The following is a 229,847-nucleotide window of genomic DNA, read 5'->3' on the forward strand; positions in this document are numbered from 1 at the left end:
ACGGCCGTCCAGACTTTCCAACTCGAAGTAACGAATGTCCTCGGCGGTGTTTTCGAGTCGCTTCACTCGCACTTGAATAGTTTTTTCACGTTGGGCATTCAGGCGTACTGGCAGGGAGCCAGGACCGTTGATAAAAGTACTCCGAAGCCGGGAGACACTGTCTGTTGCTTCGATATCCGGGTAACGACGAAGCAGCTCACTAAAGGCGACGTGAATCTCGAGACGTGCCAAATGCGCTCCCAGGCAGAAATGCGGGCCACCCATACCAAAGGCCATATGAGGGTTGGGATCGCGCAGAATATCGAACTCTTGAGGCGCGTCGAACTTCGTCTCATCTCGGTTACCGGAGATAAACCATAACACCACTTTTTCTCCGGCCTTGATCAGCTGGCCTGCAATTTCGGTATCACACGTAGCAGTGCGACGCATATGCATGGTGGCTGATGCCCAGCGAATCATCTCCTCGGTGGCCGAGGAAAGCCTGCCATCAAGGTCTTCCAACAGTAGCTTCTTTTGGTCGGGAAACTGCGTCAGGGCTTCCAACCCATAGGTGAGTGAAGCACGGGTAGTATCTGCTCCAGCCGCGCCCAATAAACCGAAAAAGGCGCCCAAGTCATCGAGATCAAGTCGCTCACCGTCCACCTCAGCATGCACCAAAGCACTCATCAGATCATCTGAGGGGTGCTTCATACGCTGCTCCGCCAACCAACGACCGTAAGCCTGAATTTCGCGACCTGCTTCAGCGATACCGCTGGCATCGCCACCGAAGCGCGGATCCGAGGAGAAAAAGGTGCGGTCGGCCAGTTCGAGCATTCGCCGCTGATCTTCATGCGGCACGCCCATCAGGTCGTAGAAAACCCCCAGTGGTAGGGGCGTTGCGAACTCTTCAACGAAATCTATCTCGTCGCGTCCTTCCAAATCATCGAGAATTTTGTTTACACGTGCACGAATCTGATCCTCCAGCTTGGCCACCCCCATGGATGAAAAAACCGACGCGACGATACGCCGATAGTTGCTGTGCTTTGGTGGATCCATTTCGATCATGGAGGCTTTACCGGCATGGAGCGTATCATCTTCGAACTGAACCTGGATGCCATCACGATTACTGAACAGTTCCGGTTGACGACTGACCTCGACAATATCGTCGTAGCGGGTAATCGCCCAAAAGCCAGAACTCCCCGAGTCCGGATGGTGATGCCAGGATACCGGGCGTTCGGCTCTCAGCTTGGCGAAAATTTCATGTCGGTCATCGCGCATCAATGTATCGATGGCCCCCAGATTAATCTCATTCAAAGACAGTCTGGTTATCGAAGTTTCACTCATCGAATCCGGCGTGCGCGCGTCAGTTTTTGTAATCATGCGATCACCTCTGGATATAAGAAAAGGCAGCGAAACGTTAGCAAGAGTTCACTGCCAGCGTAATAAACGGTTTTCCAGGGCCCCAAGGGACCACGATAGCGCCATGCCTATTAGTGAGAGCACGAACACGACGGCCCATACGCCATTGATATCAAAGCTGGAGGTCAAATAAGCAACCCGCTGACCCAGACCGTGTTCCGAGGCAATGATTTCGCCGGCCACCACCCCCAGCAGGGCGTACATCAAGCCCAAACGCAGTCCTGCAAAGACGGTTGGCACCGCCGTTGGCATGATGATTTTCCAAAACGACTCCAGCGGCTTGAGCCCTAGAGACTGCGATAGGGTGATATGATCCTGATTAACGCCACGGCCACCCGCTGTAACGCTTTGCAATACGATAAAAAAGGTTAAGCTGGCACCTATTGCCACTTTGGATCCCATTCCCAAACCAAACCAAAGAATCAATAATGGTGCCAATGCAATGCGCGGCATGGCATTGAGTGCTGCAAGAAGGGGTTCCATTACTTTTTCGACAAAAGGAAATAGAACGAACAACATACCGATAATGAGTGCTGCTCCAGCGCCAATCACAAAGGCAATCAGTACTGCCAGCATGGTCCAACCCAATTCGCGCCATAGCTCGTTAGTGTCGATCAAACCGTAGATGAGTGCTGTCCAAATCCCACTGGGCTGACCGTACAAGGAAGCCGAGGCCCACCCCACTTGCATTCCGTACTCCCATACACCGATCAGGCCACCCACGACAATGATTTGGCTGACAAGAATCACCCAAGGAGAATGACGTTTTTCTCTGGTATTCATTGCTGCTCTCCTTTTTTCTCGAACCCTTCTTCCAAAGTGCTCCAGACATGTCGGTAAAGCTCGTGATAACGAGTATCACGTTGCAGCGCACGCAGGTTTCGGGGGCGTGGCAGATCGATTTCGATATCACTGATAATTCGGCCAGGATGCGGCGCCATTACTATTACTCTATCGCCCAAGGCGATTGCCTCAGCCAAATCATGAGTTATAAAAAGTACGGTGCGTTGAGACTCCTGCCATAAATCCATCAGCAGCTCTTCGAGTTGGAACTTTGTTTGGGCATCCAAAGCTCCATAGGGCTCGTCCATCAGGAGTACTTCAGCATCCAGACAGAAAGTGCGCGCCAGGGCCACCCGCTGTCGCATACCGTGAGAGAGCATCTTGGGGTAGGACTTCTCGAACTCCTTGAGACCTACTCTGGCCAGTAGTTCGTGGGCGCGCTTTTGGCGCTCGGTTTTATCCATACCACGTGCTTCCATGCCGAATTCGGCATTGCCAAAGGCAGTTCGCCAAGGCAACAAGCTATCACGCGCAAGCATGTACCCCAGGTGAGAATTACCCGTGGTGGGCGTTTCGCCAAGAACATCGATAGAGCCTCCAGTAAGCACCTGTGTGGGTAGCAAGCCAGCGATGTAATTAAGGATGGTCGTTTTTCCACAACCACTAGGGCCTACTATTGAAACGAACTCACCCGGGCGAATGGTCAAGCTAACATCTTGAAAGGCAGTCACCTCACCAAAGCGAATAGTGGCCTCACTCAAAGCGACGGCGGCGGGCTTGGTAAAAGTATCTTGCGACGCTTGGGGCTGGATCTTGTTCACGGTATTCATCATCGCGGCATTCATATTCACGCTACTCCTAAATCTCCAAGATGGATCGCCCTCACTGAGGGGTCGGTGCCAGGTTGGATATCAGTTGATCTACCGGGAGCTTTTCGGCCACCAAATCCATGTCGTAGAGCATATCCACGTAAGCCTCTATCGCGTCGGGACGTACTTGCTCGTCAACGATGGGTACATGACGCTCTACCGCCTCGCGTAGAATCTCATCAGCATGAGGGATCCTCAGAGTAACGTGCTTTTGAGCTATAGCATTTAACTCGTCGAGGTTTTCGGATTCATGTATCCAAGCCACGGTGTCTTGTACGGCTGCCAGAAAAGCCTCGACCACCTCGGGATTATTATCGATATATTCCTGGCTCATGAGTGACACGATACCGGAGCCGTTCAGGGCGTTGACTGAATCGATACTGTCGTCCTCGGGCAGATATAACAGCGTTTCACAGATGTCGGAGCGATCACAGATTTCTGCTAACGGCGGGATCATGACGGCCGCATCGATTTGATTCGAAGCCAAGGAGCCGAAAGCGGTAGGCGGTCCACCTACACCCACGAAAGTGACATCGTCCGCCGACATGCCTGCATCACGCAGCAATAAACGAGCAATCAATTCGGTACCAGCGCCGCGACCGGTAACGCCGATCCGCTTACCTTCAAGGTCTTCCATGATGGCAGGGAACCCCGCTTCGGCGTTGGGCCTTTCCAACCCACTTCGCGCCACCAGATAGAACGGAACTCGGTCACCAATGCCGTGAATAATTTTTACAGGAGCTCCCCCTGTAATAGCGCGGACAGCCGCATCGGTCGTCGTGACGCTCGCTTCAAGACTGTTGCCAATCAACGCCTGTATACCGGCAGGCCCAGCTCCGATGCGCACACCCCGGCATTCCAGGCCGTAATCCTCACAGAATTTTTCTTCCATGACCCGGTACACCAAATCACCAGCGGCCTCGAAAACCTGAAAGCGGAACTCGGCACCACCGGCGTTGGGCGTCTCGGATAGCGCAGGGGGCGCCGCCGTTAGTACGGCAGCGGTAGAAAGGGCGGTACAGAAAACTCGTATACTCACTTGGCTTCTCCATCTTGTTATAATTGGCTGGCGCATCAAAGTACTTGGGGTTTTCGCTAAAGCGGCTGCGGTGTTTGTTCCGCTTTTTTTTGATTACAACACCAGGGGATTATTCGGTCTAGCCGCTTTTTACAATGAGTTATTCAGCTTTGCTTATAAAAAGAAGCAAGAACATCCCCCTAATTGCCCAGAATCTATTGGCTCTATTGCATCATCACAGCGTTAGCTAGCCAGAAGAGCTGTCAGCCCCATCTCGACGTGAACGTATTAGTTTGCACATAACCCGAGTTATTCTTAAAAGAGGTCATGCACTTTCCAAAATAAAACTTGCTGATACTCGTCGTCTTAAAAACTTGGCTGTAGCTGAGCGGCACTCTATTTCACATCAACATAAACTCGAATTCGGTTAATGAATTAACGCTGTTTCAGAGTTGATGTGATCCAAAGAGGGCCTATCGGAAATCAATCCCATATCGTGAAGCATATCTACGTAAGCCTCTAATGCCGAGGAACTGATCTGTACCTCTGTAATTTTTAACTGACGTTGTAGGGCTTCACGAAGAATTTCGTCAGCATCAGCAATCTTTAAATTAATATTCCTTTGCGCAATGGCATAAAGCTCTTCAAAGTTCTCCGGATTTACCATCCAGTCAGCGGCTTCTTGAGAAGCAGCCAAGAAAGCATTCGCTATCTCAGGATTATCCTCGATATAATCCTCGCTCATTAAGGCCACGATACCCGCTCCATTCAAGGTGTTGATGGCCTCAATACTCTCATTCTCGGGTAAATTAACCAGCGTATCGCAGACGGTGGAACGATCACATATTTCGGCTAGCGGAGGCACCATGACGGCAGCATCGATTTGATTTGAGGCCAATGATCCGTAAGCTGTTGGCGGCCCCCCCACGGCCACAAACGTTACATCGTTCTCTGACATACCCGCTTCACGCAACAACAAGCGAGCGATCAATTCCGTACCGGCTCCACGACCAGTGACGCCAATGCGTTTACCCCTTAGATCCTCCATGATGGCAGGAAACCCTTCCGAAGCATTAGGCCGCTCCAGTCCACTTCGCGCCACCAGATAAAACGGTACACGATCACCAATACCATGGACGATGCGTACAGGGGCACCACCGGCTATAGAACGTACCGCCGCATCTGTGGTGATATAACTTACTTCCAGGCTTCTTCCCAATAAGGCCTGAATACCTGCCGGCCCGGCCCCGATACGCACACCGCGACACTCCAGACCATATTGCTCACAGAACTTGTTCTCCATAACCCGATAGAGCATATCGCCGGTGGACTCAAACACCTGAAAGCGGAACTCGGCGCCGCCTGCATGAGGGGAGTCGGATAACACAGGGGGTGCCGCCGTGATCACGGCAGTAACGGCGAGAGGTAAAAGGAACGATTTTATATTCATTTTATGGCTCCATTTATTATAGTTGAGCTGGCACACGAAGTGTCCAATATCAATCCAGTAGGGTCTTGGCGTTCTCCATCTAATATCGTCAGGCTACAGCGCAGAGGGCACTGCCCGACCTACTTGCTTATTGCAATAAGGTGCTCGCTAATCAAAGAGCCGAATGGGAATGGTTTCTAAACTCCGCTACAACATGTTCACTCGATTGCGCCAGCATGACGAGGTCGACGCCTACAGCAGTAAACACCGAGCCCGCTTCGGCATAGCGCTTGGCCAGATCGAGATCCACGGACAACACCCCGGGCGCTTTACCGGCTGCCGCTATACGTCGTAAGGCATTTTCTACCGCCGCTACTACTTCCGGATGCCCGGGTTGACCTGCATACCCCATGTCAGCGGCGAGGTCGGCGGGTCCAATGAACAGAGCATCGATACCCTCAACGTCTGCTATTTCCTCCAGACAGTCCAAGCCACGCTTCGTTTCGATCTGAGCTATCAGACAGAGCTCCTGTTCACAACGCTCGATGTAGTCGCTCATCCGCCCGAAACGACTGGCACGAACAGCGCCGCTGGCCATACCGCGAACGCCGCGCGGCGCGTAGCGAGTCCAGCTCACGATCTGGGCGGCTTCCTGAGCACTTTGCACATAAGGGAGTAGTAAACTATTCGCGCCTGCATCCAGTAGCTGCTTGAGCAGTGCCATGTCATTCCACAATGGTCGTATTACCGGGGCTACCGGATAGCCAGCCAACACCTGCAGCATGGTCAGAGTTTTATCGATGGTTAACGGTGAATGCTCACCGTCAATGAGTAGCCAATCGGCGCCGCTACCGGCTACTACCTCGGCGGCGTACGTATCTGCAAGAGACAGCCATAGCCCCGTCTGAGAACGATGCTCCAGGAGCGCTTTTTTAAAGTGATTCACGGGAGTTTTCATGTCGTCACTCCCTCCGCTTGAAAACGCTGTTTGGGTTTGATCAAGGCATCTCCCGCGCAGACGCCTTCACCTATCGAGCGGACAAATACAGGATTGATATCGAGCTCGGCGATTTCATCAGAGCAGTCCATGATCATGCCCGAAACTCGTGTCACCAGCTCCACCAAGGCGGGTACATCGGCTTTGGCTCGACCGCGAGCGCCGTCGAGAATTGAAAAACCCTTTAGCTCGCCAATCATCTGTCGAGCCTCTATAGCAGTGACTGGAGCAAGGCGGAAGCTGACATCCCGGGTAATTTCTGCAAACACGCCGCCGAAGCCAACCATGACCGCCGGGCCAAACAAGGGGTCATTGAGAGCCCCGACGATGAGCTCGGTACCATCAGTCAACATCTCTTGTATTAGCACCCCATCCAGCGCTGCACCGGGGGCATAGTTGGCGGCGTTGCGCATGATTTCGTCGAAGGCTTCACCCACGGCCTCGATGCTCGAAACGCCGACCTTTACGCCCCCGGCTTCGGACTTGTGGGAGATTTGAGACGACTGGATTTTCATGACCACAGGCAGGCCAATCTCCAACGCTAGACGTTTCGCGTCCTCACGCGAGGTAACCAGGCTCTCTCGGGTCACCGGAATCTGGTACTGCGTCAGTAACCGCTTGGATTCGAACTCAGTCAGATCATGATGTTGACCGGCCAACATTTTCCGGACGTTCGGGCGCTCGAGCTGCAACGCTTGTTCATTCTCATGTTGGTTCAGGCGTTTTATAGCCTTGGCGTATTCCCATAGCGCGCCTGCGCCTCTAGCGCAGCGCACCGGCGAACCGTAGCGGGGAATGTTAGCCTCATCCAGGATCTTGTAGGCTTCTGCGTTGGTACGCTTGTCAGCGTTCCAAGCGACAAGAATTGGAATACGACGCTGCTCTGAGATACGCACGACTTCTTTTGCCAGCTCGGCGGCCTGCGTTCCGCTAGCGGCGGCGAGCGCCAAAGCAATCATATCGACATTGGGGTCATTCGCCAGTTGCTCCAGTGTCGCCGTGAGCAGTTGCGAGTCGGTCAGTAAAGCAGCGGTAACATCCAGCGGATTAGCCACGGCAGCAAAATCAGGCAGCACCTCCTTGAGTGCCGCTACTGTTTGCGGAGCCAACTGAGGTAGATCGAGATCGACCTCGGCGGCCCGATCGGCCATGGCGATGCCAGCACCACCGGAAATGGTGACTACGGCCATTCGGTTGCTCTGAGGAAGCCGCCCTGGCAGTAATGCTTTAGCGCAGTCAGCCAGATCGCCAACGTCATTGACTTCGATGATCCCGACCTGTTGAAAAGCAGCGCGGTACAGTGCCATCGCGCCACCCAGGTTAGCCGTATGCGAAGCTGCCGCCTTGGCGCCCGCTTCAGACGTTCCTACTTTCCAAATCACTATGGGCTTTTTAGCGCGTAATGCTTGCCTGCCTATCTCCACTAACCGGCGGGCGTCCTGAAAGCCCTCTACATACCCCGTGATCACCCGCGTCTCTGGATCATCGATCAGGGCCTCGAAGATATCCAGCGTGGTAGTCACTGACTCGTTGCCGGTGGAGATATAGCGTCGAAATCCCAGGCCCTCGTCACTGGCCAGCATTAGAATGGAATTACCGAAAGCACCACTTTGTGAGGTCAGGCTGACTCCCCCCTTGGGAAAGCTCATCGCGTAGGGAGCGCCGAAGCCTACATGTATCCCATCAGAAATATTCATGTAGCCTTGGCAATTGGGCCCTAATACCTGCACACCGTAACGACGCGCAATTTCTGCCACTTCCGTCTGAGCGGCACGCCCTTCATCCCCGGCCTCAGCAAATCCGGAGGTGAGGATCACAGCAAACCGTGTTCCCTTTTCCCCCAACGCTTGCATGGCTTCGGGCACGCGTTTGGCTGCTACCGCGATCACTGCCACGTCCGGGGTTTCGGGCAAGGAGGCAACGTCCGCGTAACACCGATACCCGGCCACTTCCTGATAGCGAGGATTTACCGGATAGATCTGCCCGGAATAGCCTTTTGATTGCAGGTGGGCGATGGGTTGGCCGTTGATGGAACCAAGATTCTGAGAAGCACCGATGACGGCCAACGAACGCGGATTAAACAATGATTCGAGATTCATTGGCTTTGCGCCTCCGCCTCTTTAAGAGTGAGTTTGGCAATGTTCAGCTGATGGATCTGGCTGGTGCCCTCGTAGAGTCGGAACAATCTAACGTCTCGATACCAACGCTCGATGGAAGAGTGGTCCGCAATATAGCCGTGCCCCCCAAACATCTGTACGCAGCGATCTGCAACGCGGCCGCACATCTCGGTTGCGTAGTACTTGCACATGGAAGCTTCCAAAGCGATGTCCTCGCCTTGATCCCTGCTTCGAGCCGTATCCAGAATCATGGAGCGAGCTGCGAAAATTTCGGTGCGGCATTCGGCAAGCATCGCCTGGACCAGCTGAAAATTTGCGATCGGCTGGCCGAACTGTTCTCGCTTACTTATAAACGCGATTGTCTCGTTCAACATTCGCATGGCAGGCCCCGTCGACAATGCAGCCAAATGAATACGCTGCTTGTTCAAGGTTTTCATGATGGTCTTGAAACCTGCGCCCTCTTCACCACCAATAAGATTAGCCGCGGGCACTTTGCAACCTTCAAAATGCACTTCGCTCACCGGAGAACCTGCCTGCCCCATTTTGCGATAGGCAGACCCCGTGGAAAGCCCCGGGGTATCGCGCTCGACGATAAAGGCGGACAAGCCTTTATGCCCCTTACTGTTCTGGTCGGTGCGGGCCAAAACGGTGAACAGTCCAGCGATGGGAGCGTTCGTGATGTAACACTTCGTACCTCTAAGAATATAGTGGTCCCCATCACGACGAGCACTGGTCTGGATATTAGTGGCTTCGGAACCCGCCTCTGGCTCGGTAACGGCTAGCGCGCCAGTAAGTTCGCCACTGGCCAAAAGGGGCAGGTAACGACGTTTTTGCTCTTGGGTGCCGTCGGCAACGATGCCTTCCGAACCAATACCGGTATTGGTACCGACCCTGGCGCGAAAAGCCACAGAACATTGCGACAGTTCCAAGGCCCCCAGAATCAATTCTTCCGTGGTAAGCCCTGCACCACCGAACTCCTCTGGAATACTCCAGCCAAACATTCCCCACTCGCGCATCTCCTGCACCAGTTCCTCGGGGACCTTATCATCCGCTGCCACCTGGTCCTCAAAAGGAATGGCCCGTTCCTTTACCCAGCGGCGAGTGTCGGTGAGCAATTGCTCGAGTCTTTGTGTATCGCGAATCATCGATAAGCCTCCATTGGGAAGATGAGCATCAATCTCGAGCGCTCTCTTGCTCGACCCGCTGTTCCAGCAGCCGTCGAAACTGAATCAATCCCTGATCGGCCACAATCGCGGTTTGAACGAGCCGTGCCTGTTCTCTAAGTTTTTGATGCTGCGCTTCAATTTTGTAGCGATCTTCCTCGAAGGCAGTAATTCGCCCCTTTATAGACCGCATGAGTAATGGCACCGTCTTCGGGGAGAAGTAGCGAGTGCCCATTAAGAAGTAGTGTGCACTGTCCGCTGTATCAAAATTGACGGCTTGGCAGATGCACTGGTTGAACGTTGCGCCACTGTTATTGAGTTCATTACCGAACCTGTCAACAAGGGCATACTGCGGTGACCGCAGTTCTTAGTGGGCCACCACCAATCCGCTTCCTTCATGCCAAAAGCGGATCGCTGAAGATGGGCCACGGGATAATCTCGTATTCAGCAAAGCCGGTCTTCTGCCATGTTTTTTTATTAATCTAAAGCGGACGGCAATAGGTTGTCTTGACAGTGGTATAAAACTCCTGAGCATAACGCCCCTGTTCACGAGGTCCGTAACTAGAGGCTTTGCTGCCGCCGAAGGGCACGTGATACTCGAAGCCTGCGGTAGGTAGATTCACCATCACCAAGCCCGCCTGACTGTGGCGTTTAAAGTGGCTAGCGTGTTTCTGGGATGTCGTGCAGATAGAAGAGGCCAGTCCAAATTCGGTGTCATTGGCCACTGCCAGGGCTTCTTCGTAGTCTGCTACCTGGATCACCGTTGCGACAGGACCAAAGATTTCCTCACGATTGATGCGCATGTCATTGCGCGTACCTGTAAAAAGCGCCGGGGTCAGGTAGTAGCCGCGAGTGTTCCCCTCTAGCTGCTCGCCGCCGGTGAGTTCGGCGCCTTCTTCACAGCCAAGGGCAATATATTTCAAGTCCTGCTGGAGTTGGTCTTCGGAGACCACGGGACCGATGATGGTATCCGGATCCAGGGCATGCCCTACTTGTAGCTGCTGCATGCGCGCCTTGAGTCGCTGCACGAAGCGGTCATGAATGGCATCGGTAACAATCAATCGAGAAGAAGCGGTGCAGCGCTGGCCCGTAAAGAAGAACGCGCCATCCACTGCTGCCTCGACGGCAACGTCCAGGTCGGCATCATCCAACACGACAAGCGGATTCTTGCCGCCCATTTCCAGCTGCACCTTTTTATGGGTCGCCACTGCTTGCGCCGCTATACGCTGACCCACGCCTTGAGAACCGGTGAAGCTGATCCCATGGACCTTTGGCGAGTTCAGCAAGGCCTCGCCTACTACTCGACCTTTCCCCATGACCAGGTTAAAAACCCCAGCCGGCAAACCTGCTTCGTGGATGATTCGGGCCAACTCCCAGCACGTACCCGGCACGAGTTCCGGGGGCTTTAAAACCACGCAGTTACCGTAAGCAAGAGCCGGAGCCAGTTTCCAAACGGGAATACCAATCGGAAAATTCCAAGGGGTGATCAACCCCACCACGCCCAGCGGCTCACGGGTCACCTCGATTTCCACCCCAGCACGCAGGGAGCCGATTCGCTCGCCGGGAATACGCAGGGCTTCACCAGCAAAGAACTTAAACGTATAGGCCGCACGGTCTACTTCGAAGATAGCATTGGCGAGCGTCTTGCCTTGTTCTCTGGCCAACACTCGCCCCAGCTCCTGTTTGGCCTGCAATAATGCGCTGCCGATTCGGTCCAGCACCTCAAAGCGAACCTGAGGCGAACTGGCTGACCACGCTGGAAAAGCGCGAGTGGCAGCGTCGATAGCCTGATCCGTTTGAGAGGTATCAGCCAGCGCATATTCCCCGACCACATCATCCAGGTCGGAGGGGTTGCGATTGACCACTACCTCGTTGGATTCTACCCATTCGCCGTCGATATAATTACGATGCAGTTCCACGCCACCTCCTGTTTAGCTCAACGGTATTCAGGTGGGTCAATGAGTCGACGCCCGTAGCGAGTCGGGAAGTCGCTCGTCATTACCCAAGGAAACACGACGCACCTCATCACTGTCGTTGGGTGCATGGCCCACCTGTGCTCGCGGCGCTGGCGCTTCTACCACGGTGTTACTCAAGCGGCCGAGCCCCGTTACTTCTACTTCGATTCGATCGCCCACTTCCAGTGGTCGCGAGTTAGCGGGCGTGGCGGTCAAAATCAAATCGCCGGGTAACAGGGTGATATGGCGAGCCAAGTCCGCCAGCACGTAGTCAAAGCCCCAGAGCATCTCCTCGGCCAGTACTCCTTGCTGAACGACTTTTCCATTGCGATACGTTCGCAGCGTCTGTTCACGAATATCGATGCCGGCGACCAGACCTGGTCCGACCGGGCAATAGCCGTCATGCCCTTTTACCCTCAACATTGAGCCGGCATCGGTGTCGCGCATGTCCTGTAGCCCCATATCCAGAGCACAGGTAAAGCCGGCAATATGATCCCAGGCTTCACTGGGACGAATGTTGCGGGTGACCTGACCGACGACCATGCCGATCTCACCTTCGTAGTTGAGATACTGATAGCCGCTCGGGCGAACGATTTCGCCACCGTGGGCATTCAGAGTAGTGGGCGGCTTCATGAAATAGTTGGGCGTTCCGTAACCACCGTTTTCCGCTCGCTTGCCACGTAACTCATAGTAACGGGAGCCATAGTTCAAGTGCATGCAGATGATCTTGCTAGGCTGACAAGGGGGTAAATGAGTGACTTGATCCAGCCCGATAGTGCGACCATCGGACAACTGGATACCCTTCTCAACCGGCGTTCCCCAGTACTCAGCTCCGTTGTGTAGCACACGTCGCAGCTCTCGACGTGGCCCTTCGAGAACACTCATTATTCTTCTCCCAAATCGAACCAGATATGAACGTTAGCCGTACCCAGTGCACTCTCGTACTCAGATAGTGCTTTACCCGGCGCCTGGCACTCGCGTCCCCCCAAAGCACCGACCAACTGCAAATAGTGACCACCCAAGCCTTCGTACGAGGCAGCGCGCATATCCGGATAACGGTCGATAACGGTTGCGTGATCACCACGCTCCCATGTCGCCATGATTTCGTGATCCAGCTCTACATGGCGAGGATCGCTCATGTTGTCGGAATGCCAGAAACGCGGATTACGAGGTTTGAAATCCAAATCGGTCATACGGTGACTGAGTGCACCAGATGCCAGAATCACCACATTGCTGTCGCTGCGCCGCACCGCTTCTCCCAAAGCAGCTCCCATTTCAAGGAAGTGGTGGGGCTTGGCGTTCTGACAAATGCCCAACCGCAGTACACGCTCTCCACGCCACAACGGCTCGAGCAGATTGACCGTCGGATACTCTGGTTCGATACGGGGAGTGTCAGACTTTTCATCAGCATTATAAAAAGGGAGTCCTTTCTCCTCGGCGACTTTCCCAAGCTCTGCCGCCAACGCTGGAGCCCCGGCATAGTCATAAGGCATATCCTTTAGAATCCAGGGCATTTCACTGGACGTATAAATCCCCTTGTAGTGATTTCCGCCCGCGACTATATGTCTGGCCGTGGTGAACCAGTGGCTATCGATGATTACCAGGGTGTCGGGAGCAGTAGCATCCAGCTTCGCCCGTACTCGCTCATACCCTTCCAGTAAGTCAGAGTCTCGACCGTCACCCATTTCTACCCGTATTTCCTTGGGACGGAATAGACCAGGATGATGAGAAACGATAGCGGCGCCTACGATTTTACCCATAGTGTTTACTCTCCTCTTAACCGCCGGCGAAAACCGGGCGATATGGTTTGTGAGATGTCATGACATCTCTGATGTCGCAGAAGAATTCAAAGCTCCATTGACCGCCCTCACGCCCGATGCCGGAGTCGCGAATACCGCCGAAGGGAGCGTTCAAGTCACGCAGAAAAAAGGAATTGACCCAGACCATGCCGGTTCGAAGCCGGTCGGCCACCGATTTGGCTCGGTCATTCTCGCCGAATACCACCCCGGCCAGCCCGTATCGGGTGCCGTTGGCTAACGTCACTGCCTCGTCATCGTCACGGAAGGTTTGAATGACCAACACCGGCCCAAACACTTCGTTCTGAACGATCTCTGCCTCTTGATCGACGACTTTCAGCAAGGTGGGCTGGTAATACAGATCGCCTGCCTCATGAGCAGCGCCTCCCCATAGAACCTCGGCGCCGTCGGCTACTGCCCGCTTTACAAAGCCCTCTACCTGAGTGAATTGGCGCGGGTGAATAATGGGACCGATTTCAGTGGCGGGATCCCTTGGATCACCAACTCGCAAACGCTCCACGGTGGCGTGCATCTGTTCGAGAAACTCTTCGGCTACAGATTCATCGACTAACAGCCGGGTGCCCGCCAGACAGACCTGCCCTGCATTGCGATACTGTAAAGCGGCCGTTTCTGCCGCCACTTGCAGATCAGCATTGGCCAGTACGATAAAAGGCGACTTGCCCCCCAACTCGAAACTTGCGGGTATCAGGTTAGCGGCGGCGGACTGTCCTATCTGCTTGGCTGTGGGCACCGAGCCAGTAAAAGAGATACGGGCCAAGCGTGGGTCGGATACCAATTGAGCACCGGTCTCCGCCCCGATTCCCTGAACGATATTGAGAACCCCTTTGGGAAGCCCCGCCGCATCAGCGATATCACCGAACATGGAACAGGTCAGCGGAGCCCATTCAGGTGGCTTGACCACTACGGTATTGCCTGCGGCCAATGCCGGGCCCAGCTTCCAGGTCGTTAGCATCATGGGCGAATTCCAGGGAGTGATCAGAAGAGCCACCCCTGCAGGCTCATGGCTTATGTCATGGTGCGCCTTTTCACCATCAAAAGCCGTATCAGCCAGACGAACCGCTTCATCGGCAAAATACTCGATATTCTGTGCACAACGTTCGATTTGATGGCCGCGCAAACGGGCCAATAGCATGCCGTTGTCCTCACACTCTACCCGGGCCAGCTTATCTCCCCAGACACGTATCTCAGCTGCAAAACGATACAGATAAGTACGGCGCTGCTCGGGGCCAAGAGCGGCCCAGGCCGGAAAGGCCTCCTCGGCGGCAGCTACTGCAGATTCGCAATGCTCGGGGAGTCCCGCGGCAATCTCACCAATGACATGCCCATCGATAGGGCAATAGTTGGTAAAGGTCTGACTCGAAGCCACTCTTTGCCCACCAATATAATGGTGTGGAGAGACCTGGATGCCTTCGATCTCGATAGCTTGTTTCATTACTACTCCTCTCGTTCTATGAGAAAGCCAGGGCGATGGCGCCCAGTTGCCCGTAATCCACGTGAAAAATGTCACCTGAAGCGACAGGAACAGGACGGGTGAATGATCCTGCAAGCACGACGTGGCCCGGCTCCAAATCCGTATCAAATGTCGCCAAACGGTTGGCAAGCCAGGCTACACCAGCCCCAGGATGGCCCAGTACGGCCGAAGAAACGCCACTATCCTCGATGACAGAATTTCGATAGAGCACGGCAGAGACCCACCGAAGATCGATATCACTTGGGGGAACTGGTCGTCCTCCCAGCACGACGGCGCCGCAGGCAGAGTTGTCGGCGATAGTGTCGAACACCGTACGAGGCGTCTCTGTACGACTATCGATAATTTCCAAAGCCGGTTGGACGAGATCCGTGGCCATTAATACGTCAGCCAGGGTAACGTTCGGCCCGCGCAGCGGACGACCGAGCACGAAGGCCAGCTCTACCTCGATACGAGGTACAAGAAAACGATCAGTAGGGATGGGGCGTTCAGCACTGAGAATGGATTCATCGAGCAAGTGACCGAAATCGGGCTCATCGATACCCACACTCTCCTGCATCACGCGAGAGGTCAGGCCAACCTTGTGCCCCCGAATGCGACCGCCATTAGCCAGCTTTGCATCGATGACCTTGCGCTGAATAGCGTAAGCATCGTCCATACTGATATCCGGGAACATGTCGGATAGACGAGGAGCCGGATAACAGTTCCGCTCCGCGGTGAGCAACATGTCGACAGCCTTTTGATAGTCAGCGTTTCCAAGCACAGGCATCTCCTTCTTGTTTAATTCACAAAGTAAGGAGCGCTGGCTTATCACACAAACTGTAAATTCTTATCGATTATTCACTTTTTTTTAACAATCCATTCCATCAAGCAAATGGTCGGTCGTTACTCCAGCATAGAAATTCAAAAATTTTGCTGAAACCCTCTCTCTGGAATCTGTTGCATAAGCAAAAACTGTCACTTATCATCAAAAGCAAACAACAAGAGAATTTATAAAGAAATGAAAAACAATGTCACCTTACGCCAGCTAAGAGCTTTTTGTGCGATAGCCAACGCAGGAAGCTTTACTCAGGCAGCAAAGCAGCTTCACCTATCCCAGGCAGCATTAAGCGGACTTATTAAAGAACTCGAGTCACAGATGGATGTGCGACTTATTAATCGAAGTACCCGCATGGTTAACCTGACGACGATAGGAGAGGCGTTTTCTCCTTTGGCCGAGCGCGTGTTGGCGGACCTTGACGATGCGCTGATCAATATCAAAAATCTCACCGAGATGCGGCGGGGCATCGTACGCTTTGCCTGTCCGGAAGTACTCTCTTGTACGTTAGCACCTAAATTGATTCTTGCTTATAGAGAGGCATACCCGGACATCGAGGTTCGCTTTCTCGATATCCCCATAGAAGAGGTTTTTGCCCGCTTGGCCAACGGTGAAATCGATGTAGGCATCGCTCCCTACACGAACGACGACCCGCACTTTGATCCTGATGTATTAATGAAAAGCCGGTTCTGGGCGGCACTGCGTTTAGACGATCCTTTGGCAAGCAAATCGCGGCTGACCTGGAAGGATATTCAATCTCATACGCTAATTACTTTTTTGAGAAACTTTTCAGAGCGCGTACTCAGAAACGTTCCAGTTAACAATCATCCTCATAAGCTTCAAAGCGTTCAGCGCATCAACACCGCCTTATCGATGCTAAAGGCTCAAGGAGGCGTTACCGTCTGCCCAGCCTTTACGCGTGCGCTCGCACAGGGCTTTGGATTAGCATTCCGCCCTTTAATAGAGCCCGAAATTTATCGAACGACAGCAATTTTCACGCGTTCAGGGATAGCGTTGTCACCCGCCGCCGAGAGTTTTGTAAAATTCACCCATAGCTATGCAGAAGAATGGTTAAAACAAGTAGAATCCGAAGATATTAACGATTCACATGATATTTATTACTAGTCAACCACGTATGAATAATCAAAAATACGACAAACTATCAATTAAAAAAACTATAGCAGGACCAGGCGCCTGCTATAGTTATCAGTAAATCAATTGCGGGTTATGGCAATATCTCGTCCCATTCGACAAAAAGCGTCGACGAACCCCGATGCGATGTATTAGGCAAATAATCGGGCTTTTGATCGGGTAACATTCGAAGGCTAGGCATACGCCTTGTCAATTCTTCGAGATAGACTTTCATCTCCAGCCGAGCAAGAGGTGACCCCATACAAAAGTGTGCGCCAAAACTGAACGAGAGATGCTCCCGAGCATTCGAGCGACAAATATCAAATTTGTCCGGCTCCGAAAAGTGTGAGCTATCACGATTGGCAGAACCAAGCACTACAAGGACCATTGAATTGGCCGGAACATCTGTACCAGCTATTTGCACGTCTCGCGTTGTCACCCGGCGCCAAGCGATAACGCTACCCTCATAGCGCAGCCCTTCTTCAATTGCATTCGGTATCAGGGATGAATCACGGCACAACATTTCCCACTGGTCCCGGTGATTGAGCAGCGCGCGCAGCGTATTGCCAGAAAGATTGGTTGTTGTGTCATGTCCTGCCATCAGCAGGCCGAATAGCATGACAGCGATATTCTGCTTGGTGATACCTTCAGGCTTCTCGGCATGCCACTGCTGAATCAGCTCACTAATATAATCCTCGCCTGGATTAGCTTCCAGTGCATCGACCCGATCAAAGCAGTATTGAAGATAGTCGCAGAACGACGGAATTTGTTCCACGATCTCTTCATCACTGAGGCGTCCCCAGGTTAACAGCGCACGGCCTTCCGACCACCGCTTTATCATCGGGATATCCTCATCAGGAATACCCAATAACTTGAAAAGTACACGCGCGGGAGTATCGTGAAGCACGTCTGCCACGATATTGGCGCTATTTTTACCCTTGAGGCCATCGATGGCTTCATTGATGAGATCACGAGTAGGCTGCTCAAGCCACTGCAATCTACGTGGCGTAAAAGCCCCTCGCATGAACGCACGCAACTTGCCGTGAACAGGGGGATCGCTGTTGTTAAGGTTCGGGACCAGCGGAAAGTTACGGGCCTCGATGATATCGATCGCGCGCTGGGGCCAAGGCTTGACCGGGCTTTGGGTCATACGGTTGGAAAAGCTCTCGGTATCTCGAAGCACCTGGCGAACATCGTCGTAGCGGCTCACTACCCAATGATCGATAAGCGGGCTATAAAAAACGGGCTCGTTTTTGCGTGCTCGTTCCAGAATGGGCCATGGATTGGTGAGGTATGGGTCTTCGAAAGGATTGAACTCATCCCCCAGTCCGCCGCCGCTAAATGGGCACTTTCCTGCCGATAAATCGACCGGTGGCCGCGTATAGAAGTTGGTAGAGTTAACTTCAGGGTTCTCAGCTGTGGACATATTGTTTTTCCTCCCAATTAACGGTTAAGCAGCAAGCCAGCCGCCTATACCTGCTTTTCACCCTATCAAAGAAGCAGCAACTCACAACCTGTACTTTCCGAATGGATTATCGCCTTAGCTTATAAATAATTTTCTATATAAAAAGGTAACAAGCTTGCACTAAGCTTAGCTAACACAACCACAATGTACTTATACTTTCGTATATATTGACAATTAAATAATCAACCCGATCGGTAACTCGGCGCGGCATGAAGTGTCTTACGCACATTTCAATTAGCTCATCCATTCAGAAAAATCGACAATTACTTCATGAACAATCACTTGAGAAAACTAAAAAAGAAACATATCAATAGTACTAATTAACAAGCTCTCCCCAAAAAAATATTGCAACCCGATAGTGGCCATAGCCACAGACGAAGCACAGCATTCAGGTGTAACTTTAGTCTTAGACAAAGCAGCTCCGTAGAATCATGAAGCAATTCCGGTCAGTACTCTTTGGCTGGCAGTTCTAAATTATCATTAGAGTATAGCTATTATTGCTACAGCTATGACTGTCAGCCCTATAAATGCATAAGAAAAGACGATAAAACGGGCGAGCTAAAGCCGCTACCGGAAGATAGTGGCCTGGTTGCCTTGGTAGCGGCTGTGGCTCAATCGAATCAGGACATCGTGCAGGGTTTCAAGGACTTCAAGGAAAGCCTTTCCAAAAGTGCTCACCACTAAAAGTCCTTCAAAAGAGAAACGCATGAGAAAAGGCGACACACTAGCCGGCAGCGCCGGACGAGCCCGCCGCGGTACACTTGGTCATCTACCCGGGGATCAGGTTCATGGAGGCGGTCGGGCTGCTGAGCGTGTTCACCCACGCCAACCAGCACCTGAGCGCGCGGCGAGGCGCTTCACTAAGCAAGCCCGGCGATGAAAGGCGTTTCAGACGCCCCCTTTCGGGGCGCTGAAGAAGTGATACATCTCGGCCACCGTCTCCGGCGACACGTCCCGGGTAATGAACACGAATCGCGAGATCCGATCGCTCACGCTCGCTAGAGGGAGCTCCGCGGGCGGGTGGAAGATCTGCTGGACGCCGTGGATCGCCAGCGGCGCCTCGCGGTCGGTCAGGTGCACGACCGCCTTGATGCGCAGCATCCGCTCGCCCATTAGCGACATCAAAATATCCAGCCAGCTCTCCAGCGTGTCCGGGTGGATGCGCTCCTCCACGCTGAAGCAGAAAGATTTGATTGAATCGTTATGGTGGGCGGTATCGGACAACGGCTGGCGGCTTAACGAAATAGCAGTGCCGGCGTGCCCCGCGGCGGGCTCGATCGTGTAACGCCCGGCCTTGAGCCACTGCTCGACCCGGTAGCCTTCTTTATCAGCGTAGAGCCCGGCGTCCACCAGCAGGCTCGCCGAGAGCTTGCCGTCCACTACCTGCCACTGCTCGGCGGTCGGGTTGAGCCGCGCAAGCTGGTGGGCAAGCGTGGACACTACCGCCTCATCAGCCAAATCGGTTTTAGTGATCAAGAGCTTATCCGCCACGGCCACCTGCTGGGTCGACTCATCATGAGCGGCCAGGGTCGCCGCACCATTCACCGCGTCCACGCAGCACACCACGCTGTCGAGCCGGAAGCGCTGCACCAGCCAAGTGTCGGTCATCAACAGCTGCAAAATGGACGTCGGTACCGCCAGGCCGGTGGTTTCGATCACCACGCGCAAGGGCGCAGGCTTGCCCTGGGCGTCGAGGTCATCAAGCGCCTCGCGCAGCGTGCGACTCAAGTCACCGCGCAGCGTGCAGCACAGACAGCCGCTGCTCATCTCGACGACGGCCTGCTCGTCGCTTTGGGTAATGAGCTGATGATCGAGACCGATGTCGCCGAACTCGTTGATGACCACCAGGGTATTGCGCATGGAAGATTGCCGCACCCAGCGGTTGAGCAGCGTGGTCTTCCCGCTACCCAGAAAACCGGTGAGCACGTTGATGGGGATGCACGAAGGCGCGGTCATGGCGGCTACTCCCAACGCGTCTTGCGGTAGTGGTTTTCCTGTTGTTCCTGGCGCTCCTTGGCCTCGATACAGAGCCGGGCCGTGGGCCGGAACAGCAGCCGGGCAATGCCGATGGGTTCGCCGCTCTCCTCACAATAGCCGTAATCGCCGCTTTCGATGCGCTTCAGGGCGGCGTCGATGTTGGTGACCAGACGGCTTTCACGGCCGGCCTGGCGCAGCGAAAGCTGCAGCTCCTCCTCGAAGGAGGCCTGGTCGGCCTCGTCGCTGTCGCGCTCGTGGGAAGCAATCGCCTCCTTCACCTCTTTCAAGCGCGCCTCGATTTCTTGGCGTTCATCCAGCAGCCGCTGACGGAAAAACGCCCGTTGGCGATCGTTCATATAGTCACTGTCCGGCATAGCCAGCAGGACTTCCTTGGAGATCGGCGCTTTCGAGCCGGGCTCTACCGCCTCGGAGGCAGCACCGTCCGTGGCTTCAGACGGCTTCTGTACGGGTTCGCTCATGACGCTCCCTTTAAATTTAAAAATGACATTCCGGGTTTGAATCAGGCTGGGTCGATGGTCATCAACAGACGCTTTTCCTGGCCATCGAGGGCCGGGCTTCGGTGCACCAGGGCGCGCTCTTCGCACCCGACCCAGCCGCTGCCCTTGACCAGTGCGATGTCGCCGCTCGAAAGCCGCTGGATAGCCCCCGGGTCGGTGATAATGTCCGGACGTTGTGGGTGCGGCGCCCCCAGGCCGGCTCGATTGATGGCGTGCTCCGGCAGCCATTCACTGCCCGGCCCCACGTAGGTCGTCACCAGGCGCACGGGCAGGTTGTCGCAGTGAAAGCGTGGGCACATGGCGCTGGTCAAGAGACGCAGACGAACGCCGACCGTCTCGGTCTCGAACAAAAAGGCGATGGCCGACGCCACGGTGGTGATGTCCTCGATCAGCGCCTCCCCCGCTTGCGGGGCGGGCAGGTGGCGGCGAAGATCAGCGGCAAAGGCGTCATCGACCGCCCCCAGCCAGTTGAACTGCCAGGCGCGCTCGGTCCGGCACTGCGCCTGGGCGCTGAGGGTGATATCCGCTGGCAGCGCCCGCTGGAGAATGGCGATGTTGATCGCGTCCTCGAAGATGCGCGGCAGCACGCTGATGTCGTCATTCGCCGCGGCGTGGGCGGGCATGGATACGTCAGAGGCGAGTCGTGGAGTCATGAGAATCTCCCGAGAGGGTGACAAAAGAGAGCGCGGTGTTAAAACCGCGCCTTCAAACGATGAGCGAGGCGCCAGCCCTGGCTTGCAAGCGTGGCCAGCACGAACAGCACCGCGGCGAGGGCGACCATCGTCGGGCCGGTGGGTGTGTCGGCCACGTAGGCCACCTTGAGCCCGCCGGTCACCGCGATGAGTGCAGCGGCGATAGCGCCAGCCGCCATGGCCTCCGGCGTGCGGCAAAACGGCCGCGCCGCCGCCGCCGGAATGATCAGAAGCGCGGTGATCAGCAAAACGCCCACCACCTTCAGCGCCACGGCCACCACCACGGCCAATGCCAGGGTCAGCACGAGCTGCTCGCGGCGCGGGTCGATGCCGCTTGCGTGGGCCAGCTCGTCGCTCAGGGTGGCCATCAAAAGCGAAGGCCAGCGCCAGAATAAAAGAGTCAGCACCAGCGCAGCGCCACCGCCGATGACCCACAGGTCGGCCTTGCCCACGGCGAGAATGTCGCCGAACAGGTAAGCGCTCAAGTCGATACGCACCCCGGAAAGAAACGACACGGCGACCAGACCAAGCGCCAGCGCCGAGTGGGCGGCGACGCCGAGCAGCGTGTCCATGGCGTAGCCCCGGCCGCTGAGCAGCGAGACACTGCCGGCCATGAGCAGGGCTACGACCAGCACCCCGGCAAAGATCGAGATATTCATCAAAAGCGCCAGCGCTACGCCGAGGATGGCGGCGTGGGCGGTGGCATCGCCGAAATAAGCCATGCGTCGCCAGACCACGAAGCAGCCAAGCGGGGCGGCTGCCAGGGCCACCAGCGCGCCGGCGAGCGTCGCCCGCACCATGAAGTCATCCAGCATGGGCGGGCGCCTCGTGATGATGGCGGTAAAGCGCAAGCGTTCGGGCGGTTTCTTCGCCGAACAGCGCCTGGTAGTCCGGCGAGACCGCCACGCGCTCGGGCTTGCCCTCGCAGCAGACCGTGCGGTTCAAACACAGCACGTGGTCGGCGGTGCGCATCACGACGTTCAGGTCGTGGCTGACCATCAGCACGGCGCACCTGTAGCGCTCCCGCACGGTTTCGATACGCTGGTAGAACTCGGCCGTGCCACGCTGATCGAGCCCCTGGGTGGCCTCATCGAGAATCAGGATGTCGGGCTTGACCAGTAACGCCCGCGCCAGCAGCACACGTTGAAGCTGCCCGCCGGAGAGCGTGCTCATCGACGCCTTCAATAAATGCCGAGCGCCAGCCTCTTCGAGCGCCTGGTCCACCTCGCCTGGATTATGGCGACGCGGCAGGTCGATGAAGCGCTTGACCGTCATGGGGAGTGTCGGGTCGAGGTGAAGCCGCTGCGGCACATAGCCGAAGCGTTGGTTCGGGCGCACCTCTACCCGACCCGAGGCGGGCTTCACCGCTCCCACCAACGCCTTGACCAGGGTCGACTTCCCGGAACCATTGGGGCCGATCAACGTGACCACCTGGTGTCGATAGAGCGCCAGATCAATATCCTGCAAGACGAGCTCCCCGCCGAACCGGACGTTCAGCTGGGAGACGGTCACGAGTGCGTCGCTCTGTGCGTGTTGAGCTAATCCCATGGATAACCATCGCTTTATGTGTATTTGTTATGTTATAACATATAATACAGATATTGGCGACTGCCATCATCGATGAATGCCTCACCCATCACTCACGCGTCACTCGTCAACGACGAGCGTTTACAGGAGCACAGCATGCAATCAGCGCGTCTATCATGGTCTCTTTTGGCGGCTTTCCCTCTCGCCGCCGCCGCGGATGTCCCAAGCGTAGCGGTGGACATTCCTCCGGTTAATTCGCTGGTCGCCACGGTCATGGGCGAACACGGCACGCCGGCGCTTTTCATCCAGCCCGGCGCCTCGCCCCACGGTTACTCCCTGCGCCCCTCGGAGGCGCAAACTCTGGATGACGCCGATCTGGTGGTCTGGGTGAGCAGCGACCTGACGCCCTGGCTCACCACGCCGATCGAAAACCTTGCCAGCGATGCTCATCACCTCGAGCTCTTGAACGCCCCCGGCACCACCACGCTCGAGTACCGCGACGGCGCCACTTTTGCCCTCGACGACAGCGACGGACACGACCACGCTCATGATCATCAGCACACGCATGACCATGACCATGACCATGAGCACGAGCACGAGCACGCCCATGATCACGCACACGACCACAGCCATGAGGGCACCAACCCCCACGCCTGGCTTTCGCCCGCCAACGCCCGTCAATGGCTGAGCGTGATCGCCGAGCAGCTTGGCGAGCTCGACCCGGACAACGCCGACGACTACCGGGCAAACGCCGAACGCGGTCGGGAAGCGCTCACCGAGCTGCAGGCGAGGCTGGAGGGGCGCCTGGCCGAGCACCTGGATACGCGCTACATCGTCTTCCACGACGCCTATCAGTACTTCGAGGAGGCGTTTGACGTGCCCGCCGCCGGGGCGATTTCCCTCGGCGACGCCTCCTCGCCGAGCCCGGCGCGTATCGAAGCGCTACAGGCGCTGGTGCGCGATGAAAACATCCAGTGCGTGTTCAGCGAGCCCCAATTCAATGCACAGCTCGTCGACAACGTCTTCGGCGACACCTCGGCGTATATCGGCGTACTCGATCCGCTGGGGGTCGGCTTGCCGGTGGGCGAGACGCTTTATACAGCGCTTTTGGAGCAAATAGCCGAGGAAATCACGCGTTGCAGCGCTTCGCTTTAAACACTCGACCTGCGTGCCGACTGCCCACTCGGCACGCGGGGAATGCACTGTATGAAGAGGGCTATCTAAAGCGCTGCCGCCAAGCACCAAGGCGGCAGAGAGTCGCCCCCCATCTACGCCCCGGCGCCCAAGTATGATAATTTTGGTAATTCATCATACTCTTCAAGACTTTCGAGGTAGCCGTGCGCGCAGCTCTTGGTGCCCTGTTGGCACTCTCTTTAACCCTGGGGCTTACCGGTCAGACTCAGGCGCAAACACGCCTCAATTTCTCATGGCCGAGCAACGTGGGCCCCTTGAACCCGCACGGCTACACGCCCAATCAGATGTTCGCTCAATCCATGGTGTACGAGCCGCTGGTAAAGTATCAATCGGATGGGTCGGTGGCGCCCTGGTTGGCCCGCTCCTGGGAGGTCTCCAAGGACAAGCGCACCTACACCTTTCAGCTGCGCGACGACGTCACGTTCTCCAATGGCGAGCCCTTCGATGCGGCGGCGGTGGTGGCCAATTTCGAGGCGGTGCTCGCCCATCCGGCCCCCCACGCCTGGCTCGAGCTCGTCAATCAGATCGAGCATGTGCGCGCGCTCAATGATGACACCGTCGAGCTGACCCTGGCCGAGCCCTACTACCCGGCACTGCAGGATCTTACCCTGCCCCGCCCTTTTCGCTTCGTGGCACCGTCACAGCTCGATGACAGCACAGGTGGCGTCCTGGCGCCGATCGGCACGGGCCCCTGGGTGCTCGACGAGACGCGCCTGGGCGAGTTTGACCGCTTTGCGCAAAACGAGCACTACTGGGGCCAAACGCCGGGCTTCGACGAGATCGATGTCCGCGTGATTCCCGACCCCAACACCCGCGCCATCGCGCTGCAAACCGGCAGCGTCGATTTGATCTACGGCGCCGAAGGGCCGGTTTCGCCGGACACTTTTCAGCGCCTGGCCGATAGCGGGCGCTACACCACCGCGCTTTCAGAGCCGGCCGAGACGCTGATGCTGGCGCTCAATAGCCAGCATGGTGCCACACGCGAGCGCGCCGTACGCCAGGCGATCAATCACGCGGTGGATAAAGCCGGCATTGTGGAGAGTGTGTTCTACGACACCCAGCGCGCTGCGGATTCGCTGTTTGCGCCAGGCGTGCCCTACGCCGATGTGGACCTGCCCCCTTATGACTTCGATCGCGCGCTCGCCGCCGAGCTGCTCGACGAAGCGGGCTGGACGATGGATCGTGGCGTGCGCACCAAAGAGGGTGAGCCGCTGCTCATCGATCTGGTCTTCGTGGGCAACGATGCCGTGGCGAAATCCATGGCGGAGATCATTCAGGCCGAGCTTGGTCAGGTGGGTATTCAGATCCGCCTGATTGGTGAGGAGGAGAGCAGCGTCTATGCCCGCCAGCGCGACGGCCGCTTTGGCATGATTTTCAACCGCACCTGGGGGGCGCCCTTCGACCCGCACGCCTTCATTAGCGCCATGCGCGTGCCCGCCCACGCCGACTACCAGGCGCAGCTGGGCTTGCCGGACAAGGCGGAAATCGATGCGCTGATCAAAGAGATTCTGGTTTCGACAGATGAACAAAACCGCCAGGCGCTCTTCGAGACGCTGCTGACCCGCCTGCACGAGTCCGCCATTTATCTGCCGCTGACCTATAGCAACGTGCTCGCGGTGGCGGACCCGGCTATCGGGGCGATCCACTTCGGCGCCATGCCGGGCGAGATCCCCTTCGAGCGCTTTACCCCGGAGCACGCCGACTAATGGCGGGGTTCATTGCCAAACGCCTGCTGCTGCTGCCGCTATTGCTGCTGGCCGCCTCGGTTCTGATTTTTTTGCTGCTGCGCCTGGGGCCGTCGGACCCGGCGCTGGACTACCTGCGACTTTCCCAGGTGCCGCCGACCGCCGAGGCACTGGAACACGCCCGAGCGGCGTTGGGCCTCGATCAGCCTTTGATCAAGCAGTACCTCGACTGGCTTTCGAGCGCGCTGCGCTTGGATTTTGGCGTCTCCTACGCGACCCAGCGGCCGGTGCTGCCGGATCTTCTTCATTTTCTGCCCGCCACGCTGCAGCTGGCGGGGGCGGCCTTCGTCCTGACACTCGTCGTCTCGATACCGCTGGGGCGCTGGGCGGCGCGCCACCATCACCGCGGGCCGGATGCGGCGGTGCGCCTGATCGCCTTTTTCGGCGTTTCCATGCCCAACTTTTGGCTCGGCTTTCTGCTGGTGCTGCTGTTTTCGGTGACCCTTGGGTGGCTGCCGCCCATGGGTTACGGGAGCATCGCGCACCTGATCATGCCGGTGGTGGCGGTCTCGCTCATGTCGCTTTCGATCAACGCGCGAATGCTGCGCGCCAGCATGCTGGAGGTCGCCGGCCAGCGCCACGCGCGTTACGCCCGCCTGCGCGGTCTCGGTGAGCGCGATGTCGAACGCCGCCACGTCTTTCGAAACGCCCTTTTGCCTATCATTACCGCCTCCGGCATGCATATCGGCGAGTTGATCGGCGGCACGTTGATCATCGAAAGTATCTTCGGCTGGCCAGGCGTTGGCCGCTTCGCGGTGTCGGCGATCTTCAACCGTGACTACCCGGTCATTCAGTGCTTCACACTGCTTCTGGTGGCGATCTTTGTGGTGTGCAATTTGATCGTCGATATCGTTTACGCCTGGGCAGACCCGCGCATTCGCGTCTCCCGCGAGGGGGTGCAATGAACACGACCGCCACGACCGCGCCACGCCGCCAGGGCGGGTGGCGCCAGGCACGCCCGAGCACACGGGTCGCGTTTTTGCTGGTGGCGGCACTGGCCGGCGCTGCGCTATTCGGCGGCTGGCTTTCGCCCTACGACCCCAATGCGGTGGTGCTGGCCGAGCGTCTAACGCCGCCCGGCGCCGCGCACTGGCTAGGCACGGACCACCTTGGGCGCGACATTCTCACCCGACTGATGGCGGGCACGCGGGTCTCGCTGGGCGTGGTGGCCATCACGCTTTCGTTGATGCTGCTGCTGGGGATCGGGGTCGGCGGCAGTGCCGGCTTCATCGGCGGGCGCACCGACCAGGTAATCATGCGTCTGATCGACATTTTCCTGACGTTTCCCACCTTCGTGCTGTCGCTTTTCATGATCGCGGTGCTGGGCACCGGGCTTACCAACGTGGTGCTCGCCATCGCGCTTTCCCACTGGGCCTGGTACGCGCGCATCGTCCGCGCCGTCGTGCTCTCCCTCAAGCACCGCGATTTCATCAGCGCCGCCACCATGGCCGGCGCCAGCCGAACGCAGGTGTTCCTGCGCCACCTGCTGCCGGCCACGTTTTCGCAGCTGGCGGTACTGGCATCGCTGGATATCGGCCACATCATGCTGCACGTATCAAGCCTTTCGTTTTTGGGCCTGGGGGTGGCCGCCCCGACGCCGGAGTGGGGCGTGATGCTCTCGGATGCGCGCCAGTTCGTCTGGACCGAGCCGCTTTTGATGCTCTGGCCCGGGCTTGCGCTGTTTATCAGCGTGATGGCCTTCAATCTGCTTGGCGATGCCCTGCGCGATCACCTCGACCCTCACCTCCACCGGGAGCAGCTATTGTGAGCGACCCACGGCCCCATCGCACCTTGAGCCTTTCGAACATGACCGTCGATGCCCAACAGGAACGGCTGGTGGACGACGTTTCGTTGACGCTGAATCGCGGCGAGGTCGTCGCCCTGGTGGGCGCCAGCGGCTCGGGTAAATCGCTGACCTGCGCGGCGGCCCTCGACGCCCTGCCCGGCGGCGTGCAGAAAAGCGCCGGCCAGGTATCCCTGGACGGCGCGCCGATCGCGGCCTCGCTTTTGCGGGGCCGGGTGGTGGCGTCGATCATGCAGAACCCGCGCAGCGCCTTTAACCCGGTGCGCACGCTCAAGGACCACGCCGAGGAGAGCTTAAAAGCGCTGGGCGTGATCAAAAAGGAGCGCGCCCCGCGTATTCATCAGGCGATGATCGACGCGGGGCTCGACGAGCCTCGACGTCTGCTCAAGCACTACCCTTTCGAGATGAGCGGCGGGATGCTTCAGCGGGCAATGATCGCGCTGGCGCTGGCAAGCCAGGCGCCGTTTCTCTTTGCCGACGAACCCACCACCGACCTGGATAGCGTTCACCAGCGCGCGATTCTCGACCTGCTGGCCAGGCTGCGCGAGCGCTTCGGGCTGGGTCTTTTGCTCGTGACCCACGACATGGGCGTGGTCGCGCGCCTGGCCGATCGCGTGCTGGTCATGGACCAGGGGCGGATCGTCGAAAGCGCGACGGTGGCGACGATATTCAGCCACCCAAGCCACGCCGTTACCCGGCGGCTGGTCGAGGCGCACCTGTCGCTCTACCCGCATTCCGGGGGAGCACCATGAGCTTTTTGGCCACCCAGGATCTGGATCACACCTACGCCCGCCGCGCGCTTTTTGGCAAACGCCCGGCCCCGGTGCTCGAGGCGGTGTCGATGGCCATCGAACAGGGCGAAACGGTGGGCATGGTGGGCCGCAGCGGCTGTGGAAAAAGTACGCTGGCGCGGCTTTTGACCGGATTGGAGACGCCTGCGCGCGGCGCCGTGACCTTTCAGGGGCAGCCGCTTTCGGCCATGACGCATGCCCAGCGGCTGGCGTTTCGCCGCCAGGTGCAGATGGTGTTTCAGGACCCGCAGGGGGCGGTGAGCCCGCGCCTTAGCGTTTTCGAGATCATAAGCGAGCCTCTTGTCCACCTGACCGGGCTCACCCGCGCGCAGCGCGCAGCGCGGGTGGCAACGCTTCTGGACGCTACCGGCCTCGAGGCGCGCATGGCCACGCGCTACCCCTTTGAGCTCAGCGGCGGCCAGCTTCAACGGGTGTGTATCGCCCGGGCACTGGCGCCCCGGCCGTCGCTGATCGTACTCGACGAAGCGGTGTCGAATCTGGATCTACACCTGCAAATTCAGATGCTGGAGCTCTTTAAAGCGTTAAGGCGCGATCAGGGCGTGGCGTTTTTGTTCGTGACCCACGACCTTCGCCTGGTCGAGCGCTTCTGCTCGCGGGTGCTGGTCATGGAGCGCGGTCGCGTGGTGGAAGAGAGCCCCGTCACGGCGCCGCTGGCGCTTGCCTCCCAAGAGGGCCGGGCGCTTTTGGACGCGGTGCTGCCCGCTTTTCCAGCCAAGGCGCCCGCGCCCGGGGAACGACTCGCGCCCGCGACTGTCCTTTAACGGCTACGCCCCATTTTTAAAGGAACTGATCGAATGAAAAAGACCGCTATTTTGCTGAGCCTGGCCGCCGCCCTGACCGCGCAGAGCGCGTTTGCGCAAAATCAGGCGTGCTCCGCCGAGGCCCTGATGGCCGCCAACCAAAGCATGTACGATCAGTTCGAGGCCTATACGGCCAACCAGATGGACCAGGGCCGCAGCATGGAAGAAGTAACGGCGTCCATGGAGGAGATCACCGCGGCGGGTAACGCCGAAGAGGTCATCGAACGCCACCAGGGCGAGCTCGAGATGATGGAGCCGGGCTCTGATCATCAGCCCTCCCAGGCGCTTTGTGACGACATGTACACCATGCTCGACGACATGCAGGCCGAGCTCGACGCGCAACAGTAAGCCCCGCCCTCCTTCCTTGCTTGAAAGCGGTGCCGCCAAACGCGACGGCACCGCTTGAATAACCCCGCCCCTGCCTGCATATCATGTGTCATGCTTGTCTTATCACTTTATCCAGCAGAGCACAGAATTCATCATGTCGATTATTGATCCCCGCACTGGCAACACGCTGTCCGCCGAGCCCACCGAAACCGCACAAACCGGTAGCCCTCAAGGTAACATCTCGCGTGACGACGTCATCATCGAGCTAAGCGCTGCCAATATCCAAAAGGTGCTGGAAGCCTCCGCCCAGGTGCCGGTCGTGCTGGACTGCTACTCGCCGGACAACGAGCCGTGTCTGCAGCTCATGGCGGTGCTCGAAAAGCTCGCCCTCGAATACGGCGGCGCGTTTTTGCTGGCCAAGCTCGACGCCCAGGCCAACCCCGAGATCGCCGCACAGCTTGGCGTGCGCTCGGTGCCGGATGTCAAACTGATAAGCCAGGGCGGCCTGGTCGATAACTTCCAGGGAGCGCTACCCGAAACGGAGGTGCGCGAGTGGCTCGGGCGCTACATTCAGACGCCGGAAAACGCCCCGGCAAGCCCGGAAGAGCAGGCCGAGGCGGCCCTGGCCGAAGGCGATACCGCCACCGCCCAGGAGATCTACCAGGGCCTGATGACCCAATACCCGGAGCACTACGCCTACCAGGTGGCGTTTGCCCGCGTCATGGCCGCCAAAGGCGAGCTCGATGAAGCGCGTAGCGTCATCGATAACCTGCCGCCGGAAGAGCGCGACGCTCCCCAGGCGCGCGGCGTACGCGCCAGCATCGAATTCAGCGAGCAGGCGCTCTCCCATGAGGAGATCGCCGCGCTAGGCGAGCGCGACGACAGTGAAGCACGCTACCAGCGCGCCCTGCGCCAGGTGGCCGACGGCGACTATGACGCAGGGCTCGAAGGCCTTCTGGCGCTGATGAAGAGCGACCGCGCGTTCAATGACGACGCCGCGCGCAAGACCCTTTTGCAGGTGTTCGATGCGCTAGGGGCCGACCACCCGCTGACCGTTGCCTACCGCCGCAAGCTGTTCGCCCTGCTCTACTGATCAGGGCGCGCCCAGCACCGCGTCCAGCCTTGTTAACGCCGCCTCCAACTGCGAGGCGGTCGTGCCGAAATTAAGGCGCACGAAGCCCGGGCAGCCAAACGCGGCCCCGTCGGAGAGCGCGACCCCCGCGCGCTCCTTGAGCGTCTGATAGGGCGACTCCCCAAGCCCCGCCCGGCGCATATCGAGCCAGGCCAGGTAAGTCGCTTCCGGTGCGCTCATCTCGACACCTGGCCAGCGCGCCACGTACCCGGCCAGTGTTTCGCGGTGTCCTCGCAATACGTCGAGCAGCGCCTGGCGCCAGGGCTCGCCTTCTTGGTAGGCGGCTTGCGCGGCCACCAACCCCAGCACGTTCACCTCTGGCAAAAACCCTTTGCACGCCTGGGCGAAGCGCTGGCGCACGTTGGTATCCGGTATCACCGCGCAGGCGCTGGAAAGCCCTGCCAGGTTGAAGGTTTTAGAGGGCGCCCAGAGCGTAATCGTACGCCTTGCAAGCGCGGGAAACAGCGCCGCAAACGGCTGGTGCGTCGCGCCTTCGTCGAGCAGCAAATCGCAGTGTAGCTCGTCAGAGACCACCCACAGATCATGGCGCTCGACCAGCTCGGCGAGCCTTTCAAGCTCCTCCTGGCGCCAGACGCGCCCGGTGGGGTTGTGCGGCTGGCACCACAGCAGCAGGCGCGTTTGCGGGGTAATCGCCGCCTCCAGCGCGGCGATGTCGAGCTGCCAGGGCTCGCCGGGGCTTTCCGGTTCGGCGAGCATCGCCTGCTGAGCAAGGCGTCCGGTACGTTCGGCCACGGCCAAAAACGGCGGGTAAATGGGGGCGACGGTGAGCACGCCCTCGCCGGGCTCGGTCAGCGCCAGGGTTGCAAAGTGAAGCGCGGGTACCACGCCTGGCAGCCAGTGCTGCCATTCGGACTCGATGGGCCAGCCGTAGTGGGCCGCGCTCCACTGACAAAGCGTCTGTTTGAGCGTCTCGGACACCTCGCCGTAGCCGTAAACGCCGTGCTCGACCCGCGCCTGGAGCGCCTCGATGACCGCGGGCGGCGAGTGAAAATCCATATCCGCGACCCAAAGCGGCAATATCTCACTACCGTAGCGGTGCCATTTTTGTGAAGAATAGTCGCCTTCGGGCTGGCGCCGCTCGACAGGCGTGGCAAAATCAAAGGCCATGAAACATCTCACTGATTGCTAAAGGGTATCGATGAGCATGCCGCAAAACGATTTTTACACCAAGGTGCGCGCCGGGCTTGCAGCGCTTTTGCGCCAGTGGCGCTCGCTTGGCCAAGCGGATGCCGATCAGTTGGCGCTCATTTTGGCCGAGACCGCGCGCGTCGCCAAGCTGGGCGCGCCAGAAACAACGCCCAGCGGCGCCGAGCTTACGCAGTGGAGCGGTGACACCCAAGGGAATATGCCGCTTTGGGCACCGCGCACCGCGGTCTTTTTGCTCAACCAGATGCCCGCCCGCCCGGCGCCGCAAAGCGAAGAAGAGGCCTGCGCCTGGGCGTACTGTTGGCTCAAAAACCGCGCGTTCGATTCACGGGAGGCCGCCCAGGCCGCGCTGCCCGGCCACCTGCAGGCGCCGCTCAAGGACGCTCTCGAGGCGGCCTGGCGCGACCAGCAGGGCCTTCGCCTGGTCTAGCGCCGACGTACCGGCGACTTCGGCTTGAAGCCCGCGGGCTTGGTGGCAAGCCAAGCCACGAAAGCACGCGTGTCCGGGTCCTCTGCCAGGGCCTGGACCGAGGGGAAGCGGTCGGCCAGCTCGCGCTCGCTATAAAGTCCATGAATATGCTTGTGGCAAGGGTGGCAAAGCCAGGCGATGGCGGTCAGGCGCACCTCGCGGCTGTAGCGCTTTTTATAGCGCGCCTTGTTATGCAGAGTACGCGGAATGAGGTGGTGTTTGGTCAACGCCGCGGGGCGCTGGCAAAGCTCGCAGGCGTCCGGTTTGTCCGGCGGCGAAAGCGACTGGCCCGACCGAGAAGCAAAGTCCAAAAGGCGCGGCCCTCCAGGCCAGAAATAAAAACCCATAATACGTATCGACTATAAGGATAATCGGCAATGCTGGAAGTTCCCTTAAGCTGGCAGCTCGCCAAAATAGTGGTATCGGTGGTCATGGTGCTGGGCCTTGGCGTGATCGCGGTGCGGGTCAGTCCCAAAGTGGCCGGGTTGTTGGCGGGCTATCCGCTGGGCACCGCGCTGGCGCTTTTCTTTATCGGCCTGGAAATATCGCCGCTGTTCGCCGCGCAGAGCGCGGTCCATACCCTGGCAGGCTTCACCGCCACCATGGCACTGGGGGCGGGCTACTGGCTTTGTGGGCGAAAACCCGGGCTTACCGGTGTTCTCACCGGCACCGCCGGGGGTATCGCGGCCTGGTTTTCGGTGAGCCTGGTGCTGGCCCAGTTCGATTTCACGCGGCTGACCGGCACGCTTACAACGCTTTGTGCCATCGCCGTGTTCAGCACGCTTTTTCGGCGCATTCCCGAGCGCATGGCAACCGCGCGGGCGCCGTTTTCCTGGCGAGCCCTTTGCCTGCGCGCGCTACTCGCCACGCTGATCATCTTTGTCATCACAAGCCTCGCTCATTGGGTGCCAACGGCCTGGGCGGGCACGCTGGCTGCCTTTCCCATCACGATGCTGCCCTTTTTGCTGATTCTGCACCTAAGCCAGGGCCCCGCGCCTACCGCCACGGTCATCAAACACTACCCGATGGGGCTGGGCTCGCTATTGTGCTACGCCCTGTGCGTCTCCTACACCTACGAACAGTGGGGGCTTTTGCCGGGTACCCTGGCAGGCTTCGCGCTCGCAACGCTCTGGCTCGTCGGCTGGATGCAGGGCCAGCGTTGGTGGGCCAATCGTCGACCCGCGCCGGGTCAAACCAGTTGACCCGGCGGGTATCAGGGCCGATTCTGAAGGCGTCACCCATCACCCTCTACCCACAAGGCATCGCCCATGTTCACCCGCAGGATTGAACCCGCTTTTTATGATACCGACGCGTTGGGCCATATCAACAATACGCGCCTGCCCGCCTGGTTCGAGCTGGCGCGCAACGACCTTTTCAAGCTCTTCACGCCGGATTTGGACCCTAAAAAATGGCGGCTGATGATCGCGCGCATGGAGATCGACTACCGCGCTGAACTGTTTTACGGTCACGACATCGAACTGCGTACCTACTTGACGCGCCTGGGCAACAGCTCGTTCACGGTCACGCAGGAGGCGCACCAGCAGGGCACGCTGACCAATGTGGGCCATACCGTCATGCTGCAGTACGACCACCAGGCAAAACGCGCCGTTCCCATCGAAGGCGCGCTACGCGAGGCGTTGACCGCGCATTTACAGGATGCGCCTGCCTAAGTACCGGCCCGCGCAAGGGGCCCCGAGGAGCACCGATGGCTATTCGCTATAACCTTTGGCTAGACCCGGACAACACGGCCCAGCACAAGGCGGTGGAAGCGGACCTGGAGCGCTACTTCATCGAGCGTTTTGCCGACTATCCGCATATCCGCTTGTTCGACGCCGACCCCTACGATTATGATGCCCCGTTCAACCGCCTGTATGATGCGCTGATGGCGCGCGCCGCCGAATACTGCGAGCGCACCCGGTGCTACGTGGCCTCCCCGGAACAGCTCACCCGCTGCTTTTACCGCGCGGTGGGCCGCTCCAATAAATTTGTTCAAGACGAGCAACGCTAAGAGATTTTTCGATGGTAATTCGTACCGATCATGCCCCCGATGAGCGCCAACTGGCGATCATTACCCAGCAGCTTGGCCGGGCGCCCCGCGGTATCGAAGCCGTTGCCGCCACCGACCAAAACGGCACGCCCCTGGCGCTGCGTATGGCGCCGATCGTCGATGGCAAACCCTTCCCCACGCTTTACTGGCTTTGCTCCGATGTACTCAAGATCGAGATCTCCCGGGTCGAGGCGGTGGGCGTCATCAAGTCATTGGAACAACGTCTTCAGGACGAGCCCGATTTTCTCGAACACTATCAGCAAAGCCATCGTGACTACGTGGCCGCGCGCTGGTCCTTCATGAGCGATGCCCAACGCGAGGAAGTCGCGCGCCTGGGCTACACCGAGGTGTTCACCGAGCGCGGTATCGGCGGTATCAGCAACTGGCAGCAGATACGCTGCCTGCATACCCAGTATGCCCACCACCTGGGCGGCCATAACGTGATCGGGGCGTGGATGGACGAGCACTACCAGATCGATCGGTTCGTGCCCTGAGCACGACGCGAAATCTTCACACCATCGCTTTAAGGAAGAATCGGTATGTCGCGACTCTGCGTTTATCTTGGCTCGCGCGCGGGGAGTCGCCCGGCCTTCATGGAAGCGGCCCGTACGCTGGGTGACACTCTGGCCAAACGTGGCCATACGCTGGTTTACGGCGGCGCAAGTGTCGGGCTGATGGGTGAGCTTGCCAATGCGGCGCTGGACGCCGGCGGCGAGGTCATCGGCGTGATGCCGACGCATCTGGTCGAGCGTGAGCAGGCGCATTTTGGCCTGACCGAGCTGATCCGCGTGGCCAACATGCACGAGCGCAAGGCCACCATGGCGGCCCATGCCGACGCTTTCGTGGCACTGCCCGGCGGTATCGGCACGTTCGAGGAGCTTTTCGAGGTCTGGACCTGGGGCTATTTAGGGCTTCACGAAAAGCCGTTGGCGCTTCTGGATACCGAGGGTTTCTACGCGCCGCTATTAGCTTTTTTGGACAACACCGTAGAGCAGGGCTTTTTGTCTTCTTCCACCCGCAGCATGCTGATGGATGCCGACACCCCCGAAGCACTGATTCAGATGCTGGAAAGTCAGCTCGGCTAATCTCGCAAACTCGATGCATGCAAAGCGCGCGACGACGATTAACGGGGCCGGGTAATCACGTCCTGAATGTCGGCGCGCGTACGTTGGTAGGTGAGCTGCAGCAAGCGAGCGTCGTCGCCGGCGCGGTGGCGCTGGATCGAGCCATCGCTGATGATCGCTTCCTTGGTTTGACTCCAAAGCGCCTGCTGCGGCTCGGTCATCAGAATACGCAGCGCCTCGAGGCGAAAGTGAGGCAGCATACCGGCGTGATAAAACAGTAACGAAAGCCAGGTGTTGTCGTAGCCCCAGCTGTCACTGTAGGCCTTGCCCAGCTCGCGCAGCTCGTCGTTGAGCCAGTGGGCGATTTGACGTACCGGATACCCTTCCTGAAACAGACGCTCGCGGGAGATCCCGTGAAGAAGCTCCGCCTTGGGGTCCCAGTGCGTCCACTCCTCCAACGGCTGTACCAGGAACGCACAGCAGCTCCCATCGGCGCGGGCCAGGCCGATCTCGATGGGGTAGCTGCCGCGGCCAAACCCCGAGGCCTCGATATCCAGAATAGTGGGGAGTGCCTCTGTCGCGGGGGGTGTCATACGCCCACCGTCACGCTGCGACTACTTGGGAGGGACTCGCCACGCTTTGCCAGTAGGCCGACCGTTCGCCGTCCACGTCCAGGCCCAGCTCACCTAATTGATAGGCGCGCGAAAGGCGCTCGGCAGCCAGTTTATGGCCCGCCTGGGCCGCACGGGCGTACCAGGTGACGGCGTAATCTTCACGGCACGGGTACTGCACGCAGCCGTGTTCGTGGATACGCGCGGCCTGATATTGGGACTGAACGTCACCGGCCTGGGCGGCTTCCAGCACGTAGCGCGCGCCGCGTGCCTTGTCCTGAGGCGAGAGGCTGCGTTGAAACAGCATCTGACCGTAGGTCGAAAGCGCGTCCGGGTGCCCGGCCTCGGCGCAGCGCTTGTACAAGCGCATGGTCAGGCGCTGCGTACGGCGCGAGTGAGGCAGTAGCCAACGGGAACGAAATAGCTGTTCGGCCAAACGAAACTCGAGCCGAATAAACAAAGATGATGCCTGCGGCATGGCAAACCACCCTGCCTATCTGTTGAGAGCTTAAGCTAGCCAATCACTTCAAGCGGCTAACCCTACGGTAAACCGGCGTTTGGCCGGCGAATGGGCTGGCAAGCATACGCCTGCCTTTGCCCCGACTCAACCCCCTTCATTTGCTGCTTTATCCAAGCATCGCTAACATGCCCTTACGCCGCCGCCTTGCACCCTCTAAAAGTGTTGCAATGCGGCATTACGCCACTCAGGAGGTATTCATGCAGACCCGCCCACTTGGTAGAACCGGCCTGGACGTCAGCCGTTTGTGTCTAGGTACGATGACCTATGGCGAACAAAACAGCGAAGCCGAAGCTCACGAACAGCTCGACCGCGCCGTGGCGTTTGGTATCAACTTCATCGACACCGCCGAGATGTACCCGGTTCCGCCCAAGGCCGAGACCCAGGGCCTTACCGAACGCTATGTCGGCAGCTGGCTCAAGGCGCGCGGCGCCCGCGACGATGTCGTGTTGGCCACCAAGATCGTCGGCCCGGGCGTCGAGCATATTCGCGGGGGTTCACGCATGGACCGCGCGCATATCCACCAGGCGGTTGACGCAAGTCTTGCGCGCCTACAAACCGACTACGTGGATCTTTACCAGCTTCACTGGCCAGAGCGCAAAACCAACTTCTTCGGCCAGCTTGGCTATACCGTTGCCGACGATAACGACGCCACGCAGCTCAAAGAAACGCTCGAGGCGCTCAAGGAGCTGGTGGATGCGGGCAAGGTGCGCGCGATCGGCCTTTCCAACGATACGCCCTGGGGTGTGATGCGCATGCTACAGCTGGCCGATGAGTTCGACCTGCCCCGCGTTGCCAGCGTGCAAAACCCCTATAACCTGCTCAACCGCTCCTTCGAAGTCGGCCTTGCCGAGATCGCCCACCGCGAGGACGTCGGCCTGCTGGCGTACTCGCCGCTGGCCTTTGGCGTGCTCTCGGGTAAATACCTGGACGGTGCTCGCCCGGCCAAGGGCCGCTTGACGCTTTACGAGCGCTTCAAGCGCTACACCTCGCCCCAGGCGGAGGAAGCTACTCAGGCCTACGTCTCGCTTGCCCAAAAGCACGGCCTGGACCCGGCGCAGATGGCGCTGGCCTTTATTAACTCGCGGCCCTTTTTGACCAGCAATATCATCGGTGCGACCACCATGGAGCAGCTCGAAGCCAACTTGGCAAGCGAGTCGTTGAAGCTCGATGACGAGGTACTCGAAGGCATCGACGAGATTCATCGGCGCATCTCCAACCCGAGCCCCTAAGCGCTTTCAAAAGCGACCTGACGGTGGCTTTTACTATCGGCTCCATAGCCCCGGCCAAGGCCGGGGCCTGGTATCATGGTGTCCATTTCGACACCGCTCGTAGCCCATTTTGAAGCTGCGCTTAAGGAGCAAACGATGCTAAGCGTCATTTCGCCAGCCAAGACGCTGGACTTTGAAACCCCTTCGACGACCCAACACGTTACCCAACCGGATTTGCTCGAGTATAGCCAGCCGCTGATCGACATCCTGCGCGGCTACTCGCCTCAACAGATCAGCGAGTTGATGGGGGTCAGCGATAAGCTCGCCGGGCTCAACGCCGCGCGCTTTAAAGAGTGGCAGCCGCCGTTTGACCTGGACAACGCCAAGCCCGCCGCTCAGGCGTTTCAGGGCGATGTTTATACCGGCCTCGAGGCGCAGACTTTTAGCGAGGCCGATAACCGCTTCGCCCAAACGCATCTGCGTATTCTCTCCGGCCTTTACGGCTTGCTGCGCCCGCTGGATTTGATTCAGGCCTACCGGCTGGAGATGGGCACGAAGCTCCCCAACGAGGCCGGTAAAGACCTTTACGCCTACTGGCGGCCTACGCTAACCCGGGCACTCGATCAGGCGATCGGTGAAAGCGGGTCGAAATATCTGGTGAATCTTGCCTCCAACGAGTACTTCAAGGCGGTGGATACCCAAAAGCTCGACGCCGAAATCATCACGCCCGTGTTCAAGGATGAGAAGAACGGTCACTACAAAATCATCAGCTTTTACGCCAAAAAGGCCCGGGGGCTGATGAGCGCCTGGATTATTCGCGAGCAGATCAACGCGCCCGAAGCGCTCAAGGCATTCGATGTGGCGGGTTACGGTTTCGACAAGGCGGCGTCCGAGGGTAACACCCTGGTATTTACTCGCCGCGAGGCGGATCGCTAAGAAAGCTCAGCGTACTCCCGGCGCGAGGTTTCAAAAACGCCCGGTGTACGCGTTTAAAAAGCGCGCTGTCGCAACGGTGAAGCCATTCGTAGGCGACCATGTCCGCGGTCACCGTTATCGCACCGTGCTGGCCAGCGCGCTTGCGGGCAAGCCCGGTTTCCACCGGGCGCCGGCTTAGCGTGGCGTCCACCAGCCAGTAAACCTCGTAACCGGCCTCCAATAACCCCAGCGCACTCTGCAGCACACAGATATGCGCCTCGGTGCCACACAACACGACCTGACGCCGCCCCAGGGCGTTAAGCGCCTCCATGAACTCGGGCTCTTCGGCGATGCTGAAGTGCTGCTTTTCCCATACACGGTGATCCGTTAGCGCATCGCTCAGCGCCGGTGCCGTAGGTCCCAGCTTTACCGGGTTTTGCTCGGTCAGCCACACCGGCACGCCGACCTCTTGCGCGACGCCGGCAAGCCACGCGGCCTCTGCCAGGCCCTGCTCGAAGTGCTCGATCACGGGCATCAGCCCCGTTTGAAAATCCACGCACAGCATTAGCGTATTGTCGGCTCGTAAACGCACGTCGCCTCCTGTTCGTTGCCCTCGGCGCCCCGCTTTTTCGCGCACGCTGTCTTTGCAGTCTAGCCCAGCAGGCGCGGCGGGGCCGCAACGTAAAACAGCCGCTTATAAGCGGCTGTTTCGAAACGTTCAATGTCACGCAAAAGCGTTAGTTGGACGCATCGTTGGCGGAATCTTCGATACTTTCGCCCATCTCCTTGATGCTTTCACCGGCGCTTTCCATGCTGTCGTCAATGCTCTCCCCCGCCTCTTCCGCCGGGCCCTGATTGTCACACGCGGCCAAGCCGCCCAGCATCACGCCCATTAACAGGGCCAACGTCAGTTTTTTCAGTAGCGGCGCTTTCATACCAACCTCTCCTTTTGAACGATACCAGACTGTCTCTACCCCCCGATTTTAAGGAGCTGCCGAATTAAATGCCATTGCAGGGCGAGCAAAATTTTAACTTTTAGCAAAAAGAGCGAGACCGCCATCGCCGAGGTATCGGACCCCCAATGAATCGGGCTCCTGCAGGGGCGGTGGCACCGAGGCCTTGTTGTGCCCCTGTTTTTGTAGGAGCAGGCTTCAGCCAGCGATGCGGCGCACCGCGCCGCCTGGGTGGCGGCGGGCATTATTCGAGCCGTTTTCCTTTTCCTGCGCACATAAAAAAGCCCCGAACACAGTGTGCTCGGGGCTTTTTCGAAGAGGTGCCTGACGATAACCTACTCTCGCATGGGGAGACCCCACACTACCATCGGCGCGTTGCGGTTTCACTTCCGAGTTCGGCAAGGGATCGGGTGGTTCACGCAAGCCATGGTCGTCAGGCGTAACTTTCAATGTATATCGGCTGACTGTCTTGTGATCGTTTCTTTTTTGCGTATCCGGTGCTCTGTCGAGCGTCGTTGTCACTGCGAAACCAGACCCCTTGGGTGTTATAGGGTCAAGCCTCACGGGCCATTAGTACACGTTAGCTCAACGCCTTGCAGCGCGTCCACACCGTGCCTATCAACCAGCTGGTCTCGCTGGGCCCTTCAGGAGGCTCGAGGCCTCGGGGATGTCTCATCTTGAAGGGGGCTTCCCGCTTAGATGCTTTCAGCGGTTATCCCGTCCGCACATAGCTACCCGGCAATGCCACTGGCGTGACAACCGGAACACCAGAGGTGCGTCCACTCCGGTCCTCTCGTACTAGGAGCAGCCCTTCTCAAACATCCAACGCCCACGGCAGATAGGGACCGAACTGTCTCACGACGTTCTAAACCCAGCTCGCGTACCACTTTAAATGGCGAACAGCCATACCCTTGGGACCGACTTCAGCCCCAGGATGTGATGAGCCGACATCGAGGTGCCAAACACCGCCGTCGATGTGAACTCTTGGGCGGTATCAGCCTGTTATCCCCGGAGTACCTTTTATCCGTTGAGCGATGGCCCTTCCATACAGAACCACCGGATCACTAGAACCTGCTTTCGCACCTGCTCGACGTGTCTGTCTCGCAGTCAAGCACCCTTATGCTCTTGCACTCATTGCACGATGTCCGACCGTGCTGAGGGTACCTTCGTGCTCCTCCGTTACTCTTTGGGAGGAGACCGCCCCAGTCAAACTACCCACCACACACTGTCCTCGATCCGGATAACGGACCCGAGTGAGAACACCAATGATGCCAGGCTGGTATTTCAAGGTTGGCTCCCTCCGAACTGGCGTCCGGAGTTCAAAGCCTCCCAGCTATCCTACACAGGCAACATCAGTATCCAGTGTGAAGCTATAGTAAAGGTTCACGGGGTCTTTCCGTCTAGCCGCGGGTACACCGCATCTTCACGGCGATTTCAATTTCACTGAGTCTCGGGTGGAGACAGCGTGGCCATCATTACGCCATTCGTGCAGGTCGGAACTTACCCGACAAGGAATTTCGCTACCTTAGGACCGTTATAGTTACGGCCGCCGTTTACCGGGGCTTCGATCAAGAGCTTCGCCCAGAGGGCTAACACCATCACTTAACCTTCCGGCACCGGGCAGGCGTCACACCCTATACGTCCGCTTGCGCGTTAGCAGAGTGCTGTGTTTTTACTAAACAGTTGCAGCCACCTGGTATCTTCGACCGGTTCGGGCTAAAGGAGCAAGTCCTCTCACCCTAATCCGGCGTGCCTTCTCCCGAAGTTACGGCACCATTTTGCCTAGTTCCTTCACCCGAGTTCTCTCAAGCGCCTTGGGATTCTCACCCTGACCACCTGTGTCGGTTTGGGGTACGGTCGCATGTCATCTGAAGCTTAGAGGCTTTTCCTGGAAGCGTGGCATCAGTGACTTCCGGACCATAGTCCGTTCGTCTCGCGTCTCGGCTTTAAAGGGTCCCGGATTTACCTGAGACCCAGGCCTACTCGCTTTCACCAGGACAACCAACGCCTGGCTCACCTAGCCTTCTCCGTCCCCCCATCGCAATGACATCCGGTACGGGAATATTAGCCCGTTTCCCATCGACTACGCCTTTCGGCCTCGCCTTAGGGGCCGACTCACTCTGCTCTGATTAGCATCGAACAGAAAACCTTGGTCTTCCGGCGGGGGAGTTTTTCACTCCCCTTATCGTTACTCATGTCAGCATTCGCACTCGTGATACCTCCAGCAGACCTCTCGATCCACCTTCATCGGCTTACACGACGCTCCTCTACCGCTCATCCAGAGGATGAACCCGTAGCTTCGGTACCTGGTTTGAGCCCCGTTACATCTTCCGCGCAGGCCGACTCGACTAGTGAGCTATTACGCTTTCTTTAAAGGATGGCTGCTTCTAAGCCAACCTCCTAGCTGTCTGAGCCTTCCCACATCGTTTCCCACTTAACCAGGATTTGGGGACCTTAGCTGACGGTCCGGGTTGTTGCCCTTTTCACGACGGACGTTAGCACCCGCCGTGTGTCTCCCACGCTGCACTCACCGGTATTCGGAGTTTGCCTCGGGTTGGTAAGCCGGGATGGCCCCCTAGCCGAAACAGTGCTCTACCCCCGGTGGTGATACGTGAGGCGCTACCTAAATAGCTTTCGAGGAGAACCAGCTATCTCCGGGCTTGATTAGCCTTTCACTCCGATCCACAAGTCATCCAAATCTTTTTCAACAGATCCTGGTTCGGGCCTCCAGTTGATGTTACTCAACCTTCACCCTGCTCATGGATAGATCGCCCGGTTTCGGGTCTATATCCAGCGACTGGTCGCCCAGTTAAGACTCGCTTTCGCTACGCCTCCCCTATCGGTTAAGCTCGCCACTGAATATAAGTCGCTGACCCATTATACAAAAGGTACGCAGTCACCCAACAAGTGGGCTCCTACTGCTTGTACGCACACGGTTTCAGGATCTATTTCACTCCCCTCGCCGGGGTTCTTTTCGCCTTTCCCTCACGGTACTGGTTCACTATCGGTCAGTCAGGAGTATTTAGCCTTGGAGGATGGTCCCCCCGTCTTCAATCAGGGTTTCTCGTGCCCCGACCTACTCGATTTCACATGATCAGACTTTCGACTACGGGGCTATCACCCGCTACGGCCGGACTTCCCAATCCGTTCGTCTAGCCATTCACATGCTTAAGGGCTGGTCCCCGTTCGCTCGCCGCTACTGGGGGAATCTCGGTTGATTTCTTTTCCTCGGGGTACTTAGATGTTTCAGTTCCCCCGGTTCGCCTCGTATCCCTATGTATTCAGGATACGATACTGACCTTGTGGTCAGTGGGTTTCCCCATTCAGAGATGTCCGGGTCACAGGTTGTTTGCCACCTCACCGAACCTTATCGCAGGCTACAACGTCTTTCATCGCCTCTGACTGCCTAGGCATCCACCGTGTGCGCTTCATTGCTTGACCCTATAACCCGAAGGAGTCTGGATCCCGCAATGACAACGATTGCCGGATACGCTTGAAACGTATCACAAAACAATTGCGTATCGAGATCACGCCACGAACACGCAAGCCCGGGGGCTTTTGTCTTCGTATCGTCATTCGATACTGTCAGCATGATATACATTGTTAAAGAGCGACTGCCATAAGCAGTGATAAGGCATCGCCGAAGGCGATTGACTTATCACTGCTCATTTAGCAGCTACTTGATCAGGTAATTCATTGTGAGCGCTTGCCGGGAGAGTGACGCATCGTTTAAGGAGGTGATCCAGCCGCAGGTTCCCCTACGGCTACCTTGTTACGACTTCACCCCAGTCATGAACCACACCGTGGTGATCGCCCTCCAAAGTTAGGCTAACCACTTCTGGTGCAGTCCACTCCCATGGTGTGACGGGCGGTGTGTACAAGGCCCGGGAACGTATTCACCGTGGCATTCTGATCCACGATTACTAGCGATTCCGACTTCACGGAGTCGAGTTGCAGACTCCGATCCGGACTGAGACCGGCTTTCTGGGATTCGCTTACTCTCGCGAGTTCGCAGCCCTTTGTACCGGCCATTGTAGCACGTGTGTAGCCCTACCCGTAAGGGCCATGATGACTTGACGTCGTCCCCACCTTCCTCCGGTTTGTCACCGGCAGTCTCCCTAGAGTTCCCACCATTACGTGCTGGCAAATAGGGACAAGGGTTGCGCTCGTTACGGGACTTAACCCAACATTTCACAACACGAGCTGACGACAGCCATGCAGCACCTGTCTCTGCGTTCCCGAAGGCACCCCGGAATCTCTTCCGGGTTCGCAGGATGTCAAGGGTAGGTAAGGTTCTTCGCGTTGCATCGAATTAAACCACATGCTCCACCGCTTGTGCGGGCCCCCGTCAATTCATTTGAGTTTTAACCTTGCGGCCGTACTCCCCAGGCGGTCGACTTATCGCGTTAACTTCGCCACAAAGTGCACAAGGCACCCAACGGCTGGTCGACATCGTTTACGGCGTGGACTACCAGGGTATCTAATCCTGTTTGCTACCCACGCTTTCGCACCTCAGTGTCAGTGTCAGTCCAGAAGGCCGCCTTCGCCACTGGTATTCCTCCCGATCTCTACGCATTTCACCGCTACACCGGGAATTCCACCTTCCTCTCCTGCACTCTAGCGTGACAGTTCCGGATGCCGTTCCCAGGTTGAGCCCGGGGCTTTCACAACCGGCTTGTCATGCCACCTACGCGCGCTTTACGCCCAGTAATTCCGATTAACGCTTGCACCCTCCGTATTACCGCGGCTGCTGGCACGGAGTTAGCCGGTGCTTCTTCTGCGAGTGATGTCTTTCCTGGCGGGTATTAACCGCCAGGCGTTCTTCCTCGCTGAAAGTGCTTTACAACCCGAAAGCCTTCTTCACACACGCGGCATGGCTGGATCAGGCTTGCGCCCATTGTCCAATATTCCCCACTGCTGCCTCCCGTAGGAGTTCGGGCCGTGTCTCAGTCCCGATGTGGCTGATCATCCTCTCAGACCAGCTACGGATCGTTGCCTTGGTGAGCCGTTACCTCACCAACCAGCTAATCCGACATAGGCTCATCCGATAGCGGGAGCCAAGGCCCCCTTTCTCCCGTAGGACGTATGCGGTATTAGCCTGGGTTTCCCCAGGTTATCCCCCACTACCGGGTAGATTCCTATGCATTACTCACCCGTCCGCCGCTCGTCAGCGTCCAGCAAGCTGGACCTGTTACCGCTCGACTTGCATGTGTTAAGCCTGCCGCCAGCGTTCAATCTGAGCCATGATCAAACTCTTCAGTTTAAAATCATTGTGATTCTTGCCTGTCGCTCGAAAGCAACAGAGGCGAATCAATCCTGGCTCAAGGTTCAAACGAATTTGAAGAATTCGAAAATTCTTCTTGTGCGCTTGCCTTGATATTTGGTGACTTGTCACCCTCATCGGCAAACGCCCACATGAATTACCTGATCAAATTGTTAAAGAGCGGTTTCGCTTCGGCTAATACTTGACTCGATGACCTGAGCCGGTTGCCGTAGCGAGGAAGGCGTATTCTACGCATTTCCTGAAGCTTGTCAACCGCCGATTTTGGCGACTGAAGCGAGCGAACAAAAAACCGCTAACTTCCTGACAAACCGAGAGTTTTCACTCTCATCCACCGCTGGCAACGCCTTGCGTCCCCGGCAGCGGATGCGTACTTTACGGATTCACTGCCGGGAGTGCAAGGGCTTTTTCAAAAAACGATCACTTTAGCGTCACACGCGCGTAACGCTTCTTGCCCGCCTGGATAACGTAGGCCTTGCCCGTGGATAACATGGTGCTCGGCGCCACTGCCTCGCCATCGACTTTAACGCTGCCGTTTTTGAGCATGTCCTTGGCCTGGGCGCTGTTTTTGGTCAGCCCCGCGCGGGTGAGCACGCTGGCGATCGGCGCTTCGCCACCCTCGAAGTCGACCTCTACTTCCGGCAGGTCCTCGGGCAGCTCGCCATCGGCCAGCTGGTTACCGGCGGACTTGTGGGCGTTGGCCGCGGCTTCCTCGCCGTGGTAGCGGGCGATCAGCTCGCGGGCCAGCTCCATTTTAATATCGCGCGGGTTAGCGCCCTGCTCGACGCTTTGCTTGATAGCGTCCAACTCTTCGTTGGATTTGAGCGACAAGAGCTCGAAGTAGCGCCACATCAAACTGTCCGGCATCGAGACCAGCTTGTTGAACATCGAGCCTGGCGACTCATCGACGCCGACGTAGTTGCCCAGTGACTTGGACATCTTCTGCACGCCGTCGAGGCCTTCGAGCAGCGGCATGGTGATGACCACCTGAGGCTCCTGGCCGAAGTGCTTTTGAATCTCGCGGCCCATCAACAGGTTGAACTTCTGGTCGGTGCCGCCAAGCTCCACGTCGGCTTCCAGCGCTACCGAGTCGTAGCCCTGCACCAGCGGGTAGAGGAATTCGTGAATCGCGATGGACTGATTGGCCTTGTAGCGCTTCTCGAAATCATCGCGCTCGAGCATACGCGCCACGGTGCTTTGCGCGGCCAGCTCGATCATCTTTGCCGCACTCATCTCGCCGAACCACTCGGCGTTGAAGCGCACCTCGGTCTTTTCGGGATCGAGAATCTTGAAGACCTGCTCTTTATAGGTCTCGGCGTTGGCCTTGACGTCTTCCTCGGTGAGCGGCTTACGGGTCACGTTCTTGCCCGTCGGGTCGCCGATGCGCCCGGTGAAGTCGCCGATCAGGAAAATGACCGTGTGGCCCAGGTCCTGGAACTGACGCATCTTGGTGAGCAGTACGCTGTGGCCCAGGTGCAAATCAGGCGCGGTGGGGTCGAAGCCCGCCTTGATACGCAGCTTGCGCCCTGACGCGAGCTTCTGCTTTAACTCGTCCTCTATCAGGATTTCGTGCGTACCGCGCGATAGTAGCGCTAGCGCCTGATCCACCTCACTCATTGCCTCTCTCCACTTTAAGCTTTGCCCGGTAGGGGCAACAGATGATAAACAACCGGCAATGTTACCATGCCAATCGGCCACGGTTGAGCCTTCACCGCTTTGGAAACGCTAATGACGACGTCTCTCGCACCCGCTACATCGCACCATCCCGATACACCCCTCTATATAGGGCTGATGTCCGGCACTAGCCTCGACGGTATCGACGCCGCCCTGGTCGCCATATCGCCTTCCGGCGCCCCCAAACTGCTGGACACTCACGCCGAGCCGATGCCCGAACCGCTGCGTCAGGCACTTTTAACGCTGTGCCACGCCGAGCACACACGCTTTTCCGAGCTCGCCGCCGCCGAGGAGCAGTTTTGCGCGCTCCAGGCCTGGGCCGTAAAGGCGCTGCTGGAAAAAGCGGGCCGAACGCCTGGCGAGATTCGCGCCATCGGCAGCCACGGCCAAACCATCGAGCATGCCCCCGAAGGCCATGCAGGGGGGCCGGCTTATACACACCAGTTGGACAACCCAAGTCTTTTAGCAGAACTGACGGGCATGAGCGTGGTGGCGGATTTTCGCCGACGCGATTTGGCCGCCGGCGGCCAGGCCGCGCCGCTCGCCCCGGCGTTTCACCAGGCGCTTTTTCAAACGGCGGGGGAAGAGCAGCTCGTGCTCAACCTGGGCGGCATTGCCAACGTCACCTGGCTGCCCGCCGCGCCGGAAAAGCCCGTTTTAGGCTTCGACACCGGCCCTGCCAACGTGCTGATGGACGCCTGGTTTACCCGCCACGCCCAACACCCAACCGCGCGCTTCGATAAAGACGGCGGCTGGGCGAAAAGCGGCCGAATCGACCCGGCACTGCTGGCCCGGTTGCTCGACGAGCCCTTTTTTGTGCTGACCCCGCCGCGCAGCACCGGGCGGGAGCTGTTTCATACCGAGTGGTTGCTTGCAAAGCTAACCGGCGAGGAGGACGCGGCGGATGTGCAGGCAACGCTTGCCGAGCTCACCGCCGTAAGCGTTGCCGGGGCGATCGATAAGCTTTTACCGTCGGCCGCGCCGCTTACCCTGATTACCGGCGGCGGCGGCGCCCATAATGCACACCTGATGGCCAGGCTTGCCCACCACCTGCCCAACGCAGTGCTGACCTCGCCCGCCGCCTATGGCTGGCCAGAGGACTGGATCGAAGCCGGCGCCTTTGGCTGGCTAGCCCACCAGCGTCTGGAAGGCCTGCCCGGCAACCTGGCCTCGGTCACCGGCGCCCGGGGCCCACGGGTATTGGGCGGCGTGTACGCCCCTTGAAAGGCTTACTCCCGAGGGGGCGTAAGTGCGCCTTGAGCGCGGGACTGGGCTTCATCGAAGCTCACCGCGCCCTCGTTGACCAGCTTCAAAAGCGAGGCGTTGAGGGTTTGCATGCCCAGGTTCACCCCGGTCTGCATCGCCGAGTAGATCTGCGCCACCTTGTCCTCGCGGATGAGGTTACGCACCGCCGAGGTGGCAATCAGGATCTCGTGAGCGGCCACGCGCCCGCCGCCTTCGCGTTTGAGCAGCGTCTGCGCGACCACCGCTTGCAGCGATTCGGACAGCATCGAGCGGACCATGGATTTCTCTTCGCCGGGAAAAACGTCGATGATACGGTCGATGGTTTTCGCCGCCGAGGTGGTATGCAGCGTGGCAAACACCAGGTGGCCGGTTTCCGCGGCGGTCAGCGCCAGGCGAATGGTCTCGAGATCGCGAAGCTCCCCCACCATGATGACGTCCGGGTCCTCGCGTAGCGCGCTTCTCAACGCGTTGGCGAAGCTGTGAGTGTCGCGGTGCACTTCGCGCTGATTGATCAAACAGCGCTTGCTATCGTGCACGAACTCCACCGGGTCCTCGATGGTAAGTATATGCTCGAAGCGGTACTGATTGATGTAGTCGATCAGTGCGGCGAGCGTCGTGCTCTTGCCCGAGCCGGTCGGGCCAGTGACCAGTACGAGCCCCCTGGGAAGCATCGCCAAACGCTCGAACACGTCACCCAGGCCCAGTGCTTTCATGGAGAGCACCTCGCCTGGAATGGTACGAAACACCGCCCCGGCGCCCCGGGCCTGAGTAAAGGCGTTGACACGAAAGCGGGCGACATCGGGCAGCGAGTAGGAAAAATCGATTTCCAGGTGCTCGGCATACTCCTGGCGCTGGCGCTCGTTCATGATGGCGTGGATCAGCGCGATGACCTCTTCGTGGCCCATGGCGGGCACGTTGAGGCGATGGATATCGCCATCGACGCGAATCATCGGCGGCAAACCGGCGCTCAGATGCAGGTCCGAGGCATTCTGCTTTGCCGAGAATGCCAGCAGTTCGGTAATATCCATCTCTCTTCCCTGGCGGTGTTAAGGTAATTCAGTATGACAGAGATCGCGCTTTCCGAATCCCTTGCCAAGGCCCGCATGCGTTTAGAGCACGCGCTTGACGCCGCGGCCCGCCCCGCAGATAGCGCCCGCCTGCTGGCCGTCAGCAAGACCAAGCCGGCCGCGACGATTCGCCAGGCGTGGCAGCTTGGTCAGCGCGCCTTTGGCGAAAACTACCTGCAGGAGGCGCTGGACAAGCAGCGCGAGCTAAGTGATCTGGACGATATCGAGTGGCATTTCATCGGCCCGCTTCAGTCCAACAAGGCCCGCGCGGTGGCGGAACACTTCGCCTGGATGCACAGCGTGGAGCGCATCAAGATCGCCAAGCGCTTGAGCGATTACCGCCCCGCGCACCTGCCCCCGCTCAATGTCTGCCTGCAGGTGAACATCAGCGGTGAAGCGAGCAAATCAGGGCTTGCGCCGGAGATGGTGCAGCCCCTGGCCGAGGAGATCGTTGCCCTGCCCGGGCTTGCCCTGCGCGGGCTAATGGCGATCCCCGCCCCGGCAGAGGACCTCGAGCACCAGCGCGCGCCCTTTGCCGCCCTGGCTGCGCTGCTCGCCGAGCTGCAAACAGCGCTCCCCGACGCACCGCTGGATACGCTTTCGATGGGGATGAGCGACGATCTCGAGGCGGCAGTGCAGGAAGGCGCGACCCTGGTGCGCCTGGGCAGCGCGATTTTCGGCGCCCGGGATTAACACGCCAGGCGCCCGCACGCGCTCAACCGACGACCCCGCCACTGGCGGTACATTTTTAACAAGGGATTTCCCATGGCGAACAACATTACCTTCATCGGCGCGGGCAACATGGCCAAGGCGATTATCGGCGGGCTCATCGAAAGCGGCGTCAGCGCCACGCACATTACCGCCACCGCCCCTACCGAGCAGGCGCTAACCCCGCTTCGCGACGCAATGGGCATCCACACCCATACCGACAACGGCAAGGCGATCCAAAATGCCGACGTGGTGATTCTGGCGGTCAAACCGCAAATCATGCAAAACGTTTGCGCCGAGCTTGCCGACACCCTTCGGGCACAAGCGCCGCTGGTCATTTCGATTGCCGCTGGCCTCGAAGCCGCTACAATCGATGCGTGGCTGGGCGGCAACACCGCCCTTGTGCGCTGCATGCCCAATACGCCTTCGCTGGTGGGCGTTGGCGCCAGCGGTCTTTACGCCAACCGCGGCGTGTCCGATGCCCAGCGCACGTTGGCGGGCGAGCTGATGGAAGCGGTCGGGATCGTCGAGTGGGTCGAGGACGAAGCGCTGCTCGATGCGGTGACCGCCGTTTCCGGCAGTGCGCCGGCGTACTTCTTTTTGATGTTCGAGGCGATGGAAGAGGCGGGCGTCGCCCAGGGCCTGCCTGCGGCGACCGCGCGGCGTCTGGCGATTCAAACCGCGCTGGGCGCGGCGACCATGGCCCGGCAAAGCGAACACGACCCGGCCACACTCAAGCGCAACGTCATGTCACCTGGCGGCACCACCGAGCGGGCGATCGAGCACCTGGAGTCCGCTGGACTTCGTGACACGATGGCGAGCGCCATGCAGGCCTGCGCCGAGCGCGCCAGCGAAATGGCCAAAGAGCTGCGCGGCCACTGAGCCAAACGCTCACCCCAACATTCAGCACGATTTAACGCAACGGAGACGCAAGCAATGGGCAGCCAAATGGGTAGCGCCGGGTTAACGCTAGTCAACACCCTCATCAACATCTATTTATTCATACTAATGCTGCGTTTTTTGCTGCAGGCCTCACGCGCGGATTACTACAACCCGCTGAGCCAGTCGGTGGTCAAAATTACCCAACCCGTGGTCGGGCCGTTCCAGAGCTTTCTAGGCCCGGTCGCTGGGCGCTTTGATCTTGCCACCCTGGCGGCGGCCTTCGTGCTCAAGGTGGTCAGCATCATCGCCCTTTTGATGCTCATCGGCTTCGGCATGCCGCCGGTGGTGCAACTGGTGATCGCCGGGGTCGCCGCGCTCGCCAACGCCATTTTGAAGATCTACTTCTTCGCCCTGATCGTAATGATCATTCTGAGCTGGGTCGCTCCCAACGCAAGTCATCCGGGCGCACTGCTGGTCATGCAACTGGTCGAGCCGATCATGGCGCCGGTGCGTAAAGTGATTCCGCCGCTTGGCATGATCGACCTTTCCCCGATCGTGGTGTTTATCGCCATCAACCTGATCGACGCGCTGGTCGTGGGCTCGCTGATTCGCCAGGCGGGTGCGCCGGGCGCGCTGGTCGGGCTTTAAGCGCGCGTCACGCGCGCCGTTATCGACTTTTTAGCAGGATTACCGTTTTCAATGCCTGATCCAGACACGCGGCCAACACCTGACCACCCGGCGGACTCCGTCGGGACGGTTACGCCCCACGTTGCTCGTTTCGACACCCCCTTGGCGCTTGCCTGCGGCAAGGTGCTGCCCGAATACGAGCTGATTTATGAGACCTACGGCACGCTCAACGCCGAGCGCAGCAACGCCGTGCTGATCTGCCATGCGCTGTCGGGCCACCACCACGCGGCGGGGTATCACCATCCCGACGATACCAAACCCGGCTGGTGGGACGCTCATATCGGCCCGGGCAAATCGATCGACACCGACCGTTTCTTCGTCGTCTCGCTGAATAACCTGGGCGGCTGTCACGGCAGCACCGGGCCGGTAAGCCACAACCCGGCCACCGGCCGCCAGTGGGGGCCGGATTTTCCCGTGATCACGGTCATCGACTGGGTGGCCAGTCAGGCGCGGCTGGCTGACCATTTGGGCATCGAACGCTGGGCGGCGGCCGTGGGCGGAAGCCTGGGCGGCATGCAGGTGCTGCAGTGGACGATCACGCATCCCGAACGGGTCGCCAATGCGGTGGTGATTGCCGCGACCCCGCGCCTTTCGGCGCAGAACATCGCCTTCAACGAGGTCGCCCGCCAGGCGATCCGCTCCGATCCGGAATTTCATGAGGGCTGGTACGCCGAACAGAATACGGTGCCCAAGCGCGGTTTGAAGCTCGCGCGCATGGTGGGCCATATCACGTATCTGTCGGAAGACGCCATGGGCAGCAAGTTCGGCCGCGACCTGCGAACCGACGACCTGAACTTCGGCTTCGACGTGGAGTTCCAGGTGGAGTCCTACCTTCGCTACCAGGGCGACGCCTTCTCCACCGCCTTCGATGCCAACACGTATCTCCTGATGACCAAGGCGCTGGATTACTTCGACCCGTCGGCGCTGCACGGCGGCGACCTCGCCTCTGCGCTCGCCCCGGCCCAGTGTCCGTTTCTCATCGTAAGCTTCACCACGGACTGGCGCTTTCCGCCTTCACGCTCCCGAGAGCTGGTCGATGCGTTGATTCGGGCGGGTAAACCGGTCAGCTACGCCAATATCGAATCCCCCCACGGCCACGATGCCTTCCTGCTGCCGGAGCCGCGCTACGAGGCGCTGTTTAGCGCCTTCATGGAGCGCTCGGCGCAAAGCCTTGGCCTTTCAGACACCCGCGGGGAGAGCCCGGCATGATGCGCACCGACCTCGAGCTGATTTTTGACTGGGTGCCCGAAGGCGCCCACGTGCTGGATCTTGCCTGCGGCGATGGCGCCCTTTTGGAGCGCCTCTCCCAGCAGAAAAACGTCACCGGCTACGGTTTGGAGATCGACCCGGCGGGCATTACCCAGTGCGTGGCGCGCGGGGTCTCGGTCATCGAACACAACCTGGACGATGGGCTCGGCAACTTCGGCGATCAACGCTACGACCAGGTGATCATGACCCAGGCGCTACAGGCGCTGCGCCGCCCGGACAAGATGCTCGACGAGATGCTGCGAGTGGCGGACGAGGGCATCATCACCTTCCCCAACTTCGCCTACTGGCGCCACCGGGTGTACCTGGGCCTGCGCGGCTACATGCCGGTGTCCAAGTCGTTGCCCCACGCCTGGTACGACACGCCCAACATCCATCTTTCCACCTTCAACGACTTCGAGCAGCTCTGCCGCGAGAAGGGGCTGGTGATCGTCGACCGTGCCGTGGGCGTGGGCGAACATCGCGGCCATTGGACCTCGCGCTGGTGGCCCAACCTGTTCGGCGAAATCGCGATTTTTCGCGTGCGCCGCCGCTAGCTGCTCAAAGGCGGACCGTCAGGGCGCGCTCGATGCCGATACTGATTGGCGCGCCCGCCTCCCAGCCCACCCCGATACCGTAGGCCAGCACTTCCACCCCCTGGGCCACCGCGGCTTCAAGGCCCGCGGCGTAGGCCGGGTCGATGTGGCTGGCCGGGCCGACATCGAAAATGCCCTCGCGGGCGCCGCAGAATACCAACACCGCCCGCTCGCCCTGGCGCGCCAGCGCCTCGAGCGCCTGCAGATGCTTGAGACCCCGCGTGCTGACTGAGGCGGGGAAGTAGCCGTGGCCATCGTCTTCCATCAGCGTGACCTGCTTGACCTCGATATAGGCGCGGCGCTGGCTTTCATCATCCTCGAGCAGAAAGTCGAGCCGCGACCCTTCTACCGTGACCTCGCGGCGAAACCGGGCATAGCCGGCCAGCGCTTCGAGCTTGCCCGCCGCAAGCGCCGTTTCGACGATGCGGTTGGCGCGCCCGGTATGAATCGAGGCGAGCTCCACCTGGCCAGCCAGGCCGGGCAGTTCGATCAGCTCCCAGGTCCAGGCGAGCTTGCGTTTGGGGTTGTCGCTTTGGGAGAGCCACACCCGGCACCCGGGCACGTTGACGCTTTTCATCGAGCCGGTATTGGGACAGTGCGCGATGACCTCGCGGCCGTCATCGAGGCGCACATCGGCCAAAAAGCGTTTGTAGCGGCGCAGCAGTATGCCCGGCACCAGGGCGCTTTCGTAGGTGATCATAGCCGGCTGACAAAGCGCGCCAGGCGCACCAGTGCCTCCTGCAGGCGGGCCACGTCACTGGTGAAGGCGATGCGCACGAAATGCTCGCCTCCGTGTACCGCGAAATCGACGCCTGGCGTGATGGCTACGTTTTCTTCGACCAGCAGCCGCTCGCAAAACGCCTGGCTGTCACGGCTGTAGCGCGAGATATCCAGCCAGACGTAGAACGCCCCCTGGGGCGCAACGTCCGGCGCCAGCCCAAGATCGAAAAGGCCATCGAGCAGCACCTGGCGGCGCTCTTTCAGGGTCACCCGGCGGCTTTCGAGCTCTGCAAGGCACTCCGGCGTGAAGGCGGCCAGTGCCGCGTGCTGGGAGGGCGTGGCCGCGGCGAGAAAAACGTTCTGGGCAAGTCGCGTCAAGGGTTCCACCGCGCGCTCCGGCGCCACCAGCCAGCCCAGGCGCCAACCGGTCATGCCGAAGTACTTCGAGAAGCTGTTGACCACGAAGGCCTCCTTCGAGAGCGCGGTGGTGGAAAGCGGCGCGTCGTCGAAGTTGAGCCCCTGGTAGATTTCGTCGACCAAAAGCTCGCCGCCCCGGGCCGCCACGGCTTCGCACACGCCGGCAAGCCCGGCGCGGCTCAAGGTATGCCCGGTCGGGTTGGAGGGGGAGGCGAGCATGGCAAGGCGCGTAGCTGGCTGCCAGTGCTTCTCGATCAAAGCGGCGTCGAGCTGCCAGCCGGTTTCACGCCCCACCGGCACTACGTCGACCTCGGCGCCGGCCAGCGCCATGAAGTGGCGATTGCAGGGGTAGTTGGGGTCGGCCATCAGCACCCGGTCGCCTTCGCTGACCAATAGTTGGCTTGCCAGCATCAAGGCCCCGGAGGCGCCGGGGGTGACGATAATGCGCGCGGGGTCGACCTCGGCGCCAAAGTGATCGAAGTAGTGGCCGCTGATCGCCTCACGCAGCGCGGGAAGGCCTGCCGCTGGCGTGTAGCGGGTCTTGCCATCGGCGAGCGCTCGTTGGCCGGCGGCGATGATCGGCGCCGGCGTTGCGAAGTCCGGCTCGCCCACCTCCAAATGAATGACGTCAAAGCCCTGGGCTTCGCGCGCCTGGGCCATTTCCAACAGGTGCATCACGCGAAAAGGGGCCACCTGGTCAAGGCGTGGATTCCAACCCATTCAAACTCCTTGTTCATTCGATCGTTTGATTTTATTCGGCCCCGGGCGACAATTAGACTAACGTCTTAGGCACCCTATAATACTTGCATAGCGGCCAATTTTCCGCTAAACAAGCATCCCTTTGACGTGAAATCGTGGCGTTGTCACGGTCGATCAGCAGTCACTTGAGTAAGGGGCACTCCCATGTCAGTAGCGGAACAGAAACCGGAAGCGTCCACATCCTTCACCCCGTACGAGCCGGCACCGGGTGAAGAGTACATGAACGCCAAGCAGCTTGCGCACTTTCGCCAGCTACTCCTCAATTGGAAGCAGGACCTCATGGAAGAGGTGGACCGCACCGTGCGCCACCTTCAAGAAGACGCCAATAACTACGCCGACCCCGCCGACCGGGCAACCCAGGAAGAGGGCTTCAGCCTGGAACTGCGTACCCGGGACCGCGAGCGCAAGCTTTTAAAGAAGATCAACGAAACCATCGAGAACATCGATGAAGACGACTATGGCTTCTGCGAAGCGTGCGGCGTCGAAATCGGTATTCGTCGTTTGGAAGCGCGCCCCACCGCCACGCTTTGCGTGGACTGCAAAACCCTGGCCGAGCTGAAAGAAAAACAGCTGGGCGGATAATCACGCCGGGGCTCTACCCCCTCTAATCGGGCACCGCGAGTGCCCGTTTTTGTGTCTTGCCGAGCGTTTCCACCTGGCTCATGATGGGCTTTATGACCAACACCGTTCGCTATCGGGGCCGCTTTGCGCCCACGCCTTCCGGTCCGCTGCATTTTGGCTCGCTAGTGGCCGCCCTCGGCAGCTACCTGGACGCCCGCGCCCAAAAGGGCGAGTGGCACGTGCGGATCGAAGACCTCGACCCCCCGCGCTGTCCACAAGGCACCGACACCACCATTTTGCGCCAGCTCGAAGCCTTTGGGCTTCACTGGGACGGCGACGTCGTCTGGCAAAGTAGCCGGCTCGCGCGCTACCAGCACGCTCTGGATAACCTCGCCGAGCAAGGCCTTGCCTACCCCTGCAGCTGTTCGCGCAAGCAGTGGCAGGACTACTCGATCTACCCCGGCTGGTGCCGCCAGGGCGTGAGCGACCCGGGCAAGCCCGTCGCCTGGCGGCTGCGCAGCGATATCGCCAGGCGCCCCGTTCGCTGGCACGACCGCTTATTCGGCGAGCAGTGTTTCGACCCGGCCGCACTTGGCGACGTCGTATTGAAGCGTAAGGATCACCTTTGGGCGTACCAGCTCGCCGTGGTGGTGGACGACTTCGACCAAAACATGACCGATATCGTGCGCGGCCACGACCTGCTCGACAACACCCCCTGGCAGGGCCAACTGCAAACCGCGCTTGGCTACCCGGCCCCACGCTACCTGCACTTACCGCTGGTGATGAGCGCGGCGGGACAAAAGCTCTCCAAACAGAACCTGGCGCCAGCGCTGGCGGATGAACCCGATGCCGTTCGCCGCCAGCTTTACCAGGCACTGGTCGCGCTGGACCAGGCCCCGCCGAGCGCGCTTCAAAGCGCCCCGCCCGATCAGCAGCTTACCTGGGCCATCGCCCACTGGCAGCCGGCGCGGCTGGTGCCCAACGTCGAGCGGCCCATGCCGGAAGAGCACTGATATGTACGTCTACCGTATTCTGCTTTTTCTGGTGTTCGGCGGCTACCTGCTTTCGCCGGTGTTGATGGGCGGCTGGAGCGAGCCGGGGACGGTGTGGTACCGCCCGTTTTTGATCTGGGGCGGGCTGATCGCGCTGACCCTATGGCTCGAGCAAAAAAGGAAGCTGGATGAGCGTTGAACTAGTCGGCGTCATCGCCCTGGGGCTTGGCTATTTTGGCCTGCTACTGGGCGTCGGCGTAGCGGTCGAACGGGGGCTCATTCCGGTACGCCTGACCCGCCACCCGCTGGTCTACACGCTGGCGCTGGGCATCTATGCCAGCGCCTGGGCGGTGTACGCCAGCCTCGAGCTTGCCGCCGAGGCGGGCTTTGGCTACCTGGCCTACTACCTGGGCGCGGCCGGGGCGTTTTTGCTCGCGCCGGTGCTGCTGGTGCCCATTCAGCGCATCACCCGCACCTACCAGCTCTCTTCGCTTGCCGATTTGTTCGCGTTTCGCTTTCGCTCGCGCTGGGTGGGCACCCTGGTCACCCTGTTAAGTCTTTTGGCGGTACTGCCGCTTTTGGGTATTCAGGTCAAAACCCTGAGCGATGCGGTCTTTCACTTGACCCATAGCCGCTACAGCGACGTCGCAACGCTGCTTTTTTGCGCCATCATCGCGCTGGGCGCCATTCTTTGCGGCGCTCGTCACCGCCATCAGCACCGCCACGACACGCTTTTGAGCATGCTCGCCCTCGAGGCGCTCATCAAACTGTTGGCGATGCTTGCGCTCGGCGCCATCGCCCTTTGGTGGGTGTTCAGCGGCCCCCAGGATTTGCAGCAGTGGCTCGACGGCCCCGGGCTCGTTGCCCAGGCGGCCACGCCCAGGCTGGACCCCGCCCAGTGGCGTACGCTGCTGCTGCTGTTTTTCGCCGCCGCTTTCATGATGCCGCATCTTTTTCAAATCACCTTTGCCGAGAATCTCTCGCGGCATACGCTCTTACAGGCGAGCTGGACGCTGCCGCTGTTCTTGCTGCTGATGGCGCTTCCCATCCCGCTGATCTGGTGGGCGGCGCAGTCGCTGGGGGGCGATCTTTCATTGACCGCCTACGCCGCCTATCAGCTCTCCACCCATTGGTGGGTCGGGGCGCTGGCCTTTTTGGCGGGCCTGGCCGCGGCCAGCGGCACCATGGCGGTGATGGCCATTGCGCTATCGGGCATGGTGCTCAACCACGTGGTGCTGGTCGCCCGCCCGCCGGAGGCGCGCAGTAATCTTTATGGTTGGCTTTTATGGCTACGCCGCGCGCTGGTCGTGGCCGTCGTGGCCAGCGGCTGGCTGTTTGCCGAAGGCATCAGCCGCCACCACACCCTCACAGACCTGGGGCTCGCCGCCTTTGTCGGCATCGCCCAGTGCTTACCGGGAATGCTCGCGCTTCTTTACTGGCCCGGCGCCAACCGTAACGGCATGGTGGCCGGTCTTATCGGCGGCGCGCTGATATGGCTTTGGGGGCTTTGGCTGCCGCTGTTGCTCTCTACCTCGCTGCCCAGCCTTCCGTTCGTCGACATGATGCCGCCGGGCGCCCCGGACTGGTACACCACCACGCTGATATCGCTTTCAGTCAATATCGTGCTGTTGATCGTCATCTCGCTTTTCACCCGCACCTCGGAAGGCGAACAGAGCGCCGCGGAGGCGTGCTCGGTCGATGCGGTGATCCGCTCCAAGCGCCTGCCGCTGGAAGCCGCCACCCCGGGGGATTTTCACACCCACCTGGCCCAGGCGCTGGGCGACGAGGCCGCCGAACGCGAAGTGGCCCGGGCAATGAAAGCGCTCAACCTGGGCCCCGAGGAGCGCCGGCCCTACGCGCTGCGCCGGCTGCGCGACCGGCTCCAGGCGAACCTTTCCGGGCTAATGGGCCCCTCTGTTGCCCGCGACATCGTCGACCGCTACCTGCCCTATCGCCACGACGACGCGCCGGTGACCGACGATATCCACTTCGTGGAGAGCCGCCTTGAGGCCTATCGCTCCCGGCTCACCGGCCTCGCCCGGGAGCTCGACGGGCTGCGCCGCCACCACCGCCAGACCCTGGCTTACCTTCCGGTCGGGCTTTGCGTACTGGGTGATGACGACGAGCTGACCATGTGGAACCAGGCGCTTTCCGAGCTATCCGGCATTAGCGGCGAGAGTGTGATCGGCGCGCACCGCGACAGCCTCCCCGCGCCCTGGCCCGAGCTATTGAAAAGCGCGCAGCACGCGCCAGGCGGCCCGCTTTACAAGCAACCGGTGTGCCTGCACGGCAGGGACTACTTCCTGACCCTGCACCAGGCCGCGCTGAGCGGGCTCGATAGCCGCGGCGGTAGCGTGATCCTGGTCGAGGACCACAGCGAGATGAAGTGGCTCGAAGAGGAGCTGGTGCACGCCGCGCGTCTGGCCTCGATCGGCCAACTGGCCGCCGGGGTGGCCCACGAGATCGGCAACCCGATCACGGGGATTTCATCGCTTGCCCAAAACCTGCGTTTCGATACCAGCGACCCGGCATTGCTGGAAACCGCCGATCACATCCAGGAGCTGACCCAGCGGGTGACTAAAATCGTCAATTCGCTGGTGGGCTTTGCCCACGGCGGGCGCCAGTCATTGCCGCCCCCGGCAGAGCGCGTCGTGCTCCGCCATATCAGCGACGACGCGCTACACTTGATCCACCTGGCCCGGTCGGGCGAGGATGTTAGCTTTGACAACGCCTGCCCGGCGCACCTCACCGTTCAGGGCGACGCCCAGCGCTTGACCCAGGTGATGGTGAACCTTCTGGGCAACGCGCGCGACGCCTGCCAGGGGCCGGGCGAGGTTTTAATCGACGCCGGCGAGCAGGCCGGGCAGGCCTGGTGGCGCGTCACGGATAACGGCGAAGGTATCGCGGAAAGCGTGAAGGATCACCTGTTCGAGCCCTTCACCACCACCAAGGCACCGGGAGAAGGCACCGGGCTCGGGCTTTCGGTGGCGTACCAGATTATCAACGAGCACCAGGGCCGAATCGAATGCGCCTCGCCCCCGAGCGGACAATCGTGCGGTACCGCCATTACGCTTTGGCTGCCGCTTTACCAACAGGATGATCGACCCCTAAATGGCCAGGATACTGATTGTTGAAGATGAAGCGATTATTCGCAGCGCTCTCAAGCGCCTACTCGAGCGCAGCCACTACGAGGTCGTCGAGGCGGCCAGCGTCGAGGAGACGGCAACGCTGGCGCTTGCCGAGTTCGATCTCATCATCAGCGACCTGCGCCTGCCGGGCGAGCCGGGCACCGCGCTGATCGAAGCCGCCGCCCCGGCGCCGGTGCTGGTCATGACCAGCTACGCCAGCATGCGCTCGGCGATCGAGGCATTGAAGCTGGGCGCAGTGGACTACGTCGCCAAACCCTTCGATCACGACGAGCTGCTGGAAACCGTCGAGGGCATTTTGCACAAGCGCGCCATGGCGGCCGGCAGCGCCCCGGCGATTACCGACGAAGGCGGCACCCGCCAAATCATGATCGGCGACTGCGCCGCCATGCAGCAGGTGTACACCCGGATTCGTAAAACCGCTCCGGCGGATGTCAGCGTGCTGATCCAGGGCGAGTCCGGCACCGGCAAGGAGCTGGTGGCGCGGGCGCTTCATCAGCAGAGTAAGCGCGCGGCGGCCCCGCTTATTTGCGTCAACTGCGCGGCGATCCCGGAAACGCTGATCGAGTCCGAACTTTTCGGCCACGAAAAAGGCGCCTTCACCGGCGCAAGTGCCGCTCGCACCGGGCTGGTAGAAGCCGCCGACGGCGGTACGCTGTTTCTCGACGAGATCGGCGAACTTCCGCTGGATGCCCAGGCAAGGCTTCTGCGCGTGCTGCAAGAAGGCGAAATCCGCAAGATCGGCTCCGTGGAAACCCGTCACGTGAACGTCCGCCTGATTACCGCGACCCACCGGGACCTGCGCGCGCTTTCCAAAAGCGGTGAGTTCCGCCTGGATCTTTATTATCGCCTCAACGTCATGCAGATCGCCCTGCCGCCGCTTCGCGAGCGTGACGAGGACGTTTTGAAAATCGCCGACATCCTGCTGGAGAAAGCCTGCCAGCGCCACGACCGGCCAGGTCTTCGCCTTTCGCGCGCCGCGCGTCAGGATGTGCAGGACTACCCCTGGCCTGGCAACGTGCGCGAGCTCGAAAACGCGCTCGAGCGCGGTGTGATTCTCGCCGAGGGCCACCTGATCCACCCTGACGACTTAGGGCTGGGGCCGGTACCTCACCGCCCGGCGCCCAGTGCAACGTCCGAAGCGAAAGAGTCGTTCGAAGACGAAGAGGATCTGTCGCTGGAGGATTACTTTCAGCATTTCGTGCTCGAGCACCAGGATCAGATGAGCGAAACCGAGCTTGCACAAAAATTGGGCATTAGCCGTAAAAACCTCTGGGAACGGCGCCAGCGGCTGGGTATTCCGCGTAAAAAGACCGCCAAGCGCCCAGGAGTGGGGGGCGATACCTCCACGCCTTGATGCCACGCACCGCGCCCTACGACTAACGTCTAATATCCTGATTTCAATAAAAAATATTTAAAAAAGTGGGCATTTGGGCTGTTACCTTCCCACACACAACACGTTTAAAAACGCTGTTTCGAAGGTAACACTTGGTGCGCTACGCCCGCTCAAAAAATACTCGAATACTACAAGTTCATGAAATGACGTTTCTTTTTAACAAGTGGCACGCCAAGTGCAGTATTACTGGGTAAGAAAAACAAATCGGGTAACGGTTAAACAACAACAATAACAAGTCATACCGCACAGACCTCGCCAAAACAAAAACAACAGGGCGGGGGCAAGATAAGCGACCAATAACAACAAACGGCTGATGTCTTGCAAATTGCTGGCGCTTGAAAGCAGGCGCATCCATAAAAACAATCGAAAGCAACCACCCGAAAAAGGACGCGACGTACACCCTCAAAGCGGCCAACAATAATAAACGCTTTGCGATGTACCCCCCGGAACCAATAACAATTCGCCGGGAGAGAAGAGTTCGCGGTTGGATTATTGTTTTGAATACGAGGCGGTCGGAGCAGAGTGAGTAACGCTTTACTGACTGCGGTGCGTATTCAGGGCGATGTGCCATCATGAAGAAAAACAGCAGCACGGATGCTGATTGACCCAATTGACAGGGGAGGCCCTTTTGGCCTCCCCTTTCCGCATCTGGCCGCGGGGGATTGACGCCTTTATGAACGTCGTTTTTTAAACGTTTTGTACAATCCTCGTCTGAATGCTTTGCAAGGCGTTGGGCGTCGGCTACACTCATCGACTTATCATTTATCAAACCCTTTGTTAAATAACCTACGTTTTAACTGCGAGTCGATGTCGTCGCATGTTTAGAGGACTTACCCGTTTTTTACCTGGTTCGGGAGAGCAATTGAAAAACCTGCTCGATTCCCAAGAAAACCCTACAGAGGCCTTAACGCCTCACGTTATCCCCCGCTCCGAGCACCCTGTTTCTCGTCAGCAGATCAGCGACGCCGCCTTGAAAGTACTTTATCGATTGGACGGTGCAGGCTTTGGTGCCTATCTGGTCGGTGGCTGCATTCGTGATGCGCTCCTTGGTCAAACACCCAAGGATTTCGACGTGGCGACCAACGCCACGCCGGATCAGGTGCGCGAGCTGTTTCGCAACTCGCGATTGATCGGGCGGCGCTTTCGTATCGTTCACGTCCGCTTTGGGCGCGAAGTCATCGAGGTAACGACCTTCCGAGGCAAGCCCCAGGACGAACACGGCGATCATATCGCTCAGCAATCCGACGATGGGCTTCTGCTGCGCGATAACGTTTGGGGCAGCATCGAAGAGGACGCGCTGCGCCGTGACTTCACCGTCAACGCGCTTTACTACAGCATCGCCGACTTCTCGATTCATGACTTCGCCGGCGGCATCGGCGATATCAACGCACGCACGCTGCGCCTGATCGGCGACCCGGCGACCCGTTATCGGGAAGACCCGGTGCGTATGCTGCGCGCGGTGCGCTTTGCCGCCAAGCTGGGCTTCGAGATCGCTCCGGAAACCGAAGCGCCGATGTACGAGCTGGCGCCGCTTTTGCTGCAAATTCCGCCGGCGCGCCTATTCGACGAAGCGCTCAAGCTCTTCATGTCCGGTCAGGGGCTTTTGACCTTCCGTCTTTTGAGCCACTACGGGCTGTTCGGCATGCTCTTCCCCGAAGCCGAGGAAGCCATGGCCGACGCCGCTTGGGTCGAGGAGCTGATCGAACAGGCGCTAATGAATACCGACAAGCGCATCGCCAACGACCGCCCGGTGACCCCGGCGTTTTTGTTCGCCGCGTTTTTGTGGGGGCCGGTTTCGCTACGCTTGGCAGAGCTCGAAGGCGAAGGCATGCCTGCGGTACCCGCGCTGCAAACCGCCGCCCAGGACGTAGTGATGCGCCAGCTTCAGCATATCTCGATCCCCAAGCGCTTTGGTATGCCGATGCGCGAGATCTGGGAGCTTCAGGCACGCCTGCCCATGCGTCGCGGCAAGCGCGCGTTTCAAAGCCGCGAACACCCGCGCTTTCGCGCCGCTTTCGACCTATTGTTACTGCGCGAGCAAGCCGGTGAAATACCCCGCGGGCTTGGCGAGTGGTGGGAAGCGTTCCAGCAGGGCGACGAGCACGAACAGCGCCGCCTGCTGCAAAAGGTGGGCGGCGACCCGGCAAGCCAGGGCGACCGGCGGCGTAAAAAGCGCCGTAAGCCGACGCGCAAAAGCGATTAGCGAGCCAGCGCCATGATCTCATCGCTTGCCTATATCGGCATTGGCAGCAATATCGAAGAGCCGCTGGCCCAGGTACGCCGGGCGATAGTCGAGCTGGGCGAGCTGCCGCTCACCAGGGTAAGCGGCGTCTCCTCGCTTTACGCCAGCCGCCCGGTGGGCCCCCAGGATCAGCCGGATTTCGTCAACGCCGTCGTCGCCCTCGATACCGCGCTCTCACCGCTGGCGCTTCTGGATCAGCTCCAGGGCCTGGAGCAGCGCCATCGCCGCCGCCGTTTGCGCCACTGGGGCCCACGCACCCTGGATCTCGATATCCTGCTCTTCGACGAGCGGCGCATCGAGCAGCCCCGCTTAAGCGTTCCCCACCCGCACATGCATGAGCGCGCTTTCGTGCTGATGCCGCTTACCGAGCTTGATGCTGCGATCTCCCTGCACGATCAGCCCGCCCGCCACTGGCTGGAGCGCATCGAAAACCCCGGCATTCAGCGACTGGTCGAAGACGTCCCGGGTTAACGACCCACGGGGCTCGACGTCGCCCGCGCCATTTTTGTCTTACCCCTGCCAGGCCAACCATAATGCGCACGCTGCACGACATCGCCGACCTTCGATCGACGCTCAACGACGACCGCCGAACCGGGAAACGTATCGCGCTGGTACCCACCATGGGCAACCTGCACGCCGGGCACATGGCGCTGGTGGAAACCGCGCGCCAGCACGCGGATATCGTAGTGGCGAGCCTTTTCGTCAACCCGATGCAGTTTGGCCCGGGTGAAGACCTGGACGCCTACCCGCGCACCCTAAAAGAGGACCAGGCGAAGCTTGCCGAGGCCGGCTGCGATTTTCTATTCGCCCCCACCGCCGCCGCGCTCTACCCGGGCGGCCTGGACGCTCAGACGCGGGTGCAGGTGCCGGTGGTTTCCGAAGGGCTTTGCGGCGCCACCCGCCCCGGCCACTTCGACGGCGTGGCCACCGTGGTGACGATGCTATTCAACCTGGTGCAGCCGGACATCGCGCTGTTCGGCGAGAAGGATTACCAGCAACTGGCGGTGATCCGAAAGTTCGTCGCGGACCTGCACATGCCCATCGAGATCATCGGTGTCGCGACACAGCGCGCCGAGGACGGCCTGGCGCTTTCATCGCGTAACGGCTACTTGAGTGACGAACAGCGCGCCGCCGCGCCCAGGCTTTACCAGGCCCTGCAAGCAGCGAAAGCGGCGCTGGAAAACGGCGAGCCCGCCCCGCTCGTGCTCGACCAGGCGATCGCGGCCCTGGGGGCTGCGGGCTTTACACCGGACTACGTAGAGCTAAAAAGCGCAGCGCTTGGCCCGGTAACGCCCACCACTTCAGCGGCGGTACTATTAGCGGCGGCAAAGCTCGGCCCGACGCTTCTGATCGATAACGTGGCCGTCACCCTGCAAAGGCGCGACCCACGAGGGTGAACCAAAAGCGTATTGTCGCGACGCACGACTTTCCCCTATGCTGATTGAACACGCTTGAATTCAATACGCTCGCTCATAGGCTTACGGCCTTATTCATTTCGGGAGTTCTGTCATGCAAGAAGTGGTCATCGTCGCCGCACGGCGCACCGCGGTCGGTAGCTTCGGCGGCTCGCTCGCGGGCATTCCCGCCAGCGAACTCGGCTCGCTGGTCATCAAGGACATCCTCTCATCCACCGGCGTCTCGCCGGATCAGGTCAACGAAGTGCTGCTCGGCCAGGTGCTGACTGCGGGGGTGGGCCAAAACCCGGCTCGCCAGGCGTCCATCAATGCGGGGCTTCCGGACTCGGTGCCGGCCATGACCATCAACAAGGTGTGCGGCTCCGGCCTCAAAGCGGTGCATTTGGCCACTCAAGCCATCCTGTGCGGCGATGCCGACCTGATCATTGCCGGTGGCCAGGAGAACATGTCCGCCTCGCCTCACGTGCTACCCAACTCGCGCAACGGCCAACGCATGGGCGACTGGAAAGCGATCGATACCATGGTCCACGACGGCCTGTGGGACGCGTTCAACGATTTCCATATGGGCATTACCGCCGAGAACCTGGCCGAGAAGTACGGCATCACCCGCGAGCAAATGGACGAGTTCGCCGCCCAGTCGCAGCAGAACGCCTCCAACGCCATCAAGGAAGGCAAGTTCAAAAGCCAGATCGTGCCGGTCGAGATCCCCCAGCGCAAGGGCGACCCGGTGGTGTTCGATACCGACGAAAACCCGCGGGAAGTCACTGCGGAAAAACTGGGTAGTATGAAGCCGGCGTTCAAGAAAGACGGCACCGTCACCGCGGGCAACGCCTCCTCTCTCAACGACGGCGCCGCCGTGGTGATGGTCTGCTCGGCGGAGAAAGCCAAGGAGCTGGGCCTCGAGCCGCTCGCGCGCATCAAGGCCTACGCCAACGCCGGCGTGGACCCGGCGATCATGGGTATCGGGCCGGCCCCGGCGACAAGGCGGTGCCTTGAGAAAGCCGGCTGGAGCCTGGAGGATTTGGATCTCGTCGAGGCGAACGAAGCCTTTGCCGCCCAGGCGATGTCGGTCAACAAGGAGCTGGGCTGGGACGTGTCCAAAGTGAACGTCAACGGCGGTGCGATTGCGCTGGGCCACCCGATCGGCGCCTCGGGCTGTCGCGTACTGGTCTCGCTGATTCACGAAATGATCGCTCGGGATGCCAAAAAAGGCCTTGCCACGCTGTGTATCGGCGGCGGTCAGGGTGTAGCGCTGGCCATCGAGCGGCCGTAATTATGGTGGCTCGGTCAGAAGCAACCCTACGCGAGGGCGCTGTGAATACATCCTTGTACGCTACTTTCGCCATCCCTGGCGAAAGACCCTCGCTACGGGTCGCTTCTGCCCTCCTCTAGCGCTGTAGCTGGCAGTGTTAAAAACCAAAACCCCGCTCGAAAGCGGGGTCTTTAGTGTCTGAACGCAGCGGTTTACCGAATCCTGCCGCCATTGACTAGCCGTGATGGCGTGCGACCAACCAGCACCACCCCCATCAGGAAAAGCCCGGCGGCGGCCCACATGGTGGTGGGTAGACTCGTAGCATCCACCACGCGCCCGCCCAGAAGTGACCCCAGGCCAATCGACATATTGAACACGAAGGCCATTAAAGCGGTCGCCGCCTCAGTGTTGGGCGCGGTGCGCAGAATCCAGGTTTGAATGCTCACCGAGATGCTGCCAAAGATCGCGCCCCACACCGTCAAGAGCGCCACGCCGCTGAACGGACTCGTGCCCAGCAGCGGAAAGCTCGCCACCACGACCAACAGCAGCACCGGAATCATGAGCACGGCGATGTAGGGGTTGCGCGCCGCACGCATGCCCGCGATCACGTTGCCGATAATGCCCGCCGCCCCGTAAAGCAGCAACAGGGTGCCCACGTTGCGCTGCTCGATGCCGCTGACGTTTTGCAAAATCGGGCTGATGAAGGTGTAGGCGACGAAGTGGCCCACGACCACGCAGCCGGTGGTGAGTACCGCTACGCGCACGCCGCGATTGAGCACCTGTTGGGCGAGAATGCGCAGGCGTACCGGCTCCCGGGGCGGAAGGCTGGGTAACCATAGCCAGATCATACCCGCGGTCAGCAGACTAAAGCCGCCCAGGCCGCCAAACACCCACCGCCAGCTGCTGATATCCCCCAAGAGCGTACCCAGCGGCACGCCCAGCACCGAGGCCGCCGTGACGCCACCGAAGATGATCGTCATCGCCTTGGCCACGCTCTCCTCCGGCACGAGCCTGGGCGCGATGCTGCCCGCGACCGCCCAGAAACCCCCGATACTCATGCCGATCAGCACCCGCGCGACGAGCAGCATGACAAAGCTTTCGGCCATGCTCGAGAGCACGCTGCCCAGCGTCATGATGATCATCAAACCGGTCAGCATCACCCGGCGGTCCATGCGGCCCACCGCTACCGGCAAAAGCGGCGCCGACAGCGCTGCCACCACCCCGGGTACCGTCACCATCAAGCCAGCGGTGCCCTCGCTGACGCCCATTTCGCCCGCTACCTGCGAGAGCAGCCCGATCGGCAGCTGCTCGGCGGTGACCAGCAGGAAAATCCCGCACATGACCGCAATGACCGCCCACCACCTGGCGACATCCTTCTCCATGATTTCTCCTTATCGACCGCTCTCCCAAACAACGCCGCCCCCGCAGCCAAAGGCAACGGGGGCGGAGGGAGCACCTGCGGATCGCTTATTCGACGGTGGCTTCGCTTTGTGCGGCAAACGCCGCTTTCTCTTCTTCGGTGATCTCCTTGATGGAGAGCTTCACGCGGTTGCGGTTGTCGATGTCGAGCACCTTCACGACCACGTCGTCACCTTCGTTGAGGAAATCGCGCACGTCGTTGACGCGCTCCTGGACGATTTGCGAGATGTGTACCAGACCGTCGGTGCCGGGCATGATGTTCACGAACGCGCCGAAGTCGGCAATACGCACGACCTTACCGTTGTAAAGCTTGCCGATTTCCGCCTCGGCGGTGATCGCCAGCACGGTGTCGATGGCCGCCTTGGCGGCTTTTTTGTCTTCGGCATAAATACGCACGGTGCCGTCATCGTCGAGATCGATGGAGGCGCCGGTGTCTTCGCAAATCTTGCGAATGGTCGCGCCCCCTTTACCGATGACGTCGCGGATTTTGTCCGGGTCGATCTTGATCGTCGCCATGGACGGTGCGTTATCAGAAACCTCGGTGCGGCTCTGATTAATGACGGCGTTCATCTGCTCGAGGATCGAGATACGCGCGTGGTGGGCCTGCTGCAGCGCGGTCTCCATGATCTCTTCGTTGATGCCCTCGATCTTGATATCCATCTGGAGCGCGGTCACGCCTTCGACGGAGCCGGCGACCTTGAAGTCCATGTCACCGAGGTGATCCTCGTCGCCCAGAATATCGGTCAGCACCGCGTAACCTTCCGGGTCTTTGACCAGGCCCATGGCGATACCCGCCACCGGCGCTTTCAGCGGCACACCTGCATCCATCAGCGCAAGCGAGGAGCCACAAACCGAGGCCATGGAGCTCGAGCCGTTGGACTCGGTGATCTCGGAGACCACGCGAATGGTGTAGGGGAAATCCTCTTCCGAGGGCAGCATGGCCTGTACACCGCGGCGCGCCAAGCGGCCGTGGCCGATTTCACGGCGCTTCGGCCCGCCCATGAAGCCGGCTTCGCCGACCGAGTAGGGAGGGAAGTTGTAGTGCAGCATGAAGCGGTCTTTACGCTCGCCTTCCAGCGATTCGATCAGCTGCGAGTCGCGCAGCGTACCCAGGGTCGCGATGGCGATCGCCTGAGTTTCACCACGGGTGAACACCGCCGAGCCGTGGGTCTTGGGCAGCACGCCGACTTCGATGTCTAGCGGGCGCACGGTGGTGTTGTCGCGGCCATCGATACGCGGCTCGCCTTTCACGACCCGCGAGCGCACGACGCGCTTCTCGAGGCTTGCGAAGGCGCCTTTGACGTCGTCTTTGGCGAACTTGTCGTTGACCGGCTCACCTTCGACGGCCACCAGCTCTTCGAGCGCCTGGTCTTTCAGCGCGGCCAGAGCGTCCTGGCGCTGCATCTTGTCGGTGATGCGATAGGCTTCGCCGACTTTAGCCTCAAAACCTTCGGCCATGGCGGTTTTAAGCGCCGCGTTCTCCTCGGCGGCCTGCCACTCCCAGCGCGGCTTGCCGGCCTCGGCGACCAGTTCGTTGATAGCGGAGACCGCCACCTGCATTTCCTGATGGCCAAAGAGGACCGCACCGAGCATTTCGTCTTCCAGAAGCTCCTGGGCTTCGGACTCGACCATCAGCACGGCTTTTTCGGTACCGGCGACGACCATGTTCAGCTCGGAGGTCGCAAGCTCTTCGACGGTCGGGTTCAGAAAGTAACCCTGCTCTTCGTTGAAGCCCACGCGCGCGGCACCGATCGGGCCGTTGAACGGCACGCCGGAGATCGAAAGCGCCGCCGAGGTACCCAGCATCGCGGCGATATCCGGGTCGTGGTTACGGTCGGTGGAGAGAACGGTACAGATGACCTGTACTTCGTTCATGAAGCCTTTCGGGAAAAGCGGGCGAATCGGACGGTCGATCAGGCGCGAGGTAAGCGTCTCTTTCTCGGTGGGGCGCCCTTCGCGTTTGAAGAAGCCGCCGGGAATCTTGCCGACCGCGTAGGTCTTTTCCTGGTAGTGTACCGAGAGCGGGAAAAAGGGCTGGCCAGGATTGACGTCTTTCTTGGCGACCACGGTGCAGAGCACGACGGTGTCGTCCATGGTGACCATCACGGCACCGCTGGCCTGGCGAGCGATACGGCCGGTTTCGAGGGTGACGGTACTACGACCGTACTGGAACGTTTTTTTTACCGGATTCACGGCGACTTCCTTTAACATAAAATAGCTACTTGTCTTTTCTGGGGTCGTTTTGACTCGCCACTATTCTAGGCGCTGTGGCGCTCAAGGGCTACCAGAAACCCGAATTCGCCCCTTTCCTCCCGCTTTTAGCGCGTTTTGGGCATAAAAAAACGGGTAGCCCCAAAGGGCTACCCGTTTTGATTGCACGCTACGCGGCTTGTCTGCCCCCTCATGAAAAGGGGCGCGACAAGGCGTTTTAGCGGCGCAGACCCAAACGCTGGATCAGCGACTGATAGCGTTCAAAATCCTTGCGCTTGAGGTAGTCCAGCAGCTTACGACGCTGGTTTACCATGCGGATCAGACCACGACGCGAGTGGTGATCTTGCTTGTTGGTCTTGAAGTGGTCCTGCAGGCCATTAATGTTGGCGCTCAGCAGGGCAACCTGCACTTCGGGGGAACCGGTGTCGCTCTCGCCGCGGCCGTATTCGTTGACGATCTCGGCCTTTTTCTCAGCGGTTAGTGCCATCTGTCTCTCCAGTCAGCAATATGCTTAACATTGAATGGGTGAGACCACGCATATTTGCAGTCTCAAAGGGTATTTTCGCGTAAATCGCGGCGTCCTTGCAACGTTTTACCAGCGAACTTACGAAAGCGCGACCGTGCTTAACAGCCGCTTGGGGGCCACTTCCTGGGGCCCTTTCACCACGCCCAAGCCGAGAAACGACTCGGCGTAGTAAAGTCGTGCCAGCTCGTTGGGCGGCAGTGCCCCCACGTCGAGCCTGGCGGATTGACCGTAGGACAAGGAGGTATGGGCGGCCTCGTCCACGCTAAGCGCAGGGAGGTGGTCGACCAGTACGTCCACGGGCATCAATTCGGCCTCACGCGCGCTCTGCTCACCAAGAGCTTCTAACGCCTCCAGGGTCCACATCGCGCTGCCATCGAAGGGGCCGGTCTTGAGCCGTCTTAGCTGGCTGATATGAGCGCCGCATCCGAGCGCCAAACCGATATCTTCGGCCAGCGTGCGAATGTAGGTGCCTTTACTACAGCTTACTTCGAGCTCGAACGCTTGACCGTCGAACGCGAGCAGCCGGGCATCATACACGCTAATTCTGCGCGCTGCACGCTCCACTTCCTTGCCCTCGCGGGCCAGTTCGTAAAGCTTTTTGCCCTGATGCTTGAGCGCCGAGTACATCGGCGGTACCTGGTCGATCTCGCCGCGAAAGCGTGCAATGGCAGCCTCGACGTCGTCATTCGAAAGCGCCGGCACCTCGCGGCGCTCGACCACGCTACCTTCCGCATCGCCGGTATCGGTGATCACCCCGAGTTCGACCCGGGTGCGATACATCTTGTCGGCTTCCAGAAGGTGCGCGGAGAACTTGGTCGCCTCACCCAGGCAGATCGGCAGTAAGCCCGTCGCCATGGGATCGAGGGTGCCGGTATGTCCCGCTTTTTGCGCCTCGAACAGCCGGCGCACGCGCTGTAAGGCATGGTTACTGGACACGCCCTGGGGCTTGTCCAGCAGCACCACGCCGTTGACCGGCAGGCCCTTACGACGACGCGCCATTACCGCGGCGCCTCGTCTTCGTTACCGCCCTCTTCTTCGTCCTGCCGGGCGCGGTCGGTCGAGACCGCCTCGTCGATCAGCGAAGAGAGCTGCTGGCCGCGCACCACGCTTTCATCGAAATGAAAGCGCAGCTCCGGCACATGACGCAGCTTGATGCGCTTGGCAATCTGGCTTCTCAGAAAACCGCTGGCGCGTTTGAGCACCTGCAGGTTTTCCTTGATGCGCGCCGGGTCCTGCTCACCCAACAGGGTGACGTAGATATCGGCGTAGCCCAGATCACGGCTGACGGTCGCGCCGCTGACCGTGACCATGCCAAGGCGCGGGTCCTTGATCTCGCGCTGGATAAGCACCGCCAGCTCCTTTTGGAGCTGGTCGGCTACCCGGTCGGTACGCTTGAATTCGCGCATGATTGCTCCTCGCAGCCTTACAGGGTGCGCTCGACCTTGACCTGGTCGAAGACTTCGATCTTGTCGCCGACCTGGACGTCGTTGTAGTTCTTGACGCCGATACCACACTCGACGCCGTTGCGCACTTCCTGCACATCGTCTTTGAAGCGACGCAGCGATTCGAGCTCACCTTCGTAAATCACTACATCATCACGCAGTACGCGGATCTTCTTATTACGATGCACGTTGCCTTCAACCACCATACAACCGGCAATTGCCCCAATTTTCGGCGCGCGGAAGACATCGCGGACTTCAGCAATACCTACAATCTCTTCTTTCCACTCGGGGGCGAGCATACCGCTCATCGCCTGCTTGACCTCGTCGATCAAGTGGTAGATGACGCTGTAGTAGCGCAGATCCAGGCCTTCACGTTCGACGATTTCGCGCGCGGCGGCGTCGGCACGGACGTTGAAGCCGACCAGGATGGCCTCACTGGCTAGCGCCAGGTTGGCGTCGGTACCGGTGATACCGCCCACACCAGATGAAACCACGGCCACTTCGACTTCGGCGGTGGAAAGCTCTTCGAGCGCACCGCGGATCGCCTCGAGCGAACCTTGAACGTCGGCTTTCAAGACGATGTTGACCTTGGCCACTTCGTCCTGGCCCATCTGGCTGAACATGTTCTCGAGCTTGGCTTTCTGCTGACGCGCCAGGCGTACTTCGCGGTACTTGCCTTGACGGAAGTTGGCAACTTCCCGCGCTTTACGCTCGTCGGCTACGACCATGAAGTCGTCACCGGCGTCCGGCGTACCGTCCAGGCCCTGAATCTCGACGGGCATCGCCGGACCGACTTCCTCGACCTGCTGGCCGAGTTCGTTGGTCAGCGCCCGTACACGGCCGTAGTGCAGGCCGGCCAGCACGATATCACCGCGCTTGAGGGTACCGTTTTGTACCAGGACGGTCGCGACCGGACCACGGCCCTTGTCGAGGCGCGATTCGACGACCACACCTTTACCCGGCGCCGACGGTACGGCCTTGAGCTCGAGCACTTCGGATACCAGCTGGATCGCCTCCAGCAGCTCTTCGATGCCGTCACCGGTTTTCGCGGAGACGTGAACGAACTGGGTATCGCCGCCCCACTCTTCCGAAATCACGCCATGCTGGGAAAGCTCGTTACGAATACGGTCGAAATCCGCGCCGTCTTTATCGATCTTGTTCACCGCCACGACCATGGGAACTTCGGCCGCTTTGGAGTGCTCGATCGCTTCAACGGTTTGCGGCATGACGCCGTCGTCCGCCGCCACCACCAGGATGACCACGTCGGTTGCCTTGGCACCGCGGGCACGCATGGCGGTAAACGCCGCGTGGCCGGGGGTGTCCAGGAAGGTCACGCCACCGTGGTTGTCTTCGACGTGGTAGGCGCCGATGTGCTGGGTAATACCGCCGGCTTCACCGGTGGCCACCTTGGCACGACGAATGTAGTCGAGAAGCGAGGTCTTACCGTGGTCGACGTGACCCATGACGGTCACGACCGGCGAGCGGGTAATCTCATCGCCTTCGTAGGAGATGCCCTCGATCATTTCGGTCTCGAGCGCATCGTCCTTGACCAGCTTGACCTTGTGGCCCATCTCTTCCACCACGATCGCCGCAGTATCCTGGTCGATCGTCTGGTTGATGGTCACCGCCGCGCCCATGGTGAACATGGCCTTGATCACTTCATTGGCCTTGATCGACATCTTGTCGGCCAGCTCAGCGACGCTGATCGATTCGGGAATCGAGACTTCGCGAACGATCGGCTGCGTGGGCTTCTGGAAACCGTGCTTGCCGTTGCCGCTCTGGCCCGGGCCGCGGCGACCGCCACGACGCTCGGAGCGCTTGGCTTTCTTGGCACTGCCGCCACGCTTACGCTCTTCGCGATCGCCACGGTCGTCGTCTTCGTCACGGCCTTTTTTCTTCGCCGCGGCCTTTTTGGGCGGCGCGGTGCGACGGTCGGTACGACCTTCTTTCGGCGGCGCCGGCGGCATCTCTTCGGAGGCCGGGGTTTCGTCGATCTGAAGCTCGGGCACGGCGGCTTCGGCCGGGGCCGGCGCCTTGGCGTCGGCTTCCTTACGCGCGGCTTCTTCAGCGGCCTTGGCTTTTTGGGCCTCGGCGCGCTCTTCGGCTTCGCGAGCCTCGCGTGCTTTATTCTCGGCTTCGGCCTCGGCCATATCGCCTACCAGCTGGCGCGGGCCCGAGTGCGTGGGCTCCGGCGCTTTCGGCTGCTCTTCTTCGGCGCGCTTGACGTAGGTCTTTTTCTTGCGGACCTGAACTTCGATCGTCTTGCCGCGCTCACCGGTTTTGATCCGGCTACGCGTTTTGCGCGTCAGCGTGATGCGGTTTTTACCGGCATCCGCAGCGTCGCCGCCGCCGTGACTTTTCTTCAAAAAGCTCAACAGCGTCTGCTTGTCGTCTTCAGAGACCGCATCGCTTTCCGAGGCGTGCTTAAGGCCCGCCTCTTTCATCTGTTCCAACAGGCGGGGCACATCGCGGCCCACCTTTACTGCAAAATCTTTAACCGTCATATCTGACATTGTGACCCTCCCAAGCCCGTGACCTGTTTACTGTGTGTTCGAAGCCGCTTCGCTATCGTCTTCAAACCAGGGCGCACGGGCAGTCATGATCAGTGCCGCTGCGCGCGCTTCGTCTAACTCCTCGATATCGACCAGATCGTCGACAGACTGCTCGGCGAGATCTTCCATGGTGACAATGCCCCGACTGGCAAGAATGAAGGCCAGGTGGCGCTCCATTCCTTCCATTTCCAACAGATCGTCTGCCGGCTGGGCACCGTCGAGCGCTTCTTCCGAGGCGATCGCCATTGTCAGTAGCTCGTCCTTGGCACGTGCGCGCAGCTCTTCGACGAGCTCTTCATCGAATTCTTCGATTTCGAGCATCTCTTCGAGCGGCACGTAGGCGACTTCTTCCAGGGTAGTGAACCCTTCTTCCACTAATAGCCGGGCAACGTCCTCGTCCACGCTGAGGTGGTGAACGAAGGAGTCCACGAGGCTATCGATTTCCTGCTCGCGCTTGGACTCGGCCTCGTCTTCGGTCATGACGTTGATCCGCCAGCCGGTGAGTTCCGATGCCAGGCGCACGTTCTGGCCGCTGCGGCCGATGGCCTGAGCGAGATTGTCCTGGGCGACCGCGACGTCCATGGCGTGGGCATCTTCATCCACCAAAATGGAGGCAACGTCCGCCGGCGCCATGGCGTTGATGACGAGCTGCGCGGGGTTATCGTCCCACAGCACGATGTCTACACGCTCGTTTTGAAGCTCTGATGACACCGCCTGCACCCGCGAGCCGCGCATACCTACACACGCACCGACCGGGTCGATACGACGGTCGTTGGTTTTGACGGCGATCTTGGCGCGCGAGCCCGGATCGCGGGCCGCGCCCTTGATCTCGATGAGCTGCTCGGCAATTTCCGGCACCTCGATCTTGAAAAGCTCGATGATGAACTGCGCATTGGTGCGCGAGAGCTGAAGCTGTGCGCCGCGAGCCTCCGGGTCGACCTTGACCAGCAGCGCGCGCACCCGCTCGTTCATGCGGTAGCGCTCGCCGTGAATCATTTCGTTACGCGCCAAAAACGCCTCGGCGTTTTCGCCCAGGTCGATGATCAGCCCGTCACGGGTAGTTTTCTTGACGATACCGGCGACCAGCTCGCCTTCGCGGTCGGCGTACTGGCTGACCACTTCGGCGCGCTCGGCTTCACGGACTTTCTGGACGATGACCTGCTTGGCGGTCTGGGCGGCAATACGACCAAACACGGCGTTGTCGATCTTCTGCTCGGTGACCTCACCCAGCGCCAAAGGCGGGTCGCGCCGTTCGGCAACGGTTTGCTTGATTTCGTAATCCGGCGTTTCGAACTCGTCGTCTTCGACCACGGTCCAGTAGCGGTAGGTGTCGTAGTCGCCAGTGCGGCGGTCGATTTCCACGCGCACGTTGGCTTCTTCCTGCTCGAAACGCTTGCGCGAGGCGCTAGCCAGCGCCGCTTCGACCGCTTCGAAAATTACGTCGCGTGAAACGCCTTTTTCATTAGAGATCGCGTCAACGACCATTAAAATTTCTTTACTCATGCGTATGCCTCGCCAGTAAACCTGTCCTTTGTGCCTCGCCCAAGCCGTGGGGGGCCGCCGTTTTTTTAATCTTCGAACTGCGGGACAATGTGTGCAGCATCGATGCTTTCGATGGGAAAGCAGTACTCTTCGCCGTCGAGCTGAAGCAGCACTTCGTCGCTTTCCACGCCCGCGAGCAGCCCCTGATATTTACGCCGGCCATGAAAGGCGGTGCGCAGCTTGAGCGCCACCTGGTGGCCCTGGTAGCGTGTGAAATGATCCAGGGTATACAAAGGACGCGCCATACCGGGCGACGAAACCTCCAGGCGGTACTCGCCGGGAATAGGGTCTTCGACATCCATGACGGCACTGACTTGACGGCTGATATCAGCGCAGTCTTCGACACTGACGCCGCTTTCACGCTCGATGTAGATCACCAGGCGTGAATGTTTGCCCTGAGAAAGATGGTCGATGCCCCATAGCTCGAAGCCCATGGCGGCGACAACAGGCTCAATCAGCGCGTGCAGCGCTGCGTGTTTTGTGGCCACAGACGAAGCTCCTATAGCCGTTGCATCAGGCACCTGGCCAGGAGTCATGAGAAAAGCTAGGTGGCTGATTGGCGTTACCTGAAAATGTGTCTTCGACGTCGCGGCAGGTGCCGGCGCGCAAGACACGCTTGGCTCGCAAAAAGCTACTCTTAAATCTGCCGGTAGCGTCAGCGTGTGTAAAGACGCTACTAACAAAAAGCCCCTTCACAGGAAGGGGCTTTTTAAAAGAAACCTGTAATACCATTTTAACAAACCGGTGTGATTCTATTGCCAGCCAATACTGAAGCGCTGTGCATACACCGTTTGAAAAAAGATGGTAGCGGGGACCGGATTTGAACCGATGACCTTCGGGTTATGAGCCCGACGAGCTACCAGACTGCTCCACCCCGCATCAATCTAGCTGGACGATATTAGTCCCTTATACGACCTTCGTCAAGGGCTTTCTCGTCTCAGGTACCACCCTGAAATCCTCGAAACCGATCCAACCAGTTTCTCGGTGGTGCCGAAGGCGGGACTTGAACCCGCACGACCATACGGTCACTACCCCCTCAAGATAGCGTGTCTACCAATTCCACCACTTCGGCATCAGGGGAGGCTAAAGAAAGCGTCAACAAGCATTTAATCTCAAATACTTAGTCGCCGTTTTCCTCTAGCACTGGCGCGGTATTATCCACACTTCCCGAGTCGTCGTCAAGTGTTGGAACACTTTGTTGTTGCTCGACTAAGCGCGAGTCCGGAATACCGGCTTCCGGGGCCTGTCCTGCCTGAGTGGCAAAGTAGGCAAGCGCCATGGACGTGACGAAGAACCCCGCCGCCAGAACGCCGGTCGCGGTCGACAGAAAGTTACCGCTGCCGCGGGAACCGAAGACCGTCTGTGAGGCACCGCCGCCGAAGGAGGCGCCGGCATCGGCCCCTTTACCCTGCTGAAGCAGGATAAGTACTACGAGCGCGATCGCGATGACCACGTGAACCATTAAAATTGCAACTTGCATGGCGTTATCCTGCTGACTGACAAATAGCGAAAAAATCATCGGTTTTGAGCGAGGCACCGCCCACCAAACCGCCGTCGATATCCGGCTTTGCAAGTAGCTCGGCTGCATTACCGGCATTCATGCTACCGCCGTAGAGAAGCACGAGCTCCTCACCGAGGGTGTCATCAAAACGCGCAAGGTGCGCGCGCACCTCGGCCATTACATCCTGCGCCTGCTCCGGGGTCGCCGTACGCCCGGTACCAATCGCCCATACCGGCTCGTAGGCGATGACCAGTTTCTTTTGGGCTTCGTGGCTTAGATGGGTAAGCACTGCGTCCACCTGAGCCAGCACCACGTCCATGGTGCGCTCGGCCTCGCGCTCCTCCAGGGTTTCACCCACGCATAGAATGGGCGTCAGACCGTGATCGAGCGCGACGTTGACCCGGCCAAGGATCGCCTCGTTGGTATCACCGTAAAGCGCGCGGCGCTCGGAATGGCCCACCAGCACATAGCAGACACCGAACTCGTTGAGCATCGGCGCGCTCACCTCGCCGGTATGCGCCCCCGAGGCCTCGGTATTGAGCGTTTGCGCCCCCAGCTTGAGCGAGGTCGACTGAAACGCCCGCTGCGCGGCGTCGAGGTAGGGAAAAGGCACGATCAGCGCCGCCTCGACCTGCTCGGGCAAGGGGGTGGCCGCCAGGGTGTCCGCAAAGGTGTCGATCAGCGACCTTGAGCCGTTCATTTTCCAGTTACCGGCAATCAGTGGTGTGCGCATTCAATATCCTCACTCAAGGTGGAGCGAAATGGTATAGGAGCGGCCTTGTCAAGACAACCGCTGCCCACATTTGGGCCGAACGCGGGCCAGGCTTAGGTCAGTAGTGCTTCGACCCGCTTTGCAAGGGTTTCGGCCAGCGCCTGAACGTCCAGGTGCGCGCGGCCTTCGACCATTACACGAATCAGCGGCTCGGTACCCGAGGGGCGCAGTAGCACTCGCCCCTGGTCGCCGAGCTTTGCTTCGAGCTCGCCGACCGCTTCATTGAGTACCGGAGCGTCCATGACGTCTTTGGCATGGGTACCGGCGGGCAGCCGGACGTTGACCAGCGCCTGGGGCACCTTCTCGAAGGCCTTTAACAGCGCAGCGAGCGTTTTTTGCTCGCGCATCATCAGCGCCAGCACCTGAAGCGCCGAGACGATACCGTCGCCGGTCGTCTGCGCATGGCCACATACGATATGACCCGAGGACTCGCCGCCCAACTCCCAACCGTTGGCCGCCATTTTCTCCATCACGAAGCGGTCGCCGACCTTGACGCGCTCGAAGGGAATGCCTAGCGCTTCCAGCGCCTTGGCCAGGCCGAAGTTGCTCATCAGCGTACCGACCACGCCGCCCTGCAAAAGACCGCGCTCATGGCGGTCCCGGGCGATGAGATAAAGGATGTCGTCGCCGTCGACTTCCCGGCCGTCGGCATCGACCAACAGCACCCGGTCGCCGTCGCCGTCGAAGGCCACGCCTAAATCAGCGCCCTGCTGAATCACCGCCGCACGCAGCGCCGCCGGATGGGTCGAGCCCACTTCTTGATTGATATTGAGCCCGTTAGGCGTGGCGCCGATCACGCTGACCTCGGCGCCCAGCTCGCGAAATACGCTCGGCGCAATGTGGTAGGTCGCGCCGTGGGCGCAGTCGAGCACCACGCTCAGGCCGTGCAGGCTCAGTCGGTCGGGCAGCGTCGATTTACAGAATTCGATGTAGCGCCCCGCGGCGTCGTCGATGCGCGCGGCCTTGCCAAGCTGCCCGGCCTCGGCGGTGCAAAGCGGCGCGTCCAGCATCGCCTCGATGCGGTCCTCGACTTCGTCGGGAAGCTTTTTGCCCTCGGCGGAAAAGAACTTGATGCCGTTATCCTCGAACGGATTGTGCGAGGCGGAGATGACGATGCCTGCATCGGCGCGAAAGGTGCGGGTCAGGTAGGCGATGCCCGGCGTGGGCATCGGGCCGAGCAGCGAGACATCGACCCCGGCGGCGGAGAGCCCCGCCTCCAGCGCCGACTCGAACATGTAGCCGGAGATGCGCGTGTCCTTGCCGATCAACACCCGCGTGCGCCCGTTCGAGCGGCGCAACACCTGCCCTGCCGCCCAGCCGAGTTTGAGCATGAAGTCGGCGGTGATCGGCGTCTCGCCGACCGTGCCGCGAATACCATCGGTTCCGAAATAGCGTCGTGTCATGAGAAGAGTTCCTTGTGGACCGGCGGCTCGCAGCTTTCCTGGAGGACCGCCCAGGCCATGGTAACGGCATCCGCCGTCGCGCCGACATCATGCACACGTAGTATTTTGGCGCCGCGTTCGACCGCCATGGCCGACAGTGCAAGCCCGCCAGGCAGACGCTCCTCGACCGGCCGACCGAGCACCTTGCCGATCATGCTTTTACGCGACATGCCTACCAACAGCGGCAGGTTCAGCGCCTCGAGCGCGCGCATTTGATTCAAAAGACGCAGGTTGTGCTCAACGGTTTTGCCAAACCCGAACCCCGGATCGAGCAGCAGCTGATCGCGCTTGAACCCGGCCGCTTCGCAGGCCGCGATGCGCCTTGTCAGGTAATCGGCGACCGCCTGCTCGATGGGCTCGTCGTAGGCCGGCGAATGCTGCATATCCTGGGGCTCGCCCTGGCGGTGCATCAAACAAGCAGGCAGCCCGCTACTGGCGGCGGCGGCCAAGGCGCCGTCGCGCTCGAGAGAACGTACATCGTTGATCATACCGGCACCGAGGGCGGCGGACTCGCGCATCACCAAAGCGCTACTGGTATCGACGGAGACCAGCGCGTCGAGTTCGCGCACTAGCGCCTCGACGACCGGGCCGACGCGGTCGAGCTCCTGCTGTTCGGGAACGGCGTCGGCGCCGGGGCGCGTGGACTCCCCGCCGACGTCGATCACCGCCGCGCCCTCGGCCAGCATCTGCTCGGCGCGGCGCAGCGCGTCGTCGAGCGAGACGTGGCGGCCGCCGTCGGAGAAAGAGTCCGGGGTGACGTTCAATATCCCCATGACCCGAGGAAAGGAGAGATCCAGCCGATGACGACCGCACTGCAACTGAGTGACGTGGCTGGGGGCCTGGTGTGGATCGAGCGTTGGTTTCATGAACAGCCTGATAGATAGAAAACGGGGCGGCTTGATGGCGCCTAGCATACCAAAAAAAAGCGCCCCGAGGTGGGGCGCTTTAGAAGCGGGGCGAGCATGACGACCCCAGCGTTAGGCTCAGGGCCCGGCCGGACCGCCAAGCGGGTCGGAGGGGCGGCGGCGAGGTTCGTCGTCGTCCTCTTCGCCATCGTCATTGGCATCGCCATGGTCCGGCTCGTCCGCTTTTGGCTGCGGCTCGCCACCCGCCGGCGTACCGCCGCCGGAGGAGTCGCCGTCATCCCAGCCTTCCGGCGGGCGCGGGTCCTTGCCTTCCATGATGTCCTTGAGCTGACTCGCGTCGATGGTTTCGTACTTCATCAGCGCTTCGGTCATGGCGTCGAGCTTGTCGCGGTTATCGTGCAGGATCTGGCGTGCCTGCTCGTAGCAGTCGTCGATGATCTTGCGCACTTCCTTGTCCAGACGCGTGGTGGTTTCGCCGGACTTCAGTTTGCCGCCGCTCTGCCCCGGGCCGCCGAGGAACTGGTGCGATTCGTCCTCGTCGTACATGATCGGGCCCATCTCATCCGACAAGCCCCACTTGGCGACCATGTTGTGGGCAAGTTCGGTGGCCCGCTTGATGTCGTTGGAAGCGCCGGTGGTCACGCCGTTGGCGCCCAGCGTCATCTCTTCGGCGATACGCCCGCCGAACAGCGAACAGATCTGGCTGAGAATCTGCTGACGCGAGAGGCTGTAACGATCCTCTTCCGGCAGGAACATGGTGACACCCAGCGCCCGGCCCCGCGGGATGATCGTCACCTTGTAGACTGGGTCGTGCTCGGGCATCACCAAACCGATGATCGCGTGACCGGATTCGTGATACGCCGTGTTGAGCTTCTCTTTGTCGGTCATGACCATGGATTTGCGCTCGGCGCCCATCATGATCTTGTCCTTGGCCATCTCCAGCTCGTCCATACCCACCAGGCGCTTGTTGCGACGCGCGGCAAAGAGCGCGGCTTCGTTGACCAGGTTGGCAAGATCGGCACCGGAGAAACCGGGGGTACCACGGGCGATGAAGACCGGCTTGACGTCCTCGGCCAGCGGCACCTTGCGCAGGTGTACGCCCAGGATATGCTCGCGGCCGCGAATATCGGGCAGACCCACGGTGACCTGACGGTCGAAACGGCCCGGGCGCAGAAGCGCCGGGTCGAGAACGTCCGGACGGTTGGTCGCGGCGATCACGATGATGCCTTCGTTGGCTTCGAAACCATCCATCTCGACCAGCAGCTGATTGAGGGTCTGTTCGCGCTCGTCGTTACCACCGCCCATGCCGGCACCGCGCGAGCGGCCCACGGCGTCGATCTCATCGATGAAGATGATGCAGGGTGCCTGTTTCTTGGCCTGCTCGAACATGTCGCGCACACGGGATGCGCCCACACCGACGAACATCTCGACGAAGTCGGAGCCGGAAATCGAGAAGAACGGCACTTTCGCTTCGCCGGCAATGGACTTCGCCAGCAGCGTTTTACCGGTACCCGGCGGGCCCACCATCAACACGCCGCGGGGAATCGTACCGCCCAGGCGCTGGAACTTGGTCGGGTCGCGCAAAAAGTCGACCAGCTCTTCGACCTCTTCCTTGGCTTCGTCGCAGCCGGCGACATCGGCGAAGGTGGTTTTGATCTGATCCTGGGAGAGCAGTTTGGCCTTGGATTTACCAAAGCTCATCGGGCCACCCTTGCCGCCACCGGCGCCGCCCTGCATCTGGCGCATGAAGAACATGAAGATGGCAAGGATAAGCAGAATCGGGAAACTGGCGATCAGTAGGCGCATCCAGATGCTCTGCTGCTCCGGCTCCTTGCCGACCACGGTGACGTCGTTGCTCAGCAGGTCATCCATCAGCTTCGGGTCTTCCGCCGCCGGCCGGATGGTCTGGAACTGCGACCCGTCGGTGCGCTCACCCTGAATGGTGTAGCCATCGATGGTGACACTGCGAACCTGTTGATTTTGCACCTGATGCACGAACTGGGAGTAGTTAGTGGACTGGGGTGCGCTTTCCGTACTGAAATTGTTGAACACTGTCAGTAGCACGGCCGCAATGACCAACCACAGAATCAGGTTCTTCGCCATATCGTTCAAGGGGCTACCCTCATTACAAGAATCCGTCAGTTAACCGTCGATACTCAGACCTTACACTAGAGCACTACGTTCAACCATTGCCAAAGCACGTTTGACTTTGGGCCATGTATGCCATAGGGGCCTTACGACCCGTATGACACGCAGTGCGATTGCCTTCGCGGCAATCGCCATGATCGTTTTCTTCGCGGCGTGAATTAGCGGCCGCGAAACCCCTGGGCTAGAAAATAGACCTCCCGAGAGCGGGCCCGCGAAGCGCCGGGCTTGCGCGTCACTACGCGGTCGAAGTCGCCTCTCAACTCCTTCAAATAAGCGTCGAACCCTTCACCCTGAAACACCTTGGCCAGAAAGGTGCCGCCTTTGGAGAGCGTTTCCCGGGCAAGCTCCAGGGCCAGCTCGACAAGATACATCGCCTGGGGTTGGTCGATGGCGGCCATGCCACTCATATTGGGGGCCATGTCCGACATCACAAGGTCGACGCGGCGATTTCCCAGCCGCTCGAGAATGGCGTTCAGCACACTCTCTTCGGTGAAATCGCCCTGGATGAAGTCAACGCCGGCCAGCGCGTCCATTTCCAGAATGTCCGAGGCGACGACCACACCGTCCATACCGACTTTATCGGCGGCCACCTGGCTCCAGCCACCGGGGGCGGCGCCCAGGTCGATCACCGTCATGTTCGGGCGAAAGAGCTTGTCTTTTTCATCGAGCTCTAAAAGCTTGTAGCTTGCGCGCGAGCGGTAGCCGTCCTGCCAGCTCTGCTTGACGTACTGATCGTCAAAATGCTCTTTCATCCAGTTGGCGCTGGTCTTGCTGGCGGAGCGTTTGGGACCTGCTGGCTTTTGCTGCATGAGGCGTCTACATCTAGCGTATGGGGGTGAATGTGCGAAAGTGCCGGGTGGACTGCTTTCACTTGACGGCGTTTCACCGTAAGATGGAGCGTTAAGCGCAAACCGGGATACCGCAAGATACCATGAGCTTGTCACAGGCACAAAAGAAAGCATTTCGCAGCATTGGCCATCACCTGAACCCAGTCGTGACGGTCTCTGAAAACGGCATCTCCGAGAATCTGCTCGCCGAGTTCGACCGCGCACTGCGCGATCACGAGCTGATCAAGGTGAAGTTGGCCCTCCCCGAGCGCGACGATCGCGCGGCCATGGTGCAGGAGCTGGTCAATGAAAGCGGCGCGGAGCTTGTCCAAACCATTGGCAAGATGGCGCTTTTTTACCGCCGAAACCCAAGCGCCAACCCCAAACTTTCCAACGTCAGCCGCTTCGAGAACCATCACGGCCGCCACTGAGCACGCGCTAAAGCGCTATCGAGAAGCGCCATGCAAAAGGCCCGGGCATCACTGCCCGGGCCTTTTTTTGTGCCATCAAACGCCAGGTTTAGATGTGCTCGACGCTTTCGATTTCGTATTCGACATCGCCGCCGGGGGTCTTGACCACCACGATATCACCCTCTTCCTTGCCAATTAACGCGCGGGCGATGGGGGATGTGACCGAGATGCGCCCGGATTTAATATCCGCTTCGTCTTCACCGACGATACGGTAGGTGACCTGGGCGTCGCTATCCAGATTCAAAAGCGCCACGGTCACACCAAAGATCACCTTGCCGGTTTTGGGCAGTTTGGTGACATCGATCACCTGGGCGCCGGAGAGCTTGCTTTCGATCTCTTGAATGCGTCCTTCGATAAATCCCTGCTGTTCACGGGCCGCGTGATACTCGGCGTTCTCCTTGAGATCGCCGTGCTCGCGCGCCTCGGCGATCGCGGCAATCACCTCAGGGCGCGCTTCGCCCTTCAGGTGACTGAGCTCTTCGCGAAGACTTTTTTCGCCCGCTACCGTCATCGGGACCTTGTTCATTGACTTGCTCCTGCATGCAGATCCTGAAGGCGCCGCACCGTAATCTCCCGACCGTACTCGAGCGCCATGCAAACGGCATTAGCGCCCGCCAGGGTGGTCGCATAGGGCACCTTGCGCGCGAGAGCAGTACGGCGAATGATCGAAGAGTCGTTGATAGCCTGACGACCTTCGGTAGTGTTCACAATGTAGGCGATCTCGTCGTTCTTGAGCGAATCGACGATATGGGGGCGACCTTCGTAAACTTTATTGACGTGCTCGACTGTGAGCCCGGCCGCTTCGAGTGCGGCGGCCGTTCCGCGCGTGGCACATAACGTGAAGCCCAATGTTAGCAGAGAACGGCCTACTTCGATAATCCCCTCTTTGTCCGGCTCGCGCACCGACAAGAAGGCCTTGCGCGGACCATCGAGGGCCGGAATGGCCTCCCCGGCGCCCAGCTGCGCCTTGAAAAACGCCTCGGCGAAGGTATCGCCGGAGCCCATCACTTCGCCGGTGGACTTCATCTCCGGCGAAAGGATCGGATCGACCCCCTGGAACTTGTTGAACGGGAAGACCGCTTCTTTCACGCTATAAAAATGCGGCACGATTTCGCGCTCGAAGCCCTGGCTTGCCAGGGTCTGGCCCGCCATGCAGCGCGCGGCGATCTGGGCAAGCGAGGTGCCGATGCACTTGGAGACGAACGGCACGGTACGCGAGGCGCGCGGGTTGACTTCGATCACGTAGATCTCATTGTCCTGCCAAGCGAGCTGCACGTTCATCAGCCCCTTCACACCCAGCTCCACCGCCATGCGCTTGACCTGGTCGCGCATCTCGTCCTGCACATCCGCGGGCAGCGAGTACGGCGGCAGCGCGCAGGCGGAGTCGCCGGAGTGCACCCCGGCCTGCTCGACGTGCTGCATGATGCCGCCGATCACCACGGCGTCGCCGTCGGACACCGCGTCGATATCCACCTCGACCGCGGCGCTCAAGAAGTGATCCAGCAGCACCGGCGAGTCGTTGGAGACCTTCACTGCGTTGGTCATGTAGTTTTCGAGTTCAGACGCGTCGTAGACGATCTCCATGGCGCGCCCGCCGAGCACATAGCTGGGGCGCACGACCAAGGGGTAGCCGATCGCCTCGGCCTTGGCGAAGGCCTCGTCGAAGCTGCGCGCGGTGGCGTTGGGCGGCTGCTTGAGACCGAGCTTCTCGATCATGTGCTGGAAGCGCTCGCGGTCTTCGGCGCGGTCGATGGCATCCGGTGTGGTGCCGATGATCGGCACGCCGGCGGCTTCGAGCTCCCGGGCGAGCTTCAGCGGGGTCTGGCCGCCGAACTGGACGATCACGCCCGCCGGCTTCTCTTTATCGGCGATTTCGAGCACGTCTTCCAGCGTCACCGGCTCGAAGTAGAGCCGATCCGAGGTGTCGTAGTCGGTAGAGACGGTTTCCGGGTTGCAGTTGACCATGATGGTCTCATAGCCGTCGTCGCGCATCGCGAGTGCGGCGTGAACGCAGCAGTAGTCGAACTCGATACCCTGGCCGATGCGGTTCGGGCCACCGCCGAGCACCATGATCTTCTGGCGATCGGAAACGTCGGCCTCGCACTCCTCTTCATAGGTGGAGTACATATAGGCGGTGCTCGAGGCGAACTCCGCCGCACAGGTATCGACACGCTTGTAAACCGGGCGAATACCCGCGGCCTGGCGGGTTTGGCGGAATTCCTTTTCGCTGACGCCGAGCAGTTTGGCCAGGCGCGCGTCGGCAAAGCCCTTGCGCTTGAGCTGGTAGAGCTCGCGGGCCGAGAAGTCGCCCAGCGCGCGCTTGGCCACAGAGGCCTCAGAAAGAATCAGGTCTTCGAGCTGCACCAAAAACCAGCGGTCGATGTTGGTCAGCGCGAAGACCTCTTCGACGCTCATACCGGCGCGCATGGCGTCGGCCACAAAGAAGATGCGCTCGGCGCCGGCGGCCTGCAGCTCGCCCTTGATCTGCGCCATCGCCTCATCGCTAAAGTCGGTAATGATCGGGTCGAGGCCGTCGTTGCCGGTTTCCATACCGCGCAGCGCTTTTTGCAGCGACTCCTGGAAGGTACGGCCAATCGCCATTACCTCGCCTACCGACTTCATCTGGGTGGTGAGACGGTCATTGGCCTGGGGGAATTTCTCGAAGGTGAAGCGCGGAATCTTGGTGACGACGTAGTCGATGGACGGCTCGAAAGACGCCGGGGTCGCCCCGCCGGTAATGTCGTTTTGCAGCTCGTCCAGGGTGTAACCCACCGCGAGCTTCGCGGCGATCTTGGCGATCGGAAAGCCGGTGGCTTTCGAGGCAAGCGCCGAGGAGCGCGAGACCCGTGGATTCATCTCGATGACCACCAGGCGCCCGGTTTGCGGGTCCATGCCGAACTGAACGTTGGAGCCACCGGTTTCCACCCCGATCTCGCGCAGCACCGCAAGGCTTGCGTCGCGCATGATCTGGTACTCTTTATCCGTCAGCGTCTGCGCCGGGGCCACGGTGATCGAGTCGCCGGTGTGCACGCCCATCGGGTCGAAGTTCTCGATGGCGCACACTATGATGCAGTTATCGTTTTTATCGCGCACGACCTCCATTTCGTACTCTTTCCAACCCAGCAGCGACTCGTCGATCAAAAGCTCGTGATTGTTGGAAAGCTCGAAACCGCGGGTGCAGATCTCCTCGAACTCTTCCTTGTTGTACGCCACGCCGCCGCCGGAGCCGCCCATGGTGTAGGAAGGCCGGATGATGGTCGGAAAGCCAAGCTCCGCTTGAATCTCCCAGGCTTCATCCATGGTGTGGGCGACCTTCGCCTTCGGGCACTCGAGGCCGATACGCTTCATGGCCTGGTCGAACAGATCACGGTCCTCGGCCATGTTGATGGCGTCGGCGTTGGCGCCGATCATCTCGACGCCGTGCTTGTCGAGCACGCCGTGCTTTTCAAGGTCGAGGGCGCAGTTGAGCGCGGTTTGCCCGCCCATGGTGGGCAGGATCGCGTCGGGCTTTTCCGCCTCGATGATTTTCTCGACGGCCTGCCAGGTGATCGGCTCGATGTAGGTGGCATCGGCCATGACCGGGTCGGTCATGATGGTGGCCGGGTTGGAGTTGACCAGCACCACCCGGTAGCCCTCCTCGCGCAGCGCTTTACACGCCTGGGCGCCGGAGTAGTCGAATTCGCAGGCCTGGCCGATGACGATGGGGCCAGCGCCAATGATGAGAATAGTCTTGATGTCGGTACGCTTGGGCATAACGGTTCCCGCAAAAAAGTGACGATGAGCTCGATAGGGCTTGGCAAACGGATCAGCGACGCGCCTGCATCAGGTCGATAAAGCGATCAAACAGCGGCGATACGTCCTTCGGACCGGGGCTCGCTTCCGGATGCCCCTGAAAGCTGAACGCCGGGCGGTCGGTGCGCTCGATGCCCTGCAGTGTGCCGTCGAAAAGCGAGCGGTGCGTGGCGCGCACATTACCTGGCAGCGTGGTTTCGTCGGCGGCGAAGCCGTGGTTCTGGCTCGTGATCATCACCGTGCCAGAGTCGAGATCCTGCACCGGGTGGTTGGCGCCGTGGTGGCCGTGGTTCATTTTGACGGTCTTCGCCCCGGAGGCCAGCGCTAAAAGCTGGTGACCCAGGCAGATACCGAACACCGGCGTATCGGTTTCGAGAATCTCGCCAATCGCGGTGATCGCGTAGTCGCAGGGCTCCGGGTCGCCGGGGCCGTTGGCCAAAAATACGCCGTCCGGATTCATCGCCAGAACCTCTGCAGCTGGGGTCTGAGCGGGCACCACGGTCAAGCGGCAGCCGCGGGCGGCCAGCATACGCAGGATGTTGAATTTCACCCCGTAGTCATAGGCCACCACGTGGTAAGGCCGATCAAAGGTCGAAGTATCGGCGTAGCCCGCGCCCAGGCTCCACTCGCCTTCGCTCCACTCATAGGCCTGCTTGCAGGAGACCTCCTTGGCCAGATCCATGCCCTTGAGCCCGGGAAAGGCGCGGGCCGCCGCCAACGCCCGCTCGACGGCGTCGTCGCCCTCGGCATCACTGCCCGCCAGAATCGCCCCGTTCTGCGCGCCCTTGTCGCGCAAAAGGCGTGTCAGGCGGCGGGTGTCGATATCGGCGATGCCCAGCACGTTTTGACTTTCCAGATACTCGGAAAGGCTCTGCTGGCTGCGAAAGCTGCTGGCCATCAAGGGGAGATCGCGAATCACCAGACCGGCGGCGGCAATGGAGGCAGACTCCACGTCTTCCGGGTTAATGCCGGTGTTGCCGATATGCGGGTAGGTGAGTGTGACGATCTGGCGGGTGTAGGAGGGGTCGGTGAGAATTTCCTGGTAGCCGGTCATGGCCGTATTGAACACCACCTCCCCGCTCGTGACGCCTTCGGCGCCGATGGCAACTCCGTGAAACACGCTGCCATCTTCCAGGGCCAATATCGCAGGTTTGCTCAATGCGGGGTTATTCAAGACAACTTCTCCCATGCTGTTAGGCGCCTGGGGGCGCAGGCTCGGCGATCCGGTGTCGGCGTTTGCGTGCAAACGTCGGGTCGTAAAAAAGCGGGACGAAGCCGATAAAGAAAAAATCGGTTTCATCCCGCTTGTTGTTCTTCCGTGGCAGGTGGCCATGGTTTAGCGTACGGCGTTGGGCAATTTTTCAATAAAGCCAGTGCAACAAGCGCAGCGTTCGCCGTTTACTTTCTACTCACATGCCACCACCCGGCCAAAATTTTTGGAATGTTACAGCATTTCAGGCGACCAGACCAGCCTTTTGGCTACAAATCCAGCTCAAGCCTCACCCAGCCCGAGCACGTCCTGCATATCGAAACGCCCGCTTCGTTGCTCCGCGACCCAGCGCGCCGCGCGCACCGCGCCCTTGGCAAACGTCATGCGACTCGATGCCTTGTGGGTGATCTCGATGCGCTCGCCTTCGGTGGCGAACATCACCGTGTGCTCGCCGACGATATCGCCGGCGCGCACCGTGGCAAAGCCGATCTCGGTATCGGTGCGCGGCCCGCACTGGCCCACGCGCTCGAACACGCCATGCTCTTTCAGCGTGCGATCCAGACTTTTGGCGATGACCTCGCCCATCTTGACCGCGGTACCGGAGGGGGCATCGATCTTGTGGCGGTGGTGGGCTTCGACGATCTCGATATCGTAACCTTCATCGCCCAGCGCCCTGGCCGCGGTTTCCAGAAGTTTGAGGGTCAGGTTCACACCAACGCTCATGTTGGGCGCGAACACCATGGCGACGTTATCGCGGTAGCTATCGAGGGCGGCGAGCTCGTCATCGTTCATGCCGGTGGTACCGATCACGATGGCCTTGCCGTGCTCGGCGCAGAAGGCCAGATTCGAAAGCGTTACTTGCGGGGCGGTGAAGTCGATCAGCACGTCGAAGTCGTCGACGATGGCGTTGAGTGAGTCGACCGCGGTCACGCCGCACTTACCCGTACCCGCCAGCTCGCCGATATCGGCACCGACGAGCGAGCTTCCCGGCTCGACGATACCGCCGGCCAGTGTTGCGTTCTCATCCTGATTTAGCGCGCTTACCAGCGTGCGGCCCATGCGCCCCGCTACGCCTACGATGGCCACTCGTGTCATACAATCTCCTGGGTGCAATCGTCTGAAAGGCGCCAGGCGGCGCCTTTTATTCATTCATCCGCGGGAGTATACCAGAGCCCGCCGGCCATCACGGCCGGCGGGCGGCCTGGCTAGTTTTCCCAGACGATCTCCAGCGTCTCGTCTTTGGCCATGCGCTCCAGGTGGTTCTGGACGACGCCTTCGAGTTTATCCAGCGTTGCCTCATCGAGGGTTTCGATCGAGACCGCGAGCTTATCGGCCTCGGCGTGCATCAGGCAGGTGCCGCCTTCAGGAAAGACGATTTTGGCATCCTGAGCGGTGTACTCGACCTCGAGCTTGTGCGACCAGTGCTTACACAAACGGTTGATCAAGCGCTCGCCGGATTCGGTGGCAATTTCAGCACGGGATATCGGCATGACACTCTCCTTTCATAAGAAACGATCGATGTAGCTTAAGATCGGCGTTGAAAACTGACAAACGCTGCGTTGAACGCTTACGCAACGCAGTGTTTGAATAATTGGAACAGTTTGGCGCTAACCGCTCGACAGCTATCGGGGATTTCTCGATAATACCCTATGTAAATGCGAATCATACACAGTTGTCTCAGGGCGCCTGGCCCCGTTGAACGGCCCGACTCTTTATAGACACCATGATGACTTTTTATCTTCAGCCTTTTTATGGGCAGACTCGGCGGGAAAATTTATGAGCTCACACCTAAAAGCCCTGGCCGGCGCGGCCGCCCTGAGCTGCACGGCTGCCATGGCCGACGGTATCGACGTGGTGGATATTACCGGGCGCGAGGTGCATTTCGATGCTCCCGCCGAACGAGTCATACTCGGTGAAGGCCGCCAGATCTACCTGTTGGGTCTGCTCGAGCCTGAAGCACCGTTCACCCACGTGGTGGGTTGGCGCGAAGATTTTTCCCAGGCCGATCCGGATAACTACGCGCGCTACGCCGAGCGCTTTCCGGCGATTGACGAGCTGCCCACCTTCGGCGGCTTCAAGGACGGCACCTTCGACGTCGAGCAGGCCGCTTCATTAACCCCGGACGTGGTGTTCATGAACCTGGAAGCCAAGGCGGCGACCGAGGACGCCGCCTACGACGATAAGCTCGGCCAGCTCGGCATTCCCATCGTCTACGTCGATTTTCGTGAAGACCCGATTGCCCACACGATCCCCTCGATCCGCCTGATGGGCCAGATCATGGACGACGAAGAAGCGGCAGAGGAATTCATCGACTTCGCCGAGGCGCAGCTGGCCCGTGTCACCACCGTGATCGACGAGGCCGACCCCGAGCGGCCGAGCGTGTTCATCGACCGGGCCGGCGGCTACTCCGATGAGTGCTGCATGAGCTTTGGCCCCGGTAACTTCGGCGAGTACGTCACCCTTGCCGGGGGCGCGAATATCGCCGAGGGCATCATCCCGGGCAGTTTCGGCACGCTCAACCCGGAACTGATCGTCGCCGCAAGCCCGGAGCACATCGTCGTGACCGGCGGCAACTGGGACGCCTACGTTCCCGGCGGCGACTGGGTCGGCATGGGCCCGGGCGCGGACATGGACGCGGCGCGAGCCAAGCTCGAAGGCCTCACCCACCGCACGGCGATGACCGGCGTTCAAGCCGTCGAGGATGGCAACGTCCACGCGATCTGGCACCAGTTCTACAACAGCCCCTACTACTTCGTCGCCATTCAGCAGCTCGCCAAGTGGCTACACCCGGATCTTTTCGAAGACCTGGACCCGGAGGCCACGATGCGCGAGCTTCACGAGCGCTTCTTGCCGATCGACTATGAACCCGGCTACTGGATCTCCCTCGATGGCCAGTGATACCACCCTGAGCGTCCCGGCAAGCCAGGGGCGCAGCCACTATAAAACCCAGGTGCTACGCCGACAGCTGATTCTCGTCGCGCTGGTCGTGGCCCTGTTTTTCAGCCTATGTGTCGATCTATCGCTTGGCCCGGCCCGCTATAGCCTCGGCGAAGTCATCGCGGCACTGCTCACTCCCGGAAGCGTCAGCGATCAGATCCGCGTGATCCTTTGGGAGATGCGCATGCCGGTGGCGCTGATGGCGCTGGTGGTCGGCGCAAGCCTCTCAGTGGCCGGCGCGCAGATGCAGACCATTCTGAGCAACCCGCTGGCCAGCCCCTTCACCCTGGGCATCTCCGCCGGGGCGAGCTTCGGCGCTGCCCTGGGCCTTGCGTTTGGTGTCGCGATCATCCCCGCCGCCTCCATCGAGTTCGTGGTGCCGCTCAACGCCTTCATCATGGCCATGTTCACGGCGTTCTTGATCCACGCGCTGAGCTTAAAGCGCGGCGTTACGGTGGAGACCATCGTGCTGCTGGGCATCGCCATGGTGTTCATCTTCAATTCACTGATGTCGCTGATCCAGTTTTTCGCAAGCCAGGAGGCGGTGACCGCGGTCGTGTTCTGGACCATGGGGAGTCTGACCAAGGCGACCTGGCCCAAGTTCTGGATCGCGCTGGGCATTCTGGGGGCGATCCTGCCGCTTCTGGCCCGCCACGGCTGGGCGCTGACCGCCATGCGCCTGGGCGATGCCAAGGCCGAGAGCATGGGCGTCAAGCCGCGCGCGCTGCGCCTGGAAGTATTGGTGCTGGTCTCGCTGCTCTCGGCGGTGGCGGTGGCGTTCGTGGGCACTATCGGCTTTATCGGCCTGGTGGGCCCACACATCGCCCGCATGCTGGTGGGCGAGGATCAGCGCTTTTTCCTGCCGGGCTCGGCGCTTTGCGGCGCGTTGATTTTGTCGGTGGGCTCGGTGATCTCCAAGCTGATCATTCCCGGCACGATCATTCCCATCGGCATCGTCACCTCATTAGTCGGCATTCCGTTCTTTCTGTTTCTCGTGTTAAACCACAAGAAGGCCTCATGGTAACGCTCACGCTCAATCACGTATCGGCGCGTTACGGGCGTCGCACCATCGTCGATGACGTCACGACCCCCACCTTTCACGGCGGCCAGGTGGTGGCGCTATTGGGGCCCAACGCGGCGGGTAAATCGACGCTTTTTCGCCGCATCCTGGGCCTGGTGCAGGGTCAGGGCACGGTGGTCATCGGCAATACCCAGTCCGAACGCCCGGTGGCCTACATGCCCCAGGACACCGGCGCGAAGGCGGTGCTCAGTGTTTATGAGTCGGTGCTGTTGGCACGCATGCAAGGGCGAAGCCTAAAGGTACAGCCGGAGGATCTTGCCCAGGTCGACCGGGCGCTTGGGGAGCTGAACATTGCCGCCCTTGGCGAGCGCGACATCGGCGATTTGAGCGGCGGCCAGCGCCAGCTGGTGAGTGCCGCCCAGGCGCTGGTGCAGGAGCCGGACATCCTCATGCTCGACGAGCCCACCTCGGCGCTGGACTTGAACCGCCAGATCAGCCTGCTGAGCGTACTGCGCCGGCTGGCCGACGAGCGCGGCATGCTGATTCTGGTCGCGCTGCACGATTTGGGCCACGCACTGCGCTTCACCGATGCTTCGATGGTGCTGGAGTACGGCCGGTTGATCGCCTGCGGCCCCACTCAAGAGGTCATCACGCCGGATCTCTTGCGCCAGGTCTACAAAGTGGCGGCGCGCATCGAGCCCTGCTCGAAGGGCCACCCTCAGCTTATCGTCGAAGAGGCCGTTTAGAGCGGCGGCCTTCGAGGGAGGCCAGCGCGACGCCGGCCAGCATCAGGGGCAGCGCCATGATGAAGCCACTTGAGATGGGAATGGCGAACAGCACCCAGTCCGCAGCAATCGGCCAGACCAGCGCCACGTACTCGAACGGCGCCAGCCGCGACACTTCGGCATAGCGAAACGCCAGCGTCATGGCGATATGACCCGCCCCGCCAAACAGCCCGGAAAGCACCAGCAGGGCAAACTCGGTGCCGGTAAGCTCTGCCCAGCCCAACGGGAACGTGGCAAGCCCCGCCAGCGACGACACCACGATGAAATAAAACGCGATCGACCCGGCGGTTTCGGTACGCGAGATATGCCGGATGGTCAGCAGAGCGCCCGCGGTCAAAAGCGCCCCCACGGTGCCGAGCGCGTAGCCCAACAGCCGGCCGTCACTTCCGGCCCCGCTCAGTTGGGGCACCACCAGCACCGCCATACCGGCCAGCGCCAGCACGATGGCCCCGCCGCGGTAGAACGAAAATTTTTCGCCGAGTAGCAGCACGCCGCCCACCGCCATGAAGATCGGCGCCAGCTGCACCAAAAGCGTCGCCTCGGCCACCGGCAGAAAAGCGACGGCCGAAAACGAGCAAAACATCGCCGCCGCCCCAAGCCCGGAGCGCAGCAGATGCCCGAGCGGGCGCCGGGTGGCCAGCGCCCCGGGGAATTCCCGGCGGATCATCAAAAAGATGACGATGGGGATCAGCGCGAACAGCGAGCGAAAGAAGATGGACTGGCCCACCGGGACCGACTCGCTCACCGCCTTGATGCACACCAGCATGCCGGTGAACATCACCCCGGACAGCACGCGCAAGAAAATGCCCAGCCCTGGGCGGTCTTCGATTCCGGTCATGGTCGACTCGCTTTTTCTACAAAAAAGTCCCCGGCGCCAGGCACCGGGGACTTTGTACGCTAATGGCGCGCCAGGTACTCCATGGAGCACCTGGCCAACGCCGAGGCCTTCAGCTTACGGCTTCATCTCTTCGAAGAACTTCTTCACGCTGTCGAAGAAGCCGGTTTTCTTCGGCGAGTGGCTGTGGCTGTTGCTGCCGTCGAAGCTCTCCTGGAGCTGACGCAGCAGACCTTTCTGCTCTTCGTTCAAATTCACCGGGGTCTCGATCACTACCTTGCAGAGCAGATCCCCCGGCGCGCCGCCGCGAACCGGTTTGACGCCCTTACCGCGTAGGCGGAAGAGCCGCCCGGTTTGGGTTTCCGGCGGGATCTTGAGCTTCACGCGGCCATCGAGCGTCGGCACTTCGAGTTCGCCCCCCAGGGACGCATCGACGAAGTTGATCGGCACATCGCACTGCAGGTGCTTGCCGTCGCGCTGGAAGATCGGGTGCGACTTGATCGCGACCTGCACATAAAGATCGCCGGCCGGGCCGCCGTTCACGCCGCTTTCGCCTTCGCTATTCAGGCGAATACGGTCGCCGGTATCCACGCCAGGCGGAATCTTCACGGACAGCGTACGGGTCTCGCGTACGCGGCCTTCACTATTACACTTGTGGCACGGCACCTTGATCTGCATGCCGGAGCCGTGACAGGTCGGGCAGGTTTGCTGCACGGCGAAAAAGCCCTGCTGCATGCGTACCTGGCCCATGCCCTGACAGGTCGGGCAGGTTTCCTTGCTGGTACCGGGCTCGGCACCTTCACCGTCGCAGCGGTCACAGTTGATGTGGCGCGGTACGCGAATGTCGACCGTGGTACCGGCGACGGCGTTTTCCAGATCCAGCTCCAGGTTGTAGCGTAGATCCGAGCCGCGGGCCGGGGCGTTCGGGCCACGACGACGACCGCCGCCCCCACCAAAGATATCGCCGAACACGTCGCCGAAGATGTCGCTGAAGTCCCCGGCGCCACCGCCGCCGCCGAAGCCGCCACCACCATAGCCGCCGCCCTGGCCGTCTACACCGGCGTGGCCGAACTGGTCATAAGCAGCGCGCTTTTGCTCGTCGCTGAGCACTTCGTAGGCATCGGATACGTCGCGGAATCTCTCTGCGGCGGTTTCGTCATCCGGGTTACGGTCAGGGTGGAATTTTTGCGCCAGGCGGCGATAGGCCTTTTTGATCTCTTTCTGATCGGCCCCTTTTTCAACACCCAGGACTTCATAATAATCGCGCTTGGACATGGGTCCTACGCCTCCTGGTTAGGTATGCACTTGACGGTACAGGTCACGATAAACGTCCTGGCCGCGGAAACAGCAACGCGGGAGAGGGCTCCCGCGTTGCTGCTAACCTTGGCAGAAAGAGAAATTACTGCTTCTTCTGCTCGTCGTTGACTTCTTCGTACTCGGCGTCAACCACGTCGTCTTCCGGCTTGGAAGCGGTTTCTTCGCCGCCTTCGCCTTCTGCCTGAGCGCCTTCAGCCTGCTCGGCGTACATCTTCTGTGCCAGCTGGCCGGAGGCTTCGGTCAGGGCATCCAGTTTCTTCTGGATATCGTCCTGGTCGTCGGTCTTCACCGCCGCTTCGAGATCGGCAATGGCGGTTTCGATGTTCTGCTTCTCTTCATCGGTCGCCTTGTCGCCGGCTTCTTCCAGCGTCTTGCGCGTGGCGTGAATCATGCCGTCGGCCTGGTTACGCAGCTGGACCAGCGCCTCGAACTTCTTGTCTTCGTCGGCGTGGGCTTCGGCGTCGCGCACCATCTGCTCGACTTCTTCATCGGAAAGACCGCTGGAAGCCTTGATGACGATCGACTGCTCTTTACCCGTCGCCTTGTCTTTCGCGGAGACGTTCAGGATACCGTTGGCGTCCAGGTCAAAGGCAACTTCGATTTGCGGTACGCCGCGCGGTGCCGGCGGAATGTCAGCGAGATCGAAACGACCCAGCGACTTGTTCTGCGATACCTGTTTACGCTCACCCTGCACGGCGTGAATGGTCACGGCCGTCTGGTTATCATCCGCGGTGGAGAAGGTTTGCGTCTTCTTCGTCGGGATGGTGGTGTTCTTCTCGATCAGCGGCGTCATGACGCCGCCGAGGGTCTCGATACCCAGTGTCAGCGGGGTGACGTCGAGCAGCAGCACGTCCTTCACGTCGCCGCCCAGTACACCGCCCTGAATCGCGGCGCCTACGGCAACGGCTTCGTCCGGGTTGACGTCTTTACGCGCTTCCTTGCCAAAGAACTCAGCGGCTTTCTGCTGAACCAGCGGCATACGCGTTTGGCCACCGACGAGGATGACGTCGTCGATTTCAGAGGCGGAAAGACCGGAGTCCTTCAGCGCCATCTTGCACGGCTCTAGCGAACGCTGTACCAGCTCTTCGACGAGCGACTCGAGCTTGGCGCGGGTCACTTTGACGTTCAGGTGCTTGGGACCGGTGTTGTCTGCCGTGATGTAGGGCAGGTTCACGTCGGTCTGCTGGGCGCTTGAAAGTTCGATCTTGGCTTTTTCGGCGGCTTCTTTCAGGCGCTGCATGGCCAGATTGTCGCCGGAAAGGTCGATACCACTGTCGGACTTGAACTGCGCGACCAGATAGTTGATCAACGACAGGTCAAAGTCTTCGCCGCCCAGGAAGGTGTCGCCGTTGGTGGCCAACACTTCGAACTGGGTTTCGCCATCGACGTCGGCCACTTCGATGATGGAGATATCGAAGGTACCACCACCCAGGTCGTAAACCGCGATGGTCTTGTCACCGCGCGACTTGTCCATGCCGTAGGCAAGGGCCGCGGCGGTCGGCTCGTTGATGATCCGTTTGACTTCCAGACCCGCGATGCGGCCGGCGTCTTTGGTTGCCTGACGCTGGCTGTCGTTGAAGTAGGCGGGTACGGTAATGACCGCTTCGGTCACTTCTTCGCCGAGGTAGTCTTCGGCGGTTTTCTTCATCTTCTTGAGCACTTCCGCGCTGACCTGCGGCGGTGCCATTTTCTTGCCTTTTACTTCGACCCACGCGTCGCCATTATCGGCTTCGGCGATCTTGTACGGCACCATCTTGATGTCTTTTTGAACGACGTCGTCTTTGAAGCGACGGCCGATCAGACGCTTGATGGCGTACAGGGTGTTTTCCGGGTTGGTCACGGCCTGGCGCTTGGCGGCCTGACCGACCAGGGTTTCGCCGTCATCGGTATAGGCGATGATGGACGGCGTGGTGCGGCCGCCTTCGGCGTTTTCAATTACCTTGGAGCTATCACCATCGAGAACCGCCACACAAGAGTTGGTGGTGCCCAGGTCAATACCAATAATACGTCCCATAGCAAAAACCTCGAATTCGGTTGTGACAAAACTAAATGCTGTTGAGCAATCGGTGTGCGGTAACTACCGCGGGTTGGCCTTTATCTGGGGGCCGCCTTGAACTTTTCAAGGGGGGATTTTGTATTAACCCCTAACTCGATCACTCTGCTTTCTTGCTGACCACGACCATCGCCGGGCGAACCAGACGACCGTTGAGCAGGTAGCCCTTTTGCATCACGTCCATCACGGTGTTGGGCTCGAGCTCCGGGTTGGGGACCATGGTCATCGCTTCGTGCACCTGGGGGTCGAAGGGCTCGCCGTGGGGCTCCACGCTTTCGACACCAAACTTGTTCAGCACGTCCAGCTGCATTTTGAGCGTCATGGACACGCCTTCACGGTGTACGTCAGTGGCGTCTTCTTGCATGTTCTCGAGGGCTTTTTCGAGGCTGTCGACCACCGGCAGAAGCTCTTTCACGAACTTCTCGAGCGCGAACTTGCGCGCTTTTTCCGCTTCGGCTTCAGCGCGGCGACGAATGTTTTGCGCTTCCGCCGAGGCGCGCAGCGACTGGTCCTTGGCTTCGGACAAACTCTGTTCGAGCTCTTCTACCCGCGCGGCCAACACTTCGGCTTCCGGGTTATCCACGCCCTGCTCCAAAGTGTCGGTGCCCAGCGGCGACTCGTCGTCCAGCACGCCTTCCAGGTCGCCCTCGACCAAGCGCTCTTCGTCGGCCTGCTCGGTGACGTCGGCCTCCTGCTCCTGGCGGGCCAGCTCGTCATCCATGGGGGTTTGCGGTTCTTTCGCCATGCCGTACTCCTAAATGAGGTCGCGGCGCCTAATGCGGCTGCCTGATGAAACAAAGGGTTTATCGATGCGTATGCACGCTATATGGGGGCCCTGGCCGTCATCTCAAGAGGGGCATTGAAGTGAGTTATCGACTACTGTATAAAACAACAATCATTGTATAAGCATCCAGTTTCTATAGCGCCCTGCCCAGGAGGCCCTATGCTGACGCAGCTAGTGATCCAGGACTACGCCATCGTTGACCGTCTGGAGCTCGACTTGACCGACGGCATGACCGCCATCACCGGTGAAACCGGGGCGGGCAAATCCATCTTGCTTGGCGCCCTGGGGCTTTGCCTGGGCGAACGCGCCGAGGCCGGGAGCGTACGCCACGGCTGCGAGCGCACCGATCTTTCCGCCAGTTTCGACATTACCCACCTGCCCGCCGCTGCCGAGTGGCTCGAAGCGCGAGAGCTCTCGTCGGAAGAGTGCCTTTTGCGCCGCGTGGTCAGCGCCAACGGTCGCTCGAAGGCGTGGATCAACGGCCAACCGGTGACCATCGCCGATCTTAAAGCGCTGGGCGAACTGCTCATTCAGGTACACGGCCAGCACGCTCATCAAGCGCTGATGCGCGAAGAGACGCACCTTGCCCTGCTGGACGACTACGCCGGGCTCAAACCCAAGCGTCAGGCGTTGACCGAAACCTTCAAGGAGTGGCGCAGCGCCCGGGCACGGCTAAAAAAACGCAGCGAGGCCGGCAGCGAAGTCGAGGCCAAGCGTCAGCTACTGCGCTACCAGGTCGAAGAGCTCGACCAGCTGGACCTGAGTGAGGGCGAGCTGCAAACCCTGGAAGAGGAGCAGCATACGCTGGCCCACGCCGAGGAAACCATTCGCGAAACCCAGTTTGCCGTGGAGTGCTGCGAAAGCGATGAAGGCGGGGCGCTGTCACTGCTCAATCAGGCCCACGCGCGCTTGACGGCGCTTCCCGGCAGCGACAAGGGCGTGCTGGCCAATACGCTTGCCATGCTCTCAGATGCCCGCATTCAGGTAGAGGAAGCCGCCAGCGAGCTCTCCCACTTCGCCAGCGCCAAAGAGCTTGACCCGGAGCGCCTGGCTTGGGTGGACGAGCGCCTGACCGATGTTCACCGCATCGCACGCAAGCACCACATCGCCCCGGAAGAGCTCTGTGCGCTTCACAAAGCGCTTGCCCAGGAATTCGCCCAGCTCGAGGCGAGCGACGAAGACATCGAGGCGTTAAGCGGCCAGGTGGCCGAGTACCGCGAGCGCTACCGCCAGGAGGCCAAAGCGCTCTCCGAGGCGCGCCAGAAAGCCGCCATCAAACTCGGCAAGGAAGTCCAGCAGCAGTTGGCGTTTTTGGCCATGGGCAAGGCGCGCTTCGAGGTGGCCGTTTCCTCACGTGAAACGCCCAGCCAGGAGGGCCTGGACCAGGTGCAGTTCTTGATCAGCGCCAATCCGGGCCAGCCGGCCAAGCCGCTCACCAAAGTGGCTTCCGGCGGTGAGCTTTCGCGCATCAGCCTGGCGATCCAGGTCGTGGCGGCCAGCCACTCCACCATCCCAAGCCTGGTCTTCGATGAAGTGGACGTGGGGATTTCCGGTGCCACGGCGGAAATCGTCGGTCAACTGCTGCGCAAACTGGGCGAAAAAGGCCAGGTCATGACCGTCACCCACCTGCCCCAGGTCGCCGCCCAGGCGCACCAGCATCTGCATATCGAAAAGCAAGCCAAGCGCGACAGCACCCTGACCCACATGGCGCTACTCGACGATCAGGGCCGGGTGAGCGAGCTGGCACGCATGCTGGGCGGCGTAAAACTCTCCGAGCAAACCCTGGCCCACGCCCGGGAGATGCTCAACGCCAGCCAGCGCCCAACGCACTAGCGGCTAAAAGCCTGCCGCGCCCGAAACCAAAAGCGCCCCGACTGCGATAGCAGCCGGGACGCTTTTGTGAGCGCTGCGGTTCGTTGAATCAATCAAACCGCTTGAAGGAGTGCGCGTTACGCCTTGGGGCGTACGTACAGCACCAGCGCATGGTCGATCAGCTCGAAGCCGTGCTCTTCGGCGATCTCTTGCTGACGACGCTCGATGATTTCATCGACGAACTCGATGATCTCACCGCTTTCCAGGCACACCATATGGTCGTGATGGTCTTCCTGGGTCATTTCGAACACTGCGTGGCCGCCGTCGAAATTGTGACGAATCACAAGACCCGCCGACTCGAACTGAGTCAGCACACGATAGACGGTTGCCAGGCCCACATCCTCACCCGCATCGATCAGTGTTTTATACACTTCTTCTGCGCTAAGGTGGTGTTGGCCCGAAGCATTTTCGAGAATCTGGAGAATCTTGACACGCGGCAGGGTCACTTTTAGCCCGGCTTTGCGTAGTTCATGGTTCTGATCGGCCATGGTTGCTCTTCGCAGTAACAGGTTAGGTCGGGTATGATCGACCGAAACCACGATAGTGAAGAACAGGCCCAAATGCAAAAATTGACTCGTATCATTACGCTTTCCGTTGCCCTGACCGTCGTCAGCGGCTGTAGCTACGTCGGCGTTTACAAGCGCGACATCCCTCAAGGCAACCTGGTGACCCAGGAAATGGTCAGCCAGCTGCAGCCCGGCATGACCCAGGAGCAGGTCACCTACGTCATGGGACGCCCGCTTTTAGAGGCACCCTTCGATTCCCGCGAGTGGGACTACGTCTACCGGCTGGACAAGGCGTACGCCGGCGTCGAGCAACGCCGCGTAACGCTCACTTTTGACGAACAGGGGCGGCTCGCCAACGTCGAGCAGCAGGGCGATCTTTCGCGCGCACCGACGGTCAGTCGCAGTGAAGGCGCAGGGCCGGCGACCGAAACCGCCGACCCAGCAACGCCGATCATGACGCCGAACCAGCAAACGACGACGCCAGCGCCCGAGAACGCGCCCACACCGACCCCGGAGAACGCGCCAGACCCGCAGCCCGTGATTCTGGACTAAGGGCTAGCCGCCCGTCTGGCGCTTGGCACGCGCCAGACGGGCGGCCTTGGGGTCGATCTGAAGTGGGCGGTACACCTCGATGCGATCGCCGGGTGAAAGCGTTTGCACGCTTGGCTCGCGCAGCACTTTCCCAAAAACGCCCAATGGCGCTTCATCAAAGGTATTGGCGGAGTGCTCGGGGAAAAGCGCGGGGAGTTCGGCTTTTTTGACGGCTTCACGGGCGGTGGTGGTGGGCGTAACGTCCACTTTCACGATGCGCTGTTTCTGCGGCGTGGCAAACACCACTTCCACGCAGAAAAGCGCGCTCGAGGTCTCATCGGCCATATAGTTCATCTGCGCGCTTGGTGAACGCATCGACCAACTGGCCAGCGATTTGTTGGAACAGCTTGCCAAACGCCATACCCAGCAACCGGTTGGCAAACTCGAACTCCATTTCCAGGCTAACCTTGCAGGTGCCCTCGCCTATGGGCGTGAAGAGCCAGCGGCCCTTTAACCGCTTGAACGGGCCCTTTACCAGCGAAAGCTCGATACGCTCCGGGGCGTACAGATCATTGCGCGTGGTGATGGTTTGCTCCACTCCCGCGCGGCCCAGCGTCATCTCGCCAATCAGATGCGTTTCGTCACGCTCGATCAGGCGGGCACGGCGGCACCCGGGCAAAAACTCGGGGTAATGTTCGAAATCGTTGACCAAATCGAACATCTGTTGGGGGGTGTGCCGCACCATGGCGGTACGATTAACGGTTGGCATTGACCTCTCCGCTGACTTCACAGTGCCCAAAGCGTATCATGGGAAATAATATTTCAGACCTTGAATGGTATCACGCCTCCCCATATAACGAAGGGGGTGCTATCGACAGATTAATGATGAGGTTTCATGGCCACTAAGAACGGCAAGAGCAAGGGCCCCAGCAACAGCGCCATCGCCCAGAACAAGAAGGCGCGGTTTGAGTACCACATTAACGAAACCTTCGAAGCAGGCCTTTCGCTTGCGGGTTGGGAAGTTAAAAGCCTGCGCGCGGGCAAGGGTCAGCTCACCGACACGTATATTCTGGTGCGTAATGGCGAAGCGTGGCTGCTGGGTAGCCACATCATGCCGCTCAACACCACCAGCACCCACGAGATTGCTGACCCGACCCGCACGCGCAAACTGCTGCTTCACCGCAAGGAGATCGCCAAGATCTTCTCGGTCACCCAGGACAAGGGCCACACCTGCGTGCCGCTCAAGCTCTACTGGAAGCGCAATATGGTGAAGTGTGAGTTGGCGCTGGTGACCGGTAAGCAGCTTCACGATAAGCGCGCGACCGAAAAAGATCGCGACTGGGACCGTCAGAAAGGTCGAATCATGCGGGAACATAACCGCGCGTAGCTGGTCAATTAGCGCTGTGCACGTTAGAATACTGCTCTGACCTGGGGGCGACATGGTTTCGACGCCGGTGACAAACCCTGCGGTGCATGCCGAGAGCGTGATGTATCTCGTAAATACCACATCACGAAAAATAGTCGCAAACGACGAAAACTATGCTCAAGGCGCGCTGGCAGCGTAACAACTGCTAGCTTCTTGTCTGGCCCCAAGGTGATGTGCCTATTCATCACTGCGGGGATATGAGCTAAAGCTGATAGGACCGCGGTTGGCGGTGTCTTCTCGTCAACCGTTAAACTTTAGAAGGCTCGCGTGACTGGATCCTGATCGTCGGAGCCAGCTACGTTAAAGCAAATGACGAAATCTAAGCATGTAGAGCCAATGGGCGAGTGCTGGCGGACGCGGGTTCAATTCCCGCCGCCTCCACCAGACACCCCACAAAAAAAGCACCTTCGGGTGCTTTTTTTGTGCCTGTGAGATGGACGCATCCCCCGGAGTCGAATTTTTTAGGCAAGCTGGCGCCAAGCCCCTTCTGCCAATTTATAGCCTAAACTACAGGAAACGACTTTTTGGAGGCGAAGCGATATGGATCAACACGTCATCGATGCGATACGCCAGAAAGAGCAGTTACCCGAGAGCATGAGCGACGAGGCCATTGCCAAAGAGTACAAGGGCACTTATACCGCCGCCCGGGCAGCCGTGAGCCTCGATCATAAGCCGCTTGATCAGGTGATGGCAGATACCATGGCAAAAGTGCTGCCCTTCATGCGTAAGAACAAAAAGTAGACGTGGCGCTAGCGCTCCTATCGGTCTTTAAGCCGATGTATCACGAACGGGTTCACCGTTAGCATACTTGATCCAGGTTTTACCCAAATGGTTGCGTAGCTCATGCCCTACCTGTTTGCCATCGCGCGCCTCTAGCGCCTTCAGAATGGCTTCGTGCTCCTCCATGGCGGTCGCCCACTTCTCGTTTTTTTGATTCGAAAGGTAGCGGACGCGGTAAAGCTGGCGGCTCAAGTTGGCGTGCATATCGATTAAGGTGGAATTTCCAGAGAGCGCCACGATCCGATTGTGGATATCCTGATTCAGACGAAAGTAATTCTGCCGATCTCTTCTCACGAAAGCCGCCTTCATCTCGTAATGAAGCGCCTGAAACTCTGCAATATCCTCTTCAGTAGCCACGGCGCAGGTAAGCTCCGCGGCAGCCTGCTCCAGCACACTAAGTACGTACGCCTTCTCCTTCATGTCCGCCGCACTCACATCCGCCACTACGGCTCCACGGTTGGGAGAGATCACCACGAGCCCTTCGGCCGCAAGAATTTTCAACGCTTCACGCAGGGGAGTTCGCGATACCTGAAGCTCGACGGCCAGCGTACGCTCGGGCAAGCGCTGGCCCGGCTGAAAATGATCCATCACGATATGCTCGCGCAAATAGGTAGCGACTTTTTCTACCAACCCGGCATGACTGACTTGAACGGTCTCTTCCATAGCGTTATTCACTTTTGTTAGCGACGAGCAAGAGTGGCATACCAAAAAACACCTTTCAAATGAGTCGGCAACTTCAAGCGGAATGCTTCTCCATAATATTCATGTACTTATAGCCAATCATGAACAAACAACTACTAAAGTAGCATGGGCGATGCGTTGACCCTCCAAATGGTATACCACTACATTCTTTCGATCCGTGTGTCGTTTTGTTATGTCATCGAGGCAGGTATACGTTCGTTCTCTTACTGTTGCCTGCTATCGATTTATCAGGAAATACCCTTTATCTATGAACTATTTACAACATTTTGAAACCGCTAAAACGGTCGAAGCCTGCATTGCGGGCGCGGGCGACTTTGGCCGTGGCGTACTGCGCCAGGCACGCCAGATGGAAAAGTTGTCAGCGCGTATTGCGATCGATATCAATCCGGAAAGAGCAGCTGACGCCTTACGCCATGCGGGTATTTCAGATAAAGATATAATGGTATGCCATTCTGGCGCGGAAGCTGAAAATGCCTGGGAGAAAGGCTTTTTCATTGCAACAGCGTCTTTCGATACCGTGGCCACACTACCGTTCGACATCCTGGTTGAATCCACCGGCATTCCGGATATTGGCGCGCAATATGCCGAGAGTGCGCTGCTGGCCGGCAAGCACGTGGGTATCGCGACCAAAGAAACCGAATCGGTGGTAGGGCCCTATCTCACGCGTTTGGCAGAACAGCAAGGGCGAATCTTTACGCCGCTCGACGGCGACCAACCAAGCCTTTTGATCGGTTTGTTGACCTGGGCGAAAACCCTGGGCTTTGAAATCGTTTCAGCCGGCAAAAGCAGCGAATACGATTTTATCTGGGATGAAGCCCGGGGCTGCGTTATTTGTAACGGCGCCACCTACGATGCCGCTGACATGGCGTCGCTCTGGACACTGGATGAACGCGACCCACGTGCGACGGTGAAAGCACGCAGCGAGGCCCTCTCCGACATCCCACAGATTTCAGTGCCCGACTTGTGCGAAATGGTCAATGTCGCCAACGCCACCGGCCTACAGCCCGACCTGCCCGAGTTTCATGCCATGGTGTTGCGCACCCACGAAGTGCCCACCCTTCTGGATACCCAAGTCCACGGCGGCGTTCTTCAGGGCCCCCAGCGACTCGAAGTGTTCAACTGCCTGCGCCGACCTGACGAGCTGAGCTTCGCTGGCGGCGTGTTCGCCGTAGTGCGCTGCGAAGACCCTCACGTTTGGCAGTTGCTTCGCGACAAGGGGCACGTGCTCAGCCAGAGTGGCGATAGCGCCATGGTCTATCTACCGCGGCACTTGCTCGGGCTCGAAGCGCCGATTTCACTGCTCGATGCGGTACTCAACGGCATCACCTCCGGCGGTGGCCACGCCACGATACCCAGGTTCGATCTAACGGCGCGCACCACTCAGGCGATCCCGGCGGGACAACTGCTCGAGATGAAAGGTCATCATCGCCATATCGAAGGCTTGCGCCCGGAGATCCACCCCGCCGCGGCGCTTTCCGGTGATGCCAACGTGCCGTTCTATCTGCTGCCGGGGGCGAAAGTGGTTCGCGATATCGCCCCGGGCCAGCCGATTACGCTTGCCGATATCACTTTGGCTGAGAGCAAGTTAAAAGAGCTTCGCCTCAAGCAAGATGCGCTTTTGAGCCCGTAACACCTTACGTCCGGGCAATAGACGCTATTGCCCTTTTCCCATGTAGACAGTCCCTAAAAGCAACAACAATCGCTCTGGAGAAAATCATGCCTACTCAGTTCAGTATCAAATACGCCGCTCTCGGGTTAGCCCTGCTTGGTGTCGCCACCTCTGTCAATGCAAGCGACGCCGACTCGTTCCCCAGCAAACCCATCCAGTTTCTGGTGGCCGCCGGCGCTGGCGGCGGCACCGACAACTTCGCCCGTGTGGTTCGCCCCATGTTCGAAGAAGCGGTGGGTGGTGCGCGCATCACCGTGGTCAACCTGCCGGCCGCTTCCGGCGCCCTGGCTCACCAACGCACCGCAAACGGCGCCGCCGACGGGCATACCCTGGATTTCGCCTCTACGACGCTTGTGACATCGCTTGCCGCCGGGCAAAACCCGGTAGGTCTGGATCAGCTGACGCCTATCGCGCGCATGCAATCCGACGTCATGGCGCTGTTCGTCAATCCGGAGCGCTTTGAAGATTTCGAGGCGTTCATGGCTTACGCCGAGGAAAACCCGGGCGAAGTCACCGTGGGCGGCACCCATACGGCGAGTCCGGACCACATGGCGTTTCTGTCACTGGTGGATGCCTCGGGGCTGGATATGAACTTCATTCCCTACGACAGCACGGGTAACGCCACGGCGAACGTGCTGGGCGGCAACATCGATGCCACCACGACGTCACTGAGCCCGCTTTTGAGCTATATCGACGCAGGACAGATGGCGCCGATTCTGATTTTTAGCGACGAGCGTCTCGAAGATTATCCGGAGGTACCCACCACGGTGGAGCACGACTGGGATCTGACCGACGGTAACGACCGCGCCATTTTCGTACATGCCGATACCCCGGCGCCTATTGTTCAGCGCCTGCAGGACGCCTTCCAGGAAGTTTACGACTCCGAGGAGTACCAGAGCTACGCCGAACGCGTGAATCTGGATTATCGCGATGGCTGGATGAATGGCGATAAGTATCGTCAACGCCTGGAAAACAACCTCGAGCTTTATTCGCGGCTTCTACAAAACGACTGATAGACAGATTTGTAAAAGCGTTACGTTCTGTTTGCTTCAAAGACCGGTCAACTGACCGGTCTTCCAATGTTCCCCTCAGGATTGGCCATGCACGTCAGAATCACTATTTTCGCGCTGGGGATCGTGCTACTTGCGGTTGTTGGGCTTTACCCGACGCTGCAGTTTCCAAGCTCGGCGCAGGTCTCCACCTTCATTGGGCCACGGGTTTGGCCTTTAACGCTGCTCGCCGTTTTATGCGTACTTGGACTGGTGCTTTTAGTGCTGACCTGGCGCGATCCCACGCGCGGGGTGACGGACGACGAGCCCCCGACCCACCGCTTCTCTTTCTCTCTGGGACGTACGCGTCACTGGTGGTTCATGGCCGCCGCCGCCGGCTACACGCTCTTGATGCAAAGCGTCGGTTTCCTTATTGCAAGCCTGGTGTTCACGCTGGTCGGCACGCTGTTACTCGGCGCCCGCTCGTGGGTGACGATCACCATTACCCTGGTGGTGGCAGCGGCGCTCATGCAGGGCGTGTTCGTATCACTGCTGGGCATTCCCATGCCGTAAGGCTGCCCCCATTCCCCACTTTCCAGGGAGTCGATCATGCTAGAAAATTTCTTGGGCGGGTTAGCCGTGGTGATGCAGCCACTGAACCTGCTGCTATTAACCTCAGCCGTCTTTATCGGTTTTATCGGTGGTGCGCTCCCCGGCATCAGCGGCGTGATCCTCGTGGTCATTTTGCTGCCAGTGACCTACGGCATGGAGCCCACCACCGCCTTCATGGTGCTGACCGCCATTTATGGAGCCACGGTCTTCTCGGGACTGATCACCGCCATCCTCTACCGCGCCCCCGGCACCCCCGAGGCGGTCATGACGGCTTTTGATGGCTACCCGATGACCCAGCGGGGCGAAGCGGGCAAGGCACTGGGCATCGGCGTTTTGAGCTCGGCGATCGGCGGCATCGTGGGCACCGTTGCCCTGATCATCTTTACACCAGTGCTGGCCACCATGGCGCTGAGATTTTCATCCCCCGAGTACTTCGCGCTGGCCGTGCTGGGGCTAACCGTGGTGGCTTCACTCGGCGGGCGCCTTATCTTTGGCTTGATCGGGGCGGCGCTGGGGCTATTTATCGCCACCATCGGTATCGACCCCTTGACCGGCACCAGCCGCTATACCTTCGATAACCTCAACCTGGCGGAAGGCGTTGGGCTAATTCCCGTGATCGTCGGGCTTTTCGCGGTGTCCGAGGTCATGAAGCGCACGTTGGATCACGCGAGCCACCAGCCGCTCAAGGAAGTGAAGGTCAAGATTTTCGATCTGCCCGTTTTGCGTCAGATTGGCGCTACGCTGTCTCGCTCCTCGATCATTGGCGTCGTCATCGGCATTTTGCCGGGTATCGGGGCCAGTACCGCCGCCATGGTCAGCTACAGCGAAACGGTTCGCTGGTCCAAGCACCCGGAAAAATTCGGCAAGGGCGCCCCGGAAGGCATTGCCGCCCCGGAGTCCGCCAATAACGCCGCCGCCATGGGGGCGCTGGTACCACTTTTCGCCCTGGGCATCCCGGGCAGCGGTACAACGGCCGTCATCCTGGGCGCCTTCATCATGCACGGCCTGCAGCCGGGGCCGATGTTCATGCTCACCAGTAGCGACTTGATCTACGCGGTCTTTGCCGGCCTTTTCATCGTCAATTTTATGATTTTGCTCTTCTCCAAGCCGTTTATCGTGTTGTTCACCAAACTCTTGAACGTACCTTACTCGGCGCTGGGCCCCATCATCATCATGTGCTGCATCGTGGGAACCTTTTCGGTGCGAAACTCGATGTTCGACGTATGGCTCATGCTGGGCTTTGGTGTCGCGGGCTACCTGCTCGAGAAGATCAACTTCCCCATGGTATCGATCATTTTGGGGCTGGTGCTCGGCCCCATTGCCGAAAGTGAGCTTCGCCGTTCGCTTTCGATGTCACAGGGAAATTTCGGCATCTTTTTGGATCGCCCGATTAGCGCCACGCTCTTGGCAATCGCCCTCTTGTTGCTCACGGCAACGTTGATCATGCCGCTGATTAAACGCGCGCGGCGCCGTACTGCTTCTTAAGCCGGGATTTGGAGAACGAATATGACGATCGTACTAGGCGCTATCGCCGATGACTTTACCGGCGCCACCGACCTGGCCAACAACCTGGTACGCGGCGGCATGCGCTGTGTGCAGGTGATCGGCGTGCCCGACGCCCTGCCCGACTTGCGCGATGTCGACGCGGTGGTCGTGGCGCTCAAATCCCGCTCCTGCCCGGTGAATGAGGCGGTTGCCGATTCGCTCGCCGCGCTCGACTGGCTGCGCAAGCTAGGGGCCCGGCAGTTCTTTTTCAAGTACTGCTCGACGTTTGATTCAACCGATCAGGGCAATATCGGCCCGGTGGCCGATGCCTTGCTTGATCGCCTGAAGGCTTCGCAAACCGTCCTGGTGCCCGCCTTTCCGGTCAATGGGCGTACGGTCTATCAAGGGCATCTGTTCGTCGGTGACCGACTCTTGAACGACAGCGGCATGCAGCACCACCCGCTCACGCCGATGACCGATGCGGACCTGGTGCGCGTGCTCTCGAAGCAAACGCCGCACGCCGTGGGCCTGGCCTCGCGTGGCGTATTGACCCAAGGCGCCGAAGCCACGCGCGACCACCTCGCCGCCCTGCAGGCGGACACCGTGCGTCATGTGATTTGCGACAGCGTGGATGATCGTGACCTGGAGGTCCTTGCCGAAGCGACCGTCAATTTAGCGCTGGTCACCGGTGGTTCGGGCCTTGGCCAAGCCTTGCCCGCGCAATACCGCCGGCAAGGGTGGCTGGACAAGATCACCGAGCCTGGCCGCCTGCTGCCCGCCTCGGGTAGCGCACTGGTGCTCTCCGGCAGTTGCTCCCGGGCAACGCTTGCTCAAGTGGATGATTTCCTGGCGCGCCATCCAGAAGGCGGCTTTGCGATCCATCCGCTGGATCTGTCAAACGGTGATACTCACTGGAACGAGGCCTTGGCATTTGCGCTTGCGCGTATCGAGCAAAACGCCCCGGTACTGGTGTATGCCTCCGCCGATCCGGAGAAAGTCAAAGCGGCTCAGAACCAGCTCGGCGTGGAAAAGGCTGGCCACCTGGTCGAAAACGCATTGAGTCAGCTCGCGGTATCGCTGGTCGACAAGGGTGTCGGCCGCCTGCTGGTGGCCGGCGGCGAAACCTCGGGCGCGGTGGTGTCCGCGCTGAACATTACCGCGCTTCGCATTGGCGAGCAGATCGATCCCGGCGTTCCCTGGACTCAGGCGACACTGGACGGCCATACGGCGCCGCTTTCACTAGCGCTGAAATCAGGTAATTTTGGCGGCGTCGATTTCTTCACTCGAGCGTTTGAGGTGTTGTCATGAGCACACACGAGCAGAACCAGCTACGCGAACACATCAGCTTGCTCGGAAAATCACTTTTCGATCGCGGCCTGACCATGGGCTCGAGCGGCAACATCAGCGTTCGCCTGGACGACGGCGGCTGGCTGATGACGCCCACCAATGCGTGTCTGGGCCGGCTGGACCCGGCGCGCATTTCACACCTGGATAAAAACGGCCAGCTCTTGAGCGGCGACAAGCCCACCAAAGAGCACTTCCTTCATACGGCCATGTATGACGAGCGGCCGCAGTCCGGCGCTATCGTACATCTGCACTCGACGCATTCGGTGGCCGTCTCGTGTCTACCCAACATCGACCCTTGCGACTGCATCCCCCCCATTACGGCTTATTACGCCATGCGCGTCGGTAAGCTTCCGCTGGTGCCTTACCATATACCCGGCGATGAAGCGCTGGGCGATGCGGTACGTGGTTTAGCGGGCCAACATAGCGCGGTTCTGTTGGCCAACCATGGCCCGGTCGTCGCCGGTAAAAACCTGGAAGCCGCCGTCTACGCAACGGAAGAGCTCGAAGAGACGGCAAAACTCTTTTTGCTACTTCGTGGCGAGAACCCCCGTATCCTGACGCCTGAACAGGTCGCGGCACTAGAGGCGCGGTTTCCACGCGACTGAGTATCAAGCGCGACTCCGCCCTTTTCTTCGAGGCGATAACGGCAGCGGCTCTTAAGCCCCTCTTGATCAACAAGTGGGGCTTTTTATGCGCCGTACCCCGGGATGTCGTGCGCATTGGTAATCCATTGTGGCGTATGGCTTTCCACGCAGGTACACCATAGACTGAAAGGTGGGCCATTATACCGCGACGCACCCCTCTTTTACCGATCATGCGCCCAAGGAAGGATTTCATGGCCGACGACGAACCGTACACCGATGGCGAGACGCCGCTTCTCTACATTCAAGAGCGACTCGATGAAAACGATACGCCGGCACTGAAGACCCTGTTCGACGATCTTGAAACCCTGGAAATAGCGCGCATCCTCGAATCCTTTCCCACCAAGACGCGTAACCTCTTGTGGGAACTCATCCCCGCTACGCTGATCGGCGAAGTGCTGGCAAGCGTCGATGAAGATATCCGCGCGGACTACGTCGAAGATCTGTCGATCAGCGATATCGAAAACATCGTCAGGGGCCTGGACGCCCAAGACGTTGCCGAAGTGCTCGAGGTGGCTGACGAGGACGTCAAGACGAGCGTTTACGCAAGCCTCGACGACAATATTCGCGCCCAGGTAGAGAACCTGCACGCCTACGAAGAGGATGTCGTGGGCCGCTACATGGACCCGGAGACGGTCAATGTAAAGCAGGGCGTTTCCCTCGAAGCCGTACAGCGTTATATCCGCATCCATCACCTGCTCGACGATGAGTCGCAGCAGGTGATGATCACCGACAAAGACAAACGCCTGCTGGGTACGCTGACGCTGATCGACTTGATCAAGCAGCCCCAGGACGCAGTGGTCGATGACTATATGGATGACTTTTTCACGCTCAACGATCAGATGAAAGTCAGCGACGCCGCTATTTTGCTGCGCTCGAAAGAGCTGCCCTTCGTCCCGGTGTGCGATAGCGACGGCTTGCTGGTGGGCCAGCTCAATGCGGCAGATGTTCTGGAAATCACCCAGGACGACGCTGACCTAACGCTGAAGCACCTCTCCGGCGTCAGCGACGAAGAAGAGGTGTTCACGCCCATCGTGCGTAGCGCCAAAAGCCGCGGCGTGTGGCTTGGCATCAATTTAATGACGGCTTTTTTGGCGGCGTTCGTCATCGGTCGGTTCGAAGCGGTGCTGGATCAAATCGTAGCGCTGGCGATTCTAATGCCGGTGGTCGCCAGCATGGGGGGAATCGCCGGCAGCCAAACGCTAACGGTGGTGATCCGTGGCCTGGCCCTTGGCCAACTGGCCGGTAATAACAAGCGCTGGCTTTATAACAAGGAGCTTTGGGTCGGCATGAGTAACGGCCTGGTCTGGGCACTGGTGGTGGGCGCTATCTCCTATCTTTGGTTTGGCCAGGTGCTCATCACCGTGGTCATCACGCTGGCCATTTTTATCAACATGAGTCTGGCGAATATCTCGGGCGTACTGATCCCCTTGGTCTTGAAGCGGCTGAAGATCGACCCAGCGCTCTCCGGCGCGGTTATCTTGACCACCGTGACCGATGTCGTCGGCTTTCTATCGTTTCTGGGCCTGGCGACGGTGATCATTTTATGAAGATGGGTACCCCCTTCACCTCGCGGGCGCTTTATCGAGCAAAGGCCGACCGCTGGTATTCGCCGTTATAGGGTGTTCTGACAGCTTGAATTTCTCCACGGCCCCCACCAGGTCGTGGGCCTGATCTTTAAGGCTTGCGGCGGCCGCGGCCGACTCTTGAACGAGCGCCGCGTTTTGCTGGGTGGTGTGATCGAGCTGGCTGATCGCCTGGCTCACCTGGCTAACGGCGGCGCTCTGTTCGCTGCTGGCACTACTGATCTCTCCCACGATATCGCTGACGTGCTGAATCGAGGCAACGATGTCTTGCATGGTAACGCCCGCCTGATCCACCAACTGAGTGCCTTTACCCACGCGCTCTACGCTGATACTGATCAAAGCCTTGATCTCTTGAGCCGCTTGCGCACTGCGCTGGGCCAAATTACGCACTTCACCGGCCACCACGGCAAAGCCGCGGCCTTGCTCACCGGCCCGCGCCGCTTCTACCGAGGCATTCAACGCCAAAATATTGGTTTGAAACGCGATACTGTCGATGACACCCACGATATCGTTAATCTGGCGGCTGCTTTCATTGATGTCTCGCATGGTCTGTACGACCTGCTCCACGACACCGCCCCCTTCCCGAGCGACCGTGCTGGCACTGGCGGCAAGCTGGTTGGCATTCATGGCATTTTCAGCATTTTGGGTCGCGCTAGAGCCCATCTCCTCGATCGAAGCCGAGGTCTGCTCAAGCGCCGAGGACTGCACCTCGGTGCGCTGGCTCAGGTCGTCGTTGCCCTGCGCGATTTGCGCACTCGCCGTCGCAACGCTTTCGGCGTTACGGCGCACATCGAACACCACCTGGGCAAGACTGGCGACCATCGACTTTTGCGCCATCAGCAGCTGACCGATTTCGTTTTGGGAGTCGGGTTCGATACTGGTCGATAAGTCGCCATCGGCGACGGCCTGGGACTGCTGAACGGCTTGGCCCAGCGGCCGGGTAATACCTCGCGTGATGACGACGGCCGCGCCTACCGATATCAGCACCGCTAATAACCCAAGTACCAGGGTCGACAGCATCGCCTGATAGTACCGGGCATCGCCATGTTCCATCCCCCGCTGCGCGGCGACGAGCTGCTCATCGATCAGTCGATTGATCGTCGCGCTTATAGGATCGATAGAGGCGTACAAGGCGCCATCGTGAGCGTCGAGTCTGCCCACGGCCCGCCCTGACATGGTTTGCAACGTTTGCTCGAGCCCATCCAACGCGCGGTTGGCTGGTTCAAATAGCGCCTGGGCCTGATCGGCTATCGCCGCCTCCTCGGCCGTCAGCGTCGTCGCTATATAAGCTTGCCAGCGATCGGCAATGACATCGCGGGCGCCATGAACCGCCTCGAGCGCCTCTTCGGCGCTCATCAAGCCTGCATTGGCCTTGTTAACGGCATCAATGACATCCACCGCATAAGAATCCGAAATCACTTTAAGATCCTGCAAGGGGACCACGCGATCATAATAAAGAGAACTCATGGTGTCGTTAATGCTGCGAAGGCTGAGCGAGTTCAAAAGCCCCGTAAACACTAAAAACAAGACAGGCACTAAAAACCCTAAACCAATCTGCTTACTAATAGAAAGGTCTTTGAATTTCATTATGTATATTCCATTAGGTGATAGAGAACTCAGGACGGGACATTCACTGAACAGTCGTTTTATAGGCGCCATTGCGGTTGAAGATCGAACGCTTCAAAGCGCTTTTTTATAGGCGTTTCCTTTTACTACCAACACCTTGAGGCCAGCCTGCTGAACGAACCAGGCTAATCAGCGGCGGTGCAGAGTAATACGATCGAGCTGACTGCCCCATGATAAAAAGCGGAGTTTCGTCGTCGATCACCCATTTCCGATATGTCTAAAAACGGCCAAAACCATTAAAACTTCAATTCATTTAATCTATTCAACTAAATAGCCAAAAACCATTAACACACTGATAAAAGTCGAAAATCAGTTCAAACAAGACGGTAAGGAAGTAATGACGTGTTACTATCCTCCGCCGAAAGCGAGTCGGGTGCCCGACTCGACTCTTTCACGACGCGTTGCAGACTTCACTTTATTAGACCAGGGTCCCCATGCTTCCCGATTACTCCACCACCGCCTGGATATTGATCGTTTTTGCCGTGTACCTCACCGGCGTCTCCAAGGGTGGTTTTGCGGGAGGGTTCGGCACGCTTTCGGTGCCGCTGATGGCGCTGGTGATCAGCCCGACCCAAGCGGCGGGACTGTTATTACCGCTGCTTTTGGTGATGGACGTCTTCGCGGTGAAAGCGTGGTGGGGCAAGCACGATATGGCAGAAGTGTGGCGCTTTCTGCCCGGGCTCTTTATCGGCGTGGCGATCGGGACGCTGCTGTTTGGCAGCTTGAGCGATCAGGGCGTTCGGCTGGTACTGGGGCTTTTATCGCTGGTGTTTGCCGTTTACATGCTGTTAAAGCCGGTCGCCAAAAAGCCCATCTCCACACGCTGGGCTCTGCCCGCGGCAAGTGTGTGCGGGTTCACGAGCTTTATCGCCCACGCCGGCGCACCGCCGCTCAACGTGTATCTGCTGCCGCGCAAACTTGCCAAGGAGACGTTCATTGCTACCTGTGCGGTGGCGTTTGCCATCGTCAACGCCATCAAACTCGGACCGTATCTGTGGCTGGGCGAAGTCAACCTGACCAGTGCCTGGGCCTCGCTTTTACTGGTACCGGTGGCGTGGGTGGGGGTGCGCAACGGGCTTTGGCTGCAAAGCCGAGTGAACGATGTACTGTTCTACCGGCTGGTCATCCTGGCCATGCTACTGGTGGGCACCAACCTGATCGTGCAATCCCTAAGCGCTTAGCACTAAGTTTCCAGGCCCGAATGAGCGCATCTACCGGGGCGTAAGCGCGACAGAGTGCCTGTACCTTTCGCCAATTGACGCAAACGAGCGGCGGCCTCATTGTCACGACACGCGCGCCCGAAGAATTGACGACGCTTTAAATCAGCGGCTTTCGACTAATTTTAAATAGCAATTTCTGCTGTATAGAGAAGACGTTATAGCGTTTTAACGACGACGCAAGTCCTTTAAAAGTATATGCTTTCGTGAGGCCATAATAATCGCTTATTGCGCTGAGCATTGCATATGGAGAGAAGATGAAGAGCCATTCAGTGGCTAACGGCACGCTCTATGCAGCGCTGTCGGAAAAGTTGCCCAGCTTTCTAAGCAAATCACTTTTGAATACGGCCTCGTTGCCGTCGATGCCGGCGGTCGCCATGCAGGTGCTGGAGGTCGCGCGCATGCCGGACGCGTCGCTCAAGGAGTATGCCTGTGTCATCGAACACGACCCGGCGCTTACCGCGCAGTTGATTGCGGTGGCGAATACGGCGCATCTCGTGCGCGCGCCCAACCCGGCGCAAACGAGCCTTGAGGCCACGCAGCGCTTGGGCACCGACGCGACGCTGGCGGCAGTTTTGAGCTTCGCACTTTTTAAAGATGACCAAACCAACGAGATCGCCATACCGGTCTGGCAGCGGGCCATTACCTCGGCGGCGATTGCAAGCCAGCTTGCCCGAACGCTCTGCCCCGATTATCTGGGCCAGGCGTTTACCGTTGCGCTGCTGCAAGACATTGGCATTTTGGCGCTGCAAATGGCTTACCCCGAGGAAGCGACCACGCTCTACACCCAGCCCGACCGCTCTCACATGCGGCTCGCCAAGGAGGAGCGCCAGCGCTTTGGCTGCGACCATACGCTGATTGGCGCGTGGCTGGCGGCCAAGTGGGGCCTGCCGGAAAATATCGTCACCGCGATCGACGAGAGCCACGACAGCGTGTTGGCGAAGGCCCCGTTCGACATATGCGTCCGCTTTTCAGGCCCGCTGGCGGATGCGTGGCTATCGAATACCCCGGCTCAGTCCTTTGCAACGTTGCTTTATGAACTCTCTGCCTCGGATACCGAGCACGTGGTCTTGCTCGAATCGCTGTTCCATCGAATGCATCAGCAAATCAATCTGTTAAGCGACCTACTCAAGCTGGCCGTGCCGTTGCCTATCGATAGCCAGGAAGTACTGAGCGAGGCGAAACAGCTGCTGTTTCAGCACGCTCTCGCTATTAGCGCGCGGCTGGAGGCACAGCAGGTGAGCTTCAGACAACTGGAGCATCAGCACGACGCGCTGCTCGAGCGAAGCCGTATCGACCCTCTCACGCAGTTGGCCAATCGCGCCTGGCTCGATGAACAGCTTCAGATGCGCTTTACCCTGTGCCGTCAGAAAAACCGCACCCTGTCCGTGGTATTCATCGATCTTGACCACTTCAAAAAGCTCAACGACCAGCACGGCCACCGCGCCGGCGACAACGTGCTGCAGCGCTTTGGCAAAGTGCTCGCTTCGCTGGTCGACGCCTCGGATATCGCTGGGCGCTACGGCGGCGAGGAGTTTCTCATCATCATGCCCGATGAAACGGCGCAAAACGCCGAGCGACTCGCGCACCGCATCATGGCGTTACTCGAAAAAGAACCCATGTTCTACAGCGGCGAAACCCCACTTCATATCTCCGTCTCCATCGGCATTGCCTGTGTGCAAGACGGTGTCTTCGACAACGAGCACGAACTGATCGCCGCCGCCGACCAGAGCATGTACCACATCAAGCGCGCCGGGCGCAGCGGTGTGGCAATTTATGGGCGTTGAGTGGGTACTCAGCCCGTCATTGCCCGGGGCAGATAAAGCGCGATAGCCGGGAAAAGATGCATCATCGCAATAGCGAGCATCATTAGCAGGAAAAACGGTACCGTGGCTTTGGTTATTGTCAGAATATCCTTGCCGGTCAGGCTTTGAATGACGAACAGGTTAAACCCAACCGGCGGGGTAATCTGGGACATTTCTACGACGATGACCAGATAGATACCGAACCAGATCAAATCAAATCCCGCAGCGCTAATCACCGGCATGATGATGGCTGTTACCAACAAGATTAGCGAAATACCATCCAGAAAACAGCCCATTATCAGCAGTAACAGGGTCAATGCTACCAATAACATAGTGGGCGACAGCCCCATTTCACTGATCACCTCCGCCAAACGCATGGGCACCTGAGTAAAGCCCATGGCCGACGTCAGAAAAGAGGCCCCGGCGATGATAAAGGCGATCATGCAGGCCGTGCGTACCGCAGCGAAGAGTGAGCCGGTGAAAATGTCACGATCGAATTGGCCGTTGATGCGCGCGATGATAATCGAAAGCACGACTCCTACCGCAGCGGCTTCCGTGGGTGAAGCAAGTCCCCCGTAGATGGAAACGATGATACCGCCAATCAATAAAAGAATGGGCAACAGGGCCAACGTATTGCGCAGTTTCTCTTTCAAACACATGTCGGATTCATCGGCGCCGGTCAGCCCCGCTTTTCGCCCCTTGAGCAACGACCAGAGCACCAGGTAACTCATAAACAGAGCCAAAATCATGAGCCCCGGGCCAATACCCGCCATAAAGAGCCGCGAGATCGACTGTTCGGTCACCACGCCGTAAACGATCAGGACGATCGAGGGAGGGATCAAAAGACCAAGCGTCGAGGCGCTTGCAAGAGTGCCGATCGCCATATTGCTGTCGTAGCCACGCCGCTCGAGTTCAGGCAACGTCATCTTGCCGACCGTGGCACAGGTAGCGGCTGAGGAGCCGCATACGGCGGCAAACATCCCACTACCAATGATATTGGTATGCAACAGACGTCCGGGGAGTCGGTTTAGCCAAGGCGAAAGCCCACGAAACATGTTGTCGGCCAAGCCGGAGCGAAACAGTATTTCGCCCATCCAGATAAACATGGGCAGCGCGGTTAAATCCCATCCATAACTGGCGCCCCAGAAATCCGATGCCAGCACCGACCCGGGCGCAAAGGGACTGAAAAACTCAAGCGCTATCCAGGCTGTTCCCATGAGGGCAAAGGCGACCCACACCCCGCTTCCCAGCAGCGCAAAGAGGGTGACAATAGTAACCAAACTCAGTAGTAGCACGGGCTCTTCTCCAACGTTGTATTATTCATCGAGGCGCTCGAGCGATCGATATGCTGGGCCGGCGCGCTCATGCTACATAGCGCGAACACGAATGCTCAATGCATGTTGCCATCTTCGGTGGCAGTTGCCTCACGAAAGCGGGACGGGTCGCGTTTGGCAATACGGAGTGTAATGATCAGTGCTTCGGTGAGCGCCAGGCACAAAAGTCCTACCCCTATGATCAATACCGTTTGGGGTATCCAAAGGGGGAGCGATAAAAAGCCGGAGGAGACATCGTTATACTGAAGGCTTTCGCGCGCAAGCCCGACCAGGCTATAGCCCAGCGCAACACTGATGGCGAGAGCCACTACCAGCCCGAACACTTCAAACCAGACACGCACACTCGAAGGGAGCTTCGAGATCAGCAGTGTGACGCGAATATGAGCATGGTGCGTGAAGGTGTAGGCCAGCCCCAGAAAGGTCGCTCCCACCAGAAGGTACCCCGCCATTTCGGAGACCCCGGTAATACTGATTCCCAATCGGCCTTGTCCGATCAGGACCAAAAGCGCATCAATTAAACGAAAAAGTACCTGGAGTGTAATTAGCGTACAGATAGCGATCATGCACGCCGCTGCGCCCCACGCCCCAAGGCGATAGAGCTTATCAAGTTTGAATACCATGGTGCGCTGCCTCACTAAAACGCGCGAATGTGAGGAGACGGCGCTTCGCCGCCTCCTGTACGACAGGGCTTAGTTATTAATCTGTTCGCGGTACTCGTCGAGTGCCTGTTCGGCATCATCGTCGGCGCGCGAGAGCCAATCCTGAAAGAGCTCATCCCCGGCCTCCTGCAAAGCAGCGGCGATATCCTCATTGGGCTGAGACACCGTAATGCCATTCTCTTCAAGCGCCTCAAGGCTCTGCTGGTTGTCTTCGCGGCTTGACTGCCAGCCACGCTCTTCAGCTCGCGCAGCGGCCTCCATCAGGGCCTCTTGGGTTGGCTCATCTAAACGATCAAAACTGCGCTGACTAATGAACACGATATTTTTGGGGAACCACAAAGTGGCATCGGTGTAGTGGGAGACGTAGTCCCAAGCCGTCATCGCATTGCCGGTAGAGCTCGAGGTGATCATGGCGTCCACGCGTCCGGTGCTGAACGCTGTCGGGATGTCCGACTCTTCGGTCTCGGTGGGGCTGCCGCCTAAAAACTCGATGAACCGCTGGGTATTGATATTTGGCGCGCGAACCCGAAGCCCTTCAAACTGCCCAGGGTCGGCCAGTTCTTCGGCGGTATAGATCCCCTGGGCCGGCCAAGCTACCGCGTACAGGGGCATTAACCCCTCGGCAGCGAACAGTTCGGTCATCATGGGTTTGGTGGCTTGCCACAGCGCAAACGCCTCGTCGTAACTGCCAGCTACGCCGGGCAGGGTATCCACTTCAAAGATCGGATCGTCGTTAGAGAGAACCGATAAAAACACCTCACCAGCGTCGATCGTGCCACGTCGTACCGACGATTTGATTTCACCGTGAGATACCAGCGAACCACCGCTGTGTAAGGTGATCGTCAGCTCCCCATCGGTTGCCTCGGCCACATCTTCGGCGAACTGTCGGGTGTTTTGAGTATGAAAGCTTGCATCGCCGTAGGGCGTTGCCATGGTCCACTCATCGGCTTGCGCTGTAAAAGCCATCGTACAGGCGGAGACCAGCACCAGCGGTGTTGTGAGTCGCATACGTTGTTTCCTCTCTTTAGGCATCTTGTAGTGGTGTGTAGAGTGAAAAGACAAGGATTTGAACCCATTGACCGGTAAAACGTGAATAACGGGCTCTTCGTCAGATAACATCGTAGTACATCGCCAGCAGGTGCTTGGGTAGCGCAATACGATAAAACTGGCCCACCGCTGGCTCCAGTCGCAAAGCGCGCTCGACGATGTGAACTATTTACACTGCAAATTCGAGGCCAAAATACACAGCCAAGGAGTTAAGTATTGGTGTTTAGTGGCCAAATGTATGGCTCGCTTCAAACGGAAGTTAATTTGGACTCGCCGTCATGAACCACTCAAGCCGCATGCGCCTGCCGCTTCGCTTTATCGTATTGGCCATTCGATCATTGGACCAGGACCCATCGCCAACTATTTTTCTTATAAATGACATGGTGTTAGAAACCAATTACGAAACATTTGGGGAAAAACGATTGGTAACGTGAAGAGCCTTTCCCCTATATTGGTGGAATTTTCATTACATACGATCAACAACGCTTTACATAAAATTGGAGACGTCATGGCCCTCCCTTTGCTCAACTGTGACATGGGCGAAAGCTTTGGCAACTGGACTCTGGGGCTGGATGCCGAGGTGATGCCTTATGTCGACTGCGCCAACATCGCCTGTGGCTATCACGCCTCCGACCCCCACGTCATGCGTCGCACGGTGGCGCTGGCCGCCCAGCACGGCGTGCGCATCGGCGCCCACCCCGGCTACCCGGATCTAATGGGCTTTGGGCGGCGCTCCCTGGCCTGTTCGGCGGCGGAAGTCGAGGACATGATGCTCTACCAGGCCGGGGCGCTGGCCGGGATTTGCCGCGCCGAAGGCGCCGAGCTTGCCTACATCAAGCCTCATGGGGCGATGTATAACGACATGGCCGCCAACCCGGAGCTTCTGGAAGGGGCGATGCGCGCCGTTCGCGGCTTCGATGCGCGCCTGCCGCTAATGGTAATGGCCACCGCCGACAGCGAACCACACCGTAAGCTTGCCGCCCAAATGGGCGTGACACTTTGGTTCGAGACCTTCGCCGACCGCGCCTATGACGCCAACGGCCACCTGGTTTCACGCCGCCTGCCCGGGGCCGTGCATCAAGAGCAGGCGAGCATCGTCGCCCAGGCCAAAGCGCTTGCCCGGGGCGAGACCCTCACCGCCCTCGATGGCACACCGCTTCAACTTCCCTGCGACACGCTCTGCGTGCACGGCGACAATCCAGAGTCTGTTGCGGCGGTGCAAGCCATTCGCGAGGCCTTCGACGCGATGGAATCGGCGTGAAGCTGCGTCTTGAAACCGCCGCCATGGAGGCGATCACGGTTCGTCTTTTTGACGCCATCGATGAGGCCAACATGGGCTGGATCATCGCCGCGGATACCGCGCTACGCCGTGCTTTCAGCGAGGCGCTGATTGATCTGATCCCGTCCTATACCACGCTGCTTGTGCACTACGACTGTCAGAAGCTCTTCTTTGCCGAGGCAAAGGCCTTGATCGAGTCTGCCCTGGCCGACCTGGCACCCGCAGATACGCAAAACGGTCAGCTCCACGAGATACCCGTCTGGTACCACGAAAGCGTCGGGCCGGAGCTCCCCCGCCTAGCCGAACGCGCCGGCATCAGCGTGGAGCAACTCATCGAGCGTCACACTAGCCACGACTACTGTGTCTTCGCTCTTGGTTTCGCGCCAGGCTACGGCTTCATGGGGTTGGTCGACGAAGACCTGGCCACGCCCCGGCTGCAAACGCCGCGCAAGCACGTCGCACCGGGCAGCGTCGGTATCGCCGAGCGGCAAACCGCCATTTACCCACTGGCCTCCCCCGGCGGCTGGAACATTCTGGGTCGCACGGCGGTACCGCTATTCGAGTACGCCAAGAAAGGCGAACCGCTTTTTCACCCCGGCGATAAAGTGCGCTTCAAATCAGTCTCCCAGGCGGACTTTGAAGCGGCCGGCGGCGATCCCACCCCGCTAAAGGAGCGCTCATGAGCCAGAAAGGTTTGATCGTGCGCCAGGCCGGCCCACTTGCGCTGATTCAGGATATCGGCCGTTTTGGCGTCAATCACTTGGGCGTGACGCAAGGCGGTGCGGCGGACTGGATCTCGTTTCGTTGGGCCAACTGGCTACTGGGTAACGTCCCCACTCAGGCAGCGCTCGAGGTGGTGATGGGCGGCAATCTAACGCTGGAAGCCGAAGAGGACGTCACACTGGCGCTGGCCGGCGCCGACCTGGACGCCCACATCGACGATACGCCGCAGGCCCCCAACGCCTCCTTCACTCTGCGCGCCGGGCAGCGTCTGATCTTTCGTCAGCCCAAGGCCGGGCTTCGCGCCTACCTCGCCTTTCCAGGCGGGCTGCACGCTCCCGAGGTGCTGGGCAGCCGCGCCTGCACCGCGCGTGAACAGATGGGCGGGCTTCACGATGACGGCAAGCCGCTGCAAACGGGCGACCGCCTCACCTGGTTTGGCGGCAAGCTCGCCTCACGCGTTTTGCCGCAGGGCACGCAGCTACCGCTGCCCATCTCAGGCAACCACTTACCGATGGTACTGGGTGCTCAGTCATCCCACTTCGCCGGACAAAGCCTTTATAACGCCTTCAATCAACCCTGGACGGTCGACCAGCGCGCCGATCGTATGGGGGTTCGCCTGACCGGAGCGCCGCTTCAAAGCGCGCTGTCGGGTATCGTCTCGGAGGGCATTCCCCTGGGCGCGGTCCAGGTGCCGCCGGACGGCCAACCCATCGTGCTGATGAACGACCGCCAAACCATCGGTGGCTACCCACGTATCGGCGCGCTTACCCCCAGCGCCTGTGCGCTGCTCGCCCAGTGCCTGCCCGGCACCGAAGTCCGGCTTCAACCGATAAGCGCCACCCGGGCACAGCTTTTATATCGAAAACAGCTCGCAGCATGGGTGTGAACTTGCTAGCAGCAAGGGGGTAACGGATCCAGGCACGGGATATTCATCTCGTACTTGCTCAAGCCATCGGCAACAAGGCCCGGGGTGGTCGCGCCCCCGGGTACGCCATCAGGGCAGAGCGCCCGGGCAAACTGCTCCTATAAGCGCCTCAATTTAAAACGATTAACAAAAAAAGCCACATAAGACCGGAATGACGTTGGCCAGTGTTACGAGGGGTTGAATGGCCAAAGAATGAAACAGCCCCACCCTACCGGGCAATTTTTTGCTCAAGCTTCGCGCTTAGTCGCCGTTAATAACGCCTGTCACAACACTAAACACAATTCTCTTTCGATCACGCTGCGTCGCTGAGGGGCAGCAACGGTCGTTTCTCGATTTATTGGGGCTATCAATGAACACGCTTTATCGCCTATCGTTAACGCAAAAACTGCTCTTCGCAGTGGCGTTACCCTTATTAGCCGTTGCCATCGTGCTGGGCGTAGTCGTCAACATGCAACTTAATCAGGCGATTCCTTCACTGATCAACAATACCGCTATGCGCCAGGTAGACGCGCGGGCCGATGAGGTCAGTCGATGGATCAATGGTTATCGCAGTTGGCTCAACGTATTAGCGCAGGATGAACGCCTGGCGCAGGGCGCTCCGCTTGCTTCACACGTTGACTGGCTCGCCAAACGTCATGTGTCGGATGGCACCATCGAGTCATTGTTTGTCTCGGATACGGCCGGCAATACGATTAATCAGGAAGGTATGCCGCTTAATATCGCCGAACGCCCCTACTTCCAAGCGCTGGTAGTGGATGGCACCGCGGATAGCCTGCTTCTCGACCCTTTCATCTCCAAGGCCACCAATCAACCGGCCGCCTTGATGGTCGAGACGATATTCGATGAGCGCGGCAACCGGATGGGGCTACTGGGCGTCGCCCTTTCACTCGAATCTTTGACATCTATCACTTCTGAGATCGAGGTCGGTGAAGGCAGCTTCGGCTGGATGCTCGATAGCCAAGGGCGCGTCATCGCTCATCCGGAGGCGTCTTATCGCCTTGCGCTTAACTACACCAGTGGCGATCAAACCCATGGTTACGAAGGCTTGAACGCGCTTGGCACTCAGATGCTGGGTGGCCAGCCAGGCTCGGGCCAAGCCACCATGCCAAGCGGTGAGCATAAAACCCTAATGTGGAACCCGGTCGACGATACGGCTTGGGTGGTGGGCACTACCGTGCCCGCCGCCGTGTTTACCGGCGTAACCCACCATCTATTGCTCTCACTGCTGGTGGCGGGCCTAATTCTCTTTGGGCTATTGCTGGTCGTGGTCGCTTTCGCCGCTCGCCGAGCGCTTGCCCCCATCCGGCATACCGCCAGCGCCATGGCGGATATCGCCCAGGGCAAAGGGGATTTGACCCGCCGTCTGGAGGTCAAATCCCAGGACGAAGTGGGCGATTTGGCAAAAGGCTTCAACGCCTTCGTGGAGCGGATGCAGGAAACGCTTCAGGAGGTACGCCAAAACGCGCAGACCGTGCTGGCCGGCGCCGGCGACATCGCGGACGGCACGCAGGAGCTCTCTACGCGTACCGACCAGGCAGCGGCCAACCTTCAGGAAACCTCCGCCTCGATGGAGGAAATTCACTCGACGGTCGCCCACACCTCGCAAGCTTCCGAACAGGCCAATGGCTTGGCTTTCGAGGCGTCCGGTGCATCGCAACGTGGCAACGAGTCCATGCGCCAGATGCAGACCAAAATGCAGGCGATTACCGAGTCCTCTCACAAGATCAGCGATATTATCGGCTTGATCGACTCGATCGCCTTTCAGACCAACATTCTGGCGCTCAATGCCTCGGTCGAAGCCGCCCGCGCAGGCGAACAGGGCCGCGGTTTTGCCGTCGTTGCCAGTGAAGTGCGCATGCTTGCCAGCCGTTCGGCTACCGCCGCTCAGGATATCCGTGCCCTGATCGATGTGTCGGTGGGCCACACCCAGGAGGGTAACCAGATCGTTTCCGCGGCGGCTCAGCAGATGGAAGAGATCCATCGAAGCATCACCCAAGTGACCGACGTCATGGGCGAGATTGCCGCCGGCGCTCGAGAACAAACGGCGGGCATCGAGCAGGTCAACACCGCGGTGGCGGAAATGGACACCATGACGCAGCAGAACGCCTCGATGGTCAGTCAAAACGCCTCGCTGGCCGCGCAAATGCGCGAGAATGCCCAGCGTCTGGATCGGCTGATGAGTGATTTCGTGTTGGGTAACGAAACCACCTCCTTCACATCCCCCTTGCCGTCTACGCAGCGTAGCGCCAGCGCGCTTCCAAAGCCCGAGCACTCTGCCGCCCCGCGTGCTGCTCGCCAGGATGTTGCCGAATGGGAAGAGTTCTAAGACGTTTCGCCTCTCACCTGACACTCGCCTGTAAAAAAACCCGCGATCCTGGATCGCGGGTTTTTTTATCATCGGCGTTAAACGGTCGGCCCACCGGCGAAAGCCAAGTGTTGAGGTGCTCTGCTGACCACCATCAAGCCGTTATTCGACACCACGCGCAAGGTAGGTCGAGAAGGCCTTATCGCCGTTTTTTAACGAGCACGTCGTTGACCGCGTCTAAAAACGCTGCGCGTGATGCAGCGTGAGGCGCCGTCAACAAACTTCCCCCCACAAACAACAGCGTTGCGACAAAAATCCCCCAGATACCTGCCGGTAAGCCCAGTAGCGAGTTTCCCGTCGCGTACATCGCGAGTACGAACATACTGGTCCCCAGGATGCTGGCCAGTGCCCCAAATGCCGTACCACGTTTCCAATAAAAAGCCCCCACGATGGCTGGCACCATGGCCACCAGCCCGGAGGAGGCGGCCACGGAAAGCACCGCAATCAAATCCAGCTGGAGTTCGGCAAAGCCCAGCGCCAGCAGCGCGATCACCGGCACGACCAGCTTGCCGACCAGCAGTTGGCGCTTCTCGCCCGCGCCGGGCCGAGCGTGGGTATAAACGTCGCGGGAAAGCATCGAGGCAAGCGTCAGCATGATGGAATCGATCGTGGAAACCGCGGCGGCCAGAATACCGACCATCACGATCACGCCCAGCAGTGGCGGCACGAGACCGGAGCCGAGCAGTGTCGGCGTGGCAAGGTCAGCGCGTTCGAGGCCGGGAAAAGCCACCAGCGCGGAGAACCCCCATAGCACCGATACCAGGGTGTAGATCAAACCGAACACCATGAAGCCGATCAGCATCTGGCGCATGGCAGTGAGCGAGGCCGGCATAAAAAGGCGTTGGCTCACCTGGGGGTTGGAGAGGCTAAAGAAAAACCAGGGGATGCTTAACCCCAAAAAGGTGGTCAGGCTAAAAAGCCCCGGCCCCGGTACGGTGAGCGCCTCGGGGTGCTCGCTCGAAAGCGTTGCGAAAAGCCCACTAAAGCCCCCCAGCCCTCGAATGACCAACAGCGCCACCAGCGTCGAGGCGACGATCATCACCAGCGCCTGCAGCGAATCGGTCCACATGACCGAGCGAATGCCGGCGATGTAGGAGAAGAACACCGCGATCGCCGTGGCCAGCATCACCCCGGTAGTGAAGCTCACCGCCCCGCCAGACATGCCCTCCAAAAGGTAACCCACGCCGGCCAGCTGTACCGCCGAATAGGGGATCAAAAAAATACAGCTGGCCACCGACATCGAAAGCGCCACGTACTTGCTGTGATAACGAAAGCCCAACATCTCGCTGGGCGTGACGAAACCGAACGCGCGACCCACTGCCCAGAAACGCGGCCCGAAAATCGCCACCAACGACACGCCGGCAAAATAGATGATCTCAAAACCCAGCGCCCCGACGCCCCCCGCGTAGGTCAGCCCGGCCAGCCCCACCATCATGAAGGCGCTGTAGGTCGTGGCACTATAGCTAAGCGCGGACACGAACCCGTTCATCTGCCGATTGCCCAGAAAATACCCGGACATGCTGTCTACCCGCCCCTGGCGGGATAAAAACGCGATCACGACCGATGCGACAAGATAAAGCACGATGGCGACCCATATCATCGACTCAGTCACCGTCGTACTCCTTGAATCCTTGGGTGATGAAAATATTCAGCACGATCACCAAAAGCCCGGCCCCGCTCCAGAACAGAAAGCTGCCGTACCAGGCCGCTACGTGAGCCAACACGGTATAAGGCACCAGACAGCACAGTACGACCACTGCCCAAACGGCCCATATCCATTTTTCGCGCGCCATGATGTACCTCTTGTTGTATTGGCGATATCGACCTATTGCCCGCCTTGAAACGCCACTGACAGGCAGACAAAGCATTTCAGCATACTTTGCCCTTGCCAACTCTTCTGTCAAGAAAGCGTGATGCTTTACACAAGTTTGCGTTAAAAACACCGTCAAAACATCAGGACATTACGCCAGGTGCTCTGCCTTACGCGCATTGGGCGGCCAAAGCGCCTTCCCGGTGCCCGGCATCGGCTTAATTACGTGCATTTAAGCCGGGTATTTCACGCCTACCCTTTCAAGCACTTCTGATACTTTATGACCAGACAAGCCGTTGTCGACTAATATTAATGAAGGGCAACGACTCACGATAATGAATGACTTGCCGGGTAGCGTCTGGCAGGTCTTTAAAGAGTTCGCCGTGGCCCTTAAAAGATACCGCCTTATGACTGGTTTTACGCTTTTAGAGCTTTTGGTCGCGCTGGCCGTGTTGGCCTTGCTCGCGGCGGTGGCGTTTCCCAACTTCGCTCGGCTGATCGAGACAAACCGTGTGGTGGGCGCCACCAACGAGTTCAAGACCGCGCTGAATTTCGCGCGAAGCGAAGCCGTGCGGCGTAACCGAAGCGTATCGCTGACCCCGCTAACGGGCGGCTGGGCGTCCGGCTGGGAGGTCGTCGACCCGAGTGGCAACTCACTGCGCCGCTGGCCGCAGTCGCTTGAAAACCTGAACGTCGCGGGCGCCCCGTCTTCCATCCGTTTTAATAGCCTTGGGCGCTTTACCCACCCGATCACCGGGCCCCTTTCCCTTCAGCTTGGCAGCCAGGCGCGCTGTATTCGCCTGGAGCGCAGCGGCCTCTCGCGGGTACAGGGCTGCGGTGAACAACGCGCCACCGGGGGTCCATGAAAAACGCGCAGCGCGGGGTGTCGCTTTTAGAAGCGCTGATTGCCATGCTCATCATGTCGATTGGGCTACTTGGCGTGGTCGCGCTGCAAACCCAGGCGCTCTCGCAGCAGCGAAGCGCCTATCTGGAAACCCAGGCCACCAACATGGCCCAGGACATGCTGGATCGTATTCGTGCCAATAAAGAGGATGCAAGGGCCTACGCGCTGACCCCGGGGCAGCCCTCGAGCGGCAGCGGCCTGGTGGCCAGCGACACCCAAGGCTGGGTGCGTGACCTGGCCGACGTACTGCCCCAGGGCCTGGGCGAGGTCGTGGTGACCCCGCCAGAGATAAGCGTAACAGTGAGCTTTGAAGAGCCGTCCTCCCCCGGTGAACGGCGCCGCATCCAACTGGTTTCGGAGCTTTAAGATGCGCGATCGCCGCCTTTTTCCCTCGCCCAGCGCTTCGCCGCCCCAGGCAGGCTTTACCCTGGTCGAGCTTTTGGTGGCGATGGTGATCGGCGTCATGGTGGTGCTGGGCGCCACGCAGCTCTTTGTCGCCTCCCAGCGCAGCTACCAAATCACCACGGCGCTGGCCAATATGCAGGATACCGGGCGGTTCGCGCTGGAAACGCTCTCCCGGGAGCTTCGTCACGCGGATTTCACGGGGGGCTGCGCCGCTAGCCAAACCACTGTAGACGACGCCGTTCGCCCCGCCGTAGCTCTCCAAGGATTTAGCCATCCGCCCGAATCGCGAGACGAGGCGGTGTCAGACTCGCACAGCATCGCGTTTCGCGGCGGGCCCGTACAGGGCACCGCCTACTACGAGATCGAGGATCCCTCCAAAGTGCTTCCCGAGGCTTACAAGGGTCACCTCGTCCTCCTTCAAGGGCTACAAACCTGCGCGCTTTTTTATAATGCTGCATCAATGCCAAGCGGCTGGCCCGCGTTTGAAAACACGGATTACTTGCAGGGCAACCCACTGCTGATGGCGCTGGACAGCGCCACTTACTACCTGGGCGCCGATTCCAACAACGACGATACCCTCTCCTTGATGCGTCTGGATACCAGCACCCCCACGCCGCGCAGCGAAGTGCTGGCAAGCCATATCGTCGCGCTGCGCGCACGCTTTCTCGTCGATGATGCGTACCAGGCCCCCGACAATATCGAGGACACCGACTGGAACGCGGTGCGTGCCGTACGTATCAGTCTGGTCGTACAAAGTGAGCGCGATGACTTGCGCCCGACCTCTACCGTCATTGAGACCGGCAACTTCGATGATGAAGCGTTCACCGGCAGTGCGGGACGTCTTTACCAAGCATTTACCACTACCATAACCCTGAGAAATCGGTCATGAAGCGAGAGTGTGCTTATCCCGCGGGCCAGCGCGGCATGGCGCTGGTGCTGAGTCTGATTTTTCTCGCCATCGTGACTCTGGTGAGTTTGTCATCGATGCAGGGGTCGATGCTCCAAGGGCGCATGGCCGCCAATCAGCAGGATTACAGCGTGGCCCTACAGGCCGCTGAGGCCGCCTTGAAGGAGGCCGAACGCAGGCTCCAGCAGGGCATGGAGCCTTCCAACGTCTGGTCCCCCTACCCGGCCAACGAGGCTGGGCGGGACTTCAAGGCCCGGTATCGCGTTAGCCCCGATACGGTCAGGATCGTCGGATCCCGCGCGACCAGCGAAAGCGTCGAGATGCTCGAGGTCCTTTACAGGATCGAGGCCGAAGGGACCGGCCAATCGGCGCAGACCCACGTCGCCCTGGAAGCTTTCTTTGTGCGTGAACAGCGAGTAGAGATATGAACAAACGCCATTACCATCGCACTCTCTGCACTGTTTTGGTCGTCCTTGGGGTCGGCTTGGCCGTCGCGCCCGCCTGGGGCGGGACGAGTTTTTATCCTCCCTCATCCCCCACAGGACCGACCGATCCGCCCACCGAAGAGCCAGAAGACGCCGAGACCGAAGAGCCCGAGCCCGATTCGCCGATCGATGGGGGCGACGACGAGGCCAACGACGACGATTACGAGATCCCCAACGACGAGACCGGCCTGGCGAACGCGCCGCTCAACGTCGTAAGCCAGGTCGCTCCCAACATTCTTTTGATTCTGGATAACTCAGAAAGCGGCCAGGAGGGGCTGGATGGTCGCGTGGCAATCGGCCGCTCCACGGGAAATCGTGAAAATCTACCCGCCTGTCAGACCAACACGTTCGACGCGTCCCAGTGTCCTGCCGGGGCGCGCTCACCGCTGAGCAAATCAAGCATCATGAAAAGCGTGGGACGCGAGCTGATCAATCGCTATCGGGGCGAGGTCAATTTGGGGCTAATGGCCTATCAACAGAATCCGGCATCCAGGGACCGGAACAGCTTTGCCAGCGGCAACACCGTTCTCTGGCGTCTAACCGAGCGAGCCCTGGACGTACGCTACTCAACGAATTCCAGCCCCAGCTGGTACAACCCGAATTTCGATGGTGCCTGGAATGCAACAACCAAACGCTATCGGACGCGGCTGCCCAATAGCAACATCCACGCATTTTTCAATGTCGGCCTCCCCGGTTATTACATCATCAACAGAACCAGACTATCGCCGCCGGACGCAAGCGATGATCGAACCGAGTACTGGGCAAACACCGGTGTGAGCGCAAGCGGCGATCAGAGCATCAACCGTTATCTTCGTATCCTTCAAGGCTCGAACGGCCTGTCCTACTCGGACTACGACGGTGCAGCTCAAATTGCGCTTGTCGACAGCATGCGCCAGCGCGGCATTCCTAACTGGGGTCAAAACATTCTCTCCTTACAGCTCAACCAGTTGGAGTGGCGCACCACCTCCTCACCCGGGCTTGGCTATCTGCACGTGCCCATAGGCGGGCTCAATACAGATGGCTCGATCGACAACGCCCACTGGAGTCGGATTCTCACCAAACTGCAGCCGCAGCGCCACGACTGGAACGGCAGTGGCAACCCGATGATCGACCCCGCCTGGCCGTTGCTCGCGACCGGGCTTACCCCCATCGAAGGCACCATGTACACCGCGCGGGACTATTTCGTTAATAACGGCAGCCGGGGTAGTGCCTTCAATAACGACCAGGGGTATCGGTCGGGGATCGGCATTCCCAACATGACCAACTCCACGGCCCAGCAGTGCCTGGTCAACGCCAACATCTGGCTCACCGATGGTCTACCCTCGGTGGATCGGCGTGGCAATTCGCTGGGTAACAACGTAAGCAGGGCGCTGGCGGATGCCCAGAACGCCATTCGCCGCCTTTACGACGATACCGCAAGTGTCCTACCCAACCCGGTGCGCACCTACGTGGTGGGCTTTAACCTGCCGCCGGATATCAATAATCTACCGGGAGTTCCCGACGACCCGTTGGGCGAGCTGGCCCGCGCCGGCGGCACCGAGCGCGCCTATTTTGCCGACGACGAGGCCTCACTGAGCCAAGTCATGCAGCAGGTGCTGGGGAGTATCATCGCTGCCTCGCAGTCCAATACGTCTTCGGCGGTCAACAGCGATACCTTCGACCTGGAAAGCGACAACCTGCTCTATAGCGCGGGCTTTCGCAGCGACGGGTGGTCGGGCCGACTCACCGCCGCCGCCATCGGACCCAACGGCGAGCGTACGCCGCGCTGGAACGCCGAGACCCAGCTTGCCAGCCAAGCGGGTAACAGGACACTGCTGACCTCCCGCCAGCCGAAGGAGGGCCCACGAACCGGCGCACTGCTAACGCCTGCGACCAGTGGGTTCACCCAAGCCGAAATCGACTGGTTCCAAGGGCTCGAGCATCCTTCGCTGCGGGCCCGCCCATCGCCTTTGGGGGACATTATCAATGCCAACCCGGTGGTGCTACCCGGTAACGGCACGCGCGCCCCCCTGCTGCTGGTGGCCGCCAACGATGGCATGCTGCATGGCTTCAACGCAGATACCGGGCGCGAACTGTTTGCCTATCTGCCCGCCGAGCTCACCCAAGGCGAGTCGCCGCCGCTTCGCGAACTGACCCAAAAAGGCTACAGCCACCGCTACTTCATGGACGGCACCCCGGCCGCACGAGAGGTCAACATCGAAGGCGGCCCCGAGGCGGTCGTCGTCGGCACCATGGGCGCCGGCGGACGTACGGTCTTCGCGCTGGATGTTAGCCAACCCGGCCGCATGAACGCGCAAAATGTGCTCTGGGAGTTTCGCCGTCCCGAACTGGGTAGCGGCGTGAGCAAGCCCACTATTACTCAGCTTAGCGACGGCCGGTGGGTCGCCATTTTCGGCAATGGCTACAACAGCGCCAGCTATCAGGCCTCGCTCTACGTGGTCGACCTCGTCACCGGCGCGACCGTTGATCGCCTTAAGGCCGGCGAGGGGAACGCCGACACGCCCAACGGGCTCGCCACCCCCACGGTCACGTCCTGGCCTGATTTCGTCAATGGCGCCCGCTTTGCCTATGCCGGGGATCTTGCGGGCAACCTGTGGCGCTTTTCGCTGACCGGCAGTGGCACCGCCACCAAACTCTACGCGGGCTCGCCGAGCCAACCTGTTACCACGGCGCCCGCCGTTACCTTAAGCGGCAATACCCGCAATGAGCTCATGGTGCTGTTCGGCACCGGCAGCTATTTTCGAAACCAGGACGTGGGTCATCAAGGCGTCCAACAGCTAATCGGCATTCGCGACCAGGTGGGCCGCTCGACCGAAATCAAAAGCTCTCAACTGCTCTCCCAAACTATTACCGCCTCGGCCTCTCAAAACGGTCTGAATGTCCGCGCAACCACTAACCGGGCGCTGACGGGCGGTCAACCGGGATGGCGGTTGGAGCTGCCCGCTGGCGAGCGGGTCATCGCCTCGCCATCGCTTTCTAGCGGCCTGCCAAGGCGGGTACGGTTTTCGACCATGCTACCGGATGATTCGAACCCCTGTGGCGGCGAGCGTACGGGCTACTTTTTATCGCTTTTGGCGGACACCGGTGGTAGCGGCAGCGCCACCCTTTTTGATTTGAACGGCGATGGAAACATCGACAGCGACGCCAGGCTGGGTGACGATGCCATTGTGGGCGTGCAGATAGGCAGCGGCGAGCGGTTGGTGGGGGTTAAAAACCCGGACGGCCAGGAAATTCTCTTCGTGGGCAACCCTGGCGAGCCCAGCGCCTCGCCGGACGGCAGCGGCTCATTAGCGGTCAGTTCAAACGATGCGCCACTGGGTCGCCGCTCCTGGCGCCAAGTACCCGGGGAATAGCGCAGGCAGCTCGACCCAAAGCGCTCGCGGCTCACCAGGACCGCACGGTCCACTGAACCAGCCGGGCGACGAGCGGGCGCACCACCAAAATGCACAAGAAAGCGGCCGGCATCGCCACCCGGTAGGCTTGCCATACCCGGCCCATGAACCCCGGCTCCCAACCGCTGTTAACGGCGGTAATCACCAGCGTCATCAAAAAAGCCATGATGGATGACATGTAAAAAGCGAACACCAGCGGAGTAAACTTCGGGTGCAGCTTGCGCGCCGCCAGCAGGCGTTGCTCGGGGAAAATTTTTCGAACCATCACCACGGCCTTTATCGATTTAGCAAGCCGGCTACTTTACGCGTTTAGCGCCGGTGGGTGAAAGGCCCCTGTGCCGGGAGTAGCGCTTATCCGGCATCGCTTCACGCATAGGCGGTGGAGGAGACCTTCTTCCGCTCCAGGCGCCCTAGCTGGTAAAGGTCGTTCAGGTAGAAATCCAGCTGCCCGATCAGGTAATTCAGCGGTATGAGCAGAAAAATCAGCACCATCAGAATGACCGGCTCGTTCAGCCAACCAAGCGAGGGAGTGATGACGGGATAAAGCAGCGTGTAGATACTCATGCCGCCCAAAAACTGGGCAATGAGGCTGTTGACTATGACCAGGCCGATAAAAAGCGGCCGCCAATCGCGCCGGGGCAACGCCATGCTGCCCACAAGCGGAAGACGCGCGCTCAAACGGGGGCCAAAACGCAGCTGTGAGCGACGACGCAGTAGCGCCATGGCGGCTTCATCGTCCTCGCGCTCGAACGCCTCCCGGGCCAACGTCTTATCGAACTCCGTTCCCAGCGCCGTTTCTACCGCCTGATCGAACTCCTGGCCACCGCTTTCCCGGTCGCGCTCGGCCGCCGCCTTGAGTGATTCAAGGCGCGCCCGGTCCTTCATCGAAAGCTTCTTGTGATTATCGAAATTGATGGCGTAGTTGACCGCATAGAGCTGATAAAGCGTGGCGGTGACGCCGATAAAGATCAAAGCGTAAACAATCGCACTAAGCATGGGCGGGCCTACTCATAAGATGGGTGGTTTAGAGTCAATCAAGCGTTACTTATATTTAACAATATCTGCGTCTATATTCGAATGTGGCATGAAAGCGCAGTCAAGCTAAGCTACCATAGCGCCACGCGCAGCACGGGCAAAACAATAACACCGCCTGACTGGTTATCTGGCTCATAAGGAGCATTTCATGCCCTCTCAACACTCCACTTCCTTGAGTGACGATGCACCGCATCGACCGTCCCATGCCAAAAAATACCTGGCGGCGCTAGGCCCCGGCTTTCTGTTTGCGGGCGCGGCGATTGGCACCTCCCACGTGGTGCAATCTACAAGAGCCGGTGCCGAGTACGGTATTGGGCTTTTGGGCTTCATTCTACTGGCGGTGCTCTTGAAGTATCCTTCTTTCTTCTTTGGCCCGTTTTATGTCAGCGTCACCGGGCAATCCCTGGTCGAAGGATACCGCCAAACCTTTGGTCGCTCTGTGGTCGGCCTTTTCGCGCTGGTGCAGATTCCAGTCACCGCTATCATCATCGCCGCCATTGCGATCACTACCGCAGGTCTTGCGGGCAGCATCGTGCCCCTGACGCTGAGCCCGCCTACCGTTGCGGTGATTTTGATTGCGCTTTGCGGCGTGCTCACCTTTGCCGGGGGTTACAAGCTGCTGGACTGGGTCAACAAGGTATTCGTGGTGATTTTGAGCGTGACCACGGTGCTGGCCGCTGCCGCCGCCCTGCCGCTGGTGGAATGGACGTTCTACCCGGTCACCGCGGCATCGCCGCTCTGGAGTGTGGCCACTTTCGTCACCCTGGTCGCCGTACTGGGCCTGATGCCCTCCGACATCACACTGGCCATCATGAACTCGCTCTGGTCCGAGGCGCGCAACAAAAAACAGGGCACGCGCAGCGAGACCGCCGCCGAAAAAATCGACTTCAACATTGGCTACATCGGCGCGGGCGTGCTGGCCGCGTGTTTCGTGATCATGGGCGCGGGGGTCATGCACAGCCAGGCCATCAACCCGGCGGACGGCGCGGTCGGCTTTGCCACCCAAGTGATTAGCCTCTACACCAGCACCCTGGGCGAGTGGAGCGGCGTGGTCGTGGGCATTTCCGCCTTTACCGTCATGCTCACCACGCTTTTGACCGTGCTCGACGGTTTTCCGCGCATGATCAGCGCCTCCTGGTATACCTTTACCCGGCCCGCCGGAGCCATCGAAGAGACGCGCACCCTCGAAGGCAGCCCGGCGTTTCTGGTATCGCTGGCCGGGCTTTCGCTGCTGGCGGCGGTGATTCTCTACACGTTGATGGGCAACTTCCGGCTGTTCATGGACTTTGTCATGGTCGTGGCCTTTTTGCTGAGCCCGATACTTGCCGCGCTGAACCACTTCACCGCCAACGGTGCGACCGTCCCCCCAGCGCTTCGCCCCTCGAAGCTGATCAACGCCTGGAGCTGGCTGGCGATTGCCACGCTGACGCTTTTATCCCTGGGCTATATCGTCGTGCAGTTTTTGTAAGCCTTTACCGGCGGCCTAGCTCAACGGGCCGCCTACCACCGTCTTTTGGATACCTTCACGCACGCCCTGGCCATCCTCGTGCTTTAACGCCTCGTACCAGGCCTGGGTTTCGGCGGGGTTTTCGCCGTGAATCATGTCGGCGCGTTTGCGCGCCCGCGCAACGATCTCGCCCACGCGCTCTACCCGGGCATGATCGTACTGCGCCAGCGCTTGCGCTAACGCCTGTGCCCTCTCGTCATTTTCCGCTAGCGCTTTATTGACCGCCTCGGCCAGCACCCAGGCGTCTTCCATCGCCTGGCAGCCGCCCTGGCCCAGATCCGGTGCCATGCCGTGGGCGGCGTCGCCCAGTAGCGCCACGCGGGTATCGATAAGCGTGCTCAACGGCTCAATATCGTGGATCTCCACCCGCGCCATACGCGCCGGGTCGAACTGATCGATCAGCTTCTGAACCGCCGGGCTCCAGCCGGCAAAGTGCGCTTTAAGCTCATCGCGGTAGTGTTCGGAATCGGCGGGCGTACCCGCTTTTAGCGGCACATCGAAGAAGCAATAGAACTCCTGCTGGCCTTCGTCGTTTCCTCCGGTGCCCATGGGCATGAGCGAGACGCGCTTGCCCTCGCCGACGTACTGATCCCAGCTTTCCAGCGGGGCCAGGTCGGGATGGGCGGCCACGCGCACGTTCCAGTTCACGTAGCCTACGTACTGGCGCTCGACACGCTGACCGACGATCTTGTTGCGAAGGCGTGAGTGCGTGCCGTCGGCCACCACCAACAGGTCGGCCTCGACGCGCTCGCCGTCTTCCAGCACGGCGGTCACGCCGTCATCATCGGCTTCGTAATCCACGCAGCTACGCCCCAGCGCGATATGTTCCGCCCCGACCGCATCGAACAGCGTTTGCTGGAGCGCGGCGCGGGAAATCGGGCAGGCGCGCTGATGGACCGCGTCATAAAGCGGCGTCAGCGAGAAGTCGCTGAGCAGGTGGCCCTCATGGCTCAAGTAGCGCATGCGCGTCATGTCACCGCTGATCTGCTCCACCGTGGTGCCCAGGCCCAACTGGTGCATCACTTTGACGCCGTTGGGCCAAAGCGAAATGGCCGCCCCGACCGGGCGCATGACCTCGACCCGTTCGAACACCTGCACACGGTGCCCCTGGCGCTTGAACGCAAGCGCTGCGCTCAACCCGCCCATGCCCGCGCCAATCACGACAATACTCAACGCCATAACGCCTCCCGATTCTGTAAAACAGTTGTTATAAAAAGTGGCTATCAAAGGTCTTCCACGAGCCTACCGCATCTATCGTCCAAAGCGTATATCCCCTCGCGGACGCCCGACATAACACTGCCTTGAACGAGCAATATCGGGGCCAGCCTTACGTCTCGGTGGATGCGACAAACCCGCGCAGCTCATCGAAGAGCCAGACGGTGGCGGGCTCGTGGGCGTAAAGCTCGTGCTGAATCAGCGTGAGTGTGAGCGCGCCAAGCTCACCCGGGGCGTCGACCAGGCGTACCGGCAACAGCGCGGTGAACCGCTCGGCCATACGCCGAGGAAGCGTCATCACCGCCCCGGTTAGCGCCACCACCCGCGCGGCGGCGATATAGTTAAGGTTTCGAGAGACCACCCGCCGGGTCAAGCCGTGCGCGCTCAGGCAACTGTCGATAGAGCTCGGCCCCAGCCCGCTGATGTCGGCAAGCTCCACGTGGGGTAGCTTGGCGAACTCGGCCAGGCTAAGCGACGCCCCTACCTGGGCGTTGCTCGTCGCGGCCAGGCATACCCACTGCTCCGCAAGCCACGGCGTTGCCACTACACCAAAGGGCAGCTCGACCTGGCTATCCAGCCCGACCACCATATCCACCTCGTGGCTTTTCAATCCCTCGCCCAGTACCTGGGGCGTTATGAGCTCGATGGCAAAGCTTATATGGGGGGCGCCGCTGAGCAACCCGCTTAGAAATGGCGGGTACATGAGCTCTTCGAAATAATCCGTCGTGGCCAGCGTAAAGTGGCGTGTGCTGGTCGCCGGGTCGAAAGCGGCCGGCGGCGCGAGGCCCTCCTGCAGCAGGGCGAGCGCTTGGCGCACCACCGGCAGCAACGCCTCGGCCCGAGGAGTGGGCAGCATCCCCTGGTCCGTACGCACGAAAAGCGGGTCGTTCAGTCCTTCTCGCAGGCGCCGGAGCGCGTGGCTGATCGCGGGCTGGCTCAGGTGTAGCTTAAGCGCGGCCCGGGTCACGTGGCGCTCCTGCATCAAGGTGACGAACACCCGAAGCAGGTTGAGATCGAAGGTGTGAGGCAAGCGCATGAATCACCATCATCAATGAAGTGAATGGATTGATTCTAAACATTCATTTTATTCATTACCTAAAACCTTTTATGGTCGCGGCCTTTCCCTCCTCCTTTTGGAGACATCTGCCGGTGACTCAGCTCTCCTCTCTTGCCTCACCCACCATGCCAAGCCTTTACGGCGACGTGATTTCCACCTTTATGAACGTGCCCAAGGCCCTCGACCCTAAAACGAGCGATGCCGAGGTGGTGGTGAGCGGCGTGCCTTTCGATTTGGCCTGTTCCGGCCGAGCGGGTACGCGCATGGGACCCAACGCCATTCGCCAGGCCACGGCCAACCTGATTTGGGAAGGCAAGCGCTGGCCCTGGGATTTCGCGCTCGAGGAGCGCCTAAAGGTGTGCGATGCGGGGAACCTGGACTACGCCTACGGCGAGCCCGAAAGCCTGGTGGACAACCTGGAAAGCCACGCCGGGCGCTGGCTAGGGGCGGGCAAAAAGATGTTGACCCTCGGCGGCGACCACTACATTACCCTGCCGCTTCTACGCGCCCACGCCCGCGAACACGGCCCCATGGCGCTGATCCATTTTGATGCCCACACCGACACCTACGAGCAGGGCACGCGCTTTGATCATGGCACCATTTTTCACCACGCCTTGAAAGAAGGACTGGTCGTGCCCGAACACTCGCTACAGATCGGCATTCGCACAAGCTATGACCGTCATCAGCACCCGTACGAAGTATTGGACGCCGACTGGGTGAACGACCATGGCCCGAAAGCGGTGCTCGAAAAAATCCGCGCCCGCGTGGGCCACCACCCGGCCTACATAAGCCTGGATATCGACGGCCTGGACCCGGCGTTTGCCCCGGGTACCGGCACGCCAGTATGCGGCGGCATGTCGACCGATTTACTGCTGAAGGTCATTCGCGGCCTGGTCGGTATGGAGCTGGTCGGCATGGACGTGGTGGAGGTCAATCCCGCCTACGATCACGGCGAGATCACCTCCCTGGCCGCCGCCACCCTGGGGCTTGAGTTTTTGTATGTGTTGGGGGCGGCCAAACGCCTTTGATGGCGTCTTCATACCTTGGCGCTTTATTAATCGTGACATTCTAAAGCGCCAAGCGTAGTTCGCTTAGAAACGAGCTGACATCCTCATATTCTCAGCCCCCTGCCAAGCAACGGCGGCAAACGCGTCCTACGAGTTGACGTGGCTGCTAGCGGGCGTATCACTGCCCTTTGAAGCATCCGTGGCTTTTTCTTTCAGCCGGCGAAACTTGCCGGACATACCCTCGATTTTGGCCTCCCATTCCGGGTCCGGCGTTTGCCCCTCGATCACCTTGAAATAGACCTGCATCATGCAGGTAACGGCTAGCGGCTCGAGCACGGCGACTTTCACGCTCCAGGCAAACAATAGTGCAATCAAGATGCCCGTGGCTGACCACCCGCCTGGAATGAGATACGCCACCAAAGCAGCCGGCGCCAACATGACGAGAAACACCACGAAGGCTAGTAAATAAATAATGACCGTCAGCCAAGCGGCATTCTGCATCATCGGTTTAAGATTCTGCCCATAAAGAATTAGGCCGTCCCGGGAGCCCGCCCACGCATTCGTTGAGCGTGTGCGCAGGCAGTACGCCAAAATCACTTCATCGATAAACCCAACCGCGATACGCAAAAACGCCTGCAGAATATTCAAAAACTGCTGAGCCCCTGGAATGGGAAGAAGGCCGAAGACGGTTTTCACCAGGCCGATAAACGACTTGAGCACACCTTTAATCAGTTGATCGACCAAAAATAACACGTTGGCTTGACCGAACCGCTCCTTGACGACTTGACTGGCGTGTTCGATTTGCCCCCGCCCCTGGGGTAGCGTTTGTTCTTCCAGTAGCTCGACCAGGACGGCGATATGCCCTGCCTTGACCATGTACAGGAGATACTCTCGCAAGAAGTACATGACGCCACCCACGATACCAAACCCGATAGCACCTCCCCAGAACGTGGTTGACTCCTGAAAGCCCGCGTCACCCAAACCGCCAACGCCCCACCCAATACCGGCGCCGATACCAGTCATCAACAGGTAAGCCAACGCCACCCCGAAATACACGGCTAACCGGAAGATAATAAAAGGTAACGTTTTGAGCATGAGGCCAATCGCCTGGCCAAGCCGGAAATCCCACATAGATACTCCCTTTCTTAAAAGTTGAAAATACACACACATCCAAGCCGAATAACATCGCTCACACGCCGCGATAATTCAGACAAAGCTAAAGCACCACTGACAATAACAAATTTTTGTTAGCTACTGGAGATCAAGAAAACGGGCTTAATGGAATAACCGGAGTACGTTGGACCGCATCGTCGATCATGGCGTATGCCAATGGGCCTTTCATACGCCAAGAGGGGCCATGCATGCGTTAATCCGGAATAAAAAGCCAGTTGCCCCAAGGAGCATATTCAGAAGTGCAGACATCTTCGGGTGCTGCGCTTGATGCTTGAAGTCAGGATCAAACTCTTCATTTTTCAAAAGGCCTAAAAAAGACCTTTTAAAGTGCGATATCCCCCATTCGCCCTTAAGAAACCTTAGTAACATTGATGCTGATCGTGGGCTGGCCCGGCATTAATATTTTGAACAACCGCCTGCGCTTCTTTTACTAAATTAACCTTGCTAATATAGCCAAAAAATCAATCACCAAATTTAAATTTATTCGGGAACACCTGCCTTGCAAAAACTGTATTTATTTCATTACGCGCCCAAGGCATCCCCACTCCTTGCTTTATCGAACGCATCGATTTAACGCTGGCCAATCTGAACCAGCCAACGGTGGTTCTATAGAAGTAAAGGTATCGTCATGGCATCTTTGTTGCTACACAGCGGTAAAACGGATCAGTATCGGCCTCTCGGTGAGACGGGGCAGCCGGTCTACCATTCAGCACTCCAGTTACGCAAAGCGATCGCGCGACGCCTCAAGGGTCGTGAACGCCACTTGGCTATTCCCCAGCGCGACCAACAGGGCGAGGGGGTGGACTGGTATAGCAGCCTGGAAGGCGACGTAGTGCCATGGAAAAGCGCGACTGAAGGCGAGCGTGAAGATGCCCGTATTCAGTTAGAGGCTTTTCGGAAAGAAATTCAGGCCGTTGAAAACCCCAAGGAGGGGCAGGGCGGAGATCAGGAAGTCTTTGCCCGCCTCATCAAATGGGTCTGCCATTTTCCCGATGAAGACTTTGTTTATTTAGTTAACGGTACACCCGTTCTCACCTTTTGGGGTTTCATACACCCGGAAACGGACCGCCATGCCAACCCACTTCAGTGCCTTTATCCTGAAGCGGCACCTGAGCCCTCACTCGCCAACCCCGCCTTAGCGCCCACTGCCCCGTTTAATGTAGCGCCGCCTGTTAACGAGCCAGCCGTCACCTTAGAGCCAACGCCGCGCCCTTGGTGGCGGCGCTACTGGTGGATGTGGCCATTGCTTCTGCTTTTGGGATTACTCCTGCTTCTTTTAGGGCTGCGAGCGTGCTCACCACGCCCGCCTTTGTGGGGTACTGACATAAACCGCCCTACGTTGACAGCCCCTGGCTTTTCAGCGTCTCAGCCCCGTTTAAAGGGTTTAGACGTATGGCCCTTTAATACCGGCACCAGAAGCCTTGCTCTGCCCAATGGCACCCTACGCCTCAACAGTGATAGCGGCTTACCTACTTTCAGCGGCGGTTTGGGGACGCGTGATATTCCCTCGGCTGACATCTCATTGCCCGAAACGACGCCAGTGCCTGAAACCGCCTCACTGCCTGACACAACGTCACTGCCTGCAGTGACGGCGCCAGACATATCGGACACTAACCCGATTTCACCCAGTGCAGGCACGCCAGCGCTTGAGCCGGCACCTCCAAGCGGCCAGCCAGAGGCCACACCTCCCCCACCAGAGCCTTTAAGCTTGCCCGAAAGCGCGCCCGAGGGGGCCGCATCGTTTCTTAACGGTCAGTGGCAGGGCGCTGGCGTTATGGATAGCCAGAGCGGACAGCCTTTACAAGTGCGTTACGCCTTCGATCAAGGCGACGGGCAAATGTATATTCGCCGCGGTGGCCGTGAAGGTGTCACCTGCGCAGGCCCTGTCGCTGCCGTTATGCAAAACGGTGAGTTGCAAATTGAAGCGCAAGAGCGTGCCCGCTGTGATGACGGCAGCAATTATGAGATGCCACGCGTGGAGTGCCGTCAGAACGAGGGTGAAATGGCTGACTGTGCAGCCAGCTACGACGACGAGCCATTCCCCATGCGGCTGCAAAAAGCCAGCGAATAGGACGATAAACAGATTATGTTACCTGAGATTATCAATTTCGAAGAGGTGGCAACGCTTGTCAGCCACTCTGGCGTTCAGTTTTTGGACTTTGGCTTAACACTGGAACCGCGTAAAGAAGCCGCGGGGGAATTCGTTTATCTGTCCACAACAGACAGAATGCTGGCGCGTCTGCTGGTCAACGAAGAAGACGGCTCCCTTTTCCATGAAGTTGAGCCTGGCAAGTTCGAGATCGTAAAGAGCCCTCAATTCGACATGGCGATGTCTACAAGCCTTGAACAGTTGAACAGTGCCTGGCTTCCGCTGCCCTTTTTCCGTTTTCAGCCACCCAGCAAGTTCGATGAAGGCCCGGCCAACTGGGCACGCATGCGTTTGACGGCCCTGGATGAGCCCGACATTGATGGCCATACACACCGCCTGACGCTCGCGTTTGATACACAGACACTGCCCCGTCATGACAACACGGCGTATCTTTGCCCCACCACTGACGACGTCAACTCGGGCACCTGTTTTCGCTTGGCCACCAGCACCTCGAATATGCGCTGGTTTCTTGACCAGGCGTGGGTAAGAGAGTGGCTTGAAGAGCTTTTTCGGGAAGCGAACCCAAAGTTTGATAGCCAGGAAATGCGCGATGCCCTTGAAGAGTGCCAGCACTTAGCCCACTACCTGAACGTACTCAGCCTGCTGCGCCAGCCCATCGAAGAAGAGCACAGCAAGCAGGGCAAACGTGTTCATATTCCTGATATTAAAGTGATCGCCCAGCAAGAAGGCGTCATCCCTGTCGATCTGGTGCTCGACGTCGGCAACTCACGTACGTGTGGCATTCTGATCGAAGATCATGGCCAGTCGGGCATGGGCTTAAGACATAACTATGTGCTGGAACTGCGTGACCTGGTCGATCCGGAGCGCGTCTATCGGGACCCTTTTGAAAGTCGTATTGAGTTCTCACAGACCTTCTTTGGAAAGGACCACTTATCTGTTAAAAGTGGCCGCCACGATGCTTTCTTATGGCCCACCATCGCCCGCGTTGGAGTGGAAGCAGGCCGCCTGGCCGGACGGCGCCGAGGTACCGAGGGCTCGACCGGCCTCTCCAGCCCTAAACGCTACCTGTGGGATGACGAGATTTACCAGCACGGCTGGCGCTTTAATAGTGCCTACGTGCGCACCGATACGGAGCCTCATGCTACGGCGGCACCCTTCTCGCATCTGATTAACGAGCTAGGCGATGCGCTGTACACCCTCGATGAAGACGATCAGCTTCCGGTTTTCAAACCGCATTACTCGCGCAGCTCGCTGATGACGTTCATGCTGTCAGAAGTGTTGGCCCAGGCGCTGATGCAGATGAACAGCCCCTCCCAGCGGGCTCGCCAAGGGCATACGAACCGTCCTCGCCAACTACGTTCTATCACGCTGACAGTCCCACCAGCGCTACCACAGGCAGAACGCAGTCTGCTGCTCTCTCGCCTTAAGCAGGCGGTCGCTCTTATCTGGAAAAGTCTCGGCTGGGATCACGGCGATGAAGAGAGTGATCCCTTTGAGGCAGACCATGATGGAAGCCTCCAGGTGCCAATGCCGACATTGAACGTGGATTGGGATGAAGCGTCCTGCGGCCAGCTGGTGTATCTGTACACTGAAATAAAAGAGAACTTTGCCGGCCACCCGGAAGAGTTCTTTGCAACGTTGGCGCGCCCCGGCAAGCCTTACCGTGAGCAGGTCAGCCTCGCTACCATCGATATCGGCGGCGGCACGACCGACCTGGTCATTACCGATTACCACCTCGATCGCAATGGCTCAACCAGCGGTGGCAGCAATGTATTCGTCACTCCGGAGCAGCGCTTCCGGGATGGCTTCCGAGTAGCCGGAGACGACATCTTGCTTGATGTCATTCAGCTTTTCATACTCCCAAGCTTCGAGGCCGCACTCAAACAGGCAGGAGTCGTATCGCCCGATGCCATGATGTCACGGCTATGCGGCCAGGAAAGCACTAACGCTCAAAATCAGGTGCTTCGCCAGCAGCTCAACCTGCAGGTGTTTACTCCTCTGGGCCTGGCACTGCTCGAGGCTTATGAATCCTTCGATCCTGAACACCCTGGCGGCTCAGAGACGCTGACCTATGGAGAGCGCTTGGGCGAGAATAGCGTTAGCTCGTCGGTGTATCGCTACGTCGAGACAGCACTAAGGCGTGAGCTGGGCGCAGAGATGACGTTTGATTTAATGAGCATTCCGCTAACGTTCAACCTGCTTGAAGTGCATGGCGCATTCTTAAAAGATCGCTTCAACATCTGCAAAACCCTGGCATCGCTATGTGAAGTAGTTTTCCAGTATCAGAGCGATATGCTGTTGATTACCGGTCGTCCCTCACGCTTGCCGGGGGTTCAGGCCTATTTGCGCAAAATGCTGCCATTACCCCCGGGGCGCATTTTACCTCTGCAAGGCTACCGTACCGGAAGCTGGTATCCCTTCCATCGCAATGGTCGTATCGATGACCCCAAGAGCACCGCTTCTGTCGGCGCGATGCTTTGCTCGCTTTGCGCACGTCATGGTCTGTCCAACTTCTTTTTCAATGCGGCGAAGCTAAAGCCTTACTCGACTATTCGTCATATCGGCTTGATCGATAATAACAACACAATCCCTGATACCGATGTCACCTATCGCGATATATCGACCACGGAAGACGGCACCGCTATTCATCTCCAGCCCGATGAAACAGGCGAAACGCCCGCGATTGAGATGCGCGGGCCGCTGCGCATTGGTTTTCGACAATTAAGCACTCAACGCTGGTCGGCATCACCACTTTATACGCTGACGTTCACACCGGGTGGCGCAGAGAAGTTTGCCAAAGCAAAAGCCAAGTCAGACCGTCCATTCATATTGAAGGTACGTTTGGCGGTAGATGAACGCGCCGGTAAAGGCAGCCTTATCAGCGATCGTTTAAAAGTAGCCAGCGTCGAAACCAGCGGTGATGGCAGTTTTAGTACGCGAGACCTGAAGCTGCAGCTCAACACACTCAACGATGCTGGGCTTGGCGATACCAACTACTGGCTAGACAGCGGGAGCATAAAACGCACATGAACCAGTTGACACCCGAACAGACACGTCTAAGCGGCCATTGGCAGTCCTTTTATCAGGGCGCAGGCGAAGCGCTGGAGTGGATTGAGTCAGTGCGCCAAAGCGCTCCTAGTCTGGACAGTGAAGCCGACAACCTGGGGTTAGCACTATATCGGTCTCGCAACCTTGCCAAAAGCCTGGCACATGCGGCCACTACGCCCATGACTGTCGGCTTTTTTGGTCTTTCTCAGGCGGGTAAATCGTATCTTATCTCTGCCTTGGCAGCGGGAGAAAACGGCAAGCTGGAAACGTGCTACGGCGCGACTCGTTTGGACTTTATCGACCACATCAACCCGGTGGGTGGCGGCAAGGAAGCAACGGGGCTGGTGACACGCTTTAGCCGCACGGCAAGCTCCGGACCCAGCGAATTTCCTATTGAGCTCAAACTATTTAGCGAAGTTGAAGTCGCGAAAGTTTTGGCCAATGCCTGGTTCAACGACTTCGATCACGAACGTGAAGACGTCTACGAAATCGATGAGAGCAAGGTCGCTCGTCTGCTAGCGCTTTATGAAGCCAAGCATGATGGCAAGCAAACATCAGGGGTCACGTCAGAACAGGTCGTCGAGCTTTGGGACTACCTGCAGGCGAGCTTCCCCAAATCAGTCAGCAAGCTCAATGCCCGCTACTGGCCTCAGGTGCTCACGCTTGCTCCGCAGCTTACTAGCCATCAACGCGCCGAGCTTTTCTCCATTTTATGGGGCGAGCAGCCCGAACTCACAAACCTTTATCGTCAGTTGGCCCACACGCTGGACTCACTTGGGCACGCCACGCGCGTTTATGCGCCCCTGCGCTGCCTGGTGGAGCAAAGCGGCGAGGGTTTTAGCCAGCGCGACAGCATTATGAACGTCGATATTCTGGAACGGTTGGGCACCGCACAGGATTTCATGCTCGAGGTATGCCTTTCAAGCGGCGACACTCTGGCCGCGCCGGTTAGCCTGCCGGTGGCCCAGCTTGCCGCTCTCACGGCGGAGCTTGCCTTTCCCCTCATTGAGGCCACACGCGACCCGCGTGTAGAGCAGGTCGACCTGCTGGATTTCCCCGGCTATCGCGGCCGTTTAAGCCTTCGCAATATCGGTGAACCCGGCAGTCAGGAAGGGCTTTCCCAGCTCTTGCTACGAGGCAAGGTGGCTTATTTGTTCGAACGCTACACGGACAGCCAGGAAATGAATGGCTTGGTGGTCTGCACAAGCTCAGATAAGCAAAGCGATGTCACCAGCGTAGGCCCCGTGCTCACCCGATGGATCGAAAAAACCCAAGGCGAAACCGCCGCTGAGCGTGGTCAACGCGATCCTGGTTTGATCTGGGCGCTCACCATGTTTGATAAGCGCATTAGCGCCTCGTTACAACAAACCGAAAGCCAACTGCGCGAAGGCTGGGAAGGGCTGATCAAAATGACCATGCTCGAGCGCTTCGGAAGCTACGCATGGATGCAGGAGTGGTCACCCGGTCAGTCGTTTAACAACACCTTTCTGGTACGCAAGCCGCGTCTGGATGTCCCCTTTTTGCTCAAACAAGAAGGCCATGAAGTCGCCATTAATGAAGCCACCAGCGATGCCTTGACCAGCATGCGCACTACCTTCGGCGAAAGCCCATCGGTACAGCAGCACGTAGGGCAACCGACGGAGGCCTGGCAGGCCATGATGAAGCTGGACGATGGTGGCATGGCCCGGGTTGGCGACTACGTAGGCCGTATTGCCGGTCTCGAATACAAGCTAGGGCGTATCGAAAATCAGCTCAATGAAACGTACCGCGCGCTGATAACGGATCGTCTTGCCAAATGGCATTTTAATGACGCCGATGGTGAAGTGGCGCAGAAGCGCGCCGTTGCCGGCCGTTTCTGGACAGAACTTCAAAGGCGCATGCAATCCTTTGGTGAATTGCAATATCACCTGGAACTGTCCGATGAAACCGTGCGCGACCTTTACCTGAGCGACAGCGAAGATAGTCCGCTCTCGTCATCAGACGATGAGGCCGTAGAGAGTGGTGGTTTGTATGGGGGTAACAGCGCTGAACTTGGCGGTATTTTTGGAGAGCTCCCCTTTGGAGATGGTCCCGGCAGCGCAACCGACCTTCCCACCACTGCACCGCATACGCCAGTGATGCAAAGCGCCGACCACCGGTTTGCTAAAACGGTTTATAACGCTTGGATAGGCCATTTGCGCGAACTACCTCAGCGACAGGCGCTGCTCAATCTGCTGGGCATTGACCGAGAGCTGATGAAGCTGTTGGCCGACGAGCTGATTACCGGCGCCAGCAGATTAAAGATGCAGGAGAAGCTGCAAGAGACCTTGCTGCAGCGTATTCAAAGTGGCGCTCGTCGGGACCGCCTTGTCGCGCGCCAGGTGTTAGCCGCACAGCTGGTACTTCGCGATTTTATCGCCTGGCTTGGTTTTCAGTACGACCCTATTGACCAACGGCCAACAAGCTTCGTCGGTGAAAAAGCGCCTCTTTTCAGCTATGAAAGTCGTCAAATCCCCAAGGGCGAATTACCCAAGCTACCAGAGCAGCCAATCAATCAGGTCGCCGTATACTTTGGCGACTGGCTATCCGGGCTTTGCCTTATGACCCAGGAAAATGCGGGTCATAGCGGTGGTCGTGAGATCACCATTGAACAGAATGAGCGTCTGGGTGAAGTACTCAAGCAGTTCACTTTCCGGGAGCAAGCCCATGCGTAAGGTTGATCTTCGCCCACTATCTGATACACGACCAGGCTATGGCCAACTCGTTCTAATCGGCGGCGATGTACCCGAAGAGGGAGTGTCGGTAGACATCCAACGAAATCAGGATGACCACTACCTACAAGCCGATGGCCAGTGGGGAAGCCACTCGTTTAAATTCACCTTACCTGCGCTACAAATCGATGAAGACGGCAACCCGACCGCCGTCGTCGACGAGCAGATCGTCGATCCACTGCTTGAGAACCCTCATGCCACGAATATGGCCAGGTTCTATAGTGCGGATGGCACTGAACTAGGTCGCGCCCGCATCAAGCTTGCGCGTAATTTATTGGCCTCCCGCGCAAGTGGAAGTACGCCAGCATTAAATGCAGGCGCTGCGCTCCAAACCGCTGAGACGCCGCCTCCCGATTCCGAACCTGAAGCGCCCCCGGTTGAGCAAGCCCCCATAGACCCGCCGGTAGTCGACGCACCACCGCCAGCCCCGGAACCGCTTCCCAAACCCGCCAAGAGCAGCAAACGCTGGCTGTGGATCGCACTGGCTCTTGTACTGTTAGCGGCTTTAGCGGCCGCTCTATGGTTTGGGCTCTCCATGCGGGATGGCAACATAGAGGCTGCCGGTGAAGAAGAACCCGCTGCATCAGAACCTGTCGATGAGCCGCCTGAAAGCCCGGAGCCCGTACCAGTAGAGGTTGAAGCTGCACCGTGCTCGCTACAACGCATGAGCGAGCAGGCAGAGCTTGAGTTCATTCAAGGCTGTACGTCGACCGAGATCGACCCGGACGCCATGATGGAGGTCATCGATAACGCGTTAGCCAACGAGCACTGCGCTATCGCCCGTCGTCTATATGCGCATGGTGCGCTCAGCGGCGAGATCCAAGCAGCCCTTGGCTATGCACGCCAGTTTGACCCTAAGCAGCACACCGCCAGCGCCTGCTTCCCGGAGGCCGATACCGAAACAGCCATCTTCTGGTACGAAACGGCGCAGAATATTGATGCCGATAATGCAGAAGCCAATCAGCGCCTGGAGGCACTATCACAATGACCTTTCGCGCGGCGCTGCTAGGTTTAACGGTCGGTTTATTAACGCCTGCTTTGGCGTTTTCTGATACCCGCCCCCTCATCCAGGAAGGCAAGGAAACGCTCTACCAGCGCATTCTAACGACCCCTGGCTGCCAGTTAGCCCAACAGCCTGGCAACAGCGAAGGGGAACTTCAGCCTGCGTTTAGCCGGTTTTATGTCTATCAGCGAAGTGAAGAAAACGGCGAAAACTGGCTTGAAGTCGGCCCGGATAGCTACGGCAGCGTCACTGGCTGGCTCCCTGAAGCCTGTACGGTCGACTGGAAAATGCAGTTAACGCTGTCGTTTACCAACCCGGCCAACCGAGAACGCCTGGTATTTTTCAGTCAGCGCGACGATCTGCTCACGATCCTTGATGACTTCGAGCCTTCGGGACAAGTAGCGCCTTTACGTGCCCAATTACGGCGCGATGGCGAAGCGCCGGGCGTGGTCGCACAAGAGCCTGAGTACTTTGTCGATCTCAATGAGCAGTTTTACTTACTGCCCATTTTGGAAGGTGAAGAAGTCATGACCGAGGCAGGTTTCATGACCCGCCTGCTTCGCGTTGCCTCGGTGAGCGAGGCAGGAGAAGACGAGCCAGCCAACCCACAAACCGACCCTTCCGCACAATTACGCGAGTTCAATGCAGGCGTTGTATTCGTTATCGATTCCACGGTATCGATGGGCCCTTATATTGAGCGCACTCGCGAAGCGGTAGCGGGTATTTATCAACGCATTGAACAAGAGCAGCTCACCGAACAGGTCAAATTTGGTCTGGTATCGTTCCGCGATAGCGTAGACGCATCACCGGATGTCGAATATGTAACGCGCATGTTCGCTAACCCCGCGGACATTAAGGATGGTAGCGACTTCATGGCACAGGTGGCAGATCTTCGTGAAGCGCAAACCTCGACCGTTGGCTGGGAAGAAGATGCCTACGCCGGCGTCATGCAAGCAGTAGAAGAGATCCAATGGAGCAACTTCGGCGCGCGCTATATCGTACTGATCACTGATGCCAGCGCCATTGATGGCGACAGTGAGCGCTCCTCCACGGGCTTTAACGCCGACCAGGTACGCCTTGAAGCCGCTCGACAAGGCATTGCGGTCTATACGCTGCACCTGAAAACACCCGGCGGTGAGCGTAATGGCGACCATGCCAAAGCCGAAGCCCAGTACAGCAACCTGTCGACGTTCGCCGGAACGGGGACATCGCTTTATTACCAAGTTGATACCGGCGACGTTGCGCTGTTTGGCGAACGCGTGGATGCTTTAGCATCAGCAATCACCGATCAGGTGCAAGCCGCTTATCTAGGCGAAGAAGCCATTGGCAGCGCCTTGAATGCGGAAGAGGCAGAGGATCCCGGCGAGCAGCGTCTGAGGAACGACTTCGAAGTGATCGGCCATGCCATGCGCCTTGCCTATCTGGGCCAAGTCACCGGTAGCCAAGCGCCGCCCATCTTTGAAGCCTGGATAAGCGATCGGGACTTGATTGCCCAACATGTGCCAACGACCGAGGTGCGCGTACTGCTGACCAAAGGCCAGCTAAGCGATCTTAGCGATGTCGTGGCAGAGATTTTAAATGCAGCCAATGCCGGGCTGATCTCGCCCACCGACATGTTTGAGCGCCTACGCTCGGTCGCGGCCGCCATGGGCGCGGACCCCAACCAGGTACAGCAAAGTGAAGGTCAGCACTTGGGCGAGCTTGGGCTGATGGGTGAGTACCTGGAAGACCTACCCTATCAAAGCGAAGTGCTCAACCTCGATGAAGAAACCTGGCTGAGTTGGGACGGCCTTCAGCAGGAGCGCTTCATACGCCGACTGACCACCAAGCTGCGCCATTATCAGCGCTACAACGAGGATGTCGACCGCTGGATCTCCTTGGCAGAAGGCGCTGACCCTCGGGATGACGTCTACCCGATCCCCCTTGAAATGATGCCTTGAGGCTCGCCGTGCTTAATATAAAAGAGCTACGCGCGGTGCGCGGAGCAGGACAGGAGCAGCATGAGGTTTATCTACCTGACCTGATGCTCGCGGCGGGCCAGGTATCCGCAGTAGTGGGCCCTAGTGGCTGTGGCAAAAGTACCCTGCTTGAAGCAATAGGGCTGCTTTTGACGCCTCAGTCGCTTGGCCGCTATACGCTTGGGCCAACCAATATCGATGTGGCTGCCCTGCTACACCACAACGATGAACGAGCGCTCGCCAATCTTCGCTCTAAAGACATCGGCTTCTTGTTACAAAATGGTGGCCTGCTGCCCTACTTGAGCGTGCAAGAAAACATCATGCTACCCAGACGCCTGCTAGGGCTTTCCCCGCACAGTGACCGAGTTCAGCATGCCTACCGCGTCCTCGGGCTGGAGCAACTGCTCAATAAACGCCCTGGCGCACTCTCTATCGGTGAGCGCCAGCGCACGGCATTTGTCCGTGCGATGGCTCACGAGCCACGCCTGTTACTTGCTGATGAACCCACCGCCGCGTTAGACCCTCACTCTGGAACACGGTTATTCGACCTTATTGTGTCTTTGGTCCAGGAGCTCGACATGGCCGCGCTAGTGGTCTCCCACGACGCTTCTCTGGTAGCCAGATTCAAGCTACCAAAACTTACGGCCAACGTAGCACCAGGAGGATGTCGCTTTGCTTTCGCGTAGCCAGCATGGCGCTTTAATTGTCCGCCTAGCGCTCAAGGATCTCTGGTTCGACCGCCAAGTCTCCTTTTGTATCGCAGCGGCGTTGGTGGCCGTGATTGCGCCATTACTGCTTCTTTTTGGTCTCAAATACGGCGTTGTTAGCCAGCTACAGCAAGAGCTACTCGATGATCCGCGCAATCTGGAAGTGCGCATGCTGACAAGCGGTAGCTTTGATGATGCTTGGCTAATTAGCCTGCGTGAACAGCCCACCGTTGGCTTTGCTATCGGACAAACGCGCTCACTCAACACCCAGGCTGATTTACTCAAAAGCCGGGAAACGTTTGTAAACGGCATTGAGCTGCTTCCTTCAGCCCCTGGCGACCCACTGCTCGCCCAGCTGGACCGCTACCCTGAAGGAACTCAAGTTATTTTGAGTGAGCCCGCCGCACGCCGCCTTGAGGCCTCGGAGGGCGATCGTTTAACGCTGGCGGTAAGCAGACGACTTGACGATCGCTTGGAGCGAGGCCGCTTGGACGTCGAAGTAGCCGGTGTGCTGGAACCGGCCAAATTTTCTCGCCCAGCGGCGTTTGTCGACCTTCCCTTGCTCATTGAGCTTGAACGCTTTCGCGATGGGCATTCAAGTCCACGTCTGGGCGTAGATAACGGCATAACCCGAGGAGATTATCCGTTACGTTATGCCCGCGCGCGTATTTACGCTAAAGATGGAGACGCCGTTCAGGCGCTCGTAGAGTGGCTAGAAACCCAGCGAATCGATACCGCCAGCCATCTCGCCGACATCGAAAATGTCCGTGCTATCAATAGAGTACTGGGGCTTGTCTTTGGCGTCATTGCCGCTACCGCGCTGGTGGGGTGCATGGCATCCATGAGCGGTGCCTTTCTGGCTAATATCGACCGCAAACGTCGTGAGTTTGCAGTTTTACGTTTATTGGGCTTTCAGCGCCCTGCTATAGCGGCCTACATCGCGGTTCAGGTTGGCACGCTGACCCTGGCCGCCTTTACCGTTGGCTTGGGGCTTTTTGCACTTGGCTCGGCCATCGTTAATCGCGCTCTGGCCACGAGTCACTTGGTATCGGGTGTCGTGAGCCATATCACCCTTTTCCATGCAGCGACCGCGCTGGTGCTAACGCTTGGCGTTGGTCTGCTAGTGGTGGTGGTGAGCATTGCCCGTGCTTACGGAATTCAACCTGCGGAGAGTCTACGTGAAGCTTGAACGCCTACTTATCTTACTTATTGCGGGCTTGGGAGTGACGACCCCGGCTCACGCAGAGCCAGAGTGGCCGGAACGGGTTTATAACCCGGCCGCACTGGATGACGACGTTGTATTGCCAATGCCCTGCGGGGGCGCAATGGCCTTTCGCCAAGTGCACGTACCTCTCTATAAACCACTGGATGATTTCCCTATTCAAATAGGGCAAGACGGTACCGGGTGGGGTTACGTTGAACAGAGCCGTCCCGCACATATTTCAGGCAGCTTTTCAGACGCGCCGGATGCCTCTTCGCGCTACTATTTGATGGCCAAGTATGAGTTGACCGAGCTGCAATACGAAGCGCTGACGGCAGACACCTGCCCCGAACCTTCTAATCGAAAGCGGCTGCCTAAAGTCGCGCTAAGCTGGTTTGAGGCCACTCAAATCAGCGATACATACAACCTGTGGCTACGCGAAAATGCGTTGGACTCCATTCCCCAGGAAGACGGCGTTGCGGGCTTTGCGCGCCTGCCTACCGAAGTGGAGTGGGAGTTCGCCGCGCGCGGCGGGCTTGAAGTCAGCACCGCTGAATATCGGGATTCTCACTACCCTATGCCCGATGGCCTGAACGCCTACGAATGGTTCACGGGCGCCCAATCCTCTAACGGAAGGTTACAGTTGGCCGGGCTGCTGGCGCCCAATCCTCTTGGTCTTCATGACCTTCTGGGTAACGCCAGTGAGATCATGTTTGAACCCTTTCATCTCAACAAACTTGATCGCCAACATGGGCAATCCGGCGGCTATATCGTACGCGGGGGTAACTATTTAAGCCCTCGCGAAGACATACGCACGGCACTGCGCGGTGAAGAGCCTTACTACTCCAATACGGAGCGTACACAAGGCCGTGCCACGGGTATGCGCCTGGTCGTTGTCGCCCCGACACTTACCTCTCGAGAGCGAATCGCGACCATTGAATCTCAGTGGTCAGAGCTTGGCCAGGGGGAGCAAGCAGAAGATGGTACGCCAGATGCAACGATTCAACTGGCAGCGCTGGCCTCCGGTGTCGAAGACAATGCACTCCAGCAAGAACTCCAGTCACTAGAGCGTCAACTGCGAGCCAGTAACCAGCGTCAGGAAGAAGCAAGAAACCAAGCCATTCGTGCCAGCCTCAACCTGGGCGCGTTTCTCTGCACCAAATTAGAAGATGATGGCATTTTTTACGACTTTCTGGCCGGTAACTATCAAGTTAACTGTGAAAACGACACGCCCGATGCCAGTTGCTCAATGCGAGAGGCGCGTCTGGAAGAGCAAGAGCAACGGCTTCAGGGCCTTAGCCGCTATTACGCGAGTAGCCTGGTGGAATCAGCCACGCTCTATAGCGCTGAAGCCCTTGAAGAACAGGTTCAGGTATTTAGTGAGATGCTGTCGCTAAACGCTCAACTAAGCGGACTAGAACCCTACCTTCAGACTTACTGGCAGCAGCAACGTCAGTTTTTGGATGACCAACACATCACCGCTGAGGCTTGGCTCGAAAGCTGTAAAGCCATGGCACAACAATAGTATAACTCATCAAAATTAAGGGATCTTTCATGACGGTTCGTGCAATGCGTATTAAACAATTTTTTCTTGGCTCACTTGTCACAGGCGCTTTAGCGCTAACGGGGTGCGCGAGTACAGGGAGTAGCTTTCTGGGTAATTCTGACAACCAGTCTGCAGACCCGCGCCTGACGCAAGGCACTGATGCTAGCTTTTTTAATAAATCAGGATTTCAGGCCTGCGCAGCGGGCGCTGCCGTGGGTGTCATGGGCTGTATGCTCAGTAATTCCAGCAATCAAACCCAGTGCGCCATTATTGCAGGGCTGAGCGCCTGCGGTGTTGCCATGGGGGCCAACTATTACCTCGAGCAGCGGCGCAACGAATACGCGTCGACAGAGGAGCGTCTAGCGGTTATGAGCCAGGATATCCAACAGGATACGCAAAAGGTGATTGCGCGTACCAATACTGCGCGTCAGGTCCTGGAAGAAGATCGCCAAAGCATTGCCCGAATAGAGCAAGAGATGGCCGGACAACGCTTGAATCAAGAAATGGCAGAGAAAGAGCTCGCGGGCATCGACAGCAATATTGGCATACTGCGCCGCGACCTTCGTAACATGCAAAAGTCCGTTCAAGAGTATGAAGAAGTGGTCGCGTTAGAGCGCGAAGTCGCAAGCCCTGGCGAGATTCAACACGTAGAGCAGGAAATCCAAGTTATGAACCAGCAAGTCCTCGCGCTTCAGCAGGAAGTAGACGACCTCTATAGCATGCGTTCTGCCATCACGCTGGGTTAAGGGTATCTGATGAAACTTCAAACTATCGCGGCATTGTCCGCCCTATTCATGCTTGGCGGCTGTGCCACCGGCCCACAAGCCTGCGACCCAAGCAAGGAAGTCAACCTAATCGCCAAGCTGTCTTGCGACGCAGGGGGCGGCTACCGTGCGCGCATTGATAGCGGCGAAGAGCAGGTTCACCTTGATCAAGCGGAGAACGAGCTGTTTCGTGATATTCAGCGTCAGATCATGGAACAGCAGCGCGCCACGCGCGACGAGCTACGTATCACTAACCAACAACAATACGAGCTTGAGCGTTCGATTGAGCAACTAGTCGCAAAGCTACAAAACCGCGCGGACGAACAGTTGGGGTTACGGCGTCAGTTGAACGAGCTTGAACAGCAAAAAAGCTCAGCATCCTCCCCCCAAAACGCTGATGAAGAAACGTTTGCCGAACGGCAAGAACGTCTAAATGCTCTACAGGAGCAGGTCAACCGACTCCAGCAAAGCCTTGGCTATACTCCCTGATGATAAACACAATCGTAATGTATACGGGGAGACGCCATGCAGCGCGCCCTTCGTGAAGAAGGCATGGCGTTGGTAGAGCCTTTGCAACCAGAACGGCTGCAAAGGCTCGTGCATCGCTACTGCCCACCTAGTATTGGCAATCTGTTTGCTACCCCACGATCAGGCCAAGCAAATGGTCTGGAGTGGTGGACGGAGCTTACCGGGCAACCCCGCGCACTAGCAGAGCTTTCGCCCCAAGAGCAGGAAGCGCTCAAAAAACGAGCGACTCAGCGCTTATCGGCACTCGACAACCTAATCGGCGAGCTTGAAAACCGCGGTGATGAAGCCGCCACGGCATTACGGCAGTTGCCTACAACACCCAACACCGAGCAGCTGTACTCGGTTAACGGTGAACCGCTTTTGATTCGCTGGGTACCCACCGTGGCGACTGGCGCGACGCCCGCCGCGGCTCGCCCCACCGTAGCAGCACCACTTAAACCAGCGGCTACGCAAACGACCACCCTATGGTGGTGGCGTAGAACCCGCTGGCTGGTGCCTTTTTTACTGTTGCCGCTGCTCGGATTGGCACTACTCGGCTTTTGGCTGGCCTTTTCTTATTGGGACCGCTTTAAACTCCCCTGGCTCAATAACGATACCCAAGTGCTGCCATTTGCTTGCCGAGCGGACAGCCCGCCACCGCCGGAGTTTTTCACTATCTTTGATACATCAGGCTCCATGAATTTGAATATTGAAACCACACAGGAAGACGAACGCTGGTTTTTCGACATGCCGGATCTTTTACGTCAACTAAGAGCCAACGATCCACGCATGCAACGCCTGATGGCAGGCCCCTCGCGCCTTGACGTTGCCCAAGGCGGCTTTACTGGCCTGATCAATGCCATCGACCCCGATATCGATATTGGGTTAATCACGTATCAGGGATGCGAAATGCCCGTTATGCAGGGCGTATTCTCTGCTGAGCAGCGCCCCCAACTGGTAGCGGGCATTCATCAGTTGACGGCTTATGCTGGTACGCCGCTTGCCGCTAGTTTGCTTCAGGCCGCTCGTGCGGTGGATGGCCAACAGCGCGATGCGATTATTTTAGCCTTTGTTGACGGAGCCGATGGCTGCGGTCAAAACCATTGTGCCGTCGCTCAGGAAATTGCCAGCAGGCAGCCCAGGCTCAAAATTAACGTCGTGGATATATCCAACAGTGGGCTATCTGATTGTATCGCACAACAGACAGGCGGACGTGTATTCGGGTCCCAGGATGCTGACATGATAAACACGATGCTGATGGATGCAGGTAGAGAAGCGCTCAGTGATGAGTACTGTCGCCTTTGAACGCTGTATACAACCACGGCACAGCAATTGACTCGGCCACTTAACGACCCGACACCGGGTAAAAGCCCCCCTCCCGCCGCCCCACCGGCCGTCTCAACCAAAACGTCATCAACACCACCGCCAGCAGCACCTCGGCCAGGTCGCCGCCGTAGTACATCAGCTGCGCGGCGGCTTGCACGTCTTCCAGAGTGTGGCCGGTGCCCTGGGGCAAGCCTTGAGCGTACATCAGTTTGCCGAGCAGGCTGTGGGTGGCGATGGCGGCGAACAGCACGCCGAGGCGAAAGCGCAGGCTGAGCCGGTGGGGTGAGGTGTCGGGCTCGGCGAGGATCGCCCAGCAGAAAAGATAACCTGCCAGCAGGAAGTGCAGGTGGATGGCGTAGTGAAGCGCCGGGCTTTCAAGCGAAGCGGCGTAAAGCGGCGTCATGTAGAGCACGTACATGCCGCCCACGTTGAGAAACAGTGCGGTGACCGGGTGAGCAATCAAGCGAATGAAGCGGCTATGCAGCAGCGCCACTACCACCTTGCCGCCCGCTTGTGGAAGCGTTTTGAGCAGCAGCGTCATGGGGGCGGCCAACACCCAGGCCAGCGGCGCGAACATGCCGATCAAAAGGTGCAGCGTCATGTGCCCGGTCAGGTCGTGGTGTGCCCAGTTCATCAGCGAAGGCCAGAAAGCCACGCCTAGCAGCGCGCTGGCCAGCACGAAGAAGCCGCACCGCTTGCGGCTCCAGAACGCCCGGCGGTGAAGCCCCTGGGCGGCGGCCAGGTACACCAGCGTGATGAGGACGACCAGCGCGAAGGGCAACCAATCCAGCAGCGAGCCGTGGGGGTTGGCGTGGGCGTGCATTTAACGCGCGGCGCTTGACCGGGCGCGCCGGAAAAACCACGCCCCGACCAGCAGAAAGACGAGGGCGAAGGCGTTCCATACCAGGTCGTAAATTAATGGGTCCACGCCGTAACGAATCTGATGCAGGCCCAACACCTTGTGGTTGATCAGGCCGTCGAAGAGCTGAAAGCCGCCCATCCCCAGAAAAAAGCCCGCTTTCGCCCAGGCAATGTTCAAACATTGGCGCTGGGAGAGATCCAACAGCATGAAGACCCCCACGACCACCGCCAGCAGCTCGAAAGCGTGCAGCAGCCCGTCGGACACAATGCCGAAGGCCGGCGTGGAGAAGTCGAAAAAGTGGTGCCACTGCAAAAGCTGGTGGAAGACGATCTCGTCGACGGCCGCCATGACCCCGATGCCCACCAGCAACGCCGCCCAAAGCGAGCGTTTTACGCTCAACGGGGTAGATGCATTCGCCATTCTAGTCATCGCCGTTCTCCCTGACAGTCATGTAAGCGTAGGCAAGCCCAAACCCTGGGTAAAGGGCGGGCGGCGCCTGGCGCAATGAGCAATTGCCCTGCCCAGGAGCGCTCTCTAGAATAGCGCGCGTCGGTGTTTCTTCGGAAACTTAATAGAGAATCCAAAGCGGCCTGGCCGCGAACCGGAACTGCCCCCGCAACTGTAGGCGGCGAGCGACGCTCAAGAGACCACTGGACGCTACGTCCGGGAAGGTGAGCTAGCCATGACCCGTCAGTCAGGAGAACTGCCGACGACTCTTCACTCACCACGGCGCCCCAGGCGGCCGCGGATCATGCACGGGAGTGTACATGATGCTGACATTACGTAACGCAACGGCCCTTTTGGGCCTTTGCGCGGCGCCGGCTGCCTTGGCGGCCACCGACTACCCGCTCACGCTTGAAAGCTGCGGTCATGCCATCACCCTCGAAGCGCCGCCGGCGCGGGTGGTCACCATCGGCCAGGCGGCGACGGAAATGCTCTATCTGCTCGGCCTCGAAGAACGGATGGTCGGCACCTCGCTTTGGGTCAACCCGGTGCTCGATGAGTTTGCCGAGGCGAATGCCGGCGTCGAGCGCCTTTCCGACGACGCGCCCAGTTTCGAAAGCGTGATCAACAAAGAGCCGGACCTGGTGATTTCCGCTTTTGAGTGGATGGTCGGGCCGGCCGGTGTGGTGGGCACGCCCGAGATGTTCGACGACGCGGGGGTGGCGCTTTGGACCCTGCCTACCGAGTGCGAGGGCAAGGACAACGCCCAAAGCATGGACGGCGCGCGGCGCACGCTCTTCGACCCGGCGCTGGTGTATCAGGCCATCGCGACGCTTTCGCGTATGTTCGATGTATCAGAGCGCGGCGATGCTGCCATCGAGGCGCTCAAGGCGCGAGAAACCGCCGCGATCGAGGCCGCCCAGGCACTCAGCTTGCCCAAGGATGCCAGCGGCGTGTTCTGGTACTCCTCGGCACAGCTGGGTAGCGACCCTTACGTGGCGGGTGTGAACAGCGTACCGGACTGGATGATGAGCACCCTCGGCATCGACAACGTGGTGAGCATCGAAGAGGAGTGGCCGAGCGTGGGCTGGGAGCACATCGCCCGCGCCAACCCTACCTTTATCGCCGCCGCACGCATGGAGCGCCGCCGCTTCCCCGCCGACGACCTGGCCACCAAACGCGACTACCTACAAAGCGACCCGGTGACCGGGCTGCTCGACGCGGTGCAAAGCGAGCGCGTGATCGAAATCGACGCCCACGCCATGGACCCCTCGATACGCAGCATTTTCGCCCTCGAGACGCTGGTCGAGCACCTGGCCGATTTCGACCTGGCGCTCTGATGCGCGCGAAAACGGCGCGCCCCGCCGCCGCCACCTGGGTTTGGCTGATGCCGCTTTGTTTGCTCGCCGCGCTTTTTATCGGCGCCGCGGTCGGCGAAACGCGCATTCCGCTTTCCACCGTGCTCGACGTGCTGGCCAAAAAGACCGGCCTGACCGACCAGCCGCTCAATAGCCTGGATGAAGCCGTGGTGTGGCATTACCGCATGGCGCGCGCCGCGGTCGCCGCCTGCTGCGGCGCAGGGCTGGCGGTGTCCGGGGTGATTTTACAGGCGCTTTTACGCAACGCCCTGGCCGACCCGTACCTGCTGGGTATTTCCGCGGGCGCCTCCACCGGCGCGGTCACCGTGACCGTCGCCGGCGTGGGGGCGGGCATGATCTCGATGTCGATGGGTGCGTTTGCCGGCGCGTTAGCCGCGTTCAGCTTCGTGGCGCTGCTCGCCCACATGGCGGGCAGCGGCCCCGGCACCCGAGGCGCGGGGGTGTTGATTTTGGCCGGCATCGCCGGGGCGCAGCTTTTCAACGCGCTGACCGCTTTTATCATCGCCCACTCGGCCAACGCCGAGCAGGCCCGCGGCATCATGTTTTGGCTTTTGGGCAATCTTTCTGCGGTGCGCTGGCCGGATGCCTGGCTTGCCCTGCCCGTGGCGGTCGCAAGCCTTGGCGTGGCGCTTAGCCAGGTGCGCGCGCTGGACGCCTTCGCGTTCGGCGCGGAAAGCGCGGCCTCATTAGGCGTGAATCTGCGGCTGACCCGCTCGCTTTTGATCGGCACCGCCGCGCTCGTCACGGCGGTCATGGTCTCGATCACCGGTGCAATCGGCTTCGTGGGCCTGGTGATTCCTCACGCCTGCCGCCTTTTGGTGGGCGTGCGTCACCGCCAGTTGGTGCCCGCCACCGCGCTCTGCGGGGCGCTGTTCATGGTGCTTTGCGATGTCGTCTCCCGGGTGGTGATCCCCGGCCAGGTGCTGCCGATCGGCGTGATTACCGCGCTGGTCGGCGCCCCGGCGTTTGCCTACTTGATGGTGCGGGGGCGGCGATGAAGACGCCGACCGCTTCACCCCCGCCGCTGCTCAGCGCCCGCGGCCTTAGCGGGGTGCTCCAGGGGCGAACGATCGTCGAGGGCGTGGACCTCGATATTCACCCGGGGGAGACGCTGGGCGTGATCGGCCCCAACGGCGCGGGAAAATCCACCCTGCTACGTCTGCTGGCCGGGCTTTTGACGCCCGCCCAGGGCGAGGTACGCTTCAACGGCACGCCGCTTGCCCGCATGAGCCGGCGCCAGATTGCCCAGCGCATGGCGCTGGTGGCCCAGCAGGCCGACACCGACGAGCGCATCACCGCCCGCGACGCGGTCGAGCTTGGCCGCACGCCCTGGCTTGGGCGGCTGGGCGGCTGGCGCGACGCGGACGAAGCCGCCGTCGACCAGGCGCTGCACGCGGTCGAAATGCTCGATTTGGCCCACCGTGAGTGGAGCTCGCTTTCCGGCGGCGAGCGCCAACGCGTGCACATCGCCCGGGCCCAGGCGCAAACGCCCCAGCTGATGCTGCTCGACGAACCCACCAACCACCTGGATATTCACCACCAGCTCGCCATACTGGAACTCATTCGGCGGCTTCCGATCACCGCCGTCGTCGCACTACACGACCTGCAACACGCGCTGCATTGTGATCGGGTGCTGGCCATGAAAGCCGGGCGCATCGTGGCCCTCGGCACGCCCACCGAGGTGCTCACCCCGGCGCTCATGAACACGCTATTTGCCGTGAATGCCCGCCTGGTGGACGACCCGGAAGGCGGCGCGCCGCTCATCGCTTTTCAAAGGATTCATTAGATGCCCCAACGACTGACCCGACTGTTTGGCGGCCCTTGCACCGCGCAAAACGGCCCACGCCTATGACCACCGTCGCCATTTTTGTGGATACCCAAAACGTTTACTACACCGTGCGCGACGCGTTTGGTAAACACTTCGATTACCATGCGTTCTGGCGGCGGGTTAGCGCGAATCGCGAGGTCACGGCGGCCTACTGTTACGCCATCGACAAGGGCGACGCCAAACAGCGCGAGTTTCAGAACATCCTTCGTCGAATCGGTTTCGAGGTGAAGTTAAAGCCGTTCATCCAGCGCGCCGACGGCTCGGCCAAGGGCGACTGGGATGTCGGCATCACCCTCGATGCCATCGAACACGCCCCGCTTGCCGATGTGATCGTGCTGGTCTCCGGCGACGGCGACTTCGACCTGCTCGCGGAAAAGATTCGCCGGGTTCACGGTAAACGCGTCGAAGTATACGGCGTCGCCCCGCTCACTGCCGCCTCGCTGATTCAAGCGGCCAGCGCCTTCATCCCTATCGATCAGGCGCTGTTGCGCACGTAGCGGTCGAGCCAGGCGTTGATTTCAAGGCCCACGGTCTCCGGGTCGGTCATGTGAATACAGTGGCCCACGCAGGGCAGCTCCCTCAACGTGCTGTCCGGCATATGCGCGTGCATATAGCGGCCCACCTCCGGGTTGGCCAGCGTATCGACCTGGCTTTGTAGCAGCAGCGCCGGGTGGCGCACGCGGGGCAGCACCGCCCGGTAGTCTGCAAAGAACGTGGCCCGAGCAAATACCTTGGCAATGACCGGATCGGTGGAGCAGAAGCTCTCGGAGAGCTCGCCGATGAGCTTCTCGGAGCTTTCCGGGCCCAGCACCAGCGGCGCCAGATAGTGGGCCCAGCCGATATAGTTACGCTCCATCAAATCCAAAAGCTCTTCCAGGTCCGCGCGCTCGAAGCCACCGTGATAATCCGGTGGCAGGTTCAAAAAGCATGGCGAGGGGCAGATCATCAGTTGGCTGGCGAAGCGCTCGGGTATTTCGAGCGCGGCCAGCTGGCCGATGGTGGCACTGACCGAGTGGCCGACGAAGTGCACCTCGTTCAAATCCAACGCTTCGATGATCTCGATGACGTCCCGGGCGTAGCCCTCGAGCGTTGCATAGCGGTTCATATCGAACGCCGCTAGCTGCGACTGCCCGGAGCCTACGTAGTCGAATAGCACCAGCGTATAGCGCTCTTTCAAGGCCGGCAGCAGGTAGTGCCATACCCGCTGGTCGCAGCCAAACCCGTGGGCCAACATGAGCGTTTGGGCGCCCTCGCCCACCACGGTAATATTGTTGCGCGCCATGACGCCCGCTTTGGTTAACAAACCGCTTCCTCCCTGGTTGAAACATTAATCCCCGTACTTTAATCCCCGTACTTTCTTTGAAACTCCTCTCGCGCCCACGCCGCGACCCACCCGGGGAAGTGACTGGCGGGCATGGGGCGGGCAATGAAGTAGCCCTGGCCTATTTCGCAGCCCAGTTCCAAAAGCGCCCGGCTGTGCGCCAGGGTCTCCACGCCTTCGGCAATGACGCCGAATTCGAACGCCTGGGCAAAGCCGATCACGCCTTTCAAAATGGCCAGATCCCCCCGGCTTTCGAGCATGTTCTGGACAAAGCTGCGATCGATTTTGAGCGTATCCACCGGCAGCTCTTTTAAGTGGCTAAGCGACGAGTAGCCGGTGCCAAAATCGTCCAGCGATACCTGAAGCCCCAAAGCGCGGCACGCGCTGATCACCAGCGCCACCTGGTCGATATCGTCGATGGCGCTGGTTTCCAGCACCTCGAGCTCCAGGCAGCGTTTCGCCACCTCGGGAAAATCCGCCAAAATCGTGCCAAGCTCTTGTAAAAACCGGGGGTGCTGGAAGTGGTAACCGTCGATATTGACACTCACTACCGTCTCCAGGCCTTGGCTTTGCCAGGCGCTTAGCTGGGCAAGCGCCTGGCGAATGACCCAGTACCCGAGCCGCATCCCATTGGGCGTATCGCTCAATACCGGCAGAAAATCCTGGGGGCCGACCAGCCCCCGCGACGGGTGGTGCCAACGAATCAACGCCTCGGCACCCACGACCCTGCCCGTGCGCATATTGATTTTAGGCTGGTAAAACAGCGCAAACTCCCCCGCGGCCATTGCCCGGTCGATCGCCACGAGCTCGGCGTGGCGCTCCTTTTGCACCTCTTCGTCATCGATATCGAAAAAACATACCCGGTTTTTACCCGCGACCTTGGCCTGGTACATGGCCTGGTCGGCCTGGCGAATCAGCTGGTCGGGCTCCAACGCTTTGGCTTGCGGGTAAAGCGTAAGCCCAATACTGGCCGACAGCGTGAGCGAAACATCGTCCACGAAAACCGGCTCTGCAAGCCGGTCGATGAGCCGGTAAAGCGGGCTTTGGGCAAGCGCTTGATCGAAATAGCCATCCAGCACCACGACGAACTCGTCGCCGCCGAAACGGGCGACCATATCCTTGTGGCGAAGGGTATCGGTCAGCCGCTTGGCAATCTGCTGTAGCACCTTGTCGCCGGTTTCGTGGCCATACCGGTCGTTGACCTCTTTGAAACCATCCAGGTCGATGAAGGCGAGTGCAAAGCCGCTTTGCCGCGCGGCAATTTGACGGTCGAGATGTCGGCTGAGCGCGGCGCGGTTGGGAAGCCCGGTAAGAGGGTCGACGCTTGAGAGCGCGCGCAGCTGAGTCACTTTTTGTTCCAGCAGTTGCTGCGTCTTTTTTAGCTCGACGAACAGCTGCTCCGAGCGGTTCGCGTTCGCGATACTCCAAAAAAGACGCGCGTTCGTGCTATCAGCGACGACGCTAATGATTACCGGCTGGCTTTTTTGGGAAGGGGGAACCAGCGACAAACGGATCTCTTCGCACTGGCCATCGCGTGCCAGGGCGGGCGCCACGAAGGTTTCGATCAGCACCTGGGACGCTTTACTGAATAACTCGAACAGATCCCGGTTTTGCAGCGACTCGAACGCGTAGCCGTACTGGTCGCTCATATATTGATTGCTATAGAGGATCCGGCGGCTATCATCGGTAACCATACATCCCACGGGGAACTCATCGAACGATAGCGGGCCGGGTATGTACATCGTAAACCTTATGAACGCACTGAAAAAACTGTATTTTAACCGAGTTATATTATTAACATTTATTTATCGGCATATTTCTATAACACGTTCCCCTTATAAGCCCAAATTTTATTGGTTTTTTCCCCGGGTTTTCACTTGGTCAATTCGCCACTTTTTTGGTGGCCACCGCTGAGTTTGAAACGACAGACGGCCGTGAGTTTTTCCATATCCCTCTTGGGGCAGCCGTTCAGGCCAGCTATCCAGCCATTCGGTCAGGTAAGCGTCAGGATCTCGATCAAGAACAGCGCCAACAGGCTTAGCCCACTGGTAATGGCCATCTCCTTCACGTGGCGACCGATAGGCCCCCGCGTCAATAACGCGCCTGCTTTATGCCTAACAACCGGATTCCCGACACGAGCGTTGCACCACTGAAAACGTCACCGCTTGACGGGACGTGCGCGATGATAGCGCGCTGTCTTCATGGCAAGAAGGGTGGCGTGGCTTTCGCCGGAATAATACGCCGAGAACAACGCGGCACTTCGATGCGGATGCCTGCTTTACGCCGTCGCCAATTCGAGTAGATAGCCTTCATTGCGTACGGTGCGAATGAGGCGGGGCTTGCGCGCGTTGTCTTCGAGGCGATGACGCAGCCGGCTGATGCAGACATCCACCGAGCGGTCGTTGAGGTAATACTCCCGCCCCAGGGCATGACGGCTCAGCGCATCGCGGCTGATGATTTGATTGGGCGTCTCGCTGAGCGCCTCCAGCACCATGAAATCCGAACGAGTAAGATCGTAGACACTACCGGTCGGGGAATGGAGCCGGCGCAGCCGCAGATCCAAACGCCAACCGGCGAAATGACGCTCGGTTTCCTGTGCGGGCGGCGCCGGCGCGAAGCCTTGCGCCACCCGCCGACGTACGGCGCGAATACGAGCCAGCAGTTCGCGAAAGTCGAAGGGCTTGCAGAGATAGTCGTCGGCACCGATTTCCAGGCCGATGATGCGTTCCGCCGACGCCCCCCGGGCGCTGGTCATGATCACCGGCGTATCGTTCTGATAGCGCAAGCTTCGGCAAAGGCTTAGCCCATCCTCTCCCGGCAGCAGATGCTCCAACAGCACCAGCGCCACGCGGTCATCGAGCTTTTCCCACATCTCGTCGCCACTGGCGGCCCTAAGCGTGCGATACCCTACGCCTGCCAGGTAGCGACACACCTGGGCGCTGCTTTCCTCATCGTTGTCCACCACCAGAATGACGTCGCATTCAACCTGGCGGCCGGTACTTGATGTAGTGGGTGAGTCCGCTGCCAAACAATCCATTACATACGCCTCATAGACCAAAACTTTCTTAAACCAAAGCGCTAATATAATCGCGGCTTCTAATATCGTAAATACTAATCATTATTATTTTAAGGGACATTTAGATGCTCGGTGCTCATCCCCCCTCGCTCGATACCGCTGAATGGTCAAAAAAGCCCCTCGCTATCGCTATTGCCGCCGCTATAAGTGCGGGCCTTTTGAGTGGTGGCGCGTTAGCTCAAACCGATTCTGAGAGCTCGGCCAACGTCGAGATGGACACCATCACGGTCCAGGCCCGCTACCAGGGTGACCCGAGCAGAAGCTACACGGTTTCCGACACCAGCAGCTCCGCCGGGTTGGACCTTTCCCCCCGGGAGACGCCGCAGTCGGTGACCAGCGTGACCCGCCAGCAGTTAGACGACCAGCGAGTGGTCAACCTGGAAGATGCGCTAGAGCTTACCCCAGGCATCACCTCCAACAAATCGGAAGTGGGGGTGCGTAACACCTTCCGCGCCCGGGGCTACGGTATCAGCAACTGGAAGATCGACGGCCTACAGTTTCCGGGCGACACCGGATTCGCGGGTGGCGGCAACTCCCTGAACCTGGATCTCTACGAGCGCGTGGATATCGTGCGCGGCGCCAACGGCCTGCTGGGCGGCACCGGCGACCCCTCGGCCACCGTCGACCTGGTTCGCAAGCGCCCGGGCACGGAGTTCGGCGGCAACGCCTACGTCTCTTACGGGCGCTGGGACAACGCCCGGGCCGGGGCGGACTTGAACCTGCCGCTCACCGAGGATGGCAGCGTTCGCTCGCGCTTCGTCGTAACCCAAGGCGAAGGCGATGGCTTTCGCGATCACGAATCCAACCGCAACCGAGCGGCGCTGGCCAACTTCGAATTCGATGTAAGCGACGACACCACGTTCGGCCTGGGCTATCAGTACGAGTACAACAAAACCTCCGGCGCGGGCTGGGGCGCCAACGTGCCCATCTGGTTCGCCAGCGGCCGCCGCACGGATCTTTCGCGCAGCACCAACCTGGTGCCAGAGTGGAGCTACGCCGAGCAAGAAACCAACACCGCCTTCGCCTCGCTGACTCACCGCTTCAACGATGACTGGAGCGTCGAAGTCCAGGCCGCCCAAAGTGAAACCGATGCGCTGAGCAACCTTGCCCTGGGCAAGGTCAACCGCGGGCCAGTAAGTGGCACCTACAACGGCTATTGGGAAGAAGATGGCGGCGGTGCCATTCTCAACGGGATGCGCAACGACAACGAGACGCGCCAGCGCTCTGCCAGTATCGACCTGAAGGGGGCTTATGATCTGCTCGGCCGCCGTCATGATCTAGCGGTGGGCTACAGCGACAGCCGCACCCGTTCACGCACGTATGATCACGACTGCACGCTGTCCAGCAGCACGATGTCCGAATTTTCCGAAGGCTGCATGTACCGCAACGCCAATGGCCTGCCGATCACCGATTGGCGCAACGGCGTCGACCGCGACATCGGCCTGAGCGGCGCGCGAAACGGCCAGCGCAGCACCACCGAAACCGACCTGCGCGGCCTGTATGCCTCTACGCGGCTAAGCGTCACCGAACCGCTGTCCGTCATTTTGGGTGGCCGTACCAGCTACTATAAAACCGAAAACGAAACCGCCTCCGGCGACACGACTACCCGCCGCGAAACCGGCGTGTTCACCCCCTATGCGGGGCTGGTCTATGACCTCACGGACAACCACTCGCTCTACGCAAGCTACACCAACATCTTCACCCCACAAAGCAGCCAAACCGTGAGCGGTGACACGGTCGAGCCTATCGACGGCGACAGCTACGAGGCCGGTGTGAAGGGCGAGTGGTTCAACGGCCGCCTGAACGCCTCCGCCGCTTACTTCCGCACCCGCCAGGAAAACAGCGCCGTGCTCGACGGCGCCAACCTCACACCGGACGGCAACCAGGCCTACCGCGCCGGCACCGGTAACGAAACCGACGGCGTGGATCTGGAGATTGCCGGCGCCATTACGCCGAACTGGAACGTTTACGGCGGCTACACCTACCTGCACTTTCGCCGCATCGACTCCGACGGGCGCAGCGACCCCTCCCACCTGCTCAAGCTCCACACCACTTATGAGCCGGCGGGTATGTTGAATCGCTGGACCTTCGGTACCGGCGTCTATGCGCAGAGCAGTATCGATGCGATCTCCGGCCCCGCCGGTAAACCCGTCGACGGCATCAGCACCGGCTCCACGCCCGCCAACTGGGCAGGCTACGCCACCGTGAACGCCATGGCGCGTTACGACGTGACAGACGCGACCAACGTCACCCTCAACGTCGACAACCTGTTCGACAAAACCTACTACGACAACTTCGGCTTCTACGCCGGCGCTGTCTACGGCACGCCGCGCAGCGCGACACTCACCCTGCGCACCGAGTTCTAAGCCCGCCGCGCTTTCATCGAGCGCTCCCCATGCCGGTCAAACGCCGGCATGGGGTCTTGCCTTTCTCTATCAGCCTGCTCTACGCCCTTGGGTAGGCGTGTCCTTCAATAGCGCCCTTTCATGAGCTTGATACCCTGACCGGCCTTACGCACAGCGTTATACTGGTGATTGGAACGTCTTTTCCACTCTCATCAGGAGGTCTCATGCCGGCCCAGTTTCCCCAGGCCCGTCTTCGTCGTTTGCGCTCAAACGACGCGCTTCGCACCATCGTGCGTGAAACCTCGCTTCGCGCCGAACATCTGGTCTACCCCATTTTCGTCGAGGAGGAGACCGACGAGTACACGCCGATCGAGGGCATGCCGGGCCAGTACCGCGTGCCGGAAAGCAAGCTGGGTGACGAGGCCAGGCGCCTGAGCGCGCTGGGGCTTAGAAGCATCATGCCGTTCGGTATTTCCCATAACAAGGATGAAACCGGCAGCGATGCGCTCAAGGAAGACGGCATGGTGGCGCGCATGGTGCGTACCATCAAGGAAGCCGCGCCGGAGCTAGTGGTGATTCCGGATATCTGCTTTTGCGAATACACCACCCACGGGCACTGCGGCATCCTGAAGGGCAACACCGTAGATAACGACCGCACGATCAAGAACCTCGGCGTTCAGGCCGTGCAGGCGGCCAAGGCCGGCGCCGATATCATCGCGCCTTCCGCCGCCCAGGACGGCCAGGTCGCGGCGATCCGCGCAGCCCTCGATGAGGCGGGCTTTTCTGAGACCCCCATCATGGCCTACTCCACCAAGTTCGCCTCGGCGCTTTATGGCCCGTTTCGTGAAGCCGCGGGTACCGAGCTAAAAGGCGACCGCAAGACCTACCAGATGGACCCGATGAACCGCCGCGAGGCGCTGAACGAGTCGCTGGCCGACGAAGCCGAGGGCGCGGATTTTCTGATGGTCAAACCGGCGCTGGCGTATCTGGACATCATGGCCGACATTCGCCGCCAAAGCCTACTGCCGCTGGTGGCCTACCAGGTCAGCGGTGAGTACGCGATGATCAAGTTCGCTGCACAACAGGGGGTGATCGACGAATCCGCCGTGGTGCGCGAAACCCTGGGCGCCATGCGTCGGGCCGGCGCGGATCTGATCATGACCTACTTTGCGCCTCAATTGCTGGAAGAGGGGCTCTAGGTGCAAGCGTTGCCCGGTAACCGCTCAACGCAAAGCTAACGGGCCGCCGTTTTCACGTCACGCCGTCCTGGGCGGCGTGATAGCGGCACGTGAACCTGAAAGGGCACCGGAAAAACGAGCCTCCCGTGCAACGCCACGGTACGCTTTGCTTTGGCGCTAAAAGCCAATAGCTCCTATGTTGAAAGAAATACAGGGAGCAAAAAGATGTTGAATGCACTTGCAGGGAAGCTGAGGTTAAAAACCGACCCCTTCATATTTTTCACCTCGGCCGGGATCATGGTGGCCTTTCTGATCGTGCTGCTGATCGCCCCCGAGGCGATTGGCGCCGCCTTCGGTGCCGGCCGTGAATGGATCGTGACCAACCTGGGTTGGGTGTTCATTTTCGGCGTCTCGAGTTGGGTGGTGTTTCTGCTTTGGCTGGCCATGAGCCGCTACGGCGCCATCCGCCTGGGCGGGAATGATGCCAAGCCCACCTACACCAACCTTTCCTGGTTCACCATGCTGTTTGCCGGTGGTATCGGGACGGTCTTGATGTTTTGGGGCGTCGCCGAGCCCATTTCCCACTTTTCGACCCCACCCCGCGCGGGGGTCGAGCCGTTCACGGTAGAAGCCGCCGACGACGCGATGAGCTTTGCCATCTACCATTTAGGGCTTCATACCTGGGCCATCTTCGCCATGCCGGGGCTGGCGTTTGCCTACTTTATCTACCGGTATGATCTGCCGATGCGCTTCAGCTCGGTTTTTTACGCGCTCATCGGCGACCGGATTTACGGCCCCATCGGCAAAACCCTCGATATCGCCGCGATCCTGGGCACGCTGTTTGGCGTGTCGGTCTCGATTGGCCTGGGAACGCAACAGATCAACGCAGGACTCACTGAGCTTTTCGGTATTCCCGACGCCGTGTTTACGAAGGTCGTTATCATCGCCGTACTGACCAGCGTGGCGGTCGGCTCGATCGTGGCGGGCCTGGATGCCGGTATCAAGCGGCTCTCCAATATCAATATCGGTATGGCCGTGGGGCTGATGATCTTCGTGCTTTTTACCGGCTCCACCGTCTTCTTACTGCGCGCGGTCGTGGAGACCTTTGGCCTTTACGTGACCAACCTGCTGCCGCTGGCGTTCTGGAACGACACCCTGGCAAGCTACGACGGCAACGGCGTCGACTGGGGCTGGCAGGGCAGCTGGACCGTGTTCTATTGGGCGTGGACGGTGACCTGGTCCCCCTTCATCGGGATTTTCGTGGCACGTATTTCCCGCGGGCGGACCATTCGCGAGTTCGTGCTAGGGGTGCTGTTCGCTCCGTCGATGTTTACCCTGGTGTGGTTTGCCATCTTTGGCTGGTCGGCCATGGAGATCGACGGCATTGGCCCCGAAGCACGCCAGGCGCTGGGCGAGCAGGCCGGTACGCTATCCGCGGCGGTAAGCGAGAGTATTCCGTTGGCCATGTTCGCGTTTTTCGATAACTTCCCCGCCGCCACGCTTATTCAGGGCCTGGCGGTCGTGATCGTGGCGATCTTCTTTGCCACCTCGTCGGACTCCGCCTCGTTGGTCGTCGATATGCTGTGCACCGGAAGCCCGGACGCGGGCCCCTGGCATCAGCGGGTATTCTGGGGGGTCTCCGAAGGCGTGCTGGCGGCAATGCTCATCGTGCTGGCGGGCGATGCCGGGCTCACCGCGCTGCAGGAGGTGGTGACCGTGGTCGGGCTACCCATGTTCCTTTTGGTATTCGCCATGATGTTCTCCCTCTACCGCGCGCTCTCCCAGGAAAATCTGCACGAAGTGACGGTCAAAGCGCCGCCCAGCCAAAGCGAGCTCAACCCGAAAGAGTAACCCAGGGTCTGTCTGAAAAGTCGACGAGCGAAGACAAGACAAGGCAAAAATTGGCGAAAAAACGGAGTTTACATGTGTAAATGAGTATTTTGAGCCAATTTTTAACGCCGTATTGTCGAGCACAGGCACTTTTCAGACAGAGTCTAAAGCACCTGCCTGCCCGTTACTCGATGACGCGGCAGGCCCCCTTGGGTTTCAGCGCTTTAACGCGTTCCCGGGCTAATCAGGGTAAGATACCAAAGGCGCCACTTTCTTGCAGACAGTGGCGCTTTACCGGCTTCTCGAATGGCCGGTCGATGCACAAAGCCCGATATCCCCCGATGTATAAGGAGCGTAGCGCGCGATGGCCCACAACCGCACATTCGTCAGTGGCGTTCTCCTTCTGCTCCCCCGTCTGGCATCGTTTGCCTGGCGGGTACTGTGCCACTTTTTGAAAAATCGCGGCATCCTGCTGGCCGGCGGCGTGGGCTACAATATTTTGCTCTCCGTCGTGCCGCTCTTTGCTTTGCTGGGGGTCATGTCGACCCGCGTAGTCGACGAGCAGCATCTGCTGAACGTGCTGGCGATACAGGCCCGCCACTTGGCCCCGGCCCATGCCGATGTCGTGATGGACGCGGTACGCGGGCTACTCGACTCTCGCGATGTGATCGGCATTCTCAGCCTGCCGATACTGCTACTGCTTAGCTCGTTTGCCTTTCGTATGCTCGAAGATGCCCTTTCGTTCATCTTCAACGCCCCGGACTGCCCCCGGCGCAGTACCTGGGTCTCGCTGGTGCTACCTTACGCGTTCATGCTGGTGCTGGGCGCCGGGCTGATGGCGCTCACGCTGGTCGTGACACTGGCAAGTTCGCTCAACGCCCTGGCACTTGCGCTGTTCGCCCAGGAACTCCCCCTGGCGGGCCTTTCCGAGCCCGTCCTGAACCTGTTCAGCTTTTTCGGTGTATTCCTGCTTTTCAGTGCGATTTACAAGATATTACCGGTGGTCCAGATCGCTATCGGAAGAGCCGTGGTGGGCGGTTTCGTGGCAGCGCTTTTATGGGAGGGGGTCAGGCTCTTTTTGGTCTATTACTTTACCCACCTATCGTTCATCAATGCCGTGTACGGCTCTTTAGCCGCACTGATCATCGTTTTGTTGAGCCTTGAAGTAGGCGCGATCATTTTACTGCTGGGCGCCCAGGTCATCGCCGACCTGGAGCGCAACTCGCGCCTTGGCCTAGTGTGGTATGTGGACCCTGACCGCGAGGCGATTAGCCGGGTGGATTGAAAATCGATGCATCCACTATCGATGGCAAGGTGTCGTTTTACGTTTGCGCTTAAGTTTAAGCTTCTCTCCCATTATAAAGAGAGATGTTCATTTTTCCGCGCTTTTTGACTTCATACATCGCCTTGTCAGAGAGGGCCAGCAGCGTTGAGAGGTCTTGACCATGGAGCGGATAAAGTGATATGCCGACACTCACGCCGACGCGATAGTCCTTCGACGCTATCCTGATATTTCGGCTGATGTTTTTTATCAGCTTCTCTGCCAACAAAATCGATTGTTCGGGTTTATCCAGGTGGGCCGCTAATACCACGAATTCATCACCGCCCAAACGAGCGCAGACATCCGTCGCTCTTACGCAGCCGGTTATTCGTTGCGCCACTTTGGCAAGCACTTTATCGCCCACCTCGTGCCCCGCCGAGTCATTGATCGGTTTGAAATCATCGAGGTCTATAAAAATGACCGCCAGTAGCGTTCCAGAGCGCTCGGCAGAGCTGACCATATAATCAAAAATACCGTCCAGATACAGCTTGTTATTCATGCCCGTCAGCGCGTCGTAATGGGCCAAATGAAGCGCTTCGGCTTCGGCACGCTCCAATCTCGTTTTAAAGGAAAGAAACACGCCCGCCAGTAGAAACAGGTACAACCCCATCTTACTCACAGAGGTGATTATGAGTACGAAGGCGCCCCAGCCAGGAAAGCGCGCAAAGATCGGGTAAGCCATCATCCAATTAATCGAAAAAGCCAAACTAAAAAAAGAGATCCCGTACATAACGCCGCCGGGTAAGGCTTTTCTATTTTTAAAACAGATAATAGAAAGATAAAGCATCGTCAAGCAGAAAAACGCGGCGCCTAACGGTCTCAATAACCAAATGGATAAATCGAAAAACCAGACCGAAAAAAACCATACCTCTAAAAAGGCAGCGGCAAACCAAATGGCCACGATACTGCGCTTTAATTCTAAAAACCGGATAAGCCCAAGAATGAGTAAAGGCTTTTCTATGGTACCTAACACGAAGTAGAAAATCGTGGTTAACTCGTTTTGCAACGTGGGGTCTATGTAAATGAGTGAAAAGCGGGAAAGCAGTGCAAAAAGCAGCGCCATGCACCACCATCCAGGCCCACTTTTCGTACCGGGAACGTAGCTAATCCATAAAAAAAGAATTATCAACATTAAGTAAACAGTACAACCAAACACATTAATACTATTTTGCATCCGCGTACCTTTAAAACCCTCGATAACCAAGGCTGACTGATCGTCACTGGTAAAAGGGAGCTAAAAAATCCCGAAAATAAAAATTTTATCGAGAGCAATGTTTAACGCATTAAAATAAAGCAACTGCTAACTTAAAAAGGGTGAATACTCCCGAGACCTACTCCGCTGGCTCCTCCCGGGCGAACTGAGCACGGCCCTACCGGTTGAGTGAGCCGGGCTTGCCAGCACCTTGCCGCCAGATGCCAAGGTTGGAAGCAGCAGGCGCACTTAAATAATAGTAATAACCCAAAGCGATACTTCAAGAATTAATTAAAGCCTATCCCCCCGTGACGCAATGCCTAAATTAACCGTTTAAAACCCACTCAAATTCACCGTCATGATGCGTCTGACCCGAGAACACGCCGGACGTGCGTATCGTCGCGATACAAAAAAGGGGCGCGTGATCACTCAAAGGCTTTCTTTCAATGAATCCTGGCGCGCCCGGAAGGGCTCGATGACACATGTTAAGAAATTGTTTTATATTTAAATAATCGCAAAGCGCCCCTTGCCACATTTGACGCAATTCGAGAACAAACCAGGATCAGCGCCACGTGGCCAGGACGCCTACCGCCCCAAAAAGTCGAGAAGGGTGCTCGCCAGCGCCTCGGGGGCTTCCTCGGCCATGTGGTGGCCGCAGTCGAGGCCGTGCCCCTCCACCGATGTCGTCCACGGGCGCCAGACTTCGAGCACGTCGCCATAAAGGCGCTCCAGATCGTCACGCAGCGACCACAGCACCATCGCCGGGCATTGGAGGCGCTTGCCCTGTTCACGGTCCTGCCGGTCATGGAGGTGGTCCACGCTCAAGCCGGCCCGGTAGTCCTCGATCATGCCGTGAACGGTCGCCGGGTCGTGAATGGCCCGGCGAAAGTCCACGTAGGACGCCTCTCCCATCGCCTCACGACTTCCGCCATACCATGCATCCGGGTCGGCAAGAATGGCACGCTCGGGCTTGTCGAGCTGGGCGAAGAAGAACCAATGCCACCACTCGGTCGCGAAGCGCGCGTCGCAGCGCTCCAGCGCCTCGAGGATGGGTACGCCGTCGAGCATGACGGCCTTGTCGATCACCTCGGGATGATCCATCGCCGTGCGAAAGGCGGTGTAGCTGCCGCGGTCATGACCAACAACGGCGAAGCGCTCGAAGCCGAGGTGGCGCATCAGTGCGACGCAGTCCCGCGCCTTGGCGCGTTTGGAGGAGCCGGCATGGTCCGGCGTATCGACGGGCTTGGAGGATTCCCCAAAGCCTCGAAGATCAGGGCAAACGACGGTGTGATGCGCCGCCAGAAGCGGGGCGACGCGATGCCAGGTCATGTGGGTTCGAGGGTGGCCATGCAGTAACAGCACCGGCGGCCCCGAGCCGACATGTCTTACTCTCAACGTCGCCTCGGCCAGCTCGACCGTCTCCAGCTTGAATCCCTCGAACATCACTGCCCCCTTTGCCCACGTGGCGAAACGTTTCAGCGTAGACGTTCAGATAACGGATTGCTCGCCAAGAGCCAGGATGACCGGCGCTCGGCTGTGCATATTACACGCCAGAGAGGCTCGACCATTCGGGTGACTCTACACTCTGTTCTATACCACAAACGGGCTTGGATTCGGCAGGAACACTTGGCAAAGCGCGGGACAAAAACCGCTGATTTTGCTGTTTTTCTCGTCTACGGGGGAACTGACTGGAAGGCTTGAGAAGTCTGGATGGCGCGCCCGGCAGGATTCGAACCTGCGACCCTCGGCTTCGGAGGCCGATACTCTATCCAACTGAGCTACGGGCGCGTAGGGGGCGTATCCTACCTTTGTGGGCGGGCGCTGTCCAGCCGGGAAGCGGTAGACAGTACGGCGAACCGTTTGGCGCGTACCTGCCGCGCATTCGCGAGGCGCTGGCCGAGTAAACCGCGCTTGGCCGCCCGCGCTAAAAAGCCGCCCCAAGGGGTAATGCCGATCAGTTAAGGCTTTTGCCTACCCACAACGAGCGGTAAATCTATTGTAGCAGCGCGTTGCGCTGCGTCGCTGGCTAAAGCCTGCTCTTACGAGGGATGGGGCACGACTCCATTGTAGGAGCCCAATTTCATTGGGCGATGGCGGCGATAGCCGCCCTTCGGTGGCGACGGCACTTTTGGTTGCCATCATCACCAACCCCGGCAGCGCGTTGCGCTGCATCGCTGGCTGAAGCCTGCTCCTACAAGGGATGGATGCAAGATTTCGTTGTTGGGGAGCCCGCTTCAGCGGTGGTCCGATAATTCGGCGAATGGCGCCGTCAGGCGCCCTGGCCAAGCCGCCCGTCGCGAGCTAAAGCTCCGTCCCACAGGTGATAGCCAAGCTTAACTGATCGGCATTAGCCCCACGGGGCGGCTTTTGGCATCACAGGATGCGCTTAGGCGAGCACCTTGCCCGGGTTCAACAGCCCCTTCGGGTCGAGCGCCTGCTTCATGCGTTTCATCAGCGCGATCTCTTCTGGCGAGCGGGAGAGCGCCAGGTAGTCGCGCTTTTCCAGCCCCACGCCGTGCTCGGCGGAGATCGAGCCCTGGTACTTTGCAAGCGCCCCGTATACCTGCTCTTCCACGTCGCGGCGGCTATGCGGGCTTGCATCGCGCACGGTGATCATGATGTGCAGGTTGCCGTCGCCCAGGTGACCGAATACCACGAGTTGCGCGGTCTCCGGCCACTGCGCTTTCAGCTTCTCTTCGAGCGTGGTGACGTACTCGTCCATATGGGCGATGGGCAGGCTGATATCGAAAGAGAACATCGGGTTCAGCTCGTACACCAGGGTTTCGATGTCTTCACGGATGTCCCAGATGCCCTGGCGCTGGGTGCTGGAGTTCGCCAGCACCGCGTCCGTTATCAACTCCTCCTCCAGCGCCCTTTCGAGCACCGCGGCGAAGGCCTCGGCGTCCTGCTCCTCATTGCTGCCCAGGGTTTCGATGATGGCGTAAAAGGGCGAGTCGCCGGCGAGAATCTCGGCGTGTTTGGTGGCCTCACTGGTCATCAGCGCGTAGTGATTGTTCCAAAGCGCCTCGAAGGCGCTCAGGCTGTTGGCGAGCTCTTTGGAGGCAAGCTTCAAAAGCCCGGTGAGCGCCTCGAACGAGGGTACGGCGACCAGCGCGGTCTGTTCACTGGGCATCAGCGGCTGCAGGCGCAGCACCGCGCGGGTGACGATACCCAGCGTTCCTTCGCTGCCGATGAACATCTGCTTCAAATCATAACCGGCGTTGTTCTTGAGCATGGTGTTCATGGAGCTGACCACGGTGCCGTCGCTCAACACCGCTTCGAGGCCGAGCACTTGCTGGCGCATCATGCCGTAGCGAATCACCCGGATACCGCCGGCGTTGGTGGCAATGTTGCCGCCAATGGTGCAGGAGCCGCGCGCGCCCAGGTCGAGCGGAAACTGCATGTCGATCGCCTCGGCCGCTTCCTGCACGCTTTGCAGCGTGGCGCCGGCCTGCACCTGCATGGTCGAGCCCACCGCATCCGTCGATTCGATCTTGTTCATCAGCTCGAGGGACACGACCAGCTCGTTGGGGCTGGCCACCGCGCCGTGCACTACGCCGGTCAAGCCCCCGTGGGTCACCACCGCCTGCTTGGCGCCATGGCAAACGGCCATCACCTGGCTGAGCTGCTCGGTGCTTTGCGGGCGAATGATCGCCTTGGCTTCACAGGGGGCCTTGGTGAACCAGTCGACGCTGCGCTGGGCAACGTCGTCGCCCAGCAAAACGCCTTTTTTACCAACAATGTTCTCGAGCTCGTTAATCAACGTGTCCATGATCTCAACCTTGAGGGCGGGCCCTGACGCGATGGCCCGCCTGTTTTTAATTTAGCTATAGCGTATATAAAATCACCCCATAACCTTATAAGCGCGAAAGCCTGACCGGCAAGCATTGGGGGGTATGCAGGCTACCGCCAACGCAAGCCCCGCTCAAGCGCCCGGGGGCCATAGTGTTCTTTTGGCTAATACCGCCCTTTCAGGCGGGGAATTGCGCGCCAAAACCGCTATGGTAGAGCACGCACGCCGTTATAATACGCCCGCCAATCACTAAAAAAGCGACTCACCGAAGGACATCTCGTGGAACATCCAACCTCTTCTCCCTCTTTCAGATTCTCCCTGGCCCACCTGCGCGGCGCGCTCATGATTGCCGCCACAGGGCTTTTGGGTTTTACCAGCACGGCCAGCGCCGAGCTCCCGCAAACCTCGCTGCGCCTGGCCCACGTGGTCAATAGCGACGACACCTACCACCTCGCCGCGACCCGCTTTCAGGAGATTTTAAGCGAGCAAAGCGACGGCGCGATCAGCGTCGAGATCTTCCCCAACGCAAGCCTGGGCGACGAGCGCACCCTGCTCGAAGGCATGCAGATCGGCACCGTCGACATGGGTTTGATCACCAACGGGCCGGTGGCCAACTTCGTCGACGCGTTCTCGGTGTTCGAATTGCCGTTTCTCTTTCCCGATGCACAGGCCGCTTACGAAGTACTCGACGGCGAGATCGGCCAGGAGATTCTCGACTCGCTCGAAGACGTCAACCTGAAAGGCCTGGCCTTTGCCGAGCGCGGCTTTCGCAACATCACCAACAGCCGCCACCCGATCAATGAGCCGGCGGATCTGGACGGCCTGCGCCTGCGCGTGATCGAAAACGAAGTCTACGTGGATACCTTCCGCACCCTGGGCGCCAACGCCGTGCCCATGGCCTGGACCGAGGCGCTGACCGCCCTTCAGCAGGGCACCATCGACGGCCAGGAGAACCCGATCAACGCCATCCACGCGTTCAACCTGGCCGAGACCCAGGACTACCTGACCATGACGCGCCACATCTACGCCCCGGCGCTGTTCGTGATGAGCCTGCCCAAGTGGAACGCGCTCCCCGAAGAGGCGCAAACCCTGGTGCAGCAAGCCGCCCGCGAGGCTTCCCAATACGCCCGCGCGCAAAACGCCGAGATGGAAGCCGAGCAGCTCACCGCCCTGGAAGAAGCCGGCATGGAGATCAATGAATCGCCGGATATCGAGGCCTTCCAGGCGGCCGTGGCGCCGATCTACGAGCAGTATGGCGAGCAGTTCGGCGATTACCTACCGCGCATTCAAGAGGCGCTCGAGTAGGCCGCCATGTCGTTAACATCGTCATTGAACGCTGCCGTTTCGCTGTCGAGAGCCGTCGAGCGCGGCCTCGACGCCGTGCTCAAGCCCGTCGTGTTCGCCGGTATGGCCGCGCTCATCGGGGTGATCACGCTGCAGATCGTCTCGCGAGTGCTGTTCACCGCCGTGGGTTGGACCGAGGAGGTCGCGCGCTTTCTGCTGATCTGGATCACCTTTCTGGCGGGTACGCTGGCCTTTCAGCGTGGTCATCATATCGCCGTCACCTTCGCCGTCGATGCGCTGCCCGCAAGGCTTCGTCAGGCAGCGCGCTTTCTCGCCGTGCTCGCGGTGATTGCGTTCATGATCACGCTGATCGTGATCGGTTATCGCTACATGCAGGTGCAGAGTTTCCAGAAATCCGCCTCGCTGCGCCTGCCGATGTCCTACGTCTACGCAGTGATGCCAATCAGCGCCGCGATCATGGCCTGGTACGCGCTGGTGGATCTTTTCGAGATCGCCCTCGAGGGTGAGCCGAGAAAGCCGATGGGGGAGCAAACGCCATGACACTGCTTCTTTTTGGGCTCTTTTTCCTGCTGATGCTGCTGGGCGTACCCATCGCCTTCGCCATTGGGGCCAGTTCGCTCTACGCGCTTTACCAGGCCGGCGTGCCGCTGATGGTGGTCACCCAGCAGATGTTTCAGGGCATCAACTCGTTTGCGCTGGTCGCCATTCCGATGTTCATTCTGGCCGGCGATTTGATGGCCCAGGGCAAGGTGAGCGAGCGGCTGGTGAGCTTCGCGGACTCCCTGGTAGGCTTTATGCGCGGTGGGCTCTCGATCGTCTCCATCATGGCGGGCATGTTCTTCGCCGCGATTTCCGGCTCCGGGGCGGCGACCACCGCCGCGGTAGGCTCGAGCCTGGTGCCGGAGCTCAAACGCAAGGGCTACGAGCCCGCCTCGGCGGCCAGTTTGATCGCGGCCAGCGGCACCATCGGGGTGGTGATCCCGCCCTCGGTGCCCATGATCATCTACGCGGTGATCGCCCAGCAGTCGGTATCGACCCTCTTCTTGAACGGTTTTCTGCCGGGCCTGGCGATGGGCCTGGGCTTGATGGCCATTGCCATTACCCAGGCCTACAAGCGCCAGTACCCCAAGGGCACGCCGCTTTCACCCAAAACGATCTGGCGCACCTTCAAGTCCGCCAGTTGGGGGCTGATGACCCCAATAATCATTCTGGGCGGTATCTTCACCGGTATTTTTACGCCGAGTGAGGCCGCCGTGGTGGCGGTGAACTACGCGCTACTGGTGTCGCTGTTCGTCTACCGCGACTTAACGCTGCCCCAGGTGTATCGGCTACTGATCCGCTCGGCGATGACCACGGCGGTCATCATGCTGGTGATTGCGATGTCGGCGGTGCTGAGCTGGACGCTTTCGAGCTGGCAGGTGCCCGGCGCCATTGCCCAATCGGTACTGTCGCTCTCCACCGATCCGCTGGTCGTGATGCTGTTGGTGGTCGCGGTGATTCTGCTCACCGGGGTGTTCATCGAAACCGCCAGCGCCCTGATCATTCTCACGCCGGTCTTGCTGCCGTTGGTGCTGCAGCTCGGCATCGACCCGATCCACTTTGGCCTGATCATCGTGGTGGGGCTTTCGATTGGCATGATCACCCCGCCGGTGGCGATCAACTTATATGTGGCCTCCTCGGTTACCCAGCTCCCGCTGGAGCGCATTACTCGCGCGATCATCCCGTATCTACTCGGGCTGATCGGCGTGCTGCTTTTGGTGGTTTACGTGCCCATTTTCATGGGGTGGTCGGGAAACTAGCCGCCACGCGTTCCACACACTTTACGCGCACTGACGCCAGGGGCGTGCCAAACGGCACGCCCCTGGCGCAATAAGCTTCCTACGTGCCGGTATGAGATACCCAGGCCCTGGGTGGCGTAGGTTAATGTTGGCTTGATGCCAGCGTGACATTGACCGTGGTGCACGCCCTTTTAATGACCGTTTCAAACAAGCATAAGCGTGCATATTTATAATAAACAATCAGCACCGGGAGAGACCTGATGAACGAGTCTCGAGAATGGTCGTCGCCGTCGATACAGGCCGAGATCGACGCGCTTAAACACACGCCAGGCGCGCTCTTGCCAATTCTTCATGCCCTCCAGGACCGCTTTGGCTTTATCCCCAATGACGCCGTACCGCTCATCGCCGAGTCGCTCCAGCAGACTCGCGCCGAGGTACACGGTGTGATCAGTTTCTATCACCATTTTCGCACCACCCCGCCTGGGCGCCACGTCGTGCAGATATGTCGCGCCGAGGCGTGTCAGTCCGTGGGCGCACGCAAGCTCGAAGCCCACGCCAAAACGCGGCTGGGGGTGGATTACCACCAGACCACGCCGGACCAGGAGATCACCCTGGAAGCCGTTTACTGCCTGGGTAACTGCGCCTGCGGGCCGTCGATTCGCGTGGATGACCAGGTGCGCGGGCGCGTCACGCCGGAGACCTTCGACGAGCTGCTGGATGAGTTGCAAACGCGGCCGCTGGAGGTGATGGCATGAGTATTCGTGTATATGTCCCCCGTGATACCACCGCGCGCTCCGTGGGTGCCGACGCCGTGGCCAAGCGCCTGGAGCGCGAAGCCGCTGCCCGCCACGAAGGCATTAACATCGTGCGCAACGGCTCCCGGGGGCTTTTCTGGCTCGAACCGCTGGTCGAGGTGGAAACCGCTCAGGGCCGGTTTGCCTATGGGCCCGTTACCCCAAGCGATGTGCCCGCCCTACTCGACAGCGGCCTGCTCGAAGGCAACGTCAGCCACCCGCTGGCGCTCGGCCTAACGGAGGAAATCGACTATCTCGCCCGTCAGCAGCGCCTGACCTTTGCGCGTATCGGTATCACCGACCCACTATGTCTTGACGACTACCGCGCTCATCGCGGTTTTGCGGGCCTCGAGGCGGCGCTAAAGCTGACAAGTCAGGACATCGTCGAACAAGTGAAGGCCTCCGGGCTTCGCGGGCGCGGCGGTGCGGCGTTTCCCACCGGCATCAAGTGGCAGACGGTGCTGGACGCGCCGGCGGATCAAAAGTACATCGTGTGTAATGCCGACGAGGGCGACTCCGGCACCTTCGCCGACCGCCTCGCCATGGAGTGTGACCCTTACATGCTCATCGAGGGCATGGCCATCGCCGGGCTCGCCGTGGGCGCGACCCAAGGCTACATCTACCTGCGCTCGGAGTACCCGCTGGCCAAGGAGATATTGGACGAGGCCATCCGTCGCGCCAACGTTGCCGGGTATCTCGGCGATGACATCCGCGAAAGCGGTCGTGCCTTTCATCTGGAGGTGCGCCTGGGCGCCGGGGCCTACATCTGCGGCGAAGAGACCTCGCTTCTGGAAAGCCTGGAGGGCAAGCGCGGCATGGTGCGCTTCAAGCCGCCGCTGCCCGCCATCGAAGGCCTGTTTGGCCGCCCCACCGTGGTTAACAACGTGCTTTCGCTCGCCGCGGTGCCGTTTATTCTCGCCGAAGGCGCGGCGGCCTACGCCGACCACGGCATGGGCCGCTCCCGGGGCACGCTGGCGCTTCAGTTGGCGGGCAACGTCAAGCGCGGCGGGCTTATCGAGCTTGCCTTCGGCACCACATTGCGAGCGCTGATGGAGGAGTTCGGCGGCGGCACGCTAAGCGGCAAGCCCTTGCGCGCCGTGCAGGTGGGCGGGCCGCTGTGTGCTTACCTGCCGGAGAGCCAGTGGGATATGCCGCTGGATTACGAAACCTTCGCCGAGGTCGGCGCGGGGGTGGGCCACGGCGGCGTGGTGATGTTCGATGAAAGTGTCGACATGGCCGAGCAGGCGCGCTTCTCGATGGAGTTCTGCAAGGTGGAGTCGTGTGGCAAGTGCACGCCGTGCCGGATCGGCTCGACCCGCGGCGTGGAGGTGATCGATCGCATTCGCACCGATGACCACCGCGCGGATAACCTCGCCCTGCTCCACGATCTATGCGAGACGATGGTGGATGGCTCGCTCTGCGCCATGGGCGGTATGACGCCCTTCCCGGTACAGAGCGCGCTGAACCACTTTTCTGAAGACTTCCAGCGCTCGGCCAGTGGAGAACGCTCATGATTGAACATTTCGATCCCCGGCGCCAGGCCAACAGCGTCGATTTCAGCAAGGACTACGGCACGCCCTCCCCGACCCCGGGTGCCGCCGCCGTTAGTCTGGAGATCGACGGCGTCGCCATCAGCGTACCGGAAGGCACCTCGGTGCTGCGCGCCGCGGCACTCGCCGACATCAGCATTCCCAAGCTCTGCGCCACGGACAACCTGGAAGCCTTTGGCTCCTGCCGGCTCTGCGCGGTAGAGGTCGAAGGCCGGCGGGGGCTGCCCGCCTCCTGCACCACGCCGGTGGTCGAAGGCATGAGGGTGACGACCCAAAACGAGCGCCTGGCCAAGCTGCGCCGGGGCGTGATGGAGCTCTACATTTCCGACCACCCGCTGGACTGTTTGACCTGCTCCGCCAACGGCGACTGCGAACTGCAGGACATGGCCGGCAGCGTCGGCCTGCGCGAAGTGCGCTACGGCTTTAGCGGCGAAAATCACCTGGACGCCGAAAAAGACACCTCCAACCCCTACTTCACGTTTGATCCGAGCAAGTGCATCGTCTGCTCGCGCTGCGTGCGCGCCTGCGACGAGGTGCAGGGCACCTTCGCGCTGACCATCGACGGCCGCGGCTTCGACTCCAAGGTCTCGGCGGGTCAGGACGAAGCGTTCATGGACTCGGACTGCGTCTCCTGTGGCGCCTGCGTGCAGGCCTGCCCCACGGCTACGCTGATGGAAAAGAGCGTGATCGACCAGGGCGTGCCGGACAGAAGCGTGGTGACCACCTGCGCCTACTGCGGCGTGGGCTGCTCGTTCGAGGCCCAGATGAAGGGCGACAAGCTGGTGCGCATGGTGCCCTATAAAGGCGGCGACGCGAACCACGGCCACTCCTGCGTGAAGGGGCGCTTTGCCATCGGCTACGCTTCCCACCCGGACCGCCTGACCACGCCGATGATCCGCGACACCATCGACCAGCCCTGGCGCGAGGCCAGCTGGGAAGAGGCGATCAGCTTTGCCGCCAACCGGCTGAAATCGATTCAAACCGAGCACGGCCGTGAGAGCATCGGCGGCATTACCTCCTCGCGCTGCACCAACGAGGAAACCTATCTCGTGCAGAAGCTGATCCGCGCGGCGTTTGGTAACAACAACACCGACACCTGCGCTCGGGTCTGCCACTCGCCGACCGGCTACGGCTTGAAAACCACCCTCGGCGAATCCGCCGGCACCCAAACCTTTGATTCGGTCATGAAGTCCGACGCGATCATCGTCATCGGCGCCAACCCTACCGACGCTCACCCGGTGTTTGGCTCGATGATGCGCAAGCGCCTGCGCCAGGGCGCGAAGCTGATCGTCGCCGACCCGCGCCGTATCGACCTTTTAAAGACCCCGCACATGAGCGAGGCCCAGCATCTGCCGCTACGCCCGGGCACCAACGTCGCGCTGGTCAATGCCCTGGGCCACGTGGTGGTCACCGAAGGGCTCGAGGACAAAGACTTCGTTGCCAAGCGCTGCGACACCGATGCCTACCAGAGCTGGCGTGCGTTCATCAGTGAAGAGCGCCACTCGCCGGAGGCCTCTGAGCTGATTACCGGCGTGCCTGCCGAGGCCGTCCGCCAGGCCGCGCGCACCTACGCCACCGCCGGCAACGGCGCGATCTACTACGGGCTGGGCGTGACCGAGCACAGCCAGGGCTCCACCATGGTAATGGGCATCGCCAACCTGGCTTTGGCCACCGGCAACATCGGCCGCGAAGGCGTGGGTGTGAACCCGCTGCGCGGCCAGAACAACGTGCAGGGCTCCTGCGACATGGGCTCCTTCCCCCATGAGCTACCGGGCTACCAACACGTGGCGGACCCCGCCGCTCGCGGGCGTTTCGAGTCAGTGTGGGGCGTAAAACTCGACGACGAGCCGGGCCTGCGCATTCCCAACATGTTTGACGCGGCGATTGAGGGCACCTTCAAGGCGATGTACGTGCAGGGCGAGGATATCGCTCAGTCCGACCCCAACACCCAGCACGTTGAGGCCGCACTGCGCTCGCTGGACTGCCTGATCGTGCAGGATATTTTCCTCAACGAGACGGCCAAGTTCGCCCACGTGCTGCTGCCCGGCTCCAGCTTTCTGGAGAAGGACGGCACCTTCACTAACGCCGAGCGGCGTATCAACCGGGTACGCAAGGTCATGTCGCCGGTGGCGGGCAAGCAGGATTGGGAGGTAACCCAGGATCTGGCGAACGCGCTGGGCTACCCGATGAACTACACCCATCCGTCGGAAATCATGGACGAGATCGCCTCGCTTGCGCCGAGCTTCGCAGGCGTCAGCTTTGAAAAGCTCGAGCAGTACGGAAGCCTGCAGTGGCCGTGCAACGACGACAACCCGCTCGGCATGCCGACCATGCACGAGTTCAGCTTCCCGATCGGGCTTGGCCGCTTCGCGATCACCGAGTACGTCGCCACCGAGGAGCGCGCTAACCGGCGCTTCCCGCTTTTGTTGACCACCGGGCGGATTCTCAGCCAGTACAACGTGGGCGCCCAGACCCGGCGCACCCACAACCAGCACTGGCACGACGAAGACGTGCTGGAACTGCACCCATCCGATGCCGAACTTCGCGGCGTGAAGGACGGCGACAGGCTGGGCATTACCAGCCGCTCCGGGCAGACGGTGCTACGCGCCCGGCTTAGCGATCGCATGCAACCTGGGGTAGTCTATACGACGTTCCACCACCCCGGCAGTGGCGCCAACGTGATTACCACCGATAACTCGGATTGGGCCACCAACTGCCCCGAATACAAGGTGACCGCCGTGCAGGTCGAAAAAGTCAGCCAGCCCTCCGCTTGGCAGCAGCGTTTCAGCACCTTCGATCAAACTCAGAAGGGCCATCTGGCAAGGGCTCAACAGGAGGCGCCATGAGCGTGCCTTCTGACGACAACGCCCTGGCGCGCCTCGAGGTCGAGGTGCGTCGGTATCACGATGGCTGGCAAGGCCAGGCCGAACAGGACGCTTTGGCCCAGGAAGTGCCGGTCGCGTTGATCTATAACGGCATTTCCCACGCGGTGATGATGGCAAGCCCGGGCGCCCTCGAGGATCTGGCGCTGGGCTTTAGCCTGACCGAAGGCATCATCGCGCATCCTCACGAGTGCTACGACTGGGAGGTCGTGGAAGAAGAGCACGGCCTGGCCGTTCACCTGGACATCGCCACCGAGCGTTTGATGGCGCTGAAAGAGCGCCGGCGCAGCATGACCGGGCGCACCGGCTGCGGACTTTGCGGCACCGAAGCCCTCGACCAGGCGATTCGCCCGATCCCCCGGGTAGCGGCGCCCGCCATCGAGGACGCCGCCATTGCCCAGGCGCTGGCAACACTTGCCGACCATCAGCCGCTCAAGGCCGCCACCGGCGCGGTGCACGGCGCGGCCTGGTGTAACGCGAAGGGTGAGATCCAGCGGGTGCGCGAGGACGTGGGCCGCCACAACGCCCTGGACAAGCTCATTGGCTCGCTGGCCAAAAGCGAGACGCCGCTCATCGAGGGCTTCGTACTGGTCTCCAGCCGGGCCAGCTACGAGATGGTGCACAAGTGCGCCAGCGCCGGTATCGGTGCGCTGGTGGCCGTTTCCGCCGCCACGGCGCTGGCCGTCAAGCAGGCCGAGGCGGCCGACTTGCTGCTCGTCGGCTTCGCCCGCGGCAACCGCCATGTGATCTACCACCGCCCAAACGCGGCGCACCCTCAAGGAGACGCGTCATGTCGGCCAACGACGACAACCTGATTCATATGACCAACCAGATCGCCGCCAACCTGGGCGGCGGGCGCGACGAAGAAGCTACCGCAGAGGCCACCTGCCGCCATCTCGAAACTTTCTGGGCCCGCGCCATGAAAAAGCGCCTGGTGGAAAGCCTTCAACGAGAAGAGAGCGGACTTTCACCGGCCGCTCACCGGGCGGCAACGCTATTGTCCGACCGGCTCGATAAGCGTCAGGCAAGCTGAATACCTACTTTGAAACAACAACGTCAAAAAAGCTTCAAGCGCCATTTTTTTCTTTGTGAGCGACTATTTAGCCTCAAGAAACGACTAATTCCGGCGATAAAATACGCTTTATAACCTGGGTTAAGGTGATTGAGGGCCGTGGCGTCCACTGTGTGCGTGTGGTGGCCAAGGATGGCCCGTTTGGACAAGGACTGCACCACACGCTTTTAGGCCGCTCTGACCATTTAACCGCCTGGTCAGAGCGGCCTTTTTAATTAAAAAAAGCGCTATTGCCCCCCGCTTACGCCGTCGCGCTTTGGCCGCGGCGCTCCTCCAGCATCCCTTTATCGAGAATGAAGCGGATGATCTCCTCGAGACCTACGCCGTCGTACAGGTTCGTGAACACGAAGGGCCGCTCGCCGCGCATTTTCTTCGAGTCCCGCTCCATGACCTCGAGTGAGGCGTGCACCTGCTCGGCAATGTCGATCTTGTTGATGATCAGCAAATCGGATTTGGTAATGCCCGGGCCACCCTTGCGCGGAATCTTGTCGCCGGCGGAGACGTCGATCACGTAGAGCGTGAGATCGGAAAGCTCCGGGCTGAAGGTCGCCGACAAATTATCGCCGCCGGACTCCACCATCACAAGCTCAAGGCCCGGGTGGCGCGCCTGCAGGTCGTCGATCGCCGCCAGGTTCATCGAGGCGTCTTCGCGAATCGCGGTGTGCGGGCAACCGCCGGTCTCCACGCCCAGAATGCGGTCCGCCGGGAGCGCGTCGTGCTTGAGCAGAAAGTCCGCGTCTTCGCGGGTGTAGATATCGTTGGTCACCACGGCGATGTCGTAGTGATCGCGCAGCGCAAGGCAGAGCTGCTTGAGTAGTGCGGTCTTGCCGGAGCCTACCGGGCCACCGACCCCTACGCGTAAACAGTGTGTCATGTCGTTCTCCTCGATCGGTCCATCAGCTTCTAAAAAGCCGCGAATATTGGGTTTCGTGCAGGGCACTGGCCAGCGCCACGCCGGGCAGTATCGGCCCCAGTGCGTCGTCATCGAGCACCAGCGCCGCGTCTACCGCCTCTACCAGCGCGGGGCGCAGCCGCTCGATGATGCGCTGGGCCGCAGTGTGGCCCAGGGGCAGCGCCTTGCAGGCCACCGCCAACTGATTTTCGAGCCACGCCCAGCCAAAGCCGATCAGCGCCTGGCGCGGGCCTACGCCACGCCGGTGGGCGGTGTAGGTAAAGAGCGTCACGTAACCCGCTTGCTCGGGCAGAAGCCCGGCCTGGGGTAGCAGCTCGAGGCTTGCCAGCAGGCGCTTGAGTGACGCCCCCAGGCGGCTATCCTCGGCGGCCAGCTCGAAGGTTTCCCGGGTGGCGGCGAGCCACGCGTCCCACTCGGCTATGGCGGTGCTGTCGTCTTCATCGAACGCCTTGAAAAGCCTGGCGATGACCGGCAGCTCGCAGCGGGTCAGGCCGTCTTCCAGCACGCCCTCCAGCCACGCGGCCAGGCTCGCCTCGTCGCTGACCCAGCCAAGCTCGAAGGCGCTTTCCAGCCCCTGAGAGAACGCGAAGGCGCCGATGGGCAGCGCCGGGCTTACCAGTTGCATCAACCCCAAAAGGGCCAGGTCGCTGTCGGTCTCAGTGCTCATGGGCGTGATCGTGATCGTGATCGTGATGGTCGTGGCTGTGTCCGTGATCGTGGGAGTGGCCGTGGGAATGCCCTCCCACCTGATTGTAGGCGCCGGGCTCCGGGTCGAACGTGGCCTCGCCATGCTCGAGCGTGGCGCCGAGTAGCGTGGCTAGCTCCTCCAGCACGTGATCCGGCGGAAAGCGCACCCAGCCGCCCTGGGCGTCTTCACCGAGGGCCAGCTGCACGTGGCGGTTGCCCAGATGGTAGGCCAGCCGCGCCAGGGGCAGGCCCGCTTCGATACGCGCGGTGACCACCGGCTCGATGGCGGCGCACACGCGGATCACCTCGCCGCTTTCGGCTTTCAAGCCCTCGCCGCTTCGCAGCACCGGGCCACGGTCGAGAAACAGCCCCAGCGCCCGGCCGCCGTCGCTTTCGGCCTTCAGGCGGCCGCGAATGCGCAGCTCGAAGGGCAGCGTGAGCGTGTCGGTGGCCGCGCTTTCGTCTATCGGGCCTAGACGTTCTATCAGTTTCAGCATGATCGACCTCTTGATCATCCAATCAATTGAGTTTTTACCATGAGCCCTTGTTCTGTAGGGGTCGCTTTAGCTAGCGATCTCTTTAAGGGGGCGCCGCGAGCAGGGGAAGGCTAGCGCCTTCCATCGCCGGATGAATCCAGCTCCTACAAGGGCGAGCCCACGCCCCCGTAGGAGCCGCTTTAGCTAGCGACGGTTTCTAGAACAGGTGATAGCGCTGGGCCAGTGGAAGCTCGGTGGCGGGCTCGCAGGTCAGGAGCTCGCCGTCGCAGCGCACTTCATAGGTTTGCGGGTCCACGCTGAGTTCCGGGCAGGCGTCGTTGAGCTTCATGTCCTTTTTGCGAACGCCGCGCACGTTCTTGCACGCGGATAGCGCGCTTTGCAGCCCCAGGCGCTCCTTGATGCCCGCGTCGATCGAGGCCTGGCTTACGAAGTTGAGCCGGGTCTGGCTCGCCGCGCGGCCAAAGGCGCCGAACATGTGGCGGTAGTGCACCGGCTGCGGCGTGGGGATCGAGGCGTTGGGGTCGCCCATGGGGGCGGCGGCGATCATGCCGCCTTTCAAAATCAGCGACGGTTTCACGCCGAAAAATGCCGGTTTCCAGAGCACGAGATCCGCAAGCTTACCCACCTCGACAGAGCCCACTTCATGCGCGATGCCGTGGGTGATCGCCGGGTTGATGGTGTACTTGGCGATATAACGCTTGGCGCGCAGGTTGTCCGCACCCAATGCCTCGTCTTCGGGCAGCAACCCGCGCTGGGTCTTCATCTTGTGCGCGGTCTGCCAGGTGCGGCAGACCACTTCGCCCACCCGGCCCATGGCCTGGGAGTCCGAGGCGATCATCGAGATTACGCCCAAATCGTGCAGAATGTCTTCGGCGGCGATGGTTTCCCGGCGGATGCGCGAATCGGCGAAGGCGACGTCTTCCGGGATGTTCGGGTCCAGGTGGTGGCACACCATCAGCATGTCCAGATGCTCGTCGATGGTATTCACCGTGTAAGGGCGCGTCGGGTTGGTGGAGGACGGCAGCACGTACTCCTTGGCGCAGGCCGTCAGGATATCCGGCGCGTGGCCGCCGCCCGCCCCTTCGGTGTGGTAGGTGTGAATGCCGCGCTCCTTGAACGCCGCGAGCGTATCCTCCACAAAGCCCGACTCGTTGAGCGTGTCGGTGTGAATCGCGATCTGCACATCATACCTTTCCGCCACGCTCAGGCAGTTGTCGATCGATGCCGGCGTGGTGCCCCAGTCCTCGTGAAGCTTGAGGCCCATGGCACCGGCTTCAAGCTGCGCTTCCAGGCCTTCCGGCAGGCTGGCGTTGCCCTTGCCGAGCAGGCCGATGTTCATGGGCAGGTCGTCCACCGCCTGGAGCATCTTGCCGATGTGCCAGGCGCCGGGCGTACAGGTGGTGGCGTTGGAGCCGGTGGCCGGGCCCGTACCGCCGCCCAGCATAGTGGTCACGCCGCTCATCAGCGCCTCTTCCACCTGCTGGGGGCAGATGAAGTGGATGTGCGCGTCGATGCCGCCGGCGGTGAGAATCTTGCCTTCCCCGGCGATCACTTCGGTGCCGGGGCCGATGACGATCTCGACGTCCGGCTGGGTGTCCGGGTTACCGGCCTTGCCGATCGCCGCGATGCGCCCGTTTTGCAGACCGACATCGGCCTTGACGATGCCCCACCAGTCGACAATCAAGGCGTTGGTGATCACGGTGTCCATCACCGCCTCATCGACGCGCTGGCTCTGGCCCATACCGTCGCGGATCACCTTGCCGCCACCAAATTTTACTTCGTCGCCGTAGTGGGTGGCATCACGCTCGACTTCGATCCACAGCTCGGTGTCGCCCAGGCGCACACGGTCACCCACCGTGGGGCCGTACATGTCCGCGTAGGCCTGGCGGCTGATTTTATTGGTCGTCATTGATTGTCTCCTTCCAGCGGCCCCATCACGTCACCGCGAAAACCGTAGATCTCGCGCTTGCCGACGAACGGGATCAGCGTGACTTCCCGGGTCTGGCCCGGCTCGAAGCGAATGGCGGTGCCTGCCGCCACGTCCAGACGAAAACCGCGGGTCTTGTCGCGATCGAACACAAGCGCCGGGTTGGCCTCGGCAAAGTGGTAGTGCGACCCCAGCTGCACCGGCCGGTCGCCGGTATTGGCGACCTCCACCGTGATGCGCTCGCGGCCCACGCACAGCTCGATATCGCCCTCTTTTAACTGATATTCGCCAGGAATCATGGCGCTCTCCTGTTTTTTGTGACAGGTGAGTAGTGAATGGTAAGTGGTGAGTGGTGGTATCAACCCCATGATTCACGCATACGCAAAGCACTACTCACGATTCACGATTCACACAATCGGCGTATGGACGGTCACGAGTTTCGTGCCATCGGGAAACGTGGCTTCGACCTGCACCTCATCGACCATCTCGGCCACGCCATCCATCACGTCCTCGCGGCTGAGGATCTCGCGGCCAAAACTCATCAGCTCCGCCACGCTCTTGCCGTCGCGGGCGCCTTCGATAATCTCAAAGCTAATCAGCGCCACCGCTTCCGGGTAGTTGAGCTTCAGGCCACGTGCGCGGCGCCGCTCGGCCAACTGGGCGGCGGAAAACAGCAGCAGCTTGTCTTTGTCTCGTGGGGTCAATTCCATGGGGCGTCGTCCTTAAAAGAGGGATTACGTTAACCAGATGCGCGGCGTATGGGCCTCGCGCTCGATCAGGCGCGGGCGCAAAAGCCGCCAGGCTTGCTCGCAAAGCGCCCAGGCTTCATTACGTGATTGGCCCAGAAAACGCAGCAGCAGCACGCCGTGGCGCTGCGTGACCGCCCAGTGCGGGCTATCCGGCAGCGCCTCGCGCAGCGCCTCGACGGCTTGCTGATTATCATCGAGCCCTACCGCCCACAGCGTGGCCTGCACGGTGGCACCGCCCTGGCCCCAGCGGCCCACAAAGCGCGGGTGTAATGGGTCCAGCGGCTGGCGCTCGAGCCATAGGGGCTTGCCATCCTGGGTCAAACGAAAGTGCTGCTCGATACGCCCGGAAACGAACGGCAATTCGCTTGCCGGGCGGCCCAGCGCCATGACTTCCCAACCAAGGCATTTAGCACTGCCGTGAAGGGCGATATGGGTGTGCTGCTCGCCTTTCGAGCCATCAAAAGCAATGGTTTCCTGGGGCAGCCACTCGAGCACCGCGCCGTCGTCCACGGTGAGCCTGGTACGCTGGGTCCAGGCCACGCCCTGGCTGTCCGCCTTATAGAGCTTGTTGGCCGCGGGCGTGGTCAAAAGCGCGTGGGCGCCGGGCTCAATATGGGCGCTAATGGTCAGCGCATCGCCGCTGACCAGGCCCCCGGGTGGGTGCAGCACGTAAACGTGGCACGCCTGGCCACGGCCTTCCGGGTAGAAGGGGCGTTGTACGCGAAGTGGACCCTGGTGGCGCGCCTGGACCAGACGCGTGGCGCCGTCGCGGTGGGCGAAAACCAGGCCCAGTGAAGCCGCCCAACGGCGACTTTTATCGAAGCGGTGGCCGGAAGACGCGAGCGAAGGTGCGCTATCGCATAAGGTCATAGGAGCTGTCGCTTTTGTCCGTTAAACAATCCGTTCACCTGGAAATGCAATTAATGCGCCAAAATGGTGAAACGTCTCGGCGCGTGCTCGAATCCAGCATTGGAATGCTATCTCAAGAATCGCGGCTATCTTCTCGCACCAAAAAAGAACAAATAAACACTATCGCGCACCAAAAAGTGGCAACGCTACTGGCGTAATGCACTGTTCGAGTCACCTTTTTGACGCCAGGGTCGACTGTTTGCCCTGCGCATTCAATGTTGGGCACTCGCTAAAGTTACTAGACAACCTTTTCCTGTAGCGTTTATATAAGAAAGCTTGTCAAAAGCTAATCAAGCTTCGCCTTTAACCCATCACCTTTAAAGAGTCTTATTCATGAAACTATCCACGTTGTTGACCGCTAGCCTGCTTGTTGGCGTGATGAGCAGCTCCGTTGCTGCAGAGCCGCTGCCCGAAGGCGCCGTCCAGCCAAGCACCCTTGCCAACCAGCAGTTGATGCAAGATGCCATGACCGGCGTTGCCGCCAAGGTCGACATGATGGGCTGCGACACCCCTGAAGAGCTCTATCCTTACGTGATGGCCATGCCCGAGGGAAGTGAGGGCGCCCAGCAATGGAAGGAGCTTTGGATGGTGCAAGGCTGCGATAGCGAGTTTCCTGTCGAAATTCGCTTCAGTGAAGCGGGGCCCAACGCCGCAGATTACGTGATTGAATAACGCTATCGCCGCTGGCGCTTTCGGTTCTTGACCAGGCGGCACGCACGCCGCCTGATGGCCATGTGACAAAAGACCACCTGGGCAATACTGCCCATTGAACAACTTTGCGTTACGATCTAGCCATTCCCCGCCAACGACCTCGTGGCTCATCAGGATAGATCGCTTCGTGCAGTTACAACGCTCAACAGGCAAGCACTGGTATCGCATAGCGCTTTGTATGGCGCTGGTGGCGATGCTGTTGCTGCTGGTGGGCCCGCTGATCTCACAGCTTCAAGCGCACGATCATGCCCACCACGGCGGCCATCAAGAGCCTTCAGGGCTGGGTCACGAAGGGCATCACGCCCACCACGGGCAGCAGAAAGCCCCACCCGAGCCGATCTTCACCTGGTTTCACGAGTGCGGCTACTGCTCGATCTGGCAGCAGTTCCCCTCTGCCCACGCGCTTTTGCCCACCATTGCCCGGCAGGCGTTCATTCACCAGGCCCCCTTGCCGCAAATGCCGTTGCAGGGGTTTGCCTCCCTCGATCACTACCGTCACGCACCTCCCCGCGCACCGCCGGCTGCCTAGCGACTCGTCTCTCAATTTCTGATCGCCTGACGGCTTTTGACCGCCAGGCGCTTGTCGCTATCAAAGCGCCCATTAATCGGGCGCTCAAGGAGCCGTGATGTCATCTCACGCCACTACCCCGTCGACGGCGGAAAAGCCGTTCGATATGTACCTCGCCGTCTGGCGCTGGCATTTCTATGCTGGCCTTCTGGTCCTGCCGTTTTTGATTATGCTGTCGATCACCGGCGCACTTTATCTCTTTCATCATGAGATCGACGCCATCGTTCACGCCGACGTCAAACGCGTGGAGGCTCAAGCGAGCACCGCTGCGCCCTCGGCGCTGGTGAGCGCGGCCCTCGAAGCACAGCCAGGCACGGCCCTGAAGTACACCGCCCCGGCCACTCCGGAAAGCTCGGCGGAAATCACCGTGCGCACCCCACAAGACGAGCGCCTGGCGGTGTATGTAAACCCCTACACCGCCAACGTGCTCGGCACGCTGGACGACCAGGGCACCCTCATGTGGACGGTGCGCACCCTGCACAGCCTCAAGTTTTTCGGCGCCACGCCGCGCAAGCTAATCGAGATCACCGGCGGCTTCGCGATTCTGCTGGTGCTGACCGGCATTTACCTGTGGTGGCCCCGGCGCCAAGCCAACGGCGGTGTGGTCAGCGTGCGCGGCACGCCGAAAAAACGCGTGTTCTGGCGCGATTTGCATGCGGTGACGGGGTTGTTCGTCGGCGGCTTCATCCTGTTTCTGGCGATCACCGGGATGCCCTGGTCCGGGGTTTGGGGTGGCCAGGTGAACCAATGGGCCAACGGCAACAACTTCGGCTACCCCGCCGGGGTGCGGGTCGAGGTGCCGATGTCCGAGGCGCGCTTGAGCGAGCGAACGACCACCAGTTGGTCGATGGAGCAAGCGCGCATTCCCGAATCCAACGCGCCCACTCCAGCAGCGGCCCAGGCGGGTATCGGCCTGGACGAGGCCGTGGCGACCTTCGAGAGGCTCGGCCTGCATGACGGCTTCGCGGTGAGCCTGCCAGGAAGCGCCACGGGCGTGTACACGGGCTCGGTCTACCCCAACGATTCAAGCCAGCAGCGCGTGGTGCATCTGGATCAGTACAGCGGCGAGCCGCTTGTGGACATGAGCTACCAAGACTACGGGCCGCTGGGCCGCTGGCTGGAATTCGGCATTAGCGTCCACATGGGCCAGGAATTCGGCCTGGCGAACCAGTTGGTGTTTCTGGCGGTGTGTATCGCCATCATCGGGCTATGTGTCAGTGCCGGCGTGATGTGGTGGAAACGCCGCCCGAAAGGGGGCGTCGGCGTGCCGCCACTGCCTACAGATAAACGCGCCTTTCGCGGCATCATCGCCATTCTGGTAATCGGCGGGGTGCTGTTTCCGCTGACCGGTGCGGCGATTGCCGTAATGCTGGTCATCGACTGGTTTTTGGTTCGCCCGTTGCAGGAGCGCCGTTTCACATCTCGCCAAGCGTGAAGGCGCCAGGACGTTCAGGCTAGCCGTTATCCGCCATCACGACCCGATTACGCCCGGTGTGTTTGGCTTTATAAAGCGCCTCGTCGGCGCGTTGGATCGTGCGCTGGTAGTCCGGGTGGCCATCGTACAAGGCGAGGCCGAAGCTTGCGGTGACGTTGAGCAGCGTGTCGGCGCCGACCAGCATGGACTCCTTGGCAATGGCCTGGCGCAGCCGCTCGGCGAACAGGCGGCTGCCCTCGGCGCAGCTATTGACCAGCACGATCAAAAACTCCTCGCCGCCCATGCGGAACACATAGTCGCCGCCGCGGGTGGAGCGCTCCATGATACTGGCCACGTGCTGCAGCACGTGGTCGCCGGCTTCGTGACCGAAGCGGTCGTTGATCGACTTGAAGTGATCGATATCGAGCATCAACAAAACGAACTGCTTGCCGGCTTGGCGGGCAAGCTCGATTTCGCGGCCCAGCACCACCGGCAGGAACTTGCGATTCAGTAGCAGCGTCAAGCTATCGCGCCCGGCCTCCAGCTGGGAGGCGCGCTTGAGCATGTCGTCCAGCAGCATCAAAATGCTGCGAATACCGTCACGAATACTGGCAAGCGCTGCCTGGCGCTGCTCCGCCTCCGGCCGGGCCAGCTCGGGCAGGGTTTGGTGGTCGATCCGCTCGATGCAGCCGGTGATACTCCCGATCTCGGGTACGCCTTCGAACACGTGGCTTGCCTTGTGAAAATACCAGAGCCCAAACTCGGAGCTCGCAAGAGGCAGCAGGGTTTGAACCGGCTGCTGCGAGGCTACGGCATACATCAGCGTATTCTCCCAATCGAGCAGCGCCGAACGCTGCCGCTCGCGCTCATCGCCAATATTTTGCGTGAGCGTAAAGAGCTTGTACGCCTCTTCGGTACGCGCGTTGCGCTCGCTGGCGACCGAGTAGGCGTAGCTCATGATCTCCATGGCCATATCGATCGTGTCAGAAACGTAAATAGCGGCGCGGCCCGCCGTGTGCGCTTCGCAAAGGTCTTCTTCGATGCGCTGATAAAAAGCCTGTTTTAGCTGGCGGGCACCGCCAAGAACGAGGTTGACCGGAATATCGACCCGGGCATGAATCTGGCCGATCTTCTCCTGCTGCTCTACCAATGCCAGTAAATCATCGTGCTCCTCGCTGAACATCGAAATCAGCCAGCGCTGCATCGAAGGATTCAAGCGCTGCTTGACCTGGTCATGGGACAGAAACAGCTTGGCGTGAGGGTCCTCCATCATGGTGTGGTAGAAATGGTGGGCGAACGGCTCATGATAGGCGTAGACCAGTTGAGCCACTGCCTGGCGTACCGACCTGGGCGTACGCTCTTGAAGCGTCTCCCACTGGGTCACTAGCTGGTACTTATCTTTATAGCGCATCGTCCACCCCGCCAATTAAGATTAATTAGACCAAACGATAACATTAACAAAAATTCGCCTTAGGTTTTTTTATCCACATCATGGTTTGCGCACATTTTTAGTTCGGTGAAGGACGCGGCGGCTTGACATAATTTTTGTAAGGCAAGAAACTTAGCAAAGGCTATACTTCTTACTGCATGTAAAATAAATTGCGCAGTGCAATGCACGGTTTCTTTTCATTCGATGCCCGGAGGTATCCATGGCACTAAAACGCGCGATCATGGCGTTGGGGCTTTTGCCGCTAAGCTCGCAGGCCCTGGCCGAGGAGCCGCTGAATGTGGTGGCGACCATCGGCATGATTGCCGATGTCGCCCAACAGGTGGGCGGCGAGTGCGTTAGCGTCGAGGCCATGATGGGCCCGGGGGTCGACCCACACCTTTACCAGGCCAGCGCCAGCGATGTGGCGCTACTGCGCGGCGCCGAGCAGATTCTCTACTCCGGCTATTCGCTTGAAGGCCAGCTCGGCTCGGTGCTGGAGAACTTCTCCAAACGCACACCGACTTTGGCCGTGGCCCCGGCCTCGATCGGCGAGGACGCGTTGATCAGCGCCCAGGGGGCCTACGGCGTCGACCCGCACCTGTGGATGGATATCTCACTCTGGGCGCAGATCGTACCTACGCTGAGCGACACCTTGATAGAGGCGCGGCCTGAGTGTCGTGATGCCATCGAGGCCAATAGCGAGCGCTACCAGGGCGAGCTTTCGGCGCTTGACGAATGGGTCACGGAGAGCATTGCCAGCATTCCCGAGCAGCAGCGCGTGCTGGTCACCGCCCACGATGCGTTTAGCTACTATGGCCGCGCCTACGACATCGAGGTCGAGGGCATTCAGGGTATCAGCACCGAAACCGAAACCGGCATTGCCGATATCCGCAGCATGGCCAATAGTGTGGTAGAGCGCGGCGTGCCGGCGGTGTTCGTCGAAAGCACGATCAACCCGCGCACGATTCAGGCGGTGATCGACGCGGCCAAGCAGCGCGGCCACACGGTGAGCGTGGGCGGCGAGCTTTATTCGGACGCCATGGGCGATACGGGCACCGTCGACGGCACCTATATGGGCATGCTTTACCGCAATACCCAGCATATCGTCGAGGCGCTGGGCGGTACCCTTGCCCCGCTGCCCGATACGCTGGATGAGTGGGCAAGCCAGTGGCAGCTCGACCAACAGGGATAAAAGGCACGCTTAATGGCAATACCCGCAAGCGCTGAGCCGGCCCTCAGCATTAACAACTTGACCGTGAGCTACCACAACCAGCCCGTGCTTTGGGATATCGATCTGGATATCCCGGCGGGCGTGATGGCGGGCATCGTCGGCCCCAACGGGGCGGGCAAAAGCACGCTGATCAAGAGTCTTCTGGGGCTGGTGCCGTCGCTTTCCGGCGAGGTGAAGGTGCACGGCAAGCCCTACGCGGCCCAGCGCAAGCGGGTGGGCTACGTGCCCCAGCGCTCGAGTGTGGACTGGGACTTCCCCACCACCGCGCTGGATGTCGTGACCATGGGCCTTTACGGGCGCCTGGGCTGGTTCAAGCGACCGGGCCGTAAAGAGCGCCAGGAGGCGATGGAGGCGCTCGAGATGGTGAGCATGAGCGAGCTTGCCCACCGCCAGATCAGCCAGCTCTCCGGCGGCCAGCAACAGCGGGTGTTTCTGGCCCGGGCGCTAGTGCAGCAGGCGGATGTCTACTTTCTGGACGAACCCATGGCCGGGGTGGACGCCACCACGGAGCGGGCGATCATCGATATCCTGCGCCGTTTGAGAGACGCGGGCAAAACCCTGATCGTCGTCCACCACGACCTGCAAACGGTGAGCAGCTACTTCGACTGGCTACTGCTTTTGAACGTCCGGGTGATCGCCGCCGGCCCGGCCGACGAGGTCTTCAAGATCGACCACCTGCGCCAGGCCTACGGCGGCCAGATCGCCCTGCTGGGCGACAGCGAATCATTGATGTTTCCCGCCTCGAAAGTGACCTGACCCATGGACTGGCTCGCGCTCTTATCGGACTACACCTTTCAAAACGTGGTGATCGGCGCATCTCTCTTGGGCCTGATCAGCGGGCCGCTGGGCTGCTTTGCGGTACTGCGCCGCCAGAGCCTTTTGGGCGACGCCATCTCCCACGCCGCGCTTCCCGGCATATGCTTGAGTTTCATCATCACCGGCAGCCGCGACATCGGCGGCATCATGCTGGGCTCGCTTGCCACCGGCTCGCTCGCCGCGCTCATCATGCTGCTGCTCACCCGCAAAAGCCGCTTGAAAACCGACGCCGCCCTGGGCGTGTGTTTGAGCCTCTTTTTTGCCGTCGGCATCGTGCTGCTCACCTACATCCAGGGCACCCGCAACGCCTCCCAGGGCGGGCTAGAAGCCTTTCTCTTCGGCCAGGCCGCCGCCACGCTGCGCTCGGATCTCTGGGTGATGGGCGGCGTAACGCTGGCGACTCTCACGCTGCTCGCCGCCTTCTGGAAGCAGGCCAAGCTGGTCACCTTCGATGCCGAATACGCCCGCACCTTAGGCATGCCTGCCACGGCCATCGAGGCCACGCTCACCGCCATGGTGGCACTCGCCGTGGTGGTTGGTTTGCAGATGGTCGGGGTGATTCTGATGGCGGCGATGATCGTCGCCCCGGCAGCGGCGGCGCGCCAGTGGAGCCGCCACCTGGGCACGATGCTGGCGATTGCCGCGGGGGTCGGCATCGTCAGCGGCGTATCCGGGGCGACGATCAGCACGCTGTCCCGCGGGCTCGCCACAGGCCCGCTGATCGTACTGACCGCTACGGCCATCGTGCTGCTGTCGCTTGCGCTGGCCCCGGGCCGCGGTCTTTTGTGGGGAATGATGAAACACTACCGCCAGAAAGCCGAGCTGCAACAGCAGCAGCTGCTCTACACGCTTTATAAACACCCGGCCAGACCCGCGCCACGCCGTTTATCCCTGGGTGCGTGGCTAACGCTTACCCGGCTCAAGCGCCAGGGGTATCTGGCCCACTCGCAAGATGAGGCGGGCTGGGGGCTGACCGCTTCCGGCCAGGCCAAGGCCCGGCAGGTGGTCGCCACGTTCGAGGAGGTCGCGCCATGATCGAGGCACTACTCGACAGCACCGCCCTGCCGATCATTCTGGTCGGCGCCATGGTGGGCATCGCCTCTTCGGCGGTGGGCACCTTTTTGGTGCTGCGCGGCAACAGCATGTTATCGGATGCCATCAGCCACTCGATCGTGTTCGGCATCGTCATCGTCTGGATACTCACCAAGCAGCAAAGCGGGCCGGTGCAGCTCATCGGCGCCGCGCTGACCGGGCTTTTGACAGTATTTCTCACCGAGGCGCTCGCTAACACCAAACGCGTAAAGCAGGACGCCGCCATCGGCCTGGTGTTCCCGGCGCTGTTCTCGATCGGCGTGCTGCTGCTCAATATCTACGCCCACGACGTGCACATCGACACCCACACGGTACTGCTGGGCGAGATCGGCTTCGTCTGGCTGGATACCGTCGACATGTTTGGGCTGCCCATTCCCCAAGCGCTGGTGTCGATGAGCGTGATGACGCTGCTCAATTACGCCTTTATCGGTGTTTTTTATAAGGAGCTGAAGCTCGCCACCTTCGATCCGGCGCTGGCCAAAACCTTTGGCTTCATGCCGACGATCCTGTTCTATGGTCTTTTGATGCTGACCAGTTCCACCGCCGTGGCCGCCTTCGACGCCGTGGGGGCAGTGCTGTTCATCGCCTTTGCCATCGTGCCCGCCTCCGCGGCGTACCTGCTCACCGACCGCCTGTGGATGATGTTCATCATCGGCGCGCTGATCTCGATTGCCTCAAGCATTAGCGGCTATTACCTGGCCGTGCATTTGAACGTCTCGATCGGCGGCATGATGGCGGTGATGACCGGCATGTTCCTGATCCTCGCCTTTCTGGGCGGGCCGCGGTATGGGCTCGCCACCCAGGTGCTCAAACGCCGCCGGGCGCGCCAGGCGCCGGTGGAGCCGCCGCCGACCTCATAAAAGGCGGCAGGAACGTCAAGCGCCAGGCAGCGCGGTCCAAGCCTATCGCTTGACAGCAACGACGTTCGCGCCTATACCATTTGATAGTCTACAGACATATCAAGTGAAAACTCAATGAATACGTCCTTTACTCAATACCAGCCCCCCAAAGCGCTGGCTGCCGGTTTCTGGCAGCAGGTTGGCCTGCCCGCCCGTGGTCGCAAACTGCATGAGCTGTTGCATGAAGGCGTGGAATACCGGGTTTACCCTCAGCTTGCCAGGGTATCGGGTATCGAGCAAAAGGCCCTGGCAGGCTATGTGGATATCCCCCCGGCCACGCTGAGCCGCCGTGCCAAATCGGGGCGCTTCAAGATGGCCGAGAGCGACCGGCTTTACCGCTTCGCCGAACTCTTCAAGGCGGCGCTGGATCTGTTCGAAGGTGACGCCGAGAGCGCCCGCGCCTGGCTGCTCAAACCCAATGTGGGCCTGGGCGGGCGCAGGCCGGTGGAAATGAGCGCGACCTCCGCCGAGTACCAAACGGTGCTGAACCTGATTGGCCGGCTGGAGCACGGAGTGACCGCGTGAGCGAGGTTCAGGCGTACAGGCTGGTCAAGCGCAAGTACCAGGACACCGCCTTCGATGGCGAGGGCGCACGGCTTTACGGCGGGCGTTGGAACAGCCCCGGCAACACCTGTGTGTATGTGGCAAGCTCCGAGTCGCTTGCGCTTCTCGAAATCATGGTGCACCTGGAGAGCTATCGTCTGCTCAATGCCTATGCACTACTGCGCCTGACGCTACCCGCCGAGAGCATTCTACGCGTTGGTGTAGAAGACCTCCCCGACAACTGGCAAGAAGCACCGGCACCCGCGGAAACCGCGGAGCTGGGCGACGGCTGGCTGGCATCAAAACAAAGCCTGGCACTGGCGCTACCCAGCGTAATCGTGCCGCGAGAGCTCAACTACATGCTCAACCCGGCGCATCCACTGTTCGATCAAATTACGGCCACCGCCAAAGAACTCTCTTTTCAAGCCGACTCTAGACTTTAAAAAAGTGTACTCTGTACACCCTTAAAAATGAATGAAGAGTAAGCGACATGCACGTTTTTAACGAACTCAAGGACTCCCTGGAAGAAGCCGTCCAGATCAAGGAGAAGCGATCCCCCGCGTCTCGCGTGACGCGTTTCGAGGTAGCGGATGTCAAACAGATCCGCACCGCGCTGGATGTGTCCCAGGCGGAGTTTGCCCAAGCGATGGGCACCAGTGTGGATACCGTCAAAAGCTGGGAGAGCAAGCGGCGCAACCCGACCGGGCTAGCAGCCAAGGTGCTGGCGACCATTCAGGAGAACCCGGCCTTTTATCAGGCACTGAAAGCCCACTGATTCTTCAACAACCACACGCCAGCCAAATGACAGCCGTGTGGTTGGAAGCACGCGCAAACCGGGTGTGGATAACTCAAACCGTCAGGTGCGTCTTGATCAGCTCCTGGGAGAGCTCCCCGATCTCGCCTTTCGCCACCGGGCGGCCGCGGTCCATGATCACGAAGCGGTCGGCGTATTTGCGCGCAAACGGCAGTTTCTGCTCGACGAGCAGCACCGTGAGGCCGTCCTCTTCGATCAGTTGGCGAATCACCTGGCCGATCTGGGCGACGATGTTGGGCTGAATGCCCTCCCCCGGCTCGTCCAGAATCAACAGTTTGGGCTCGATCACAAGCGCCCGGCCGATGGCGAGCTGTTGCTGCTGGCCGCCGGAGAGATCGCCGCCGCGGCGGTGCTTCATCTCCTCGAGCACCGGGAAGAGCTCGAAAATCCGCGCGGGGATCTTCTTCAGCCCGTCGCCGCGGGCGGCCAGGCCCGTACGCAGGTTCTCTTCCACCGTCAGCATCGGGAAAATCTGCCGGCCCTGTGGTACGTAGCCGATGCCCAGCCGGGAGCGCGCCTCGATCGCTTTTTTGGTCAGTTCGATCTCGCCGGTATCGCCGCCCTGGTAACGAAGCTGGCCGCTTTTCACCACGACCTCGCCCATGATGGCTTTCATCAGCGTGGTCTTGCCCACGCCGTTACGCCCCATTACGCAGGTGCATTGCCCTTTGGGTACCTCGAGATCGAGATCCCAGAGCGTGTGGCTTTCGCCATAGAACTGGTTGAGTTTGTCGATGGCGAGCATCAGGCGGCCTCCTCGTCGTCGGCACCCAGGTACACCTCGACCACTTTCGGGTCACTGGCGACCTGATCCATGCTGCCCTCGGCCAGCACGCTGCCCTGGTGCAGCACGGTCACCTGGCGGGCGATGGAGCGCACGAAGCCCATGTCGTGCTCGACCACCACCACCGACTGCTTGCCGGCAAGCCCGGTGAGAAGCTCTGCGGTGCGCTCCATCTCCTGCTCGGTCATGCCCGCTACGGGTTCGTCGACCAGTAAAAGCCTTGGGCGCTGCATCAAAAGCATGCCGATTTCCAGCCACTGTTTCTGGCCGTGAGAGAGAATGCCCGCCGGCTGAAAACGAAGCCCGGTCAGGCCGATGGTCTCCAGCACTTCGTCGATGCGGTCCTGGATCTCGCCGGTCATGCGCGCGGTGAGCGTCGGTAGGATGCGCTTGTCCGCGGCCATGGCGAGCTCCAGGTTCTCGAATACGCTGAGCGCCTCGAACACCGTGGGCTTTTGAAACTTGCGCCCGATGCCGAGGCTCGCGATTTCCGGCTCGTTCATGTTCAAAAGGTTGTGGCGGCTGCCGAACCAGACGCTGCCCTCGGTGGGCCGGGTCTTGCCGGTGATGATATCCATCATGGTGGTCTTGCCCGCCCCGTTGGGGCCGATGATGCAGCGAAGCTCGCCGTCGTCGATGGTCAGGTTCAGCTTGTCGATCGCCTTGAAGCCGTCGAAGCTGACCGTGACGTCTTCCATGTAGAGAATCGGGCCATGACGCACATCCACCTTTGAGGCCTGCGGCGTCATGAAATCGAACACCCGATCGCGGGCTTTTAGCGACTCTATAAAGCTCATGCGTTCGCCTCCCGGGGCTCACTGGATGAAGGGGTACGCCGCCGCGAAAGATGGGGCAAAAGCCCGGCCACGCCCTTGGGCAGCAGCACGGTGACCAGCACGAACAGCCCACCGAGGGCAAAGAGCCAGGCATCCGGCATCACGCCGGTGAACACGGTCTTGGCGTAGTTGACCAGAATGGCGCCAATCACCGCGCCATAGAGCGTGGCGCGGCCACCGAGTGCCACCCATAAAACGATCTCGATGGAAAACAGCGGCGCGAACTCGCTGGGGTTGATGATGCCGACTTGCGGCACGTAGAGCGCACCGGCCACACCCGCGAGCATGGCCGAGACCACGAACACGAAAAGCTGGAAGCGCTCGACCCGGTAGCCGATGAAGCGCGTACGCGCCTCGGCGTCCCGGGTGGCCACACACACCCGGCCCAGCTTACTGGTGACGATCGCCCGGCAGAGAATATAGCCCAGCGCCAGCGCTACGCCGGAGGCTATAAAGAGCCCGAGGCGCGTGTCAGAACTGCGCAGGTTGAAGCCGAGTATCTCGCGGAAATCCGTCAGGCCGTTGTTGCCGCCAAAGCCCATCTCGTTGCGGAAAAACGCCAGCATCAGCGCAAAGGTCAGCGCCTGGGTGATGATCGAGAGATACACCCCGGTGACCCGGGAGCGAAACGCCAGAAAGCCGAAGATCAGCGCCAGAAGCCCGGGCGCCAGCAGCACCATGGCGAAGGCGAACCAGGCCATGTCGAAGCCGTGCCAGTACCAGGGCAGGCTCTCCCAGTTGAGAAACACCATGAAGTCCGGCAGTACCGGGTCGCCGTAGGTGCCGCGCTCGCCGATCTGGCGCATCAGGTACATGCCCATGGCGTAACCACCGATGGCGAAAAACGCCCCGTGACCGAGGCTCAGGATGCCCAGATACCCCCAGACCAGATCCACCGCCACGGCGAGCAGCGCGTAGCTTAAGTACTTGCCGAAGAGATTCACCGTATAGGCGTTGATATGCAGCGCGTGGCCCCGGGGCAGCGCCACGTGCAGTACGGTGACGATCACCAGGGCCGCCAGCAGTACGCCCAGAAATATTTGGGTTGCGCGCTCGCCAAAGGGGCGGGTGAGCCAGAAGCGGCTCGAGGTTGAATGCAGGCTCATCGCTTAACCCTCCGCCGCGCGGCCCTTCTGGGGGAAGAGTCCCCGCGGGCGCTTTTGAATGAACAGGATGATGAACACGAGCACGATGATCTTGGCGAGTACCGCCCCGGCCCAGGGCTCGAGGACCTGATTGATGACGCCAAGCGAAAGCCCGGCCACGAGCGTCCCCCAAAGATTCCCCACCCCGCCGAACACCACCACCATGAACGAATCGATGATGTAGTTCTGACCGAGGTTCGGCCCCACATTGGTGAGCTGAGAAAGCGCCACGCCGGCAAGCCCAGCCACACCGGAGCCCAGCGCGAAGGTCATGATGTCCACCCGAGTGGCGCGAATGCCCATGGAGCGTGCCATGGCGCGGTTCTGCGTAACGGCGCGCACCTCGAGCCCCAGGCGCGTGCGGCGCATGACCAGCATCAGCCCGGCAAACACCAAAAGCGCAAAGCCCATCACGTAAAGGCGGTTGAGCGTGAGCGACAAAGCGTCGTTGATCACGAGTGACCCGCTCATCCACTCCGGGGTGATCACCGTGCGGTTAAGCGGCGAAATCACCGTGCGCACCAGTTGCTGAAGAATCAGGCTGATACCGAAGGTGGCCAGCAGCGTTTCCAGCGGGCGACCCTTCAAAAACTGAATCACGCTGCGCTCGATGGCAATGCCGGCAAGTGCGGCCACCAAAAAGCCTGCCGGTATCGAGAGAATCAGCGCAAGGCCGGGTTGTCCGGGCAGTAGCTGCTGCATCATCCAGGTGGTGTAGGCGCCGAGCATCATCAGCTCGCCGTGGGCCATATTGATCACGCCCATCACGCCGAACGTGATCGCAAGCCCAATCGCCGCGAGCACCAGTATTGAGCCCAGGCTCAGGCCGAAGTAAAGCGTCTCGACGCCGCGGTTGATCTTGAGGCTCTGCTCGATATTGCCCAGGGCGTTGCGCGCCGCCTCGGCCACCGCCGGATTGTCGCCGCTCGCCGCCCGGTTCAGGGCTACACGGGCGCGGGGGTGCAGGCTGCCCGAAAGCGCCTCGATGCCTTCCATCTCGCCGTTTTCTGCCTGGTAGATCGCCACGGCCTGGGCCAGGCGCATGCTGACGTAGTCGTCGTCGGCTTCCGTGATCACCGTGGCCAGCGTATCAAAAAGCTCGTCGTCCACCTCGCCCAGCAGGCGATCCGCGGAGGTGCGCCGGCGCTCCACGTTGGGCGAGTAGAGATCCACCACGGCGATGGCGCTACGCAGCTGGTTTCGAAGCGCGTTATTGATGCCGATCCGGTCGAGTTCGCGGCGCGACATCTCGCCGAGCGCCTCGCCGGTCAGCGCGTCTTCCACCGGCCAGTTGCGCCCCGAGTTATCCAACACGACCACGAAGCGACCGTCATCCGTTCGCTGTAATCGGCCGTCCAACAGCGCCTGGAGCCACTCCCGGGCGCGCTCGTCGTCGCTTTGCAGAATGGCCGTGATCGCCTCGCCCTTGTCGCGGTAGGAATCCACATCCAGGGTTTCGAGCAGCGCGTAGCCGGGGTCGTCGTTGGGCGAAGCGGCGCTGGTTTGCGCCGCTGCACTCGGCAAAAAGCCGGCCAGCAGGCACAGCAGCGCCCAGAAAAGGAAACGCCTCATCGGGTTCTTCCTTTGAGTATGAGTAAGAGATGGCGTGCCCCGGGCCGCCTACGCGGCCCGGGTAAAAGGCGTACTCGAAAACGCTACTCGGCCAGCGCCGCTTCGGCTTCTTCAGCCGCGGTGCTGCCACCGCAGGAGCCGTTGACCACGTTGAAGTTGCCGCACTCCATGGGCTTGCGCCAGTCACTGATCAGGTCGCGAGAGCCGGGCAGGTAATCCGACCAGGCGTCACCGGCCACCGTGGAGGGCGTCTGCCAGACGATGTCGAACTGGCCGTTGTCCTGCACCTCGCCGATCAGCACCGGCTTGGTGATGTGATGATTGGGCATCATGGCCGCATAGCCGCCGGACAGGTTCGGCACGCTCACGCCGATAATGGCGTCCTTGATGGCGTCCACGTCGGTGGTGCCCGCTTTACGAACCGCTTCCGCCCACATGTTGAAGCCAATGTAGTGGGCCTCCATCGGGTCGTTGGTGACCGACGCTTCATCACCGGTATGCTCGATCCAGGCGTCGATGAAGTCATAGTTTTCGTCGGTGTCCACGCTCATGAAGTAGTTCCACGCGGCCAGGTGGCCGACCAGCGGGCCGGTGTCGATACCAGAAAGCTCCTGCTCACCTACCGAAAAGGCGATGACCGGGATGTCCGCGGCGTCGATCCCCTGGTTGGCAAGCTCGCGGTAGAACGGCACGTTGGCGTCGCCGTTGATGGTAGAGACCACGGCGGTGGGCTTGCCCTCTTCGCCGAAGCGGCGGATCTCGGAGACGATGTTCTGCCAGTCCGAATGGCCGAAGGGCGTGTAGTCGACCATGATGTCTTCATCCGCGATGCCGTGCTCGTCCTTCAAAAAGGCTTCGAGAATACGATTGGTGGTACGCGGGTAGACGTAGTCGGTGCCGATCAGCGCAAAGCGCTCGATGCCCACTTCGTTGATCAGATATTCGACGGCGGGAATCGCCTGCTGGTTGGGGGCCGCCCCGGTGTAGAAGACGTTTTCCGAGGACTCCTCGCCTTCGTACTGAACCGGGTAGAAGAGCAGGCCATTGAGTTCCTCGACCACCGGCAGCACCGCCTTGCGCGAAACCGAGGTCCAGTTGCCGAAAATGACGTCCACCTCTTCCTGGGCGAGCAGCTCCCGGGCGCGCTCGGCGAACAGCGGCCAGTTGGAAGCCGGGTCGACCACCACGGCCTCAAGATCCCGGCCCAGCAGCCCGCCCGCGTCGTTTTGCTGCTGGATGAGCATCTCGACGGTGTCTTTCAGGGTCGACTCGCTGATCGCCATGGTGCCGGAAAGCGAGTGCAGAATCCCGACCTTGATCGGGTCGTTACTCTCCTGAGCCACGGCCTGGGCGCCGGCGCCCATGACGGCGACAGCCAGTAGAGAGGTCATGAAACGGCGGGAAAGAGGAAGCGTTGGTTTGGCCACTTGGATCTCCTTGCGCCCTTTGAAAAGGGCTCGTTATTTGAATAGCGGGCCTGCGGGGGCGTTAAACCGGGCAGGTATCGCTTATCACTCTTGCAAGGGATGCGCCAGGATGGCGCCTTGGGCATTCATGCGTTTTAAGTCAATGGGTTATCAACACCAAACCCGGCTTAGCCGGCTTTAGCTGCACCAATTCGGATCAATACAGGCTCGGCGCTGATCGTTTCTGATGCACCCGCCCACGCCATGCACCAAAAGCGTTTCATGGAGCCAGCACCTATGCACAAAAAAGCGCCCCGAAGGGCGCTTCAAAGCATGGGTGGAACGCGAACATCACACGGCGCGCTTGCGGCGCTTTTTGAGCAGCGGCAGCAAAAGCGACAAGAGCGCGACGGCGAGCAGCGAGAGCGAAATGGGCTTCTCGACGAAGGTCATCCAGTCGCCGCCGGAGATCTGCAGCGCCCGACGCATGGACTCCTCCATGATGTTGCCCAGAATCAGCGCAAGAATCAGCGGCGCGGCGGGAAAGCCGAATAAGCGCATCCCAAGGCCCAGCAGACCGAAGCCTAACAGCAGCAGCAGATCGAACACGCTGAAGCTCATGCCGTACACGCCGATCATGCAAAATATCAAAATCAGCGAGAGCAGCATCGCCCGGGGCAGATCGAGAATTTTGGCGATCAGGGGAATCAGCGGCAGGTTGAGCACCAGCAAGAAGATGTTGCCCACGTACATGCTCGCCACCACGCCCCAGAAGACGTCCGGGCGCTGTTCGAGCATCATCGGCCCCGGCGTCACGCCCATGACCAGAAGCGCGCCCAGCAGCACCGCCGTGGTGCCGGAGCCGGGCACACCCAGAGTGAGCAGCGGCACGAAGGAGCCGGTGCAGGCAGCGTTGTTGGCCGCTTCCGGCGCGGCCACGCCCTTTATGTTGCCCTTGCCGAAGGTATCGCCGTCTTTGGCGATGCGCTTTTCCATGCTGTAGCCCAGAAACGAGCCGATCGTGGCGCCGGCGCCGGGCAGCACGCCGGTGAAAAAGCCCAGCACCGAGCTTCGGCTGACCGGCCCGGCGATCTGCCCCACTTCCGAGCGGGTGAGCTTCAGCGAGCCGATGGCGTTACGCGGCGCTTCCTTGCCACCGCCGCCGCGCAGCAGCATGTAGAACACCTCGGCCAGCGCGAAGATACCCAGTGCCACCACCAGGAAATCGATGCCGTCGAGCAGCTGCGCCGAGCCAAAGGTATAGCGCTCGGTGCCGGTTTGCATATCGATGCCCACGATCGAAATCATCACGCCCACCACGGCGGCGATCAGGCCTTTCACCAGGGATTTGTCCGAAAGCGACACCACCGCGGTCAGCCCCAGCACCATCAGCGCGAAGTACTCCGCCGGGCCGAAGCTTACCGCCACTTTGGACAGAAGCGGCGCCACCAGCATCAGAAAGACCACCGAGACCGTACCGCCCACGAACGACGAGTAGGCGGCAATGGCCAGCGCCTTGCCCGCCAGGCCCTGCTTGGCCAAGGGGTAGCCATCGAAGGAGGTGGCCACGGTGCCCGCAACCCCTGGGGCGTTCAAAAGAATCGACGAGGTCGAGCCGCCGAAGATGGCGCCGTAGTACACCCCGGCCATCAGGATCAGCCCGGAGGAGGGTTCCATCGAGAAGGTGATCGGAATCATCAGCGCCAGCGCGCTGATCGGCCCAAGGCCCGGCAGCATGCCGATGATGGTACCGGCAAACACGCCGGCGAAAACGTAGGCGATATTGATCGGCTCGAGCGCGATGCCAAAGCCGTACATGAGATTGTTCAAGGCATCCATGGGCGTGTCTCTCGTTAGCAGCGTTTAGACGACGGCGCTTAAATCGGCAGTATGCCGGTGGGCAGGTAGACATCCATCACCCGCGTCATCAACAGATAAAGCCCCAGCACCACCGCCAGCGACACCGCCAGGTTCACCCCATGACGGCGGTAGCCGTAGTAGGCGGTCAGGCCCACGCACAAAAGCAGTGAGGCCACCACGAAACCCAGCGGCACGAGCAGCAGCGCGTAGGCGGCGATCGCCACCGAGGTCACGATGACGCGCGCCCAGGGGGTCAACAACAGCGGGCCTTGCTGGGCCTGCTCGTCGATCTCGTCGCTGCCGGCAATCGGCGCCGGCTTTTCGAAAAACAGAAACCCGGCCAGCAGCAGCAGCGTCACGCCGAGCGCTTTGGGAAAAAGGTCCGAGTCGACCGGGCGCGGCAGCGGAAACGTCGGCACCTGCCAGGCCATGGCCAGATACGCCGCCGCGAACACGGCAAGCACGAGGGCCAGCCACTGATTGGTGTTTAATCGCGTCATGAGGAGTCTCTTTCAAAAGAAGGGCCGCGAAGGTAGGGCTAGCGCCCGCCTTTCAGGCCAGCGTTTCAGGCACACGACCCCGGCGGCCCATACGGCCACCGGGGTCGTAACGCGACGGCCGTTTTACTGGCGCAGAAGGCCCAGGTCGCTTAGCACGCTGCTGAACTGCTCCTGCTGCGCGTCCAGGAAGTCACCGAACGCGTCGCTGTCCTGGTAGGCGTCGATCCAGCCGAGCTGATCCCGGGCCTCTTGCCAGCCGTCGGTCTCGAGCATCTCGGCGAAGAGCTCTTCGTAGTAGGCGACCGCCTCTTCGGGCATATCCGGGGCGCCCATTACGCCGCGCCAGATATCGAAGGTGTAGTCCACGCCCTGTTCCTGGTAGGTGGGTACATCGGCAAGCCCGCCGCCCAGGCGCTCCGGCGAAGAAACGCCGAGGGCGCGCAGCTGGCTGCCTTCACCCAGCTGGCCAACGGATTCGCCGGCGCCGGTGATCACCGCTTCGACGTGACCGCCCATCAGGTTGGTCATGGCGTCGCCGCCGCCGGAGAAGGGAATGTAGTTGACGCTGGAGGCGTCGAGCCCCGCCGCCGAGGCCACGCCCGCCATGGAGATATGATCCATCGAGCCCGGGGCGCTGCCGCCGCCCACACTCAGATTGGGGTTCTCTTCAAGCGCTTCGAACAGGTCGTTGAGGTCCTGATACTCGGAATCCTCGGCCACCAGAATGATCGAGTAGTCGGTGATCAGCCGCGCCACCGGGGTGAAGTCGGTGTGGTCGTAGCGCGAGGCGCCGGCCAGCGGTACCAAAATGATGGGCGGGCTGGTGGCGAAGAGCTTGTGGGGGTTGCCGTCGTCGCGGGCGATCTGCGCCCAGGCGACCGCCCCGCCGCCGCCGGGGACGTTGATAGCGGCGTAGTTCTCGTCCGCCAGGCCTTCTTGCTGGATGACGCGAGACACCGTACGTACCAGGGTATCCCAGCCGCCGCCCGGGTTGGCGGGGGCGATGAATTCGACGGATTTACTCGGCGTCCACTCCTGAGCCTGGGCGGAGGACCCCGCGGCAGCCAGCAGGGCAGCGGGCAGGGCCAGCAGAGCGAGACGTTTTGAGGGCGTGGTCTTTAAAAATAGCGTCATGGCGTTCTCCACGTGTCGGTGTTGTTATGATCTTTACGTCGCGAACGTTAGAAGACCCAGGCGGGCCGAAACAAGCTTGTGGTCATAAACGCTAAAAAATTCTTTATGGGCATTTTGTTCATTTTGTTCACGCTCGATAACCGATGCCCTGGAAGATGGACTGCTTCAGGATAGCGCGGGGGTATCCACGAGCCGGTAGCGCCGCTCCGGGCGCCCCACATCGCCGTAGCCCAGCTCGGCGACGACGCGCTGCTCGGCGACCAGAAATTCCAGATAGCGCCGCGCCGTCGAGCGGCTAGCCCCCAGGGCGTGGGCGACCTGCACCGCGGTCAGCGCCGTGGCATCGGCGGCCAGCGCGGCCACGACGCGATCCAGCGTCAACCGGTCGATGCCCTTGGGCAGCGCCTGGGGCTCGGCTTTATGAGCGCTTTCGGGCGTGAGCCTGGCCAGCACCTGGTCCAGCTCCCATTGGTTCATCTCCCCGCGGTTCGCCATGGCTTCACGCTCGCGGCGAAAGCGAGTCAGCATCCGAGTCATCCGCGAGGCTTCGATGGGTTTGATCAAATAGTCGAATACGCCGCCGCGCAGCGCCTCGGAAATCGTCTCCACCTCTTTGGCCGCGGTTACCATGACGATATCCACGCGGGTGTAGTGCCGGCGAATGGTCCATAGAAGCTCCAGCCCCTCGACATCGGGCAGGTAGGCATCCAATAGCACCAGATGAATCGAATCCGACCGGGCGTCGAGCAGCGCCTTCGCTTCCCGGGCCGTGCGCGCGGAGCCGGCTACGTAAAACCCGTCGCTTTGCTCGATGAAGGCCTGGTGGATGTCGGCGATGCGAAAGTCGTCTTCGACGACCAGAATGCCGTACTGCGTATTAGTCATGCCGTGTCCCCTTCGGCGTTATCTTGTTATCACTCGACGCGCCCCTCAAGGCGCGGTACTGCAAAGCGACCGGTCCAGCACCGCGATAAAGCACGCCCCGCCCAGCTCGCTCTCTTCCAGCGTGACCGCCCCGCCGTTTTGGCGGCAAAGCCTGGCCACCAAAGCAAGCCCAATGCCCCGGTGGCTGCCGCTCTTGGTCGAAAAACCCTCGTCAAAAATGGTGCTCGCGTGCTCCGGTGCCACACCGGCCCCGTTATCTTCCACCTCGATCAGTAGCTGCTCGCCCAAGTCCGTGAAAAAAAGCCGCACGGTCGGCGTGCTCGCCAGGGGCCCATTGAGCGCGGCAAAGCAGGCGTTGTCGAGCAGATTGCCGACCACGCTCATCATCACCTCCTGGCCGCTTGGCGTAAGCGGCTGAGAGAGCGAGCTTTGCTCGTCGATTTCGAGCGCAACGCCAAGCTCGCGGGCCCGGGTCAGCTTGCCCAAAAGCGTACCGCTTAGCACCGTATCGGCGACATGGGCTATCAAAAAACTCATTTGCGCTTGAGCGCGCTCGGTTTCCTGGTGAATCAGCTTGAGCGCCTCCTGGGTGCGCTCGAGCTGCAAAAGCCCGGAGATGGTATAGAGCTTGTTGGAGAACTCATGGGCCTGGGCGCGCAGCATGTCCACATCGCGGCTTGCCTGAGTCAGCGCCTGGGAAAGGTCGATGATTTCCCGCCGGCTTCTAAAGGTCGCCACCGCGCCTTCGATGTCGTCGCCGTCGAGAATCGGCACGCGATTGACCACCACCGGATGATCGCCCAGCCACATCTGCTGATCGAACTCCTGCTCGCCGTTTTTGAGCACTTCAAGCAGCCGGGAATTCGGGACCACTTCGCGAATCGGCTGGCCCAGCAGCACGTGGTCGTCGGGAAGTTTGAGAAAGCGGCGCGCCTGCTGGTTGACCAGCGTGATATGGCCTTCCCGATTGACTGCCAAAATGCCCTCGTGGATGGACTGCAGGATGGCCTCTTTTTCGATTGCGATGCGCGCGATCTCGTAGGGTTCGAGCCCTAAAATCACTTTTTTGAGATGCTGGGAGAGCCAGTAGGCGCCGGCAAAGCCGAGCAAAATCATCAGCGCCACCAGCACCCAGCTCAGGGTGGTATAGCGCGCGGCGTCCAGGGCCACCCGGTCGGTCATGAACCCCACCGACACCAGGCCGATGATATTGCCCTCGTTATCCCAGACAGGCGCCTTGCCGCGCATCGCCGTGCCCAGCGTCCCCGTGGCTTCGGAAATGTACGACTGCCCGTAGATCAGCGCCTGTTCGTTGTCGCCGCCGACCATGCGCTGGCCCAGGCGCTCGGGCACCGGGTGGGAATAGCGAATCGAGCGGGCGTTGCCTACCACCACGTAGCGCGCCCCGGTCTCCTGGCGCACCCGCTCGGCCAGCGGCTGGATGATGCCCGCCGGGTCCGGCGCGGCGAAGGCCTCGACGATACTCGGCATCCCCGCCACGGTTTTCGCAACGGCCAGCGCCCGTTCGCCCATCTGCTGGGTGACGATATCGGTTTTGCGGTGGTTGAGGTAGGCGCCCTGGGCCAGCAGCATCCCGGCCAGCAAAAAACCCACCAGCAGCATCACCTGTAGGCGGAAACTGCGTTTATACCAGCGGCGCCTGGAACGCGGCCGCCGGGCAGGATTGAGATCGGCAAGCGAGCGGGGCCGGGAAGTCGTCATAAGGGGAACTCAACGTGCGCGGTGGCGTCATTATGGCACGCAGCGCGAAGCCACGGTAACCTATGGCGCTTTTGCCTACCCGAGCGCTGGCTCGCTTTCGTCAATTTCAGGGAAAAAAGCTAACGTGCTTACTTTATTAAGAAGCAGTGTGCTGGTGAGTTGGCCGCTTTTTGCAGGCGTGGCGATGGCCAATCCGTTCTACGCCCCGCCGCCGCCGGAAGAGGCTTCGCCGAATTTCACCGGCGATGCCGAGCTTGGTTTCACCCATCTTTCGGGCAATACCGACAGCCAGACCCTGATCGGCAAGACGCGCCTGACCTGGCTGACCGGGGATCTGACCCATTCGCTGCGCGGCGAGGTGCGCAACGTCACCAAGGACGGCGAAACCAGCGCCGAGCAGTACCTGCTGGCCGGGCGCGAGCGCTTCGATTTCAACGGCCCGCACTACCTGTTTGGCTTCGCCCGCTGGGAGAAGGACCGCTTTGCCGGCTACGACCAGCAGCTCTCGGTGATCGGCGGCTACGGCCGCCAGCTGCTATCCGGCGAACCCCATTCGCTTTCGCTGGAGGCGGGGCCGGGCTACCGTGACGACCGGCTGCGCGACAACGATAACGAGCGCCTGGCGGTGGCCTACAGCGCGCTGGCCTACCGTTATGGGTTTTCCGAGTACACCGAGTTCGAGCAGGAGATGTCCGTCGAGTACACCGACTCCAACACCACTTCGCGCTCGTTTACCTCGCTGACCGCTCGGGTGAGTGCGCGCATCTCCATGCGCCTGTCCCACGAGATCAAACACAACTCAGAGCCGCCGGAAGACGCCAGCGAGCGCACCGACAACACCACCAGCGCCTCGCTTTTGTACCGCTGGTAGCGCGCTAGCTTTTACGGGCCGCGACGGCCTTATTGACCGCGGTGTGCCCAGCCGGTCATGCGCTTTTCAAGCACCGCGAAGAGCTCGTACATCACCATGGCCATGGCGCTGATCACGATCAAGCCCGCAAACACCAGCCCCATGCGCATCTGCGAGCCCGCGCTCATCATCAAGTAGCCGATCCCCTGGTTCGAGGCCACGGTTTCCGAGACCACCGTGCCCACGAAGGCCAGCGTAATCGCCACCTTCAGCGAGGCGAAAAAATACGGCAGCGAGCGCGGCAGGCCCACTTTCAAGAGCACGTCCATGCGCCGCGCCCCCAATACCCGCAGCACGTCCTCCATTTCCGGCTCCAGGGTGGCAAGGCCGGTGGCCACGTTGACCACGATGGGAAAAAAGCAGATCAAGAACGCGGTCAGAATCGCCGGCACGGAGCCGATGCCGAACCACACCACCAGGATAGGCACAAAGGCCACCTTGGGAATGGCGTTGAAGCCGACCAGCAGCGGGTAGCAGGCGTTATACAAAAAGCGCGACGAGCCAATGATGAAGCCAAGCGCGAGCCCCACGGCCACCCCCAGGCCAAAGCCGATCAGCGTAGTCCAGAAGGTTTGCCAGGAGTGGACGCCGATGGGCCCGGCGTAGTCGATGAGCGCTTGGCCGGTGTCCAGGGCGCTGGGGAAGATGAAGCTGGGCACATCGAAAAGCCGCACGGTGACTTCCCACACCACAATCAGCACCAGCACGGCGATCCAGGGCGCCAGGCGTTCGGCGGATTTACTCGGTTGTTTCATGAAAGAGCCTCAAGTTGCGCGCACATCGCCGATCCGGCCGCGCAGTTCGTGCACCAGATCGATAAAGGGCTTCTCGTAAGTGGATTCGATCGAGCGCGGGCGAGGAAGATCGATCGCGCGTTTTTCGATCACCCGGCCCGGCCGGGGGCTCATCACGTACACCGTATCCGCCAGAAACGCCGCCTCGCGCAGATCGTGGGTGACCAGCACCACGGTGAAGCGCTGCGCCTCCCATAAGTCGCGCAGCACGCACCAGAGCTCCTCACGGGTGAAGGCGTCCAGCGCACCGAAGGGCTCGTCGAGCATCAAAAGGCGCGGCTGGTGAATCAGCGCCCGGCAAATCGAGGCGCGCTGCTGCATACCGCCGGAGAGCTGCCAGGGGTATTGGTCTTCATAACCGGCCAAGCCCACCGTCTCGAGGAGTTGGCGCGCCCAGCCGACGAACTCCTCGCGGCGTTTGCGAAACTGGTGGCGGTAGGGTTTGACGATCTCCAGCGGCAGAAGCACGTTGTCGAGCGTGGTGCGCCAGGGCAGCAGGTTGGCGTTTTGAAACGCCATGCCCGATATCTTGAGCGGCCCGGTCACGGCGCTGCCATCCACACTTATCGCGCCGCTGGTGGGCGCGTGAAGGCCGGTGCAAAGCTTCATGAAGGTCGACTTACCGCACCCCGATGGCCCCACGAAGGCGACGAACTCGCCCTCAGAGATGCCCAGATCGATGGCTTCGATGGCGTTATCCACCCCGTCATAGGAGAGACTGACGTCATCGAAACGGACGAACGCTTGCGACATTACTCGGCCTCCAGCCACATCCGCTCATCCAGCGGCGGTAGATAACGCGAGGTAAAGACCTGCTCATTGGTCGGCGTCGAGGGTAGCTCGAACGCCTCGGCGACCAGCGCAATGGCCTGCTCGAGACGCTCGCCGTCCACATCGCCGACGCCGTTTTCGCGGGCATCCGCCGTATCGACTACGCTATCGAGGGCCAATTTGAGGCGCCGCGTTTCCATCTCGGCGTCGATCAAGCCGTCGCGGTTTTGCACGTATTGGATGGCCGCGTCCGGGTCGTCCATGGTTTCTTGCAGGGCGCGGTTGAAAGCGCGCAGGAAGCCCTCGACGGCCTCCGGGTGCTCCTCGGCGAAGTCCTGGCTTGCGATGATGGCGTTGCCGTAAAGTGGCACCCCGTACTCCGGAAAGGGCATGATGGTCAGCTCCTCCTCGGCCAGGCCGCGCTCCTCCAGGTTCAAGAGGCTGGTAAAGTAAAAGCCCGTAATCGCATCGACATCGCCCCGGGTAAGCAGCGTTTCCCGCAGGGTCGGGTCGACGTTTTGCCACTCGACCGCGTCAGATTCGAGGTCGTTGGCGTTGGCAAAGATCTGCCAGGCGCGGTAGCCGGTATCGAAGGCGGGGGCGGCGATAGTCTTGCCAGCCAGGTCCTTTGGTGTTTCGATACCGCTGCCCTTGCGCGCGAAGACCGCCGCCGGGGTGCCGTCGTAAACGATATAGACGCCCTGAATACCCGGGCCATCCGGGTTCTCGGCGAGAAATTCGATCAGCGCGTTGAGATCGCCAAAGCCCATTTCGTAGGCCCCGGAGGCGACCCGGTTGATCGCCCCGGCGGAACCGCTGCCCGAGTCGATCTGAACGTCCAGGCCTTCATCGGTGAAATAGCCCTTCTCCTCGGCCATGAGGAAGGGGGCGGCCGGGCCCTCGAAGCGCCAATCCAGCTGAAAGCGAATGGGCGTGTCGGCCATGGCCGAGGCGGGCAGCAGCAAAAGCGCGGCAACGCCCGCCCAACGCGGTGAAAAAGCACCTTTATATGTCTGAATGGGGAAGAAACAGCAAGCCATGGTGAGCACCTTGTATACGATCGAACGAGTCCTGAACTCTGCAGCAACGCTGCCATTATTTGGCTTGTGCATTAAAATCAGTCAGTTAAAAGAGGCTTTTCAAGGAGGTCCTTATTTTTATTGCGCCAAAAAGGTGCGGATGAAATTATTTATCGCACCAAAGCAAAACACGTTAGACTTTGGTCTACAGCGCTTGTATACTAAACGCTGTTTCCTGTCCTCGCGCCATTTCCCCAATGGCGCTTTTTTTTATCCAGATTTTGCCTACGCTCTACGCAAAACAAACGGCTTTCTCTCGTCCCACCAAAGGTGTTCTTCTTGATGAATAAACCGGCTCACGACGGTGAAAGCCGCAGGCGTTCTACGCTAGGCGATCCCGTCGTACTTACTCTAAGTATTGGATTCATCGTGGTTTTTCTCGCGATGTCGTTTTTTGATCTGGACCTGGTCGCCGATACGATCAGCGAAGGCTTTGCCTGGAGCGCGCTCACTTTCGGCACCTACTTCCAGTTTTTGATGCTGGTGACGTTCTTCATTGCCATTGGGCTTGCGCTGACCCCGGCGGGCAAGGCCAAAATCGGCGATCTCGATGCACCAGAAATGAGCACTTTCAAGTGGATTTCGATCATCTTGTGTACGCTGCTCGGCGGGGGTGGCGTCTTTTTCGCCGCCGGTGAGCCGATCTATCACTTCGTGAACGTGCCACCCGCCTTCGACACCGACCCGGGCGTGCGCGCTGCCGTGCCCGGAGCGCTTGCGCAGTCGTTTACCCACTGGGGGTTCGTTGGCTGGGCGATTCTGGGCTCGCTCACCGCGATCGTGCTGGCCCACGCTCACTACGTAAAAGGCCAGCCGCTACAGCCCCGCACCCTGCTCTACCCGGTATTCGGCGAGCGTTTGATGAGCGGCCCGTTGGGCGGGCTCGTCGACGCCTTTTGCGTGATTGCCGTGGTGGCGGGCACCGTCGGGCCGATCGGTTTTCTGGCGACCCAGGTCAGCCATGGCCTTGAGGTGCTGTTCGGGCTGCCCAACACCTTCGTTACACGACTTTCGGTTCTGCTAGCCTTGGGCATTGTGTACGTGCTTTCCGGGGTCAGCGGCGTGCATAAGGGCATGCAGCTCTTGAGCCGCTTCAACGTCATGCTGGCGCTGGGCATCGGCGCGGTCGTCTTTTTGTTCGGGCCGACGCTGTTTCTGTTCGACACATACTTCGGCGCTATGGGCACCTATTTCGATGACTTCTTCCGCATGGTGACCATGACCTCCCAGACCGCGCCGGCGGATTGGATGCAGTGGTGGACCGTGTTCTTCTACGCCTGGTTTATCGCCTTCGCCCCCTTGATGGCCATTTTCGTGGCACGTATCTCCCGCGGGCGCACCATTCGCGAGATGATTCTGGCCGTGGCAGTCATCGCCCCGCTCGCCACCACGGTCTGGTTCACCCTGCTGGGCGGCTCGGGCATTTACTACCAGTTGACCGGCGTGATCGAATTGACCGAGGCGCTGCAGGGCTTCCAGTTCGACATTGCCACCCTCACCCTGGCCCAGGCATTGCCCGGTGGCATCTGGATGGCGCTGGCGATTTTGCTGCTCACCACCATTTTTGTGGCCACGACCGGCGACTCCATGAGCTACTCGATTGCCATGGTCGGCGCCGGCCACGACGAACCCAGCCCGTTTTTGCGTGCCTTCTGGGGCGTGGTCATGGCGATCATGGCCGCGGTGCTGCTGGCCATGCGTGAAGGCCAGATCGCCGCGCTCCAGCAGTTCATCGTGATCACCGCGGTGCCGGTATCGCTGATTCTTCTTCCCTCGCTCTGGAACGGCCCACAGGCGGCTTATGCCATGGCGCGGGAACAGGGTATTATCGACTAGCCCCCACCGCCGGTCAGGCCTTTAGCGCGCGCAATACCGCCTGCATGGAGGCCCGTTCGCGCTCGGCGTAAAGCGCCAGCTCGTCGATGACCGGCGCCCCGAGCGCCTCTTCGAACGCCTGGCGGTTGGCGTTACCGGCATAGGCCGCGTTTTCGCCACCGCCCAGGTTGGATTGAAAGATGCCCGCCGCACTCACCGGTAGAAAATCCTCGTAGGTGATCGGCTGGGCCTCGACCAGCCCCTGGTGAATCAGCGCTTCGATATCGCCACTGTGCTGGCCGCTGGCCGCCTGGCCTGCGTCGGTCAGGCGGTAGTGGAAGTAGCCCAAACCTTCACGGCGCATTTCCTCGAAGCTATCCGGCATCGTTTCAAACGCCTGGCTCATCACTGCCTGGTAGGCGTTATTGTCCAACCCCTGAGCCCGCGTGCGGCCTTCGCTCAAAAGCTGGTCGTAAAGCGCCCGCCCCTTGGGCGTCAAGGCCATGCCACGCTGTTCGATCTCACCAAAGCGGGCGGTGTGTTTGCCCTCGGTAGCCCCGCTAAAGCGGATCGACTCTTCCAGCGCTTTAAAACTGGTTTGTCGCAGCAAGACGGGGCACGCCCGTGGCGGCGGCCCTTCGATCACCGCCTTTGGATTCATACCTTCATGGGGCATGCGCCGCTGCACCTCGTCGATATCCAGCGTGCGCGGCGTCAGGTGGTTGATGTGCGGGCCATGAAAGCAGACGACATCGGCAATCAAGCGGTGCTCGTCGTGAAGCGCCTGGTAGGTGTCCAGATCGACCGTACTTTCCTGATGCCAACGGAAGGTCTCCAGCGCCTCGGTCACGAAGGCCTCGGCCTCTTCCTCGCTCAAACCGCCCTGGGTTTCGAAGCGCTCGATCAACGCCCGCGCTTTGGAGGTGAAAATGTCCCGCTCGGCCAGAATCGCCTCGGCCCGGGCTCTGAGCGTATCGCTTTCGATCAGCTCCATGCGCAAAAGCGAGGTAAAGACGCGAAAGGGGTTACGGGCCAGGGCATCGTCGTCGATGGGGCGAAAGGCGGTGGAGTGCACCGGCACCCCCGCTTCGGAAAGATCGTAGTAGCCCACCGGATGCATACCCATCACGGCAAACAAGCGGCCGAGCATGGCCAATTCGTCGGCGGTGCCTACGCGAATGGCGCCATGGCGCTCGACGCTTAGCCGGGTCAGCTCGTCCTGGGCTTGTAAACGCCGGCGAAGCCTTGGCTGGCACTCGAGCGTCTCCTTGTTGACCTGATCGACCAACGCCAGCAGCGTGCCGTACTGCGGCACCTCCGCCTGGTACATGGCCGACATCGCCTTGGAGAAACGATCGCGCACCTCATCGGTGGATAGAAACGAGCTTTGAGCCATGGCGCTGCCTCACTGTGTTGTAGGGAGATTCCCCTTATCAAAGCAAACAAGTGCGGCGCACCACAAACGAAATAACACGCGACGCCCTGCTTTCGGCAATGGCGTCGCGTGATTTTTTAGAAGTCAGGCTAGAAAGGAAGGCTTGGGGGCGTTGGAGCTTACAGCCCCTGCAACAAGCGCAGGATCATCTGGGGCTGCTGGTTGGCCTGGGCCAGGATGGCGATGCCGGCCTGCTGGAGAATCTGCGCACGCACCATATTGGAGGCTTCCCGAGCGTAGTCGGCGTCCTGGATGCGTGACTGGGCGGCGGATAGATTGACGATACTGTTGCCCAGGCCATCGATCACGCTCTCGAAACGGTTTTGCGTAGCGCCGAAGTAGCTTCGCTGGCGGTCGAGCTTGCCAATCGCTTCATCCAAAAGCGCCATGGGCTTTTCCGTGGCCTCTCCTTGAAGTACGCTAAAACCGTCGAGGCCCAGCGCCTGACGGTCCATCGACATCATGCGCACGCTGATGCTGTCGCCGGGGTTGGCGCCGGTCTGAATGGAAAATTCCCGGGTGCCGCTAAGCAGCTTGTTGCCGTTGAAGTTGGTTTGGCCCGCGATGCGGTCGATCTCGTCCAGGCGCTGGTCGATCTCGTCCTGGATCGAGCGTTTGTCCTTGGCGGAGTAAGTGTCGCTTGAGGCCTGTACGCTCAGCTCGCGGATGCGCTGCAGGTTATCGTTGATTTGATTTAGCCCGCCCTCGGCGGTTTGCACCAGGGAGATACCGTCATTGGTATTGCGAATGGCTTGGTCCATGCCGCGCATTTGCGCGCCCATGCGGTTGGCAATCGCCTGCCCGGCCGGGTCATCCTTGGCGCTATTGATCCGCAGCCCTGAAGAGAGCCGCTGCATGGAGGTCTGCATCATCTGCTGGCTGGTGCGCAGGTTGTTCTGCACCAATAAGGAGCCAATATTCGTATTGAGACTAAACAATTCAGGCCCTCTGTTGGGCAGCTCGACTGCACGGCTCTAGAAATAGAAGCAATACTGATATCGGCCTGAATTTTAAAAAACTTAATATTTAATGAATTTATTGGGCCTGACACTCGAAATTATTCTAACTTAGCTAAATATTTTATTTATTCGCATTAAGAAAACTGCTTGATAGTCGAGTTTACCAATTAGTAAAAGCACCATCCCGCCTGCGCAGGTGAGGCATCTCTGAGTGCTGAAAAGGCATTGCATCAGCCAGCTCGACCTCGTCCACATCGATGCCAAGACCCGGCTCGTTAGGTAAAATAAAATCTGCCCCATCCAACTTTAAACGCCTCAAAAAAATCGGTGAGTCTTGACGTGAAGCATTATCTTCACCCGGTGTTTCCCAACACTCGAGGAAGCTGTGGTTACGCAAGGTAGCCGCCATGTGAACAGTCGCTGCCGTGCATATTGGCCCTAAAGGATTGTGCGGCATTACTTCCAAACCATGCGCTGCACTCCAGGCACCTACCCGCATCGCTTCAGTAAAACCGCCTACATTGCAGATATCTATACGAGCGAAATCACACAACCCTTGCTCTATGTAGGGGCTAAATTGAAACGATGATGAAAACTCTTCACCGATCGCAAACGGTACATGCGTTAGGCGTCTTAAACCTTGATAAGCCAACGGGGCCTCATCTCGAATGGGCTCCTCGACGAAATCGAGCTGCGCGCCCTCGGCACGCGCCATAAAAGAAGCCGCTTCAGCCACTGAAAAACGATGGTGCAAATCAATCCCTAACATGAGCCGATTGCCAAGCGCACGGCGCGCTTGGACAAGTATCTCTGGCCATCGGGCAATGGCGTCTTGAGGGTCAAAGCGGGGCGGTGCATCGGTGCGCCACCCCAAACGTAGACAGCTCCATCCTTTACTCATGGCATGAGAAGCTAAAGAAATCAGTTCATCTTCATCATCGGCACGTACACAACCAAAGGTCTTTACTCTGTCCCGGCATGCCCCACCTAATAATGCATGCACCGGCAGATCCAGCGCTTTACCAGCGATATCATACAAGGCGATGTCTATCGCTGACATCAGCGCCGCGGCTACTCGGTCCCGAGACCGATTCGGTAAACCCTGATAGGCTTCCCAAATCGCTCCGGGCTGCAAAGGGTCGCGCCCTTCGAGCCAGTCTCCTAGATCTTCGAGGCACCCTGCTACGGCTAACTCTCGACTGGAAAAGCCTGACTCTCCCCAGCCCGTCACGCCGCACACGGTACGTACAGCAATAAGCAGTTGGTTTCTGTCACCAACCCAAACTGGATAAGCCGTTACTGATGCGATTTTCATAGTGCCCCCTACCAGTTTGTAAAGGCGCCGTTTCTACGCCTTAAATGCGGTGGTTCCGACCACCTGAAGGACGCCGACTTGAGTCGCTCCTCATCGACCTCTACTCCTAATCCAACTCCCTTTGGCACAGGATAAGAGGCCCCTTCAAGACGTAACTGAGCAGGAAAAAGCGCTTGCTCATCAAAGCCTAAATCCCTTTCGACCGGTGTTTGACGGCATTCAAGCCATGAAAAATTCGGTATCGCAGCCGCCAGATGAACGCTGGCGGCGGTGCAGATCGGACCCAATGGATTATGGGGCATGAGGTCGATATAGTGCGCCTCCGCCCAACCCGCGATCTTTAACGCTTCCGTGAAGCCGCCGACATTGCAAATATCCAAACGAGCATATTGCAAAATATCGTGTTCAAGGTATGGCATGAACTGCCACTTGGAAGAGAACTCCTCGCCAATAGCAAAAGGAATTTCCGTTAATCGGCGCAGGCTTTCATAAGCAGACGGCGACTCATCTCTAATGGGTTCCTCTAAAAAATCGATAGCTCCGCGTGGAAGCTTTTGACAGAAAGATGCGGCTTCCGCGACGCTTAAGCGGTGATGATATTCAACGCCCAGCACTGGCTCGGTTCCGAGTTCCTCGCGAGCGATAGCGACCCATTCCGCCGTTTTGGCAATAGAGTCACGAGGCTCGAACTCTTGCTCGTTTTTCTGCCCATCAGCCATGAAGCGAATGCAGTTCCAACCGGCCTTTATTAACTCTCGCGCTTGGGCAATCATGTCTTCACCAGGATCAGCACTGGTCGTTGCAAAGGTAGGTACCGAATGTCGGTGTGCACCACCCAGAAGCTGGTAAACGGGCACGCCAAGCGCTTTACCCTTGATATCATGAAAGGCGATATCGAGCGCAGATATTGCAGCACTCAAGACCCTGCCGCCTTCGAAATACTGACTACGGTACATTTCCTGCCAAAGCGCGCCAGCATTCATGGGGTCACGTCCTAAAAGAAACTCGCGGTAATGCTCGAGCGCCCCCATTACGGCTTTTTCACGGAAGGATAGGCCCGACTCTCCCCAGCCATAAATACCTTCATCTGTTTCAACCTTCACCAGAAGCTGATTGCGAACTCCAACTCTGATCGGGTAGCACTTGATAGCCGTAATCTTCACTATTGTAATCCTTTAGATTAGTTCAAAAGACCGGGTAGCCATATTGTAAGAGGTGGCCAGAGGACTAATGCCACAATCACTGCAAGCTCTACAAGAATGAAAGGTGTCAAAGCTTTTACCAGAGGCAGCATTCGAACATTGCCGATTTTCATTAGGATAAAGAGCACCACCCCAAAGGGCGGAGTAATCAAACCAAGAGCCAACGTTAGCATTACGACCAGTGCCGCCTGTATAGGGTCGATTCCTAAAAGAGTGATAGAAGGCATAAGCAAAGGAACGAATATGATCAATGCTGCGCCAATATCGATAAACATACCCAGCACCAGCATCAATAGCATGATGCCCAGCAGGAAAAGCGTCGGGTTACTCTCGAAATAAGGAGCTAGAGAAGAAACCAACCCACCAATTCCCAGCAAGTTCAACGCGAATGACAGGATAGCGGCTGATGCTACCAACAAATAAATCGCAGCCGTCATCCGGCCAGAAACGACGACGGCGTTCCATAAATCGCGCATGCTCATGGAACGCAGCACGAAAAGCCCTAACAATGCCGCCACCACCACGGCAATACCGCCTCCTTCTGTTGCGGTAAAAGCCCCGGTAATCATTCCCCCTACTATGAATACCGGAAGTGCCGCGACAACCACTCCCTCGAGCAACAGTTTCGGCAACTCCGCGCGTTTCACTTCGATAATTGACTTAGGCAGACCTGACCGTAGAGCTTGTACAAAAACGACAGACAAACAGCCACCCGCTAATAAAAGCCCGGGAATAATGCCAGCCACGAAAAGGTCTACAATCGACAAACCGGTAACGGCCGCCATGATAATGGCGAGTCCAGAAGGGGGAATGATAGGACCGATAATGGAAGAAGCAGCGGTCACTGCTGCCGAATAAGGTCGCGTATACCCTTCATGGGGCATTACTTTCATAAAAAAACGCCCTAACGCACTTGCATCCGCAATGGCCGCTCCCGAAATTCCGGCAAACATTACTGACGTACCAATATTGGTATAAGCCGTACCACCACTCACCCGCCCTGTAAAAAGCGAGGTAAGCCGAATGAGCCGCTCGGTAATACCACTGCGGTTCATGATCTCGGCTGCCAGGATATAAAAGGGCATAGCAAGAAATATGAAACTATCGACACCGCCAAAAAAGCGCGTGATGATAACGGGTATCGGTATACCTGCAAGCCATATACCCAGCGTACCTCCCAACCCTAATGCAAATGCAATGGGCACACCTACGAATACCAATGCAAAACATACTGCCGCAACCCATGCCATTAGATCGGCTCCTTTTCGGAAGTATGCTGATCAAAGCCGGTTATCCAACATAACGTGATTTGAACGATCATTAGCGCCCCCCCGATAGGCAGTGCCATATAAGGAACGACCATGGGGAGGCCAGAGGCTGCTGCGCTTTGGCGAGTATTGGCCAGTGCTGCTGGCCAGCCATACAAAACCAGCAACATACAAAAAATCATGGCCACACCGTAAAGCAGACTGCGCACAATATGCTGCAGGCGCCCAGAAAACATATCGGGCACAGCGTCGACAGCCATATGCTCTCCACGATAGATAGCAGCCGTGCCACCCAACATCATTATCCAAGGCATGCTATAGCGCATTATCTCTTCGGCCCAACCAAAAGAACTGCCTAAAATGTAGCGGCTAAAGACCTGCCCAAAGTTGAGCAGGCAAACGATGATGAAAATAACCGCAGCACTTACTTCACAAAACCGAGCCAAGCGGCATGTTAGTTGTCGAGCAAACATGGCAAGCCTCCAATGAAAAAATTAGCAACGGTTAATTAGCAGATTCATACAGCGATTCTTCCGCTTCGGCGACGGCTGCCTCAATATGCTGTAACACCTCCTCACCCACTTCCCCCGCCACAAAGTTACGAACGGGTTCGTAAACCACATCCCGAAAAAGCTGCTTCTCTTCGGGAGTTGATATATGTACCTGAACACCTCTCTCTTCGATTTCAGCAAGCGCCTGCCAATCTCCTATGGTCTTTTCTACATTTTCCACGGCGGCGAAAAGTTTGGCGCCATCCATAACGATCTGCTGGTGAGCCGTTGATAAGCTCTCAAACCAGTCGTCATTGGCAACGACAATATGTAATCCAAAAATGTGCTCGTTAAGCGTCAGATACTCGGACACATCCGCCGCCCCACCAGACAAATGCACCGGAGGCGGGCTTTCCAGCCCATCGACCACGCCCTGTTGCACGGCCATAACAGCTTCCGAACCTGCAATGGGTGTAGCATCAGCACCAAGCGCTTCTACCATTTCCATATAGACAGGACTTTCCATGGTACGAATTTTCATACCCTGCATATCCGAAGGCTCAATTATCTGCTGGCCATTGTTCATGAAAGACCTAAAGCCACTTTGCGAAAAAGCGAGTGCCCGAATACCTGTTTGTTGACGAATATCGGTGAGCATCCAACGGCCAAACTCTCCCTGCATAACTTCCCAAGCTACTGGAGCAGAAGGGAAAAGATACGGCATCGACCAAGCTTGGATAGCAGGATAAAAACCTGCAAAGGCCCCATCGGAAGGTAGCGTCATCTCCAGGGTACCTTGCTGAACCATCTCGGTCGTTTCGCGAACAGACCCCATTTGATTGCCAGGAAAAAGACGTACCGATAGTTCTCCCCCACTTTTGTTTTCGACATACTCCTTAAATGCGGAAGCTGCATTGAACTCAGGGTTATCACCTTCGTACATTTCGAATGCGAATTTAATTTCATTGGCTTGAACGGCAAGGCTTATGGTTAAAAGCGATGCGGCGAGTGTGGCGCGCTTGAGGGCTGGAAACATTGTTAATTCTCCTGTTTATTTTGATTGTTTACACATAATTTCATATAAATTACACACAATCAACAGGCTTTTGATCATCTATTTAATAGTGCATACTGTCTCAAACGATTCTTGAGGCACACCTATGTTGAAAGAGCTGCCCGCTTCGGTGACCGATGCGGCTCCCCGTCCAGACGAAATTTCTCACACCCTGCGCCAAGACATTATTAGTGGCGTTATCCCTGCGGGTTCCTTTCTAAAAACACAGGATTTAGCGCAACGTTATGGGGTGAGCATTAACCCTATTCGTGAGGCATTACATCGTCTTAGTGGAGAGGGATTCGTTATTTTGGCACGTAACCGTAGCGCGCGGGTCCGTGTTCTTGACGAAGCATTTATCCGCAATATCTTTGATATACGTGCCCTGATCGAGCCTTACCTGATACGCCTATTTGTGGGTCATGCGCGGCAAGAGGATATTAATCGGATGTACGACATTCAGAAACAAATAGAGGCAATCGAGATCGGTGACCAGATTACCTTGAGCCGACTGGATAAGGCGTTTCATGATATCTCCTACTCCAACCACTTCAATACCGAAGCCCTTGCTATTCGCGAACGACATGCTCAAGTTGTAAGCGGTCTTGGCTTGCGCTACCCATCGAGCCCTGCACGCCGAAACGCTCAAAATACAGAACACAGGCGTATCATTGACGCCGTTGCGGCCGCCGATACAGAGAGTGCCGCTAGCGTGGTCGAAGAGCACGCTCGTGGAGCAGAGCGTCATTTAATCGAGCAATTTCGCCGCAATAATACGTTCAGTTAACGAGCAGTCCGTCAGGCTGTAAATGAGTCGTAACGTTTACAGCTGCATAAATTTAGCTCGCCGCTCTTACCCCCTGTACGTTTCTCTTGACCTTTCGCATAACTCACGCTGCTACCTTTCCTGGCTTGCCCAAACGCAGCAGGGCCACCCGAAGGCGGCCCTGCTGGTCGTTCACTTTAGATACGTTTACGTATCGTCGGTGTCCTCGACATCGTCGTGGTGCGGTGTCTTGTGGTCCGCTTCGCTGGTGTGCTGGCTGGGCACCGCGGATTCGGAGGCCGGCGTTTGCACCGCGCTCTTCTCCTTGGCGGTCGAGTCCAGAATGCGCAGGTTCGCGGGCGGCGCCTTGCCGTCGCGGTCCTCGCCGAAGTAGAGCGTGGTATGCGGGAACGGGATCTCGATACCGGCTTCGTCGAAGCGCATCTTGACCAGGCGGTTGTAGGCACGGCCGACGCCCCACTGGTCGCCCGGGGTGGTCTTGATCACCACGCGAATATTCACCGAGCTGTCGGCAAGCGCCGTCACGCCGGCCACGGTCATATCCGCCAGCAGCTTGAAGCCATGCTCTTCGCTGGCTTTAAGATCTTCAAATGCGAGCTGCAGCTGTTCAATGGCGTAATCGATGCTTTCACGGTAGGCAATACCGTACTCGCCGACGTGGTTACCGTACTCGCGCATGTAGTTCGATACGGTATCCACGCTCGAGAACGGTACGACGTGGTAGGTGCCGGAGAGATCGCGAATCGCCACCGAGCGAATGCTCAGCCGTTCGGCGGTACCGGTGACACCGCCCACGGTGACCACGTCGCCGGTGTTCATGGCGTTTTCGATCTGAATGAATACGCCGGTGATCACATCCTGCACCAGCTTCTGGGCGCCAAAACCGATGGCCAGACCCAGCACACCGGCACCGGCAATCAGCGGGCCGATATTGATGCCGATTTCCGACAGCACGATCATGCCGGTGATTGTCACCATGGCCACCGCCAGGGCATTACGGAAAAGACTGAGTAGCGTTCTGGCCCGGGGCGAGGGTTCGCCGCCGCCGGTTTCCGGGTTGAGCTTGTGCTCGATCAGGCTGGCAAGGCCGAGCCACACCCCCAGCGCCACGATCAAAATTACCGCGATGCTGATCAAACGACCCACGATCAGCGCGCCGCGCTCGGAGGCGTACCAGCCGGCCAGGTTGAAGGCGCCCCAGGCATCCAGCACCACCATGACCACGGCCACGAGGATGATCGTGCGTAGCACGCGAAGCGCATTGGGCACGTAGCTATTGAGGCGGTGCTCCAGCATCGGAAGCTTGCGGCGCAGATCCTCGGAAAGCTGGATACGCCGGCCGATGGACTGGGTCAAGAAGCCGGAGAGCAGAATCCCCACCACGA

206 protein-coding genes, 3 tRNA genes, 3 rRNA genes, 1 other RNA gene and 1 riboswitch (2 of these 214 running past the window's edge) are annotated in these 229,847 nt (G+C 59.7%); of the genes, 101 read left to right on the forward strand and 112 right to left on the reverse strand.

Annotated elements, in window-relative coordinates:
* From ACWHVV_RS16185 to ACWHVV_RS16250, 14 genes are all read right to left on the reverse strand, one after another.
* On the reverse strand, positions 1–1,359 hold the 5' portion of the coding sequence (locus tag ACWHVV_RS16185; protein WP_447927134.1) for a cytochrome P450. The gene continues 873 nt to the left of window position 1, outside the view; the window shows 1,359 of its 2,232 coding nt (coding positions 1–1,359); its start codon is at positions 1,357–1,359; its stop codon lies off the left edge, out of view.
* A gap of 48 nt (positions 1,360–1,407) precedes the next feature.
* Positions 1,408–2,181, reverse strand: a complete 774-nt coding sequence (locus tag ACWHVV_RS16190) for an ABC transporter permease (protein ID WP_447927135.1) — start codon at positions 2,179–2,181, stop codon at positions 1,408–1,410.
* Positions 2,178–3,026: an ABC transporter ATP-binding protein gene (locus tag ACWHVV_RS16195; RefSeq protein ID WP_447929174.1), complete on the reverse strand. Its 849-nt coding sequence runs from the start codon at positions 3,024–3,026 to the stop codon at positions 2,178–2,180. Before ACWHVV_RS16195 ends, ACWHVV_RS16190 begins: the two co-directional genes overlap by 4 nt.
* A gap of 37 nt (positions 3,027–3,063) precedes the next feature.
* Positions 3,064–4,089, reverse strand: a complete 1,026-nt coding sequence (locus ACWHVV_RS16200; protein ID WP_447927136.1) for an ABC transporter substrate-binding protein — start codon at positions 4,087–4,089, stop codon at positions 3,064–3,066.
* Positions 4,090–4,495: 406 nt separating this feature from the next.
* Entirely contained in the window at positions 4,496–5,518 is a 1,023-nt protein-coding gene (locus tag ACWHVV_RS16205; protein ID WP_447927137.1) for an ABC transporter substrate-binding protein, read from the reverse strand.
* 151 nt (positions 5,519–5,669) lie between these two features.
* Positions 5,670–6,455 carry an aldolase/citrate lyase family protein gene (locus ACWHVV_RS16210; protein WP_447927138.1) on the reverse strand — a complete coding sequence of 262 codons (786 nt, stop codon included), beginning with the start codon at positions 6,453–6,455 and terminating at the stop codon, positions 5,670–5,672.
* Positions 6,452–8,593, reverse strand: a complete 2,142-nt coding sequence (locus tag ACWHVV_RS16215; RefSeq protein ID WP_447927139.1) for an acetate--CoA ligase family protein — start codon at positions 8,591–8,593, stop codon at positions 6,452–6,454. The genes ACWHVV_RS16210 and ACWHVV_RS16215 overlap by 4 nt, the downstream gene beginning before the upstream one ends.
* Positions 8,590–9,756 (reverse strand): acyl-CoA dehydrogenase family protein, encoded by a 1,167-nt coding sequence (locus tag ACWHVV_RS16220; RefSeq protein WP_447927140.1) that lies wholly within the window; start codon positions 9,754–9,756, stop codon positions 8,590–8,592. Before ACWHVV_RS16220 ends, ACWHVV_RS16215 begins: the two co-directional genes overlap by 4 nt.
* Positions 9,757–9,784: 28 nt before the next feature.
* Complete coding sequence (locus ACWHVV_RS16225; protein WP_447929175.1) at positions 9,785–10,138, reverse strand: hypothetical protein; 354 nt, start codon at positions 10,136–10,138, stop codon at positions 9,785–9,787.
* A gap of 118 nt (positions 10,139–10,256) precedes the next feature.
* Positions 10,257–11,693: an aldehyde dehydrogenase family protein gene (locus ACWHVV_RS16230; RefSeq protein WP_447927141.1), complete on the reverse strand. Its 1,437-nt coding sequence runs from the start codon at positions 11,691–11,693 to the stop codon at positions 10,257–10,259.
* A gap of 36 nt (positions 11,694–11,729) precedes the next feature.
* Positions 11,730–12,614, reverse strand: coding sequence for a fumarylacetoacetate hydrolase family protein (locus tag ACWHVV_RS16235; RefSeq protein ID WP_447927142.1), 885 nt, complete (start codon positions 12,612–12,614; stop codon positions 11,730–11,732).
* The gene (locus ACWHVV_RS16240) at positions 12,614–13,489 is read right to left on the reverse strand and encodes a DODA-type extradiol aromatic ring-opening family dioxygenase (protein WP_447927143.1); all 876 of its coding nucleotides are present in this window, start codon (positions 13,487–13,489) and stop codon (positions 12,614–12,616) included. Before ACWHVV_RS16240 ends, ACWHVV_RS16235 begins: the two co-directional genes overlap by 1 nt.
* Positions 13,490–13,505: 16 nt before the next feature.
* Positions 13,506–14,978, reverse strand: a complete 1,473-nt coding sequence (locus tag ACWHVV_RS16245) for an aldehyde dehydrogenase family protein (RefSeq protein ID WP_447927144.1) — start codon at positions 14,976–14,978, stop codon at positions 13,506–13,508.
* Between the two features lie 16 nt (positions 14,979–14,994).
* Positions 14,995–15,777 carry a fumarylacetoacetate hydrolase family protein gene (locus tag ACWHVV_RS16250; protein ID WP_447927145.1) on the reverse strand — a complete coding sequence of 261 codons (783 nt, stop codon included), beginning with the start codon at positions 15,775–15,777 and terminating at the stop codon, positions 14,995–14,997.
* Positions 15,778–16,014: 237 nt separating this feature from the next.
* Between ACWHVV_RS16250 and ACWHVV_RS16255 the strand changes: the two genes are divergently transcribed.
* The gene (locus ACWHVV_RS16255; RefSeq protein WP_447927146.1) at positions 16,015–16,956 is read left to right on the forward strand and encodes a LysR family transcriptional regulator; all 942 of its coding nucleotides are present in this window, start codon (positions 16,015–16,017) and stop codon (positions 16,954–16,956) included.
* Between the two features lie 100 nt (positions 16,957–17,056).
* Here the strand turns inward: ACWHVV_RS16255 and ACWHVV_RS16260 are convergent, their stop codons facing one another.
* The 6 genes from ACWHVV_RS16260 to ACWHVV_RS16285 all read right to left on the reverse strand — a co-directional run bounded on the left by ACWHVV_RS16260 (position 17,057) and on the right by ACWHVV_RS16285 (position 23,162).
* Entirely contained in the window at positions 17,057–18,388 is a 1,332-nt protein-coding gene (locus ACWHVV_RS16260) for a cytochrome P450 (RefSeq protein WP_447927147.1), read from the reverse strand.
* A 927-nt stretch (positions 18,389–19,315) separates the two neighbouring features.
* Positions 19,316–20,383, reverse strand: a complete 1,068-nt coding sequence (locus tag ACWHVV_RS16265) for a CobW family GTP-binding protein (RefSeq protein WP_447927148.1) — start codon at positions 20,381–20,383, stop codon at positions 19,316–19,318.
* Between the two features lie 5 nt (positions 20,384–20,388).
* The gene (gene dksA, locus ACWHVV_RS16270) at positions 20,389–20,883 is read right to left on the reverse strand and encodes an RNA polymerase-binding protein DksA (RefSeq protein WP_447927149.1); all 495 of its coding nucleotides are present in this window, start codon (positions 20,881–20,883) and stop codon (positions 20,389–20,391) included.
* Between the two features lie 41 nt (positions 20,884–20,924).
* Entirely contained in the window at positions 20,925–21,575 is a 651-nt protein-coding gene (locus ACWHVV_RS16275) for a DUF1826 domain-containing protein (RefSeq protein WP_447927150.1), read from the reverse strand.
* Between the two features lie 38 nt (positions 21,576–21,613).
* Entirely contained in the window at positions 21,614–22,429 is an 816-nt protein-coding gene (locus tag ACWHVV_RS16280; protein ID WP_447927151.1) for a metal ABC transporter permease, read from the reverse strand.
* Complete coding sequence (locus ACWHVV_RS16285) at positions 22,419–23,162, reverse strand: metal ABC transporter ATP-binding protein (RefSeq protein WP_447927152.1); 744 nt, start codon at positions 23,160–23,162, stop codon at positions 22,419–22,421. Before ACWHVV_RS16285 ends, ACWHVV_RS16280 begins: the two co-directional genes overlap by 11 nt.
* Before the next feature lie 135 nt (positions 23,163–23,297).
* On the opposite strand from ACWHVV_RS16285, the gene ACWHVV_RS16290 reads away from it, so the two are divergent.
* From ACWHVV_RS16290 to ACWHVV_RS16325, 8 genes are all read left to right on the forward strand, one after another.
* Positions 23,298–24,296 (forward strand): zinc ABC transporter substrate-binding protein, encoded by a 999-nt coding sequence (locus tag ACWHVV_RS16290; RefSeq protein WP_447927153.1) that lies wholly within the window; start codon positions 23,298–23,300, stop codon positions 24,294–24,296.
* Between the two features lie 182 nt (positions 24,297–24,478).
* The gene (nikA, locus tag ACWHVV_RS16295) at positions 24,479–26,041 is read left to right on the forward strand and encodes a nickel ABC transporter substrate-binding protein (RefSeq protein ID WP_447927154.1); all 1,563 of its coding nucleotides are present in this window, start codon (positions 24,479–24,481) and stop codon (positions 26,039–26,041) included.
* Positions 26,041–26,985 carry a nickel ABC transporter permease subunit NikB gene (gene nikB, locus ACWHVV_RS16300; protein WP_447927155.1) on the forward strand — a complete coding sequence of 315 codons (945 nt, stop codon included), beginning with the start codon at positions 26,041–26,043 and terminating at the stop codon, positions 26,983–26,985. The genes nikA and nikB overlap by 1 nt, the downstream gene beginning before the upstream one ends.
* Positions 26,982–27,848, forward strand: coding sequence for a nickel ABC transporter permease subunit NikC (nikC, locus tag ACWHVV_RS16305; RefSeq protein WP_447927156.1), 867 nt, complete (start codon positions 26,982–26,984; stop codon positions 27,846–27,848). The genes nikB and nikC overlap by 4 nt, the downstream gene beginning before the upstream one ends.
* Entirely contained in the window at positions 27,845–28,636 is a 792-nt protein-coding gene (locus ACWHVV_RS16310; RefSeq protein ID WP_447927157.1) for an ATP-binding cassette domain-containing protein, read from the forward strand. Before nikC ends, ACWHVV_RS16310 begins: the two co-directional genes overlap by 4 nt.
* The gene (gene nikE / locus ACWHVV_RS16315) at positions 28,633–29,457 is read left to right on the forward strand and encodes a nickel import ATP-binding protein NikE (protein ID WP_447927158.1); all 825 of its coding nucleotides are present in this window, start codon (positions 28,633–28,635) and stop codon (positions 29,455–29,457) included. The genes ACWHVV_RS16310 and nikE overlap by 4 nt, the downstream gene beginning before the upstream one ends.
* A 33-nt stretch (positions 29,458–29,490) precedes the next feature.
* Positions 29,491–29,844, forward strand: coding sequence for a hypothetical protein (locus tag ACWHVV_RS16320; protein WP_447927159.1), 354 nt, complete (start codon positions 29,491–29,493; stop codon positions 29,842–29,844).
* 133 nt (positions 29,845–29,977) lie between these two features.
* Positions 29,978–30,916: a co-chaperone YbbN gene (locus ACWHVV_RS16325; RefSeq protein WP_447927160.1), complete on the forward strand. Its 939-nt coding sequence runs from the start codon at positions 29,978–29,980 to the stop codon at positions 30,914–30,916.
* Here ACWHVV_RS16325 and ACWHVV_RS16330 read toward each other — a convergent pair whose 3' ends face one another.
* On the reverse strand, positions 30,917–32,083 hold the full coding sequence (locus tag ACWHVV_RS16330; RefSeq protein ID WP_447927161.1) for a MalY/PatB family protein: 1,167 nt from the start codon (positions 32,081–32,083) through the stop codon (positions 30,917–30,919). It abuts the gene before it with no gap.
* Between the two features lie 37 nt (positions 32,084–32,120).
* Between ACWHVV_RS16330 and ACWHVV_RS16335 the strand changes: the two genes are divergently transcribed.
* Positions 32,121–32,552: a hypothetical protein gene (locus ACWHVV_RS16335; RefSeq protein WP_447929176.1), complete on the forward strand. Its 432-nt coding sequence runs from the start codon at positions 32,121–32,123 to the stop codon at positions 32,550–32,552.
* On the opposite strand, the gene ACWHVV_RS16340 is transcribed toward ACWHVV_RS16335, so the two are convergent.
* Positions 32,549–32,902: a hypothetical protein gene (locus tag ACWHVV_RS16340; protein WP_447894437.1), complete on the reverse strand. Its 354-nt coding sequence runs from the start codon at positions 32,900–32,902 to the stop codon at positions 32,549–32,551. The two genes, ACWHVV_RS16335 and ACWHVV_RS16340, sit on opposite strands and share 4 nt — an antisense overlap.
* Before the next feature lie 66 nt (positions 32,903–32,968).
* Here ACWHVV_RS16340 and ACWHVV_RS16345 point away from each other — a divergent pair, with 66 nt between their 5' ends.
* From ACWHVV_RS16345 to ACWHVV_RS16365, 5 genes are all read left to right on the forward strand, one after another.
* Positions 32,969–33,793 carry a hypothetical protein gene (locus ACWHVV_RS16345; RefSeq protein ID WP_447927162.1) on the forward strand — a complete coding sequence of 275 codons (825 nt, stop codon included), beginning with the start codon at positions 32,969–32,971 and terminating at the stop codon, positions 33,791–33,793.
* Positions 33,794–33,859: 66 nt separating this feature from the next.
* Entirely contained in the window at positions 33,860–34,261 is a 402-nt protein-coding gene (locus tag ACWHVV_RS16350) for an acyl-CoA thioesterase (RefSeq protein WP_447894439.1), read from the forward strand.
* A 35-nt stretch (positions 34,262–34,296) separates the two neighbouring features.
* Positions 34,297–34,599 (forward strand): hypothetical protein, encoded by a 303-nt coding sequence (locus tag ACWHVV_RS16355; protein ID WP_447927163.1) that lies wholly within the window; start codon positions 34,297–34,299, stop codon positions 34,597–34,599.
* A gap of 11 nt (positions 34,600–34,610) precedes the next feature.
* Complete coding sequence (locus ACWHVV_RS16360; protein ID WP_447530049.1) at positions 34,611–35,132, forward strand: DUF501 domain-containing protein; 522 nt, start codon at positions 34,611–34,613, stop codon at positions 35,130–35,132.
* 45 nt (positions 35,133–35,177) lie between these two features.
* Positions 35,178–35,723: an LOG family protein gene (locus ACWHVV_RS16365; RefSeq protein ID WP_447927164.1), complete on the forward strand. Its 546-nt coding sequence runs from the start codon at positions 35,178–35,180 to the stop codon at positions 35,721–35,723.
* A gap of 38 nt (positions 35,724–35,761) precedes the next feature.
* On the opposite strand, the gene ACWHVV_RS16370 is transcribed toward ACWHVV_RS16365, so the two are convergent.
* Positions 35,762–36,295, reverse strand: coding sequence for a hypothetical protein (locus tag ACWHVV_RS16370; RefSeq protein WP_447927165.1), 534 nt, complete (start codon positions 36,293–36,295; stop codon positions 35,762–35,764).
* A gap of 10 nt (positions 36,296–36,305) precedes the next feature.
* Positions 36,306–36,791: a tetratricopeptide repeat protein gene (locus ACWHVV_RS16375; protein ID WP_447530052.1), complete on the reverse strand. Its 486-nt coding sequence runs from the start codon at positions 36,789–36,791 to the stop codon at positions 36,306–36,308.
* Positions 36,792–37,030: 239 nt separating this feature from the next.
* Between ACWHVV_RS16375 and ACWHVV_RS16380 the strand changes: the two genes are divergently transcribed.
* On the forward strand, positions 37,031–38,062 hold the full coding sequence (locus tag ACWHVV_RS16380; protein WP_447927166.1) for an NADP(H)-dependent aldo-keto reductase: 1,032 nt from the start codon (positions 37,031–37,033) through the stop codon (positions 38,060–38,062).
* Positions 38,063–38,197: 135 nt separating this feature from the next.
* Positions 38,198–38,977, forward strand: coding sequence for a peroxide stress protein YaaA (yaaA, locus tag ACWHVV_RS16385; RefSeq protein ID WP_447927167.1), 780 nt, complete (start codon positions 38,198–38,200; stop codon positions 38,975–38,977).
* On the opposite strand, the gene ACWHVV_RS16390 is transcribed toward yaaA, so the two are convergent.
* The 6 genes from ACWHVV_RS16390 to tyrS all read right to left on the reverse strand — a co-directional run bounded on the left by ACWHVV_RS16390 (position 38,952) and on the right by tyrS (position 46,807).
* Positions 38,952–39,548, reverse strand: coding sequence for an isochorismatase family protein (locus ACWHVV_RS16390; RefSeq protein WP_447927168.1), 597 nt, complete (start codon positions 39,546–39,548; stop codon positions 38,952–38,954). The two genes, yaaA and ACWHVV_RS16390, sit on opposite strands and share 26 nt — an antisense overlap.
* A 145-nt stretch (positions 39,549–39,693) precedes the next feature.
* On the reverse strand, positions 39,694–39,891 hold the full coding sequence (locus ACWHVV_RS16395; RefSeq protein ID WP_447927169.1) for a hypothetical protein: 198 nt from the start codon (positions 39,889–39,891) through the stop codon (positions 39,694–39,696).
* Between the two features lie 340 nt (positions 39,892–40,231).
* Positions 40,232–40,347, reverse strand: a 5S ribosomal RNA gene (gene rrf / locus ACWHVV_RS16400).
* 111 nt (positions 40,348–40,458) lie between these two features.
* Positions 40,459–43,350, reverse strand: a 23S ribosomal RNA gene (locus ACWHVV_RS16405).
* Positions 43,351–43,639: 289 nt separating this feature from the next.
* Positions 43,640–45,172, reverse strand: a 16S ribosomal RNA gene (locus tag ACWHVV_RS16410).
* Together the 16S, 23S and 5S rRNA genes form the textbook arrangement of a ribosomal RNA operon.
* A 438-nt stretch (positions 45,173–45,610) precedes the next feature.
* Positions 45,611–46,807 carry a tyrosine--tRNA ligase gene (gene tyrS / locus ACWHVV_RS16415; protein ID WP_447927170.1) on the reverse strand — a complete coding sequence of 399 codons (1,197 nt, stop codon included), beginning with the start codon at positions 46,805–46,807 and terminating at the stop codon, positions 45,611–45,613.
* Positions 46,808–46,918: 111 nt separating this feature from the next.
* Between tyrS and ACWHVV_RS16420 the strand changes: the two genes are divergently transcribed.
* Positions 46,919–48,088 carry an anhydro-N-acetylmuramic acid kinase gene (locus ACWHVV_RS16420; protein ID WP_447927171.1) on the forward strand — a complete coding sequence of 390 codons (1,170 nt, stop codon included), beginning with the start codon at positions 46,919–46,921 and terminating at the stop codon, positions 48,086–48,088.
* Positions 48,089–48,093: 5 nt separating this feature from the next.
* Here ACWHVV_RS16420 and ACWHVV_RS16425 read toward each other — a convergent pair whose 3' ends face one another.
* Entirely contained in the window at positions 48,094–49,137 is a 1,044-nt protein-coding gene (locus tag ACWHVV_RS16425) for a type IV pilus twitching motility protein PilT (RefSeq protein ID WP_447530059.1), read from the reverse strand.
* A gap of 33 nt (positions 49,138–49,170) precedes the next feature.
* On the opposite strand from ACWHVV_RS16425, the gene ACWHVV_RS16430 reads away from it, so the two are divergent.
* The 5 genes from ACWHVV_RS16430 to metW all read left to right on the forward strand — a co-directional run bounded on the left by ACWHVV_RS16430 (position 49,171) and on the right by metW (position 53,255).
* Entirely contained in the window at positions 49,171–49,869 is a 699-nt protein-coding gene (locus ACWHVV_RS16430; RefSeq protein WP_447927172.1) for a YggS family pyridoxal phosphate-dependent enzyme, read from the forward strand.
* A 72-nt stretch (positions 49,870–49,941) separates the two neighbouring features.
* Positions 49,942–50,766, forward strand: coding sequence for a pyrroline-5-carboxylate reductase (gene proC / locus ACWHVV_RS16435; RefSeq protein WP_447927173.1), 825 nt, complete (start codon positions 49,942–49,944; stop codon positions 50,764–50,766).
* 54 nt (positions 50,767–50,820) lie between these two features.
* Positions 50,821–51,414 (forward strand): YggT family protein, encoded by a 594-nt coding sequence (locus ACWHVV_RS16440; protein WP_447530062.1) that lies wholly within the window; start codon positions 50,821–50,823, stop codon positions 51,412–51,414.
* Between the two features lie 51 nt (positions 51,415–51,465).
* Entirely contained in the window at positions 51,466–52,662 is a 1,197-nt protein-coding gene (gene metX, locus ACWHVV_RS16445) for a homoserine O-succinyltransferase MetX (RefSeq protein WP_447927174.1), read from the forward strand.
* Positions 52,662–53,255: a methionine biosynthesis protein MetW gene (gene metW, locus ACWHVV_RS16450; protein WP_447530551.1), complete on the forward strand. Its 594-nt coding sequence runs from the start codon at positions 52,662–52,664 to the stop codon at positions 53,253–53,255. The genes metX and metW overlap by 1 nt, the downstream gene beginning before the upstream one ends.
* 4 nt (positions 53,256–53,259) lie before the next feature.
* Here metW and sfsA read toward each other — a convergent pair whose 3' ends face one another.
* Positions 53,260–53,994, reverse strand: a complete 735-nt coding sequence (sfsA, locus tag ACWHVV_RS16455; RefSeq protein WP_447927175.1) for a DNA/RNA nuclease SfsA — start codon at positions 53,992–53,994, stop codon at positions 53,260–53,262.
* Entirely contained in the window at positions 53,991–55,151 is a 1,161-nt protein-coding gene (locus tag ACWHVV_RS16460) for an aminotransferase class I/II-fold pyridoxal phosphate-dependent enzyme (protein WP_447927176.1), read from the reverse strand. The genes sfsA and ACWHVV_RS16460 overlap by 4 nt, the downstream gene beginning before the upstream one ends.
* A 183-nt stretch (positions 55,152–55,334) precedes the next feature.
* Here ACWHVV_RS16460 and dksA (ACWHVV_RS16465) point away from each other — a divergent pair, with 183 nt between their 5' ends.
* The 5 genes from dksA (ACWHVV_RS16465) (at position 55,335) to ACWHVV_RS16485 (ending at position 61,246) form a co-directional block, all read left to right on the forward strand.
* Positions 55,335–55,772: an RNA polymerase-binding protein DksA gene (gene dksA / locus ACWHVV_RS16465; protein ID WP_447927177.1), complete on the forward strand. Its 438-nt coding sequence runs from the start codon at positions 55,335–55,337 to the stop codon at positions 55,770–55,772.
* Positions 55,773–55,864: 92 nt separating this feature from the next.
* On the forward strand, positions 55,865–56,764 hold the full coding sequence (gene gluQRS / locus ACWHVV_RS16470) for a tRNA glutamyl-Q(34) synthetase GluQRS (protein WP_447927178.1): 900 nt from the start codon (positions 55,865–55,867) through the stop codon (positions 56,762–56,764).
* Between the two features lies 1 nt (position 56,765).
* Positions 56,766–56,942: a hypothetical protein gene (locus tag ACWHVV_RS16475; RefSeq protein ID WP_447530068.1), complete on the forward strand. Its 177-nt coding sequence runs from the start codon at positions 56,766–56,768 to the stop codon at positions 56,940–56,942.
* On the forward strand, positions 56,932–59,877 hold the full coding sequence (locus ACWHVV_RS16480; RefSeq protein ID WP_447927179.1) for an ATP-binding protein: 2,946 nt from the start codon (positions 56,932–56,934) through the stop codon (positions 59,875–59,877). Before ACWHVV_RS16475 ends, ACWHVV_RS16480 begins: the two co-directional genes overlap by 11 nt.
* Positions 59,855–61,246, forward strand: coding sequence for a sigma-54-dependent transcriptional regulator (locus ACWHVV_RS16485; protein WP_447927180.1), 1,392 nt, complete (start codon positions 59,855–59,857; stop codon positions 61,244–61,246). Before ACWHVV_RS16480 ends, ACWHVV_RS16485 begins: the two co-directional genes overlap by 23 nt.
* A gap of 175 nt (positions 61,247–61,421) precedes the next feature.
* Here the strand turns inward: ACWHVV_RS16485 and ACWHVV_RS16490 are convergent, their stop codons facing one another.
* Entirely contained in the window at positions 61,422–62,036 is a 615-nt protein-coding gene (locus tag ACWHVV_RS16490) for a hypothetical protein (protein ID WP_447927181.1), read from the reverse strand.
* Between the two features lie 66 nt (positions 62,037–62,102).
* Here ACWHVV_RS16490 and pcnB point away from each other — a divergent pair, with 66 nt between their 5' ends.
* The 4 genes from pcnB (at position 62,103) to ACWHVV_RS16510 (ending at position 66,215) form a co-directional block, all read left to right on the forward strand.
* Complete coding sequence (pcnB, locus tag ACWHVV_RS16495; protein WP_447927182.1) at positions 62,103–63,488, forward strand: polynucleotide adenylyltransferase PcnB; 1,386 nt, start codon at positions 62,103–62,105, stop codon at positions 63,486–63,488.
* A gap of 12 nt (positions 63,489–63,500) precedes the next feature.
* Positions 63,501–63,998 carry a 2-amino-4-hydroxy-6-hydroxymethyldihydropteridine diphosphokinase gene (gene folK / locus ACWHVV_RS16500; RefSeq protein ID WP_447927183.1) on the forward strand — a complete coding sequence of 166 codons (498 nt, stop codon included), beginning with the start codon at positions 63,501–63,503 and terminating at the stop codon, positions 63,996–63,998.
* 62 nt (positions 63,999–64,060) lie between these two features.
* Positions 64,061–64,924, forward strand: coding sequence for a pantoate--beta-alanine ligase (panC, locus tag ACWHVV_RS16505; RefSeq protein WP_447927184.1), 864 nt, complete (start codon positions 64,061–64,063; stop codon positions 64,922–64,924).
* A gap of 112 nt (positions 64,925–65,036) precedes the next feature.
* Positions 65,037–66,215 (forward strand): acetyl-CoA C-acetyltransferase, encoded by a 1,179-nt coding sequence (locus ACWHVV_RS16510; protein WP_447927185.1) that lies wholly within the window; start codon positions 65,037–65,039, stop codon positions 66,213–66,215.
* A 191-nt stretch (positions 66,216–66,406) separates the two neighbouring features.
* Here ACWHVV_RS16510 and ACWHVV_RS16515 read toward each other — a convergent pair whose 3' ends face one another.
* The 16 genes from ACWHVV_RS16515 to rlmE all read right to left on the reverse strand — a co-directional run bounded on the left by ACWHVV_RS16515 (position 66,407) and on the right by rlmE (position 83,424).
* Positions 66,407–67,576 (reverse strand): MFS transporter, encoded by a 1,170-nt coding sequence (locus ACWHVV_RS16515; protein ID WP_447927186.1) that lies wholly within the window; start codon positions 67,574–67,576, stop codon positions 66,407–66,409.
* Positions 67,577–67,661: 85 nt separating this feature from the next.
* Positions 67,662–69,824 carry a polyribonucleotide nucleotidyltransferase gene (gene pnp / locus ACWHVV_RS16520; RefSeq protein ID WP_447927187.1) on the reverse strand — a complete coding sequence of 721 codons (2,163 nt, stop codon included), beginning with the start codon at positions 69,822–69,824 and terminating at the stop codon, positions 67,662–67,664.
* Between the two features lie 217 nt (positions 69,825–70,041).
* Positions 70,042–70,311, reverse strand: coding sequence for a 30S ribosomal protein S15 (gene rpsO, locus ACWHVV_RS16525; protein WP_074397689.1), 270 nt, complete (start codon positions 70,309–70,311; stop codon positions 70,042–70,044).
* 117 nt (positions 70,312–70,428) lie between these two features.
* The gene (gene truB / locus ACWHVV_RS16530) at positions 70,429–71,349 is read right to left on the reverse strand and encodes a tRNA pseudouridine(55) synthase TruB (RefSeq protein WP_447927188.1); all 921 of its coding nucleotides are present in this window, start codon (positions 71,347–71,349) and stop codon (positions 70,429–70,431) included.
* Positions 71,349–71,756 carry a 30S ribosome-binding factor RbfA gene (gene rbfA / locus ACWHVV_RS16535; RefSeq protein WP_447894461.1) on the reverse strand — a complete coding sequence of 136 codons (408 nt, stop codon included), beginning with the start codon at positions 71,754–71,756 and terminating at the stop codon, positions 71,349–71,351. The genes truB and rbfA overlap by 1 nt, the downstream gene beginning before the upstream one ends.
* Before the next feature lie 17 nt (positions 71,757–71,773).
* Positions 71,774–74,305: a translation initiation factor IF-2 gene (gene infB / locus ACWHVV_RS16540; RefSeq protein WP_447927189.1), complete on the reverse strand. Its 2,532-nt coding sequence runs from the start codon at positions 74,303–74,305 to the stop codon at positions 71,774–71,776.
* Between the two features lie 27 nt (positions 74,306–74,332).
* On the reverse strand, positions 74,333–75,847 hold the full coding sequence (nusA, locus tag ACWHVV_RS16545) for a transcription termination factor NusA (RefSeq protein ID WP_447927190.1): 1,515 nt from the start codon (positions 75,845–75,847) through the stop codon (positions 74,333–74,335).
* A 65-nt stretch (positions 75,848–75,912) separates the two neighbouring features.
* The gene (gene rimP / locus ACWHVV_RS16550; protein WP_447530080.1) at positions 75,913–76,374 is read right to left on the reverse strand and encodes a ribosome maturation factor RimP; all 462 of its coding nucleotides are present in this window, start codon (positions 76,372–76,374) and stop codon (positions 75,913–75,915) included.
* Positions 76,375–76,688: 314 nt separating this feature from the next.
* A tRNA-Met gene (locus ACWHVV_RS16555) sits at positions 76,689–76,765 on the reverse strand.
* A 106-nt stretch (positions 76,766–76,871) separates the two neighbouring features.
* A tRNA-Leu gene (locus ACWHVV_RS16560) sits at positions 76,872–76,958 on the reverse strand.
* A 48-nt stretch (positions 76,959–77,006) separates the two neighbouring features.
* The gene (gene secG, locus ACWHVV_RS16565; protein ID WP_447927191.1) at positions 77,007–77,366 is read right to left on the reverse strand and encodes a preprotein translocase subunit SecG; all 360 of its coding nucleotides are present in this window, start codon (positions 77,364–77,366) and stop codon (positions 77,007–77,009) included.
* Positions 77,367–77,370: 4 nt separating this feature from the next.
* On the reverse strand, positions 77,371–78,120 hold the full coding sequence (tpiA, locus tag ACWHVV_RS16570) for a triose-phosphate isomerase (protein WP_447927192.1): 750 nt from the start codon (positions 78,118–78,120) through the stop codon (positions 77,371–77,373).
* 92 nt (positions 78,121–78,212) lie between these two features.
* Positions 78,213–79,562 carry a phosphoglucosamine mutase gene (gene glmM / locus ACWHVV_RS16575; RefSeq protein WP_447927193.1) on the reverse strand — a complete coding sequence of 450 codons (1,350 nt, stop codon included), beginning with the start codon at positions 79,560–79,562 and terminating at the stop codon, positions 78,213–78,215.
* Positions 79,559–80,467, reverse strand: coding sequence for a dihydropteroate synthase (gene folP / locus ACWHVV_RS16580; RefSeq protein WP_447927194.1), 909 nt, complete (start codon positions 80,465–80,467; stop codon positions 79,559–79,561). Before folP ends, glmM begins: the two co-directional genes overlap by 4 nt.
* Before the next feature lie 117 nt (positions 80,468–80,584).
* Complete coding sequence (ftsH, locus tag ACWHVV_RS16585; RefSeq protein WP_447927195.1) at positions 80,585–82,579, reverse strand: ATP-dependent zinc metalloprotease FtsH; 1,995 nt, start codon at positions 82,577–82,579, stop codon at positions 80,585–80,587.
* A 194-nt stretch (positions 82,580–82,773) separates the two neighbouring features.
* The gene (gene rlmE, locus ACWHVV_RS16590; protein ID WP_447927196.1) at positions 82,774–83,424 is read right to left on the reverse strand and encodes a 23S rRNA (uridine(2552)-2'-O)-methyltransferase RlmE; all 651 of its coding nucleotides are present in this window, start codon (positions 83,422–83,424) and stop codon (positions 82,774–82,776) included.
* Between the two features lie 122 nt (positions 83,425–83,546).
* Between rlmE and yhbY the strand changes: the two genes are divergently transcribed.
* Positions 83,547–83,873, forward strand: coding sequence for a ribosome assembly RNA-binding protein YhbY (gene yhbY / locus ACWHVV_RS16595; RefSeq protein WP_447530087.1), 327 nt, complete (start codon positions 83,547–83,549; stop codon positions 83,871–83,873).
* An 88-nt stretch (positions 83,874–83,961) separates the two neighbouring features.
* Here the strand turns inward: yhbY and greA are convergent, their stop codons facing one another.
* The 5 genes from greA to ACWHVV_RS16620 form a co-directional block, all read right to left on the reverse strand.
* Positions 83,962–84,438, reverse strand: coding sequence for a transcription elongation factor GreA (gene greA, locus ACWHVV_RS16600; RefSeq protein WP_447927197.1), 477 nt, complete (start codon positions 84,436–84,438; stop codon positions 83,962–83,964).
* Positions 84,435–87,665 carry a carbamoyl-phosphate synthase large subunit gene (gene carB / locus ACWHVV_RS16605; protein ID WP_447927198.1) on the reverse strand — a complete coding sequence of 1,077 codons (3,231 nt, stop codon included), beginning with the start codon at positions 87,663–87,665 and terminating at the stop codon, positions 84,435–84,437. Before carB ends, greA begins: the two co-directional genes overlap by 4 nt.
* Before the next feature lie 52 nt (positions 87,666–87,717).
* Positions 87,718–88,863, reverse strand: a complete 1,146-nt coding sequence (gene carA / locus ACWHVV_RS16610) for a glutamine-hydrolyzing carbamoyl-phosphate synthase small subunit (RefSeq protein WP_447929177.1) — start codon at positions 88,861–88,863, stop codon at positions 87,718–87,720.
* Positions 88,864–89,196: 333 nt separating this feature from the next.
* Positions 89,197–90,009 (reverse strand): 4-hydroxy-tetrahydrodipicolinate reductase, encoded by an 813-nt coding sequence (gene dapB, locus ACWHVV_RS16615; protein WP_447927199.1) that lies wholly within the window; start codon positions 90,007–90,009, stop codon positions 89,197–89,199.
* A gap of 110 nt (positions 90,010–90,119) precedes the next feature.
* Positions 90,120–90,404 carry a DUF2218 domain-containing protein gene (locus tag ACWHVV_RS16620; protein ID WP_447894470.1) on the reverse strand — a complete coding sequence of 95 codons (285 nt, stop codon included), beginning with the start codon at positions 90,402–90,404 and terminating at the stop codon, positions 90,120–90,122.
* Positions 90,405–90,690: 286 nt separating this feature from the next.
* On the opposite strand from ACWHVV_RS16620, the gene ACWHVV_RS16625 reads away from it, so the two are divergent.
* From ACWHVV_RS16625 to ACWHVV_RS16635, 3 genes are read left to right on the forward strand one after another with little or no spacing between them, the layout of a single operon-like run.
* The gene (locus ACWHVV_RS16625) at positions 90,691–91,812 is read left to right on the forward strand and encodes an ABC transporter substrate-binding protein (RefSeq protein ID WP_447927200.1); all 1,122 of its coding nucleotides are present in this window, start codon (positions 90,691–90,693) and stop codon (positions 91,810–91,812) included.
* On the forward strand, positions 91,802–92,875 hold the full coding sequence (locus tag ACWHVV_RS16630; protein ID WP_447927201.1) for a FecCD family ABC transporter permease: 1,074 nt from the start codon (positions 91,802–91,804) through the stop codon (positions 92,873–92,875). The genes ACWHVV_RS16625 and ACWHVV_RS16630 overlap by 11 nt, the downstream gene beginning before the upstream one ends.
* Complete coding sequence (locus tag ACWHVV_RS16635) at positions 92,869–93,618, forward strand: ABC transporter ATP-binding protein (RefSeq protein ID WP_447927202.1); 750 nt, start codon at positions 92,869–92,871, stop codon at positions 93,616–93,618. The genes ACWHVV_RS16630 and ACWHVV_RS16635 overlap by 7 nt, the downstream gene beginning before the upstream one ends.
* On the opposite strand, the gene ACWHVV_RS16640 is transcribed toward ACWHVV_RS16635, so the two are convergent.
* The 4 genes from ACWHVV_RS16640 to grpE form a co-directional block, all read right to left on the reverse strand.
* On the reverse strand, positions 93,596–94,495 hold the full coding sequence (locus tag ACWHVV_RS16640; RefSeq protein WP_447927203.1) for a DMT family transporter: 900 nt from the start codon (positions 94,493–94,495) through the stop codon (positions 93,596–93,598). The two genes, ACWHVV_RS16635 and ACWHVV_RS16640, sit on opposite strands and share 23 nt — an antisense overlap.
* 114 nt (positions 94,496–94,609) lie before the next feature.
* A complete protein-coding gene (gene dnaJ / locus ACWHVV_RS16645) occupies positions 94,610–95,767 on the reverse strand; it encodes a molecular chaperone DnaJ (protein WP_447927204.1) in 1,158 nt (385 codons plus the stop codon).
* A gap of 124 nt (positions 95,768–95,891) precedes the next feature.
* Positions 95,892–97,823, reverse strand: a complete 1,932-nt coding sequence (gene dnaK / locus ACWHVV_RS16650; protein WP_447927205.1) for a molecular chaperone DnaK — start codon at positions 97,821–97,823, stop codon at positions 95,892–95,894.
* A gap of 139 nt (positions 97,824–97,962) precedes the next feature.
* Positions 97,963–98,607 (reverse strand): nucleotide exchange factor GrpE, encoded by a 645-nt coding sequence (gene grpE, locus ACWHVV_RS16655; protein ID WP_447530098.1) that lies wholly within the window; start codon positions 98,605–98,607, stop codon positions 97,963–97,965.
* A gap of 198 nt (positions 98,608–98,805) precedes the next feature.
* Here grpE and recN point away from each other — a divergent pair, with 198 nt between their 5' ends.
* Complete coding sequence (gene recN / locus ACWHVV_RS16660) at positions 98,806–100,479, forward strand: DNA repair protein RecN (protein ID WP_447927206.1); 1,674 nt, start codon at positions 98,806–98,808, stop codon at positions 100,477–100,479.
* A gap of 116 nt (positions 100,480–100,595) precedes the next feature.
* Here the strand turns inward: recN and fur are convergent, their stop codons facing one another.
* A complete protein-coding gene (gene fur / locus ACWHVV_RS16665; protein WP_394583316.1) occupies positions 100,596–101,006 on the reverse strand; it encodes a ferric iron uptake transcriptional regulator in 411 nt (136 codons plus the stop codon).
* A gap of 72 nt (positions 101,007–101,078) precedes the next feature.
* On the opposite strand from fur, the gene ACWHVV_RS16670 reads away from it, so the two are divergent.
* The gene (locus tag ACWHVV_RS16670; protein WP_447894476.1) at positions 101,079–101,576 is read left to right on the forward strand and encodes an outer membrane protein assembly factor BamE; all 498 of its coding nucleotides are present in this window, start codon (positions 101,079–101,081) and stop codon (positions 101,574–101,576) included.
* 3 nt (positions 101,577–101,579) lie between these two features.
* Here the strand turns inward: ACWHVV_RS16670 and ACWHVV_RS16675 are convergent, their stop codons facing one another.
* A complete protein-coding gene (locus ACWHVV_RS16675) occupies positions 101,580–101,909 on the reverse strand; it encodes an RnfH family protein (protein ID WP_447927207.1) in 330 nt (109 codons plus the stop codon).
* On the reverse strand, positions 101,890–102,324 hold the full coding sequence (locus ACWHVV_RS16680) for a type II toxin-antitoxin system RatA family toxin (protein ID WP_447927208.1): 435 nt from the start codon (positions 102,322–102,324) through the stop codon (positions 101,890–101,892). The genes ACWHVV_RS16675 and ACWHVV_RS16680 overlap by 20 nt, the downstream gene beginning before the upstream one ends.
* Before the next feature lie 126 nt (positions 102,325–102,450).
* Between ACWHVV_RS16680 and smpB the strand changes: the two genes are divergently transcribed.
* From smpB to ACWHVV_RS16695, 3 genes are all read left to right on the forward strand, one after another.
* A complete protein-coding gene (gene smpB / locus ACWHVV_RS16685) occupies positions 102,451–102,942 on the forward strand; it encodes an SsrA-binding protein SmpB (protein ID WP_447894478.1) in 492 nt (163 codons plus the stop codon).
* A 43-nt stretch (positions 102,943–102,985) separates the two neighbouring features.
* Positions 102,986–103,365: a transfer-messenger RNA gene (gene ssrA, locus ACWHVV_RS16690) on the forward strand.
* 156 nt (positions 103,366–103,521) lie between these two features.
* The gene (locus ACWHVV_RS16695; protein ID WP_447927209.1) at positions 103,522–103,722 is read left to right on the forward strand and encodes a hypothetical protein; all 201 of its coding nucleotides are present in this window, start codon (positions 103,522–103,524) and stop codon (positions 103,720–103,722) included.
* 27 nt (positions 103,723–103,749) lie between these two features.
* On the opposite strand, the gene ACWHVV_RS16700 is transcribed toward ACWHVV_RS16695, so the two are convergent.
* A complete protein-coding gene (locus ACWHVV_RS16700) occupies positions 103,750–104,424 on the reverse strand; it encodes a GntR family transcriptional regulator (protein WP_447927210.1) in 675 nt (224 codons plus the stop codon).
* A 286-nt stretch (positions 104,425–104,710) separates the two neighbouring features.
* Here ACWHVV_RS16700 and ACWHVV_RS16705 point away from each other — a divergent pair, with 286 nt between their 5' ends.
* The 7 genes from ACWHVV_RS16705 to mgtE all read left to right on the forward strand — a co-directional run bounded on the left by ACWHVV_RS16705 (position 104,711) and on the right by mgtE (position 112,756).
* The gene (locus ACWHVV_RS16705; RefSeq protein ID WP_447927211.1) at positions 104,711–106,093 is read left to right on the forward strand and encodes a flagellar biosynthesis protein FlgA; all 1,383 of its coding nucleotides are present in this window, start codon (positions 104,711–104,713) and stop codon (positions 106,091–106,093) included.
* Between the two features lie 86 nt (positions 106,094–106,179).
* Positions 106,180–107,145, forward strand: coding sequence for a tripartite tricarboxylate transporter substrate binding protein (locus ACWHVV_RS16710; protein ID WP_447927212.1), 966 nt, complete (start codon positions 106,180–106,182; stop codon positions 107,143–107,145).
* Positions 107,146–107,232: 87 nt separating this feature from the next.
* Entirely contained in the window at positions 107,233–107,694 is a 462-nt protein-coding gene (locus ACWHVV_RS16715) for a tripartite tricarboxylate transporter TctB family protein (protein WP_447530122.1), read from the forward strand.
* Positions 107,695–107,730: 36 nt separating this feature from the next.
* Positions 107,731–109,218, forward strand: a complete 1,488-nt coding sequence (locus ACWHVV_RS16720; RefSeq protein WP_447927213.1) for a tripartite tricarboxylate transporter permease — start codon at positions 107,731–107,733, stop codon at positions 109,216–109,218.
* 21 nt (positions 109,219–109,239) lie between these two features.
* Positions 109,240–110,526, forward strand: coding sequence for a 3-oxo-tetronate kinase (otnK, locus tag ACWHVV_RS16725; protein WP_447927214.1), 1,287 nt, complete (start codon positions 109,240–109,242; stop codon positions 110,524–110,526).
* Positions 110,523–111,170 carry a 3-oxo-tetronate 4-phosphate decarboxylase gene (gene otnC, locus ACWHVV_RS16730; RefSeq protein ID WP_447530125.1) on the forward strand — a complete coding sequence of 216 codons (648 nt, stop codon included), beginning with the start codon at positions 110,523–110,525 and terminating at the stop codon, positions 111,168–111,170. Before otnK ends, otnC begins: the two co-directional genes overlap by 4 nt.
* A 230-nt stretch (positions 111,171–111,400) precedes the next feature.
* Positions 111,401–112,756: a magnesium transporter gene (gene mgtE / locus ACWHVV_RS16735; protein ID WP_447927215.1), complete on the forward strand. Its 1,356-nt coding sequence runs from the start codon at positions 111,401–111,403 to the stop codon at positions 112,754–112,756.
* 15 nt (positions 112,757–112,771) lie between these two features.
* Here the strand turns inward: mgtE and ACWHVV_RS16740 are convergent, their stop codons facing one another.
* A complete protein-coding gene (locus tag ACWHVV_RS16740; protein ID WP_447927216.1) occupies positions 112,772–114,451 on the reverse strand; it encodes a methyl-accepting chemotaxis protein in 1,680 nt (559 codons plus the stop codon).
* A 401-nt stretch (positions 114,452–114,852) separates the two neighbouring features.
* On the opposite strand from ACWHVV_RS16740, the gene ACWHVV_RS16745 reads away from it, so the two are divergent.
* Together ACWHVV_RS16745 and ACWHVV_RS16750 are read left to right on the forward strand one after the other, a co-directional pair.
* Complete coding sequence (locus tag ACWHVV_RS16745; protein WP_447927217.1) at positions 114,853–115,599, forward strand: sulfite exporter TauE/SafE family protein; 747 nt, start codon at positions 114,853–114,855, stop codon at positions 115,597–115,599.
* Positions 115,600–115,892: 293 nt separating this feature from the next.
* Positions 115,893–117,422 (forward strand): sensor domain-containing diguanylate cyclase, encoded by a 1,530-nt coding sequence (locus ACWHVV_RS16750; RefSeq protein WP_447927218.1) that lies wholly within the window; start codon positions 115,893–115,895, stop codon positions 117,420–117,422.
* 8 nt (positions 117,423–117,430) lie between these two features.
* Here ACWHVV_RS16750 and ACWHVV_RS16755 read toward each other — a convergent pair whose 3' ends face one another.
* The 3 genes from ACWHVV_RS16755 to ACWHVV_RS16765 all read right to left on the reverse strand — a co-directional run bounded on the left by ACWHVV_RS16755 (position 117,431) and on the right by ACWHVV_RS16765 (position 120,441).
* Positions 117,431–118,735, reverse strand: a complete 1,305-nt coding sequence (locus ACWHVV_RS16755) for a TRAP transporter large permease (RefSeq protein ID WP_447927219.1) — start codon at positions 118,733–118,735, stop codon at positions 117,431–117,433.
* A gap of 95 nt (positions 118,736–118,830) precedes the next feature.
* Positions 118,831–119,394: a TRAP transporter small permease gene (locus tag ACWHVV_RS16760; RefSeq protein ID WP_447927220.1), complete on the reverse strand. Its 564-nt coding sequence runs from the start codon at positions 119,392–119,394 to the stop codon at positions 118,831–118,833.
* A gap of 69 nt (positions 119,395–119,463) precedes the next feature.
* Positions 119,464–120,441, reverse strand: coding sequence for a TRAP transporter substrate-binding protein (locus ACWHVV_RS16765; RefSeq protein WP_447927221.1), 978 nt, complete (start codon positions 120,439–120,441; stop codon positions 119,464–119,466).
* A 547-nt stretch (positions 120,442–120,988) separates the two neighbouring features.
* Between ACWHVV_RS16765 and ACWHVV_RS16770 the strand changes: the two genes are divergently transcribed.
* The 4 genes from ACWHVV_RS16770 (at position 120,989) to ACWHVV_RS16785 (ending at position 125,733) form a co-directional block, all read left to right on the forward strand.
* On the forward strand, positions 120,989–121,741 hold the full coding sequence (locus ACWHVV_RS16770; protein WP_447927222.1) for a 5-oxoprolinase subunit PxpA: 753 nt from the start codon (positions 120,989–120,991) through the stop codon (positions 121,739–121,741).
* Positions 121,738–122,442, forward strand: coding sequence for a 5-oxoprolinase subunit PxpB (pxpB, locus tag ACWHVV_RS16775; RefSeq protein ID WP_447927223.1), 705 nt, complete (start codon positions 121,738–121,740; stop codon positions 122,440–122,442). The genes ACWHVV_RS16770 and pxpB overlap by 4 nt, the downstream gene beginning before the upstream one ends.
* Positions 122,439–123,368, forward strand: coding sequence for a 5-oxoprolinase subunit C family protein (locus ACWHVV_RS16780; RefSeq protein ID WP_447927224.1), 930 nt, complete (start codon positions 122,439–122,441; stop codon positions 123,366–123,368). Before pxpB ends, ACWHVV_RS16780 begins: the two co-directional genes overlap by 4 nt.
* 388 nt (positions 123,369–123,756) lie before the next feature.
* Positions 123,757–125,733 (forward strand): methyl-accepting chemotaxis protein, encoded by a 1,977-nt coding sequence (locus tag ACWHVV_RS16785; RefSeq protein WP_447927225.1) that lies wholly within the window; start codon positions 123,757–123,759, stop codon positions 125,731–125,733.
* 178 nt (positions 125,734–125,911) lie between these two features.
* Here the strand turns inward: ACWHVV_RS16785 and ACWHVV_RS16790 are convergent, their stop codons facing one another.
* Together ACWHVV_RS16790 and ACWHVV_RS16795 are read right to left on the reverse strand one after the other, a co-directional pair.
* Positions 125,912–127,384 carry a sodium:solute symporter family protein gene (locus tag ACWHVV_RS16790; RefSeq protein ID WP_447927226.1) on the reverse strand — a complete coding sequence of 491 codons (1,473 nt, stop codon included), beginning with the start codon at positions 127,382–127,384 and terminating at the stop codon, positions 125,912–125,914.
* Positions 127,377–127,565 carry a hypothetical protein gene (locus tag ACWHVV_RS16795; protein WP_447530141.1) on the reverse strand — a complete coding sequence of 63 codons (189 nt, stop codon included), beginning with the start codon at positions 127,563–127,565 and terminating at the stop codon, positions 127,377–127,379. The genes ACWHVV_RS16790 and ACWHVV_RS16795 overlap by 8 nt, the downstream gene beginning before the upstream one ends.
* Positions 127,566–127,989: 424 nt before the next feature.
* Here ACWHVV_RS16795 and ACWHVV_RS16800 point away from each other — a divergent pair, with 424 nt between their 5' ends.
* The 5 genes from ACWHVV_RS16800 to ACWHVV_RS16820 are packed head-to-tail and all read left to right on the forward strand — an operon-like array spanning position 127,990 to position 133,636.
* Positions 127,990–128,448, forward strand: coding sequence for a GspH/FimT family pseudopilin (locus ACWHVV_RS16800; protein WP_447927227.1), 459 nt, complete (start codon positions 127,990–127,992; stop codon positions 128,446–128,448).
* Positions 128,445–128,852 (forward strand): type IV pilus modification protein PilV, encoded by a 408-nt coding sequence (pilV, locus tag ACWHVV_RS16805; RefSeq protein ID WP_447894508.1) that lies wholly within the window; start codon positions 128,445–128,447, stop codon positions 128,850–128,852. The genes ACWHVV_RS16800 and pilV overlap by 4 nt, the downstream gene beginning before the upstream one ends.
* A gap of 1 nt (position 128,853) precedes the next feature.
* On the forward strand, positions 128,854–129,780 hold the full coding sequence (locus ACWHVV_RS16810; RefSeq protein ID WP_447927228.1) for a PilW family protein: 927 nt from the start codon (positions 128,854–128,856) through the stop codon (positions 129,778–129,780).
* Complete coding sequence (locus ACWHVV_RS16815; RefSeq protein WP_447927229.1) at positions 129,777–130,226, forward strand: pilus assembly PilX family protein; 450 nt, start codon at positions 129,777–129,779, stop codon at positions 130,224–130,226. The genes ACWHVV_RS16810 and ACWHVV_RS16815 overlap by 4 nt, the downstream gene beginning before the upstream one ends.
* Entirely contained in the window at positions 130,223–133,636 is a 3,414-nt protein-coding gene (locus ACWHVV_RS16820) for a pilus assembly protein (protein ID WP_447927230.1), read from the forward strand. The genes ACWHVV_RS16815 and ACWHVV_RS16820 overlap by 4 nt, the downstream gene beginning before the upstream one ends.
* Before the next feature lie 31 nt (positions 133,637–133,667).
* Here ACWHVV_RS16820 and ACWHVV_RS16825 read toward each other — a convergent pair whose 3' ends face one another.
* On the reverse strand, positions 133,668–133,940 hold the full coding sequence (locus tag ACWHVV_RS16825; RefSeq protein WP_447927231.1) for a DUF2798 domain-containing protein: 273 nt from the start codon (positions 133,938–133,940) through the stop codon (positions 133,668–133,670).
* Positions 133,941–134,041: 101 nt separating this feature from the next.
* The gene (locus ACWHVV_RS16830) at positions 134,042–134,671 is read right to left on the reverse strand and encodes a hypothetical protein (RefSeq protein WP_447927232.1); all 630 of its coding nucleotides are present in this window, start codon (positions 134,669–134,671) and stop codon (positions 134,042–134,044) included.
* Positions 134,672–134,858: 187 nt separating this feature from the next.
* Here ACWHVV_RS16830 and ACWHVV_RS16835 point away from each other — a divergent pair, with 187 nt between their 5' ends.
* A complete protein-coding gene (locus tag ACWHVV_RS16835; RefSeq protein ID WP_447927233.1) occupies positions 134,859–136,178 on the forward strand; it encodes an NRAMP family divalent metal transporter in 1,320 nt (439 codons plus the stop codon).
* A gap of 15 nt (positions 136,179–136,193) precedes the next feature.
* Here ACWHVV_RS16835 and hpxO read toward each other — a convergent pair whose 3' ends face one another.
* Positions 136,194–137,396: an FAD-dependent urate hydroxylase HpxO gene (gene hpxO, locus ACWHVV_RS16840; RefSeq protein WP_447927234.1), complete on the reverse strand. Its 1,203-nt coding sequence runs from the start codon at positions 137,394–137,396 to the stop codon at positions 136,194–136,196.
* Positions 137,397–137,544: 148 nt separating this feature from the next.
* Positions 137,545–138,468: a LysR family transcriptional regulator gene (locus ACWHVV_RS16845; RefSeq protein ID WP_447927235.1), complete on the reverse strand. Its 924-nt coding sequence runs from the start codon at positions 138,466–138,468 to the stop codon at positions 137,545–137,547.
* A gap of 146 nt (positions 138,469–138,614) precedes the next feature.
* On the opposite strand from ACWHVV_RS16845, the gene speB reads away from it, so the two are divergent.
* The gene (gene speB / locus ACWHVV_RS16850) at positions 138,615–139,517 is read left to right on the forward strand and encodes an agmatinase (RefSeq protein ID WP_447929178.1); all 903 of its coding nucleotides are present in this window, start codon (positions 138,615–138,617) and stop codon (positions 139,515–139,517) included.
* 126 nt (positions 139,518–139,643) lie between these two features.
* On the opposite strand, the gene ACWHVV_RS16855 is transcribed toward speB, so the two are convergent.
* The gene (locus ACWHVV_RS16855) at positions 139,644–140,660 is read right to left on the reverse strand and encodes a hypothetical protein (RefSeq protein WP_447927236.1); all 1,017 of its coding nucleotides are present in this window, start codon (positions 140,658–140,660) and stop codon (positions 139,644–139,646) included.
* A 637-nt stretch (positions 140,661–141,297) separates the two neighbouring features.
* On the opposite strand from ACWHVV_RS16855, the gene ACWHVV_RS16860 reads away from it, so the two are divergent.
* The 11 genes from ACWHVV_RS16860 to ACWHVV_RS16910 are packed head-to-tail and all read left to right on the forward strand — an operon-like array spanning position 141,298 to position 157,568.
* Complete coding sequence (locus ACWHVV_RS16860; RefSeq protein ID WP_447927237.1) at positions 141,298–142,740, forward strand: SrfA family protein; 1,443 nt, start codon at positions 141,298–141,300, stop codon at positions 142,738–142,740.
* 15 nt (positions 142,741–142,755) lie between these two features.
* Positions 142,756–145,809 carry a virulence factor SrfB gene (locus tag ACWHVV_RS16865; protein ID WP_447927238.1) on the forward strand — a complete coding sequence of 1,018 codons (3,054 nt, stop codon included), beginning with the start codon at positions 142,756–142,758 and terminating at the stop codon, positions 145,807–145,809.
* Positions 145,806–148,520 (forward strand): putative virulence factor, encoded by a 2,715-nt coding sequence (locus ACWHVV_RS16870; RefSeq protein ID WP_447927239.1) that lies wholly within the window; start codon positions 145,806–145,808, stop codon positions 148,518–148,520. The genes ACWHVV_RS16865 and ACWHVV_RS16870 overlap by 4 nt, the downstream gene beginning before the upstream one ends.
* Positions 148,513–149,565, forward strand: a complete 1,053-nt coding sequence (locus ACWHVV_RS16875) for a hypothetical protein (protein WP_447927240.1) — start codon at positions 148,513–148,515, stop codon at positions 149,563–149,565. Before ACWHVV_RS16870 ends, ACWHVV_RS16875 begins: the two co-directional genes overlap by 8 nt.
* The gene (locus ACWHVV_RS16880; RefSeq protein ID WP_447927241.1) at positions 149,562–151,520 is read left to right on the forward strand and encodes a vWA domain-containing protein; all 1,959 of its coding nucleotides are present in this window, start codon (positions 149,562–149,564) and stop codon (positions 151,518–151,520) included. Before ACWHVV_RS16875 ends, ACWHVV_RS16880 begins: the two co-directional genes overlap by 4 nt.
* A gap of 8 nt (positions 151,521–151,528) precedes the next feature.
* A complete protein-coding gene (locus ACWHVV_RS16885; RefSeq protein WP_447927242.1) occupies positions 151,529–152,224 on the forward strand; it encodes an ABC transporter ATP-binding protein in 696 nt (231 codons plus the stop codon).
* Positions 152,211–153,434, forward strand: coding sequence for an ABC transporter permease (locus tag ACWHVV_RS16890; RefSeq protein WP_447927243.1), 1,224 nt, complete (start codon positions 152,211–152,213; stop codon positions 153,432–153,434). Before ACWHVV_RS16885 ends, ACWHVV_RS16890 begins: the two co-directional genes overlap by 14 nt.
* Entirely contained in the window at positions 153,424–154,971 is a 1,548-nt protein-coding gene (locus ACWHVV_RS16895; protein WP_447927244.1) for an SUMF1/EgtB/PvdO family nonheme iron enzyme, read from the forward strand. Before ACWHVV_RS16890 ends, ACWHVV_RS16895 begins: the two co-directional genes overlap by 11 nt.
* Before the next feature lie 29 nt (positions 154,972–155,000).
* Complete coding sequence (locus ACWHVV_RS16900) at positions 155,001–155,738, forward strand: hypothetical protein (protein WP_447927245.1); 738 nt, start codon at positions 155,001–155,003, stop codon at positions 155,736–155,738.
* Positions 155,739–155,747: 9 nt separating this feature from the next.
* Entirely contained in the window at positions 155,748–156,245 is a 498-nt protein-coding gene (locus ACWHVV_RS16905) for a hypothetical protein (RefSeq protein WP_447927246.1), read from the forward strand.
* 36 nt (positions 156,246–156,281) lie between these two features.
* Positions 156,282–157,568 carry a hypothetical protein gene (locus ACWHVV_RS16910; RefSeq protein ID WP_447927247.1) on the forward strand — a complete coding sequence of 429 codons (1,287 nt, stop codon included), beginning with the start codon at positions 156,282–156,284 and terminating at the stop codon, positions 157,566–157,568.
* 40 nt (positions 157,569–157,608) lie between these two features.
* On the opposite strand, the gene ACWHVV_RS16915 is transcribed toward ACWHVV_RS16910, so the two are convergent.
* Both ACWHVV_RS16915 and ACWHVV_RS16920 read right to left on the reverse strand, forming a co-directional pair.
* A complete protein-coding gene (locus ACWHVV_RS16915; RefSeq protein ID WP_447927248.1) occupies positions 157,609–158,412 on the reverse strand; it encodes a cytochrome c oxidase assembly protein in 804 nt (267 codons plus the stop codon).
* Positions 158,413–158,880, reverse strand: coding sequence for a DUF2243 domain-containing protein (locus ACWHVV_RS16920; protein ID WP_447927249.1), 468 nt, complete (start codon positions 158,878–158,880; stop codon positions 158,413–158,415).
* A gap of 104 nt (positions 158,881–158,984) precedes the next feature.
* A riboswitch (cobalamin riboswitch) is annotated at positions 158,985–159,176 on the forward strand.
* 42 nt (positions 159,177–159,218) lie between these two features.
* Between ACWHVV_RS16920 and ACWHVV_RS16925 the strand changes: the two genes are divergently transcribed.
* From ACWHVV_RS16925 to ACWHVV_RS16940, 4 genes are all read left to right on the forward strand, one after another.
* Positions 159,219–160,235 (forward strand): ABC transporter substrate-binding protein, encoded by a 1,017-nt coding sequence (locus tag ACWHVV_RS16925; RefSeq protein WP_447927250.1) that lies wholly within the window; start codon positions 159,219–159,221, stop codon positions 160,233–160,235.
* Positions 160,235–161,272, forward strand: a complete 1,038-nt coding sequence (locus ACWHVV_RS16930; protein ID WP_447894529.1) for a FecCD family ABC transporter permease — start codon at positions 160,235–160,237, stop codon at positions 161,270–161,272. Before ACWHVV_RS16925 ends, ACWHVV_RS16930 begins: the two co-directional genes overlap by 1 nt.
* Positions 161,269–162,060, forward strand: coding sequence for an ABC transporter ATP-binding protein (locus ACWHVV_RS16935; RefSeq protein WP_447927251.1), 792 nt, complete (start codon positions 161,269–161,271; stop codon positions 162,058–162,060). The genes ACWHVV_RS16930 and ACWHVV_RS16935 overlap by 4 nt, the downstream gene beginning before the upstream one ends.
* Before the next feature lie 62 nt (positions 162,061–162,122).
* Positions 162,123–162,599 (forward strand): LabA-like NYN domain-containing protein, encoded by a 477-nt coding sequence (locus tag ACWHVV_RS16940; protein ID WP_447530168.1) that lies wholly within the window; start codon positions 162,123–162,125, stop codon positions 162,597–162,599.
* Here ACWHVV_RS16940 and ACWHVV_RS16945 read toward each other — a convergent pair.
* From ACWHVV_RS16945 to ACWHVV_RS16955, 3 genes are all read right to left on the reverse strand, one after another.
* On the reverse strand, positions 162,578–163,405 hold the full coding sequence (locus tag ACWHVV_RS16945) for an alpha/beta fold hydrolase (RefSeq protein ID WP_447927252.1): 828 nt from the start codon (positions 163,403–163,405) through the stop codon (positions 162,578–162,580). The genes ACWHVV_RS16940 and ACWHVV_RS16945 overlap by 22 nt on opposite strands.
* A gap of 38 nt (positions 163,406–163,443) precedes the next feature.
* Positions 163,444–165,072, reverse strand: coding sequence for a putative bifunctional diguanylate cyclase/phosphodiesterase (locus ACWHVV_RS16950; RefSeq protein WP_447927253.1), 1,629 nt, complete (start codon positions 165,070–165,072; stop codon positions 163,444–163,446).
* Between the two features lie 629 nt (positions 165,073–165,701).
* Entirely contained in the window at positions 165,702–166,460 is a 759-nt protein-coding gene (locus ACWHVV_RS16955; RefSeq protein ID WP_447927254.1) for a winged helix-turn-helix domain-containing protein, read from the reverse strand.
* Positions 166,461–166,564: 104 nt separating this feature from the next.
* Between ACWHVV_RS16955 and ACWHVV_RS16960 the strand changes: the two genes are divergently transcribed.
* The 4 genes from ACWHVV_RS16960 to ACWHVV_RS16975 all read left to right on the forward strand — a co-directional run bounded on the left by ACWHVV_RS16960 (position 166,565) and on the right by ACWHVV_RS16975 (position 173,137).
* Positions 166,565–168,865: a TonB-dependent siderophore receptor gene (locus ACWHVV_RS16960; protein ID WP_447927255.1), complete on the forward strand. Its 2,301-nt coding sequence runs from the start codon at positions 166,565–166,567 to the stop codon at positions 168,863–168,865.
* A gap of 203 nt (positions 168,866–169,068) precedes the next feature.
* Positions 169,069–170,043 (forward strand): porphobilinogen synthase, encoded by a 975-nt coding sequence (hemB, locus tag ACWHVV_RS16965; protein ID WP_447927256.1) that lies wholly within the window; start codon positions 169,069–169,071, stop codon positions 170,041–170,043.
* Positions 170,044–170,247: 204 nt separating this feature from the next.
* Complete coding sequence (locus ACWHVV_RS16970) at positions 170,248–171,873, forward strand: BCCT family transporter (RefSeq protein WP_447927257.1); 1,626 nt, start codon at positions 170,248–170,250, stop codon at positions 171,871–171,873.
* A 343-nt stretch (positions 171,874–172,216) separates the two neighbouring features.
* On the forward strand, positions 172,217–173,137 hold the full coding sequence (locus tag ACWHVV_RS16975) for a YihY/virulence factor BrkB family protein (RefSeq protein ID WP_447927258.1): 921 nt from the start codon (positions 172,217–172,219) through the stop codon (positions 173,135–173,137).
* Between the two features lie 55 nt (positions 173,138–173,192).
* Here the strand turns inward: ACWHVV_RS16975 and ACWHVV_RS16980 are convergent, their stop codons facing one another.
* The 4 genes from ACWHVV_RS16980 to ACWHVV_RS16995 all read right to left on the reverse strand — a co-directional run bounded on the left by ACWHVV_RS16980 (position 173,193) and on the right by ACWHVV_RS16995 (position 178,137).
* Complete coding sequence (locus ACWHVV_RS16980; RefSeq protein ID WP_447927259.1) at positions 173,193–174,236, reverse strand: diguanylate cyclase domain-containing protein; 1,044 nt, start codon at positions 174,234–174,236, stop codon at positions 173,193–173,195.
* Positions 174,237–174,950: 714 nt separating this feature from the next.
* Entirely contained in the window at positions 174,951–175,808 is an 858-nt protein-coding gene (locus ACWHVV_RS16985; protein WP_447927260.1) for an alpha/beta fold hydrolase, read from the reverse strand.
* 268 nt (positions 175,809–176,076) lie between these two features.
* A tRNA-Arg gene (locus ACWHVV_RS16990) sits at positions 176,077–176,153 on the reverse strand.
* 598 nt (positions 176,154–176,751) lie between these two features.
* On the reverse strand, positions 176,752–178,137 hold the full coding sequence (locus tag ACWHVV_RS16995; protein ID WP_447927261.1) for an FAD-binding oxidoreductase: 1,386 nt from the start codon (positions 178,135–178,137) through the stop codon (positions 176,752–176,754).
* A gap of 363 nt (positions 178,138–178,500) precedes the next feature.
* Here ACWHVV_RS16995 and ACWHVV_RS17000 point away from each other — a divergent pair, with 363 nt between their 5' ends.
* From ACWHVV_RS17000 to ACWHVV_RS17035, 8 genes are all read left to right on the forward strand, one after another.
* Entirely contained in the window at positions 178,501–179,463 is a 963-nt protein-coding gene (locus tag ACWHVV_RS17000) for a TRAP transporter substrate-binding protein (RefSeq protein WP_447929179.1), read from the forward strand.
* A gap of 6 nt (positions 179,464–179,469) precedes the next feature.
* A complete protein-coding gene (locus tag ACWHVV_RS17005; protein WP_447927262.1) occupies positions 179,470–180,003 on the forward strand; it encodes a TRAP transporter small permease in 534 nt (177 codons plus the stop codon).
* Positions 180,000–181,262, forward strand: coding sequence for a TRAP transporter large permease (locus ACWHVV_RS17010; RefSeq protein WP_447894555.1), 1,263 nt, complete (start codon positions 180,000–180,002; stop codon positions 181,260–181,262). The genes ACWHVV_RS17005 and ACWHVV_RS17010 overlap by 4 nt, the downstream gene beginning before the upstream one ends.
* Before the next feature lie 239 nt (positions 181,263–181,501).
* The gene (locus ACWHVV_RS17015; RefSeq protein ID WP_447927263.1) at positions 181,502–181,996 is read left to right on the forward strand and encodes a formate dehydrogenase subunit gamma; all 495 of its coding nucleotides are present in this window, start codon (positions 181,502–181,504) and stop codon (positions 181,994–181,996) included.
* Positions 181,993–183,549 (forward strand): formate dehydrogenase beta subunit, encoded by a 1,557-nt coding sequence (locus tag ACWHVV_RS17020; RefSeq protein ID WP_447927264.1) that lies wholly within the window; start codon positions 181,993–181,995, stop codon positions 183,547–183,549. Before ACWHVV_RS17015 ends, ACWHVV_RS17020 begins: the two co-directional genes overlap by 4 nt.
* A complete protein-coding gene (fdhF, locus tag ACWHVV_RS17025) occupies positions 183,546–186,431 on the forward strand; it encodes a formate dehydrogenase subunit alpha (protein ID WP_447927265.1) in 2,886 nt (961 codons plus the stop codon). Before ACWHVV_RS17020 ends, fdhF begins: the two co-directional genes overlap by 4 nt.
* A complete protein-coding gene (gene fdhD / locus ACWHVV_RS17030) occupies positions 186,428–187,282 on the forward strand; it encodes a formate dehydrogenase accessory sulfurtransferase FdhD (protein ID WP_447927266.1) in 855 nt (284 codons plus the stop codon). The genes fdhF and fdhD overlap by 4 nt, the downstream gene beginning before the upstream one ends.
* A complete protein-coding gene (locus ACWHVV_RS17035) occupies positions 187,258–187,500 on the forward strand; it encodes a formate dehydrogenase subunit delta (RefSeq protein WP_447927267.1) in 243 nt (80 codons plus the stop codon). Before fdhD ends, ACWHVV_RS17035 begins: the two co-directional genes overlap by 25 nt.
* A gap of 280 nt (positions 187,501–187,780) precedes the next feature.
* Here the strand turns inward: ACWHVV_RS17035 and ureG are convergent, their stop codons facing one another.
* The 7 genes from ureG to ACWHVV_RS17070 form a co-directional block, all read right to left on the reverse strand.
* On the reverse strand, positions 187,781–188,413 hold the full coding sequence (gene ureG, locus ACWHVV_RS17040; RefSeq protein ID WP_447927268.1) for an urease accessory protein UreG: 633 nt from the start codon (positions 188,411–188,413) through the stop codon (positions 187,781–187,783).
* A gap of 22 nt (positions 188,414–188,435) precedes the next feature.
* Positions 188,436–189,119, reverse strand: a complete 684-nt coding sequence (locus ACWHVV_RS17045; protein ID WP_447927269.1) for an urease accessory protein UreF — start codon at positions 189,117–189,119, stop codon at positions 188,436–188,438.
* Entirely contained in the window at positions 189,109–189,636 is a 528-nt protein-coding gene (ureE, locus tag ACWHVV_RS17050) for an urease accessory protein UreE (protein ID WP_447927270.1), read from the reverse strand. Before ureE ends, ACWHVV_RS17045 begins: the two co-directional genes overlap by 11 nt.
* Positions 189,637–189,832: 196 nt before the next feature.
* Complete coding sequence (gene ureC / locus ACWHVV_RS17055; RefSeq protein WP_447927271.1) at positions 189,833–191,545, reverse strand: urease subunit alpha; 1,713 nt, start codon at positions 191,543–191,545, stop codon at positions 189,833–189,835.
* Positions 191,542–191,862 carry an urease subunit beta gene (locus ACWHVV_RS17060; RefSeq protein WP_447927272.1) on the reverse strand — a complete coding sequence of 107 codons (321 nt, stop codon included), beginning with the start codon at positions 191,860–191,862 and terminating at the stop codon, positions 191,542–191,544. The genes ureC and ACWHVV_RS17060 overlap by 4 nt, the downstream gene beginning before the upstream one ends.
* Before the next feature lie 108 nt (positions 191,863–191,970).
* The gene (locus tag ACWHVV_RS17065) at positions 191,971–192,273 is read right to left on the reverse strand and encodes an urease subunit gamma (protein ID WP_447927273.1); all 303 of its coding nucleotides are present in this window, start codon (positions 192,271–192,273) and stop codon (positions 191,971–191,973) included.
* Positions 192,274–192,297: 24 nt separating this feature from the next.
* Positions 192,298–193,182 carry an urease accessory protein UreD gene (locus ACWHVV_RS17070; protein ID WP_447927274.1) on the reverse strand — a complete coding sequence of 295 codons (885 nt, stop codon included), beginning with the start codon at positions 193,180–193,182 and terminating at the stop codon, positions 192,298–192,300.
* 372 nt (positions 193,183–193,554) lie between these two features.
* Between ACWHVV_RS17070 and ACWHVV_RS17075 the strand changes: the two genes are divergently transcribed.
* The 3 genes from ACWHVV_RS17075 to ACWHVV_RS17085 all read left to right on the forward strand — a co-directional run bounded on the left by ACWHVV_RS17075 (position 193,555) and on the right by ACWHVV_RS17085 (position 195,935).
* The gene (locus tag ACWHVV_RS17075; protein ID WP_447927275.1) at positions 193,555–193,893 is read left to right on the forward strand and encodes a hypothetical protein; all 339 of its coding nucleotides are present in this window, start codon (positions 193,555–193,557) and stop codon (positions 193,891–193,893) included.
* 166 nt (positions 193,894–194,059) lie between these two features.
* A complete protein-coding gene (locus ACWHVV_RS17080; RefSeq protein WP_447927276.1) occupies positions 194,060–194,461 on the forward strand; it encodes a DUF2946 family protein in 402 nt (133 codons plus the stop codon).
* A gap of 97 nt (positions 194,462–194,558) precedes the next feature.
* The gene (locus ACWHVV_RS17085; protein WP_447927277.1) at positions 194,559–195,935 is read left to right on the forward strand and encodes a PepSY-associated TM helix domain-containing protein; all 1,377 of its coding nucleotides are present in this window, start codon (positions 194,559–194,561) and stop codon (positions 195,933–195,935) included.
* A gap of 19 nt (positions 195,936–195,954) precedes the next feature.
* On the opposite strand, the gene ACWHVV_RS17090 is transcribed toward ACWHVV_RS17085, so the two are convergent.
* The gene (locus ACWHVV_RS17090; protein ID WP_447927278.1) at positions 195,955–197,325 is read right to left on the reverse strand and encodes a diguanylate cyclase; all 1,371 of its coding nucleotides are present in this window, start codon (positions 197,323–197,325) and stop codon (positions 195,955–195,957) included.
* Positions 197,326–197,563: 238 nt separating this feature from the next.
* On the opposite strand from ACWHVV_RS17090, the gene ACWHVV_RS17095 reads away from it, so the two are divergent.
* The 7 genes from ACWHVV_RS17095 (at position 197,564) to nadS (ending at position 202,699) form a co-directional block, all read left to right on the forward strand.
* The gene (locus tag ACWHVV_RS17095) at positions 197,564–198,535 is read left to right on the forward strand and encodes a metal ABC transporter solute-binding protein, Zn/Mn family (RefSeq protein WP_447927279.1); all 972 of its coding nucleotides are present in this window, start codon (positions 197,564–197,566) and stop codon (positions 198,533–198,535) included.
* A 12-nt stretch (positions 198,536–198,547) separates the two neighbouring features.
* Positions 198,548–199,330, forward strand: a complete 783-nt coding sequence (locus ACWHVV_RS17100; RefSeq protein ID WP_447927280.1) for a metal ABC transporter ATP-binding protein — start codon at positions 198,548–198,550, stop codon at positions 199,328–199,330.
* A gap of 3 nt (positions 199,331–199,333) precedes the next feature.
* The gene (locus ACWHVV_RS17105; protein WP_447927281.1) at positions 199,334–200,425 is read left to right on the forward strand and encodes a metal ABC transporter permease; all 1,092 of its coding nucleotides are present in this window, start codon (positions 199,334–199,336) and stop codon (positions 200,423–200,425) included.
* Entirely contained in the window at positions 200,422–201,342 is a 921-nt protein-coding gene (locus ACWHVV_RS17110; RefSeq protein WP_447927282.1) for a metal ABC transporter permease, read from the forward strand. Before ACWHVV_RS17105 ends, ACWHVV_RS17110 begins: the two co-directional genes overlap by 4 nt.
* 114 nt (positions 201,343–201,456) lie before the next feature.
* Complete coding sequence (gene parS / locus ACWHVV_RS17115; protein WP_447530216.1) at positions 201,457–201,906, forward strand: type II RES/Xre toxin-antitoxin system antitoxin; 450 nt, start codon at positions 201,457–201,459, stop codon at positions 201,904–201,906.
* Positions 201,903–202,367, forward strand: a complete 465-nt coding sequence (locus ACWHVV_RS17120) for an RES family NAD+ phosphorylase (protein ID WP_447927283.1) — start codon at positions 201,903–201,905, stop codon at positions 202,365–202,367. Before parS ends, ACWHVV_RS17120 begins: the two co-directional genes overlap by 4 nt.
* Positions 202,368–202,414: 47 nt before the next feature.
* A complete protein-coding gene (gene nadS / locus ACWHVV_RS17125; protein ID WP_447927284.1) occupies positions 202,415–202,699 on the forward strand; it encodes a NadS family protein in 285 nt (94 codons plus the stop codon).
* 73 nt (positions 202,700–202,772) lie between these two features.
* On the opposite strand, the gene urtE is transcribed toward nadS, so the two are convergent.
* From urtE to ACWHVV_RS17175, 10 genes are all read right to left on the reverse strand, one after another.
* Positions 202,773–203,483: an urea ABC transporter ATP-binding subunit UrtE gene (urtE, locus tag ACWHVV_RS17130; RefSeq protein WP_447927285.1), complete on the reverse strand. Its 711-nt coding sequence runs from the start codon at positions 203,481–203,483 to the stop codon at positions 202,773–202,775.
* Positions 203,483–204,319, reverse strand: a complete 837-nt coding sequence (gene urtD, locus ACWHVV_RS17135) for an urea ABC transporter ATP-binding protein UrtD (protein WP_447927286.1) — start codon at positions 204,317–204,319, stop codon at positions 203,483–203,485. Before urtD ends, urtE begins: the two co-directional genes overlap by 1 nt.
* Complete coding sequence (gene urtC / locus ACWHVV_RS17140) at positions 204,316–205,464, reverse strand: urea ABC transporter permease subunit UrtC (protein ID WP_447927287.1); 1,149 nt, start codon at positions 205,462–205,464, stop codon at positions 204,316–204,318. The genes urtD and urtC overlap by 4 nt, the downstream gene beginning before the upstream one ends.
* Positions 205,465–205,467: 3 nt before the next feature.
* A complete protein-coding gene (gene urtB, locus ACWHVV_RS17145; protein WP_447927288.1) occupies positions 205,468–207,075 on the reverse strand; it encodes an urea ABC transporter permease subunit UrtB in 1,608 nt (535 codons plus the stop codon).
* Between the two features lie 83 nt (positions 207,076–207,158).
* Positions 207,159–208,466: an urea ABC transporter substrate-binding protein gene (urtA, locus tag ACWHVV_RS17150; protein ID WP_447929180.1), complete on the reverse strand. Its 1,308-nt coding sequence runs from the start codon at positions 208,464–208,466 to the stop codon at positions 207,159–207,161.
* A 366-nt stretch (positions 208,467–208,832) separates the two neighbouring features.
* Positions 208,833–210,320 carry a tripartite tricarboxylate transporter permease gene (locus ACWHVV_RS17155; RefSeq protein ID WP_447927289.1) on the reverse strand — a complete coding sequence of 496 codons (1,488 nt, stop codon included), beginning with the start codon at positions 210,318–210,320 and terminating at the stop codon, positions 208,833–208,835.
* A gap of 38 nt (positions 210,321–210,358) precedes the next feature.
* The gene (locus tag ACWHVV_RS17160) at positions 210,359–210,841 is read right to left on the reverse strand and encodes a tripartite tricarboxylate transporter TctB family protein (protein WP_447927290.1); all 483 of its coding nucleotides are present in this window, start codon (positions 210,839–210,841) and stop codon (positions 210,359–210,361) included.
* 123 nt (positions 210,842–210,964) lie between these two features.
* Positions 210,965–211,975 carry a tripartite tricarboxylate transporter substrate binding protein gene (locus ACWHVV_RS17165; protein WP_447927291.1) on the reverse strand — a complete coding sequence of 337 codons (1,011 nt, stop codon included), beginning with the start codon at positions 211,973–211,975 and terminating at the stop codon, positions 210,965–210,967.
* A 165-nt stretch (positions 211,976–212,140) separates the two neighbouring features.
* Complete coding sequence (locus ACWHVV_RS17170; protein ID WP_447927292.1) at positions 212,141–212,860, reverse strand: response regulator; 720 nt, start codon at positions 212,858–212,860, stop codon at positions 212,141–212,143.
* A gap of 45 nt (positions 212,861–212,905) precedes the next feature.
* The gene (locus tag ACWHVV_RS17175) at positions 212,906–214,582 is read right to left on the reverse strand and encodes an ATP-binding protein (protein WP_447927293.1); all 1,677 of its coding nucleotides are present in this window, start codon (positions 214,580–214,582) and stop codon (positions 212,906–212,908) included.
* Positions 214,583–214,766: 184 nt separating this feature from the next.
* Here ACWHVV_RS17175 and ACWHVV_RS17180 point away from each other — a divergent pair, with 184 nt between their 5' ends.
* Positions 214,767–215,453 carry a DUF481 domain-containing protein gene (locus ACWHVV_RS17180; protein WP_447530557.1) on the forward strand — a complete coding sequence of 229 codons (687 nt, stop codon included), beginning with the start codon at positions 214,767–214,769 and terminating at the stop codon, positions 215,451–215,453.
* Positions 215,454–215,482: 29 nt separating this feature from the next.
* Here ACWHVV_RS17180 and ACWHVV_RS17185 read toward each other — a convergent pair whose 3' ends face one another.
* The 3 genes from ACWHVV_RS17185 to ACWHVV_RS17195 are packed head-to-tail and all read right to left on the reverse strand — an operon-like array spanning position 215,483 to position 218,097.
* Positions 215,483–216,247, reverse strand: a complete 765-nt coding sequence (locus tag ACWHVV_RS17185) for an ABC transporter permease (RefSeq protein WP_447927294.1) — start codon at positions 216,245–216,247, stop codon at positions 215,483–215,485.
* A gap of 9 nt (positions 216,248–216,256) precedes the next feature.
* On the reverse strand, positions 216,257–217,039 hold the full coding sequence (locus ACWHVV_RS17190) for an ABC transporter ATP-binding protein (protein WP_447927295.1): 783 nt from the start codon (positions 217,037–217,039) through the stop codon (positions 216,257–216,259).
* Positions 217,039–218,097, reverse strand: coding sequence for an ABC transporter substrate-binding protein (locus ACWHVV_RS17195; protein WP_447927296.1), 1,059 nt, complete (start codon positions 218,095–218,097; stop codon positions 217,039–217,041). Before ACWHVV_RS17195 ends, ACWHVV_RS17190 begins: the two co-directional genes overlap by 1 nt.
* Before the next feature lie 321 nt (positions 218,098–218,418).
* Between ACWHVV_RS17195 and ACWHVV_RS17200 the strand changes: the two genes are divergently transcribed.
* Positions 218,419–219,972 carry a BCCT family transporter gene (locus ACWHVV_RS17200; protein WP_447927297.1) on the forward strand — a complete coding sequence of 518 codons (1,554 nt, stop codon included), beginning with the start codon at positions 218,419–218,421 and terminating at the stop codon, positions 219,970–219,972.
* A 13-nt stretch (positions 219,973–219,985) separates the two neighbouring features.
* Here ACWHVV_RS17200 and hglS read toward each other — a convergent pair whose 3' ends face one another.
* From hglS to ACWHVV_RS17235, 7 genes are all read right to left on the reverse strand, one after another.
* Positions 219,986–221,347: a 2-oxoadipate dioxygenase/decarboxylase HglS gene (gene hglS, locus ACWHVV_RS17205; protein WP_447927298.1), complete on the reverse strand. Its 1,362-nt coding sequence runs from the start codon at positions 221,345–221,347 to the stop codon at positions 219,986–219,988.
* 158 nt (positions 221,348–221,505) lie between these two features.
* The gene (locus ACWHVV_RS17210) at positions 221,506–222,324 is read right to left on the reverse strand and encodes a flagellin N-terminal helical domain-containing protein (protein ID WP_447927299.1); all 819 of its coding nucleotides are present in this window, start codon (positions 222,322–222,324) and stop codon (positions 221,506–221,508) included.
* A 181-nt stretch (positions 222,325–222,505) separates the two neighbouring features.
* A complete protein-coding gene (locus tag ACWHVV_RS17215) occupies positions 222,506–223,660 on the reverse strand; it encodes a mandelate racemase/muconate lactonizing enzyme family protein (RefSeq protein WP_447927300.1) in 1,155 nt (384 codons plus the stop codon).
* 8 nt (positions 223,661–223,668) lie between these two features.
* Positions 223,669–224,823, reverse strand: coding sequence for a mandelate racemase/muconate lactonizing enzyme family protein (locus tag ACWHVV_RS17220; RefSeq protein ID WP_447927301.1), 1,155 nt, complete (start codon positions 224,821–224,823; stop codon positions 223,669–223,671).
* A 17-nt stretch (positions 224,824–224,840) separates the two neighbouring features.
* Positions 224,841–226,112, reverse strand: coding sequence for a TRAP transporter large permease (locus tag ACWHVV_RS17225; RefSeq protein WP_447927302.1), 1,272 nt, complete (start codon positions 226,110–226,112; stop codon positions 224,841–224,843).
* Positions 226,112–226,603 (reverse strand): TRAP transporter small permease, encoded by a 492-nt coding sequence (locus ACWHVV_RS17230; RefSeq protein ID WP_447927303.1) that lies wholly within the window; start codon positions 226,601–226,603, stop codon positions 226,112–226,114. Before ACWHVV_RS17230 ends, ACWHVV_RS17225 begins: the two co-directional genes overlap by 1 nt.
* A gap of 31 nt (positions 226,604–226,634) precedes the next feature.
* A complete protein-coding gene (locus ACWHVV_RS17235) occupies positions 226,635–227,657 on the reverse strand; it encodes a TRAP transporter substrate-binding protein (protein WP_447927304.1) in 1,023 nt (340 codons plus the stop codon).
* Between the two features lie 124 nt (positions 227,658–227,781).
* Between ACWHVV_RS17235 and ACWHVV_RS17240 the strand changes: the two genes are divergently transcribed.
* Complete coding sequence (locus ACWHVV_RS17240) at positions 227,782–228,462, forward strand: GntR family transcriptional regulator (RefSeq protein ID WP_447927305.1); 681 nt, start codon at positions 227,782–227,784, stop codon at positions 228,460–228,462.
* Between the two features lie 186 nt (positions 228,463–228,648).
* Here the strand turns inward: ACWHVV_RS17240 and ybiO are convergent, their stop codons facing one another.
* Positions 228,649–229,847, reverse strand: partial view of a mechanosensitive channel protein gene (ybiO, locus tag ACWHVV_RS17245; protein WP_447927306.1) — the 3' portion only. 1,180 nt of this gene lie beyond the right edge of the window; only the last 1,199 of its 2,379 coding nucleotides appear in the window; the start codon falls outside the window, past its right edge; it ends in the stop codon at positions 228,649–228,651.

The sequence above is a fragment of the Vreelandella sp. EE27 genome (assembly GCF_968206495.1).

Excerpts from the sequence above, each read along its gene's own strand:
- ACWHVV_RS16190 (WP_447927135.1), bottom strand. The coding sequence starts at position 2,181 with ATGAATACCAGAGAAAAACGTCATTCTCCTTGGGTGATTCTTGTCAGC.
- ACWHVV_RS16195 (WP_447929174.1), bottom strand. The coding sequence starts at position 3,026 with ATGAATGCCGCGATGATGAATACCGTGAACAAGATCCAGCCCCAAGCG.
- ACWHVV_RS16205 (WP_447927137.1), bottom strand. The coding sequence starts at position 5,518 with ATGAATATAAAATCGTTCCTTTTACCTCTCGCCGTTACTGCCGTGATC.
- ACWHVV_RS16210 (WP_447927138.1), bottom strand. The coding sequence starts at position 6,455 with ATGAAAACTCCCGTGAATCACTTTAAAAAAGCGCTCCTGGAGCATCGT.
- ACWHVV_RS16215 (WP_447927139.1), bottom strand. The coding sequence starts at position 8,593 with ATGAATCTCGAATCATTGTTTAATCCGCGTTCGTTGGCCGTCATCGGT.
- ACWHVV_RS16220 (WP_447927140.1), bottom strand. The coding sequence starts at position 9,756 with ATGATTCGCGATACACAAAGACTCGAGCAATTGCTCACCGACACTCGC.
- ACWHVV_RS16235 (WP_447927142.1), bottom strand. The coding sequence starts at position 12,614 with ATGAGTGTTCTCGAAGGGCCACGTCGAGAGCTGCGACGTGTGCTACAC.
- ACWHVV_RS16240 (WP_447927143.1), bottom strand. The coding sequence starts at position 13,489 with ATGGGTAAAATCGTAGGCGCCGCTATCGTTTCTCATCATCCTGGTCTA.
- ACWHVV_RS16245 (WP_447927144.1), bottom strand. The coding sequence starts at position 14,978 with ATGAAACAAGCTATCGAGATCGAAGGCATCCAGGTCTCTCCACACCAT.
- ACWHVV_RS16255 (WP_447927146.1), top strand. The coding sequence starts at position 16,015 with ATGAAAAACAATGTCACCTTACGCCAGCTAAGAGCTTTTTGTGCGATA.
- ACWHVV_RS16260 (WP_447927147.1), bottom strand. The coding sequence starts at position 18,388 with ATGTCCACAGCTGAGAACCCTGAAGTTAACTCTACCAACTTCTATACG.
- ACWHVV_RS16265 (WP_447927148.1), bottom strand. The coding sequence starts at position 20,383 with ATGACCGCGCCTTCGTGCATCCCCATCAACGTGCTCACCGGTTTTCTG.
- dksA (WP_447927149.1), bottom strand. The coding sequence starts at position 20,883 with ATGAGCGAACCCGTACAGAAGCCGTCTGAAGCCACGGACGGTGCTGCC.
- ACWHVV_RS16275 (WP_447927150.1), bottom strand. The coding sequence starts at position 21,575 with ATGACTCCACGACTCGCCTCTGACGTATCCATGCCCGCCCACGCCGCG.
- ACWHVV_RS16280 (WP_447927151.1), bottom strand. The coding sequence starts at position 22,429 with ATGCTGGATGACTTCATGGTGCGGGCGACGCTCGCCGGCGCGCTGGTG.
- ACWHVV_RS16285 (WP_447927152.1), bottom strand. The coding sequence starts at position 23,162 with ATGGGATTAGCTCAACACGCACAGAGCGACGCACTCGTGACCGTCTCC.
- ACWHVV_RS16290 (WP_447927153.1), top strand. The coding sequence starts at position 23,298 with ATGCAATCAGCGCGTCTATCATGGTCTCTTTTGGCGGCTTTCCCTCTC.
- nikB (WP_447927155.1), top strand. The coding sequence starts at position 26,041 with ATGGCGGGGTTCATTGCCAAACGCCTGCTGCTGCTGCCGCTATTGCTG.
- nikC (WP_447927156.1), top strand. The coding sequence starts at position 26,982 with ATGAACACGACCGCCACGACCGCGCCACGCCGCCAGGGCGGGTGGCGC.
- nikE (WP_447927158.1), top strand. The coding sequence starts at position 28,633 with ATGAGCTTTTTGGCCACCCAGGATCTGGATCACACCTACGCCCGCCGC.
- ACWHVV_RS16320 (WP_447927159.1), top strand. The coding sequence starts at position 29,491 with ATGAAAAAGACCGCTATTTTGCTGAGCCTGGCCGCCGCCCTGACCGCG.
- ACWHVV_RS16325 (WP_447927160.1), top strand. The coding sequence starts at position 29,978 with ATGTCGATTATTGATCCCCGCACTGGCAACACGCTGTCCGCCGAGCCC.
- ACWHVV_RS16330 (WP_447927161.1), bottom strand. The coding sequence starts at position 32,083 with ATGGCCTTTGATTTTGCCACGCCTGTCGAGCGGCGCCAGCCCGAAGGC.
- ACWHVV_RS16335 (WP_447929176.1), top strand. The coding sequence starts at position 32,121 with ATGCCGCAAAACGATTTTTACACCAAGGTGCGCGCCGGGCTTGCAGCG.
- ACWHVV_RS16345 (WP_447927162.1), top strand. The coding sequence starts at position 32,969 with ATGCTGGAAGTTCCCTTAAGCTGGCAGCTCGCCAAAATAGTGGTATCG.
- ACWHVV_RS16350 (WP_447894439.1), top strand. The coding sequence starts at position 33,860 with ATGTTCACCCGCAGGATTGAACCCGCTTTTTATGATACCGACGCGTTG.
- ACWHVV_RS16355 (WP_447927163.1), top strand. The coding sequence starts at position 34,297 with ATGGCTATTCGCTATAACCTTTGGCTAGACCCGGACAACACGGCCCAG.
- ACWHVV_RS16360 (WP_447530049.1), top strand. The coding sequence starts at position 34,611 with ATGGTAATTCGTACCGATCATGCCCCCGATGAGCGCCAACTGGCGATC.
- ACWHVV_RS16365 (WP_447927164.1), top strand. The coding sequence starts at position 35,178 with ATGTCGCGACTCTGCGTTTATCTTGGCTCGCGCGCGGGGAGTCGCCCG.
- ACWHVV_RS16370 (WP_447927165.1), bottom strand. The coding sequence starts at position 36,295 with ATGACACCCCCCGCGACAGAGGCACTCCCCACTATTCTGGATATCGAG.
- ACWHVV_RS16375 (WP_447530052.1), bottom strand. The coding sequence starts at position 36,791 with ATGCCGCAGGCATCATCTTTGTTTATTCGGCTCGAGTTTCGTTTGGCC.
- ACWHVV_RS16380 (WP_447927166.1), top strand. The coding sequence starts at position 37,031 with ATGCAGACCCGCCCACTTGGTAGAACCGGCCTGGACGTCAGCCGTTTG.
- yaaA (WP_447927167.1), top strand. The coding sequence starts at position 38,198 with ATGCTAAGCGTCATTTCGCCAGCCAAGACGCTGGACTTTGAAACCCCT.
- ACWHVV_RS16395 (WP_447927169.1), bottom strand. The coding sequence starts at position 39,891 with ATGAAAGCGCCGCTACTGAAAAAACTGACGTTGGCCCTGTTAATGGGC.
- tyrS (WP_447927170.1), bottom strand. The coding sequence starts at position 46,807 with ATGAGTGAGGTGGATCAGGCGCTAGCGCTACTATCGCGCGGTACGCAC.
- ACWHVV_RS16420 (WP_447927171.1), top strand. The coding sequence starts at position 46,919 with ATGACGACGTCTCTCGCACCCGCTACATCGCACCATCCCGATACACCC.
- ACWHVV_RS16425 (WP_447530059.1), bottom strand. The coding sequence starts at position 49,137 with ATGGATATTACCGAACTGCTGGCATTCTCGGCAAAGCAGAATGCCTCG.
- ACWHVV_RS16430 (WP_447927172.1), top strand. The coding sequence starts at position 49,171 with ATGACAGAGATCGCGCTTTCCGAATCCCTTGCCAAGGCCCGCATGCGT.
- proC (WP_447927173.1), top strand. The coding sequence starts at position 49,942 with ATGGCGAACAACATTACCTTCATCGGCGCGGGCAACATGGCCAAGGCG.
- ACWHVV_RS16440 (WP_447530062.1), top strand. The coding sequence starts at position 50,821 with ATGGGCAGCCAAATGGGTAGCGCCGGGTTAACGCTAGTCAACACCCTC.
- metX (WP_447927174.1), top strand. The coding sequence starts at position 51,466 with ATGCCTGATCCAGACACGCGGCCAACACCTGACCACCCGGCGGACTCC.
- metW (WP_447530551.1), top strand. The coding sequence starts at position 52,662 with ATGCGCACCGACCTCGAGCTGATTTTTGACTGGGTGCCCGAAGGCGCC.
- sfsA (WP_447927175.1), bottom strand. The coding sequence starts at position 53,994 with ATGATCACCTACGAAAGCGCCCTGGTGCCGGGCATACTGCTGCGCCGC.
- ACWHVV_RS16460 (WP_447927176.1), bottom strand. The coding sequence starts at position 55,151 with ATGGGTTGGAATCCACGCCTTGACCAGGTGGCCCCTTTTCGCGTGATG.
- dksA (WP_447927177.1), top strand. The coding sequence starts at position 55,335 with ATGTCAGTAGCGGAACAGAAACCGGAAGCGTCCACATCCTTCACCCCG.
- gluQRS (WP_447927178.1), top strand. The coding sequence starts at position 55,865 with ATGACCAACACCGTTCGCTATCGGGGCCGCTTTGCGCCCACGCCTTCC.
- ACWHVV_RS16475 (WP_447530068.1), top strand. The coding sequence starts at position 56,766 with ATGTACGTCTACCGTATTCTGCTTTTTCTGGTGTTCGGCGGCTACCTG.
- ACWHVV_RS16480 (WP_447927179.1), top strand. The coding sequence starts at position 56,932 with ATGAGCGTTGAACTAGTCGGCGTCATCGCCCTGGGGCTTGGCTATTTT.
- ACWHVV_RS16485 (WP_447927180.1), top strand. The coding sequence starts at position 59,855 with ATGGCCAGGATACTGATTGTTGAAGATGAAGCGATTATTCGCAGCGCT.
- ACWHVV_RS16490 (WP_447927181.1), bottom strand. The coding sequence starts at position 62,036 with ATGAGTGTAGCCGACGCCCAACGCCTTGCAAAGCATTCAGACGAGGAT.
- pcnB (WP_447927182.1), top strand. The coding sequence starts at position 62,103 with ATGTTTAGAGGACTTACCCGTTTTTTACCTGGTTCGGGAGAGCAATTG.
- folK (WP_447927183.1), top strand. The coding sequence starts at position 63,501 with ATGATCTCATCGCTTGCCTATATCGGCATTGGCAGCAATATCGAAGAG.
- panC (WP_447927184.1), top strand. The coding sequence starts at position 64,061 with ATGCGCACGCTGCACGACATCGCCGACCTTCGATCGACGCTCAACGAC.
- ACWHVV_RS16510 (WP_447927185.1), top strand. The coding sequence starts at position 65,037 with ATGCAAGAAGTGGTCATCGTCGCCGCACGGCGCACCGCGGTCGGTAGC.
- ACWHVV_RS16515 (WP_447927186.1), bottom strand. The coding sequence starts at position 67,576 with ATGGAGAAGGATGTCGCCAGGTGGTGGGCGGTCATTGCGGTCATGTGC.
- pnp (WP_447927187.1), bottom strand. The coding sequence starts at position 69,824 with ATGTTAAAGGAAGTCGCCGTGAATCCGGTAAAAAAAACGTTCCAGTAC.
- rpsO (WP_074397689.1), bottom strand. The coding sequence starts at position 70,311 with ATGGCACTAACCGCTGAGAAAAAGGCCGAGATCGTCAACGAATACGGC.
- truB (WP_447927188.1), bottom strand. The coding sequence starts at position 71,349 with ATGGCGCGTCGTCGTAAGGGCCTGCCGGTCAACGGCGTGGTGCTGCTG.
- rbfA (WP_447894461.1), bottom strand. The coding sequence starts at position 71,756 with ATGCGCGAATTCAAGCGTACCGACCGGGTAGCCGACCAGCTCCAAAAG.
- infB (WP_447927189.1), bottom strand. The coding sequence starts at position 74,305 with ATGTCAGATATGACGGTTAAAGATTTTGCAGTAAAGGTGGGCCGCGAT.
- nusA (WP_447927190.1), bottom strand. The coding sequence starts at position 75,847 with ATGAGTAAAGAAATTTTAATGGTCGTTGACGCGATCTCTAATGAAAAA.
- secG (WP_447927191.1), bottom strand. The coding sequence starts at position 77,366 with ATGCAAGTTGCAATTTTAATGGTTCACGTGGTCATCGCGATCGCGCTC.
- tpiA (WP_447927192.1), bottom strand. The coding sequence starts at position 78,120 with ATGCGCACACCACTGATTGCCGGTAACTGGAAAATGAACGGCTCAAGG.
- glmM (WP_447927193.1), bottom strand. The coding sequence starts at position 79,562 with ATGACACGACGCTATTTCGGAACCGATGGTATTCGCGGCACGGTCGGC.
- folP (WP_447927194.1), bottom strand. The coding sequence starts at position 80,467 with ATGAAACCAACGCTCGATCCACACCAGGCCCCCAGCCACGTCACTCAG.
- rlmE (WP_447927196.1), bottom strand. The coding sequence starts at position 83,424 with ATGCAGCAAAAGCCAGCAGGTCCCAAACGCTCCGCCAGCAAGACCAGC.
- yhbY (WP_447530087.1), top strand. The coding sequence starts at position 83,547 with ATGAGCTTGTCACAGGCACAAAAGAAAGCATTTCGCAGCATTGGCCAT.
- greA (WP_447927197.1), bottom strand. The coding sequence starts at position 84,438 with ATGAACAAGGTCCCGATGACGGTAGCGGGCGAAAAAAGTCTTCGCGAA.
- carB (WP_447927198.1), bottom strand. The coding sequence starts at position 87,665 with ATGCCCAAGCGTACCGACATCAAGACTATTCTCATCATTGGCGCTGGC.
- dapB (WP_447927199.1), bottom strand. The coding sequence starts at position 90,009 with ATGACACGAGTGGCCATCGTAGGCGTAGCGGGGCGCATGGGCCGCACG.
- ACWHVV_RS16620 (WP_447894470.1), bottom strand. The coding sequence starts at position 90,404 with ATGCCGATATCCCGTGCTGAAATTGCCACCGAATCCGGCGAGCGCTTG.
- ACWHVV_RS16625 (WP_447927200.1), top strand. The coding sequence starts at position 90,691 with ATGAGCTCACACCTAAAAGCCCTGGCCGGCGCGGCCGCCCTGAGCTGC.
- ACWHVV_RS16630 (WP_447927201.1), top strand. The coding sequence starts at position 91,802 with ATGGCCAGTGATACCACCCTGAGCGTCCCGGCAAGCCAGGGGCGCAGC.
- ACWHVV_RS16635 (WP_447927202.1), top strand. The coding sequence starts at position 92,869 with ATGGTAACGCTCACGCTCAATCACGTATCGGCGCGTTACGGGCGTCGC.
- ACWHVV_RS16640 (WP_447927203.1), bottom strand. The coding sequence starts at position 94,495 with ATGACCGGAATCGAAGACCGCCCAGGGCTGGGCATTTTCTTGCGCGTG.
- dnaJ (WP_447927204.1), bottom strand. The coding sequence starts at position 95,767 with ATGTCCAAGCGCGATTATTATGAAGTCCTGGGTGTTGAAAAAGGGGCC.
- dnaK (WP_447927205.1), bottom strand. The coding sequence starts at position 97,823 with ATGGGACGTATTATTGGTATTGACCTGGGCACCACCAACTCTTGTGTG.
- grpE (WP_447530098.1), bottom strand. The coding sequence starts at position 98,607 with ATGGCGAAAGAACCGCAAACCCCCATGGATGACGAGCTGGCCCGCCAG.
- recN (WP_447927206.1), top strand. The coding sequence starts at position 98,806 with ATGCTGACGCAGCTAGTGATCCAGGACTACGCCATCGTTGACCGTCTG.
- fur (WP_394583316.1), bottom strand. The coding sequence starts at position 101,006 with ATGGCCGATCAGAACCATGAACTACGCAAAGCCGGGCTAAAAGTGACC.
- ACWHVV_RS16670 (WP_447894476.1), top strand. The coding sequence starts at position 101,079 with ATGCAAAAATTGACTCGTATCATTACGCTTTCCGTTGCCCTGACCGTC.
- ACWHVV_RS16675 (WP_447927207.1), bottom strand. The coding sequence starts at position 101,909 with ATGAACTATATGGCCGATGAGACCTCGAGCGCGCTTTTCTGCGTGGAA.
- ACWHVV_RS16680 (WP_447927208.1), bottom strand. The coding sequence starts at position 102,324 with ATGCCAACCGTTAATCGTACCGCCATGGTGCGGCACACCCCCCAACAG.
- smpB (WP_447894478.1), top strand. The coding sequence starts at position 102,451 with ATGGCCACTAAGAACGGCAAGAGCAAGGGCCCCAGCAACAGCGCCATC.
- ACWHVV_RS16695 (WP_447927209.1), top strand. The coding sequence starts at position 103,522 with ATGGATCAACACGTCATCGATGCGATACGCCAGAAAGAGCAGTTACCC.
- ACWHVV_RS16700 (WP_447927210.1), bottom strand. The coding sequence starts at position 104,424 with ATGGAAGAGACCGTTCAAGTCAGTCATGCCGGGTTGGTAGAAAAAGTC.
- ACWHVV_RS16705 (WP_447927211.1), top strand. The coding sequence starts at position 104,711 with ATGAACTATTTACAACATTTTGAAACCGCTAAAACGGTCGAAGCCTGC.
- ACWHVV_RS16710 (WP_447927212.1), top strand. The coding sequence starts at position 106,180 with ATGCCTACTCAGTTCAGTATCAAATACGCCGCTCTCGGGTTAGCCCTG.
- ACWHVV_RS16715 (WP_447530122.1), top strand. The coding sequence starts at position 107,233 with ATGCACGTCAGAATCACTATTTTCGCGCTGGGGATCGTGCTACTTGCG.
- ACWHVV_RS16720 (WP_447927213.1), top strand. The coding sequence starts at position 107,731 with ATGCTAGAAAATTTCTTGGGCGGGTTAGCCGTGGTGATGCAGCCACTG.
- otnK (WP_447927214.1), top strand. The coding sequence starts at position 109,240 with ATGACGATCGTACTAGGCGCTATCGCCGATGACTTTACCGGCGCCACC.
- otnC (WP_447530125.1), top strand. The coding sequence starts at position 110,523 with ATGAGCACACACGAGCAGAACCAGCTACGCGAACACATCAGCTTGCTC.
- mgtE (WP_447927215.1), top strand. The coding sequence starts at position 111,401 with ATGGCCGACGACGAACCGTACACCGATGGCGAGACGCCGCTTCTCTAC.
- ACWHVV_RS16740 (WP_447927216.1), bottom strand. The coding sequence starts at position 114,451 with ATGGCGCCTATAAAACGACTGTTCAGTGAATGTCCCGTCCTGAGTTCT.
- ACWHVV_RS16745 (WP_447927217.1), top strand. The coding sequence starts at position 114,853 with ATGCTTCCCGATTACTCCACCACCGCCTGGATATTGATCGTTTTTGCC.
- ACWHVV_RS16750 (WP_447927218.1), top strand. The coding sequence starts at position 115,893 with ATGAAGAGCCATTCAGTGGCTAACGGCACGCTCTATGCAGCGCTGTCG.
- ACWHVV_RS16760 (WP_447927220.1), bottom strand. The coding sequence starts at position 119,394 with ATGGTATTCAAACTTGATAAGCTCTATCGCCTTGGGGCGTGGGGCGCA.
- ACWHVV_RS16765 (WP_447927221.1), bottom strand. The coding sequence starts at position 120,441 with ATGCGACTCACAACACCGCTGGTGCTGGTCTCCGCCTGTACGATGGCT.
- ACWHVV_RS16770 (WP_447927222.1), top strand. The coding sequence starts at position 120,989 with ATGGCCCTCCCTTTGCTCAACTGTGACATGGGCGAAAGCTTTGGCAAC.
- ACWHVV_RS16780 (WP_447927224.1), top strand. The coding sequence starts at position 122,439 with ATGAGCCAGAAAGGTTTGATCGTGCGCCAGGCCGGCCCACTTGCGCTG.
- ACWHVV_RS16785 (WP_447927225.1), top strand. The coding sequence starts at position 123,757 with ATGAACACGCTTTATCGCCTATCGTTAACGCAAAAACTGCTCTTCGCA.
- ACWHVV_RS16795 (WP_447530141.1), bottom strand. The coding sequence starts at position 127,565 with ATGGCGCGCGAAAAATGGATATGGGCCGTTTGGGCAGTGGTCGTACTG.
- ACWHVV_RS16800 (WP_447927227.1), top strand. The coding sequence starts at position 127,990 with ATGACTGGTTTTACGCTTTTAGAGCTTTTGGTCGCGCTGGCCGTGTTG.
- pilV (WP_447894508.1), top strand. The coding sequence starts at position 128,445 with ATGAAAAACGCGCAGCGCGGGGTGTCGCTTTTAGAAGCGCTGATTGCC.
- ACWHVV_RS16810 (WP_447927228.1), top strand. The coding sequence starts at position 128,854 with ATGCGCGATCGCCGCCTTTTTCCCTCGCCCAGCGCTTCGCCGCCCCAG.
- ACWHVV_RS16815 (WP_447927229.1), top strand. The coding sequence starts at position 129,777 with ATGAAGCGAGAGTGTGCTTATCCCGCGGGCCAGCGCGGCATGGCGCTG.
- ACWHVV_RS16820 (WP_447927230.1), top strand. The coding sequence starts at position 130,223 with ATGAACAAACGCCATTACCATCGCACTCTCTGCACTGTTTTGGTCGTC.
- ACWHVV_RS16825 (WP_447927231.1), bottom strand. The coding sequence starts at position 133,940 with ATGGTTCGAAAAATTTTCCCCGAGCAACGCCTGCTGGCGGCGCGCAAG.
- ACWHVV_RS16830 (WP_447927232.1), bottom strand. The coding sequence starts at position 134,671 with ATGCTTAGTGCGATTGTTTACGCTTTGATCTTTATCGGCGTCACCGCC.
- ACWHVV_RS16835 (WP_447927233.1), top strand. The coding sequence starts at position 134,859 with ATGCCCTCTCAACACTCCACTTCCTTGAGTGACGATGCACCGCATCGA.
- hpxO (WP_447927234.1), bottom strand. The coding sequence starts at position 137,396 with ATGGCGTTGAGTATTGTCGTGATTGGCGCGGGCATGGGCGGGTTGAGC.
- ACWHVV_RS16845 (WP_447927235.1), bottom strand. The coding sequence starts at position 138,468 with ATGCGCTTGCCTCACACCTTCGATCTCAACCTGCTTCGGGTGTTCGTC.
- speB (WP_447929178.1), top strand. The coding sequence starts at position 138,615 with ATGCCAAGCCTTTACGGCGACGTGATTTCCACCTTTATGAACGTGCCC.
- ACWHVV_RS16860 (WP_447927237.1), top strand. The coding sequence starts at position 141,298 with ATGGCATCTTTGTTGCTACACAGCGGTAAAACGGATCAGTATCGGCCT.
- ACWHVV_RS16865 (WP_447927238.1), top strand. The coding sequence starts at position 142,756 with ATGTTACCTGAGATTATCAATTTCGAAGAGGTGGCAACGCTTGTCAGC.
- ACWHVV_RS16870 (WP_447927239.1), top strand. The coding sequence starts at position 145,806 with ATGAACCAGTTGACACCCGAACAGACACGTCTAAGCGGCCATTGGCAG.
- ACWHVV_RS16875 (WP_447927240.1), top strand. The coding sequence starts at position 148,513 with ATGCGTAAGGTTGATCTTCGCCCACTATCTGATACACGACCAGGCTAT.
- ACWHVV_RS16880 (WP_447927241.1), top strand. The coding sequence starts at position 149,562 with ATGACCTTTCGCGCGGCGCTGCTAGGTTTAACGGTCGGTTTATTAACG.
- ACWHVV_RS16900 (WP_447927245.1), top strand. The coding sequence starts at position 155,001 with ATGACGGTTCGTGCAATGCGTATTAAACAATTTTTTCTTGGCTCACTT.
- ACWHVV_RS16905 (WP_447927246.1), top strand. The coding sequence starts at position 155,748 with ATGAAACTTCAAACTATCGCGGCATTGTCCGCCCTATTCATGCTTGGC.
- ACWHVV_RS16910 (WP_447927247.1), top strand. The coding sequence starts at position 156,282 with ATGCAGCGCGCCCTTCGTGAAGAAGGCATGGCGTTGGTAGAGCCTTTG.
- ACWHVV_RS16915 (WP_447927248.1), bottom strand. The coding sequence starts at position 158,412 with ATGCACGCCCACGCCAACCCCCACGGCTCGCTGCTGGATTGGTTGCCC.
- ACWHVV_RS16920 (WP_447927249.1), bottom strand. The coding sequence starts at position 158,880 with ATGACTAGAATGGCGAATGCATCTACCCCGTTGAGCGTAAAACGCTCG.
- ACWHVV_RS16925 (WP_447927250.1), top strand. The coding sequence starts at position 159,219 with ATGATGCTGACATTACGTAACGCAACGGCCCTTTTGGGCCTTTGCGCG.
- ACWHVV_RS16930 (WP_447894529.1), top strand. The coding sequence starts at position 160,235 with ATGCGCGCGAAAACGGCGCGCCCCGCCGCCGCCACCTGGGTTTGGCTG.
- ACWHVV_RS16935 (WP_447927251.1), top strand. The coding sequence starts at position 161,269 with ATGAAGACGCCGACCGCTTCACCCCCGCCGCTGCTCAGCGCCCGCGGC.
- ACWHVV_RS16940 (WP_447530168.1), top strand. The coding sequence starts at position 162,123 with ATGACCACCGTCGCCATTTTTGTGGATACCCAAAACGTTTACTACACC.
- ACWHVV_RS16950 (WP_447927253.1), bottom strand. The coding sequence starts at position 165,072 with ATGAGCGACCAGTACGGCTACGCGTTCGAGTCGCTGCAAAACCGGGAT.
- ACWHVV_RS16955 (WP_447927254.1), bottom strand. The coding sequence starts at position 166,460 with ATGGATTGTTTGGCAGCGGACTCACCCACTACATCAAGTACCGGCCGC.
- ACWHVV_RS16960 (WP_447927255.1), top strand. The coding sequence starts at position 166,565 with ATGCTCGGTGCTCATCCCCCCTCGCTCGATACCGCTGAATGGTCAAAA.
- hemB (WP_447927256.1), top strand. The coding sequence starts at position 169,069 with ATGCCGGCCCAGTTTCCCCAGGCCCGTCTTCGTCGTTTGCGCTCAAAC.
- ACWHVV_RS16970 (WP_447927257.1), top strand. The coding sequence starts at position 170,248 with ATGTTGAATGCACTTGCAGGGAAGCTGAGGTTAAAAACCGACCCCTTC.
- ACWHVV_RS16975 (WP_447927258.1), top strand. The coding sequence starts at position 172,217 with ATGGCCCACAACCGCACATTCGTCAGTGGCGTTCTCCTTCTGCTCCCC.
- ACWHVV_RS16980 (WP_447927259.1), bottom strand. The coding sequence starts at position 174,236 with ATGGCGCTGCTTTTTGCACTGCTTTCCCGCTTTTCACTCATTTACATA.
- ACWHVV_RS16985 (WP_447927260.1), bottom strand. The coding sequence starts at position 175,808 with ATGTTCGAGGGATTCAAGCTGGAGACGGTCGAGCTGGCCGAGGCGACG.
- ACWHVV_RS16995 (WP_447927261.1), bottom strand. The coding sequence starts at position 178,137 with ATGGACACGTTGATTAACGAGCTCGAGAACATTGTTGGTAAAAAAGGC.
- ACWHVV_RS17000 (WP_447929179.1), top strand. The coding sequence starts at position 178,501 with ATGATTGCCGCCACAGGGCTTTTGGGTTTTACCAGCACGGCCAGCGCC.
- ACWHVV_RS17005 (WP_447927262.1), top strand. The coding sequence starts at position 179,470 with ATGTCGTTAACATCGTCATTGAACGCTGCCGTTTCGCTGTCGAGAGCC.
- ACWHVV_RS17010 (WP_447894555.1), top strand. The coding sequence starts at position 180,000 with ATGACACTGCTTCTTTTTGGGCTCTTTTTCCTGCTGATGCTGCTGGGC.
- ACWHVV_RS17015 (WP_447927263.1), top strand. The coding sequence starts at position 181,502 with ATGAACGAGTCTCGAGAATGGTCGTCGCCGTCGATACAGGCCGAGATC.
- ACWHVV_RS17020 (WP_447927264.1), top strand. The coding sequence starts at position 181,993 with ATGAGTATTCGTGTATATGTCCCCCGTGATACCACCGCGCGCTCCGTG.
- fdhF (WP_447927265.1), top strand. The coding sequence starts at position 183,546 with ATGATTGAACATTTCGATCCCCGGCGCCAGGCCAACAGCGTCGATTTC.
- fdhD (WP_447927266.1), top strand. The coding sequence starts at position 186,428 with ATGAGCGTGCCTTCTGACGACAACGCCCTGGCGCGCCTCGAGGTCGAG.
- ACWHVV_RS17035 (WP_447927267.1), top strand. The coding sequence starts at position 187,258 with ATGTCGGCCAACGACGACAACCTGATTCATATGACCAACCAGATCGCC.
- ureG (WP_447927268.1), bottom strand. The coding sequence starts at position 188,413 with ATGACACACTGTTTACGCGTAGGGGTCGGTGGCCCGGTAGGCTCCGGC.
- ACWHVV_RS17045 (WP_447927269.1), bottom strand. The coding sequence starts at position 189,119 with ATGAGCACTGAGACCGACAGCGACCTGGCCCTTTTGGGGTTGATGCAA.
- ureE (WP_447927270.1), bottom strand. The coding sequence starts at position 189,636 with ATGCTGAAACTGATAGAACGTCTAGGCCCGATAGACGAAAGCGCGGCC.
- ureC (WP_447927271.1), bottom strand. The coding sequence starts at position 191,545 with ATGACGACCAATAAAATCAGCCGCCAGGCCTACGCGGACATGTACGGC.
- ACWHVV_RS17060 (WP_447927272.1), bottom strand. The coding sequence starts at position 191,862 with ATGATTCCTGGCGAATATCAGTTAAAAGAGGGCGATATCGAGCTGTGC.
- ACWHVV_RS17065 (WP_447927273.1), bottom strand. The coding sequence starts at position 192,273 with ATGGAATTGACCCCACGAGACAAAGACAAGCTGCTGCTGTTTTCCGCC.
- ACWHVV_RS17070 (WP_447927274.1), bottom strand. The coding sequence starts at position 193,182 with ATGACCTTATGCGATAGCGCACCTTCGCTCGCGTCTTCCGGCCACCGC.
- ACWHVV_RS17075 (WP_447927275.1), top strand. The coding sequence starts at position 193,555 with ATGAAACTATCCACGTTGTTGACCGCTAGCCTGCTTGTTGGCGTGATG.
- ACWHVV_RS17085 (WP_447927277.1), top strand. The coding sequence starts at position 194,559 with ATGTCATCTCACGCCACTACCCCGTCGACGGCGGAAAAGCCGTTCGAT.
- ACWHVV_RS17090 (WP_447927278.1), bottom strand. The coding sequence starts at position 197,325 with ATGCGCTATAAAGATAAGTACCAGCTAGTGACCCAGTGGGAGACGCTT.
- ACWHVV_RS17095 (WP_447927279.1), top strand. The coding sequence starts at position 197,564 with ATGGCACTAAAACGCGCGATCATGGCGTTGGGGCTTTTGCCGCTAAGC.
- ACWHVV_RS17100 (WP_447927280.1), top strand. The coding sequence starts at position 198,548 with ATGGCAATACCCGCAAGCGCTGAGCCGGCCCTCAGCATTAACAACTTG.
- ACWHVV_RS17105 (WP_447927281.1), top strand. The coding sequence starts at position 199,334 with ATGGACTGGCTCGCGCTCTTATCGGACTACACCTTTCAAAACGTGGTG.
- ACWHVV_RS17110 (WP_447927282.1), top strand. The coding sequence starts at position 200,422 with ATGATCGAGGCACTACTCGACAGCACCGCCCTGCCGATCATTCTGGTC.
- parS (WP_447530216.1), top strand. The coding sequence starts at position 201,457 with ATGAATACGTCCTTTACTCAATACCAGCCCCCCAAAGCGCTGGCTGCC.
- nadS (WP_447927284.1), top strand. The coding sequence starts at position 202,415 with ATGCACGTTTTTAACGAACTCAAGGACTCCCTGGAAGAAGCCGTCCAG.
- urtE (WP_447927285.1), bottom strand. The coding sequence starts at position 203,483 with ATGCTCGCCATCGACAAACTCAACCAGTTCTATGGCGAAAGCCACACG.
- urtD (WP_447927286.1), bottom strand. The coding sequence starts at position 204,319 with ATGAGCTTTATAGAGTCGCTAAAAGCCCGCGATCGGGTGTTCGATTTC.
- urtC (WP_447927287.1), bottom strand. The coding sequence starts at position 205,464 with ATGAGCCTGCATTCAACCTCGAGCCGCTTCTGGCTCACCCGCCCCTTT.
- urtB (WP_447927288.1), bottom strand. The coding sequence starts at position 207,075 with ATGAGGCGTTTCCTTTTCTGGGCGCTGCTGTGCCTGCTGGCCGGCTTT.
- urtA (WP_447929180.1), bottom strand. The coding sequence starts at position 208,466 with ATGACCTCTCTACTGGCTGTCGCCGTCATGGGCGCCGGCGCCCAGGCC.
- ACWHVV_RS17155 (WP_447927289.1), bottom strand. The coding sequence starts at position 210,320 with ATGGATGCCTTGAACAATCTCATGTACGGCTTTGGCATCGCGCTCGAG.
- ACWHVV_RS17160 (WP_447927290.1), bottom strand. The coding sequence starts at position 210,841 with ATGACGCGATTAAACACCAATCAGTGGCTGGCCCTCGTGCTTGCCGTG.
- ACWHVV_RS17165 (WP_447927291.1), bottom strand. The coding sequence starts at position 211,975 with ATGACGCTATTTTTAAAGACCACGCCCTCAAAACGTCTCGCTCTGCTG.
- ACWHVV_RS17170 (WP_447927292.1), bottom strand. The coding sequence starts at position 212,860 with ATGACTAATACGCAGTACGGCATTCTGGTCGTCGAAGACGACTTTCGC.
- ACWHVV_RS17175 (WP_447927293.1), bottom strand. The coding sequence starts at position 214,582 with ATGACGACTTCCCGGCCCCGCTCGCTTGCCGATCTCAATCCTGCCCGG.
- ACWHVV_RS17180 (WP_447530557.1), top strand. The coding sequence starts at position 214,767 with ATGGCCAATCCGTTCTACGCCCCGCCGCCGCCGGAAGAGGCTTCGCCG.
- ACWHVV_RS17185 (WP_447927294.1), bottom strand. The coding sequence starts at position 216,247 with ATGAAACAACCGAGTAAATCCGCCGAACGCCTGGCGCCCTGGATCGCC.
- ACWHVV_RS17190 (WP_447927295.1), bottom strand. The coding sequence starts at position 217,039 with ATGTCGCAAGCGTTCGTCCGTTTCGATGACGTCAGTCTCTCCTATGAC.
- ACWHVV_RS17195 (WP_447927296.1), bottom strand. The coding sequence starts at position 218,097 with ATGGCTTGCTGTTTCTTCCCCATTCAGACATATAAAGGTGCTTTTTCA.
- ACWHVV_RS17200 (WP_447927297.1), top strand. The coding sequence starts at position 218,419 with ATGAATAAACCGGCTCACGACGGTGAAAGCCGCAGGCGTTCTACGCTA.
- hglS (WP_447927298.1), bottom strand. The coding sequence starts at position 221,347 with ATGGCTCAAAGCTCGTTTCTATCCACCGATGAGGTGCGCGATCGTTTC.
- ACWHVV_RS17215 (WP_447927300.1), bottom strand. The coding sequence starts at position 223,660 with ATGAAAATCGCATCAGTAACGGCTTATCCAGTTTGGGTTGGTGACAGA.
- ACWHVV_RS17225 (WP_447927302.1), bottom strand. The coding sequence starts at position 226,112 with ATGGCATGGGTTGCGGCAGTATGTTTTGCATTGGTATTCGTAGGTGTG.
- ACWHVV_RS17230 (WP_447927303.1), bottom strand. The coding sequence starts at position 226,603 with ATGTTTGCTCGACAACTAACATGCCGCTTGGCTCGGTTTTGTGAAGTA.
- ACWHVV_RS17235 (WP_447927304.1), bottom strand. The coding sequence starts at position 227,657 with ATGTTTCCAGCCCTCAAGCGCGCCACACTCGCCGCATCGCTTTTAACC.
- ACWHVV_RS17240 (WP_447927305.1), top strand. The coding sequence starts at position 227,782 with ATGTTGAAAGAGCTGCCCGCTTCGGTGACCGATGCGGCTCCCCGTCCA.